General features: G+C 68.3%; 222 protein-coding genes, 2 tRNA genes, 2 other RNA genes and 1 pseudogene (2 of these 227 running past the window's edge). 118 read left to right on the plus strand and 109 right to left on the minus strand.

Annotation, left to right across the window (positions count from 1 at the left end):
• Positions 1-2,006: the 3' portion of an ATP-dependent DNA helicase RecG gene (gene recG, locus ACMGER_RS09055; RefSeq protein ID WP_436811829.1), read on the plus strand. It extends 58 nt beyond the left edge of the window; 2,006 of the gene's 2,064 nt are visible here — the last part of the coding sequence; the start codon falls outside the window, past its left edge; its stop codon occupies positions 2,004-2,006.
• On the opposite strand, the gene ACMGER_RS09060 is transcribed toward recG, so the two are convergent.
• The 3 genes from ACMGER_RS09060 to ACMGER_RS09070 all read right to left on the minus strand — a co-directional run bounded on the left by ACMGER_RS09060 (position 2,003) and on the right by ACMGER_RS09070 (position 4,045).
• Complete coding sequence (locus tag ACMGER_RS09060) at positions 2,003-2,320, minus strand: PilZ domain-containing protein (RefSeq protein WP_436811830.1); 318 nt, start codon at positions 2,318-2,320, stop codon at positions 2,003-2,005. The two genes, recG and ACMGER_RS09060, sit on opposite strands and share 4 nt — an antisense overlap.
• A 95-nt stretch (positions 2,321-2,415) precedes the next feature.
• Positions 2,416-3,645, minus strand: a complete 1,230-nt coding sequence (gene tyrS, locus ACMGER_RS09065; protein WP_436811831.1) for a tyrosine--tRNA ligase — start codon at positions 3,643-3,645, stop codon at positions 2,416-2,418.
• A 34-nt stretch (positions 3,646-3,679) separates the two neighbouring features.
• Positions 3,680-4,045 (minus strand): ArsR/SmtB family transcription factor, encoded by a 366-nt coding sequence (locus ACMGER_RS09070; protein WP_436811832.1) that lies wholly within the window; start codon positions 4,043-4,045, stop codon positions 3,680-3,682.
• 103 nt (positions 4,046-4,148) lie between these two features.
• Here ACMGER_RS09070 and ACMGER_RS09075 point away from each other — a divergent pair, with 103 nt between their 5' ends.
• The 6 genes from ACMGER_RS09075 to ACMGER_RS09100 are packed head-to-tail and all read left to right on the plus strand — an operon-like array spanning position 4,149 to position 10,401.
• A complete protein-coding gene (locus ACMGER_RS09075; RefSeq protein WP_436811833.1) occupies positions 4,149-4,892 on the plus strand; it encodes a glucose 1-dehydrogenase in 744 nt (247 codons plus the stop codon).
• A gap of 15 nt (positions 4,893-4,907) precedes the next feature.
• Positions 4,908-5,471: a DOMON-like domain-containing protein gene (locus ACMGER_RS09080; RefSeq protein WP_436811834.1), complete on the plus strand. Its 564-nt coding sequence runs from the start codon at positions 4,908-4,910 to the stop codon at positions 5,469-5,471.
• On the plus strand, positions 5,468-6,664 hold the full coding sequence (locus ACMGER_RS09085; protein ID WP_436811835.1) for an exo-beta-N-acetylmuramidase NamZ family protein: 1,197 nt from the start codon (positions 5,468-5,470) through the stop codon (positions 6,662-6,664). Before ACMGER_RS09080 ends, ACMGER_RS09085 begins: the two co-directional genes overlap by 4 nt.
• A 46-nt stretch (positions 6,665-6,710) precedes the next feature.
• Positions 6,711-7,886: a hypothetical protein gene (locus tag ACMGER_RS09090; protein WP_436811836.1), complete on the plus strand. Its 1,176-nt coding sequence runs from the start codon at positions 6,711-6,713 to the stop codon at positions 7,884-7,886.
• Positions 7,887-7,921: 35 nt separating this feature from the next.
• Positions 7,922-9,037 carry a DUF2336 domain-containing protein gene (locus ACMGER_RS09095; RefSeq protein WP_436811837.1) on the plus strand — a complete coding sequence of 372 codons (1,116 nt, stop codon included), beginning with the start codon at positions 7,922-7,924 and terminating at the stop codon, positions 9,035-9,037.
• A complete protein-coding gene (locus ACMGER_RS09100) occupies positions 9,034-10,401 on the plus strand; it encodes a PAS domain-containing sensor histidine kinase (protein ID WP_436811838.1) in 1,368 nt (455 codons plus the stop codon). Before ACMGER_RS09095 ends, ACMGER_RS09100 begins: the two co-directional genes overlap by 4 nt.
• A 95-nt stretch (positions 10,402-10,496) precedes the next feature.
• Here ACMGER_RS09100 and gltA read toward each other — a convergent pair whose 3' ends face one another.
• On the minus strand, positions 10,497-11,783 hold the full coding sequence (gene gltA / locus ACMGER_RS09105) for a citrate synthase (RefSeq protein WP_436811839.1): 1,287 nt from the start codon (positions 11,781-11,783) through the stop codon (positions 10,497-10,499).
• 32 nt (positions 11,784-11,815) lie between these two features.
• Positions 11,816-13,243, minus strand: a complete 1,428-nt coding sequence (gene gltX, locus ACMGER_RS09110) for a glutamate--tRNA ligase (protein ID WP_436811840.1) — start codon at positions 13,241-13,243, stop codon at positions 11,816-11,818.
• A gap of 28 nt (positions 13,244-13,271) precedes the next feature.
• Here gltX and ACMGER_RS09115 point away from each other — a divergent pair, with 28 nt between their 5' ends.
• Positions 13,272-15,443 (plus strand): ComEC/Rec2 family competence protein, encoded by a 2,172-nt coding sequence (locus ACMGER_RS09115; RefSeq protein WP_436811841.1) that lies wholly within the window; start codon positions 13,272-13,274, stop codon positions 15,441-15,443.
• On the opposite strand, the gene lexA is transcribed toward ACMGER_RS09115, so the two are convergent.
• A complete protein-coding gene (gene lexA, locus ACMGER_RS09120) occupies positions 15,437-16,126 on the minus strand; it encodes a transcriptional repressor LexA (RefSeq protein ID WP_436811842.1) in 690 nt (229 codons plus the stop codon). The two genes, ACMGER_RS09115 and lexA, sit on opposite strands and share 7 nt — an antisense overlap.
• 55 nt (positions 16,127-16,181) lie before the next feature.
• The gene (locus ACMGER_RS09125; protein ID WP_436811843.1) at positions 16,182-17,366 is read right to left on the minus strand and encodes a molybdopterin molybdotransferase MoeA; all 1,185 of its coding nucleotides are present in this window, start codon (positions 17,364-17,366) and stop codon (positions 16,182-16,184) included.
• Between the two features lie 342 nt (positions 17,367-17,708).
• Here ACMGER_RS09125 and ACMGER_RS09130 point away from each other — a divergent pair, with 342 nt between their 5' ends.
• On the plus strand, positions 17,709-19,091 hold the full coding sequence (locus ACMGER_RS09130) for a leucyl aminopeptidase family protein (protein WP_436811844.1): 1,383 nt from the start codon (positions 17,709-17,711) through the stop codon (positions 19,089-19,091).
• Positions 19,092-19,131: 40 nt separating this feature from the next.
• On the opposite strand, the gene ACMGER_RS09135 is transcribed toward ACMGER_RS09130, so the two are convergent.
• Positions 19,132-20,328: a DJ-1/PfpI family protein gene (locus ACMGER_RS09135; RefSeq protein ID WP_436811845.1), complete on the minus strand. Its 1,197-nt coding sequence runs from the start codon at positions 20,326-20,328 to the stop codon at positions 19,132-19,134.
• A 64-nt stretch (positions 20,329-20,392) separates the two neighbouring features.
• Here ACMGER_RS09135 and ACMGER_RS09140 point away from each other — a divergent pair, with 64 nt between their 5' ends.
• Together ACMGER_RS09140 and trxB are read left to right on the plus strand one after the other, a co-directional pair.
• Positions 20,393-21,175 carry an enoyl-CoA hydratase-related protein gene (locus ACMGER_RS09140; protein WP_436811846.1) on the plus strand — a complete coding sequence of 261 codons (783 nt, stop codon included), beginning with the start codon at positions 20,393-20,395 and terminating at the stop codon, positions 21,173-21,175.
• Positions 21,176-21,197: 22 nt separating this feature from the next.
• Positions 21,198-22,163, plus strand: coding sequence for a thioredoxin-disulfide reductase (gene trxB / locus ACMGER_RS09145; protein WP_436811847.1), 966 nt, complete (start codon positions 21,198-21,200; stop codon positions 22,161-22,163).
• Here the strand turns inward: trxB and ACMGER_RS09150 are convergent.
• From ACMGER_RS09150 to ACMGER_RS09160, 3 genes are read right to left on the minus strand one after another with little or no spacing between them, the layout of a single operon-like run.
• A complete protein-coding gene (locus tag ACMGER_RS09150) occupies positions 22,148-22,939 on the minus strand; it encodes a hydrolase 1, exosortase A system-associated (protein ID WP_436811848.1) in 792 nt (263 codons plus the stop codon). The genes trxB and ACMGER_RS09150 overlap by 16 nt on opposite strands.
• Positions 22,927-23,619 carry an alpha/beta hydrolase family protein gene (locus ACMGER_RS09155; protein ID WP_436811849.1) on the minus strand — a complete coding sequence of 231 codons (693 nt, stop codon included), beginning with the start codon at positions 23,617-23,619 and terminating at the stop codon, positions 22,927-22,929. The genes ACMGER_RS09150 and ACMGER_RS09155 overlap by 13 nt, the downstream gene beginning before the upstream one ends.
• Positions 23,616-23,888 carry an acyl carrier protein gene (locus ACMGER_RS09160; protein WP_436811850.1) on the minus strand — a complete coding sequence of 91 codons (273 nt, stop codon included), beginning with the start codon at positions 23,886-23,888 and terminating at the stop codon, positions 23,616-23,618. Before ACMGER_RS09160 ends, ACMGER_RS09155 begins: the two co-directional genes overlap by 4 nt.
• An 85-nt stretch (positions 23,889-23,973) precedes the next feature.
• Here ACMGER_RS09160 and ACMGER_RS09165 point away from each other — a divergent pair, with 85 nt between their 5' ends.
• The 12 genes from ACMGER_RS09165 to ACMGER_RS09220 all read left to right on the plus strand — a co-directional run bounded on the left by ACMGER_RS09165 (position 23,974) and on the right by ACMGER_RS09220 (position 39,226).
• Entirely contained in the window at positions 23,974-25,497 is a 1,524-nt protein-coding gene (locus ACMGER_RS09165) for an acyl-CoA ligase (AMP-forming), exosortase A system-associated (protein ID WP_436811851.1), read from the plus strand.
• 17 nt (positions 25,498-25,514) lie between these two features.
• A complete protein-coding gene (locus tag ACMGER_RS09170) occupies positions 25,515-26,786 on the plus strand; it encodes a pyridoxal-dependent decarboxylase, exosortase A system-associated (protein ID WP_436812848.1) in 1,272 nt (423 codons plus the stop codon).
• Between the two features lie 101 nt (positions 26,787-26,887).
• Positions 26,888-27,532 carry an XrtA/PEP-CTERM system exopolysaccharide export protein gene (locus ACMGER_RS09175; protein WP_436811852.1) on the plus strand — a complete coding sequence of 215 codons (645 nt, stop codon included), beginning with the start codon at positions 26,888-26,890 and terminating at the stop codon, positions 27,530-27,532.
• A 3-nt stretch (positions 27,533-27,535) separates the two neighbouring features.
• Positions 27,536-29,068, plus strand: a complete 1,533-nt coding sequence (locus tag ACMGER_RS09180; protein WP_436811853.1) for an XrtA system polysaccharide chain length determinant — start codon at positions 27,536-27,538, stop codon at positions 29,066-29,068.
• Entirely contained in the window at positions 29,068-29,997 is a 930-nt protein-coding gene (locus ACMGER_RS09185; RefSeq protein WP_436811854.1) for a P-loop NTPase family protein, read from the plus strand. The genes ACMGER_RS09180 and ACMGER_RS09185 overlap by 1 nt, the downstream gene beginning before the upstream one ends.
• Positions 29,994-31,601: a hypothetical protein gene (locus ACMGER_RS09190; RefSeq protein WP_436811855.1), complete on the plus strand. Its 1,608-nt coding sequence runs from the start codon at positions 29,994-29,996 to the stop codon at positions 31,599-31,601. The genes ACMGER_RS09185 and ACMGER_RS09190 overlap by 4 nt, the downstream gene beginning before the upstream one ends.
• A gap of 35 nt (positions 31,602-31,636) precedes the next feature.
• Positions 31,637-32,683, plus strand: a complete 1,047-nt coding sequence (locus tag ACMGER_RS09195; RefSeq protein WP_436811856.1) for an XrtA/PEP-CTERM system-associated ATPase — start codon at positions 31,637-31,639, stop codon at positions 32,681-32,683.
• Between the two features lie 7 nt (positions 32,684-32,690).
• Entirely contained in the window at positions 32,691-33,533 is an 843-nt protein-coding gene (locus ACMGER_RS09200; RefSeq protein WP_436811857.1) for an XrtA system polysaccharide deacetylase, read from the plus strand.
• The gene (locus ACMGER_RS09205) at positions 33,530-34,603 is read left to right on the plus strand and encodes a FemAB family XrtA/PEP-CTERM system-associated protein (protein WP_436811858.1); all 1,074 of its coding nucleotides are present in this window, start codon (positions 33,530-33,532) and stop codon (positions 34,601-34,603) included. Before ACMGER_RS09200 ends, ACMGER_RS09205 begins: the two co-directional genes overlap by 4 nt.
• A gap of 1 nt (position 34,604) precedes the next feature.
• Positions 34,605-35,819, plus strand: coding sequence for a TIGR03087 family PEP-CTERM/XrtA system glycosyltransferase (locus tag ACMGER_RS09210; protein ID WP_436811859.1), 1,215 nt, complete (start codon positions 34,605-34,607; stop codon positions 35,817-35,819).
• A 35-nt stretch (positions 35,820-35,854) separates the two neighbouring features.
• Positions 35,855-37,342, plus strand: coding sequence for an exosortase A (gene xrtA, locus ACMGER_RS09215; protein WP_436812849.1), 1,488 nt, complete (start codon positions 35,855-35,857; stop codon positions 37,340-37,342).
• Between the two features lie 3 nt (positions 37,343-37,345).
• Complete coding sequence (locus ACMGER_RS09220) at positions 37,346-39,226, plus strand: XrtA/PEP-CTERM system amidotransferase (RefSeq protein WP_436811860.1); 1,881 nt, start codon at positions 37,346-37,348, stop codon at positions 39,224-39,226.
• Here the strand turns inward: ACMGER_RS09220 and ACMGER_RS09225 are convergent.
• The 4 genes from ACMGER_RS09225 to ACMGER_RS09240 all read right to left on the minus strand — a co-directional run bounded on the left by ACMGER_RS09225 (position 39,215) and on the right by ACMGER_RS09240 (position 42,665).
• Positions 39,215-39,604, minus strand: coding sequence for a PEP-CTERM sorting domain-containing protein (locus ACMGER_RS09225; protein WP_436811861.1), 390 nt, complete (start codon positions 39,602-39,604; stop codon positions 39,215-39,217). The genes ACMGER_RS09220 and ACMGER_RS09225 overlap by 12 nt on opposite strands.
• Positions 39,605-39,756: 152 nt before the next feature.
• Positions 39,757-40,185, minus strand: a complete 429-nt coding sequence (locus ACMGER_RS09230; RefSeq protein WP_436811862.1) for an MAPEG family protein — start codon at positions 40,183-40,185, stop codon at positions 39,757-39,759.
• Between the two features lie 62 nt (positions 40,186-40,247).
• Positions 40,248-41,327: a 1,9-bis(guanidino)-5-aza-nonane synthase gene (locus ACMGER_RS09235; protein WP_436811863.1), complete on the minus strand. Its 1,080-nt coding sequence runs from the start codon at positions 41,325-41,327 to the stop codon at positions 40,248-40,250.
• Between the two features lie 120 nt (positions 41,328-41,447).
• Positions 41,448-42,665, minus strand: a complete 1,218-nt coding sequence (locus ACMGER_RS09240; protein ID WP_436811864.1) for a type III PLP-dependent enzyme — start codon at positions 42,663-42,665, stop codon at positions 41,448-41,450.
• A 139-nt stretch (positions 42,666-42,804) separates the two neighbouring features.
• Between ACMGER_RS09240 and ACMGER_RS09245 the strand changes: the two genes are divergently transcribed.
• Positions 42,805-43,815, plus strand: coding sequence for a threonine ammonia-lyase (locus ACMGER_RS09245; RefSeq protein ID WP_436811865.1), 1,011 nt, complete (start codon positions 42,805-42,807; stop codon positions 43,813-43,815).
• A 10-nt stretch (positions 43,816-43,825) separates the two neighbouring features.
• Here ACMGER_RS09245 and ACMGER_RS09250 read toward each other — a convergent pair whose 3' ends face one another.
• Complete coding sequence (locus ACMGER_RS09250) at positions 43,826-44,641, minus strand: ferredoxin--NADP reductase (RefSeq protein ID WP_436811866.1); 816 nt, start codon at positions 44,639-44,641, stop codon at positions 43,826-43,828.
• Positions 44,638-45,093, minus strand: coding sequence for a hypothetical protein (locus tag ACMGER_RS09255; RefSeq protein WP_436811867.1), 456 nt, complete (start codon positions 45,091-45,093; stop codon positions 44,638-44,640). Before ACMGER_RS09255 ends, ACMGER_RS09250 begins: the two co-directional genes overlap by 4 nt.
• 80 nt (positions 45,094-45,173) lie before the next feature.
• On the opposite strand from ACMGER_RS09255, the gene ACMGER_RS09260 reads away from it, so the two are divergent.
• A complete protein-coding gene (locus tag ACMGER_RS09260) occupies positions 45,174-45,368 on the plus strand; it encodes a hypothetical protein (protein WP_436811868.1) in 195 nt (64 codons plus the stop codon).
• Between the two features lie 31 nt (positions 45,369-45,399).
• Here ACMGER_RS09260 and ACMGER_RS09265 read toward each other — a convergent pair whose 3' ends face one another.
• A complete protein-coding gene (locus ACMGER_RS09265; RefSeq protein WP_436811869.1) occupies positions 45,400-46,056 on the minus strand; it encodes an alpha/beta hydrolase in 657 nt (218 codons plus the stop codon).
• A 102-nt stretch (positions 46,057-46,158) separates the two neighbouring features.
• On the opposite strand from ACMGER_RS09265, the gene ACMGER_RS09270 reads away from it, so the two are divergent.
• The 10 genes from ACMGER_RS09270 (at position 46,159) to ACMGER_RS09315 (ending at position 53,198) form a co-directional block, all read left to right on the plus strand.
• Entirely contained in the window at positions 46,159-47,262 is a 1,104-nt protein-coding gene (locus ACMGER_RS09270; protein ID WP_436811870.1) for a cysteine desulfurase family protein, read from the plus strand.
• Positions 47,259-48,347 carry a cysteine desulfurase family protein gene (locus ACMGER_RS09275; protein ID WP_436811871.1) on the plus strand — a complete coding sequence of 363 codons (1,089 nt, stop codon included), beginning with the start codon at positions 47,259-47,261 and terminating at the stop codon, positions 48,345-48,347. Before ACMGER_RS09270 ends, ACMGER_RS09275 begins: the two co-directional genes overlap by 4 nt.
• Positions 48,344-48,679 carry a 2Fe-2S iron-sulfur cluster-binding protein gene (locus ACMGER_RS09280; protein ID WP_436811872.1) on the plus strand — a complete coding sequence of 112 codons (336 nt, stop codon included), beginning with the start codon at positions 48,344-48,346 and terminating at the stop codon, positions 48,677-48,679. Before ACMGER_RS09275 ends, ACMGER_RS09280 begins: the two co-directional genes overlap by 4 nt.
• A gap of 236 nt (positions 48,680-48,915) precedes the next feature.
• Entirely contained in the window at positions 48,916-49,212 is a 297-nt protein-coding gene (locus ACMGER_RS09285) for a hypothetical protein (RefSeq protein ID WP_436811873.1), read from the plus strand.
• A 36-nt stretch (positions 49,213-49,248) separates the two neighbouring features.
• Positions 49,249-49,347: signal recognition particle sRNA small type (gene ffs / locus ACMGER_RS09290), an RNA gene on the plus strand.
• A 170-nt stretch (positions 49,348-49,517) separates the two neighbouring features.
• Positions 49,518-49,988, plus strand: coding sequence for a carboxymuconolactone decarboxylase family protein (locus ACMGER_RS09295; RefSeq protein WP_436811874.1), 471 nt, complete (start codon positions 49,518-49,520; stop codon positions 49,986-49,988).
• Positions 49,985-50,857 (plus strand): sigma-70 family RNA polymerase sigma factor, encoded by an 873-nt coding sequence (locus tag ACMGER_RS09300; protein ID WP_436811875.1) that lies wholly within the window; start codon positions 49,985-49,987, stop codon positions 50,855-50,857. Before ACMGER_RS09295 ends, ACMGER_RS09300 begins: the two co-directional genes overlap by 4 nt.
• A 59-nt stretch (positions 50,858-50,916) precedes the next feature.
• Entirely contained in the window at positions 50,917-52,533 is a 1,617-nt protein-coding gene (locus tag ACMGER_RS09305; RefSeq protein WP_436811876.1) for a DNA polymerase III subunit gamma/tau, read from the plus strand.
• Positions 52,530-52,853 carry a YbaB/EbfC family nucleoid-associated protein gene (locus ACMGER_RS09310; RefSeq protein ID WP_436811877.1) on the plus strand — a complete coding sequence of 108 codons (324 nt, stop codon included), beginning with the start codon at positions 52,530-52,532 and terminating at the stop codon, positions 52,851-52,853. The genes ACMGER_RS09305 and ACMGER_RS09310 overlap by 4 nt, the downstream gene beginning before the upstream one ends.
• A 72-nt stretch (positions 52,854-52,925) precedes the next feature.
• A complete protein-coding gene (locus ACMGER_RS09315) occupies positions 52,926-53,198 on the plus strand; it encodes a hypothetical protein (RefSeq protein WP_436811878.1) in 273 nt (90 codons plus the stop codon).
• Between the two features lie 9 nt (positions 53,199-53,207).
• Here the strand turns inward: ACMGER_RS09315 and mtgA are convergent, their stop codons facing one another.
• The 3 genes from mtgA to ACMGER_RS09330 form a co-directional block, all read right to left on the minus strand.
• Entirely contained in the window at positions 53,208-53,945 is a 738-nt protein-coding gene (gene mtgA / locus ACMGER_RS09320) for a monofunctional biosynthetic peptidoglycan transglycosylase (protein WP_436811879.1), read from the minus strand.
• Between the two features lie 21 nt (positions 53,946-53,966).
• A complete protein-coding gene (gene rpoH / locus ACMGER_RS09325) occupies positions 53,967-54,872 on the minus strand; it encodes an RNA polymerase sigma factor RpoH (RefSeq protein ID WP_436811880.1) in 906 nt (301 codons plus the stop codon).
• Between the two features lie 61 nt (positions 54,873-54,933).
• Positions 54,934-55,884: an RluA family pseudouridine synthase gene (locus ACMGER_RS09330; RefSeq protein ID WP_436811881.1), complete on the minus strand. Its 951-nt coding sequence runs from the start codon at positions 55,882-55,884 to the stop codon at positions 54,934-54,936.
• Between the two features lie 18 nt (positions 55,885-55,902).
• Here ACMGER_RS09330 and ACMGER_RS09335 point away from each other — a divergent pair, with 18 nt between their 5' ends.
• From ACMGER_RS09335 to ACMGER_RS09380, 10 genes are all read left to right on the plus strand, one after another.
• The gene (locus tag ACMGER_RS09335) at positions 55,903-56,316 is read left to right on the plus strand and encodes a M67 family metallopeptidase (RefSeq protein WP_436811882.1); all 414 of its coding nucleotides are present in this window, start codon (positions 55,903-55,905) and stop codon (positions 56,314-56,316) included.
• A gap of 196 nt (positions 56,317-56,512) precedes the next feature.
• Positions 56,513-57,160, plus strand: coding sequence for a histidine phosphotransferase family protein (locus tag ACMGER_RS09340; protein WP_436811883.1), 648 nt, complete (start codon positions 56,513-56,515; stop codon positions 57,158-57,160).
• Positions 57,161-57,371: 211 nt separating this feature from the next.
• Positions 57,372-59,678 carry a chemotaxis protein CheA gene (locus ACMGER_RS09345; RefSeq protein WP_436811884.1) on the plus strand — a complete coding sequence of 769 codons (2,307 nt, stop codon included), beginning with the start codon at positions 57,372-57,374 and terminating at the stop codon, positions 59,676-59,678.
• Entirely contained in the window at positions 59,675-60,097 is a 423-nt protein-coding gene (locus ACMGER_RS09350) for a chemotaxis protein CheW (protein ID WP_436811885.1), read from the plus strand. Before ACMGER_RS09345 ends, ACMGER_RS09350 begins: the two co-directional genes overlap by 4 nt.
• A gap of 99 nt (positions 60,098-60,196) precedes the next feature.
• On the plus strand, positions 60,197-60,562 hold the full coding sequence (locus ACMGER_RS09355; protein ID WP_436811886.1) for a response regulator: 366 nt from the start codon (positions 60,197-60,199) through the stop codon (positions 60,560-60,562).
• A gap of 281 nt (positions 60,563-60,843) precedes the next feature.
• Positions 60,844-61,920 carry a chemotaxis protein CheB gene (locus ACMGER_RS09360; RefSeq protein WP_436811887.1) on the plus strand — a complete coding sequence of 359 codons (1,077 nt, stop codon included), beginning with the start codon at positions 60,844-60,846 and terminating at the stop codon, positions 61,918-61,920.
• On the plus strand, positions 61,920-62,750 hold the full coding sequence (locus ACMGER_RS09365; RefSeq protein ID WP_436811888.1) for a CheR family methyltransferase: 831 nt from the start codon (positions 61,920-61,922) through the stop codon (positions 62,748-62,750). The genes ACMGER_RS09360 and ACMGER_RS09365 overlap by 1 nt, the downstream gene beginning before the upstream one ends.
• 39 nt (positions 62,751-62,789) lie before the next feature.
• Positions 62,790-63,479, plus strand: a complete 690-nt coding sequence (locus ACMGER_RS09370) for an N-acetylmuramoyl-L-alanine amidase (RefSeq protein ID WP_436812850.1) — start codon at positions 62,790-62,792, stop codon at positions 63,477-63,479.
• 73 nt (positions 63,480-63,552) lie between these two features.
• An RNA gene (rnpB, locus tag ACMGER_RS09375) (RNase P RNA component class A) lies at positions 63,553-63,912 on the plus strand.
• Between the two features lie 140 nt (positions 63,913-64,052).
• Positions 64,053-64,349: a hypothetical protein gene (locus ACMGER_RS09380; RefSeq protein ID WP_436811889.1), complete on the plus strand. Its 297-nt coding sequence runs from the start codon at positions 64,053-64,055 to the stop codon at positions 64,347-64,349.
• A gap of 89 nt (positions 64,350-64,438) precedes the next feature.
• Here the strand turns inward: ACMGER_RS09380 and rplI are convergent, their stop codons facing one another.
• The 4 genes from rplI to ACMGER_RS09400 form a co-directional block, all read right to left on the minus strand.
• Positions 64,439-65,047, minus strand: a complete 609-nt coding sequence (gene rplI, locus ACMGER_RS09385; RefSeq protein WP_436811890.1) for a 50S ribosomal protein L9 — start codon at positions 65,045-65,047, stop codon at positions 64,439-64,441.
• Between the two features lie 12 nt (positions 65,048-65,059).
• Entirely contained in the window at positions 65,060-65,284 is a 225-nt protein-coding gene (rpsR, locus tag ACMGER_RS09390) for a 30S ribosomal protein S18 (RefSeq protein WP_233782309.1), read from the minus strand.
• Entirely contained in the window at positions 65,284-65,688 is a 405-nt protein-coding gene (rpsF, locus tag ACMGER_RS09395; protein WP_436811891.1) for a 30S ribosomal protein S6, read from the minus strand. Before rpsF ends, rpsR begins: the two co-directional genes overlap by 1 nt.
• A gap of 160 nt (positions 65,689-65,848) precedes the next feature.
• Positions 65,849-66,205, minus strand: a complete 357-nt coding sequence (locus ACMGER_RS09400) for an RcnB family protein (RefSeq protein ID WP_436811892.1) — start codon at positions 66,203-66,205, stop codon at positions 65,849-65,851.
• A 201-nt stretch (positions 66,206-66,406) separates the two neighbouring features.
• Here ACMGER_RS09400 and fabD point away from each other — a divergent pair, with 201 nt between their 5' ends.
• The 7 genes and pseudogenes from fabD (at position 66,407) to ACMGER_RS09435 (ending at position 71,460) form a co-directional block, all read left to right on the plus strand.
• Positions 66,407-67,342 (plus strand): ACP S-malonyltransferase, encoded by a 936-nt coding sequence (fabD, locus tag ACMGER_RS09405; RefSeq protein ID WP_436811893.1) that lies wholly within the window; start codon positions 66,407-66,409, stop codon positions 67,340-67,342.
• Positions 67,343-67,406: 64 nt separating this feature from the next.
• Positions 67,407-67,783, plus strand: a pseudogene (locus ACMGER_RS09410) (GxxExxY protein).
• A 51-nt stretch (positions 67,784-67,834) separates the two neighbouring features.
• Complete coding sequence (gene fabG, locus ACMGER_RS09415) at positions 67,835-68,575, plus strand: 3-oxoacyl-[acyl-carrier-protein] reductase (protein ID WP_436811894.1); 741 nt, start codon at positions 67,835-67,837, stop codon at positions 68,573-68,575.
• 84 nt (positions 68,576-68,659) lie between these two features.
• Positions 68,660-68,896: an acyl carrier protein gene (locus ACMGER_RS09420; protein ID WP_233782315.1), complete on the plus strand. Its 237-nt coding sequence runs from the start codon at positions 68,660-68,662 to the stop codon at positions 68,894-68,896.
• Between the two features lie 126 nt (positions 68,897-69,022).
• Positions 69,023-70,282, plus strand: coding sequence for a beta-ketoacyl-ACP synthase II (gene fabF, locus ACMGER_RS09425; RefSeq protein ID WP_436811895.1), 1,260 nt, complete (start codon positions 69,023-69,025; stop codon positions 70,280-70,282).
• 6 nt (positions 70,283-70,288) lie between these two features.
• Positions 70,289-71,257 carry an endolytic transglycosylase MltG gene (gene mltG, locus ACMGER_RS09430; RefSeq protein ID WP_436811896.1) on the plus strand — a complete coding sequence of 323 codons (969 nt, stop codon included), beginning with the start codon at positions 70,289-70,291 and terminating at the stop codon, positions 71,255-71,257.
• A complete protein-coding gene (locus ACMGER_RS09435) occupies positions 71,257-71,460 on the plus strand; it encodes a hypothetical protein (RefSeq protein WP_436811897.1) in 204 nt (67 codons plus the stop codon). Before mltG ends, ACMGER_RS09435 begins: the two co-directional genes overlap by 1 nt.
• Positions 71,461-71,516: 56 nt before the next feature.
• On the opposite strand, the gene eda is transcribed toward ACMGER_RS09435, so the two are convergent.
• The 8 genes from eda to ACMGER_RS09475 form a co-directional block, all read right to left on the minus strand.
• Positions 71,517-72,122 (minus strand): bifunctional 4-hydroxy-2-oxoglutarate aldolase/2-dehydro-3-deoxy-phosphogluconate aldolase, encoded by a 606-nt coding sequence (gene eda / locus ACMGER_RS09440; protein ID WP_436811898.1) that lies wholly within the window; start codon positions 72,120-72,122, stop codon positions 71,517-71,519.
• Positions 72,119-73,099 (minus strand): glucokinase, encoded by a 981-nt coding sequence (gene glk / locus ACMGER_RS09445; protein ID WP_436811899.1) that lies wholly within the window; start codon positions 73,097-73,099, stop codon positions 72,119-72,121. Before glk ends, eda begins: the two co-directional genes overlap by 4 nt.
• Positions 73,096-74,916 (minus strand): phosphogluconate dehydratase, encoded by a 1,821-nt coding sequence (gene edd / locus ACMGER_RS09450; protein ID WP_436811900.1) that lies wholly within the window; start codon positions 74,914-74,916, stop codon positions 73,096-73,098. The genes glk and edd overlap by 4 nt, the downstream gene beginning before the upstream one ends.
• 112 nt (positions 74,917-75,028) lie before the next feature.
• Positions 75,029-75,736, minus strand: a complete 708-nt coding sequence (gene pgl, locus ACMGER_RS09455; RefSeq protein ID WP_436811901.1) for a 6-phosphogluconolactonase — start codon at positions 75,734-75,736, stop codon at positions 75,029-75,031.
• 55 nt (positions 75,737-75,791) lie between these two features.
• On the minus strand, positions 75,792-77,249 hold the full coding sequence (zwf, locus tag ACMGER_RS09460) for a glucose-6-phosphate dehydrogenase (protein ID WP_436811902.1): 1,458 nt from the start codon (positions 77,247-77,249) through the stop codon (positions 75,792-75,794).
• Positions 77,250-77,318: 69 nt separating this feature from the next.
• Complete coding sequence (gene argC, locus ACMGER_RS09465; protein ID WP_436811903.1) at positions 77,319-78,248, minus strand: N-acetyl-gamma-glutamyl-phosphate reductase; 930 nt, start codon at positions 78,246-78,248, stop codon at positions 77,319-77,321.
• Positions 78,245-79,066, minus strand: coding sequence for a C40 family peptidase (locus ACMGER_RS09470; protein ID WP_436811904.1), 822 nt, complete (start codon positions 79,064-79,066; stop codon positions 78,245-78,247). Before ACMGER_RS09470 ends, argC begins: the two co-directional genes overlap by 4 nt.
• Positions 78,984-79,322 carry a MarR family transcriptional regulator gene (locus tag ACMGER_RS09475; RefSeq protein WP_436812851.1) on the minus strand — a complete coding sequence of 113 codons (339 nt, stop codon included), beginning with the start codon at positions 79,320-79,322 and terminating at the stop codon, positions 78,984-78,986. Before ACMGER_RS09475 ends, ACMGER_RS09470 begins: the two co-directional genes overlap by 83 nt.
• 216 nt (positions 79,323-79,538) lie before the next feature.
• Between ACMGER_RS09475 and secG the strand changes: the two genes are divergently transcribed.
• The gene (secG, locus tag ACMGER_RS09480) at positions 79,539-79,940 is read left to right on the plus strand and encodes a preprotein translocase subunit SecG (RefSeq protein WP_436812852.1); all 402 of its coding nucleotides are present in this window, start codon (positions 79,539-79,541) and stop codon (positions 79,938-79,940) included.
• Positions 79,941-80,027: 87 nt separating this feature from the next.
• Positions 80,028-81,662, plus strand: a complete 1,635-nt coding sequence (gene pyrG, locus ACMGER_RS09485) for a CTP synthase (protein WP_436811905.1) — start codon at positions 80,028-80,030, stop codon at positions 81,660-81,662.
• A gap of 218 nt (positions 81,663-81,880) precedes the next feature.
• On the opposite strand, the gene ACMGER_RS09490 is transcribed toward pyrG, so the two are convergent.
• Complete coding sequence (locus tag ACMGER_RS09490) at positions 81,881-82,354, minus strand: Hsp20 family protein (protein ID WP_436811906.1); 474 nt, start codon at positions 82,352-82,354, stop codon at positions 81,881-81,883.
• A 566-nt stretch (positions 82,355-82,920) separates the two neighbouring features.
• Here ACMGER_RS09490 and ACMGER_RS09495 point away from each other — a divergent pair.
• Genes ACMGER_RS09495 through ACMGER_RS09505 form a run of 3 tightly spaced genes read left to right on the plus strand, consistent with a single transcriptional unit; the run spans position 82,921 to position 85,314 of the window.
• Entirely contained in the window at positions 82,921-84,171 is a 1,251-nt protein-coding gene (locus ACMGER_RS09495) for a lipoprotein-releasing ABC transporter permease subunit (RefSeq protein WP_436811907.1), read from the plus strand.
• Positions 84,164-84,838, plus strand: a complete 675-nt coding sequence (locus ACMGER_RS09500; RefSeq protein WP_436811908.1) for an ABC transporter ATP-binding protein — start codon at positions 84,164-84,166, stop codon at positions 84,836-84,838. The genes ACMGER_RS09495 and ACMGER_RS09500 overlap by 8 nt, the downstream gene beginning before the upstream one ends.
• On the plus strand, positions 84,835-85,314 hold the full coding sequence (locus ACMGER_RS09505) for a glutathione peroxidase (protein WP_436811909.1): 480 nt from the start codon (positions 84,835-84,837) through the stop codon (positions 85,312-85,314). The genes ACMGER_RS09500 and ACMGER_RS09505 overlap by 4 nt, the downstream gene beginning before the upstream one ends.
• On the opposite strand, the gene ACMGER_RS09510 is transcribed toward ACMGER_RS09505, so the two are convergent.
• Positions 85,311-85,874 carry an HdeD family acid-resistance protein gene (locus ACMGER_RS09510; RefSeq protein ID WP_436811910.1) on the minus strand — a complete coding sequence of 188 codons (564 nt, stop codon included), beginning with the start codon at positions 85,872-85,874 and terminating at the stop codon, positions 85,311-85,313. The genes ACMGER_RS09505 and ACMGER_RS09510 overlap by 4 nt on opposite strands.
• 146 nt (positions 85,875-86,020) lie before the next feature.
• Here ACMGER_RS09510 and dnaE point away from each other — a divergent pair, with 146 nt between their 5' ends.
• Together dnaE and ACMGER_RS09520 are read left to right on the plus strand one after the other, a co-directional pair.
• Complete coding sequence (gene dnaE / locus ACMGER_RS09515) at positions 86,021-89,488, plus strand: DNA polymerase III subunit alpha (protein WP_436811911.1); 3,468 nt, start codon at positions 86,021-86,023, stop codon at positions 89,486-89,488.
• 106 nt (positions 89,489-89,594) lie between these two features.
• Entirely contained in the window at positions 89,595-91,187 is a 1,593-nt protein-coding gene (locus tag ACMGER_RS09520) for a long-chain fatty acid--CoA ligase (protein WP_436811912.1), read from the plus strand.
• A 117-nt stretch (positions 91,188-91,304) separates the two neighbouring features.
• Here the strand turns inward: ACMGER_RS09520 and ACMGER_RS09525 are convergent, their stop codons facing one another.
• The 6 genes from ACMGER_RS09525 to ACMGER_RS09550 all read right to left on the minus strand — a co-directional run bounded on the left by ACMGER_RS09525 (position 91,305) and on the right by ACMGER_RS09550 (position 97,946).
• A complete protein-coding gene (locus ACMGER_RS09525; protein ID WP_436811913.1) occupies positions 91,305-92,153 on the minus strand; it encodes an endonuclease/exonuclease/phosphatase family protein in 849 nt (282 codons plus the stop codon).
• A gap of 261 nt (positions 92,154-92,414) precedes the next feature.
• Complete coding sequence (locus ACMGER_RS09530; protein ID WP_436811914.1) at positions 92,415-93,488, minus strand: PA0069 family radical SAM protein; 1,074 nt, start codon at positions 93,486-93,488, stop codon at positions 92,415-92,417.
• 66 nt (positions 93,489-93,554) lie between these two features.
• Positions 93,555-94,790, minus strand: coding sequence for a serine hydrolase domain-containing protein (locus ACMGER_RS09535; protein WP_436811915.1), 1,236 nt, complete (start codon positions 94,788-94,790; stop codon positions 93,555-93,557).
• A gap of 51 nt (positions 94,791-94,841) precedes the next feature.
• A complete protein-coding gene (gene moaB, locus ACMGER_RS09540; RefSeq protein ID WP_436811916.1) occupies positions 94,842-95,369 on the minus strand; it encodes a molybdenum cofactor biosynthesis protein B in 528 nt (175 codons plus the stop codon).
• Entirely contained in the window at positions 95,359-97,224 is a 1,866-nt protein-coding gene (locus ACMGER_RS09545; RefSeq protein ID WP_436811917.1) for a lytic transglycosylase domain-containing protein, read from the minus strand. Before ACMGER_RS09545 ends, moaB begins: the two co-directional genes overlap by 11 nt.
• Positions 97,224-97,946: a uracil-DNA glycosylase family protein gene (locus tag ACMGER_RS09550; RefSeq protein WP_436811918.1), complete on the minus strand. Its 723-nt coding sequence runs from the start codon at positions 97,944-97,946 to the stop codon at positions 97,224-97,226. Before ACMGER_RS09550 ends, ACMGER_RS09545 begins: the two co-directional genes overlap by 1 nt.
• Before the next feature lie 113 nt (positions 97,947-98,059).
• Here ACMGER_RS09550 and ACMGER_RS09555 point away from each other — a divergent pair, with 113 nt between their 5' ends.
• The 9 genes from ACMGER_RS09555 (at position 98,060) to ACMGER_RS09595 (ending at position 108,394) form a co-directional block, all read left to right on the plus strand.
• Positions 98,060-99,724, plus strand: coding sequence for an electron transfer flavoprotein-ubiquinone oxidoreductase (locus ACMGER_RS09555; RefSeq protein WP_436811919.1), 1,665 nt, complete (start codon positions 98,060-98,062; stop codon positions 99,722-99,724).
• 37 nt (positions 99,725-99,761) lie between these two features.
• Positions 99,762-101,309: a tetratricopeptide repeat protein gene (locus ACMGER_RS09560; RefSeq protein WP_436811920.1), complete on the plus strand. Its 1,548-nt coding sequence runs from the start codon at positions 99,762-99,764 to the stop codon at positions 101,307-101,309.
• A 5-nt stretch (positions 101,310-101,314) separates the two neighbouring features.
• The gene (locus tag ACMGER_RS09565) at positions 101,315-102,139 is read left to right on the plus strand and encodes a 4-(cytidine 5'-diphospho)-2-C-methyl-D-erythritol kinase (protein WP_436811921.1); all 825 of its coding nucleotides are present in this window, start codon (positions 101,315-101,317) and stop codon (positions 102,137-102,139) included.
• Positions 102,140-102,317: 178 nt separating this feature from the next.
• Complete coding sequence (locus tag ACMGER_RS09570; protein ID WP_436811922.1) at positions 102,318-103,046, plus strand: enoyl-CoA hydratase/isomerase family protein; 729 nt, start codon at positions 102,318-102,320, stop codon at positions 103,044-103,046.
• The gene (locus ACMGER_RS09575) at positions 103,043-103,771 is read left to right on the plus strand and encodes an N-formylglutamate amidohydrolase (protein ID WP_436811923.1); all 729 of its coding nucleotides are present in this window, start codon (positions 103,043-103,045) and stop codon (positions 103,769-103,771) included. The genes ACMGER_RS09570 and ACMGER_RS09575 overlap by 4 nt, the downstream gene beginning before the upstream one ends.
• Positions 103,772-103,781: 10 nt before the next feature.
• Positions 103,782-105,503 carry a dihydroxy-acid dehydratase gene (ilvD, locus tag ACMGER_RS09580; RefSeq protein WP_436811924.1) on the plus strand — a complete coding sequence of 574 codons (1,722 nt, stop codon included), beginning with the start codon at positions 103,782-103,784 and terminating at the stop codon, positions 105,501-105,503.
• Positions 105,484-105,861, plus strand: a complete 378-nt coding sequence (locus tag ACMGER_RS09585) for a hypothetical protein (RefSeq protein WP_436811925.1) — start codon at positions 105,484-105,486, stop codon at positions 105,859-105,861. Before ilvD ends, ACMGER_RS09585 begins: the two co-directional genes overlap by 20 nt.
• Positions 105,858-107,207, plus strand: a complete 1,350-nt coding sequence (locus tag ACMGER_RS09590; protein WP_436811926.1) for an NAD(P)H-hydrate epimerase — start codon at positions 105,858-105,860, stop codon at positions 107,205-107,207. The genes ACMGER_RS09585 and ACMGER_RS09590 overlap by 4 nt, the downstream gene beginning before the upstream one ends.
• Entirely contained in the window at positions 107,204-108,394 is a 1,191-nt protein-coding gene (locus ACMGER_RS09595) for a class I SAM-dependent RNA methyltransferase (protein ID WP_436811927.1), read from the plus strand. Before ACMGER_RS09590 ends, ACMGER_RS09595 begins: the two co-directional genes overlap by 4 nt.
• Here the strand turns inward: ACMGER_RS09595 and truA are convergent.
• The gene (gene truA, locus ACMGER_RS09600) at positions 108,385-109,125 is read right to left on the minus strand and encodes a tRNA pseudouridine(38-40) synthase TruA (RefSeq protein ID WP_436811928.1); all 741 of its coding nucleotides are present in this window, start codon (positions 109,123-109,125) and stop codon (positions 108,385-108,387) included. The two genes, ACMGER_RS09595 and truA, sit on opposite strands and share 10 nt — an antisense overlap.
• Complete coding sequence (fmt, locus tag ACMGER_RS09605; RefSeq protein WP_436811929.1) at positions 109,122-110,027, minus strand: methionyl-tRNA formyltransferase; 906 nt, start codon at positions 110,025-110,027, stop codon at positions 109,122-109,124. Before fmt ends, truA begins: the two co-directional genes overlap by 4 nt.
• A 53-nt stretch (positions 110,028-110,080) precedes the next feature.
• Here fmt and recR point away from each other — a divergent pair, with 53 nt between their 5' ends.
• Both recR and def read left to right on the plus strand, forming a co-directional pair.
• Positions 110,081-110,677 (plus strand): recombination mediator RecR, encoded by a 597-nt coding sequence (recR, locus tag ACMGER_RS09610; RefSeq protein ID WP_436811930.1) that lies wholly within the window; start codon positions 110,081-110,083, stop codon positions 110,675-110,677.
• A gap of 55 nt (positions 110,678-110,732) precedes the next feature.
• On the plus strand, positions 110,733-111,260 hold the full coding sequence (def, locus tag ACMGER_RS09615; RefSeq protein WP_436811931.1) for a peptide deformylase: 528 nt from the start codon (positions 110,733-110,735) through the stop codon (positions 111,258-111,260).
• Positions 111,261-111,391: 131 nt separating this feature from the next.
• Here the strand turns inward: def and ACMGER_RS09620 are convergent, their stop codons facing one another.
• Complete coding sequence (locus tag ACMGER_RS09620) at positions 111,392-111,868, minus strand: hypothetical protein (protein WP_436811932.1); 477 nt, start codon at positions 111,866-111,868, stop codon at positions 111,392-111,394.
• 95 nt (positions 111,869-111,963) lie between these two features.
• Here ACMGER_RS09620 and ACMGER_RS09625 point away from each other — a divergent pair, with 95 nt between their 5' ends.
• A complete protein-coding gene (locus ACMGER_RS09625) occupies positions 111,964-113,382 on the plus strand; it encodes a DNA recombination protein RmuC (protein ID WP_436811933.1) in 1,419 nt (472 codons plus the stop codon).
• Here the strand turns inward: ACMGER_RS09625 and ACMGER_RS09630 are convergent.
• The 8 genes from ACMGER_RS09630 to ACMGER_RS09665 all read right to left on the minus strand — a co-directional run bounded on the left by ACMGER_RS09630 (position 113,360) and on the right by ACMGER_RS09665 (position 119,397).
• A complete protein-coding gene (locus tag ACMGER_RS09630; protein ID WP_436811934.1) occupies positions 113,360-114,046 on the minus strand; it encodes an META domain-containing protein in 687 nt (228 codons plus the stop codon). The two genes, ACMGER_RS09625 and ACMGER_RS09630, sit on opposite strands and share 23 nt — an antisense overlap.
• Positions 114,047-114,241: 195 nt before the next feature.
• Positions 114,242-115,033, minus strand: coding sequence for a TrmH family RNA methyltransferase (locus ACMGER_RS09635; protein ID WP_436811935.1), 792 nt, complete (start codon positions 115,031-115,033; stop codon positions 114,242-114,244).
• A gap of 37 nt (positions 115,034-115,070) precedes the next feature.
• The gene (locus tag ACMGER_RS09640) at positions 115,071-115,340 is read right to left on the minus strand and encodes an HPr family phosphocarrier protein (protein ID WP_436811936.1); all 270 of its coding nucleotides are present in this window, start codon (positions 115,338-115,340) and stop codon (positions 115,071-115,073) included.
• A complete protein-coding gene (locus ACMGER_RS09645) occupies positions 115,337-115,744 on the minus strand; it encodes a PTS sugar transporter subunit IIA (RefSeq protein WP_436811937.1) in 408 nt (135 codons plus the stop codon). The genes ACMGER_RS09640 and ACMGER_RS09645 overlap by 4 nt, the downstream gene beginning before the upstream one ends.
• Positions 115,745-115,767: 23 nt before the next feature.
• Positions 115,768-116,682 (minus strand): RNase adapter RapZ, encoded by a 915-nt coding sequence (rapZ, locus tag ACMGER_RS09650; protein ID WP_436811938.1) that lies wholly within the window; start codon positions 116,680-116,682, stop codon positions 115,768-115,770.
• Positions 116,679-117,113 carry an HPr kinase/phosphorylase gene (locus ACMGER_RS09655; RefSeq protein WP_436811939.1) on the minus strand — a complete coding sequence of 145 codons (435 nt, stop codon included), beginning with the start codon at positions 117,111-117,113 and terminating at the stop codon, positions 116,679-116,681. The genes rapZ and ACMGER_RS09655 overlap by 4 nt, the downstream gene beginning before the upstream one ends.
• Complete coding sequence (locus ACMGER_RS09660) at positions 117,110-118,669, minus strand: sensor histidine kinase (RefSeq protein ID WP_436811940.1); 1,560 nt, start codon at positions 118,667-118,669, stop codon at positions 117,110-117,112. The genes ACMGER_RS09655 and ACMGER_RS09660 overlap by 4 nt, the downstream gene beginning before the upstream one ends.
• 20 nt (positions 118,670-118,689) lie before the next feature.
• On the minus strand, positions 118,690-119,397 hold the full coding sequence (locus ACMGER_RS09665) for a response regulator (RefSeq protein WP_436811941.1): 708 nt from the start codon (positions 119,395-119,397) through the stop codon (positions 118,690-118,692).
• A gap of 139 nt (positions 119,398-119,536) precedes the next feature.
• On the opposite strand from ACMGER_RS09665, the gene ACMGER_RS09670 reads away from it, so the two are divergent.
• Together ACMGER_RS09670 and ACMGER_RS09675 are read left to right on the plus strand one after the other, a co-directional pair.
• The gene (locus tag ACMGER_RS09670; RefSeq protein WP_436811942.1) at positions 119,537-121,153 is read left to right on the plus strand and encodes a phosphoenolpyruvate carboxykinase; all 1,617 of its coding nucleotides are present in this window, start codon (positions 119,537-119,539) and stop codon (positions 121,151-121,153) included.
• Between the two features lie 49 nt (positions 121,154-121,202).
• On the plus strand, positions 121,203-121,646 hold the full coding sequence (locus ACMGER_RS09675) for a hypothetical protein (RefSeq protein ID WP_436811943.1): 444 nt from the start codon (positions 121,203-121,205) through the stop codon (positions 121,644-121,646).
• Here the strand turns inward: ACMGER_RS09675 and ACMGER_RS09680 are convergent.
• Positions 121,643-122,035, minus strand: coding sequence for a DUF3597 domain-containing protein (locus ACMGER_RS09680; protein WP_436811944.1), 393 nt, complete (start codon positions 122,033-122,035; stop codon positions 121,643-121,645). The two genes, ACMGER_RS09675 and ACMGER_RS09680, sit on opposite strands and share 4 nt — an antisense overlap.
• A gap of 143 nt (positions 122,036-122,178) precedes the next feature.
• Here ACMGER_RS09680 and ACMGER_RS09685 point away from each other — a divergent pair, with 143 nt between their 5' ends.
• Positions 122,179-122,574, plus strand: coding sequence for a hypothetical protein (locus ACMGER_RS09685; RefSeq protein WP_436811945.1), 396 nt, complete (start codon positions 122,179-122,181; stop codon positions 122,572-122,574).
• A 28-nt stretch (positions 122,575-122,602) separates the two neighbouring features.
• Here ACMGER_RS09685 and ACMGER_RS09690 read toward each other — a convergent pair whose 3' ends face one another.
• Together ACMGER_RS09690 and ACMGER_RS09695 are read right to left on the minus strand one after the other, a co-directional pair.
• Positions 122,603-123,070 (minus strand): NfeD family protein, encoded by a 468-nt coding sequence (locus ACMGER_RS09690; RefSeq protein WP_436811946.1) that lies wholly within the window; start codon positions 123,068-123,070, stop codon positions 122,603-122,605.
• A 2-nt stretch (positions 123,071-123,072) separates the two neighbouring features.
• Positions 123,073-124,044: an SPFH domain-containing protein gene (locus ACMGER_RS09695; RefSeq protein WP_436811947.1), complete on the minus strand. Its 972-nt coding sequence runs from the start codon at positions 124,042-124,044 to the stop codon at positions 123,073-123,075.
• 68 nt (positions 124,045-124,112) lie between these two features.
• Between ACMGER_RS09695 and ACMGER_RS09700 the strand changes: the two genes are divergently transcribed.
• From ACMGER_RS09700 to ACMGER_RS09715, 4 genes are all read left to right on the plus strand, one after another.
• Complete coding sequence (locus ACMGER_RS09700) at positions 124,113-124,922, plus strand: HpcH/HpaI aldolase/citrate lyase family protein (protein WP_436811948.1); 810 nt, start codon at positions 124,113-124,115, stop codon at positions 124,920-124,922.
• 74 nt (positions 124,923-124,996) lie between these two features.
• Positions 124,997-126,454: an IMP dehydrogenase gene (guaB, locus tag ACMGER_RS09705; protein ID WP_436811949.1), complete on the plus strand. Its 1,458-nt coding sequence runs from the start codon at positions 124,997-124,999 to the stop codon at positions 126,452-126,454.
• Between the two features lie 3 nt (positions 126,455-126,457).
• Positions 126,458-127,618, plus strand: coding sequence for an RsmB/NOP family class I SAM-dependent RNA methyltransferase (locus tag ACMGER_RS09710; protein WP_436811950.1), 1,161 nt, complete (start codon positions 126,458-126,460; stop codon positions 127,616-127,618).
• A gap of 32 nt (positions 127,619-127,650) precedes the next feature.
• Positions 127,651-128,160, plus strand: a complete 510-nt coding sequence (locus ACMGER_RS09715) for a tetratricopeptide repeat protein (protein WP_436811951.1) — start codon at positions 127,651-127,653, stop codon at positions 128,158-128,160.
• Between the two features lie 93 nt (positions 128,161-128,253).
• On the opposite strand, the gene rsmA is transcribed toward ACMGER_RS09715, so the two are convergent.
• From rsmA to ACMGER_RS09735, 4 genes are all read right to left on the minus strand, one after another.
• Positions 128,254-129,069 carry a 16S rRNA (adenine(1518)-N(6)/adenine(1519)-N(6))-dimethyltransferase RsmA gene (rsmA, locus tag ACMGER_RS09720; protein ID WP_436811952.1) on the minus strand — a complete coding sequence of 272 codons (816 nt, stop codon included), beginning with the start codon at positions 129,067-129,069 and terminating at the stop codon, positions 128,254-128,256.
• On the minus strand, positions 129,066-130,070 hold the full coding sequence (gene pdxA / locus ACMGER_RS09725) for a 4-hydroxythreonine-4-phosphate dehydrogenase PdxA (protein WP_436811953.1): 1,005 nt from the start codon (positions 130,068-130,070) through the stop codon (positions 129,066-129,068). The genes rsmA and pdxA overlap by 4 nt, the downstream gene beginning before the upstream one ends.
• A gap of 22 nt (positions 130,071-130,092) precedes the next feature.
• Positions 130,093-131,436, minus strand: coding sequence for a peptidylprolyl isomerase (locus ACMGER_RS09730; RefSeq protein WP_436811954.1), 1,344 nt, complete (start codon positions 131,434-131,436; stop codon positions 130,093-130,095).
• 77 nt (positions 131,437-131,513) lie between these two features.
• Entirely contained in the window at positions 131,514-133,754 is a 2,241-nt protein-coding gene (locus ACMGER_RS09735; RefSeq protein ID WP_436811955.1) for an LPS-assembly protein LptD, read from the minus strand.
• A 164-nt stretch (positions 133,755-133,918) separates the two neighbouring features.
• Between ACMGER_RS09735 and ACMGER_RS09740 the strand changes: the two genes are divergently transcribed.
• The 3 genes from ACMGER_RS09740 (at position 133,919) to ndk (ending at position 136,503) form a co-directional block, all read left to right on the plus strand.
• Positions 133,919-135,397, plus strand: a complete 1,479-nt coding sequence (locus tag ACMGER_RS09740; RefSeq protein WP_436811956.1) for a leucyl aminopeptidase — start codon at positions 133,919-133,921, stop codon at positions 135,395-135,397.
• Positions 135,397-135,837 carry a DNA polymerase III subunit chi gene (locus ACMGER_RS09745; protein ID WP_436811957.1) on the plus strand — a complete coding sequence of 147 codons (441 nt, stop codon included), beginning with the start codon at positions 135,397-135,399 and terminating at the stop codon, positions 135,835-135,837. The genes ACMGER_RS09740 and ACMGER_RS09745 overlap by 1 nt, the downstream gene beginning before the upstream one ends.
• Positions 135,838-136,080: 243 nt before the next feature.
• Positions 136,081-136,503, plus strand: a complete 423-nt coding sequence (gene ndk / locus ACMGER_RS09750; RefSeq protein WP_436811958.1) for a nucleoside-diphosphate kinase — start codon at positions 136,081-136,083, stop codon at positions 136,501-136,503.
• Between the two features lie 93 nt (positions 136,504-136,596).
• Here ndk and ACMGER_RS09755 read toward each other — a convergent pair whose 3' ends face one another.
• From ACMGER_RS09755 to purM, 4 genes are all read right to left on the minus strand, one after another.
• Positions 136,597-137,229: a hypothetical protein gene (locus ACMGER_RS09755; RefSeq protein WP_436811959.1), complete on the minus strand. Its 633-nt coding sequence runs from the start codon at positions 137,227-137,229 to the stop codon at positions 136,597-136,599.
• Entirely contained in the window at positions 137,226-137,603 is a 378-nt protein-coding gene (locus ACMGER_RS09760) for an MmcQ/YjbR family DNA-binding protein (protein WP_436811960.1), read from the minus strand. The genes ACMGER_RS09755 and ACMGER_RS09760 overlap by 4 nt, the downstream gene beginning before the upstream one ends.
• Positions 137,600-138,112 (minus strand): phosphoribosylglycinamide formyltransferase, encoded by a 513-nt coding sequence (gene purN / locus ACMGER_RS09765; protein WP_436812853.1) that lies wholly within the window; start codon positions 138,110-138,112, stop codon positions 137,600-137,602. Before purN ends, ACMGER_RS09760 begins: the two co-directional genes overlap by 4 nt.
• Positions 138,113-138,235: 123 nt before the next feature.
• On the minus strand, positions 138,236-139,321 hold the full coding sequence (gene purM, locus ACMGER_RS09770) for a phosphoribosylformylglycinamidine cyclo-ligase (RefSeq protein WP_436811961.1): 1,086 nt from the start codon (positions 139,319-139,321) through the stop codon (positions 138,236-138,238).
• A 62-nt stretch (positions 139,322-139,383) separates the two neighbouring features.
• Between purM and ACMGER_RS09775 the strand changes: the two genes are divergently transcribed.
• The 4 genes from ACMGER_RS09775 to ACMGER_RS09790 are packed head-to-tail and all read left to right on the plus strand — an operon-like array spanning position 139,384 to position 144,999.
• The gene (locus ACMGER_RS09775; protein ID WP_436811962.1) at positions 139,384-140,655 is read left to right on the plus strand and encodes a heavy-metal-associated domain-containing protein; all 1,272 of its coding nucleotides are present in this window, start codon (positions 139,384-139,386) and stop codon (positions 140,653-140,655) included.
• Positions 140,652-141,296 (plus strand): P-loop NTPase family protein, encoded by a 645-nt coding sequence (locus ACMGER_RS09780; RefSeq protein ID WP_436811963.1) that lies wholly within the window; start codon positions 140,652-140,654, stop codon positions 141,294-141,296. Before ACMGER_RS09775 ends, ACMGER_RS09780 begins: the two co-directional genes overlap by 4 nt.
• Before the next feature lie 32 nt (positions 141,297-141,328).
• Complete coding sequence (locus tag ACMGER_RS09785; protein WP_436812854.1) at positions 141,329-143,491, plus strand: RNA degradosome polyphosphate kinase; 2,163 nt, start codon at positions 141,329-141,331, stop codon at positions 143,489-143,491.
• Complete coding sequence (locus tag ACMGER_RS09790) at positions 143,491-144,999, plus strand: Ppx/GppA phosphatase family protein (RefSeq protein WP_436811964.1); 1,509 nt, start codon at positions 143,491-143,493, stop codon at positions 144,997-144,999. The genes ACMGER_RS09785 and ACMGER_RS09790 overlap by 1 nt, the downstream gene beginning before the upstream one ends.
• A 161-nt stretch (positions 145,000-145,160) precedes the next feature.
• Here the strand turns inward: ACMGER_RS09790 and ACMGER_RS09795 are convergent, their stop codons facing one another.
• A complete protein-coding gene (locus tag ACMGER_RS09795; RefSeq protein WP_436811965.1) occupies positions 145,161-145,448 on the minus strand; it encodes an I78 family peptidase inhibitor in 288 nt (95 codons plus the stop codon).
• Complete coding sequence (gene rnd / locus ACMGER_RS09800) at positions 145,445-146,620, minus strand: ribonuclease D (RefSeq protein ID WP_436811966.1); 1,176 nt, start codon at positions 146,618-146,620, stop codon at positions 145,445-145,447. The genes ACMGER_RS09795 and rnd overlap by 4 nt, the downstream gene beginning before the upstream one ends.
• Positions 146,621-146,796: 176 nt before the next feature.
• Here rnd and aspS point away from each other — a divergent pair, with 176 nt between their 5' ends.
• Entirely contained in the window at positions 146,797-148,623 is a 1,827-nt protein-coding gene (gene aspS, locus ACMGER_RS09805) for an aspartate--tRNA ligase (RefSeq protein ID WP_436811967.1), read from the plus strand.
• Positions 148,624-148,669: 46 nt separating this feature from the next.
• Here aspS and ACMGER_RS09810 read toward each other — a convergent pair whose 3' ends face one another.
• From ACMGER_RS09810 to ACMGER_RS09830, 5 genes are all read right to left on the minus strand, one after another.
• Positions 148,670-148,891, minus strand: coding sequence for a DUF4170 domain-containing protein (locus ACMGER_RS09810; protein WP_436811968.1), 222 nt, complete (start codon positions 148,889-148,891; stop codon positions 148,670-148,672).
• A 39-nt stretch (positions 148,892-148,930) separates the two neighbouring features.
• Positions 148,931-149,287 (minus strand): hypothetical protein, encoded by a 357-nt coding sequence (locus tag ACMGER_RS09815; protein ID WP_436811969.1) that lies wholly within the window; start codon positions 149,285-149,287, stop codon positions 148,931-148,933.
• A 69-nt stretch (positions 149,288-149,356) separates the two neighbouring features.
• Positions 149,357-149,623, minus strand: coding sequence for a hypothetical protein (locus ACMGER_RS09820; protein WP_436811970.1), 267 nt, complete (start codon positions 149,621-149,623; stop codon positions 149,357-149,359).
• Positions 149,620-149,964 (minus strand): phage holin family protein, encoded by a 345-nt coding sequence (locus ACMGER_RS09825; RefSeq protein ID WP_436811971.1) that lies wholly within the window; start codon positions 149,962-149,964, stop codon positions 149,620-149,622. The genes ACMGER_RS09820 and ACMGER_RS09825 overlap by 4 nt, the downstream gene beginning before the upstream one ends.
• A 24-nt stretch (positions 149,965-149,988) precedes the next feature.
• A complete protein-coding gene (locus ACMGER_RS09830; RefSeq protein ID WP_436811972.1) occupies positions 149,989-150,507 on the minus strand; it encodes a hypothetical protein in 519 nt (172 codons plus the stop codon).
• A 130-nt stretch (positions 150,508-150,637) separates the two neighbouring features.
• Between ACMGER_RS09830 and eno the strand changes: the two genes are divergently transcribed.
• From eno to ACMGER_RS09850, 4 genes are all read left to right on the plus strand, one after another.
• Positions 150,638-151,915, plus strand: coding sequence for a phosphopyruvate hydratase (eno, locus tag ACMGER_RS09835; RefSeq protein WP_436811973.1), 1,278 nt, complete (start codon positions 150,638-150,640; stop codon positions 151,913-151,915).
• 166 nt (positions 151,916-152,081) lie between these two features.
• On the plus strand, positions 152,082-152,423 hold the full coding sequence (locus ACMGER_RS09840) for an FtsB family cell division protein (RefSeq protein WP_436811974.1): 342 nt from the start codon (positions 152,082-152,084) through the stop codon (positions 152,421-152,423).
• A 114-nt stretch (positions 152,424-152,537) separates the two neighbouring features.
• Positions 152,538-153,590, plus strand: coding sequence for a pyruvate dehydrogenase (acetyl-transferring) E1 component subunit alpha (pdhA, locus tag ACMGER_RS09845; RefSeq protein ID WP_436811975.1), 1,053 nt, complete (start codon positions 152,538-152,540; stop codon positions 153,588-153,590).
• On the plus strand, positions 153,590-155,011 hold the full coding sequence (locus ACMGER_RS09850; RefSeq protein WP_436811976.1) for a pyruvate dehydrogenase complex E1 component subunit beta: 1,422 nt from the start codon (positions 153,590-153,592) through the stop codon (positions 155,009-155,011). The genes pdhA and ACMGER_RS09850 overlap by 1 nt, the downstream gene beginning before the upstream one ends.
• 42 nt (positions 155,012-155,053) lie before the next feature.
• Here the strand turns inward: ACMGER_RS09850 and ACMGER_RS09855 are convergent, their stop codons facing one another.
• Genes ACMGER_RS09855 through ACMGER_RS09865 form a run of 3 tightly spaced genes read right to left on the minus strand, consistent with a single transcriptional unit; the run spans position 155,054 to position 157,502 of the window.
• Positions 155,054-156,388 carry a pilus assembly protein TadG-related protein gene (locus ACMGER_RS09855; RefSeq protein ID WP_436811977.1) on the minus strand — a complete coding sequence of 445 codons (1,335 nt, stop codon included), beginning with the start codon at positions 156,386-156,388 and terminating at the stop codon, positions 155,054-155,056.
• Positions 156,385-156,906 (minus strand): TadE/TadG family type IV pilus assembly protein, encoded by a 522-nt coding sequence (locus tag ACMGER_RS09860; RefSeq protein ID WP_436811978.1) that lies wholly within the window; start codon positions 156,904-156,906, stop codon positions 156,385-156,387. Before ACMGER_RS09860 ends, ACMGER_RS09855 begins: the two co-directional genes overlap by 4 nt.
• Complete coding sequence (locus ACMGER_RS09865) at positions 156,903-157,502, minus strand: TadE/TadG family type IV pilus assembly protein (RefSeq protein ID WP_436811979.1); 600 nt, start codon at positions 157,500-157,502, stop codon at positions 156,903-156,905. Before ACMGER_RS09865 ends, ACMGER_RS09860 begins: the two co-directional genes overlap by 4 nt.
• 39 nt (positions 157,503-157,541) lie before the next feature.
• Here ACMGER_RS09865 and ACMGER_RS09870 point away from each other — a divergent pair, with 39 nt between their 5' ends.
• Both ACMGER_RS09870 and ACMGER_RS09875 read left to right on the plus strand, forming a co-directional pair.
• Complete coding sequence (locus ACMGER_RS09870) at positions 157,542-158,189, plus strand: squalene/phytoene synthase family protein (RefSeq protein WP_436811980.1); 648 nt, start codon at positions 157,542-157,544, stop codon at positions 158,187-158,189.
• Positions 158,190-158,239: 50 nt separating this feature from the next.
• Complete coding sequence (locus ACMGER_RS09875; RefSeq protein ID WP_436811981.1) at positions 158,240-158,704, plus strand: EF-hand domain-containing protein; 465 nt, start codon at positions 158,240-158,242, stop codon at positions 158,702-158,704.
• Here ACMGER_RS09875 and trmFO read toward each other — a convergent pair.
• Positions 158,643-160,010: a methylenetetrahydrofolate--tRNA-(uracil(54)-C(5))-methyltransferase (FADH(2)-oxidizing) TrmFO gene (trmFO, locus tag ACMGER_RS09880; protein WP_436811982.1), complete on the minus strand. Its 1,368-nt coding sequence runs from the start codon at positions 160,008-160,010 to the stop codon at positions 158,643-158,645. The genes ACMGER_RS09875 and trmFO overlap by 62 nt on opposite strands.
• A gap of 41 nt (positions 160,011-160,051) precedes the next feature.
• Between trmFO and ACMGER_RS09885 the strand changes: the two genes are divergently transcribed.
• Positions 160,052-160,750 carry a lysoplasmalogenase family protein gene (locus tag ACMGER_RS09885; RefSeq protein WP_436811983.1) on the plus strand — a complete coding sequence of 233 codons (699 nt, stop codon included), beginning with the start codon at positions 160,052-160,054 and terminating at the stop codon, positions 160,748-160,750.
• Here ACMGER_RS09885 and ACMGER_RS09890 read toward each other — a convergent pair.
• From ACMGER_RS09890 to ACMGER_RS09900, 3 genes are all read right to left on the minus strand, one after another.
• Positions 160,662-161,081, minus strand: a complete 420-nt coding sequence (locus ACMGER_RS09890) for a hypothetical protein (protein WP_436811984.1) — start codon at positions 161,079-161,081, stop codon at positions 160,662-160,664. The genes ACMGER_RS09885 and ACMGER_RS09890 overlap by 89 nt on opposite strands.
• Before the next feature lie 56 nt (positions 161,082-161,137).
• Positions 161,138-161,515, minus strand: a complete 378-nt coding sequence (locus tag ACMGER_RS09895) for a hypothetical protein (protein WP_436811985.1) — start codon at positions 161,513-161,515, stop codon at positions 161,138-161,140.
• A gap of 90 nt (positions 161,516-161,605) precedes the next feature.
• Positions 161,606-162,148, minus strand: a complete 543-nt coding sequence (locus tag ACMGER_RS09900; protein WP_436811986.1) for a GbsR/MarR family transcriptional regulator — start codon at positions 162,146-162,148, stop codon at positions 161,606-161,608.
• A 121-nt stretch (positions 162,149-162,269) separates the two neighbouring features.
• Here ACMGER_RS09900 and ACMGER_RS09905 point away from each other — a divergent pair, with 121 nt between their 5' ends.
• A complete protein-coding gene (locus ACMGER_RS09905; protein WP_436811987.1) occupies positions 162,270-162,674 on the plus strand; it encodes a VOC family protein in 405 nt (134 codons plus the stop codon).
• Positions 162,649-163,080 (plus strand): DUF488 domain-containing protein, encoded by a 432-nt coding sequence (locus ACMGER_RS09910; RefSeq protein ID WP_436811988.1) that lies wholly within the window; start codon positions 162,649-162,651, stop codon positions 163,078-163,080. The genes ACMGER_RS09905 and ACMGER_RS09910 overlap by 26 nt, the downstream gene beginning before the upstream one ends.
• Here ACMGER_RS09910 and ACMGER_RS09915 read toward each other — a convergent pair.
• Genes ACMGER_RS09915 through gyrA form a run of 3 tightly spaced genes read right to left on the minus strand, consistent with a single transcriptional unit; the run spans position 163,077 to position 166,868 of the window.
• Positions 163,077-163,811: an SGNH/GDSL hydrolase family protein gene (locus tag ACMGER_RS09915; RefSeq protein WP_436811989.1), complete on the minus strand. Its 735-nt coding sequence runs from the start codon at positions 163,809-163,811 to the stop codon at positions 163,077-163,079. The genes ACMGER_RS09910 and ACMGER_RS09915 overlap by 4 nt on opposite strands.
• Positions 163,777-164,121: a DUF952 domain-containing protein gene (locus ACMGER_RS09920; protein ID WP_436811990.1), complete on the minus strand. Its 345-nt coding sequence runs from the start codon at positions 164,119-164,121 to the stop codon at positions 163,777-163,779. Before ACMGER_RS09920 ends, ACMGER_RS09915 begins: the two co-directional genes overlap by 35 nt.
• Positions 164,118-166,868 (minus strand): DNA gyrase subunit A, encoded by a 2,751-nt coding sequence (gene gyrA, locus ACMGER_RS09925; protein WP_436811991.1) that lies wholly within the window; start codon positions 166,866-166,868, stop codon positions 164,118-164,120. Before gyrA ends, ACMGER_RS09920 begins: the two co-directional genes overlap by 4 nt.
• 229 nt (positions 166,869-167,097) lie before the next feature.
• Between gyrA and ACMGER_RS09930 the strand changes: the two genes are divergently transcribed.
• Positions 167,098-168,378: a hypothetical protein gene (locus ACMGER_RS09930; RefSeq protein WP_436811992.1), complete on the plus strand. Its 1,281-nt coding sequence runs from the start codon at positions 167,098-167,100 to the stop codon at positions 168,376-168,378.
• Positions 168,379-168,417: 39 nt separating this feature from the next.
• Here ACMGER_RS09930 and ACMGER_RS09935 read toward each other — a convergent pair whose 3' ends face one another.
• Positions 168,418-168,879, minus strand: coding sequence for an Lrp/AsnC family transcriptional regulator (locus ACMGER_RS09935; RefSeq protein WP_436811993.1), 462 nt, complete (start codon positions 168,877-168,879; stop codon positions 168,418-168,420).
• Positions 168,880-169,124: 245 nt separating this feature from the next.
• Between ACMGER_RS09935 and ACMGER_RS09940 the strand changes: the two genes are divergently transcribed.
• The 4 genes from ACMGER_RS09940 to ACMGER_RS09955 all read left to right on the plus strand — a co-directional run bounded on the left by ACMGER_RS09940 (position 169,125) and on the right by ACMGER_RS09955 (position 172,135).
• Positions 169,125-170,873 carry a histidine kinase dimerization/phospho-acceptor domain-containing protein gene (locus ACMGER_RS09940; RefSeq protein ID WP_436811994.1) on the plus strand — a complete coding sequence of 583 codons (1,749 nt, stop codon included), beginning with the start codon at positions 169,125-169,127 and terminating at the stop codon, positions 170,871-170,873.
• Between the two features lie 2 nt (positions 170,874-170,875).
• Positions 170,876-171,892 (plus strand): polysaccharide deacetylase family protein, encoded by a 1,017-nt coding sequence (locus tag ACMGER_RS09945; RefSeq protein ID WP_436811995.1) that lies wholly within the window; start codon positions 170,876-170,878, stop codon positions 171,890-171,892.
• A gap of 29 nt (positions 171,893-171,921) precedes the next feature.
• Positions 171,922-171,997: transfer RNA gene (locus ACMGER_RS09950), tRNA-Ile, on the plus strand.
• 61 nt (positions 171,998-172,058) lie between these two features.
• Positions 172,059-172,135: transfer RNA gene (locus ACMGER_RS09955), tRNA-Pro, on the plus strand.
• 155 nt (positions 172,136-172,290) lie between these two features.
• Here the strand turns inward: ACMGER_RS09955 and ACMGER_RS09960 are convergent.
• The 7 genes from ACMGER_RS09960 to kdpF form a co-directional block, all read right to left on the minus strand.
• Positions 172,291-172,800, minus strand: a complete 510-nt coding sequence (locus tag ACMGER_RS09960) for a hypothetical protein (RefSeq protein ID WP_436811996.1) — start codon at positions 172,798-172,800, stop codon at positions 172,291-172,293.
• Positions 172,797-173,075, minus strand: a complete 279-nt coding sequence (locus ACMGER_RS09965) for a helix-turn-helix transcriptional regulator (protein ID WP_436811997.1) — start codon at positions 173,073-173,075, stop codon at positions 172,797-172,799. The genes ACMGER_RS09960 and ACMGER_RS09965 overlap by 4 nt, the downstream gene beginning before the upstream one ends.
• Positions 173,076-173,370: 295 nt before the next feature.
• Positions 173,371-174,066 carry a response regulator gene (locus ACMGER_RS09970; RefSeq protein WP_436811998.1) on the minus strand — a complete coding sequence of 232 codons (696 nt, stop codon included), beginning with the start codon at positions 174,064-174,066 and terminating at the stop codon, positions 173,371-173,373.
• An 8-nt stretch (positions 174,067-174,074) separates the two neighbouring features.
• The gene (kdpC, locus tag ACMGER_RS09975) at positions 174,075-174,656 is read right to left on the minus strand and encodes a potassium-transporting ATPase subunit KdpC (RefSeq protein WP_436811999.1); all 582 of its coding nucleotides are present in this window, start codon (positions 174,654-174,656) and stop codon (positions 174,075-174,077) included.
• 10 nt (positions 174,657-174,666) lie between these two features.
• A complete protein-coding gene (gene kdpB, locus ACMGER_RS09980; RefSeq protein WP_436812000.1) occupies positions 174,667-176,697 on the minus strand; it encodes a potassium-transporting ATPase subunit KdpB in 2,031 nt (676 codons plus the stop codon).
• A gap of 178 nt (positions 176,698-176,875) precedes the next feature.
• On the minus strand, positions 176,876-178,579 hold the full coding sequence (kdpA, locus tag ACMGER_RS09985; RefSeq protein WP_436812001.1) for a potassium-transporting ATPase subunit KdpA: 1,704 nt from the start codon (positions 178,577-178,579) through the stop codon (positions 176,876-176,878).
• Positions 178,580-178,594: 15 nt separating this feature from the next.
• On the minus strand, positions 178,595-178,684 hold the full coding sequence (kdpF, locus tag ACMGER_RS09990; protein ID WP_233782617.1) for a K(+)-transporting ATPase subunit F: 90 nt from the start codon (positions 178,682-178,684) through the stop codon (positions 178,595-178,597).
• Between the two features lie 253 nt (positions 178,685-178,937).
• Here kdpF and ACMGER_RS09995 point away from each other — a divergent pair, with 253 nt between their 5' ends.
• The gene (locus tag ACMGER_RS09995) at positions 178,938-181,607 is read left to right on the plus strand and encodes a DUF4118 domain-containing protein (RefSeq protein ID WP_436812002.1); all 2,670 of its coding nucleotides are present in this window, start codon (positions 178,938-178,940) and stop codon (positions 181,605-181,607) included.
• Positions 181,608-181,681: 74 nt separating this feature from the next.
• Here the strand turns inward: ACMGER_RS09995 and ACMGER_RS10000 are convergent, their stop codons facing one another.
• Both ACMGER_RS10000 and ACMGER_RS10005 read right to left on the minus strand, forming a co-directional pair.
• Positions 181,682-181,933 (minus strand): hypothetical protein, encoded by a 252-nt coding sequence (locus tag ACMGER_RS10000; protein WP_436812003.1) that lies wholly within the window; start codon positions 181,931-181,933, stop codon positions 181,682-181,684.
• 152 nt (positions 181,934-182,085) lie between these two features.
• Positions 182,086-183,492: a M20/M25/M40 family metallo-hydrolase gene (locus ACMGER_RS10005; RefSeq protein ID WP_436812004.1), complete on the minus strand. Its 1,407-nt coding sequence runs from the start codon at positions 183,490-183,492 to the stop codon at positions 182,086-182,088.
• A 114-nt stretch (positions 183,493-183,606) separates the two neighbouring features.
• Here ACMGER_RS10005 and ettA point away from each other — a divergent pair, with 114 nt between their 5' ends.
• Complete coding sequence (ettA, locus tag ACMGER_RS10010) at positions 183,607-185,286, plus strand: energy-dependent translational throttle protein EttA (protein ID WP_436812005.1); 1,680 nt, start codon at positions 183,607-183,609, stop codon at positions 185,284-185,286.
• 21 nt (positions 185,287-185,307) lie between these two features.
• On the opposite strand, the gene ACMGER_RS10015 is transcribed toward ettA, so the two are convergent.
• The 5 genes from ACMGER_RS10015 to ACMGER_RS10035 form a co-directional block, all read right to left on the minus strand.
• Complete coding sequence (locus ACMGER_RS10015) at positions 185,308-185,844, minus strand: Uma2 family endonuclease (protein WP_436812006.1); 537 nt, start codon at positions 185,842-185,844, stop codon at positions 185,308-185,310.
• Positions 185,845-185,926: 82 nt separating this feature from the next.
• Positions 185,927-186,214: an acylphosphatase gene (locus ACMGER_RS10020; RefSeq protein ID WP_436812007.1), complete on the minus strand. Its 288-nt coding sequence runs from the start codon at positions 186,212-186,214 to the stop codon at positions 185,927-185,929.
• A gap of 156 nt (positions 186,215-186,370) precedes the next feature.
• Positions 186,371-186,754, minus strand: coding sequence for a DoxX family protein (locus tag ACMGER_RS10025; RefSeq protein ID WP_436812008.1), 384 nt, complete (start codon positions 186,752-186,754; stop codon positions 186,371-186,373).
• A 150-nt stretch (positions 186,755-186,904) separates the two neighbouring features.
• Entirely contained in the window at positions 186,905-187,381 is a 477-nt protein-coding gene (greB, locus tag ACMGER_RS10030; protein ID WP_436812009.1) for a transcription elongation factor GreB, read from the minus strand.
• A gap of 51 nt (positions 187,382-187,432) precedes the next feature.
• On the minus strand, positions 187,433-189,544 hold the full coding sequence (locus ACMGER_RS10035) for a lytic transglycosylase domain-containing protein (protein WP_436812010.1): 2,112 nt from the start codon (positions 189,542-189,544) through the stop codon (positions 187,433-187,435).
• 64 nt (positions 189,545-189,608) lie between these two features.
• On the opposite strand from ACMGER_RS10035, the gene dapA reads away from it, so the two are divergent.
• Entirely contained in the window at positions 189,609-190,487 is an 879-nt protein-coding gene (gene dapA, locus ACMGER_RS10040) for a 4-hydroxy-tetrahydrodipicolinate synthase (protein ID WP_436812855.1), read from the plus strand.
• Here the strand turns inward: dapA and ACMGER_RS10045 are convergent.
• Positions 190,484-190,822, minus strand: a complete 339-nt coding sequence (locus tag ACMGER_RS10045) for a gamma-glutamylcyclotransferase family protein (protein WP_436812011.1) — start codon at positions 190,820-190,822, stop codon at positions 190,484-190,486. The genes dapA and ACMGER_RS10045 overlap by 4 nt on opposite strands.
• 45 nt (positions 190,823-190,867) lie before the next feature.
• On the opposite strand from ACMGER_RS10045, the gene smpB reads away from it, so the two are divergent.
• From smpB to ACMGER_RS10070, 5 genes are all read left to right on the plus strand, one after another.
• A complete protein-coding gene (gene smpB / locus ACMGER_RS10050; protein ID WP_436812012.1) occupies positions 190,868-191,350 on the plus strand; it encodes an SsrA-binding protein SmpB in 483 nt (160 codons plus the stop codon).
• Entirely contained in the window at positions 191,343-191,936 is a 594-nt protein-coding gene (locus tag ACMGER_RS10055; protein ID WP_436812013.1) for a DUF2062 domain-containing protein, read from the plus strand. Before smpB ends, ACMGER_RS10055 begins: the two co-directional genes overlap by 8 nt.
• Before the next feature lie 87 nt (positions 191,937-192,023).
• On the plus strand, positions 192,024-194,075 hold the full coding sequence (locus ACMGER_RS10060) for a M13 family metallopeptidase (RefSeq protein WP_436812014.1): 2,052 nt from the start codon (positions 192,024-192,026) through the stop codon (positions 194,073-194,075).
• A 47-nt stretch (positions 194,076-194,122) separates the two neighbouring features.
• Positions 194,123-196,522: a hybrid sensor histidine kinase/response regulator gene (locus ACMGER_RS10065; RefSeq protein ID WP_436812015.1), complete on the plus strand. Its 2,400-nt coding sequence runs from the start codon at positions 194,123-194,125 to the stop codon at positions 196,520-196,522.
• Positions 196,523-196,559: 37 nt separating this feature from the next.
• Positions 196,560-196,922 carry a response regulator gene (locus ACMGER_RS10070; protein ID WP_436812016.1) on the plus strand — a complete coding sequence of 121 codons (363 nt, stop codon included), beginning with the start codon at positions 196,560-196,562 and terminating at the stop codon, positions 196,920-196,922.
• 10 nt (positions 196,923-196,932) lie between these two features.
• On the opposite strand, the gene ACMGER_RS10075 is transcribed toward ACMGER_RS10070, so the two are convergent.
• Positions 196,933-199,230, minus strand: a complete 2,298-nt coding sequence (locus ACMGER_RS10075; protein WP_436812017.1) for a coiled-coil domain-containing protein — start codon at positions 199,228-199,230, stop codon at positions 196,933-196,935.
• Positions 199,231-199,315: 85 nt separating this feature from the next.
• Between ACMGER_RS10075 and ACMGER_RS10080 the strand changes: the two genes are divergently transcribed.
• Positions 199,316-199,606, plus strand: a complete 291-nt coding sequence (locus tag ACMGER_RS10080; RefSeq protein ID WP_436812018.1) for an Hpt domain-containing protein — start codon at positions 199,316-199,318, stop codon at positions 199,604-199,606.
• Between the two features lie 37 nt (positions 199,607-199,643).
• Here the strand turns inward: ACMGER_RS10080 and ACMGER_RS10085 are convergent, their stop codons facing one another.
• The 8 genes from ACMGER_RS10085 to ACMGER_RS10120 all read right to left on the minus strand — a co-directional run bounded on the left by ACMGER_RS10085 (position 199,644) and on the right by ACMGER_RS10120 (position 209,483).
• Positions 199,644-200,822, minus strand: coding sequence for a vWA domain-containing protein (locus ACMGER_RS10085; RefSeq protein WP_436812019.1), 1,179 nt, complete (start codon positions 200,820-200,822; stop codon positions 199,644-199,646).
• Between the two features lie 8 nt (positions 200,823-200,830).
• A complete protein-coding gene (locus ACMGER_RS10090; RefSeq protein WP_436812020.1) occupies positions 200,831-202,240 on the minus strand; it encodes a hypothetical protein in 1,410 nt (469 codons plus the stop codon).
• 49 nt (positions 202,241-202,289) lie between these two features.
• Positions 202,290-203,138, minus strand: a complete 849-nt coding sequence (locus tag ACMGER_RS10095; RefSeq protein ID WP_436812021.1) for an AAA family ATPase — start codon at positions 203,136-203,138, stop codon at positions 202,290-202,292.
• A gap of 64 nt (positions 203,139-203,202) precedes the next feature.
• Positions 203,203-203,871 (minus strand): DUF6975 family protein, encoded by a 669-nt coding sequence (locus tag ACMGER_RS10100; protein ID WP_436812022.1) that lies wholly within the window; start codon positions 203,869-203,871, stop codon positions 203,203-203,205.
• A 309-nt stretch (positions 203,872-204,180) separates the two neighbouring features.
• The gene (rpoD, locus tag ACMGER_RS10105) at positions 204,181-206,217 is read right to left on the minus strand and encodes an RNA polymerase sigma factor RpoD (protein WP_436812023.1); all 2,037 of its coding nucleotides are present in this window, start codon (positions 206,215-206,217) and stop codon (positions 204,181-204,183) included.
• Positions 206,217-208,079 (minus strand): DNA primase, encoded by a 1,863-nt coding sequence (gene dnaG, locus ACMGER_RS10110; RefSeq protein WP_436812024.1) that lies wholly within the window; start codon positions 208,077-208,079, stop codon positions 206,217-206,219. The genes rpoD and dnaG overlap by 1 nt, the downstream gene beginning before the upstream one ends.
• A 120-nt stretch (positions 208,080-208,199) precedes the next feature.
• Positions 208,200-208,988 carry a hypothetical protein gene (locus ACMGER_RS10115; RefSeq protein ID WP_436812025.1) on the minus strand — a complete coding sequence of 263 codons (789 nt, stop codon included), beginning with the start codon at positions 208,986-208,988 and terminating at the stop codon, positions 208,200-208,202.
• A 42-nt stretch (positions 208,989-209,030) separates the two neighbouring features.
• The gene (locus ACMGER_RS10120; RefSeq protein WP_436812026.1) at positions 209,031-209,483 is read right to left on the minus strand and encodes a GatB/YqeY domain-containing protein; all 453 of its coding nucleotides are present in this window, start codon (positions 209,481-209,483) and stop codon (positions 209,031-209,033) included.
• Between the two features lie 102 nt (positions 209,484-209,585).
• Between ACMGER_RS10120 and carA the strand changes: the two genes are divergently transcribed.
• From carA to ACMGER_RS10140, 4 genes are all read left to right on the plus strand, one after another.
• On the plus strand, positions 209,586-210,749 hold the full coding sequence (carA, locus tag ACMGER_RS10125) for a glutamine-hydrolyzing carbamoyl-phosphate synthase small subunit (protein WP_436812027.1): 1,164 nt from the start codon (positions 209,586-209,588) through the stop codon (positions 210,747-210,749).
• A 319-nt stretch (positions 210,750-211,068) separates the two neighbouring features.
• Positions 211,069-214,392 (plus strand): carbamoyl-phosphate synthase large subunit, encoded by a 3,324-nt coding sequence (gene carB, locus ACMGER_RS10130; protein WP_436812028.1) that lies wholly within the window; start codon positions 211,069-211,071, stop codon positions 214,390-214,392.
• A gap of 77 nt (positions 214,393-214,469) precedes the next feature.
• Positions 214,470-214,946, plus strand: coding sequence for a transcription elongation factor GreA (gene greA, locus ACMGER_RS10135; RefSeq protein WP_436812029.1), 477 nt, complete (start codon positions 214,470-214,472; stop codon positions 214,944-214,946).
• A 19-nt stretch (positions 214,947-214,965) separates the two neighbouring features.
• Positions 214,966-215,607 carry a rhomboid family intramembrane serine protease gene (locus ACMGER_RS10140; protein WP_436812030.1) on the plus strand — a complete coding sequence of 214 codons (642 nt, stop codon included), beginning with the start codon at positions 214,966-214,968 and terminating at the stop codon, positions 215,605-215,607.
• Here the strand turns inward: ACMGER_RS10140 and ACMGER_RS10145 are convergent.
• On the minus strand, positions 215,604-216,233 hold the full coding sequence (locus ACMGER_RS10145; protein ID WP_436812031.1) for a carbonic anhydrase: 630 nt from the start codon (positions 216,231-216,233) through the stop codon (positions 215,604-215,606). The genes ACMGER_RS10140 and ACMGER_RS10145 overlap by 4 nt on opposite strands.
• 65 nt (positions 216,234-216,298) lie before the next feature.
• On the opposite strand from ACMGER_RS10145, the gene lipA reads away from it, so the two are divergent.
• Entirely contained in the window at positions 216,299-217,222 is a 924-nt protein-coding gene (gene lipA, locus ACMGER_RS10150; RefSeq protein WP_436812032.1) for a lipoyl synthase, read from the plus strand.
• Positions 217,206-217,703, plus strand: a complete 498-nt coding sequence (locus ACMGER_RS10155) for a type II toxin-antitoxin system RatA family toxin (protein WP_436812033.1) — start codon at positions 217,206-217,208, stop codon at positions 217,701-217,703. The genes lipA and ACMGER_RS10155 overlap by 17 nt, the downstream gene beginning before the upstream one ends.
• Here the strand turns inward: ACMGER_RS10155 and ACMGER_RS10160 are convergent.
• The 3 genes from ACMGER_RS10160 to ACMGER_RS10170 are packed head-to-tail and all read right to left on the minus strand — an operon-like array spanning position 217,628 to position 219,848.
• Positions 217,628-218,170 (minus strand): CinA family protein, encoded by a 543-nt coding sequence (locus tag ACMGER_RS10160; protein WP_436812034.1) that lies wholly within the window; start codon positions 218,168-218,170, stop codon positions 217,628-217,630. The two genes, ACMGER_RS10155 and ACMGER_RS10160, sit on opposite strands and share 76 nt — an antisense overlap.
• The gene (locus ACMGER_RS10165) at positions 218,167-218,706 is read right to left on the minus strand and encodes a hypothetical protein (protein WP_436812035.1); all 540 of its coding nucleotides are present in this window, start codon (positions 218,704-218,706) and stop codon (positions 218,167-218,169) included. Before ACMGER_RS10165 ends, ACMGER_RS10160 begins: the two co-directional genes overlap by 4 nt.
• Positions 218,706-219,848, minus strand: a complete 1,143-nt coding sequence (locus ACMGER_RS10170; protein WP_436812036.1) for a bifunctional 2-C-methyl-D-erythritol 4-phosphate cytidylyltransferase/2-C-methyl-D-erythritol 2,4-cyclodiphosphate synthase — start codon at positions 219,846-219,848, stop codon at positions 218,706-218,708. Before ACMGER_RS10170 ends, ACMGER_RS10165 begins: the two co-directional genes overlap by 1 nt.
• Positions 219,849-220,202: 354 nt before the next feature.
• On the opposite strand from ACMGER_RS10170, the gene dusB reads away from it, so the two are divergent.
• The 3 genes in view from dusB to ntrC are tightly spaced (each overlapping or abutting the next) and all read left to right on the plus strand, a layout consistent with a single transcriptional unit that may run on beyond the window.
• Positions 220,203-221,201, plus strand: coding sequence for a tRNA dihydrouridine synthase DusB (dusB, locus tag ACMGER_RS10175; RefSeq protein ID WP_436812037.1), 999 nt, complete (start codon positions 220,203-220,205; stop codon positions 221,199-221,201).
• Positions 221,177-222,256, plus strand: coding sequence for a two-component system sensor histidine kinase NtrB (locus tag ACMGER_RS10180; protein ID WP_436812038.1), 1,080 nt, complete (start codon positions 221,177-221,179; stop codon positions 222,254-222,256). Before dusB ends, ACMGER_RS10180 begins: the two co-directional genes overlap by 25 nt.
• On the plus strand, positions 222,249-223,051 hold the 5' portion of the coding sequence (gene ntrC, locus ACMGER_RS10185; protein ID WP_436812039.1) for a nitrogen regulation protein NR(I). 640 nt of this gene lie beyond the right edge of the window; only the first 803 of its 1,443 coding nucleotides appear in the window; its start codon is at positions 222,249-222,251; its stop codon lies off the right edge, out of view. The genes ACMGER_RS10180 and ntrC overlap by 8 nt, the downstream gene beginning before the upstream one ends.

Genomic DNA, 223,051 nt, shown 5'->3' on the forward strand with positions numbered 1-223,051 from the left:
GGGCGGGGCTTGCCAAGCCGTTGGAACGGCTGGGGATCGCGCGGGTGGTCGACGTCGCCTTCCATCTGCCGACCGGGTGGATCGACCGGCTGCCGCGCGAGGAGCTCGACATGGCGGACGCGGGGCGGGTGATCGCGATCACGCTGACCCCCGTCGCCCATCGCATGGGCGGCAGCGCGCGCAGCCCGGCGCGGGTGCAGGCGGTGGATGCCAGGGGCAATTACGTGAGCCTGGTCTATTTCGGCGGCAGCTCGGCCTGGGTGAAGAAGCTGCTGCCGTTGAACGAGCCGCGCCGGGTGTCGGGCAAGCTCGAGACCTATGGCCAGGAGCTGCAGATCGTCCATCCCGATTACGTCGTGCCGCTCGAGGAGGCGCCGGCGGCGGGTGAGCGCGAGGCGATCTACCCGCTGACCGAGGGCATGACCTCGCGCCGGCTCGCGGCGCTCGCGGCGCAGGCGGTGGAGCGCGCCCCGGATCTTCCCGAATGGATCGAGTCGAGCCTCAAGGCGGCGCGCGGCTGGCCGGATTGGAAGGAGGCGCTCGCGCGCATCCATACCGATCCCGCTGATGCGAAGGCGCGCGAGCGGCTCGCCTACGACGAGGTGTTCGCCAACCAGCTCGCGCTGCTGCTGGTGCGGGGCGAGGCGCGGGCGAAGCGGGGCATGGCGCTGGCCGGCGACGGGCGGCTGCGCGACCGGCTCGACCTGCCATATGCCCCGACCGGCGCACAGGCGCGCACGATCGGCGAGATCGAGGGCGACATGGCGCAGAGCCAGCCGATGCTGCGCCTGCTCCAGGGCGACGTCGGTTCAGGCAAGACGCTCGTGGCGCTGATGGCGCTGCTGATCGCCGCGGAGGCGGGGGCGCAGGGGGCGCTGCTGGCACCGACCGAGATCCTCGCGCGGCAGCATTTCGAGACGTTGCAGCGCCAGCTCGCCGGCCTGCCCATATCGGTCGCGATCCTCACCGGGCGCGACAAGGGGCGGGCGCGGGAAGCGACGCTGATGGGGTTGGCCGACGGGTCGATCGACATTCTGGTGGGAACGCACGCGATCTTCCAGGAAGGGGTGAGCTATCGCAATCTAGGGCTGGTGGTGGTCGACGAGCAGCACCGCTTCGGCGTCGCCCAGCGGATGATGCTCCAGGCGAAGGCGGAGCGGCCGCCGCACCTGCTGGTCATGACCGCGACGCCGATCCCGCGCACGCTGACGCTGGCACAATATGGCGAGATGGACGTGAGCCGCCTCGACGAGATGCCGCCCGGCCGCCAGCCGATCGAGACGCGGGTGATCTCGGACGATCGGCTCGACGAGGTGGTGGATGCACTGGCGCGGCACCTGTCGAGCGGCGGCCAAGCCTATTGGGTGTGCCCGCTGGTCGAGGAAAGCGAGAAGAGCGACATGGCGGCCGCGGAGGCGCGGGCGGCGGCGCTGCAGGCGCGGTTCGGCGATCGCGCCGGACTGGTGCACGGGCGGATGAAGGGACCGGAAAAGGATGCGGTGATGGCGCGCTTCGCCGCCGGCCAGGTCGCGGTGCTGGTGGCGACGACGGTGATCGAGGTCGGCGTTGACGTGCCCAACGCCACGTTGATCGTGATCGAACATGCCGACCGGTTCGGGCTGGCGCAGCTCCACCAGTTGCGGGGCCGGGTCGGGCGAGGCGGCGGGCGGTCGGTGTGCCTGCTGCTGCGCGGCGGCGGCCTCAGTGAGACGGCGCGGGCGCGGCTGGCGCTGATGCGGGAGACCAACGACGGCTTTCGTATCGCCGAGGAGGACCTCAGGCTGCGCGGCGCGGGCGAGATGCTCGGCACGCGCCAGTCGGGCGAGCAGCAATTCCGCCTCGCCCCGCCGGAGACGTTCGCCGAGCTGATCGGCATGGCCAATGGCGACGCCCGCCTGCTGGTCGACCGCGACGGCGGGCTCAAGGGCGAGCGCGGGCAGGCGGCGCGGATCGCGCTGTACCTGTTCGAGCGTGATGCCGCGGTGGGGCTGTTGCGGGCGGGTTAGCCCTTCCTCAGCAGCGCGGCGATGAGTTCGTGATAGGCGGTGAGCGGGATCGGCTTCTCGAATATGCCGCCGATGCGGCCGCCGAGCGCCCAGCGGACCTCGGTCGTCACCTGTCCGACCAGCGGGAGCACCAGGCGGAGCCGTTCTCCGGCGGCAAGATCGGCTTCACAGCGCCCCATCAGGCCGTGGGGCGAGATGTTGACGATCAGCAGCGGGAACGAGCGGCCGTCGCCGGTGCCGACGCGCACGCGGTGGTGGACCTCGTCGCGGACCACCATCCGCTTGTCGGCATAGGCCAGATTCCCGATCGCCATATCCCGCACGCCCCGATTACGTCAGGACGTAATTATCAGACCAGCGGTGAACCGCCGGGCAACGAAGATGCTTAACGACCGGTGCTCGGTGCCGGTCAGCCGGCGACGAGCAGCCCGTGATGCTTCTTGCCCGCCGAGATGCGCACCTGGCCGCCGCCGACGCTGACGACGAGCGTCTCGTCCGCCACCTTCTCGCCCTCGACGCGGGCGCCGCCGCCGGCGATCAGCCGCCGCGCCTCGCCCTTCGACGCGCAGAAGCCGAGGCCGACCAGCGCGTCGACGATACCGATGCTGCCGCCGGCCACCGCCAGGCTCGGCAGCGCCTCGCCGGCCGCGCCTTCCTCGAAGGTCTTGCGGGCCGTTTCGGCCGCCTCCTCGGCGGCGGCGCGGCCGCGGCACATGGCGGTGGCCTCGGTCGCGAGGATCTTCTTGGCCTCGTTGATCTCGGCGCCTTCGAGCCTTTCCAGCCGGGCGATCTCGTCCAGCGGCAGGTCGGTGAACAGGCGGAGGAACCGCCCGACGTCGCGGTCGTCGGTGTTGCGCCAGAACTGCCAGTAATCGAAGTGCGGCAACTGATCCTCATGCAGCCACACCGCGCCCGCCATCGTCTTGCCCATCTTGCCGCCGTCCGCGGTGGTGATGAGCGGCGTGGTGACGCCATAGACCTCGGTCCCGTCCATGCGGCGGGAAAGCTCGATGCCGTTGACGATGTTGCCCCACTGATCCGACCCGCCCATCTGCAACCGGCAGCCGGCGCGGCGCGACAGCTCCAGGAAGTCATAGGCCTGGAGGATCATGTAGTTGAACTCGAGGAAGCTCAGCGACTGCTCGCGGTCGAGCCGGAGCTTGACCGAATCGAAGCTCAGCATCCGGTTGATCGAGAAATGCTGCCCGACCTCGCGCAGGAAGGGGATGTATTCGAGCCGGTCGAGCCATTCGGCATTGTCGACCATGATCGCGTCGGTCGGGCCGTCTCCGAAGGTCAGGAACCGCTCGAAGATGCGGCGGATCGAGGCGACGTTCCCGGCGATCACCTCCTCGGTCATCAGCTTGCGCGCTTCGTCCTTGAAGCTCGGATCGCCGATCTTGCCGGTGCCGCCGCCCATCAGCACGATCGGCTTGTGCCCGGTCTGTTGGAGCCGGCGCAGCAGCATGATCTGGACGAGGCTGCCGACATGCAGCGACGGCGCCGTCGGATCGAAGCCGATATAGCCCGGCACCACCTGCTTGGCGGCAAGGGTATCGAGGCCCTCGGCGTCGGTGAGCTGGTGGATGTAGCCGCGCGTCGAGAGCAGGCGGAGCAGGTCGGACTGGAAATCGGTCATGATGCGCGCCGCATAGCCAATGCGCGCGCGTGCGTCAGCCCCGCGCTGCAGCGTCGGTTTCCACCTGCGACGTCGGGCTGTCCTTGGCATAGGCGGCAAGGATGGCGGCGAGCAGGCCGGGAAAGCGCGCGTCCACTTCCGCGCAGCGCGAGGTGTTGCGCACCTCGACGCCCTGCCGCTCGGACCGGATCAGCCCCGCCTCGCGCAGCAGCTTGAAATGGTGGGAGAGCGACGACTTCGGGATCACGCGATCGCCGACCTTGGCGAAGGCCGAACAGGTCGGGGCGCAGCCGGTATCCGCGATCGCCGCAAAGATGGCCACGCGTTCGGGATCGGAGAGCGCATGAAGGATCGCCTCCACCGGCACGTCGTCGATCGAAGGATGAAACAGCGGCCGCATGATTTTTAGCTAGGGGGTCTTGAAGGTGAGTTCAACAGTTCCAGATTCCCGAACTATGGGAGTAAGGCGCCATTCCGGCGACCGGCCCATGGGGAATTAAGTCATGAAACTTGCAGGCAAGGTCGCGGTCGTCACCGGAGCATCCAAGGGCATCGGCGCCGGCATCGCCCGGGCGCTCGCCGCAGCCGGTGCGAAGGTGGTGGTGAACTATGCGTCGAGCAAGGCCGGAGCGGACGCGCTGGTCGCGGACATCACCCAAGCGGGCGGGAAGGCGATCGCGGTACAGGCCGACGTGTCGAAGGCGGACCAGGCCCAGGGGCTGATCGACGCCGCGGTGAGCAGCTTCGGCCGGCTGGATGTGCTGGTCAATAATTCGGGCATCTACGACTTCGCGCCGATCGAGGAGGTGACCGAGGACCATTATCGCAGGATGTTCGACGTCAACGTGCTCGGCGTGCTGCTGACCACGCGGGCGGCCGCGAGGCATCTCGGCGAGGGCGGCAGCGTGATCAACATCTCTTCGGCGGTCACCAGCGTGCTGATGCCGAACTCCGCGGTCTATACCGGTACCAAGGGCGCGGTGGACGCGATCACCGGCGTGCTGGCCAACGAGCTCGGCCCTCGCAAGATCCGCGTCAACGCGATCAACCCGGGTGTGGTGGAGACCGAAGGCACGCACTCGGCGGGCGTCGTGGGATCGGAGCTGGAGAGCGGCTTCGTCGCGCAGACTCCGCTCGGTCGGATCGGCCAGCCCGACGATATCGCCGATATCGCGGTATTCCTGGCCTCGGACGACGCGCGCTGGCTGACGGGCGAGAAGCTCGTCGCGAGCGGCGGGCTACGATAGGACGGATTGAAGGGGATGAGGGACGCCGAATTGGCACTACGGCGCACGCCGTCTAGGGCTGTGCCCATGAAGCTGATCCCTCATCCCGCATCGCTGCCTGAAGCGGTCGATATCATCCAGGTGGAGGCAGACATCCGACGCGGAACCAGCACGCTTGCCTATCGAGTCGCCGGTGGCGTGGTCCGAATTCCGCCCGCCGCTGAGCCGGTCCGCGTCGACGGGTTATGGCGGTCCACCTGCTTCGAGCTGTTCGTGAAGCCGGAGGGCGGAGAGGGGTACTTCGAGTTCAATTTCTCGCCTTCCAGCCAATGGGCGGCCTACCGCTTCGACGGAAATCGCAAGGGAATGCGCGACCAGCCGCTGGCGGCGCCGACCGTCGAACCGATCGAGGACGGCATCCGCGTGACCGTCGATCTCGGCGGGTTGCCGGCGGGCGACTGGCGCATCGGCCTTTCTGCCGTCATCGAGGAACAGGACGGCACCAAATCCTACTGGGCGCTCGCGCATCCAGCGGGGAAGCCCGATTTCCACGACGACGCTTGCTTCGCCCTCGAACTCCCGGCAGCACGCGCGCCATGAAATTCGGTATCGATCGACTGCTCGCCGACCCCGATCTGCGCAAGCCGCTGGCGGGCAGACGCGTCGCGTTGCTCGCGCATCCCGCCTCGGTGACCGCGGACCTCACCCATTCGCTCGACGCGCTGGTCGCGGTGGGGCTCGACATATCGGCGGTGTTCGGGCCGCAGCATGGCGTGCGCGGCGACCTGCAGGACAATATGATGGAGTCGCCCGACTTCACCGATCCCACCTACGGGATGCCTGTGTTCAGCCTGTACGGCGAGGTACGGCGGCCGAGCGGGCAATCCATGCACACCTTCGAGGTGCTGCTGGTCGACCTGCAGGATGTCGGCTGCCGCATCTACACCTTCGTCACGACTCTGCTCTACGTGCTCGAAGCTGCGGCAGAGCACGGCAAGTCGGTGTGGGTGCTCGACCGGCCCAATCCCGCCGGCCGTCCTGCCGAGGGGCTGACGCTGCGCCCCGGCTGGGAGAGCTTCGTCGGCGCAGGGCCTATGCCGATGCGGCACGGCCTGACGCTGGGCGAGATCGGCGATTGGTTCATCCGGCATTTCGGCCTGAACGTCGACTATCGCGTGATCGAGATGGAGGGGTGGCAGCCCGACGTCGCGCCCGGCTTCGGCTGGCCGCCCGAGCGGCCGTGGATCAACCCGAGCCCCAATGCCGCCAACATCAACATGGCGCGCGCCTATGCCGGCACGGTGATGGTGGAAGGCGCGACGCTGTCCGAAGGGCGCGGCACCACGCGGCCGCTGGAGCTGTTCGGCGCGCCTGACATCGACGCCCGCGCGGTGATCGCCGAGATGCGGCGGCTCGCGCCCGAGTGGCTGAAGGGCTGCACCCTGCGGGACATGTGGTTCCAGCCGACCTTCCACAAACATGTCGGCCGGCTCTGTTCCGGCGTCTTCATCCATGCCGAGGGGCCGGGCTATGACCATCGCGCCTTTCGGCCGTGGCGGGCGCAGGCGCTGGGTTTCAAGGCGATCCGGAACCTGTATCCGGATTACGAGCTGTGGCGGGATTTTCCGTACGAATATGTGTTCGACAAGCTCGCGATCGACGTGATCAACGGTGGCCCTGCGTTGCGCGAGTGGGTCGACGATGCCGCCGCGGCGCCGGGCGACCTCGATGCGCTGACAATGCCCGACGAGCAGGCGTGGAGCGCGGAACGGCGCGCCTATCTGCGATACTGACGCAGCGGATTTGCGTCAGGCGCAACGCTTCCCTATCCGCTCAGCAATGCTCGCCGGCCTGATTTTTGCGACCGAAGATGCGGAGGACCAGCCCGGCACCCTTGCGGCCACGCTGCCGTTCGGCGGATCGACGCTGATCGAATATCAGGCGCGGCTGCTCGCCGCGGTCGGCGTCCGGCACCTGGTGGTCGTGGTCTCGCGGGTGACGCCGGCGCTGCTCGGCGCGACCAATCGCATCGGCGGCAAGGGATTGGCGGTGGACGTGGTGCGATCGGCCGAGGACGCCGCGGCCAAGGCGCATCCGCTCTCGCAGCTCATCGTCTTCGCCGACGGATTGGTGACAACCGACGCGGTGGTCGAGTGGGTCGCCTCCGAGAGCCATGAGGCGCTGCTGGTTGCGCAAGACGGTGACGGCACGCCGGGGATCGAGCGGGTCGACAGCTCGCATAGCTGGGCCGGCCTCGCCCGGATCCCCGCGGCACGGCTCGCCGATGTCGCGGCGATGCCCGCCGACTATGACTTCCAATCGACGCTGCTCCGCCTTTCGGCGCAGGCCGGTGCGGCGCAGCTGTTGCTCCCGCCCGGCATCGGGCGCACCCGCCACGGCGTCGAGCGCAACGCGGCGGCGATGATCCGTCGCTCGAAATCGGTGCTCGCGGCGCTCGGCGATCGGCGGACGGCCTGGGTCGACCGCTTCATCTTCACGCCGGTCACCGGCTGGACGCTGCCGCAGCTCGTCGCGCGGGGTGTACCGGGATGGGCGCTGCTCGCGGCGGGCGGCGCGCTGACGCTCGGCGGCCTGGCGCTGCTCCAGAAGCAGATCGCGTGGCCCGGGTTGGCGTCGATCGCCGTTGCGACCGCGGCCTTCTCGACCGGCTCGATGCTGAGCTGGCTGCGCGGCGAGGATCGACGCGCCCGTTTCCAGGAACGGGCGATCGCCGCCGCCGCGGCGTTGGGAATCGTGATGCTCGGCCTGTCGGCGTGGCGGGAGACGGGCGACGGCACCGCGATCGCGCTGGCGGTGACGCTGATCGGGCTCGCCGCTCTCACCGAACGCGTGCCTGCCGAACGCCGACGCTGGTGGGGGACGCCGGGCGCCTATCCGCTGCTGCTGCTGCCGTTCGCGATCGTGGGCTATCCGACGATAGGATTGGCAATCGCCGCCATCTATGCCTTCGCTTCGCTCGCCGGGGCAATTGAGGGGAGTCGGCAAAAGGCTTAGGCCCCCATTAACGACGGTCGGCATAGTAGAGAGCCATGTCGGAGATTTCCGAAGGCCTTGCGGGGAAGATCGGTCCCGATGCGCAGGCGCTGCTTGCGCGCGCCGCCGGCGCGGAGTCGCGTGGGCGGCGGGCCTTGCGTGCGGCCATCGACGATGCGTTCCTCGCGCCGGAGGTCAGGCTCGACGACCATGCGCGGGTCGCGCTGATCGGTCTCATCGACGCGCTGGTGACGGCGATCGGGTACGACGTGCGCGATCATGCGGCGCGCGTGCTGACCGGGCGCGGTGAGGCCGGGCTTGCCGAGGTGCTGGCGGCCACCTCCGCGACGCTCACCGATTGGCTGGCCGGAGCGGGTGTGCTGCGCGATCCGGAGCTGGTGGGCGAATGCCTTGCGCGGGTGCGGTGCGAGCTGATCGCCGCGGCGTTGCCCGCCGAAGCGCCGGCCGATCCCGACACGCCGAGCCTGGTCGTGCGGCTCACCGGCAGCACCGATCCGGTCGTGACCGAGGCCGCGGCGGCGGTCTTGGCCGGCGAAAGCCAGCGCCGCGCAGTGGCCGAAGGCGGTACTGCGAACGGGTCCGGCCTACCGCCGATGCTGCACCGGCGGTTGGCCTGGTGGGTCGCCGCCGCGCTCCGCGAAGCGGTTGCGGCAGCGGTCGGCGATACGCCCTCCGTGCTCGACCGCGCGGTGATCGAGGCTGCGCTGCGCAACATCGCCGCCAATGAAGGACAGGATCGGTTGGAGGCCGCGGCGATGCGGCTCGCCGAGGCGATCGACGCGCAGGCCGATGAATTGCCGACGCTGCTCGACGAGGCCTTGCGCGACCGCCGTGTGAGCGTGATGGTCGCCATTCTGGCCCATGCGCTGGGGGTCGAGTACGAAGTGGCGCGCGAGATCGTGCTCGATCCCACCGGGGAACGGCTGTGGCTGTCGCTGCGCGCGCTAGAGCTGCCGCGGCCGGCGATCGCGCGGATCGGCTACCGGCTGTGTGAGGCCGACGGCCGGCGGGACCTCGACGGCTTTGTCGATATGCTCGACGTCGTCGCCGGACTCGATCCCCGCGCCGCGCGTCGGGCGATCGCGCCGCTGACCCTTCATCCGGACTTTCGCGCCGCGCTGGCGGCTCTCGGGAGCGGGGGGCGGCCATGAACGCTTTCGACACTGCGCTGGTGCCAGTGATCGGCCGCGTCGACACCGAAGGGCGGCTGACGAATGCCGAGCCACGGCTGATCGATCTCGTCCGTCGCGCCGGCGGTGATCTCGGCATGCCGCTGCCGATCCCCGAGCTCGCTGCGCTGGGGCGGCTCGCGGTGCGGCTCGGCATTCCCATCGCGCGCGAGGTGACGGTGGCCGATGGATCGGACGACCTCGACCTGCTGATTCGTGCCGAGCCCGATGCCGAGGGTGTCACGCTCGCGATGAGCGGATGGTACGCACGTCCCGCGTGGCGGGCGCCGGCGCCCGCCGTCCTGCCTGTCGCCGATCCGATATTGAGCGAGGGCGACTGGCGGTGGGATGCCGATGCTGCCCTCAGGATCACCTATCTCCAGCCCGACGCAGGGGAGCGCTATGGTGTCAATGCCGCGGCCGCGCTCGGTGAGCCGCTCAACAGCCTGTTCGCGCTCGAGGAGGACGGGCAGGGCGCCTTTCCGATCCTGAGCGCGGTCGCTGCGCAGATGCGTTTCGACGGCCAGCAGGCGGAGCTGCGCGGCACCGGGCGCCGCGTACGGCTGTCGGCGGTGCCGCGGATCGATCAGCAGGGCCGTTTCGCCGGCTTCGTCGGCGTTGCGCATATGCTCGGGGAGACGGGTGACGATGCTGTCTCGGCCGCGGGGCCCTTTCCTGGGGGCTTCGGCGCGGAGCTCGGCCGCGCGCTTAGGGCGCCGCTCGAACGGATCATTGCCAATGCCGACAGCATGAGCGCGGAGATCGAGGGCCCGCTGGCGGCGAGCTATACCGATTATGCAGGCGACATCGCCGCCGCGGGACGGCATCTGTTGGGGCTGGTCGACGATCTGGTCGACCTGGAGGCGGTGGAGCGCGAGGATTTCGCGATCCAGCCCGAGCCGATCGATCTGGCCGACATCGCGCGGCGCGCGGCGGGGCTGCTCGCGGTGCGGGCGGGCGAGCAGCGCGTCCATATCGACAGGCCCGGCGCGGACGAGACGCTGCCGGCGACCGGCGATTTCCGCCGCGCGCTGCAGATAATGGTCAATCTGATCGGCAACGCGGTGCGCTACTCGCCGGCAGACGGGACGATCTGGATACGGTCTGGACTCCAGGGCAGCGCAGCGTGCGTGATCGTCGCCGACCAGGGCAAGGGCATCGCGCCCGAGGACCAGGCGCGAATCTTCGACAAGTTCGAGCGTGTCGACGGATCGGAGCCTGGCGGCAGCGGGCTCGGTCTCTACATCTCGCGGCGGCTGGCGCGGGCGATGGGCGGCGACATCCTCGTCGACAGCGCGCCGGGGCAGGGCGCGCGGTTCGTCTTTTCGCTGCCGGCGCGAGGCTAGAACGCGATCGGCCCGAACCGTGCCGTTATCCCGACGAAAGCTGGAATCTCGTGCCGTATCGCGCCTTCGCCTGCGGTCCCGGCTTTCGTTGAGCTCTACCGCTTGTCGATCGGGACGTAATCCCGCTCGGTCGGGCCGGTATAGAGCTGGCGCGGGCGGCCGATCTTCTGGTCGGGATCGGAGATCATCTCGTTCCACTGCGCGACCCAGCCGACCGTGCGGGCGAGCGCGAACAGGGCGGTGAACATCGTGGTCGGGAAGCCGATCGCCGACAGGATCACGCCCGAGTAGAAGTCGACGTTCGGGAACAGCTTCTTCTCGATGAAATAATCGTCCTTGAGCGCGATCTCCTCGAGCTGGAGCGCGACCTCGAAGACCGGGTCGGAGACGTTCATCGCCTTGAACACCTCGCGCACCGTCTTCTGCATCACGGTCGCGCGCGGATCGTAGTTCTTGTAGACGCGGTGGCCGAAGCCCATCAGGCGGAACGGGTCGTTCTTGTCCTTGGCGCGCGCGATATATTCGGGGATGCGCTCGGGCTTGCCGATCTCGCGCAGCATGTTGAGCGCCGCCTCGTTGGCGCCGCCGTGCGCGGGACCCCACAGGCAGGCGATGCCCGCCGCGATGCAGGCGAACGGATTGGCGCCCGACGAGCCCGCGAGGCGCACGGTCGAGGTCGAGGCGTTCTGCTCATGGTCGGCGTGGAGGATGAAGATGCGGTCCATCGCCTTCTCGACCACCGGGTCGAGATGATATTCCTCCGCCGGCACGCCGAAGGTCATGCGCAGGAAATTGCCGGTGTAGGAGAGGTCGTTCTGCGGATAGAGGAACGGCTGGCCGATCGTGTACTTGTACGCCATCGCCGCGATCGTCGGCATCTTCGCGATCAGGCGGTGCGACGCGATCATGCGTTGCTGCGGATCGGTGATGTCGGTCGAGTCGTGATAGAAGGCCGAGAGCGCCCCCACCACGCCGCACATCACCGCCATCGGATGCGCGTCGCGCCGGAAGCCGCGGTAGAAGGTCGCAAGCTGCTCGTGCAGCATCGTGTGACGGGTGATCGTGTAGGTGAACTTGTCGAGCTCGTCCCGCTTGGGCAGCTCGCCGTTGAGAAGGAGGTAGCAGACCTCCATGAAGCTCGAATGCTCGGCGAGCTGGCCGATCGGATAGCCGCGGTGGAGCAGCACGCCCTCGTCGCCGTCGATGTAGGTGAGCGCCGACTCGCAGCTCGCCGTCGAGGTGAAGCCGGGATCGTAGGTGAACATCCCCGATTCGCCGTAGAGCTTGCGGATGTCGATCACGTCCGGACCCACGCTGCCCTTGCGGAGGGGATATTCGTGGTTGCCGATCGCGATCGCGGGTTTGTCGGCGACTTCGCTCATGCGCGCTGTCCTTTTCTCTGTCCGGCCGGGATTCAGGCCATGTGATCGGCGATCCGGGCCAGGCTCTCCTCGCGCCCGAGCAACTCGAGCACGTCGAAGATCCCGGGCGAGGTGCGTCGACCGGTAAGCGCGGCGCGCAGCGGCTGCGCGACCGCGCCGAGCTTGATGCCCGCGGCCTCGGCGACCTCGCGGACCGCCGCTTCGAGCGCCTCCGTATTCCAACTCTCGACGGCGTCAAGTGCCGCATGGACCCGGGCGAGGACGGTGCGTGCCTCGCCTTCGAGCAGCGGCGCGGCGTCGGGCTCAATCCCTAGTGGGCGGGTGCGAAATAGAAAGGCGGCGCCATCGGCCAATTCGAGGAGATTGGCCGCGCGGGGCTTCAATGCGGGCATGGCGCGGCGCAGCAATTCGCGATGCGAATCCGTGACTTCGAAGTTGAGCCGCCCGGCAACCAGATCGGCTAGCCTGCTATCGTCCGCGGCGCGGATGTAATGACCATTCAGGTTCTCGAGCTTCTTCAGATCGAACCGAGACGGCGATTTGCCGACGCCATCCAGGTCGAACCACGCGATCGCCTGCTCCTTCGAGATGATCTCGTCGTCGCCATGGCCCCAGCCGAGACGGAGCAGATAGTTGAACAGCGCCTCGGGCAGCACGCCGAGCTCGTCGCGATAGGCATCGACGCCGAGCGCGCCGTGGCGCTTCGACAGCTTGGCGCCGTCGCCGCCGTGGATCAGCGGGATGTGCGCATAGGTCGGCTCCGGCCAACCCATCGCGTGAATGATGGTGAGCTGGCGGAAGGCGTTGTTGAGGTGATCGTCGCCGCGGATGATGTGGGTCACGCCCATGTCGTGATCGTCGACCACCACCGCGAGCATATAGGTCGGCGTGCCGTCCGAGCGGAGCAGGATCATGTCGTCGAGCTCGGCATTGGCGACCGCGACCCGGCCCTGCACCAGGTCCTCGATCACCGTCTCGCCCTCGCGCGCGGCCTTGATCCGCACGACGAACGGGCGGTCGGGCGCGGTGGACGGGTCGGCGTCGCGCCAGGGGGACTGGAGGCGGAACGGCCGGCGCTCGCGCTCGGCGGCGGCGCGGGCCTCGGCCAGCTCCTCCTGCGTCATGTAGCAGCGGTAGGCGGCGCCCTTCGCGACCAGCTCGTTCGCGACCTCGGCGTGACGCTCGACGCGAGTCGACTGGAACACGGGCTCGTCGTCCCAGTCGAGGCCGAGCCATTTCAGGCCATCGAAGATGACGTCGATCGCCTCCTTGGTCGATCGCGCCTTGTCGGTGTCCTCGATCCTAAGCAGCGCCTTGCCGCCGTGACGGCGCGCGTAGAGCCACGAGAACATGCCGGTGCGGGCATTGCCGATGTGGAGGAACCCCGTCGGCGACGGGGCGAAACGGGTGACGATAGCGGAACCGGACGCGCCCGCGCCCGAGGTCGATGTTGCGCCCAAGCGCGCATGCTCCCAGACTGTGAATTCAATGGCCAGCTCAGCCGCCGCGCCCCCTAGCACGCACCCTCCGCGGCGCCAAATCGTGTCCGATTGGCTGGGCGGGGCGGGGGCGGCGATCGAGCGGTGGCTGGAGGCGGAGCGCGACCAGCTCGTCCTATGGCTGCCGGTGGCGGTGGGGGCGGGGATCGCCGCCTGGTTCGCGCTGCCTGATGCTGGACAGTGGGTCGCAGTGGTGTTGGCCGGGCTCGGCATCGCGGCGGCTGGGGTGGTGCTGCCGGTCGGAGCGCGTGCCGGACGGGTACTGCTGATCGGGGGGCTCGCGGTCGCATTAGGTTGTGCCCTGGCCTGTTGGCGGGCGGAGCGAGTCGCGGCGCCGGTGCTGGCGCGTCCGGCGATCGCGCGCTTCACCGCACGCGTGGAGCGGGTGGAGCCGCTGGCGGCGCGCGAGCTGGTGCGGTTGCGGCTGGCGCCGGTCGGCGTGGCGGGGTTGCCGGCACATGTGCGGGTGAACCTCGCCGACGCGGACGTGCCGGAAGGTCTAACACGGGGTGCGGTGATCCGGCTGCAGGCGCGGCTGATGCCGCCGCCGGGACCGGCCGTTCCCGGCGCCTATGACTATGCGCGCGTTGCGTGGTTCGACCGGATCGGTGCCACCGGACGCGGATTCGCGCCGGTGGAGGTGGTGAAGGCCGGTGACGCGCCGGGAGGCGACCTGCGCGCACGGCTGTCGGCGCATATCCGCAGCCGGATCGAAGGGGCGGGCGGCGGTATCGCGGCGTCGCTCGCGACCGGCGACCAGGGCGGCATTCCCGAGGCGGATGCCGAAGCGATGCGGCGGTCCGGCCTTGCGCACCTCCTGTCGGTGAGCGGGCTGCACATCACGGCGGTGGTCGGTGCGACGATGCTGCTGGTGCTGCGGCTGCTGGCGCTGAGTCCCTGGCTGGCGCTGCGGTTTCGGTTGCCGTTGATCGCGGCGGGCGCGGGGGCGGTGGCGGCGATCGGCTATACCCTGCTCACCGGCGCGGAGGTGCCGACGATCCGGAGCTGCGTCGCCGCGTTGCTGGTACTGGCGGCGCTCGCGATCGGGCGCGAGGCGGTGACGTTGCGTCTGGTCGCGGCGGGGGCGCTGGTCGTGATGCTGCTGTGGCCCGAGGCGGTGGCGGGCGCCAGCTTCCAGCTTTCGTTCGCCGCGGTGACGGCGATCGTGGCGCTGCACGAGGGCGGGCGGGTGCGCGGCTGGTTCGCGCCGCGCGAGGAGGCGCGGTGGCGCAAGATCGGGCGGGGTTTCGCTTCGCTGCTGCTGACCGGCGTCGTCGTCGAGCTGGCGTTGATGCCGATCGGGCTGTTCCACTTCCACAAGGCCGGCTTCTACGGCGCGCTCGCCAACATCGCCGCGATCCCGCTCACCACCTTCGTGGTCATGCCGCTCGAGGCGCTGGCGCTGCTGCTCGATCTCGGCGGTTTGGGGACGCCGGTCTGGTGGCTGTGCGGGCGGGCGCTCGATCTGCTGCTGTCGATCGCCCATACCGCCGCGCACGCGCCCGGAGCGGTCGCGGCGCTGCCGGCGATGCCGCGGGGTGCCTTCGCGCTGATGGTGGCGGGCGGGCTGTGGACAATGTTGTGGAAAACCCGTTGGCGGTGGTGTGGATTGGCGCCGCTCGCGTTCGGGGCTGCCTGGGCGCTGGCGACCCCGGCGCCGGACCTGATCGTCACCGGCGACGGGCGGCACCTTGCCATGCGCACGCGCGACGGTGGGCTGGCGTTGCTGCGCGAGCGGGCGGGGGACTATGTCCGCGACATGCTGAGCGAGGGCGGGGGCGTCGACGGCGAGCTGCCGGTGCTCGACGATGTCGCGGGTACGCGCTGCAACGCCGACCTGTGCCTGACGGAGCTGGAGCGCGGCGGACGGCGGTGGCGGGTGCTGGCGACGCGCTCGACGTATCTGGTCGATCCGCGGCCGTTGATCGCCACCTGCCGGACGGTGGACGTCGTCGTCAGCGAACGGCGACTGCCGCGGGGCTGTACACCTCGGTGGCTGAAGCTCGACCGCGGCTTCCTGACGCGGTCGGGCGGCGTGACGCTGACCTTCGATCCGGCCAGGATACGGACGGTTGCCGCGTCTGCCGGCCGCCATCCCTGGATTCGACCCGCCACCGTCATGCCGCCTCGGGATCGGCAGGCGTCGGGTACCGGTCAGTAGCGGCGCAGCAGTCCGGCGAGCTTGCCCTGCACGCGCACCTGATGCGCGGCGTAGCGCTGCGGATCATAGGCGCGGTTGGCGGGATCGAGCCGGACCATCGCGCCCTCCCGATAGAAGGTCTTGAGCGTCGCCTCGTTGTCGTCGATCAGCGCGACGATGATGTCGCCGTCGCGCGCGACGTCGGTGCGGCGGATCAGCGCATAGTCGCCGTCGAGGATGCCCTTTTCGACCATCGAGTCGCCGGCGACCTCCAGCGCATAATGCTCGCCCGCGCCGAGCAGCGCGGCGGGGACGGGGAGCGTGGTCGCGCCCTCCAGCGCCTCGATCGGCATACCGGCGGCGATGCGGCCGTGCAGCGGGACCTCGATCACGTCGTTCGCCGGCTGCGGCAGGCGCGACGTCGACGAAAATGTTGACGAAATTGACTCTGGTGCAAGTGTCTTCCCGCCGGCCTTCTTCGCCTGCGGCCGCTCGGGCATCTTGATCACCTCGAGCGCGCGGGCGCGATTGGGCAGGCGGCGGAGGAAGCCGCGTTCCTCGAGCGCGCTGATCAGGCGGTGGACCCCCGACTTGGACTTGAGGTCGAGCGCCTCCTTCATCTCCTCGAACGAGGGCGACACGCCCGTTTCGGCGAGGCGATCGGCGATGAAGCAGATGAGCTCGTGCTGCTTGCGCGTGAGCATTCGGTCCCTCCGTCCAGAACAGACACGGAACGTTTACGGATTGTTCCCCCTCCTGTCAAGCGAGGTCGAGGATTTCCGCCGAGTCGCCCTCGGCCGCGGCCGGCGCATGGGGCGGGCGGACGATCAGGCAGGTCGCGCGGGCGAGGGTGCGGAGCATGGAGCTGTCTTGGATGCTCGAGGCATGGGCGTGGCCGTCGCGCAGCTCGGCGCGAAGGTAATCGGCGCGGGAATCGTTGGCCGGCAGCGGCTCGCCGAGCGGGACGGTGCGGGTGCGGGGGAAGGGGTCGGCGGCGCCGGACAGGGCGACGACTAGGGGCCTCAGGAACAGCGTGGCGGTAACGAAGGCGGAGACCGGATTGCCCGGCAGGCCGAGCACCACCGCATCCTTCAACCGCCCGGCCATTATCGGCCGGCCCGGGCGCAGCGCGACCTTCCAGAAGTCGATATGGGCGCCGACGGTCTCTAGCGCGGGACGGACGAGGTCGTGATCGCCGACCGATGCGCCGCCGGTGGTGACGAGGACGTCGGCATCGACCGCGGCGAAGGCAGCCGTAAGCACGTCCAGGAGATCGGGGAGGATGCCGAGCGGGACGACCGTTACCGGCAGGTCGGCGAGCATCGTCGCCAGCATCAGCGCGTTGACTTCGTGGACCTGGCCGTCGCGGAGCGGTGCGCCGTGCGGCACCAGCTCGTCGCCGGTGGCGGCGATCGCGACGCGGATTGGGCGGCGGACAGCGAGCTCGGCATGGCCGCCCAGTCCTGCCAGCGCGGCGCGAGCGGGCGTGATGCGTTCGCCCTTTGTGATGAGGACGCCGCCTTCGGTGAAATCCAGCCCGCGCCGCCGGACGCTGCTGCCGAGGCGCGGCGGCCCTTCGCCGGTGAGGTGGATCGTGCCGGCGCGATCTTCCGCTTCCTCCTGTACGAGCACGGTGTCGGCCCCGGCTGGCATGATCGCGCCGGTGAAGATGCGCGCCGTCTCGGCCGCACCGATGCCGCCGGCATGGGGGCGGCCGGCGGCGCTCTCGCCGACCAGGCGGAAGGGACCGGGGAGGTCGGCGAAGCGGATGGCGTAGCCGTCCATCGAGGAGAGGTCGGCCGCAGGCTGGGTGCGGCGGGAGTGGACGTCCTCGGCCGCCCAGCGACCGGCTGCGGCATGGAGCGATATACGCTCGCTTGCGACCGGCGATGCCAGCGCCAGCAGCCGCGCCTGCGCTTCGGCGACGGAGAGGAGCGAGGTCATCGGCTGGTTCGTGGCAGAGTCCGGAGGCGATCGACATGCGGATTTGTCGCGTAACCAGCTTCAAAGTGAAGGGTGTCGCGCTTCATTCGTTCACTTTGCTCCCCTTATCCCGCGGCAGCCGCCGAGGAACCCAAGCAAGGCAAATCCAATTAGGAAAGCGATTTCTTTGGGGCCAGATCGGTTTTCGCAGGCCGCCGTACCCGACGTCGTCCCGGGCTGATCCGGGATCCGAAGTCTCAGGCGATGTCGCTCCTGGCCCCGGATGCCGCATCCGGCGTGACGACTATGGAACCCCGCACGAACGCTGTGGCCTTTCGCCGTCGCCTCGCTAGGGTCCGCCGCATGACTGCTCTGCTCCAGCCCGATCGCGGCCAGGCCGCGCGTTCGATCATCGTCGTCCATCCCGACAATTGGGCCGAATGGCTTGGCCAGCAGCCGCCGCGTGTCCGCGCCATCGTCGCCGCGCATCGGCTCACCGGTAAGGCAGGCAATCGCGCCGTCCTGCCCGGCGAGGGCGCGGAGGACTGGTCGATACTGCTGGTCTGCGACGAGGCCCCGGGGTCGCCCTGGCGCATCGCCTCGCTCGGCGAGCAGCTGCCCGAGGGCACCTATCGCCTGGCCGAAGGCGAGGTCGGCGCGGCCGGGCTCGGCTGGGTGCTCGCGCAGCACCGGTTCGATCGCTACCGCAAGGAGGAGAATCCGGTCGGTCCCCGCATCCTCCTCACCAGCGATCCGGCGGCGATCGAAGAGACGGCAAGGCTCGCCGCCGCCACCGCGCGGGTGCGCGACCTCGTCAACACCGCGGCCGCCGATCTTGGCCCCGAGGAGCTGGAGGCCGAGGCCGCTGCGCTCGCCAAGGCGCATGGCGCCACGCTCACCGTCACCCGCGGGCGCGAGCTTGAGACCGGCTATCCGATGATCCATGCGGTCGGCCAGGCCGCTGCCAAGGGACGCGAGCCGCGGCTGATCGAGCTCGAATGGGGCCGGCCCGATCACCCGCGCGTGGCGCTGGTCGGCAAGGGCGTGGTGTTCGATTCGGGCGGGCTCGACATCAAGCCGTCGGCGGGGATGCGGCTGATGAAGAAGGACATGGGCGGCGCGGCGCACGTCCTCGCGCTCGCCGGACTGATGATGCAGGCGCGTCTGCCGGTGCGGCTGCATCTGCTGATTCCGGCGGTGGAGAATGCGGTGTCAGGAGCGAGCTTCCGTCCGGGCGACGTGCTGCGGTCGCGCAAGGGACTGACGGTCGAGAACACCAATACCGATGCCGAGGGCCGGCTGATCCTCGCCGATGCGCTGGCCAAGGCGGTCGAGGGCGGGCCCGAGCTGATCCTCGACTATGCCACGCTGACCGGTGCCGCCCGTGTCGCGCTCGGGCCCGACCTGCCGCCGCTGTTCGCCAACGACGACGCGCTGGCCGAGGCGCTGCTCGGCGCCGGCCGCGACGAGGGCGATCCGCTGTGGCGGATGCCGCTGTGGGACGGGTATGACGAGATGCTGAAGTCCGACATCGCCGACATGATCAACGCCCCCGACGGCGGTTTCGCCGGGGCGGTGACGGCCGCGCTGTTCCTGCGGCGCTTCGTGCCGAAGGAGATCGCCTGGGCGCATATGGACGTGTTCGCCTGGCGGCTGGCGGCCAAGGCTGGACGGCCGAAGGGGGGCGATGCCTTCGGCCTCAGGGCGGCGTGGAAGGTGTTGAGGGCGCGTTACCCACTGGGTTGAGCTTTGGAATCTTCCCTTGAAGAGGAGGGCTAGCTCGCCGCTATTCGCTCGGGGCGGGCAGCCGCGTTGCCAGCGTATCGCCGTTCCAGGCGATCTGCTGATCGGCCGGCTTCCTCGGATATTCGAGCTGCATTGCGACGAGATCGCCGGTACGCGTTCCATATCGTGCGCTGATGTCGCGCAGCGTATTGTCCAATGCCTCCGCCGGCGGCCCCTCAAACGAAATCAGCTGCCCTGCTCCGGGCCATTCTGCAGCGACGCGGTCGGGAAGGATGTGCAGGCCCTCGCGCGTTGCTTGCGGGCCGGGCGCGGCGGAGAAGGTCTCCGCGCGCGATCGATAGGTGCGCGACCAGGCGTCCGCGACCAGCGCGAGCGAGACCTCGTCGACGCCGGGCCTGAGCTCCAATCCCATCACCTCGTGGAAGGCGAGCCGATTGCCGATCACCGTCAGCGCGAAGGAGCGGTTGAAGCGGAACGCGGCGCTGCGGTGGTGCACGTCCCATTCCGTGATGCCGAGGTCCCGGGCGACACCGGCAGCGCGGTCGCGCCCGCCGATCGCTTCGATCAGCGTCAATGACATCGGAATCGAAGCAGTGATGCCGGTCGTGGTCGCCACCTTGCCGTCGACCACCAGCCGGCGATCGGGAACATAGCGGATGGCGGGATGCCGTTCGCGCAACTCCTTGAGATAATACCAATGGGTGGTCGCCCGCTTGCCGTCGAGCAGCCCGGCGGCGGCGACCACCTTGGCGCCGGCGCACACGCCGATCACGATCGCGCCCTTGGCCGCCTGAATCCTGATCCATCGCAGCGCCGCCGGATCGTCGTCGCGGCTCATCGCCGGTACGATGACATAGTCGGCGCCGGCCGGATGCCGGGCGTCGAACGCGGCGACCGTCGCCTGCGGCTCGACCTTGAGCGCTGGATACAGCATCACCGGACCGGGGCCGGTCGCCAGCGCGATCACGTCGGCCACGCCCGACCGGCGCAGGATGCCGTAGGGCATCAGATAGTCGGTGGTCTCGGTGGCGTCGTTGATGCCGACGATCGCGATCAGCGGGCGCCGGCGCTTCGGCGGCTCGAGCGCGGCGAGGGTGGCGGCGGTTTCCTCCGCGGCGATCGGCGGCGGCGGCGCGGCGGCGGCCGGCGCCGGCGGCAGCGAGGCAATCCAGCTTCCGCCGATCGCCGCCAGGATCGATAGCGTGCCGAGCGCGCCCCATATCAGCCGCTTGTTCATCGCGTCCTCTCCGACAATGTCCGGCTCTATGCAGTCCCCGCTATTTGTCGCATGACGACGGCCTATGGCCTACCAATATATCCTGAGCGAGCGGCGCGGCGATGTGCTGGCGATCACGCTCAACCGGCCGGACCGGCTCAATGCGGCGCCGACGGCGATGTTCGACGAGGTCGGGGCGGCGCTGGCGGCGCTCGACGGGGCGCGCGCGGTGCTGATCGGCGGGGCGGGGCGCGCCTTCTGCTCGGGCGCCGACGTCGCGGGCGGCGCGTTGAGCGCAGGCGATCCGGCCGAGGCGACCTATCGCTCGCTGACCGAGCATTACAATCCGGCGCTGCAGGCGATCGCGGACCTTGCCGTGCCGGTGATCAGCGCCGTGCGCGGGCCGGCGGCGGGGATCGGGTGCAGCCTGGCGCTGGCGGCGGACTTCTGCGTCGCGAGCGAGAGCGCCTATTTCCTCCAGGCGTTCGTCAACATCGGGCTGGTGCCCGACGGCGGCGCGAGCTGGATGCTGCCGCGGCTGATCGGGCGTGCGCGGGCGGCGGAGATGATGATGCTGGGCGAGCGCATACCGGCCGCCAAGGCGCTCGAATGGGGGATGATCCACAAGGTCGTCGCGGACGAGGCGCTGGAGGCGGAGGCCTTCGCCCTTGCCGAGCGGCTTGCGGCGGGGCCGACCGTCGCGCTGGGACTGATGCGGCAGGGGCTCGCTCACGCGCTGGATGCGACCTATGCCGAGGCGATGCAGCGCGAGGCCGAGAACCAGCGCGCCGCGCGCCGTTCAGCGGATTCGGTCGAAGGGGGCATGGCTTTTCTTGAGAAGCGCAAACCCGCCTTTCGCGGCGCCTGAAAATCTCTACATCCTGCTGCTCATGGCGACTCATTCCACCAAGATGCTCATCCTCGGCTCGGGCCCTGCGGGGCTCAGCGCCGCGATCTACGGCGCGCGCGCGGGGCTGGAGCCGATCGTCGTCCAGGGCATCCAGCCCGGCGGCCAGCTCACCACCACCACCGACGTCGAGAACTATCCCGGCTTCCGTGAGGTCATCCAGGGCCCCTGGCTGATGCAGGAGATGCAGGCGCAGGCCGAGCATGTCGGCACGCGGATGATGTGGGACACGATCGTCGAGGTCGACCTGTCGCGCCGGCCGTTCCGGCTCGTGGGAGACGGGGGCGACGTGTACCTGGGCGACGTGCTGGTGATCGCGACCGGCGCGCAGGCGAAGTGGCTCGGGCTCGATTCCGAGGAAGCGCTCAAGGGAAAGGGCGTCAGTGCCTGTGCGACCTGCGACGGATTCTTCTATCGCGGCAGGAAGGTGGCGGTGATCGGCGGCGGCAACACCGCGGTCGAGGAGGCGCTCTACCTCACCAACCATTCGCCCGACGTGACGCTGATCCACCGCCGCGATTCCTTGCGCGCCGAGAAGATCCTGCAGCAGCGGCTGTTCGCCAACGATCGCATCAAGGTGCTGTGGAACAAGGAGGTCGCCCGTTTCATCGGCGCCGGCGAGCCCGCGGGGCTGGTCGCGCTGGAGCTGCGCGATACCGTCTCCGGCGAGCTGTCGCGGCTCGACGTGGAGGGCGGCTTCGTCGCGATCGGGCATCATCCGGCGACCGAGCTGTTCCGCGGCCATCTCGAGCTCGACGAGGATCATTACATCAAGGTCGAGACCGGCTCGACGCGCACCAGCGTGCCGGGCGTGTTCGCCTGCGGCGACGTGATGGACAAGGTCTATCGCCAGGCGGTCACCGCCGCCGGCACCGGCTGCATGGCCGCGCTCGACGCGGAGCGCTTCCTGGCCGAAGCCGAGTTCGAGGTCGCTCAGGCGGCCGAATAGGCGCGCATCGCCGCCAGCACGCGCTCGCGCAGCCATGCCTTGTCGGCGGAGGAGGCGAAGCCGTGGCTGGCGGAATCGAGCGACTCGATCGTCACCGGCGGAGGTGAGGGGAGCCGGCGCCAGGCGTCGCGGAAGGCGGTCGCCGTGTTGTCGCGCTCGGCGAGCAGGATCGTCGTTGAACAGCCGGCAAGGCCCGACGCAATATGTGCGGTGAGTGCTTTCGATTCCTCTGATGGCGAGGAAGTAATCTTCCACAAGCCCTTGGTAAGCTTGCCGAGATTGACGTCGCCGCGCACCAGCCGCAGCCATTCGCGCGGGTCGCGGAGCTTCTCGGCATAGCGTGTCCGGATCGCGGCGGGAGCCGGAAAGGCATCCGCCGCGCCGCCGGTCCAGGGGTTGGCGAGGATCAGCGAATCGATGCCGGCGACGGCGTGGAACAGCGCGAGCGCGGTTGCCGCGTCGCAATTGCCGAAACCGACGAGACGGGTGACGCCCGTTTCCGCGACAAAGGTCGCGGCGGCGGCGGCGATGTCGGGCGCCGAGTTCTCGTAGCCGGCATTAAGGCCGCTCGAATCGCCGATCCCGCGACGATCGAAGCGGAACACCGGAATGCCCTCGGCAGCGACTACGGCGGCGAGTTCGGCCATGCCGCGGTGGGCACCGATGCGGATCTCGTTGCCGCCGGAGACGATCAGCAGCCCGGTCCCGCCTTGCGCCTCGTCGAGCGTGCCGATCAGCGTCTCGCCTGCGCAGGGGAAGGGGATCAGCCTTCGCAACTTCGCACCCAATGGGTGATATCATCAGCAAGTTCTTCTGCAAAAACGGGATCATTGCCCGGTTCGGCCCTGCGCCACAAAGGGGCGCCCGATAGCTTGAGGTCGGCCGGCTTGGGATCGCTTTCGAGGCGGACGATGCGCCCCGGCGCCGGCGCGGCGGCTTCCAGCGATGCCAGCAGCGGGCGGGCGATCAGATTTCCGGCGAGTTCGAGCGCCGGACCCTGCCTATCCAGCGGACCGGGATCGACACGCTTCCCCTCTTCGTTCGCAGCCGCCGTGATGCGTGTGCGCAGCATCTCCCGCACGAGCACCGCGCCCTCGACGGGCGCCAGCCGCCACCGCGCCGTAACCGGTGCCGTCCCGTCGATCAGCGCGCCGCCGCGGATTGCCGCGGAAAGGGCCGGTCTTTCGATCGCGGTCGCGGCGGCTGCATAGGCCGACTGCCACCCTTCCAAGGTCGCTTCGACGGTCGGGACCAGACTCTCGCCTGTTCCGGGCAGATCGGGCAGCGCCGACGCGACCCCGCGCCGGGCCAGCGCGCGCGCGATTGTCACGATGAGCGCGCGGGTCCTGTTGGCTTCCTCGAACAGCGGCTGGGCGAACATCACGACCGGGCCGCCGGCAGGGCCGAAGCGTAGCATCGCCTCGCGCCCGCCGGCCCAGTCGTAGTGGTCGATCATTTCAGTGCCTTGGCGACCGCGAAACGGGTGAGCGCGCCGAAGCTCTCCAGCGTGTCGGCGTCGATGTCCTCGTCGTCGATGACGATGCCGAGCCGGTCCTCCAGCTCGGTCAGCACCCCCGCCACCGCCAGCGAATCGAGCTCGGGCAGCGCGCCGAACAGCGGCGTCGTCTCGTCGAACGCCGCGGCGCGCTCGGTGCTGATGCCGAGCACGTCGCGCAGCACCGCACGCACGGTTTCGATCACTTGCGGCGCACCTTCGGCTTGCATGTTTCCCCCGGGCCAGAACTCGGCTCCCGGCGTTAGTTTGTGCCGTCGAGCTTGCCAAGGGCGGGGGCTGTGCGAAGAAGGGACGATGCCGCTCGATCCCACGCCCCGCCCGATCGACTCGCTGCCGTCGCGCGGCCGGCCCGACGACGTGGCGCTGGAGGACCGTGCAGGCGCGCTGAGCTTCGCCGTGCTGGAGGATACGGTGGCGCGGCTCGCCGGGTGGCTGGCCGGGCGGGGGCTCGCGCCGGGCGATCGTGTGGCGAGCTGGCTTCCCAAAACGCGTACCGCCTGCCTGCTCCCGCTCGCCGCGCCGCGCGCCGGACTGGTGCACGTGCCGGTCAACCCCGTGCTGAAGCGGGCGCAGGTGGCGCATATCCTCGCCGACAGCGGGGCGTCGCTGCTGGTGACGCAGCCGGCTCGCATCGCAACGCTCGAGCCGGGCGACGCTGTCTGCCCGATCGTCACCGAGGAGGAGCTGATAGGAGCCGAGCCGCTGCAGGCCTCCACCGCCGACCCGGATACGCTGGCGGCGATCCTCTACACCTCGGGTTCGACCGGGCGGCCAAAGGGGGTGATGCTGAGCCATGCCAATCTCTGGCTCGGTGCGGTCGGCGTGGCGCATTATCTTAGGCTCTCGCCCGAGGATAGGGTGCTCGGCGTGCTGCCGCTGAGCTTCGACTATGGGCAGAACCAGCTGCTTTCGACCTGGGCGGCGGGCGCGCGGGTGATCCCGCTCGATTACCTCACGGCACGCGACGTGGTGAAGGCGGTGAAGCGCCATGACGCCACCACGCTCGCCGGCGTGCCGCCGCTGTGGGTGCAGCTCCTCGAAGCCGACTGGCCGGCGGAGACCGCGGCGAGGCTCCGCCGGCTCACCAATTCGGGGGGCGCATTGACGCAGCGGCTGGTGCGAGGGCTGCGCGAGCGGTTCCCGGCGGCCGATCTCTACCCGATGTACGGGCTCACCGAGGCGTTTCGTTCGACCTATCTCGATCCCGCATTGGTCGATGCCCATCCGGACTCGATCGGCCGCGCCATTCCCTTCGCGGAGGTGATGGTGGTGCGCCCCGACGGCACCCGTGCCGCGCCGGGCGAGCCGGGAGAGCTGGTCCATGCGGGACCGCTGGTCGCGCAGGGCTATTGGCGCGATTCCGAGCGGACGGCACAGCGTTTCCGTCCGGCGCCGGCATGGTCGCGCTATGGCGGCACGGCGGCATGGTCGGGCGACACGGTGGTGGAGGACGAGGAGGGATTGCTCCGGTTCGTCGGGCGCGACGACGAGATGATCAAGTCCGCCGGCAACCGCATCAGCCCGACCGAGGTGGAGGATGCGGTCGTCGCCGGGGGCGAGGCCGGCGAGGCGGCGGCGTTCGGCGTGCCCGACGAGCGGCTGGGCCAGGCGATCGTGGTGGTCGTACGCGGCGACGGGACGCGGGAGGAAGAGCTCCGCACCCGCCTGCGCCGCGATCTGCCGAGCTTCATGCAGCCCCTGCGCTATGAATGGCACGAGACCTTGCCGCGCAACGCCAATGGCAAGCTCGATCGGACGGCGCTGAGAAACTCCCTCTCCCCTTCCGGGGAGAGGGTCGGGGAGAGGCGCAGTTCATGACCGAGACGCCTGAGGCCATGTCCCTCTCCCAACCCTCTCCCCGGAGGGGGGAGGGCTTTAAGCCGACGGGGCCGATTCCGCCCGAGTTCGCCGCAGAGGCGCGACTAATGATCGGCGGGCGTGATGCCGCGGAGTGGGCCTCTAAAGGCACGCCGATATTCGTTTACGACATGGCGATCGTCTCCAACCGGGTCGCTAGGCTGCGCACGGCGCTGCCGGCTGACGTCGACATTCATTATGCTATAAAGGCCAATCCATTCGGTCCACTACTTGAGAATATTTCTGAACTTATCGACGGTCTCGACGTGGCCTCTTCGGGCGAGCTGTCGAAGGCGCTTGCCGTCAAGCCGTCGGCTACGATCAGCTTCGCCGGGCCAGGTAAGCGGGATGAGGAGCTGGACGCCGCTATCTCCGCGGTCGTCACGATCAACCTGGAATCGGAAGGTGAGGCGGAACGCGCGCTGGCGATAGCCGAGCGCCTTGGCGTCACGCCGCGCCTCGCGGTGCGGGTGAATCCCGATTTCGAGCTGCGCGGTTCCGGCATGAAGATGGGCGGGCGGGCCTCGCCGTTCGGAGTCGATGCCGCACGCGTGCCGGTGCTGGTGCGGCGACTGGTCGACGCAGGCGCCGACTGGCGTGGCTTCCACATCTTCGCCGGCTCGCAGTCGCTCGATGTCCAGGCGATCATCGAGACCCAGGCCGCGACGCTCGCGCTGGCGGCTCGACTCGCCGAGGATGCGGGCACCGCGCCGCCCCTGGTCAATCTGGGCGGTGGCTTCGGCATTCCCTATTTTGCCGGCGATGTCCCGCTCGATGTCGAGGCAATCGGCGCCGGGCTCGGCGAACGGTTGGCGGTACGCCCGGCCGTCCTCGCCGGCAGCCGCTTTGCGATCGAGCTCGGCCGCTGGCTGGTGGGAGAGGCGGGCGTCTATCTCACCCGCATCGTCGATCGGAAGGAGAGCGGCGGCGAGACCTTCCTCGTCGTCGACGGCGGACTCAACCACCAGCTCGCCGCCACCGGCAATTTCGGGACGGTGGTGCGCCGCAACTATCCGGTGGCGCTCGCGCGTGACGTCATGGGGGCACCTGCGGAGACCGTCTCGATCGTCGGGCCGCTCTGCACGCCGCTCGACCGACTCGCCGACCGCATCGCTTTTCCCCATGCGGAGCCGGGCGATCTGGTCGCCGTCTTCCTTGCCGGGGCCTATGGCGCCACCGCCAGCCCCGCCGCCTTCCTCGGCCATCCGCCGGCGCGCGAGGTGGTCGCACCCGCAGCCGCCCAAGCCTAACGCTATCTTTACCTCCTTGCCCGCATAGCTGCCCGCGATCTGCGTGAGGTGCAGGTGCGAGACGTCGCGCCTGACGCCTCTCGCGCCAAAAGGGTGATGCGATGCGTCTTGGTGCCAAGTCCCGAAAATTGCTGGGCGTGATGATCGTGCCACTGGCGGCGTCGGGCTGCGCAACTGGCGGCAACCACGCCGAGCTCCCCCCTGCGCAGTTCGTCGCCAAGCAGGAGGGGCCGGGCGAGGAATATGTCATCGGTCCGATGGACCAGCTCCAGGTCTTCGTCTGGCGCAACCCGGAGCTCAGCGCGAAGGTGCAGGTGCGCCCCGACGGCCGCATCACCACGCCGCTGATCAGCGACATGCCCGCGGTCGGCAAGACGCCGGCGATGCTGGCCGACGACCTCAAGATCGCACTCGGCGAATATATCAAGGACCCGATCGTCTCGGTGATCGTCGAGAATTTCTCCGGCACCTTCAGCCAGCAGATCCGCGTGGTCGGCGCGGCGGAGAAGCCGGCGTCGATCCCCTATCGCGCCAACATGACTTTGCTCGATGCGATGATCGCGGTCGGGGGGCTCAGCGAGTTCGCCAACGGCAACGGCGCGCGGCTGATCCGGTTCGACAAGACCAGCGGCAAGCAGAGCGAATACAACGTCAAGCTCAAGAACCTGCTGAGGAACGGTGACGTCAAGGCCAACGTCCGGCTGGAGCCGGGCGACGTCATCATCATCCCCGAAAGCATGTTCTAAGCCGTGGGCGGGCTCTACGAAGACTTCCGCGCGGCGCTCCACGCGGTCTGGATCCGGCGCTGGATCGCGCTGGCGGTGGCCTGGGCGCTGTGCCTCATGGGCTGGCTGGTGGTCTCGCAGATCCCCAACCAGTATGAATCGCGGGCGCGCGTGTCGGTGCAGCTACGCCAGGTGCTGCCGACGCAGAATTCGGCCGAGCAGGCCAAGGACATCGACCGCCTCCGCCAGACGCTGACCAGCGCGGTCAACCTCGAGAAGGTCGTGCGCGGCACCGACATCGGCAACACCGTCGCCAACGATCGCGACATGGCCGACCGCATCGGCTGGCTGCAGAAGGCGATCAAGATCACTTCGACACAGGACAATCTGTTCGAGATCTCGGCGACGATCGGCAGCGGCGGCGCCTCCGACGCGGCCAATGCCAAGCTGGCGCGGGCGGTGGTGCAGAAGCTGATCGACATCTTCGTCGAGGACAATCTCGCCAACAACCGCGACGAGACCAGCCAGTCGCTGCAGTTCCTCGACCAGCAGCTCGAGCAGCGCCAGCGTCAGCTCCAGGAGGCCGAGGCCAAGCGCGCGGATTTCCAGGCGAAGTTCCTGGGTTCGCTGCCCGGCACCGGATCGCTCGACGAGCGTATCGCCGCCGCGCGCAGCCAGCTCGCCCAGATCGAGAGCGACCTTGCCGCCGCGCAGTCGAGCCTGGCGGCGGTCAACGGGCAGATGACCGGCACCGCGGCCACCATCGCAGGTTCCGGCGGTGCGGCCACGGCCGGGCCGGCGCGGGCGCGGGTCGCGGCGATCCAGGGCCAGCTCGCCGAGGCGCGCGGGCGCGGCTGGACCGACAACCATCCGGACGTGATCGCGCTCAAGAACCAGCTCGCGGTCGCCCAGGCGGCGGCGAAGAACGAGCCGTTGAACGCGGGCGGGGCGGGGGCGGCGCAGAACCCGCTCTATCTGTCGCTGAGATCGATGCAGGCGGACAAGGCGGCGCAGGTCGCCGCACTCCAGCAGCGCAAGGCGCAGATCGTCGGCGATCTCTCCACCTTCGAGGCGAGGATGGGCCAGCAGCCGGGCGTCGCCAGCGAACAGGGCGCGATCGACCGCGATTACCAGGTGCTGAAGGATCAATATGCCAAGCTGCTCGCCGACCGCGAGCAGGTGAAACTCCAGAGCCAGATCCAGACGCAGACCGATGCGATCAAGTTCAGCGTGATCGATCCGCCGACCAGTCCGCGCACGCCGAGCGCGCCCAATCGGCCGCTGTTCATCACCGCGGTGCTGATCGCAGGCCTGTGCGGCGGCATCGGTGCGGCCTTCGCGCTCGGTCAGATTCAGCCGACGTATTCGACCGCCGGCCGGCTGGAGCGCGCGAGCGGGCTGCCGGTGATCGGCTCGATCGGCGAAGTGGTGACCGAGGCGCAGCGGGCGCTGCGCGGCAGGCGGCTCAGGCTGTTCGCGGGGGGTGTCGGTGCGCTCGGTGCGGCGTGGGTGCTGCTGGTGGGCCTCGAATTCTTCCAGCGGGGGATGGTCGCCTGATGAACGACGCCACGCCTCGCCGCCTGTCGGGATCGCTGCTCGAACGGGCGGCGGCGATCTACAACTTTGCGCCGGCCGCGATTCCGGACGTTATCGAGTCGCAGCCAGTCCCCGTGCCGGTTCTCGATCCCGAGCCCGTGCCGGAGCCGATGATCCGCACCGGCTTTGCCGCCGACGGGCCGGTGGTGCGCCGCGTCGCGGCGATCGACCGCGAGGCGCTTGCCGCAGGCGGGCTGCTGGTGCCGGAAGCGCCGGTGACCGCGCTTGCCGAGGAGTTCCGGCTGGTGAAGCGCCACCTGCTGCTCACCGCCCGCCAGATCGCGGGCAGCGATGCGCGGAAATCGCGTACCATCCTGGTGTGTTCGGCGCGGCCAGACGACGGCAAGACCTTCTGTGCGGTCAATCTCGCGCTGTCGCTGGCAGCGGAGAAGGACGTCGAGGTCGTGCTGGCTGATGCCGATTTCGCCAAGCCCGACATCCTCGACCGCCTCGGTATCGATGCGAGGGGGCCTGGCCTGCTCGATGCGCTTGCCGATGCGGCGCTCGACATCGAGGAGTGCATCATCGACACCGACGTGCCGCGCCTGTCGGTGCTGTCCGCGGGCGCACACACGAACAGCGACACCGAACTGCTCGCCAGCGGCCATGCCCGGGTGGTGCTGGAGCGGCTCGCCTCGGCCAGTCCGCGCCGTATCGTGATCTTCGATTCGCCGCCGGCGCTTTCCGCCTCGTCGGCGCCGGTGCTCGCCGGCCATGTCGGGCAGGTAGCGCTGGTCGTCCGTGCCGACCGCACCAGCGAGAGCGAGCTGCGCGACGCGGTGGCGTTGCTCGACGGGTGCGAGCATCTCCAGCTCGTCATCAACTCGGTTGCCTTCCAGCCGGGCGGTCGCCGCTTCGGCGGCTATTACGGGCAGGAGAGCGCGGCGTGATCCGTTTCGTTCTCCCGGCGGTTCTGGCGGCCGCGCTGCTCGCGGCTCCGGCGGGCGCGCAACAGCGTGACGTCACGCCCTATATCGAAGTCGGACAGGTGCTGACCGCCGATCTTCAGTCGGGCGACGTGCTCACCTACACCAGCGTCGCGGCCGGCGTGGATGCCTCGATCCAGACGCGGCGCGTCGAGGTGCAGCTCAGCTACAAGTACGAGCACCGCATCGCCTGGGACAAGGACCTCGCCGACGAGAACGTCCATTCCGGCCTCGCCCGCGCCGCGGTGCAGGTGGCGCGGGGCGTGACGCTGGAAGGCGGGGCGATCGCGACGCGGGCGCGCGCCGACATCCGTGGCGACGCGCCCGGCAATCTCGCCGGCAACGTCCGCAACGTCAGCCAGATCTATTCGGCCTATGCCGGCCCGACGGTCGCGACCAAGGCGGGTGATGTCGACATCAATGCCGCCTATCGCTTCGGCTACACCAAGGTCGAGGCGCCGAGCCTGCCGGCGGTGATCCCCGGCCAGCCCGCGCTCGACAATTACGACGACGCGACCAACCATCTCGCCACCGTCAGCGCCGGCGTGCGCGCGGGGGCAGTGCTGCCGGTGGGCCTCAGCGTCTCGGGCGCCTGGGCGCGCGAGGACGTGGGCCAGCTCGACCAACGCTATGACGGCAAGTACGCGCGCGGCGACATCGTCGTGCCAGTGACGAGCGAGCTCGCTGCGGTCGCCGGTGCCGGGTACGAGAAGATCGAGATCAGCCAGCGCGATCCGCTGGTCGATCCGGCGACGGGCCGGCCGGTGCAGGACAACAACGGCCGCTTCGTCACCGATCCCGCCTCGCCGCGGCGGATCGCCTATGACACCGACGGGCTGTTCTGGGACGCGGGCGTCGTCTGGCGCCCGAGCCGGCGGACCATGCTGGAGGCGCGCGTCGGCCGTCGTTACGGCACGATGAGCTACACCGGCTCCTTGTCCCATCAGATCAGCGCGACCAGCGGCGTCCAGGTCGGCGTCTACGACAGCGTCCAGAGCTTCGGCCGCGGGCTCGGCCGGGCACTGGCGGACCTGCCGACCAGCTTCGACACCGGTTCCGATCCGTTCGGCAGCCAGTTCAACCGCTGCGTGTTCGGCCGGCAGGGCAGCAATGCCGGCGGCTGCCTCAACCCGCTGCTCGGCTCGGTCACCACCGCCAACTTCCGCTCGCGCGGGATGGTCGCGGTCTATTCGCGCAACGTCGGGCGCAACCGGTTCGGCGTCGGCGTCGGCTATGATAACCGCCGCTACCTGCTGCCGCCGGGGATCATCCCGGGCGTGTCGCTCGACGGCGTGACCGACGAGACCTGGTATGCGCAGGTCTCGGCCGGCCGTCAGCTCAGCCGGCGCTCGTCGATCGACGCTGATGCCTTCTTCAACTATTTCGACAGCGGCCTGCCCGGCGCGCCCGACGTGTGGGGCGGCGGGGCGACCACCAGCTACAATTATAGTTTCGGCCATCTGAGCGCGATCGCGTCGCTCGGCCTCTATGCGTTCGACCAGGACATCCCCGGCACCGACACCGACCTCTCGGCGCAGGCCATGCTGGGGATGCGCTACTCATTCTGACGGGATCGGGGCCGCGGCCCCGCGGAGCGTGAACGATGTATGACGATCATTACGGATTGAACGGGCGGCCGTTCCAGCTGACGCCCGATCCGCGCTTCTGGTTCGACACGGCCACGCACCGCAAGGCGATGGCCTATCTCGGCTATGGCCTGAGCCAGGGTGAGGGCTTCATCGTCATCACCGGCGACATCGGCGCGGGCAAGACCACGCTGGTCGGCCACCTGATGGCGACAGTCGACCGCGAGCGGCTCAACATCGTCACCATCGTCTCGACCCAGATCGCGGCCGACGACCTGCTGCGCACCGTCGCCGCGGGGCTGCGCGTCGATGGTGCCGGCAAGAGCAAGGCGGAGCTGCTCTCCGCGATCGAGAAGGGGCTGCACGCCACCGCCCGCGCCGGCCGCCGCACGCTGCTGATCGTCGACGAGGCGCAGGCGCTGCCGGTCGACAGCCTGGAGGAGCTCAGGATGCTCTCCAACTTCCAGGCGGGCGGCCATCCGCTGCTGCAGATCTTCCTGCTCGGCCAGCCCGAGTTCCGCGACCGGCTGCACGATCCGCGCCTCGAGCAGCTCCGGCAGCGCGTGATCGCGATGCACCATCTGGGGCCGATGGAGGCCGAGGAGGTCGAGCCCTATCTCGGTCATCGCCTGTCGGTGGTCGGCTGGAACGGTCGCCCGCGCTTCGAGCCCGACGCGGTCGCGGCGATGTACCGCTGGTCGGACGGCGTTCCGCGCCGGCTGAACCAGCTCGCCGGCCGGGTAATGCTGTTCGGCGCGATCGAGAGCCTCGACAGCTTCTCGGCAGAGGACGTGGCCGCGGTGATCGCCGATTTCGATCAGGATGCCACCGCCTCGCGCGCGAGCCATCCCGAGCCGGTGGCGGTCGAGCCGCATCCGACCCATATCGAACGGCGCGCGACGCCGTTGGCCGACGCCGCCGTCGACCGGCGCCTCGCCGAACTCGAGAAGCGGCTCGAGGCGCAGGATGCGGCGCTCCGCCGCGTGCTGACGTTGCTGGTCGACTGGGTCGAAAGCGACGAGCGGCGGCCCGACGTCAGTCCGCTTTTCCAGCGGGCGGGGTGACTCCGCGATGCGCAACGCGCTCTCGGTCGACGTAGAGGAATGGTTCCAGGTCGGCGCGTTCGAGCGCACGATTGACCGCGCCGACTGGGAGGGCCTGGAGTCCCGCGTGGTCGCCAACACCGGCCGCGTGCTCGACCTGTTCGACGAGGGCGGGGTCAAGGCGACCTTCTTCACGCTGGGCTGGGTGGCCGAGCGACATCCGCGGCTGATCCGCGACATCGTCGCGCGCGGGCACGAGATCGCGAGCCATGGCTGGGGCCACGACCGTGTCTTCACCTTCACGCCCGAGCAGTTCCGCGCCGACCTCGCCCGCGCGCGGGCGGCATTGGAGGATGCGGGTGGGGAGGCCATCAAAGGCTATCGCGCGCCGAGCTTCTCGATCGACGGACGCACGCCCTGGGCGCATCCGATCCTTGCCGAGGAGGGCTACACCTACTCTTCGAGCGTCGCGCCGATCCGGCACGACCATTATGGCTGGGGCGAGTCCCCGATCGGTGCGCACCGTCCGGTCGCGGGCTCGGACTTTATCGAGCTGCCGATCACGATGATACGTGTCGGCGGTCGGAGCATGACCACCGGTGGTGGTTTCTTCCGCCTGCTGCCGCGCGTACTTACCGATCGCGCGGTTGAGAGCGTCAACCATCGTGCCGGGCGGCCTGGCGTCTTCTATTTCCACCCCTGGGAGGTCGATCCCGATCAGCCGCGCGTCGCCGGCGCGCCGCTCAAGTCGCGGCTGCGCCATTACGCGCGGCTGGGGGGAATGGCGGGCAAGCTGCGCCACCTGCTGCGCCGCCACGAATGGGGCCGGGTCGACGACGTCGTCGCGCGCGAGGCGGAGCGGATCGCGTGACGATGCCGCTGCTCGACCGCCCGGTGGCGTGCCGCCTTGCCGATCTCGGCGACGGGCAAGAATGCGCGCGGATCGCCGCCTTCGTCGAGACGCATCCGCTGGGGACGCCCTTCCACCTCGCCGAGTGGAGTGCTGCGGTCGCCGACGGCTGCGGCCAGGCGGGTCGCTACCTAGTTGCCGAGGGTGCCGACGGGGAACTGCTCGGCGTGCTCCCGCTGACGCTGGTCCGCTCGCCGCTGTTCGGGACGGCGCTGGTCTCGGCCGGCTTCGGCGTGGGCGGTGGCGTGCTCTCCCTCGATCGCGCTGCGGCGCGCGCGCTTGCCGAGCAGGCCTGGTCGATCGCCGGCGAGGTGGGGGCCGCCAGCCTCGAGCTGCGCGGGGGCAAGGCGCCGAGCGACGCCTTCCACACCGATACCGAAACCTATCTCGGCTTCGTCACCGAGCTCGCCGCCGATGACGAGGCGCAGCTCGCCGCCATCCCGCGCAAGCAGCGCGCCGAGGTACGCAAGTCGTACGACAAGGGGCTGGAGATCACCACCGGCTCGGGCAAGGCCGATCGCGATGCCCATTATCGCGTCTATGCAGAATCGGTGCGCAACCTCGGCACGCCGGTGTTTCCGAAGGCGCTCTTCACGGCGGTCTTGCGCCGTTTCGGCGATTCGGCGGATATCCTCACCGTCTGGCGAGGGGGGAAGCCGGTGGCGAGTGTGCTCAGCCTGTACTGGAACGGCACCGTCTATCCCTATTGGGGCGGCGGCACCCACGCGGCGCGTGCGCTGCGCGCCAACGACGCCATGTATCATGCGCTGATGAACCACGCCCGCCGGCGCGGCTGCCGGCGGTTCGACTTCGGCCGCTCCAAGGCGGGCACCGGCGCCGCTGCGTTCAAGCGCAACTGGGGGTTCGAGGGCGAGCCGCTCGCCTATCACGTCCGCACTGCGGACGGTGCGGCGCCGCGTCCTGTCAATCCGCTCGACCCCAGATATGCGCGGCGCATCGCGCTGTGGAAGAAGCTGCCGCTGCCCGTCGCCAATCTGATCGGACCGTTCATCGCGCGCGGGCTCGGCTGACATGGGCGACATATTGTTCCTCGCCCACCGCGTGCCGTTCCCGCCTGATCGCGGCGACAAGATCCGCGCCTATCACATCCTGAAGCACCTGGCGGCGCGCAAGCGCGTCCATCTGATCGCCTTCGCCGAAGGCTCGCACGACATGAAATCCAAGATCGGGCTCGACCGGCTGACCGCCAACCGCTCGATCTTCTGGCGCTCCAAGACGCGGGCGCGGGCGGCGCTGGAGGCGCTGGTTTCCGGCCAGGCCGCGTCGGTCACCGCCTTCCGCCATCCCATGGTGCCGGGCGCGGTGCGGGCACTGCTCGCCCGCCATGCGATCGACACCATCTACGTCTTCTCGAGCCAGATGGCGCAATATCTGCCGCCGCCGAGCTCGCGCCGCCGCGTGGTGATGGACTTCGTCGACGTCGATTCAGCCAAGTTCGCCGACTACGCCCGGAGCGCTCGCTGGCCGATGAGCTGGCTCTATCGGCGTGAGGCGTCGACGCTGCTCGCGCACGACCGTGCGGTTGCCGCGCGCGCCGATCTCAGCCTGTTCGTGAGCGAGGCGGAAGCGGCGCTGTTCCGCGCCCGCACCGGCGCCGAGCGTGTCCATGCGGTCGAGAACGGCATCGACACCGACCGGTTCGCTCCCGATGCCGGTTTCCGTCGAATCGAATCGCCGGGTCAGCTCATCGTCTTCACCGGTCAGATGGATTATCCGCCCAATGTCGAGGCGGTGAGCTGGTTCGCCCGGTCGGTGCTTCCGCACGTCCGGCTCAGCCACCCGGATGCGCGCTTCGCGATCGTCGGCCGCAACTCGACCGCGGAGGTCGAGGCGTTGGCGCGCTGCGAAGGCGTGTTCGTCACTGGTGAGGTGCCTGACGTGCGCGGCTGGCTGGCCGCAGCGGCGGTGGTGGTGGCCCCGCTCAAGCTCGCACGCGGGGTACAGAACAAGGTGCTGGAAGCGATGGCAATGGCGCGACCGGTGGTAGCCTCGGGCGCCGCCGCGGAGGGAATCGACCATGACGGTACGATTCGCGTCGCCGATGGCGTGGGCGGCATGACGGACGCCGTGATCGCCTTGCTCGACGATCCCGACCAGGCGGAGGCGCTGGGCCGCTCCGCCCGCGAGCAGGTGAAGCGGCGCTATGCCTGGGACGCGCGCTTGGCGGTGCTCGACGAGCTGCTCGGCCTGACGCCGCGCAAGCAGCGACGGCCGGCTGCTGCATGACGCTGGCCTATCCCAGGAGCGCGTTTGTGACGCCGATGCCCGCCGCCTGGCGGACGCCGCTCGCATTGCTCGCGGGCGCGTGGGCGGCGCTGTTGATCCTGTTCCACGCAGACGTTGCCGATCTCGCCGGCATCTATTGGAATAGCACCACCTTCGGCCATTGCCTGTTCGTGCCGCCGGTGATCGCCTGGCTGGTATGGCAGCGCCGGCGCGAGCTTGCCGCGCTCACGCCTGAGGCGTGGTGGGTCGGGCAGGCGATCGTCGCGATGGGCGCCGCAGCCTGGTTCCTCGGCGACATTGCCGGCGTGGCTTTTGCCCGCCACCTCGGCCTCATCGCGATGATGCAAGGCGCCGTCGTCACGGTCCTCGGGCCGAAGGTGGCGCGAGGATTGCTGTTCCCGCTCGCCTATATGCTGTTCCTCGTGCCCTTCGGCGAAGCGCTGGAGGGGCCGCTCCAGACCGTCACCGTCGCCATCACCGTGCCGCTGCTGCACCTCTTCGGCGTGCCGGTGAGCGTCGACGGAGTGCTGATCACCATCCCCAACGGCTATTTCGAGGTGGCCGAGGCCTGCTCCGGCGCCAAGTTTGTGATCGCGATGGTCGCCTATGGCACGCTGGTGGCGAACGTCTGCTACGTCGCGTGGCGCCGGCGCATCGCCTTCTTCGCGATGGCGCTGGTGGTGCCGGTGATCGCCAATGGCCTACGGGCCTTCGGCACCATCTATGCCGCGCACCTGACCTCGGTGGAGGCGGCGACCGGGTTCGATCATATCGTCTATGGTTGGGTGTTCTTCGGACTGGTGATGGCGGCGGTGCTGGCGATCGGCTGGCGCTGGTTCGATCGCGATCCGGATGCGCCGTGGTTCGATCCAGCCAAGCTGGCCGGGCCGGTGCGCGGGCGGTCCGACCCCTGGACGGCGGCCGGCGCCGCGATCGCGCTGGCGACGCTGGCCTATGCCGGCGGCGCCGTCGCGGTCGGCCGCAGCGATGCGCTGCCGGCGCAGCTCGCGCTGCCGGAGGTGCCGGGCTGGCATCGCGTGCCGTTGAGCACGGCGGCGCCGTGGGCTCCCTATTATCCGACCGCCGATCATGGGCTGATCGGCCGTTATGAGGATGCCGCCGGGCACCGGGTCGATCTCGCCGTCGTGGTCTATGCCGGCCAGCGCGAGGGGCATGAACTGGTGAGCTTCGGCCAGGGCGTGCTGCGCGAGAACGATCATTGGGTGCGGATCGAGGATATGCCCGCGCTGGCCGACGGCTCGGTTCAGCGCATCACCGCGCCGGGACCGGTGGAACGCGAGGTCGCGACTTGGTACCGGGTCGCCGGCATGACGACTTCCGATCCCGGCCAGGTGAAGCTGGCGACCCTCAAGGCGAAGCTGCTGGGCGGGCCCCAGCGCGCCGTGGCGATCCATCTCTCGGCCGAATGCGCCGATGGCGATGCGAGGGCGGCGATGGCCGCTTTCCTTGCCGCGGCGGGACCGGTCGACCGGCTCGCCGACCGCATCGCCGCGGGACGCTGAACCATGTGCGGGATCGCGGGGATCTTCTACCCCGCCGTCGCCAAGCCGGTCGATCCTGCGCGCGTCGCCGCGATGACCGACGCGCAGGCGCACCGCGGGCCCGACGGTCGCGGCGTGTGGACCGCGCCGGGGGTGGGGCTCGGCCATCGCATCCTCGCGATCATCGACGTCGGCGGATCGCCCCAGCCGATGCACGCGGGGCCGCTGTCGATCACCTACAACGGTGAGATCTACAATTTCGCCGAGCTGCGCGCCGAGCTGGAGGCGAAGGGCGCCCGCTTCGCGACGCATGGTGATACCGAGGTGATTCTCCACGGCTGGCGCGCCTGGGGGCCGGCGCTGCTCGACCGGCTCGTCGGCATGTTCGCCTTCGCCATCCACGATGCCGAGGCGCAGACGCTGGTGCTGGCCCGCGACCGGCTGGGCGTGAAGCCGCTCCACTATGTCGAGCTGTCGGACGGCGGCGTAGCATTCGCTTCCGAACTCAAGGGGGTGCTGGCCCATCCTCTGCTTCGACGGGAGGTCGATCCGCGGGCGGTCGAGGATTTCATGGCGCTCGGCTATGTCCCCGACCATGCGAGCTTCGTCGCCGGCGTGCGCAAGCTGCCCGCGGGCAGTTTCCTCCGGCTCGAGCGTGGCAAGCCGGTAGGCGCGCCGCGGCGCTATTGGGACGTCGATTTCTCGAGCCGTGCCAAAGGCTCAGTCCGTGATCTTGAGTCCGAGTTGCTGGACCGGATGCGCCGCGCGGTCACGTCGCGCATGGTCGCCGACGTGCCGCTCGGCGCCTTCCTCTCGGGCGGGGTGGACAGCTCCGCCGTGGTCGCGCTGATGGCCGAGGCGAGCCCCAAGGCGGTCAAGACCTGTTCGATCGGCTTCGACGAGGCCGATCACGACGAGACCCGCTACGCCCGCCTGATCGCCGATCGCTTCAGGACCGAGCACCGCACCCGCACCGTCGCGTCGGACGATTTCTCGGCTGTAGACCGGCTGGTCGAGGCGTTCGACGAGCCCTTCGCCGACGCCTCGGCGCTCGCCACCTATCGCGTTTCGGAACTCGCGCGCGAGACGGTGACGGTGGCGCTGTCCGGCGACGGCGCCGACGAGGCGTTCGCCGGCTACCGCCGCTATCGCTTCCATGCCGCCGAGGAGCGGGTGAGGGGGCTGCTCCCGGCGGGTGCGCGCGCCGGGCTGTTCGGCACGCTCGGTCGGCTCTATCCCAAGGCCGACTGGGCACCGCGGCCGCTCCGGGCGAAGGCGACCCTGCTCGCGCTCGCCGACGACGGCGCCGCCGCCTATGCCCGCGCGGTCGGCGTCACCGCCCCCGAGACGCGCGACGGTCTCTACACCGACGCCTTCCGCCGCACGCTCGCCGGCCATCGCGGCGAGGATGCGATGATCGCGACGATGCGTGGTGCGCCGGCACGCACGGGACTCGACGCGGCGCAATATGCCGATCTCCACCACTGGCTCCCCGGCGACATCCTCGCCAAGGTCGACCGCACCAGCATGGCGGTGAGCCTGGAAGCGCGCGAGCCGTTGCTCGACCATCGCCTGATCGAGTTCGCGGCGACGCTGCCGCCCTCGCTCCGCATCCGCGCGGGGCAAGGGAAATGGCTGATGAAGAAGGCGCTCGAGCCCTATCTGCCGAAGGACATCCTCTACCGGCCGAAGATGGGATTCGTGACCCCGGTCGGCGCCTGGTTCCGCAAGGACCTCGCCGAAGAGGCGGCGATGCTCCCCCGCTCACCGGTGCTGGCGCCATGGTTCCGGCGCGAGGCGCTGGAGCGGCTGGCCGAGGACCATCGCGCCGGCCGCACGGAGCACGGCCGGACGCTGTGGCAGTTGATGATGCTGGAGCGCGCGCTCGGCCGCTTACGCGGCTGAGCGCTTGCGGCGGCGCATCCGGCCGGCCGCGAGCAACGCCAAGCCGCCGCCGAGCAGCGACATCGTCGCTGGCTCGGGAACCGGCGTGGGCCCGCCGCTGCTGCCGCCGCCGCTCGAAGACCCGCCGCTGCTGCCCCCGTGCCCCGACGAGCCGCCCCAGCCGCTGCTGCCGCCGTGGCCCGAGGACCCGCCCCACCAGGAGCCGCTGCTGCCGCCATGTCCCGATGAGCCGCCCCAGTTCGGGTGCTTCCACGACGCGCTGCCGTAGTTCTTCGAGCTGTAGGTCAGGGTCGAGCCGTCGGAACCGCCCTTCGCGAGCGCTGCGCCCGGAAGCACCGCCGCCGCGGCCGCGATCAGCACGATTTTGCCCCTGTTCATCATTATGTCCCCCTTGCCGTTACGTGATCGGATTGACCGGTCATGATTAAGCAAGAGGTGGGCCAGCGGCTCGGAACCCGCGGATTCCGGGGCCTCGCCTGGTTAAGGCCGTCACGGCGCGGTACCGCCGCTGTCAAACCAGCCGACAGGTGTCATGCGAACGCCACCATCGCGGCATGAAGTGTCAGCGCCACCAGCAGCAGCGTCGAGACCATGAACACCGCGAAGCGCGGCGCGACGCGGTTGACGGTCGCCTGGATGAGGCTGTGGACGATGCGCAGGCCGGCATAGCCCCAGGCGATCCATGCGCTGACGCCGTTGCCGCTGCCCATCACCGCCAGCGTCAGCGCGACGGCATAGAAGATCGTCGGCTGCTCCATCAGGTGATTGTAGTTGTGCGACGGCCATTGCGCCTTGGCCGGCAGCACGCGATCGGCGTCCGAGCCCTTCCCGCCGACCAGCTTGGTGATGTCGATGCCGGCCGCGCGCATCGCCGGCATACGGGCGGCGATCATCCACAGCCACATCACCAGCGTCCAGGCGACCAGGACGACGACCGGCTTCAGGATTTCCGAGTGCATGAAAAAGCCTCCCCCAAATGATCTCCGGGGGAGGCTGCCTCAATCAGTTGCGATGTGCAACCTCAGGCGAACAGCTTCGCCCAGCGGCGCTTCTCGCGATCCTTCCACAGGCCACGGTGATAGGCGTCGCTGGCGAGCAGCGGCATCACACTGCCGGCCTCGGCGAACACCATCTGCTCGATGCCGGTATTGACCTTGCCCCAGCTCGCCGCCTCCTGGAGGGTCGAGGACGAGCAGGCGCCGTCGCGGACGTCGGCGACGGTGATCTGCACCGCGTATTTGTGCACCTCGACATCCTCGTGGCCGAGGATCTCGGCGCAGACGACGGTGTCCTGGATGAAGTTCTTGGGCACGCCGCCGCCGATCATCAGCAGGCCGGTGGTGCCCGCCGCGATCTTGATCTCGGTGAGCTCGCGGAAGTCGGCGACCGCATCGATCATGAGGTAGGGCTTGCCGGCCTTCATCTGGTCGACCTGGTGCTTGACGAGGCCGAAGCCGGCCGACGAGTCGACGAACGCCGGGCAGAAGATCGGCACGTCATGCTCATAGGCGAGCTTGACGAGGCTGTTCTCCTTCTTGCCGTGCTCCGAGAGATAGCGCCCCATCTCGCGGATGAACGCACGCGACGAATAGGCCTTGGGCTCCAGCTCGTTCGCGATCTTGTTGATCGTGAAGTCGCAGTCCTGGAGCTGCTCCTCGTCGATGTAGGTGTCGTAGATGCGGTCGATGTAGAGCGAACGCAGCGTGTCGTCGTCGGGCACCTCGAGCGCCTGATAGTGCTTGTGGCCAAGCCCCTCGAAGAAATCCATGTCGACGATGGTGGCGCCGGTCGCGACGATGCCGTCGACCATGTTGTTCCGCACCAGCTCGGCATAGAGGTCCATGCAGCCGCCGGCCGAGGTCGAGCCCGCGATCACCAGGAAGATGGTGCAGTCCTTGTCTGCGAGCATCTGGTTGTAGATCTGGGTCGCGCGGCCGAGGTCGCGGCTGGTGAAGCTCATGTCGGCCATCGCGTCGACGATCGGACGCGCGTCGAACGATTTGATGTCGATGTGCTTCACTTCCTTCGACAGCAGCTCGGCCTTGCGCGTGTCGTTGATCGGCCCCTGCGCGGCCGCGGTCTTGGTGAGGGTGTCGGTCATTCGTTCCTCCATACACCGTCACCCCGCCGAAGGCGGGGGGGCCAGGACCACAAGCGAATCGCTCGTGACGCTGGGACCCCGGCCTTCGCCGGGATGACGATCAGAATAGCGTGGTAGTCGTTACAGCGTGACGACGTTCGACGCGACCCGGCGATCCTCGCTGGTGTAGAGCGAGGCCATCGGTTCGTCCTCCACGATCACCGTCTCGTCCGAGCCGAAGCCGTTGAACGCGGTGCGCATCGCCGCGCCATAGGCGCCGAGCATCCCGATCTCGAGATAGTCGCCCGCCTTGACGTCCGCCGGCAGCATGAACGGCCCGGTCATGTGGTCGAGGTCATCGCAGGTCGGTCCGTAGAAGCTGAACGCCATCTCCCTGGCGCGGCTGTCGGGCTCGCGCAGCAGCGTGACGGGAAAGCGCCAGCCGATGTGCGCGGCGTCGAACAGCGCGCCATAGGCGCCGTCGTTGATGTAGAGCTCGTCGCCGCGGCGCTTCTCGACGCGCACGATCAGCGAGCTGTACTCGGCGCACAGCGCACGGCCCGGCTCCGCCCACAACTCGGCCGAATAGGAGACCGGCAGGCTCTCGAACGCGCGGTGGATCGTCTCGAAGTAGCGCTCGAGCGGCGGAGGCTCCATGCCTGGATAGGTCGAGGGGAAGCCGCCGCCGACGTCGATCACGTCGACGGTCACCGCCGCCTCGACGATCGCCTGGCGCACGCGCTCCATCGCGTCGGCATAGGCCTGAGGCGTCATCGCCTGGCTGCCGACATGGAAGCAGATGCCGAGCGCGTCGGCGACCTGACGGGCGCGGAACAGCAGTTCCTTCGCCTCGCTTGGGCTCACGCCGAACTTGGAGGCGAGGCTGAGCTTCGAATGCTCCGACGACACGCGCAGGCGCACGCACAGCGTCAGGTCCTCGGCCCCGCGCGTTGCACGGACGATCTTGTCCAGTTCCTCGACCGAATCGAGGCTGAACACGCGGACACCGTGATCGAAATAGGCCTCCTCGATCGCCTCCTCGGCCTTGACCGGGTGCATGAAGCACAGGGTCGCGCCCGGCAGCGTGCGCGCCGCCAACCGCACCTCGCCGACCGAGGCGACGTCGAAATGCGTGATTCCGCTGTCCCACAGCACCTTCAGGAGCTCGGGCGAGGGATTCGCCTTCACCGCATACATCGAGCGGCCCGGAAACTTCTCGACGAAGAATCGGGCGGCACGCGATGCTGCGTGGGGACGAATGAGCGTGACCGGAGCAATCGGTCGCTGAGCGAGGGCGATTCCGCGAGCGGAATCACAGTGGGCAATCGCTAGCCCCAGCGCGTTATGATGCTTGGACAATTCAAGGGACCTCCAATTGCCTTGCGGCATACGGTGACAAAAGCTGCCTTGCGGTTGGAAGTCCCATGGGGCAGCGGACGGCGCACATAGGATCGGGAGTCCCCGATGTAAAGCGGTGAAATGCGATGAAAGGCGAGATGTGACGATCGTACGACAACCGACGCGTGCCGGGGTGCGCGACGCCGCCGCCAAGATCGCGGCGATCCTGCCGATGACGCCGCTGTTCGTGGCGGAAATCCGCGGCGTCCGGGTGGGGATCAAGGCAGAGTGCCTGCAGCCGATCGGCGCGTTCAAGATCCGCGGCGCCTGGCATCGGCTGACGGCGATCGACGAGGCGACTCGCGCGAAAGGAGTGGTGGCCTTCTCCTCGGGTAATCACGCGCAGGGCGTCGCCTGGGCGGCGAAGCGGCTTGGCATTCCCGCAGTGATCGTGATGCCGTCCGACGCACCGGCGGCGAAGCGCGACGCGACGCTCGCGCTTGGCGCCGAGATCGTGCCCTACGACCGGATGACCGAGAACCGTGAGAAGATCGCGGCGCATCTCGCTCATGCCCGCGGTGCGACGTTGGTGCCGAGCTTCGACGATCCCTGGGTGATCGAAGGACAGGGCAGCGCCGGGATCGAGGCGACCACGCAGTTCCATGAGACCGGCCTCGGCGACATCGCGCGGGTGGTGACGCCCTGCGGCGGCGGCGGACTGGCGGCGGGGCTTGCGCTGGCATTGCCGGATGCGGCGATCCGCGTCGCCGAGCCGGAGGGTTGGGACGACATGCGCCGCAGCCTCGAAGCGGGATGGATCGAGGAGGTCGGGCCGAACCCGCCGTCCACTGCCTGCGACGCGCTCCAGACGCTTCGGGTTTCGCCGCTCACCTTCGAGGTGCTCGCGCACCGCTCGGCGACCGGTGTCGCGGTCACCGAGGATGAGGTGCGCAAGGCGCAACGCTGGGCGGCGGCGAAGCTCAGGCTGGTGGTCGAGCCGGGCGGCGCTGCGGCGCTCGCGGCGTTGCTCAGCGGCAAGGTGGCGCCGGAGGAAGGCACGCTGGTGCTCGCCTCGGGCGGCAATGTCGATATCGACGCCTATGCCCGCGTCCTCGCCGGGGAAGGCGCGCCGGCGCCCGCCTTCCCGGCGCTCAGCGATAGCCCGTCGTGAGGAGCTCGACCTAACCCACGAACGCCCGCTCGATCACATAATCGCCGGGCGCCGCGTTCGAGCCTTCGACGAAGCCGAGCGCGTCCAGATCGGCGGACAGGTCGCGGATCATCGTCATGCTGCCGCATAGCATCACCCGGTCCTGCAAGGGGTCGAGCGCGCGCGGGCCGGTGACGCCCGGGCCGAACAGCGCGCCGTTGCGGATCAGCGTGCCGATACGGTCGGTAAGCGGGAACGGCTCGCGCGTTACCGTCGGCACATAGGCGAACTGGAGCAGCGCCTGGTCCTGCACCAGCGGATCGCCGGCGAGCTGTGCCTCCAGCTCGGTGCGATAGGCGAGGTCGCTCACGCGACGTACCGAATGCACCAGCACGATCTGCGCGAACTGCTCATAGACGTCGGGATCGCGCGCCAGGCTGAGGAAGGGCGCCAGGCCGGTGCCGGTCGCGAACAGGAACAGCCGGCGGCCGGGCTTCAGCGCATCGGTCACCAGCGTGCCGGTGGGCTTGCGGCCGAGGAACAGCTCGTCGCCCGGCTGGATCGTCTGGAGCCGCGAGGTAAGGGGGCCGTCGGGCACCTTGATCGACAGGAACTCCAGCTCCTCCGCCCAGGCGGGGCTGGCGATCGAATAGGCACGCAGCAGCGGCTTGCCCTCGCTGGGAAGGCCCAACATCACGAACTCGCCCGAGCGGAAGCGGAAGCTCTGCGGGCGGGTGATGGTGAAGCTGAACAGATGCTCGTTCCAATGTCGTACGGCGCGCACGCGCTCGACGGTCAGGACGCCGGAGGGCGCCAGTCCGGGGGCAGCGGCGATGCGGTCACTCATGATCTGGGTTCTTCTCCGGTGAGGGAATCGGGAACGGGCGGCGCCATGCCGGCGGCGACCAGCACGGCGGTGAAGCTGCGCACCGCCCGGTGAGCGGCGGTGACGAGTTCGGGATTCGGCAGCATCAGCGCAAGTGTCGCATGGACACGCGCGTCGGCATTCGGATCGCTGGCGCCGAACAGCTCCAGCAACAACGCTTCATCCTCGGAGACGCGCGGGGAACCGGGCGTCATCACCTCGAGCGGCCGCTCCGAGTCGCGTGAGAGCAAAGCCATCGCCATCGCGAAATGCGGCAGGCCCGCCGCAAGGTCGTGCCGGCCGAACGCCGGGCCGAGCTCCGCCCCCAGGCAGATCCGCTGGCCGATCGCGGCGACGGCGGCGCGGGCGGCCCACAGCAGAAAGGCCTCGCTCGTTCCGAGCGCGCCGACCGGCCGATCGAGATAACGGTACATGGGACATGTCCCCGAGTCTGGAAGCTGGGCGGGGCGATGCCATCGTTTGCTATTGCAAGTCAATCGCAAATACTCGAACGGTGGCTAATCCGGGCAGGCTGCGTTACACGCGCGGCATGGCCAATGTGACTGCCGCGGTGGCGATGATCGCCGTGTTCGCGCTTGCCGCGGGCGGGCTCTATCTGATCGCCAGGCGGCGCGAGCGTACCAAGGGCGCGCTGATGCTCGCCTGCGCGGCCGTGATCCTGGGGAACGTGCTGATCTGGACGCTCTAATTCCCTCTCCCGCCGGGAGAGGGATGAGCGGTCACCGGATCGGCGAGTTCGGATCGAGCCGCATGTCCAGATATTTGTCCACGCTTCCCATCAGTTCCGACATCTCGTTCTGGAAGAAGTGGTTGGCCCCCGGAATTACGTCGTGGTGGATGGTGATGTGCTTCTGGGTGCGCAGCTTGTCGACCAGCTTCTGCACTGCGCCCGGCGTCACCACCTCGTCGGCTTCGCCCTGGATGATGATGCCCGAGGCGGGGCAGGGCGCCAGGAAGGTGAAGTCGTACATGTTCGCCGGCGGCGCGATCGAGATGAAGCCGCGGATTTCCGGGCGGCGCATCAGGAGCTGCATCCCGATCCACGCGCCGAAGCTGACGCCAGCGACCCAGGTCGTGGACGCCTCGGGATGGAAGCTCTGGACCCAGTCGAGCGCGCTCGCCGCGTCGGAGAGCTCGCCGACGCCGTTGTCGAACGTCCCCTGGCTCTTGCCGACCCCGCGGAAATTGAAGCGCAGCGTCGCGAAGCCGCGGCGCTGGAAGGTCTTGTAGAGTTCCTGCACGATGTGGTTGTTCATCGTGCCGCCCGATTGCGGATGCGGGTGGAGGATCATCGCCACCGGCGCGCGCGGCTTGGGAGCGGGAGAGAAGCGGCCTTCGAGACGGCCTTCGGGTCCTGGAAAGATGACTTCGGGCATGGAACCTGCGGATTAGGATGGCGCGTTGAGTGGCGCGCGAAAGCAGGCGCGCTATATAGGCAAGGGTTGCGTGCGCGCAATCATTCTGAGGTTTGCGTTGCCGTGACCCGCCGTCTCTATCTCGATCATGCCGCGACTACACCGATGCTGCCCCAGGCCGCGGAGGCCGTGGCGCGCGGGCTGGCCGGCTGGGCCAATCCGTCCTCGCCCCACGCCGAGGGCCGCGCCGCGCGCGCGGCGCTGGAGAGTGCGCGCAGCGTGATTCGCGCCGCCTATGGCTGGCCGCACGAGCTGATCTTCACCAGCGGCGCGACCGAGGCGATCATGCTCGCGCTGGGCCGCGCCCAGGTCGAATCGCGGCTGATCGCGGCGACTGAGCATGATTCGGTGCTGCGCGCCGCGCCCGATGCGGTGCGTCTGCCGGTGAAGGCGGACGGCCGGATCGACCTCGACCTGCTCGAAGCAGAGCTGGCGGTGGCACCGACGCCGGCGCTGGTCGCGGTTCAGTGGGGGAACAGCGAGACAGGGGTGATCCAGCCGCTCCGTGCGATAGGCGAACGCGTCGCCGCCGCCGGTGCCAGGCTCTTCGTCGACGCCGCGCAGATGCCGGTCAACTGGCAGGGCGGCGATCTGCCCCAGGAGACCGCCGACCTGATCGCGGTCTCCGCCCATAAGCGCGGCGGCCCGCCGGGGATCGGCGCGCTGCTGGTGCGCGACCTGGGATTGCTGCTGCCGACCGGCGGGCAGGAGCGGGGCTATCGCGGCGGGACGGAGAACGTGCCGGCGGCGCTCGGTTTCGCGTCGGCGGTGATCGTGCCCGAGGACCTTGACGCGATGGCGGCGATGCGCGTGCGGCTCGACGGCGCGATCCGCGCGCTCGGCGGCGAGGTGGTGGCCGGCGACAGCCCGCGCGCGCCGCACATCGCTTCCTACCGCCTGCCGGGGATGCCGGCGGCGGCGCAGCTCATCCGGTTCGACCTGTCCGGCATCTCGGTGTCGGCGGGCTCCGCCTGCTCCTCGGGCAGTATGCGGCCGAGCCATGTGCTCGGAGCGATGGGCTGGGAGGGGGCCAAGGCGGCCGAGGTGATCCGCGTGAGCTTCGGCCGCACGACCACGCCCGCCGACGTCGAGCGCTTCATCTCGGCCTGGGCCGAGATCGCCCGCGATGTCCGCGCGCGCGCCGGGGAGACGGTCGAGCCGGCATGATCTACCTCGATTATCAGGCGACCACGCCGCTCGCGCCCGAAACGCTGGCGGCGATGCTGCCCTGGCTCGAATCGCAGCACGCCAATCCGCATTCCGCCCATGCGCCGGGCCGGGCGGCCAGGGCAGCGGTGGAGGTCGCGCGGGACCAAGTGGCGGCGCTGCTGCCCTCGGGCGGACGCGTGACCTTCACCAGCGGCGCCACCGAGGCGCTCAACTGGGCGATCAAGGGCACGCGCGGCGGCATCGTCACGATCGCGACCGAACATGCCGCGGTGCTGGACACCGCCGAGGCGCTCGCGCGCGAAGGGCGGCCGGTCACCGTCCTGCCCGTGGAGGCGAACGGGCTGGTCGATCTCGATCGCGCGCGTGACGCGATCGTTTCCGGCACCGGCCTCGTCGCGGCGATGCTGGTCAACAACGAGATCGGAGTGATCCAGCCGATCGCCGAGCTCGCGCGGCTGGCGCATGATGCGGGCGCGCTGTTCCTGTGCGATGCCGTGCAGGGCTATGGCCGCGTCGCCATCCCCGATAGCTGCGACATGATCGCTATCTCCGCGCACAAGATCCATGGCCCCAAGGGCGTTGGCGCACTTTGGCTCCGCGACGGCGCGGCGCCCGAGCCGTTGCTTCACGGCGGGGGCCAGGAGATGGGCGGCCGGTCCGGCACGCTTTCGCCCGCACTCTGCGTCGGGTTCGGCACCGCCGCGAAGCTCGCCCGCGACCGGTTCGAGGAGGATCATGCCCATGTCGGCCGGCTGTTCGCGCGCGCGCTCGACCGCATGGCCGGCTGGACGCTCAACGGGAGCGATACGCGCCGTTACCATGGCAATCTCAACCTGCGCCTGCCGGGCCTGGACCTCGCGCGCCTGATGAGCGAGCTTCGCGACATCGCATTCTCCGCCGGCTCGGCCTGCGCGAGCGGTTCCGGACGGCCTAGCCATGTCCTCCGTGCGATCGGCCTCGGTGACGCCGAGGCACGGACGAGCATCCGGCTGGGTTTCGGCCGCTACACGAGCGAGGACGAGCTGATGACGGCGCTGGGCCGCATCGACGATGCGGCACGCGCTCAAAGGAACGCGGTATGATCCGCATCCGTTTCGTCAGCGCCGACGGGCTCGGGATCGACGAGGCCGAGGGAACCGAAGGCGACAGCCTGCTACGCCTCGCGCAGGCGCGCGGCCATCCGCTCGAAGGGACCTGCGAAGGCGCGATGGCCTGTTCGACCTGCCACGTCATCGTCGCGCCCGAGGATTTCTGGAGGCTGCCGCCCGCCAGCGAGGAGGAGGAAGACATGCTCGACCTCGCCGCCGGCGCCACCCGCACCAGCCGGCTGTCGTGCCAGATCACGCTCGCGCCCGACCTCGACGGCCTCACGATACGCATCCCCGCCGAGGCGCGCGACATGCGCGGCCGTTAGCTTCCTAGTCTATATCCTGGATCATTCACGCTGCGGAGCAATTCCGCCGCCCCAAGGTCCGTCGTCACAAGATCCGCAAGTACCGGCGCGTCCGCGTCGCCGGCGACGGTTTGGATGCTCGCTGCGCGTGTGCCTCTCCGGCGTCGCGCGGCGGTTTTTCGTTCAGGAAACATGCGTTTTCGATGGCTTATGCTCTCACATTGCCCGACGAATCGGGCCTGTTGGGAGTAACAGAGATGAAACTGATCGCATTGACTGCGGCTGGTCTTCTCGCCGCCGCTGCGCTCGCGCCCGTTCCGGCCGCAGCGCAATATCGCCATGGCTGGGACGGTTATCACCGCGGCTGGCATGATCGCGGCTGGGACGACCGTCGCTGGGATCGCCGGCGCCACTGGGACAATCGCCGCTACTGGCACCGCGGCCCGCGCTATCGCTATCGCGACCGCTGGCATCATCGGCGCAGCTATGTCCGCTGCCGCTGGGTGCGCGGCTACTATGGACCGCAACGCCGCTGCTTCCGCGTGTGGCGCTAAGCGCTTGATCGCGCCGCCCGACTCCCCCATATGCCGCGCGGGAGTCGGGCGGACGTGTGCCGTCGCCAACCCGGTCAGGTCCGGAAGGAAGCAGCCGTAACGATTTCGCCGCGGGTCGTTCCGGCTCCCACCGCGCGCTGCGCCAGAGCGCCGTCCGACATAGCTTGTCTTGAGCGCCTGCCTTAGCAGGCAGTCGAAGGGCGGCTTCGTCGGGCGCTCCCACCCCAAAAAATTTTCGCCTCCATGTCACACAAGGGTCCGCTGCCTCGTCATGCCATCGAGCCATGACGAAAGGAGCGAATATCATGACCCCCCGTCTCAAAGTTTGGGAAGTCGCGCCGCAGATGATGCAGGCGTTTGCCGATTTCTCCGTTGAGCAGGCCAAGGAAGGCCTCGAACCCTCGCTGCAGGAGCTGGTCAAGATCCGCGCGTCGCAGATCAACGGCTGCGCCTTCTGCCTCCACATGCACACGCTCGAGGCGCGCAAGGCCGGCGAGAGCGAATTGCGGCTGATGATGCTCCCCGCCTGGCGCGAATCGCCGCTGTTCACCGCGCGCGAGCGCGCCGCACTCGCCTGGACCGAGGCGCTGACGCGATTGTCGGAGACGCACGCGCCTGATGAGGACTATGCCGAGCTTGCCTTCGAGTTCACGCCGGAGGAACAGGTGAAGCTGACCATGCTGATCGGCATCATCAACGCCTGGAACCGCTTCGGCGCCGGCTTCCGTGCCGTTCACGCCGGTCATCCGCCCGTTGAGGCGAAGGCGGCGGCATGAGTTCGCGCGAACCGGCCGCGGACGCTGCGGCGAGTTTCGATCCGCTGCGGCCGCGGCTGGTTCGCGTCGCCTATCGGATGCTGGGGTCGGTGGCCGATGCCGAGGATGTGGTGCAGGACGCTTTCCTGCGCTGGCTCGGCACCGATCGCGACGCGGTGCGGGAGCCCGAAGCGTTCCTGCGCCGGGTGGTGACGCGGCTGTGCCTCGACCAGCTCAAGTCGGCCCGCCACCGACGCGAGGATTATGTCGGACCGTGGCTGCCGGAGCCGGTGGTCGAGCCCGAGCCGGCCGAGGACGTGACCTTGCCGCTGATGCTCGCGCTCGAACGCCTCTCGCCGCTGGAGCGCGCGGCGTTCCTGCTTCACGACGTGTTCGGCCTCGGCTTCGACGAGGTCGCCGAGGCGATCGGCCGCGATTCCGCCGCCTGCCGCCAGCTCGCCTCGCGCGCCCGCGAGCATGTCCGCGCCGAACGGCCGCGCTTTCCGGTCGAGAAGGATCATGGGCTGGAGATCGCCGCCGCCTTCTTCGCCGCCTCGCGCGAGGGCGACATGGCGCGGCTGAGCGCGATGCTGGCGAGCGACGTGGCGGTTTATTCGGACGGCGGCGGCAAACGGGTCGCCGGGCTGCGGCCGATCATCGGCTTCACCGACGTGATGAAGCTGTGGACCAGCCTCGCGCGCTTTTTCCGCGGGGGCACGTCGCAGATGGTGCGCTACGGCTTCGTCAACGGCCTGCCGGGCTTCGTCACGCGCGAGGGCGACGGGATGCTCCAGACCACCGCGCTGCTGATCGAGGACGGCCGCATCAGGGCGATCTACGTGATGCGCAATCCCGACAAGCTCGGCCATCTCGAAGCCAGCGTGCACTGACGGAACGGATCGGGAACGCCGCATCGACATGGCGGCGGCGGACGCCTAGATTGCGGGCAATGTCCGATTCCCTCGATCTCGGCGAGCTGCCGCAGCCCAGGCGCGACGTCGCCTATCGCGTGCTGGCGCGCAAATACCGGCCGCAGACTTTCAGCGCATTGATCGGCCAGGATGCGATGGTCACCACGCTGGGTAATGCGATCCGGCGCGATCGGCTGGCCCATGCCTTCCTGCTGACCGGCGTACGGGGGGTCGGTAAGACCTCGACCGCGCGGCTGATCGCCAAGGCGCTCAACTGCATCGGGCCGGACGGGCAGGGCGGGCCGACCATCGATCCGTGCGGTGTGTGCGAGCCGTGCCGCGCGATCGCGGAAGGCCGTCATATCGACGTGATCGAGATGGACGCCGCCAGCCACACCGGCATCGACGACATCCGCGAGATCATCGAGGCGTCGCGCTACGCCGCGGTCTCGGCGCGCTACAAGATCTACATCATCGACGAGGTTCACATGCTGTCGAAGGCGGCCTTCAACGGGCTGCTCAAGACGCTGGAGGAGCCGCCGGCGCATGTGAAGTTCCTGTTCGCGACCACCGAGGTCAACAAGGTGCCGGTGACGGTGCTGTCGCGCTGCCAGCGCTTCGACCTGAAGCGCATCCCGGCCGAGCTGCTCGCGGCGCATTTCGCCGAGGTGGCACGTGCCGAAGGCGTCGACGCGGAACCGGAAGCGCTGGCGCTGGTCGCCCGGGCAGCGGAAGGATCGGCGCGCGACGGCCTTTCCATTCTCGACCAGGCGATCGCCCATGCCGGCGAGGAGGGCGGCAGAGTGACCGCGGCGGCGGTGCGCGACATGCTCGGCCTATCGGATCGCGGCGCAATCCGGGCGCTGTTCGGCCACCTGATCGCAGGCGATGCGCCGGCGGCGCTCGCGGCGTTGCGCCAGCAATATGATCTCGGCGTCGATCCGGCGGCGGTGTTCAAGACGCTGCTCGAGACGGTGCATGGCGTCACCCTGGCCAAGCTCGGCGCCGATATGTCGGCGACCCAGGCGGCCGAGGAGCGCGAGGCGTTCGAGGGCTGGGCGGCGGAGCTGGGCTTCCCGGCGCTGCATCGCCTGTGGCAGCTGCTGCTCAAGGGGCATGACGAGGTCGCCAGGGCGGCCCTGCCGATCGAGACCGCCGAGATGGCGCTGCTCCGCCTGATCCACGCCGCGAGCCTGCCGGATCCGGGCGAGCTTGCGCGGCGGCTGGCGAGCGGGGAGGGGCCACCCGCAGCTCCCGCAGTTCCCCCGCCGCCGCCCGTCGAACAGCCGTTGCCGACCAGCGTCGCAGAGCTGGCCGTGCTGTTGGAGGACAATCAGGAACCGATGCTCGGCCGGCGCGTACGCAATTCGCTGCGGCCTGTGCGGTTCGAGCCGCCGGAGATCGTCGCCAGCTCGACGACGCCGTTGCCGGCGGATTTCCCGCGCGAGCTCGGCGAGGCGCTGCGGCGGATCACCGGCCGCAAATGGCGTATCATCACCGATACGGCGCCGGGCGCCGCCACGCTCGCCGAGGAGGAAGCGGCGGCCGACGAAGCGGAGCGCGAAGCGGTGCTCGCCTCGCCGATCGTCGCCGCGGCGATGGCGGCCTTTCCGGGCGCCGAACTCGACTGGACCAATCGGAGCAGGAAGCAATGAAGAACCTCGAAGATATCATGGCCATGGCGCAGAACGTCCAGGCCGAGCTCACCAAGGCGCAGGAGACCCTCGACGCCATCGAAGTGGAGGGCGTCGCGGGCGGCGGGCTGGTCAAGGTGCGCGCGTCGGCCAAGGGCCGGATCATCTCGGTCGACATCGACGAATCGCTGCTGCAGCCCGGCGAGAAGGGGATGGTGGAGGATCTGGTCGCCGCCGCCTTCAACGACGCGCGTGCCAAGGCCGACGCCGCGTCGCAGGCCGAGATGGGCAAGCTCACCAGCGGCCTGCCGCTGCCGCCGGGCTTTAAGTTGCCGTTCTGAGGCCGTTGCGCCAAGGGAACGGCCGTTCGCTCCCCTTCGTTGTGGCCTCAGTCATAACGAAGGGAGTGGATCATGAGCGACGATCGGGTCGAGACGACCACCACGCGTCCTGCTGACGGGGGCGGCCCCAACGTAACCGTTGTCGAACGTCGCGGCGGTGGCGGCGGGTTGGTGATTGGTCTAATACTGCTCGTGGCCGTAATCGTGGCCGCGGTGTTCCTGATCAATCAGAGCAAGAACGATACGCTCAAGACCCAGGCCGTCACCGAAACGGCCAAGGACGTCGGCGCCGCCGCGGACAAGGTCGGCGATGCAGCGGGAACGGCGGCCAATAAGATCGATTAGCGCGCGGCCTCAGCGCAGGCAGGCGTCGAGCCCGCCATCGCGCACCGCGGCGATACGGCGGTTGATCGCGTTGCCGTAGCGGCGGGTGAACCCTCTCGGCGCGATGCCGGGCCGTTTCTTGGGCAGCGGCAGCACCGCAGCGATCTGCGCGGCCTCGTGCGAGGTCAGGCGCGAGGCATCGTGCCTGAAATAGCGCATCGCGCCAGCGTTGACACCGTAGGTGCCGATGCCGGTCTCGGCGACGTTGAGGTAGACCTCCATGATTCGTCGCTTGCCCCAGATCGTCTCGATGAGGACGGTGAAATAGGCCTCGAACGCCTTGCGGACATAGCCGCCGCCCTGGAACAGGAAGACGTTCTTCGCGGTCTGCTGGCTGATCGTCGAGCCGCCGCGGATGCGGCCGCCCTTGGCGTTGCGGACGGCGGCGCCGGCGATCGCCTTGAAGTCGAAGCCGTGATGCGAGCAGAAGCGCGCGTCCTCCGCCGCGATCGCGGCGCGCGGCATGTCCGGATCGATGCGGCTCAATGGCATCCACCTCTTGGTGACGCCGTGGCCGGCGAACACGTCGCCGACCATCGTCCAGGTGACCGGCGGGGGCACGAACCGGTAGATCGCCGTCATCGCCACCGACAGGATCACGAAGGCGAGGATCAGCCGGAACAGCCAGCCGAAGACGCGGCGAACGAAAGAGCGCGGCCGCTTGGCACGGCCGCGCCTGTTCGTCCCATTGGCAATGACGCCCCCCATGCGAGCGACGCTAGCCGCGACTTACGCCGCCGCCAACAGCCGCTTCTCGCCGGCGAGGCGCATCATCGCCTTCTGCAGCTTCTCGAACGCGCGGACCTCGATCTGGCGGACGCGCTCGCGGCTGACGCCGTAGACCTGGCTCAGCTCCTCGAGCGTCTTGGGATCGTCGGTCAGGCGGCGTTCGGTCAGGATGTGCTTCTCGCGCTCGTTGAGATCCTCCATCGCCTCGACCAGCATGTCGTGGCGAACGTCGGCTTCCTGCGCCTCGGCGACGATCGAGTCCTGCAGCGGCGAATCGTCGGCGAGCCAATCCTGCCACTGGCCCTCGCCGTCCTCGCGCATCGGCACGTTGAGCGACGTGTCGCCGCCCATCGCCATGCGCCGGTTCATCGAGTTGACCTCGTCCTCGGTGACGCCCAGATCCTTGGCGATCTTGGCGACATGCTCGGGGGAAAGATCACCTTCCTCGAAAGCGTCGAGCTTGGACTTCATCCGGCGCAGGTTGAAGAACAGCTTCTTCTGCGCCGCGGTGGTGCCCATCTTCACCAGCGACCAGGAGCGCAGGATGAATTCCTGGATCGAGGCGCGGATCCACCACATCGCATAGGTGGCGAGGCGGAAGCCCCGGTCCGGCTCGAATTTCTTGACGCCCTGCATCAGGCCGATGTTGCCCTCGGAGATCAGCTCCGAGACGGGCAGGCCGTAGCCGCGATAGCCCATCGCGATCTTGGCGACGAGGCGCAGGTGCGAGGTCACGAGCTGCGCCGCGGCCTCGGGATCGCCATGCTCCTGGAAGCGCTTGGCGAGCATATATTCCTGCTCGGGAGCGAGGATCGGGAACTTCTTGATCTCGGCGAGATAGCGGTTGAGGCTCGCCTCGCCGCCGAGCGCGGGGATCGTCGCGGGGACGTTGGTTGCGCTTGCCATGTTGAAGTCTCCCTTCTGCGGAGGAACGCCCTCGTAAGGGGCCGTGCCGCGTTTCAAAATTCTATACGACAAGTTCGGTGAACAGTTCCTGCATGTCTGCAGGCATTTCGCTATCGAACGCCAAAGCGTTGCTTGTCACGGGATGAATGAACCCGAGATGAGCCGCGTGCAACGCCTGGCGTCGGAAATTCAGCGTTTCCAATAACGCACGATGCCCGGCTTTGGTTCGTCCGTAGACCGGGTCGCCGAGCAGCGGATGGCCGATCGATGCCATGTGGACGCGCACTTGATGGGTGCGGCCGGTTTCGAGGCGGCATTCGACCAGCGTGGCGTCGCGAAGGTTCCGAAGGTTCCGGTAAAACGACACGGCGCGTCTGCCACCACCCTCGACGATCGCCATCTTCTTGCGGTTCGTCGCCGACCGCGCGAGCGGGGCGTCGATCGTCCCTTGCGGCGGGCTCGGCCGGCCGGACACGATCGCGAGATAGCGCCGGTCGATCGAATGCACCTTGAACTGCTTCGCCAGACCTTCATGCGCCCGATCGGTCTTGGCCGCGACCATCAGGCCCGAAGTATCCTTGTCGATACGGTGGACGATCCCTGGGCGCGCCACGCCGCCGATGCCGGAGAGCTGCCCGGCGCAATGGTGGAGCAGGGCATTGACCAGGGTGCCGTCCGGATTGCCGGCCGCCGGATGGACGACAAGGCCCGCCGGCTTGTCGATGACGATCAGATGCTCGTCCTCGTAGGGGATGACGAGATCGATCGCCTGCGGTTCGTTATGTGCCGGTTCCGGGTTCGGAACGGCAATGCGGAACTCCGCGCCGGCAGGCGCCTTGCGCGCCGGATCGCGGGCAGGGCCGTCGGGACCGATGACGCGACCGGACGAGATCAGCGCCTTCAATCGTTCGCGGGAGAGGGTGGGCACCGCATCCGCCAGCGCACGATCGAGCCTCCACCCGTCCGCCGAGCCAGCAATCCGCGCTTCGATGATGGAAACCCCCCGGTCCATTGCGTAGGGGAGATGGTGATGCGGTGCGAAATTTCAAGGTCCGTCCTCGACGACATCCATGCCGAGGCGGAAGCCTTTCCCTTCCAGGAGACGTGCGGACTGCTCTTCGGTACACCTGCGAGGATAACCACTCATCTCCGGTGCCGAAATGTCGCGCCTGATCCCCGCAAGGCTTTTGAAATCGACCCCACGCAGTTGATTGCGGCCTATAAAGGAGCCCGACAAGGCGGACCGTCGATTGTCGGCTGCTACCATTCCCATCCGCTCGGAGCACCGGAGCCATCTCTTCAGGATGCCGCTGCGGCCGAGCCGAACGGTTGGATTTGGCTGATCGTCGCCGGTCGAGGCACCGGCTGCTGGCGTGCCGTCCCGGAAGGCCCACGCGTGGGCCGCTTCGAAGCGGTGCCGTATAGCGTTGTACCGGATCACTAGGCTCTGTCCGGATTAAGTGGAATTTGTGCTCCTCGCGAAGGCAGGAGCCCTGGATCACAAGTGTATCGTTTGCGGCCGAGGCTCCCACCTTCGCAGGAGCACTGGCACTGCTTCAATCCGGACAGGACGAACTCTGGCCGGTTGCAGCGGCCTGAGGCTTCCGCCAAAAGACCTGCCTGTTGACCGGAGCGATGATTTGAACCTTTCCGCCACCGATTTCGCGAGCCTGCTCTGCTCACGGCTCTGCCACGACCTGCTGTCCCCCGTCGGCGCGCTCAACAACGGGCTCGAGCTGCTGGCGGACGAGACCGATCCGGCGATGCGCGATCGCTGCCTGGAGCTCCTGTCCGAAAGCGCGCGCGCGTCGGCCAACAAGCTCAAATTCTTCCGCCTCGCGTTCGGTGCCGCGGGCGGCTTCGGCGACAGCGTCGACACGCGGGAGGCGCAGGCGGCGATCGCCGGGCTGTTCGGCGACAACCATCGCGTGAAGCTGGGCTGGCTGATCGACGAGGCGCAGCTGCCCAAGGGCGCAGTCAAGGTGCTGCTCAACCTGGCGCTGATCGCCGGGGAGGCGCTGGTGCGCGGCGGGCAGCTCGACATCGGCGCCGAGGTGGCGTCGGGGCAGATCGAGATCGTGGTGCGGGCGGAAGGGCCGCGCATCGTGCTGGACGACGAGTTGCGCGATGCCCTGACCGGCCGCGGCGGCGACGCGCCGGTGACGCCGCGGTCGGCCGCGGCGCACCTTGCTCGCGCGCTGGTGAGCGAGGCGGGCGGGGCACTGCAGGTCTCGGAGCCGGGGGCGCCGGTGCTGCTGTTCGGGGCGGCGTTCAGGGGCGCTGGTTAAGGATACCGGTTCTTCCCACTGTCACCCCGGACTTGTTCCGGGGTCCACCGGGAGGCTAGCGACAGGCAGAGGCTCCTTCCGCTGTATTGGCGGCGCAGTGGACCCCCGGAACAAATCCGGGGTGACGGAGGATTTGCGGCACGGCTGGTCCTCTAAACGCCGTTTTAACCCTGTCACGGGCAAGAACCCCGCGCGAGACGTGCGGGGAACGATGGACGACCTTCTCCAGGAATTCATTGCGGAGACGCGCGAGACGCTGGAGGCGCTCTCGGGCGAGATCGTGGCGTGGGAGGCCGATCCGGGGGATCGCGCCCGGCTCGACGCCATCTTCCGCTTCGTTCACACCGTGAAGGGAAGCTGCGGCTTCCTCGACCTGCCGCGCCTTGCCCGGCTCAGCCATGCCGCCGAGGACGTGCTCGCCGCCGTCCGTGCGGGCGAGCGTACGCCCGACCGCGCGCTGGTCAACGCCGTGCTCGCGGTGGTCGACCGTATCGGCGAGCTGGTCGAGGCGATCGACGCCGGTAGCGCCATCGCCGACACCGGCGAGGACCTGCTGATCGCCGCGCTGGCGGAAGGATCGCAGGAGGTCGCGCAGGCGACCCCGTCCGCGCTGCGCGCGCCGTCGCGCAGCGTCCGCCTCGGCGTCGATCTGCTCGACCGGATGATGAGCGGCATGTCCGACATGGTGCTGGCGAGGAACGAGCTCGCGCGGCGCCTGCGCGACGATGATCCCGACCCGGCGCTGGAGGCGGCGCTCGAACGCCTGTCCGCCACCGTCGCCGACATGCGCGAGACCGTCACGCGCACGCGGATGCAGAAGATCGACCAGCTCTTCTCCGCGCTGCCCCGCATGGTGCGCGACACCGCGGCGAGCCTCGGCAAGTCGGTGACGCTGTCGATCGAGGGCGCCGATGTCGAGCTCGACCGCGAGATGATCGAGGCGCTGCGCGACCCCCTCGGCCACATCATCCGCAACGCGATCGACCATGGCATCGAGGACCCCGCCCGCCGCCGCGCGCTCGGCAAGCGCGAGAACGGGCGGCTCGGCGTCTCCGCCCGCCAGTCGGGCAACCAGATCATCGTCGAGATCGCCGACGACGGCGCCGGCATCGATATCGAGCGCGTCATCGCGAAGCTGGTCGCGAACGGCCGCAGCGAGCGCGAGCTGCGCAGCCTGTCCGAGCGCGGGCGGCTCGACCTAGTGTTCGAGCCGGGCCTGTCGACCAGGGACGAGGTGACCGACATCTCCGGCCGCGGCGTCGGCATGGACGTGGTGCGCACCTCGATCGAGCAGATCGGCGGGCGGGTGGAGCTGGACAGCGCGCCCGGCAAGGGGCTGCGTATCGCCATCCATGTGCCGCTGACGCTGTCGATCATTCCGACGATTGTCGTGCGGGTGGGGGACCAGCGCTTCGCCATCCCGCGCCAGGCGATCGAGGAGATCGTCAACGAGTATGGCGAGACGATCCGCGTCGACCAGGTCGGCAACAGCTTCGTCGCGACAGTGCGCGAGCGGCGACTGCCGCTGGTCGACCTCGGCGAGCGGCTGGGCATCGCCCGCGCCGATGCTGCGGCCGGACGGATGCTGGCGATCGTCGGGCTCGGCGTCGGCAGCTTCGCGCTGGCGGTCGATTCGGTGCTCGACGCCGAGGAGCTGGTGATCAAGCCGGCGGCGCCGGCGGTGATGGCGTCGGGACTCTATGCCGGGCAGACGCTGCCCGACAGCGGTCGGCCGATGCTGATGATCGACTGCGCCGGCATCGCCGCCGACGCCGGGCTGCGTTTCGAGCGGCGGATCGGCGCCGAGGACGAGGCCGAGCCGGAGGCGGAAGCCGCCGGTACGCCCGCGCTGCTGTTCCGCGATCTCGACAACATGGTCCGCGCGGTGCCGCTGGCGGTGGTCGACCGCGTCGAGGAGGTCGGCGGCGGCGCGGCGTCGTTCGCGGCGGGGTCGCTGCGCCTCGCGATCGACGGGCATATCATCCCGCTGGCGGCGCTGGGCGAGATCGCCGGGCGCGAGCGGCTGGGCGTGCTGCGCCTGCGCGATGGCGCCGGCGAGATCGGCTATGCGATGGGCGAGGCGCTCGACATCGTCGCGCTGCCCGACGAGATCGCTCCGCCGCGTGCGCCGGGGCCGGTCGCCGGCGTGGCGCTGGTCGGCGGCGAGCCGGTCGAGCTGCTCGACGTGCACTGGCTGTTCGCCGCCCATGCCGAGCGTGCGGCGGCCGGCGCCAATGCGGTGCGGATCGTCGACAGCGCCGACGGCTGGATGAGCATTTTCCTTCGCCCTATCCTGGAGCAGGCCGGTTATCGTGTGGTCGCTTCCTCGGATCAGGGGGAAGGGACGGTCGCCACGCTCGCCTTCGACGATGCCGCGATCGCGCCCGGCCATCCCGCGCCGGTCGTGCGACTACGACGCGAGCGTGTCGCCGGTGCCGGGACCGACAGCATCTATCGCTATGACCGCGCCGGCATCCTGGCTGCGGTGCAGCGCCAGCTTGCGAGAGAGGGGCAGTGACCGCGCTCTATCTCGTCGCCCAGATCGCCGGACGCACCGTCGCGATCGAAGCGGACCAGGTCGAATCGGTGGTCGACATCGGCGAGGTGACCGCGGTGCCGCGCGCCGCCGCGATCGTGCGCGGGCTGGCGGCGCTGCGCAGCCGGGTGATCACGGTGATCGACACCCGCGTGGCGCTGGGGCTGCCGGCCGAGGACGGGCCCGGCCGCGCGGTGATCGTGCGCGCCGACGGGCACCATTATGCGCTGCTGGTCGACGCGCTGGAGGATGTTGCGCAGTTCACGCTTCAGCCGCTCGCCAACGGCGTGGCCCTCGACCCCGCCTGGAGCGCGATCGCGCGCGGGCTGATCGAGCGTGACGGCGAGCCGGTGCTGGCGATCGATCTCGCCGCACTGATCCCGGCCGGCGCGGTGGTCTGATGAGGATGTCGATGTTATCGATCACGCACCTCGATTAACGCGACGCTTACTCTTGTGAGGCACAAGGCGTCATCCGGTGCAGCAACAGAGTGGCTGAAGATGAAATCCTGCCTCGTCGTCGACGACTCCAAGGTGATTCGCAAGGTCGCGCGGCATATCCTCGAGACCCTCGATTTCGAGGTGCGCGAGGCCGGCGACGGCCGCGAGGCGCTGGACAGCTGCATGGCGACGCTGCCGGACGTGATCCTGCTCGACTGGAACATGCCGGTGATGAGCGGGATGGATTTCCTCCGCGCGCTGCGCGAGAGCGAGCTCGCCCACAAGCCCAAGGTGGTATTCTGCACCACCGAGAACGGCATGGCCTATATCCGCGCCGCGATCGAGGCGGGCGCCGACGAATATGTCATGAAGCCGTTCGACCGCGAGACGCTCGAGAGCAAGCTTCAGATCGTCGGTGTCGCCTAAGGGTCCCAAACTCACGCAGGACAGGGTCGTGACGGAGCGGATTTTGGCGCCAGGCAACAAGCGAGGAGGGAGCGATGCCATATGCATCGTGACCGACGAGCGACGCTGCCTGGCGCCAAAATCCGCCCGCCGCTTCGCGGTCGTCCGTAGAAGGCCGCCGAGCGGCGTCGCTTGCTTGCGCGTAGCTTCAGCTACGCGTCTGCGCTGCGCTCCTTGTCGGCCGCCTTCTACGGACGATCACGATCCTGTCCTGAGTGAGTTTGGACCCTAAGCGCGGCGCCGTGGCATTCTCCTCCATCCTCGCTGATCTCGCCGAGGCGGGAGAGGCCGCGCCCGCGTCCGTCCTGATCGTCGACGATTCGGTGGTCGCGCGCGCGGCGCTCGGCCGGATGATCGACGCGACCAGCCGGTTCGTGGTGGCGGGCGCCGTCGGCACCGCGCGCGAGGCGCTCGCGTTCCTGGCGGCGCACAAGGTCGAGATCATCCTGCTCGACCTGGAGATGCCCGGCATCGACGGCCTGACCGCGCTGCCCGATCTGGTCGCGGCGGGGCAGGGGGCGCGGGTCCTCGTCGTCTCCTCCACCGCCGCCGATGGTGCCGCGGCGACGGTGCACGCGCTCGCGCTCGGGGCCGCCGATACGCTGGAGAAGCCGGTCACCGGTTTCGCTCGCCGTTTCGCCGAGGTGCTGGAGGAGCGGCTCGGCCGCCTGATCGAGTCCGCGCCGGAGACGGTGGTGCTGCCGGTCGGCCCGCCCCGGCGCACGCTGCCGGCGCTGCCGGCGTTCGACATCGTCGCGATCGGTGCCTCGACGGGCGGCATCCATGCGCTGTCGCGGCTGCTGCGGGCGATTCCAACGAGCTTCCGGACGCCGATCCTGATCACCCAGCATCTGCCGGCGTCGTTCATGCCCTATTTCGCGGCGCAACTCGCGCTGCTGGCCGGACGGCCGTGCGACGTCGCCGAGGAGCGGATGCCGATCCGATCCGGACGGATCGTGGTCGCACCGGGCGATGCGCACCTGCGCTGCGCGCGCGGGATGGACGGCGGGATCGTCGCCCGGCTCACCCGCGAGGCGAGCGCGAGCGGATGCACGCCGTCGGTCGATCCGATGTTCGCGTCGATCGCCGAGGTGTTCGGACCGCGCGCGCTCGGCGTGGTGCTGTCGGGCATGGGGCGCGACGGCAGCATCGGCGCGCAGGACGTGCTCGCCGCCGGGGGATCGATGCTGGTGCAGGACCGCGCGAGCTCGGTGGTGTGGGGAATGCCGGGCGCGGTCGCCAACGGCGCCGGTGCGACCGCGGTGCTGCCGCCCGACGAGATCGGGCAGGCGATCGCCGGACGGGGCACGCGGCCGTGATGCAGCAGACTATCGTGCGGGGGACGATGCTGGGCGGAGCCATGGATACGATCGCCGCGCTGCTCGAGCAGCGCACGGGACAGCAGATCGCCGCCAGCCGGTCGTGGCGGCTGGAGGCGGCGCTGAAGCCGATCCTTCGCGAACTGGGGATGACGAGCTTGGATGATCTGGTGAACGGTCTCGTCGCCTCGCGCGACGGTGCGCTGTCCGACCGCGTGGTCGACGCACTGCTCAATCAGGAGACATCGTTCTTCCGCGATGCTCCGGTGCTGGAGATGGCGGGGGATGCGCTGATCGCGATGAAGCGGGAAGCGCGGGGGCGGCGGCTGCGCATCTGGTCGGCGGGCTGCTCGACCGGGCAGGAGCCGCTGAGCGTCGCGATGCTGCTCCACGAGCGCCGGCTGATCGAGGACAGCATCGCACCGGAGATCGTCGCGACCGACGTGTCGCCAGGTGCGATCGGTCGTGCCCGCGCCGCGCGCTATTCGCAGTTCGAGGTGCAGCGCGGGCTTTCGATTCACCGCATGATCGCTTGGTTCGAGGGGGAGGGGGCCGAGTGGACCGCCAAGCGCGAGCTGGTCGGCCGCGTTCAGTTCCGCCAGCACAACCTCGTCAGCGATCCGCCGCCGGCGGGAGCGTTCGACCTCGTGCTCTGCCGCAACATCATGCTCTATTTCGCCCCGGACGTGCGCGCGCGGGTGTTCGAGCGGCTGGCGAAGGCGATGCGGCCCGGCAGCCTGCTCGTGCTCGGGGCGAGCGAGACGGTGATCGGACAGACCGACAGGTTCGTGCCGAGCGAGCGCTGGCGGGGATTTTACAAGCTCGCCTAGTTGCGTTTCGCCGCGGGCCGCCCCAATCTCGCGCGGCCCATGGACGTTATCGACGCGCCCTCACTCAATTTCGACGAACGCACGCTGCCGATCTCGATGCTGGTGCTCCATTACACCGGCATGGAGAGTGCCGAAGCGGCGATCGCACGGCTGTGCGATCCGGAGGCGAAGGTCTCCGCCCACTATGTCGTCGCCGAGGACGGCACGGTGCTGCGCCTGGTCGAGGAGGGAAAGCGGGCGTGGCACGCGGGCAAGTCGCATTGGCGCGGGATCACCGACGTCAATTCGGCCTCGATCGGGATCGAGATCGTCAATCCGGGGCACGAGTTCGGCTATCGGCCGTTCCCGGACGAGCAGATCGACGCGGTGATCCGGCTCGTCGCCGACGTCAAGGAGCGGCACGGCCTGACGCGCGGCAACATCGTCGGCCATTCCGACGTCGCCCCGGCGCGCAAGCGCGATCCCGGCGAATTGTTCCCCTGGGGCAAGCTCGCGCGGCTGCGCCTGGCGCTGCCGCGGCCGACCAGGAACCTAATGGATCCGCACTGGACCGAGGCGGGTTTCCTGCTCGCGCTCGAACGCTTCGGTTACGACGTGACCGAGCCGATGGCGGCGATCATGGCCTTCCAGCGCCGCTTCCGGCCCGAGCTGATCGACGGCGAGATCGACGCCGAATGCCGCATGATCCTGCTCGCGCTGCTGCTGCCCAAGCCGCAGGGGGATGATTAAAGGTAAAACCCCTCTCCCAAAGGGAGAGGGACAGTGGTGGCGTTTCTCGGCGAGATAGCTATATCCCCCGTTGCCAGAGGGTCGGGCGGCCGCGTGTTTCGGCACGAGGAAAGTCCGGGCTCCACGGAACGACGGTGGCGGGTAACGCCCGCCGGGGGCGACCCCAGGGACAGTGCCACAGAGAGCAGACCGCCCCGCTTCGGCAGGGCAAGGGTGAAAGGGTGCGGTAAGAGCGCACCGCGCGACCGGTGACGGGAGCGGCATGGTAAACCCCACCGGGAGCAAGACCGAATAGGGGCGGCAAATGGGCCTGGTTCCGGCCCGTCGCCCGGGTTGGTTGCTGGAGGCGGCGCGCGAGCGTCGTCCTAGAGGAATGGTCGCCCATCTCCCTTAAGGGAGAGGACAGAACCCGGCTTACAGACCCTCTGGCATGTCCTGCTGTCTTGGCGCGTCGAAGCATATCGCCGCCGGCAAGAAGCGAAATGATCTGGCCTGAAGATCGAACCGCTTGCAGGCAGAGGCTGCTCCGCCCGTTTTCTTCGGTTATAGGGCTCATGATCGAAGGAGGGCGATATGAACATCAAGCTATGGACGGTCGCGATGGCGATCACCCTCGCCGCGCCGGCGATCGGCGCTCAGGATCTTCCCACAGATCAGTTGGAGCGACACGCCGACGTGGTTCGACAGGATATGCTCCTCAAATCGACATTGCGTCACAGCAGAGCTCGTCAGGCTGGCCGTAGCGCGAACCGTGCCACACCGAGCCAGGTCGCCGCTTGCGCAAAGAAGGCCCAGTTCCGTGCCCAATATGGCGCCGATCATGCCAAGGTGAAGAAGCTTTACGCCTTGTGCCGCGCTGTTGGGCTCTGATCGCCATCCAGCGGCCGAAGGGGATCAAAAGAAAAGGCCGCCCGCATCGCTGCGGACGGCCCTTCCAAATTGCATTCGACGGCGAAGGCTCAGCCCTCGGTCGTCTCCTCGGTCGTCTCTTCGGGCTGGACCTCGGCGGTCGCGCCCGGCTCGGCGTTGGGGTCGTAGTCCTCGGTGAAGCCGGTCTGGTCGCGGCCTTCCTCGAACATCGCCGCCATCACGTCGACGCCCTGGGCCTGCATGTCCGCCTCTTCCGGCGAACGCGCGACGTTGACCTTGACCGTCACCGCGACCTCGGCGTGGAGCGCGACCTTCACCTCGTAGACGCCGATCGCCTTGATCGGACGGTCGAGCACGATCGCGGCCTTGGGCACCTTGTGGCCCTCGGCGGCGAGCGCCTCGACCAGGTCGCGGACCGCGACCGAGCCGTAGAGCTGGCCGGTGTTGGACGCCTGGCGGATCAGCGTAACGCTGGCGCCCTCGAGCGTCTTGGACTCCTTCTCGGCTTCGGTGCGGCGGGCGGCGTTCTCCGCCTCGATCCGCTCGCGATTGGCCTCGAAGACCTTGCGGTTGGCGTCGTTGGCGCGCAGCGCCTTCTTGCGCGGCAGGAGGAAGTTGCGGGCGAACCCGTCCTTCACCTTTACCACGTCGCCGATGGCGCCGAGCTTCTCGACGCGCTCAAGCAGGATGACTTCCATGGGTAGCGCTCCTTACTTCACGACGTAGGGCAGAAGGCCCAGGTGACGGGCGCGCTTGATCGCCTGGGCGAGCTCGCGCTGCTTCTTGGCGCTCACCGAGGTGATGCGCGACGGGACGATCTTGCCACGCTCCGACACGAAGCCCTGGAGCAGGCGGACGTCCTTGTAATCGATCCGCGGCGCGTCCTTCGCGGAGAAGGGGCAGCTCTTGCGGCGGCGGAAGAAAGCGCGGGCCATCAGTTCAGCTCCTCTTCGCGGTCACGGCGGGGGCGGTCGCCGCCGCGATCGGGGCGATCGCCGCGACGTTCGCGGTCGCGGTCGGACTTGCGCATCATCACGCTCGGGCCGTTCTCATGCGCGTCGACCTTGACGGTCATGTAGCGGATGACGTCCTCGTTGATCTGGATCTGACGCTCGAGCTCGGCGACGGTGTCGCCGGGGGCGTCGATCTCGAGCATCACATAATGCGCCTTGCGGTTCTTCGCGATGCGGTAGGCGAGGCTGCGGAGGCCCCAGGTCTCGGTCTTGACGACCTTGCCCTTGTGGTCCTCGACGATCTTGGTGGCGGTTTCCGCCAGTGCGTCCACTTGCGCCTGCGCCAGGTCCTGGCGGGCAAGGAACACATGCTCGTACAGAGCCATGTGGTCTTTCCTGTCTTGGCCGATCGCTGACGCCGCCCCATGCGGACGCCCCTCCGGCTGTCGTTCCGTATTCAAACGGCACAGGGGCGGAGAGACTGGCTCTCCGCCCCGGCTGTGGTGCTGCCTCTACGGATTTTCGCCGGAAAGGCAAGCCCCTCGGTTAGTTGAAAGCACCCGCGACGACTGCGCCGATCAGGCCTCCTGCGACAGCAACGAGCACCGCATCGTTGCCCGAGCGCACCCAATGGTAGCCGCGGGGCGGCGCGTAGAGGTGGCGGCCGCGATAGGACTGCCAGTTGTTCACGACCCAGTAGTTGCGGGCATAGCGATGGTCGAACCGCTGGCCCTTGCGCCATGAGCGATAGTTGGTCGTCTTGCGGACGTCGCGCTTCACGACAACGGTCTTGCCAGGAGTGTGGCGCACCACGGTCGACGAGCGGTGCTGGTCGTACGGCGCGGCCATGGCGGGCGCGGCGACCAGCGAAGCGGCGACGGCCGCCAGCATCATCTTCTTCATAAAATTCTCCTCTTTCGGTCACCTCTTCGGCGACAGGAAGGGAGATAGGCGCCGGCTGTCCCGCACCTGTGTCGGTCCGGTCGCGAAATGGTCGCGAAGTGTCGCGGTGCGGAAAGCTTCGTTCATCTTCGCCCGCTTGCCTCGCGCGGGCGGTGCTCCTAACCGGGCGGCTTCGTTCATTCGGGCCGCGAGGAGGGGATCATGCGCGCCTTCATCTTTCCAGGGCAAGGGAGCCAGTCGGTCGGCATGGGCGCGGCGCTCGCAGCGGCGAGCAGCCATGCGCGCGAGGTGCTCCAGGAGGTCGACGACGCGCTGGGGCAGAATCTGTCGCGGCTGATGGCGGAAGGGCCCGAGGACCAGCTGATGCTGACCGAGAATGCCCAGCCGGCGATCATGGCCAACGCGATCGCGGTGCTGCGCGTGCTGGAGCGCGCGGGCGGGATCCGGCTGGCCGACAAGGCGGACTATGTCGCGGGCCATTCGCTCGGCGAGTATACGGCGCTATGCGCGGCGGGGGCGCTCGACCTCGCGACGACGGCGCGGCTGCTGAAGCTGCGCGGGCAGGCGATGCAGGCGGCGGTGCCGGTCGGCATGGGGGCGATGGCGGCGCTGCTCGGCGCGGATCGCGAGAAGGCGCAGGCGATCGCCGACGCCGCCGCCGAGGGCGAGGTGTGCACCATCGCCAACGACAATGATCCCTCGCAGGTGGTGATCTCCGGCGCGGCCGGCGCGATCGAGCGGGCGGTGGCGATCGCCAAGGACATGGGAGCGAAGCGCGCGGTACTGCTGCCGGTGTCGGCGCCGTTCCATTGCCCGCTGATGCAGCCGGCCGCCGAGGCGATGGAAAAGGCGCTGGCCGAGGTCGATCTGCGCGCGCCGCTGGTGCCGATCTATGCCAATGTCACCGCGGCGCCGGTTGCGGATCCGGTCGTCATCAAGGCGCTGCTGGTCGAGCAGGTCACCGGCATGGTGCGCTGGCGCGAATCGGTGGCGGCGATGTGGGATGCCGGAGTGCATGATTTCGTGGAGCTCGGCGGCAAGGTGCTGGGCGCGATGGTCAAGCGCATCGCGCCGGATGCGGTGGTGACGAGCGTGATCACGATGGACGATATCGAGGGGTTGGATAGAGGTTTATAAGAAGAAGGTGGTTCACGCAAAGGCGCAAAGGCGCAAAGGCGCGAAGATGGATGACTTAGAGGCGATGGCAGCCGATGCCATCGATGCGTCGCTGCTGCTCCACCGCGAAATTGGCCCGGGGTTGCTTGAGAGCGTCTATGAGACCTTGTTAGCCGCGGAACTCACGCAGAGGGGATATTCAGTCTTGCGGCAGCAGCCGATTGATTTCACTTTCAACGGTATACGGTTTGATAGTGCGTTTCGCGTCGATCTGCTCGTCGAGTCCAGGCTGGTATCGAGGTCAAGTCGGTCGAGCGATTGATGGGCGTTCACGCCAAGCAGCTGTTGACCTATCTGAGATTGATGCAGCAGCCCCTTGGGCTGCTGATTAATTTTGGTGGCGAGACCCTCAAGGAAGGTCTCCGACGGGTCATCAACAGCTACCAGACCTTCGCGCCTTAGCGCCTTTGCGTGAACCGTTTTTCTTTCTTCTATCTTCCTTTGGAGTGACAGATGTTCGACCTGACAGGCATGACCGCGCTGGTGACCGGCGCTTCGGGCGGGATCGGTTCGGCGATTGCCGAGGCGCTGGCGGGGCAGGGAGCCCGGCTGGCGGTGTCCGGGTCCAATGCGGAGAAACTCGAAGCGTTCCGGGCGAAGCTCGGCGGCGACACGCAAGCGCTCCAGTGCGATTTGTCTGACGGCGCGGCGGTCGATCAGCTCGTGCCGCGGGCGGTGGAGGCGTTGGGCGGGAAGCTCGACATCCTCGTCAACAACGCCGGCGTCACCCGCGACAATCTCGCGATGCGGATGAAGGACGAGGAGTGGGACCAGGTGATCCGCGTCAACCTGGAGGCCGCGTTCCGACTCGCGCGTGCCGCCGCAAGACCAATGATGAAGGCGCGGTTCGGGCGGATCGTGTCGATCACCTCGGTGGTGGGCGTGACCGGGAATCCTGGGCAGGCCAACTACGCCGCCTCCAAGGCAGGGCTGATCGGCATGTCCAAGGCGCTGGCGCAGGAGCTCGCCAGCCGCGGCATCACCGTCAACTGCGTCGCGCCGGGCTTCATCCGCTCGGCGATGACCGACGTGCTGCCCGACGCGCAGAAGGAGGCGCTGCTCGGCCGGATTCCGGCGGGAGATCTGGGTTCGGGCGCGGACATCGGCGCCGCGGTGGTCTATCTCGCCAGTCACGAGGCGAGCTATGTCACCGGCCAGACCTTGCACGTGAACGGCGGCATGGCGATGCCGTGATCCTTGCCGCCCCTTGCAAGGGCATCGGCCGCGCTCTAGTTGCGTTCGGCAACACACACGAACACCCGCTAGAAGGAACAGGGCATGAGCGAAACCGCCGACCGCGTGAAGAAGATCGTCGTCGAGCACCTCGGCGTCGAGGCGGACAAGGTGACCGAGGACGCGAGCTTCATCGACGATCTGGGCGCGGACAGCCTCGACATCGTCGAGCTGGTGATGGCGTTCGAGGAAGAGTTCGGGGTCGAGATCCCGGACGACGCCGCCGAGAAGATCACGACCGTCAAGGACGCGATCGCCTATATCGACGAGCACAAGGGCTGAGTTTCGCCCGAGCCGCTCGCCCCGGCGGGGGTGGACGGATGATTTGCAGCGGCTCCCCGTCCCGGGCATCTCATGGGGCTGGGAGCCGTTGGCGTTTTTGATGAAGATGGGAATACGGAGAGAGCCATGCGTCGCGTCGTCGTGACCGGCCTCGGGCTCGTCACCCCGCTGGGTGCCGATGTCGAGACTGCCTGGAAGAACATCATCGCCGCCAAGTCCGGCGCCGGGACGATCACGCGCTTCGACGCGTCCGACTATGCCTGCGACTATGCGTGCGAGGTGAAGCCGGCGGATCACGAATACGGCTTCGATCCGAACAAGCGCGTCGACCACAAGGTGCAGCGCCAGGTCGATCCGTTCATCGTCTACGGCATCGACGCCGCCGGCCAGGCGATCGAGGACGCGGGCCTTCTCGACATGAGCGAAGAGGAGCGCTTCCGCGCGGGCTGCTCGATCGGGTCGGGAATCGGCGGGCTGCCGGGGATCGAGAGCGAGTCGCTGGTGCTGGAGCACAAGGGGCCGCGCCGCGTGTCCCCGCACTTCGTCCATGGCCGGCTCATCAACCTGATCTCGGGCCAGGTCAGCATCAAATACGGCCTGATGGGGCCGAATCATGCGGTGGTCACCGCCTGCTCGACCGGCGCCCATTCGATCGGCGACGCGGCGCGGATGATCGCGATGGATGATGCCGACGTGATGCTCGCGGGCGGCGCCGAGGGGGCGATCTGTCCGATCGGCATCGCCGGATTCGCGCAGGCCCGTGCGCTCTCCACCGGCTTCAAAGCCAATCCCGAGAAGGCGAGCCGGCCCTATGACCAGGACCGCGACGGCTTCGTGATGGGCGAGGGCGCGGGCGTGGTGGTGCTCGAGGAATATGAGCGTGCGAAGAAGCGCGGCGCCAAGATCTACGCCGAGGTGATCGGCTACGGCCTGTCGGGCGACGCCTATCACGTGACGGCGCCGCATCCCGAGGGCTCGGGCGCGTTCCGGTCGATGGAGATGGCGATGCGCAAGTCGGGGCTCGACCTTGCCGACATCGACTATATCAACGCGCACGGCACCTCGACGCCGCTCGGCGACGAGCTCGAGCTCGGGGCGGTGCGCAGGCTGTTCGGCAACAACATCGCCACGCTGTCGATGAGCTCGACCAAGTCGGCGATCGGGCACCTGCTCGGCGGCGCGGGGGCGGTGGAGAGCATCTTCTGCATCCTGGCGCTGCGCGACCAGGTGGTGCCGCCGACGCTCAACCTCGACAATCCGAGCGAGAATTGCGCGGGCGTCGACCTCGTGCCCCATGTCGCCAAGGAGCGGAAGGTGCGCGCGGTGCTCAACAACAGCTTCGGCTTCGGCGGCACCAACGCATCGCTGGTGATGAGGGCGGTTTAGCCGACCATGCGCAGGCTCGGCTGCCTGGGACTGGTGGTTGGCCTGCTCGCGATCGCGGGCCTGTTCCTCGTCATGCAGAGCTGGGGCGGTCAGGGGCCGCTCCCGCGCAACGCCAGCGTGCTGGTGCCCGAGGGCGCCAGCCTGTCGCGCGCGGCGGTCGAGCTCGAGAAGGCAGGGGCGATCCCCTCGGCGCGGCGGTTCAGGCTGTTCGCCAAGCTGTTCGGCGGCTCGGCGCCGATCCGCGCCGGCGAATATCGGTTGCCGGCGCACATCAGCCAGTCCGATATCCTGAAGCTGCTGCAGGGCGGCAAGACGCTGCAGCGCTTCGTGACGGTGCCGGAGGGCTGGCCGTCGGTGCTCGTCCAGGAGGCGCTGATGAAGGCGCCGCAGCTCACCGGGAAGGTGCCGGCGCCGCCAGAGGGGTCGGTGCTGCCCGACAGCTACGGCTATTCGCGCGGCGACGCGCGGCAGGCGGTGCTGGCGCGGATGCAGCGGGCGATGGACCGCTATCTCGCCGCCGCCTGGGTGAAGCGGAAGCCGGGGATCGCGGTGAAGACTCCGCGCGAGGCGCTGATCCTCGCCTCGATCGTCGAGAAGGAGACCGGCAAGCCCGCCGAGCGGCGGACGGTGGCTGCCGTCTATTCCAACCGGCTGAAGCGGGGAATGCCGCTCCAGGCCGATCCGACGGTGATCTATCCGATCACCAAGGGCAGGCCGCTCGGCCGCCGCATCCTGCGCTCCGAGCTGTTGGCGAGGAATGGGTACAACACCTACGCGATGGCGGGCCTGCCGGTCGGGCCGATCGCCAATCCGGGACGTGCCTCGATCGACGCGGTGCTCGATCCGGCGCCGTCCAACGCGCTCTACTTCGTCGCCGACGGCACCGGCGGGCACGTGTTCGCGGATACGCTGGAGCAGCACAACGCCAATGTGCAGAAGTGGTACGCGATCCGTCGGGCGCGGGGAGAGATGTGATGGTGCTCCGCGTGATCCGCGTGCTGAGTGCGCTGATGCTGCTTGGCGCCAACGGCTTTGCGGCGGGCGTGTTCACCGGTCGCCACATCGCGCTACGTGATCGAGGACGGGTGGATCAACCCGCCGCTCGTCGTCCTCGTGGTGCTGACCTGCTGTTCACGTTGCTGCTGGCTAGTCGTTGGCGCGACGGCGGCTCCGTATAACGACCTCGTCATGCCGGACCGCCACCCCGGCACAAGGCCGGGGTGGCGGTGGGTGCTTATCGGCCCAGTCCCGCCGCCTCGCGTGCCTTGGCCTCAACCTCGGCCATGCTGCCGCCGGCGATCCAGCTTCCGCCGACGCAGAGCACCGGGTCGAATGCCAGCCAGTCGGGAGCGGTCGCCTGGGTGACGCCGCCGGTGGGGCAGAATTTCGCCTCGTAGAAAGGCGCGGCGAGGGCCTTCAGCGCCTTGAGACCGCCCGAGGTCTCGGCGGGGAAGAACTTGAAATGACGCAGACCCAGGTCATAGCCACGCATGATGTCGCCCGCACTCGCGACGCCCGGCAGGAAGGGCACGCCGCTCTCGACGATCGGGCGGCCGAGCGTCTCGGTGAGGCCGGGGGAGACGATGAACTCGGTGCCCGCATCCATCACCGCTTCGAACTGCGCGGTCGAGATCACGGTGCCGGCGCCGACGATCGCGCCCTCGACCTGCTTCATCTCACGGATCGCCTCGATCGCGGCGCCGGTGCGCATCGTCACCTCGAGCACCTTGAGGCCGCCCTTGACCAGCGCCTCGGCGAGCGGGCGGGCGGTGGCGGCGTCCTCGATCACCAGTACGGGGATGACCGGGCTGGTGCGCATGATCGTTTCGATGTCGCTCACGAGTGGAATCCTTCGAGTTTCTGGGCATAGGCCGCAGCGGCGCCGAACAGGCCGGGCTGGGGGTGGGTGATGAGCTTGACCGGTATCGAGGCCATCAACGACTGGAACCGCCCCTTGGCGACGAAGCGCTGGCCGAAGCCGGACGCGATCAGCTTGTCCTTGAGCTTGAGGCCGAGGCCGCCGGCGATGACGACGCCCTTGGGGCCATGCGCGAGCGCGAGGTCGCCCGCGATCGCGCCGAGGCTGAGGCAGAAACGATCGAGCGCGGCGAGGGCGAGGCTGTCCTTGCCCTCGAACGCCAGCGCCCAGATCGCCTTGTCGTCGAGCCGCTGGACCGGCCGTCCCTCGATCTCGGCCAGCGTCTCGTAGATGGCGACGATGCCGGGACCGGCGGCGATGCGCTCGGCGGAGACGCGGGTATAGGTCTTGCGCAGCCGCTGGAGCATCGCATCCTCGATGCGGTCGAGCGGGGCGAAGTCCATATGGCCGCCTTCGGTCTCGATCACATGATAGCGCTCGGCTCCGCGGAACACCTGGGCGACGCCGAGGCCGGTGCCGGGGCCGCACACCGTGATCGAACCGCGCGCGGCGAGCTCGGTATCGGGGCCGCAGATGTGGACGAACTGGTCGTGCGGCACCTGGGCGACGGCGTGGCCGACCGCGCCGAAGTCGTTGATGAGAACGTAATCGTCGACGTCGAGCCGCTCGGGAACGAGGCGCGGACGGATGATCCAGGGATTGTTGGTGAGCTTGATGAGCTCGTCGTTCACCGGCGACGCGACCGCGATCGCTGCGGCGCGGGGGAGGGGCTTGCCGTAATCCTTGGCGAAATGCTGCCAGGCGGTCTGGAGGCTGGCGTGCTCGGCGGTCTTGAGCGTCTCCGGCTCGCCGAGGCGGACGACGCGGCCGCCCTCGACCTCGGCGATGGCGAAGCGGGCGTGGGTGCCGCCGATATCGACTGCTACGACCTCGGTCACGCCGCCATCTCCGCCAGCATCGCCGAGGCGCCTTCCTCCGCCGTCGAGACGCCGCGGCGCATCAGCGCGAACAGCTCGCGGCCGGTGCCGAGCGCGGGCGCCGGCGGCTCGGCGAGCGGACGGGCCGCCCATTCCACCTCGTCGACCAGCGCGGTCAGCACGCCGGCCTCGCTGTCGAGGCGGACGATGTCGCCGTCGCGCAGCTTGGCGATCGGCCCGGCGCCCTTTGCCTCGGGCGAGACGTGGATCGCGCACGGCACCTTGCCGCTCGCGCCCGACATGCGCCCGTCGGTGACCAGCGCGACGCGGAAGCCGCGGTTCTGGAGCACGCCGAGCGGCGGGGTGAGCTTGTGGAGCTCCGGCATCCCGTTGGCCTGCGGGCCCTGGAAGCGGACCACCACCACCACATCGCGGTCGAGCTCGCCGGCCTTGAACGCGGCCTGGACCTCGGCCTGGTCGGTGAAGACGCGGCACGGCGCCTCGATCGTCCAGCGATCGGGATCGACCGCCGACACCTTGATGCAGGCGCGACCGATGTTGCCGGCGAGGATGCGGAAGCCGCCTTCGGGCTGGAAGGGATTGCCGATCAGGCGGACGATGCTGTCGTCGCCGCTCGCCTCTGGCAGGTCGCGCCAGACCAGCTCCTCATTCTCGATATGAGGTTTGCGGGCGTAGTCCTTCATTTCACCGGCGATCGTGACGATGTCGCCATGGAGCAGGCCGCCCTTCAGCAGCTCGCGGATCACCAGCGGCGGGCCGCCGGCATCCTCGAACATGTTCACGTCCGCGCTGCCGTTGGGATAGACGCGGGTGAGGAGGGGCACGACCTTCGACAGGCGATCGAAGTCCTCCCAGTCGATCGTGATCCCGGCCGAGCGCGCGATCGCCGGCAAGTGGATGAGATGGTTGGTCGAGCCGCCGGTCGCGAGCAGCGCCACCATCGCGTTCACGATCGCGCGCTCGTCGACGCATTCGGCGAGCGGGCGATAGTCGTTGCCGTCCCAGCCGATCTTCGCCAGCCGGTGCACCGCGGCGCGGGTCAGCTCCTGGCGGAGCTTGGTGCCGGGGTTGGGGAAGGCCGCGCCGGGCATGTGGAGGCCCATCGCCTCCATCATCATCTGGTTGGAATTGGCGGTGCCGTAGAAGGTGCAGGTGCCCTTGCCGTGATAGGCGGCGATCTCGGCGTCGAGCAGCTCCTCGCGGCTTGCCTTGCCCTCGGCGTAGAGTTCGCGGATGCGCGCCTTGTCCTTGTTGGCGAGGCCGGAGCGCATCGGCCCGCCGGGGATCATCACCATCGGCAGATGGCCGAAGCGCAGCGCGCCGATCAAGAGGCCCGGCACGATCTTGTCGCAGATGCCGAGCAGCGCCGCACCCTCGAACATGCCGTGGCTCAAGGCAATGGCGGTGCTGAGTGCGATGGTGTCGCGGCTGAACAGCGACAGCTCCATGCCGGCATAGCCCTGGGTCACGCCGTCGCACATCGCCGGCACGCCGCCGGCGACCTGGGCGGTGACGCCGGCCTCGCGGGCCCAGATCTTCATCTGCTCGGGGTAGCGGTAGTAGGTCGCATGGGCCGACAACATGTCGTTGTAAGCCGTTACGATTCCGATGTTCATCCGATTGGCCGGCCGCATCGCGTCGCGATCCTCGTCGGTGCCGGCATAGCCGTGGGCGAGATTGGCGCAGCCGAGCATCGGCCGGTCGACTCCGGTGGCGCGCTGGCCCTCCATCAGCCCGAGATAGGCGGCGCGGCCCGGCTTCGAGCGCTCGATGATGCGGTCGGTGACCGCGGCGACTTCGGGGTGCAATGACGGCACTTGATCTAACTCCTCCGTTCGCCCTGCGCTTGTCGAAGGGCGAAGGCCATAAGCGGCTCGCTTGACGCTGATCGCCCTTCGACAAGCGCAGGGCGAACGGACTTGTTGATGGTCATGGCGCCCAGTGGATATCGACCGGCAGCTCCACGTCCGCAAGGATGCGGCCGATCGGATAGGGGGAGGAGGCGCCTCCCTTCACCGCATCCTCGACGACGCGGCGCTTGGCATCGCCGGTGATCGCGATGGTGAGCGCGCGGGCGGAGGCGATGGCGGCACGGCTGAGGGTGACGCGCGGGACGGGCGCTTCGGGCGGCAGCGGATCGGGCATCACGCCGAGGGCGCGGCGTTCCTTGGGTCCGTTCAGCGCCTCGTCGTAATCGGGGCCGGGGAAGATCGAGGCGCAATGCCCGTCGCCGCCGACGCCGAGCAGGCAGAGATCGAGCGGCCAGTGCAGGTCCTGGAGCAGCGCGTCGGCGGCGCGGCCGGCGGCCTTGTAGTCGGGCGCAGTGGCGCTGAGCAGCGGGATGACGCGGGCGCGTTTGGGGATGAAGACCTTGCCGATCGCGGTGACGTTCGACAGCGGGTCGCCGAGCGGCACGATGCGCTCGTCGCCGGGCACGATGGTGACGCGCGACCAGTCGAGCCTGGTCTCCGCGAGCCGTTCGTAGATGGGAAGGGGGGTCTTGCCGCCGGCGAGCGCGATCACCGCCGTCCCGCGCGCGTCGATCGCGCTCTCGATCACGAAGGCGAGGTCGCCGGCGACCGCCTCCGCCATCTCGGCCGCGTCGTCATACTCCCACCATTCGATTTCGTCGGTCATGCGGTATCCTCGGCTTTCTGCGTGACGGGAACGGCTCTGCGGCGCTCGGGCTCCCTTATTCGGTCCAGGTCACGCCGTCCCGTTCGGTGAGCGCGATGCTGGCGGACGGGCCCCAGCTTCCCGACGGATAGGGCTTGGGCTTGATGTCGTTGGCGATCCAGCCGGCGCGGATCGCGTCGATCCATTGCCACTGCGCCTCCACCTCGTCGCGGCGGACGAACAGGGTCGGGTCGCCCTCGATCAGGTCGAGCAGCAGCCGCTCGTAGGCGATGCGGCGGCGGGCGCCGGCGAACTCGTGCTCGAGGCTGAGGTTGAGCGGGACCTCGCGCAGGCGAATACCCTCGCGGTCGAGCCCGGGCTGCTTCGCCATCACCAGCAGGCGGACATATTCCTCGGGCTGGAGGCGGATCACCAGCGTGTTGGGCTGGAGCTGCCCGCCGCGCTCGGCGAAGATCGAGTGGGGGACGCCCTTGAACTGGATCGAGATCTCGCTCTGGCGCTGGGGCAGGCGCTTGCCCGTGCGCAGGTAGAAGGGCACGCCCTGCCAGCGCCAATTGTCGACATGCGCCTTGATCGCGACGAAGGTCTCCGTGGCGGAGTCCTTGCCGAGCTCCTCGTCATAGCCCTTGACGATCTCGCCCTTGACCGCGCCGGCGCCGTACTGGCCGGTGACGGTGAGGTGGCCGACCTCGGCCGGCGCGATGCGGCGGAGCGAGCGCAGCACCTTGACCTTCTCGTCGCGGATCGAGGTGCCGTCGAAGCGGGCCGGCGGCTCCATCGCGATCAGCGCGAGGAGCTGGAGCATGTGGTTCTGCACCATGTCGCGCAGCGCGCCCGCGGTGTCGTAATAGCCGGCGCGGTCCTCCAGCCCCACCGTCTCGGCGATGGTGATCTGGACATGGTCGATCCCGCGCGCGTTCCAGATCGGCTCGAACAGCGAGTTGCCGAAACGCAGCGCCAGGATGTTCTGCACCGTCTCCTTGCCGAGATAATGGTCGATGCGGAAGGTGCGCTCCTCGGGAAAAGCATGGGCGACCGCGTCGTTGATCTCGCGGCTGGAGGCGAGGTCGTGGCCGAGCGGCTTTTCCAGGCCGATCCGCACCGTCCCGCCAGCGAGGCCGACCGAATCGAGGCCCTTGATCGTTGGCTCGAACAGGAAAGGCGCCGTCGACAGGAAGATGGCGAGGCCGCCCGAGACGTCGCCGATCTTCCCGGCGAGGGCGGGGAAACCGTCGAGCTTGGAGGCGTCGAGCGGCTGATAGAACAGCCGATCGAGGAAGGAGGCGATCGCTGCCTTGTCCTTGCGGTCGGCGGGCAGGAACTCGTCGAGCGCCTTGCTGGCGAAGTCGCGGTAGCCGGCGTCGTCATGATCCGACCGCGCGGTGCCGGTGATGGTGAGCTTCTCGGGCAGCAGCCCGTCGGCATGGAGCCCGTAGAGCGACGGCAGCAACATGCGCTGGGCGAGATCGCCCGTCGCGCCGAACAAAAGCAGCTTGCCAACGGCTTCGGTCATTCACGGCCCTCCCTGACTGCCGGCGCGATGTAGCGATTGGGCGGAGAGGGGCAACCCTTCCGCGCAGGTCTAAAGAACGAGGCCGGCGGTGGGATCGAGGCCTGCCATGATGTTGAGGTTCTGCACCGCCGCGCCCGCCGCACCCTTGCCGAGGTTGTCGAGCGTCGCGACCAGCCGGGCCTGTCCCCGCTCGGCATTGCCGAACACGCGGAGGGTGAGGCGGTCGGTGCCGGCGTCGTCTTCGACGCGGATCAGCGATGGGGCGTCGCTGACGACGCGAACGATCGGGCTCGTCTGATAGGCCGCCTCCAGCGCTTCGGTCACCGCCTCGATGCTCGGGCGACGCGGCAGTGCGTGGAGCGGCAGCGGCACCTCCACCACCATGCCGCGATAGGTGTCGGCGACCGAGGGCATGAAGATCGGCGGGTGCTCGAGCCGGGCATGGCGCTGCATCTCGGGGACGTGCTTGTGGGCGAGGGCGAGGCCGTAGGCGCGCCAGGCGGTTTCGGCCGCACCCTTCTCGAACTCCTCGATCATCGCGCGGCCGCCGCCCGAATAGCCGGAGACCGCGTTGACGCTGAGCGCCCAGTCGGCGGGGATCAGCCCGGCCCGCACCAGCGGGCGGACGAGGGCGAGGAAGCCGGTGGGGTAGCAGCCCGGGTTGGTGACGCGCGGCGCCTCGGCGATCGCGGCGGCCTGACTCGGCTCGAGCTCGGCGAAACCATAGGCCCAGCCCTCCGCCACGCGATGCGCGGTGGAGGCGTCGACCACGCGGGTGCGCGGATTGTCGATCAACGCGACGCTCTCGCGCGCGGCGTCGTCGGGCAGGCACAGGATGACGAAGGCGGCGTCGTTGAGCGCCTGGCGCCGTGCCTCGGGGTCCTTGCGCTGGACGTCGTCGAGCGTGATCAGCGTGATCTCGTCGCGCCCGGCGAGCCGCTCGCGGATCTCCAGGCCGGTGGTGCCGGCGGCGCCGTCGATGAAGACGCTGTGCTTCATGGGAGCCTCCGCCGTGCAGAAATGGCGCCGAGATCGCTGATCGGGACCCGCGCGACCCGGTCGGCGACGCGGATCGCATGGGTTTCGTCGGTGGCGATCGCCACCTCGCCGTCGAAGAAGAGAAGGTCGCCGCGGAGCATCGGTGCGTCCTCGCCCACCGCGCGGCCGACTGTCGCCTGGAGATCGACGAAGCGTGGCACGCGGATGCCCGCCAGCGAGAGCGAAAGAAAGACGAGACCGCCGGCGTCGACGCCCGCGCCCGACCGCCCGCCAGGAACCGAGGGCACGCCGACCAGCCGCTCGGCGGCATGGACGAAATCCTCCATCGGCGCGTCGAGCGGGCGGATGTCGGTTTCCGCGAAGCCCTGGTCCACAATGCGGCTGCCCATCGGCAGGTCGGGAATGCCCAGGCCGATCACGATGTGGCTCGGCGCGACGACCGGGCCGAGCGCGTCGACTGCGACGAAGCCGGCCGCGCCGTCGACGGGGCTGACGCCCCAGGCATAGCCGCGGGACAGCTCAAGCACGTCGAAGGTCTCGCCCGCCAGCACCTCGGAGCGCTGTTCCCCGCCGATGGCAGCATAGACCGGGGCGCGCTGCGCCACGCCCCGCGTCATCGCGGCGGCGTAATGCGGCGCGAACAGCCGGTCGGCGAGGCGGAGGTCGGCAAGATCGCCGCGGGCGGCGTCGACGCGCGGATCGAAGGCATGACTGCGCCCGGCAAGCGCGAAGCGCTTACGCGTGGGCGTGGTCGGGGACGTGACGGTGCGGGGCGTCGGCCGGGGCGTCGCCGGCGAGGAATTGCCCGAATTCTGCAAGAAAGTCTGCCCCCTTGGTCGTGCGCGCGACGAAGATGTTGCGCTTGTCGGTATCGTCGCGTTGGCGGCGCAGATAGCCGAGCGCACCCAGACGATTCAAGGCGCGCGTGACGACCGGTTTCGACACGTTCAGCGCGCGCGCCAATCCGCGTACGGTATGGGGACCGGGATCGAGATAGACAAGCAGCAGCAGCGCCATCTGCCGATTGGTGAGGTCCGGCTCGCCCGAGCGGACATAGTCGACCAGCGTATGCATCCAGGTGAACAGCGACTGATCCGACACGGCATTCACGGCACTGGTGTCCAATTCACTCACGGGCATCGGGTTCAGCAAGGATTAACGCTGCTCGGCCCGCGTGGTTTCAGTGCGTTCGCGAAATGTTTGTTGCGCGCGACGGACCGTGCGGTTGATCGGGACGGCCCGCTCGCCTATGTCGGCGGCACTTTCACGAAATCATTGGCCGGGTTCATGCTGTTCACCTTTCTGCTCGTCGTCCAGGCGATCGTCGCCGCGCTGCTCGTCACCGTCATCCTGATGCAGCGGTCGGAGGGCGGCGGGCTCACCTCGTCGGGCAGCCCTTCGGGCCTGATGTCGGCGCGCGGTGCGGCCGATTTCCTCACCCGTTCGACCGCGGTCCTGGCGACGATCTTCGTGCTGCTCAGCATCACGCTCGCCTTCCTCGCCGCGACCCGCCAGTCGAGCACGATCGACACGAGCCTGGCACGCAAGGCCGGCAACACCCCGCCCGCCGCCACCGCACCCCTGCAGACGCCGGCCGGCGACGACGCGCTTGCCGGCGCCGCCGCCAATGCCGCGGCCGCCGCCCAGGCCAATGCGGCCGCCGGCAACGGCGCGGTTCCGCTCGTCCAGTAACCATCGGCGATTGACGCCGTAAAAAACGGGCAGCGCCGATTCGGGCGCTTGCCCCGTTGCGGCGTTCGCCCCTATGCGGTGACTCCCATGGCGCGGTACATCTTCATCACCGGCGGCGTGGTCAGCTCGCTTGGCAAGGGACTCATGGCGGCGAGCCTCGCAGCATTGCTGCAGGCGCGCGGCTACAAGGTCCGCATCCGCAAGTTCGACCCCTATCTCAACGTCGATCCGGGCACGATGAGCCCGTATCAGCACGGCGAGGTCTATGTGACCGACGACGGGGCCGAGACCGACCTCGACCTCGGCCATTACGAGCGCTTCACCGGCGTGTCGGCGCGGCAGTCGGACAATGTGACGTCGGGCCGCATCTACCAGACGATCATCGGCAAGGAGCGGCGCGGCGACTATCTCGGCGCCACCGTGCAGGTGATCCCGCACGTCACCGACGCGATCAAGGAATTCGCCCGCACGGATACCGACGGACTCGATTTCGTGCTGTGCGAGATCGGCGGCACCGTCGGCGACATCGAGTCGCTGCCGTTCATGGAGGCGATCCGCCAGCTTCGGAACGACGTCGGTCGGCAGAACGCCTGCTTCGTCCACCTGACGCTGGTGCCCTATATCGCCGCCGCCGGCGAGTTGAAGACCAAGCCGACGCAGCACAGCGTGCGCGACCTGACGGCGCTCGGCATCCAGCCGGACGTGCTGGTGTGCCGCTGCGAGCGGCCGCTGCCGGAGGGCGAGCGCGCCAAGATCGCGCTGTTCTGCAACGTGCCGCCGAGCGCGGTCATCCCCGCGCTCGACGCGCCCTCGATCTACGGCGTGCCGCTGCAATACCATGCCGAGGGGCTCGACCGGGCGGTGCTCGACGCCTTCGGCCTGCCGTCCGACGGGGAGCCGGACCTTCGGCGCTGGCACGACATCATGGATCGCCAACTCAACCCGGAAGGCGAGGTGACGGTCGGCGTCGTCGGCAAATATGTCGGGCTGCAGGACGCCTACAAGTCGCTCAACGAGGCGCTGGTCCACGGGGGCATCGCCAACCGGGTCAAGGTCAACATCCGCTGGATCGACGCCGAGCTGTTCGAGGGCGACGAGACGGAAATCCCCGCGCATCTCGAGCCATGCCATGCGATCCTCGTCCCCGGCGCCTTCGGCGAGCGCGGCGCGGAGGGCAAGATCGCCTCGGTCCGCTTCGCGCGCGAGCGCGAGATACCCTATTTCGGCATCTGCTTCGGGATGCAGATGGCGTGCATCGAAGGTGCACGGAACCTTGCCGGCATCGAGGATGCGTCGTCGACCGAATTCGGCCCCACCGACCAGCCGGTGGTCGGCCTCATCACCGAATGGATGAGCGAGAGCGGCCTCGAGAAGCGTGAGGAAGGCGGCGACCTCGGCGGCACGATGCGGCTCGGCGCCTATCCGGCGAAGCTCACCGGCAACAGCGTGGTCGCCTCGATCTATGGCGGCACCGAGATCTCGGAGCGCCACCGTCACCGCTACGAGGTCAACACCGCCTATCGCGAGGCGCTGGAGCAGGGCGGCCTGGTATTCTCGGGCATGTCGCCGGACGGCCAGCTGCCCGAGATCGTCGAGCGGCCCGACCATCCCTGGTTCGTCGGCGTGCAGTTCCATCCGGAGCTCAAGTCCAAGCCGTTTGACCCGCACCCGCTGTTCGCCAGCTTCATCGAAGCGGCGGTGAAACAGAGCCGGCTGGTCTAACTCCCTCTCCCATTGGGAGAGGGAAGGGGCCCGCGCCGAAGGCGTGGGAAGGGTGAGGGCGACGGGCGCCTATCAACTCGCGGTCACCCTCACCCTTCCGCCGCTTCGCGGCTCCCTCCCTCTCCCGATGGGAGAGGGAGTTAAGAGCAAAAGGCGCCCGGACCGGTGGTCCGGACGCCTCTGCTGCGGCGCCAAAGGGAGCAAGGCGCCGCTAGCGCTTAGGCCGCGTCAGCGGTCTTGTGCTCGATCGCGGGCTCCTGCGCGGTTGCGCCACCGATCGCGATCTTCTTGGGCTTCATCGCCTCAGGCACCTCGCGGACCAGCTCGATGGTGAGCAGGCCGTCGGCGAGATCGGCCGATTCGACGCGGATGAAGTCGGCGAGCTCGAAACGACGCTCGAAGCCGCGGTTGGCGATGCCGAGATGCAGCATCTGCGCGTCGTGGTTGTCGTTGGTATCGCCTTTCCTGCCGGTGACGAGCAGCAGGTTCTGCTGCGCGGTGATGTCGATCTCGTCGGGCTTGAAGCCGGCGACGGCGATCGTGATCCGGTAATGATCCTCGCCGACGCGTTCCAGATTGAAGGGCGGATAATTGTCGCTCGAGCTGCTGCGGGCGCTCGCCTCGAGCAGGTCGAACAGCCGGTCGAAGCCGATGGTCGAACGGCGGTAGGGAGCAAAATCGAACTGACGCATCTCAAAGCCTCCATTAGGAGCAGTTTGAACGTCGATCCCGGAGCCCGAAGCGGCGCTCCGGAGGTCGGCGTGGCCCGTCAACGGCACCACACGGACGTAAAATCGGAACGCCTCGTCGTCGTTTCAAGAGGATGGAAGCCGCAGAAATCCTTGTAGGAAAGCCGCGACCGCAAGTGACTGGCGAAGGGCGGTTAGGGTAGGGCGGCCGGTGGAGCCGATGCGTTGTGCGCGTCGCAGCGCCGTCGCCTTGACGCAAACGCCCGGACTGTTTCCAGCCCGGGCGTCCGCGTGACGAAAGCTCGTCAGCCCCCTTGATTTTCAGCTTCGGCCCGCGCGCTCATCCTCCCTGATGAGCGGGACCAAAGCCTCCCCGAACCACGGCCGTTGCCTGCGCTTCAGTGAGGATTCGCCTATGCTGGTTGACAGAAGTTGTCATTGCCCTTCGCGCCGCAGCATCACGATTGCGCGCGGGATGTGTGAATCGTGCAACAGCGCGATTGCGCGGAAGGCCCACTCTCCCTAGGACCGGCGCCGAGCCCGCGCGTTCCGGCGGGGGAGGATTTTGAATGTTGCTCTCGCGCTACGAGCGGATGATCGCGCGCCGCTACCTGCTGCCCGGACGGGGTGAAGCCTTCATCGCGCTGGTCGCCGGCATCAGCCTGGTCGCGGTGATGCTGGGCGTCGCCGCGCTGGTGATCGTGATGAGCGTGATGAACGGCTTCCGCGCCGAGCTGTTCGACAAGATCGTCGGGCTGAACGGTCATGCCGTGATCCAGGGATATGGCGGCCAGTTGCGCGACTGGCGACAGATCGTGGCCGAGGCCAAGGCGACACCCGGTGTCATCAGCGCGACCCCGCTGATCGAACAGCCGCTGATGGCCGGCTATTCGGGCCGGGTCGAGGCGGTGCTGGTGCGGGGCATGAACGTGCCCGACATCCTTAACAACCCGACGCTCAACGGGAAGGTCGTGGTCGGCTCGCTCAAAAGCCTGACGCCCGGTAGCGGGCGCATCGCGATGGGAAGCCGCCTCGCCGACGCGCTCGGCGCGACCGAGGGCAGCGAGATCCAGCTGATCAGCCCGCAGGGGCCGGCATCGCCCTTCGGCACGGTCCCCAGGATCGTGAGCTACACCGTCGGCGCGATCTTCGAGGTCGGCGTCTACGACTATGACAAGGCGTTCGTGGTGATGCCGATGCAGGACGCGCAGACGCTGCTGCTGATGGGCGAGAGCGTCGGCATGGTCGAGCTCGACACCGACGATCCGGACCATGTCGAGCGCATCCTGGCGCCGCTCGCCGACAAGGTCGGCCGTTCGGGCCAGATCACCGACTGGCGGCAGATGAACTCGCAGCTGTTCGAGGCGCTGGCGGTCGACCGGCTGGTGACCTTCACCGTGCTGTCGATCCTGATCCTGGTCGCGGTGTTCAACATCCTGTCCTCGCTGATCATGCTGGTCCGCGCCAAGACCCGCGACATCGCGATCCTGCGCACCATGGGCGCGACGCGGATGGCGCTGATGCGCATCTTCATGACCGTGGGGACGGCGATCGGCGCGGTCGGGATCGGGGCGGGGCTGGTGCTCGGCTTCATCGCGCTGATCTTCCGACAGGACATCGTCGGCTTCCTCGGCTTCGTCACCGGGCAGCAGATCTGGGATCCGTCGATGCGCTACCTGACCGACCTGCCATCCAAGACCGACCCGTTCGAGGTGATGGGGATCGCCGCGATGGCGCTGCTGTTCAGCTTCCTCGCCACGCTCTACCCGGCCTACAAGGCGGCGAGCACCGATCCCGTGCAGGTGCTGCGCTATGAGTGAGCCCGTCCTCCAGACCATCGGCCTCAAGCGCAGCTTCGAGCAGGGCGGGCAGGTGATCGAGGTGCTGCGCGGCGTCGACCTGACGGTCGGCGCGGGCGAGATCGTCGCGCTGCTCGGCCCTTCGGGCTCGGGCAAATCGACCCTGCTGCAGGCGGTGGGGCTGCTCGAAGGCGGGTTCGAGGGGGCGATCCGCATCGCCGGCGTCGAGGTGTCGAGGCTGTCCAGCCCCGAGCGGACCGCGACGCGGCGCGACCGGCTCGGCTTCGTCTACCAGTTTCACCATTTGCTGCCCGATTTCAGCGCGGCCGAGAATGTGGTCCTGCCCCAGCTCATCCACGGCGCCACGCGGCCGGATGCCGAGGTGCGGGCGACCGAGCTGCTCACCGCGCTGGGATTGGACGCGCGGCTCACGCACCGCCCGAGCCAGCTTTCGGGCGGCGAGCAGCAGCGCGTCGCGGTGGCGCGTGCGCTCGCCAACCGGCCGGCGCTGGTGCTGGCGGACGAGCCGACCGGCAATCTCGACGAGGCGACGGCCAACGTGGTGCTGGAGGAGTTCCTGCGGCTGGTGCGGGGGCAGGGTTCTGCCGCGCTGGTCGCGACCCACAACGAGCGGCTGGCGGCGCGGATGGACCGTATCATGCGGCTGCATGAGGGGAGGCTGGAATGACGGCGCTGACCGACATCCCGATTATCACGGCCGACGACGGCACGACCACGCTCGCACCTTATGCCGGCCAGGTGCTGCTGATCGTCAACGTCGCCTCCAAATGCGGGTTCACGCCGCAATATGAAGGGCTGGAGGCGCTTTATCGCCGCTACAAGGACCGCGGTTTCGCGGTGCTGGGGTTCCCCTGCAACCAGTTCGGCGGGCAGGAGCCGGGGACGGCGGAGGAGATCGCGAGCTTCTGCTCGCTGACCTACGACGTGACCTTTCCCGTCTTCGCCAAGATCGACGTCAACGGGGACGATGCAGCGCCCTTGTGGCGGCATCTCAAGAAGGAGGCGCCGGGCATCCTCGGGTCCGAGGCGATCAAGTGGAACTTCACCAAGTTCCTGATCGATCGCGACGGCAAGGTCGCCGGCCGCTATGCGCCGACCACCAAGCCCGAGGACATCGCGCCCGATATCGAGAAGCTGCTCTAATCGGGAATTGCGAAGGCGGCCGCGCCCTTGCGGTGGGAGAGCGCCTGCATGATGGCGATCACGCCGCCGAGCACGAAGCTCATGCCGAGGATGAAGCCGGGCACCGCCAGCGACGCCAGCGGCAGCATGAAGACCACATAGAATCCGAGCAGCACGTCGATCACGCCCAGCGCCACCACCAGCCAGCGGTGGCGGCGGTAGCGGACGCCGAAGACCAGCTCCATCACGCCGCGCGCGATCAGCCAGGCGGCGACGAGCAGCGTCAAGGAGAAGGCTCCGGCCAGCGGGCGGAACGCCATCATCAAGCCGACCACGAGCGAGAGGAGGCCGAACAGGATCGAGTGGAGTCGTCCTTCATGGCCTCGGCCGAAAGCGCCGGCGGCGAGCGCGGCGATGCCGGCCGCGATCAGGAAACAGGCGACGACGAAGGTCGCCGCCAGCGTCGCGCCGAACGGCCAGGCGAACGCCAGCAGGCCGAGGATCAGCGAGACGATCCCGTAGAGCAGAATCCAGCCCCAGCCGGGGCCGCTCTGGACGCCGTCGGTTGTGCTGCCGGCCATCGTCGTTCCTCCTGCGATGCCGCAACAAACGTGAGGGGAGCGTTTCGGCTCCCTGAGCGGCGAGCCGGCGAAAGCTGTGGATATCGTGCCGGTCGGGGAGGGGCGGGCGGTTCCCATGCCGGCACGCCGCTGGCATAGTGCCATCCATGCCGCATTCGGGTTTCGTTCCGCTCCGCGTCCTTTCGTCCTACACGATGCTGGAAGGCGCGATCGAGCCCAAGGCGATCGCCAAGCGCTCGAAGGAGATGGGCTTTCCCGCGGTCGCACTGACCGACCGCAACGGCCTCTATGCGGCGATGGCCTTCTCCGAAGCGTGCCGCGATACAGGCGTGCAGCCGATCATCGGCACGCTGCTGGCGGTGGCGCGGCCGGTGCCGGAAGGCATCGAACCGCCGATCGACTGGCTGGCGCTCTATGCGCAGGACAAGACCGGCTACGACAATCTCTGCAAGTTGGTGTCGATGGCGCATCTCGATCGGCCGATCGAGATCGACGCGCATGTCTCGCTCGACGCGCTGGAAGGGCTGACCGATGGCTTGATCGCACTGACCGCGGGCAGGGAAGGGGCGCTGGTCCAGCTGCTTGCCGACGGGCAGACCGACGCCGCCACGGCCTATGCAGCGCGGCTGGAGACGCTGTTTCCCGGTCGCCTCTATATCGAGATCGTCCGCCGGCTCGATCCGCTGGAGGCGCGCGCCGAGGCGAGCCTCCTCGACCTTGCCTATGCGCGCGCCCTGCCGTTGGTGGGGACCAACCCATGCTGCTTCGCCGAGGCCGAGTTCCACGAAGCCCACGACGCGATGCTGTGCATCGCCAGCTCGAGCTACGTCACCAGCGAGGATCGGCCGAGGAGTTCGCCCGACGCCTGGATGAAGCCGGCGAGCGAGATGAAGCTGCTGTTCGCCGACCTTCCCGAGGCGCTGGCGAACACACTGGTGGTGGCGCAGCGCTGCGCGGTGGCGGCGCCCAAGCGCAAGCCGATCCTGCCGAGCCTCGCCGGCGACCGCGATGGCGAGGCGGCAATGCTGCGCGAACGCTCGGTGGCGGGGCTCGAGGCACGGCTCCGGCAATGGAACATTGCCGACCCCGATTTGGTGAGAACCTATCGCGACCGGCTCGCGTTCGAACTCGACGTCATCATCCAGATGGGTTTCGCCGGCTATTTCCTGATCGTTGCCGACTTCATCCAATGGGCAAAGGGGCACGATATCCCGGTGGGCCCGGGACGCGGTTCGGGCGCCGGCTCGGCGGTCGCCTGGGCGCTCACCATCACCGATCTCGACCCGATCAAGCTGGGGCTGCTGTTCGAGCGCTTCCTCAATCCCGAGCGCGTGTCGATGCCGGACTTCGACATCGACTTCTGCGAAACCCGGCGCGGCGAGGTGATCCGCTACGTCCAGCAGAAATACGGCCGCGACCAGGTCGCGCAGATCATCACCTTCGGTAAGCTCAAGGCGCGCGCGGTGCTCAAGGACACCGGCCGCGTGCTGCAGATGAGCTATGGCCAGATCGACCGGCTCGCCAAACTGGTGCCGAACCATCCGACCGATCCCTGGACGCTCGACCGCGCGCTGAACGGCGTCTCGGAGCTTGCCGCCGAATACAGGAATCATAGCGACGTCCGCCATCTGCTCGACCTGGCGATGAAGCTGGAGGGGCTGCCGCGCCACTCCTCGACCCACGCCGCCGGCGTGGTGATCGGCGACCGGCCCCTCGCCGAGCTGGTGCCGCTCTACCGCGATCCGCGGTCCGACATGCCGGTCACCCAGTTCGACATGAAGTACGTCGAGAGCGCGGGGCTGGTGAAGTTCGACTTCCTCGGCCTCAAGACATTGTCGGTGCTCAAGAAAGCGGTCGAGCTCCTGAAGGCGCGCAGCATCATCGTCGATCTCGACAGCCTCGGCTGGGACGATCCGGGCGTGTACGAGCTGCTCCAGCGCGGCGACACGGTCGGCGTGTTCCAGCTCGAATCGGAGGGGATGCGGCGCACGCTGGCGGCGGTGCGGCCGTCCAACTTCGGCGACATCATCGCACTCGTGTCGCTCTATCGGCCGGGGCCGATGGACAATATCCCGAGCTTCGGCGCGCGCAAGAACGGGCGCGAGCCGATCGTCTATCCCCACCCCCTACTCGAAGGTATCCTCGCCGAAACCTACGGCATCTTCGTCTATCAGGAGCAGGTGATGCAGGCGGCGCAGGTGCTCGCCGGCTACACGCTCGGCGGCGCGGACATGCTGCGCCGCGCGATGGGCAAGAAGATCAAGGCCGAGATGGACGCGCAGCGCGCGATCTTCGTCGAGGGCTGCGCCAAGGTGAACGCCATCCCCGAGGCCAAGGCCAACGAGCTGTTCGACTTGATCGACAAGTTCGCCGGCTACGGCTTCAACAAGAGCCATGCCGCGGCCTATGCGCTGCTCGCCTATCAGACCGCATGGCTCAAGGCGCATTATCCGCACGAGTTCTACGCCGCGTCGATGTGCTTCGACATGGCGCAGACCGACAAGCTCGCGGTGTTCGTCGACGACATGAAGCGGCTGGGCATCGACCGCCTGCCGCCCGACGTGAACGCGAGCGAGGCCGAGTTCAGCGTCGAGGAGGTGGGGGAGGGGCTGGCGGTCCGCTACGGCCTCGCCGCGCTGAAAAGCGTCGGCGAGCGGGCGATGGAGCTGCTGGTCGAGGAGCGGATGCGGCGAGGGGATTTCACCTCGCTCGACGATTTCGCGCGGCGGGTCGATCCGCGGATGCTGAACAAGCGGCAGGTGGAGACGCTGGCGGCGGCGGGTGCGTTCGACGCGATCGACGCGAACCGCGCCGGCATCTTTGCGGTCGCTGAGACCATCCTCGCAGTCGCCGCGCACACGCACGAAAGCCGGACGAGCGGGCAGGGCGGCCTGTTCGGCGAGACGGACCATGGATCGGCGGCGATCCAGCTGCCGCTGAGCGCACGCTGGACGCTGGCCGAGCGGATCAATGCCGAGAAGGATGCGTTCGGCTTCTTCTTCTCTGCGCATCCACTCGATCGCTACCAGCATCTTGCCTCCGCGCAGGGCGCGCGGACCATCGTCGGGCTTGGCGAGATTGAGATCGCCGAAGGCGCGCGAACCAGCGCCACGGTCGGCGCACTGGTCGAGGATGCGCGCTGGCGGACCTCCGCGCGCGGGCGGCGGTATCTGATGGCGACGATCTCGGATGCCACAGGACAGGTGCCGGTGACCTGCTTCGATGACGACGTCAGCAAGGCGCTGGAGGATACCGCGCGTGACGGCGGTTGCGGGTTGATCGGGGTCGAGCTGGACCGCCGGCCCGGTGAGGACAGCGCACGCGTCACCGTGCGGTCGATTCGGCCGTTCGATGCGGTTGCGGGGCAGGCAAAGATGCTGTTGCGGATGCGCGTGGACACCCCAGAGGCGATGGTGCCGCTCGCCGACCTGCTCAGCGTGCGCGCCGGCCGCTGCGAGGTGATGGTGACGTGCGACGCGCCCGGCGGGGAGGCGCAGCTGCGGCTCGGCCGCGACTTCCTGGTCGACCGGGAGCTGCTCGGGCGGATCCAGTCGATCCCCGGCGTAACCCAGGCCACGCTGGAAACCGCGGAACTCCGCCTGGTCGCTGGTTGATCCCGGGTTTCGTGTTTCTGGTACGTGTCCAGGAGGCGGCCGCCTCTGGACGCGCGGGCGCCCGTCGATACAATCGCTCGACCAAAACAGACGGAATGGGCGAGGAATGCTGGGACAGATGCAGGATTACGAGCTGCGCGTGATGCGCCTGCTCGACCATGCCGCGCGCGAGCATGGATCGCGCGAGATCGTCACGCGCTGGGCAGACGGCAGCGAGACGCGGACCGATTGGGCCGGAGTGGCGCACGACGCGCGGCGGCTGGCGCAGGCGCTCGAGCGGCTGGGGATGAAACCCGGCGACCGCGTCGCGACGATGGCGATGAACCACGCGCATCACCTGATCGCCTGGTACGGCGCGATCGGCATGGGTGGGGTGATCCACACCATCAATCCGCGGCTGTTCGACGATCAGCTCGCCTATATCGCCAATCATGCTGGCGATCGGGTGCTGCTCTACGATCGCGCCTTCCAGCCGATCGTCGATCGCATGAAGCCGCAATGGACGACGATCGAGCATTATGTGGTGATGGATGGCGACGGGCCGGACAGCTTCCGCGCGCTGCTCGATGCCGAGAATGGCGATTATGCCTGGCACGAGGGCGACGAGCGCGAGGCGTGCCTGATGTGCTACACCAGCGGCACGACAGGCCATCCCAAGGGCGTCATCTATTCGCACCGCTCGACCGTGATCCACGCGATCACCGAGCTGCAGCCGGCCGAGTTCGACCTGTCGACGCAGGCGGTAGCGCTGCCGGTGGTGCCGATGTTCCATGCGGTCGGCTGGGGCCTGCCGTTCGCGCTGGCGGCGGTGGGGGGCAAGTTCGTCTTCTCCGCGGTCAACGAGGCCAAGGTGCTGTGCGAGCTGATGAACCGCGAGAAGGTGACCCACTCGGCCGGCGTGCCGACGGTGTGGTTCGCGATGTTCCAGCACATCGACGAGACGGGGGAGGCTCCCAAACACCTCAAGATCGTCACCATCGGCGGATCGGCGGCGCCGCGCGCGATGGTCGAGCGGATCATGAGGATGGGCATCCGCGTCAACCATGCCTGGGGCATGACCGAGACCTCGCCCATCGGGACGATGGGAGCGCCGTCGTGGGATTGGGACGAGCTGAGCTTCGAAGCGCAGGTCGACCAGGTCAGCAAGCAGGGCAAGGTGCCGTTCGGCGTCGAGATGCGCGTGGTCGACGATGAGGGCAATATCCTGCCGCGCGACGGGATGAGCTCGGGTCGGCTCCAGGTGCGCGGGCCGTGGATCGTCCAGCGCTATTATGGCGCCGACGAGGATGCGCTGACCGCGGACGGCTGGTTCGACACCGGCGATGTCGCGGTGATCCATCCCGACAACGTCATGCAGATCACCGACCGCGCCAAGGACGTGATCAAGTCGGGCGGCGAGTGGATCAGTTCGGTCGAGCTCGAGAATGCCGCGGTCGGCTGCGCGGGCGTCGCGGAGGCCGCGGCGATCGGCGTGCCGCATCCGAAATGGGACGAGCGCCCGATCCTGCTGGTGGTGCGCAAGCCTGGCAGCGCGGTGACGGCGGAGGAGATCCACGCGCACCTTGCCAGATGCGTCGCCAAATGGTGGCTGCCCGACGAGATCCACTTCGTCGAGGCGCTGCCCCATACCGCGACCGGCAAGCTGCTCAAGACCGCGATCCGGGCGCAGTACAAGGACTTCAAGCTGGCCGCGGCCTGACACCCGATCGTCGCCCGGCGAAGGTCGGCCCACTATGCCGCGGGGGCTGGTCAGGAAGCTCGGACGGCAAGGCAGGCCGTCGATGGATTTTCGGCCCTTCCGGTGACGGTAGGGTTGTCAGGGCTCGAGGCTCATATCCGCCACGACCGGGAAGTGATCGGACGGGTAACGCCCGTTGCGGTTGGTGGTCAGCGTCGCCACCCGCTTGACGGTGAAGCCGTACGACAGGATCCAGTCGATGCGATCCGCGCCGCCGGGCTCGCCCTTGAAGCCGTGGAACGTACCGACCGGCCCGGTATGCGCCGTCGTCTGCCACGCGTCGGCGAGCACCTTGACCAGGATCGCGTGCGCCTGGCTGCTGATGTCGGTGTTGAAGTCGCCGGTCAGGATCACCGGCCCGCCATGATCCAGCTGCCGCAGGTGATCGGCGATCAGTTTCGCCGCTTTCTCGCGGGCGAGCTCGTCCTCGGCGCGATAGGGGAAGTGGGTGTTGAGCAGGCGGAAGCGCTTGCCGTCCTTCGTCTCGAATACGCCCCAGGTCACCATGCGCGGCAACGGATGACCCCAGCTGATGCTGCCGGGCACCGAAGGCGTATCCGACAGCCAGAAATTCCCTTGCTCAATCAGCTTGAGCCGGTCGCGGCGATAGAACACGCCCATATGCTCGTCGCCATGCCCGCCGCGGCGGTCGATGCCGAACCAGGTGTAGTCCGGCAGCTTGGCGACGATATAGTCGGCCTGGTCCTTGAGCAGCTCCTGAGTGCCGATCACGTCGGGATGCTCGGCGCGGATGGTCTCGACGAGGATGTCGCGCCGGTGCGCCCAATCGTTCGGCCCATCGTCGGCGGTGCCGTAGCGGACGTTGAAGCTCATGACGCGCAGCTCTCCCGGACTGGGCTGGGCCAGGACGGGAGCGGCGAGGAGCCAGACGGCGGCAATGGCGAGGAATCGGAGAAGCGAGCGCATACCGCTTCCCTTGCATCACCTCGCCCCGCGGGCAACCCGCAGCTGCGCCGAGCTGCGGTCACGTTGTCCGATACGCCTCAGTGGCTGGCGGTCTCGCCCTCGCTGCGCAGGCGGACATATTTGCGCGTCAGCTCGGGCAGGCCGTCGATCACCCATTGCGCCATCCGGGGGCAAGCGTGGCCATGAGCGACTCGATGAATTGTCGGACGGTCCTGCGGACACAACGGACGAGCGTACGCATCGGGTCCGCCGCCCGCGGCGTCAGCCGAACAGCTCGCCCTGCGGCCCGGCCGGCGGGCGGAACAGATCGGTGCGGAGCGGCTTGCGCTCACGGTTGAGGCCGTGCTTGCGGCAGGCGATCTGGAAACGGGTCCGCAGCAGCTCCGCCCAGGGACCGCTGCCGCGCATCCGGCTGAAGAAGCCGGGATCGTTGCGCCGGCCGCCGCGGATCGAGCCGATCGTCGCCATCACCTTGGCCTTGCGGTCGGGGAAATGGGCGTCGAGCCACGCCTCGAACAGCGGCGCGACCTCGAACGGCAGGCGGATGGGGATGAAGCCCGCGCCATAGGCGCCAGCCTCGGCCGCGCGCTCGATCAGATGCTCCAGCTCGTGGTCGGTGATCGCGGGGATGACGGGCGCGATCGAGACGACCGTGGGCACCCCTGCGGCCGAGAGTTTCGCCACCGCCGCCAGCCGGCGCTCGGGATGGGGCGCGCGCGGTTCGACGGTGCGCGCCACCTTAGGGTCGAGCGAGGTGACCGACACCATCACCGCCGCAAGCCCCTTGGCGGCCATCGGCGCGAGGATGTCGAGGTCGCGGGTGACGCGATCGGACTTGGTGGTGATGGTGATCGGATGGTTGCACTCGGCGAGCAGCTCGATGCAGCTGCGCGTGATCCGCCAGTCGCCCTCGATCGGCTGATAGGGATCGGTGTTGGTGCCGAAGGCGATCGGGCGGCAGACGTAGCCGCGCTTCGCCAGCTCGGCGCGGAGCAGCGTCGCCGCCTCCGGCTTGGCGAACAGCTTCGATTCGAAATCGAGTCCCGGCGACAGGTCGTGATAGGCATGGGTCGGCCGCGCGAAGCAGTAGATGCAGCCATGCTCGCAGCCGCGATAGGGATTGATCGAGCGATCGAACGGCACGTCGGGCGACTGGTTGCGCGTGATGATCGTCTTCGGCCGCTCGACGGTGACGGTGGTGCGCAGCGGCGGCGGCGCGCCGTCGATCCCCTCGCGATCGTCGAGCCAGTCACCGTCCGCCTGCCGTTCGGGCAGGCTGAAACGGGTGCTCTCGCGGTTGACGGTGGCACCGCGGACGGGTCGCGCCTTGGCCATTGCGCGAAATTAGGAGGAAGTCTAGAACAAATCAAGAACAATGGAGGCGGATACGGCGAGATTGAACTATGTCCAATGCAGCAGGCGATCCAGGAAATCCGGGACGACGAGTTGTTCGATGACCTGCGATCCCCCCTGGCCATTCGTCATGACAACGAGAGCGGATTTGCGGGCGAGAGAAGCCGCGGCGAAGTTGTGGAATCCCGAACTGTCGCCGCCGTGGGCGATGACCGGATCGCCTGCGACATCGAACAACTGCCAGCCGAGCCCCCACGAGCTGCCGAGGGACCAGGCGCTGGGGCGTTCCTTGTCCGGAACGCGGATCGCCGGGCGAACCATTTCGGCGAGGCTGTCGCGGTTCAGCCGATAGGTATCGTTGGGGCGCGGACTCATGACTGCGATCAGGAACCTCGCATAGTCCGCGGGCGTGGTAAGCAATCCGCCGGATGAGCCCCATCGTGCCGCCTCGATTGCCGTCCAGCGATGTCCCGGCGTGGCCTTTCCGTCGACATCGTGCGGCAACGCCGATCGTGTTCCAAGGTCCACGTTCCATATATAGTCGCTGGATGTCATCCCGAACGGAATGAGAAGGCGAGCCTTCATGTAATCGACGAAGTCGGTCGCACATATCTTGACGTCATAGGTCACGCATCTGCTCGGATCCGTGCGCCCGATCAAATGCGTCACGACCGACTGGAGATAGCTATAGGCCTCGCCCGAGTAGAGCCATTGCTCGCCCGGGTCGAAATGGATCCTGAGAGGATCGGTATTCGACCGCCAGTTCTGCAGACCGCCGGTATGCGAGAGCACATGACGCGCGGTGATGCGGTCGAGACGAGGGTCGCCCGCCAGGATCCGATCGGACGTGTATCTCGTCAGAGGCGTGTCGAGGTCGAGGACTCCCGTTTCGCACAGTTTGAGAACCAGATAGGCGAAGACCGGTTTGCTCAGCGATTGCGCTTCGAAGATCGTCGCGCAATCGACAGGACGCCCGGAGGCGACGTCCGCAACCCCAAAACCCCGGCACCATGTCAGCTTTGAATCCCGCACGATCGCGATCGCGAGGCCCGGCAGACTCGCCTTTTTCATCAGCGATGGAATTCGTCTCTCGAGCTCGGGGACGAGGTGGGCGTGGAGGTCTTTGAGCGGCTCGCCGGATGAATGGCCCGCTCCGCCGCCTGCCGCGCTAGGACACAGCGGCGCGAAAAGGATGGCCTGGCCGCTTGCCACGAGGAAGGCTCGGCGCCGCATTTCCCGTATCATTCCCGCTTCCTCGAGTTGTTCCGGAAACGCTAATTTCATGCGAGTGCCGCCCACAACCCGCCGACTTCGTGTCCGCTCGATAATTCTTTCCTACCGCTCTCTCAATCGCGGCATCAGCTCGACGAAGTTGCAGGGCTTGTGGCGGATGTCGAGCTGGCTGGCGAGAATGCCGTCCCAGCCGTCGCGGACGGCGCCGGTGGAGCCGGGGAGGGCAAAGATGTAGGTGCCGCGGGCGACGCAGGCGCAGGCGCGCGACTGCACCGTCGAGGTGCCGATGCTCCGGTAGCTCAGCCAGCGGAACAGCTCACCGAAGCCGGGGATCGGCTTGTCCTGCACGCGCTCCAGCGCCTCGGGCGTGACGTCGCGGCCGGTGACGCCGGTACCGCCGGTAGTGATCACGCAATCGACCTCCGGATCGTCGATCCAGGCATTGAGCCTGGCGGTGATCGCGGCGGCGTCGTCGGGCACGATCAGGCGGCCGGCGAGCTCGTGGCCAGCAGCGGTCAGCCGCTCGACCAGCGCGTCACCGGAGCGGTCGGTTTCGGGCTTGCGCGTGTCGGATATGGTGAGCACCGCGATCCGGACCGGCCGGAACGCGACGGTCTCGTCAATGGGCACGGGTGAGTGCGGAGATGGCTTCGGAGTAGGTGACCGGCGCCGCAGGCTTGGCGGCCGGGAGGATGCCGCCGGGTCGGCCCGCCACGCGCACCGCGGCGGCACCGCTCATGCCCGGGAACTTGGGCCACAAGCCCTGCGCCAGCGCGGCGCGGCTGGCGGAGTGCTTGCCGGCCTGCGCCTCGTACATCCAATAGTTGCGCAGCACGGTCAGGACGTAGCCGCGGGTTTCCCAATAGGGGATCGATTCGATGTAGAGCAGCGGATCGCCGCCGTCGCGCATCTGCGCGTTCCACATCGCGACCGGCAGCGGACCGGCGTTGTAGGCGGCGATCACCTTGGGGAGCAGGCCCTGGGTACAGGGCTGGTCGCGCAGCTGCTCGAGATAGCTCTGCCCCACCTCCATGTTGGTCGAGGGACGGGTGAGCGAGACGCGATCGAGCCGGGCAAGGCCCTTGGCGCGTGCGATGTCGGTCGCGGCAGCCGGCATGATCTGCATCAGGCCATAAGCCCCCGCCGGGCTCACCACGCCGATGCGGAAGCGCGATTCCTGGAGAGTGTGGGCGTAGACCAGCGCCTTGTCGACGCGCCAGCCCCCGTCGGGGGTCCAGTTCGGCATCGGATAGCGGGCGGCGATTGCCGGGTGCGCGCCGATCGGGCCGTTGTGCGACATCCAGAGCTGGGTCGCGGGCAGGTTGAGGCGGCCGGCGAGGCGGGTGAGCGCGGCATATTCAGCAGGGTTGCCGATGCGGGCCTGCTGACGGATCACCTCGTCGGCGAGGTCGGTCTCACCGATCTCGGTCAGCGCCGCGGCGACGCGGACATTGGGGCGGCGCTCGAGCAGCTGCCAGTCCTCGGCGGTGGTCTTCTCGCCCGTCGCGGCGGCGCGGGCGGCGACGCCGAGCGATTCGCGAGCGAGCTGGCCGTAGAAGGTTTCGACATATTGGGCGGCGTTCTGGAGGCGGCCCTGGACGAGGTCCGGGCGGCCCGAGGCCATATCGGCGCGCGAGGCCCAGTAGAAGCCGGCGGCGCGCAGGTCGGTATCGGCGGCGCGCTGGGCGACGCTGGCGAAGGCGGCCGCGGCGGCGGGATAATCACGGCTGCGCCACGCGGCGAGACCGGCGACCCAGTCGGCCTGTGCGGCCCAGTCGCCGGTGCCGGCCCGGGCAAGCGCGGCGACGCGCTTGGCGGAGGCGTCGTCGTTGGAGACGTAGTAGATCCAGGCGACCTTCTGGCGCCATTCGGTCAGCGCATCGGGGGCGAGCAGGCTGGCTTTGGATTCGACCAGCGCCTCGGCCTCGGCGCCGCGATCGGCCTTGATCAGCGGCTGCATTGCGCGGGCGAGCTCGGCGGCGGCGGCGTCGCTGCGCGCGGTGCTCTTGAGGCGCCGGCGATTGGGAGCGCCATCGTACCAGATGAGCTGCTGCTGGGCGGGAAGGGAAGGAAGGTCGATCGCACCGCGTGCGGCGGCAAGGCGCGCGATCTGCGCCGCCTGCGGCAGCTCGGGGGCGTCGGCAAGGAGCTGGGCGAGCTGCGAGAGGTCGACCTTGGGCGAGCCTTTGGCGGTGTAGAGCTGGGCGCGGGCGAAGGCGTGGAGCGGGCCCGGCTTCATCGCGTCGAGCTGGATCTGGGCGTCGGTCCAGCGGCTCTCGCGGATCGCGGCGAAGACGGCGCGATAAGCGGAACGCTGGCCGGCGTCGAGCTGGTCGGGAACGCCGTCGCCCTGCGGCGCGGCGGAGGTGGTGGGGTAGCGCTGCCCCGGCGCGCCGCCGGCATCGACGGCCGCCGGCTCCACACCGGCATGGGCGACCGCCGGCAGGGTCATCGCTGCAATGGCAACCAGGAACGCGGAGCGCATCAGCGCAATCCCCCCATCAGCAACTGCAAATCCTTCCAGGCTTCCGCCTTGGCCGCTGGCCGCTCCAGGAGGAAACGCGGGTGCCAGCTCACGACCGCGTCCACCGTGCCGACTTCAAGGTGAACGGGATGTAAACTTCCACGCCCGCGAGCGCTGTCCGTCCCGATCAGCGCACGGCTCGCCGCGGAACCGGCCACGAGCAGCCGTTTCGGGGCAGCGAGGGCGATGTGGTGGCGCAGCAGCGCGGCAAGGGCGGGCAGCATCTCGGGCGGTATGCGGCCGCCGACCGGGCGGGCGCCGGCGAGCGCGGCGAGATAGATGCCGGCGCGATCGCGGCCGATCGCGGCGAGCATCCGGTCGAACAACCGGCCGGGGGCGCCGTCGAGCAGCGCCTCATCTTCCGGGCAGTCGACGATGATCATCAGGCCGGAGGCCGGATCGCCCTCCGGCGCGAACAGGGGCATTCCCCAGCCGGCTTCCGGCGCGTCGGGGCCGGTGCGCCAGGCGACGAAGGTCTCGAGCGTGGCGGGGAGCGGTGCGGCTGTCGCTTCCGCTTCCGGCGGCAGGGGCGCGGCGGCCGTAGCGGCAACCGGCGCCGCCTGGATGCGCCAGTCGCGCGGGGTGTCGGCGACGAGCGTGTCGACGCCCGCCTCCCGCCACCAATCGAGCGCGCTTTGCGCGAGCTCCCGCCAATCGTGATGCTGGTCCCCCCCCATCGCCATCCATTAGAATCCTAGCTTGACGCGGCCGTCAATCTGCCCAAACCGGAGCGAGGACAAGACGTTGCTGCGACGCGACGACAGGGAGTCGTTCGGCGTCCCGGCGGGAGACGATGATGGCTGAACGCGAGTCGATGCCCTACGACGTGGTGATCGTCGGCGCCGGGCCGGCGGGGCTGTCGGCGGCGATCCGGCTCAAGCAGCTCGCCAACGCGGCCGGCGCCGAGCTCAGCGTGTGCGTGCTGGAAAAGGGATCGGAGGTCGGCGCGCACATCCTGTCGGGCGCGGTGATCGACCCGCGCGCGCTCGACGAACTGATCCCCGACTGGCGCGACAAGGGCTGCCCGCTCGCCGAGGTGCCGGTGACCGAGAACCTCCACTGGGTGCTGGGCAGGAAGCGCAAGTTCGTGCTGCCGCACCTGTGGACGCCGCCGTTCATGCACAACAAGAACACCTATACGGGCAGCCTCGGCAACCTGTGCCGCTGGCTGGCGGAGCAGGCGGGGGAGCTGGGCGTCGAGGTGTTTCCCGGCTTCGCGGCCGCGGAGGTGCTGTTCAACGACGACGGATCGGTGAAGGGCGTCGCCACCGGCGACATGGGCGTCGCGCGCGACGGCACGCGCAAGCCCGATTACCAGCCGGGGCTGGAGCTCCACGCCAAATACACCTTCCTCGGCGAAGGATGCCGCGGGCACCTGACCAAGGAGCTGATCCGTACCTTCGATCTCGCCAGGGACAGCGATCCGCAGGTCTACGGCCTCGGCGTCAAGGAGCTGTGGGACGTCGATCCCGCCAAGCATGTCCCGGGCCGCGTCATCCATACCCAGGGCTGGCCGCTCAGCGAGACCAAGGGCTCGAACGGCGGCGGTTTCCTGTACCACCAGGCGAACGGGCAGGTGGCGCTCGGCTTCGTCACCTGGCTCAACTACACCAATCCCTATCTCTCGCCCTTCCAGGAGATGCAGCGCTGGAAGACGCATCCGGCAATCGCGGAGATATTGGCGGGCGGCAAGCGCGTCTCCTACGGCGCTCGGGCGATCAGCGACGGGGGGCTGCAGTCGATCCCGAAGCTGGTGTTCCCGGGCGGTGCGCTGATCGGCGACAGCGCCGGCTTCCTCAACGTGCCGCGGATCAAGGGCACGCACACCGCGATGAAATCGGCGATGATGGCGGCGGAGGCGGCTTTCGCCGCGATCCAGGCGGGCCGCGCGCATGACGAGCTTTCCGCCTATCCGGAAACGTTCGAGAGTTCGTGGGTCAAGAAGGAGCTGTCGATCGTCCGCAACGTGGTGCCGCTGGTCAAGAAATTCGGCGATTTCATCGGCTCGGGCCTGTCCGGCATCACCATGTGGCTGGAATATTGGGGCATCAAGATGCCCTTCACGCTCCACCACGACCATCCCGACAACGAGACGCTGTGGCGCAAGGACCTGGTCAAGCCGATCGCCTATCCCAAGCCCGACGGCGCGCTCACCTTCGACCGGCTGTCCTCGGTGTTCCTGTCGAACACCAACCATGAGGAGGACCAGCCGGTCCATCTGACGCTGCGCGACCCGGACATTCCGATCGCCTATGATCTGCCGCTGTTCGACGAACCGGCGCAGCGCTATTGCCCGGCGGGCGTTTACGAGGTGGTGGGCGAGGACGTGGGCGAGCCCAGGTTCGTGATCAACGCGCAGAACTGCGTCCACTGCAAGACGTGCGACATCAAGGACCCGACCCAGAACATCAACTGGGTGGTCCCCGAAGGCGGCGGAGGGCCGAATTATCCGAACATGTAGCGTCCTTCTCGCCGGCATCGCCGCGGCGTCCGTCGCGGTGCCGGCCCATGCCGACGTGCCACAGTCGCTCGCGGCCTATGTGAAGGCGCGCGCCGCCGACGCCGACGGTGCGGTGGAGACCGCTTCGGCCGCCTATGGCGCGGCGCTGGCGGGATCGCCCAGCAATCCGGTGGTGGCGATCCGCGCCTATCGCGAGGCGCTGGCGGCAGGCGACCTCTCGCTGGCGCGGCAGGCCGTCGCCGTGCTGCAGTCGGCGGGTGTGGCGCCGGCCGACGCCGCCGTGCTCGCCGCCGCCGACGCGGTCGCCGCGCGCGACTGGGAAGCGGCCAATGCTGCCGCCGATCGCATGGCGAACGGTCCGCTCGAGTTCCTGGGGCCGGTGATCAAGGCGTGGGTCGCGTTCGAGCGCGGCGATGCCGGCGCGGCCAAACTGCTGGACAAGGGTGACAGCGGGCTCGCCCGGCGCTTCAACGCCGAAAATCGCGCCTTGCTGCTGATCGCCGGCGGCAAGATCGACGAGGGGGCGGCGGAGCTGCGCATCCTGCTCGGCGCGAGTGCCGGCAACCTCGATCTTCGCGTCAACGCCGCCGAGCTGTTCGCCCATGGCGGCCGTCAGGATCTGGCGCGGGCGGTGATCGCCGGCGACGATCGCGTGCTGACGGCGCTGCGCGAGCGGCTGGGCGAAGGCGCGGAGCCGAGCGCGGCGTTCGGGGTGTCGCGGCTGTTCACGCGCCTCGCGGCCGATCTGGTCAGGGGCGAGGCGCGGCCGCTGGCGATCGTGCTGGGCCGCGCGGCGATGCTGCTCGACCCGGGGGACGACCGCGCCCGCCTGATCCTCGCCGACGCGCTCTCCGCCGACGGCGCCGAGCGGCGCGCGATCGCGTTGCTCGACGAGGTGGGTCCGGAGTCGATCTACGCCGCGCCGGCGCTGGCGGCCAAGGTGACGGTGCTCGATCGCGCGGGCGAGGACCGCCGGGCGCTGGAGACCGCCGGCGCGGTCGCGCACGCCAAGGGCGCGGATGCGGAGGACATGCAGCGCTACGGCGACATGCTGGTGGCCGCGGGACGGTTCGACGAGGCGGCCGATGCCTATACCAAGGCGATGGCGCGGGTGGAGGGTGATCCCAGTTGGATCCTCTATCTCCAGCGCGGCGGCGCGCTCGAGCAGGCGGGCCGCTGGGCCGAAGCCAAACCGTTGCTCGAGAAGGCGGTGGCGCTCGCGCCCGATCAGGCGGTGGCGCTCAACTATCTGGGCTATGCGCAGCTCGTCCGCGGCGAGAACATCGCTGGGGCTCGCGCCATGCTCGAGCGGGCGGTCAAGCTCGAGCCCAATGATGCCGCGATCGCCGATTCGCTCGGCTGGGCCTATGTTCAGACCGGCGATCTCACCAGAGCGATGCCGCTGCTCGAACGTGCGGCCCGGGCCGAACCGGCGGACGTCACCATCCAGGAGCATCTCGGCGACGCCTATTGGCGGCTCGGCCGCCGCTACGAGGCGCGCTACGCCTGGCGGGCGGCGTCGGTCCATGCCGGAGGCGAGGACGCGGCGCGGTTGTCGGGCAAGCTCGCCGCCGGACTCGAGTGACGCCGATGATCGTCGAGCCCGCGCGGGCCAAGCTCAACCTCGCCCTCCACGTCCGTACCCGGCGCGAGGACGGCTATCACGAGCTGGAGACGCTGTTCGCCTTCACCGAGTTCGGCGACGAGGTTCGCCTGAGCGATGCCGAGATTCCGTCATTCGCCGTCACGGGGCCGTTCGCCGAGGCGCTGGCGCGGGAGAGCGACAATCTCGTCACACGTGCCGCCGAGGCCTTCTCCGCCGCCTTCGGTCCGTTGCCGCCGCTCCGCACCGAGCTGGTCAAGCGCTTGCCGGTCGCCTCCGGAATCGGCGGAGGCTCGGCCGATGCCGCCGCGATGCTGCGGGCGCTGGCGCAGCGGACGGGCATCGATCCGGCCGCGCTCGCGGATATCGCGCCGAAGCTCGGATCGGATGTCCCGGCGTGTCTGCTGGGCCGCACCGCGATCGGGCGGGGCAGGGGCGAACGGCTCGAGCCGGTAGGAGGGTTGCAAGGTGCGCCGGTGCTGCTGGTCAATCCCGGCGTCGCGGTGGCGACGCGCGAGGTTTTTGTGCGCTGGGACGGCCTCGATCGGGGGCCGCTGCCAGTCGGCGATGCGTCGGTGATCGCGAGCGAAGGCCGCAACGACCTGGAGCCGCCCGCCCGCGCCGTCGCGCCGGTGATCGGCGAGGTGCTGGAGCTGCTCGCGGCGCAGCCAGGGATGCTGCTCGCCCGCATGTCGGGCTCGGGCGGGACCTGCTTCGCGCTGTGCGCCGATGCCGCGGCGCGCAGCCATGCCGCGGCTACCGTTCAGGCTGCCCGGCCGGGCTGGTGGTGTCTCGAAACGGTCCTCTCGTGACACTTTCCTGTCTCTGTTCGGCACGCATCGAAGCGTTCGCTAGCCTGCCGTCGAGGGCGGGCGCGATTGGCATGGCCCTTGCTAAAACGAGGGACAGCGGATCAGACGCCGGGAGCGAGCCGTCCGCCGATGGCCTGTGGTTCGCCCGCGCGCCATCTCCCGCCCTCCGGGACACCGCATGATCGGCTGGTCGCGGGACGGCGCCATCGCCCGCATCACGCTCGACCGGCCGACGCAGCGCAATGCGATTCCGACCCGGGAGTGGCTGGCCTTGCGGGACGTCGCCGCCGAGATCGGTCGCTGCGACGTTCGTGCCGTGATCCTGTCGTCGGCGGTGCCGGGAAGCTTCTCCGCCGGCGCCGATCTTGCCGATCTTGGGGAACTGATCTCCGATCCGCCGGCCCGAACCGCTTTCCGTGAAGCGATGCGCGCCGGGATCGAGGCGGTGGCGACGCTGCCGATGCCGGTAATCGCGGCGGTGGATGGCGGCTGCTATGGCGCCGCGGTCGCGCTGGCGCTTGCCTGCGACCTCAGGATAGCGGGAGACGGCGCAATGTTCGCGACCACGCCGGCCAAGCTGGGTATCGGCTATCCGGGCGAGGACGTTGCCCGGCTGATCGCACGTATCGGGCAGGGGCAGGCGGCGCGGATGCTGCTTGCCGCCGATCCGGTCGAGGCCGACGAGGCGCATCGCATCGGCCTGGCCGAACTGCGCGCGCCGGATGCTTCCGCGGCCGCCCGGTCGTTCGCCGAGCGCATCGCCACCCTCGCACCCGAGGCGGTGCGGATGCTGAAGCGGGCGCTCGCCGATCCGCGGTCCCTGACGGCCGCCCGCGATTTCGATGCCGCATTCGGCGGCGCCGAGTTCGCCGAGCGGCTCTCTGCCTTCCACGAGCGCAAACGATGAACCCCGAGATACTGCCCGGCGACGGCGACGTGCTGCTGATCTGTGACCATGCCTCCAACGCGCTTCCGCCCGGCGTCGACCTCGGCATCGCGCCCGACCTGCTCGACCGCCATATCGCGATCGATATCGGCGCCGGTGCGCTTACCCGCGCGCTGACCCAAGCGACGGGCGCCCCGGCGATGCTTGCCACAGTCTCGCGGCTGGTGATCGATCTGAACCGCGAGGCCGATCATCCGACGCTCGTCCCGGCCGCCAGCGACGGCCATGCGATCCTCGGCAACGGAACCATCGACCGTTTCGAGCGCATCGCCAGCTTCTACGCCCCCTATCACCGTGCCATCGCCGCGGAGGTGCGGGCAAGGCGGCCGCGGTTGATCCTCGGCATCCACAGCTTCACGCCGCGGCTCGAGAGCGGCAATACGCCCGAGCGGCGCTGGGAGATCGGCATTCTGTCCAACCGAGATCGCCGTGCCGCCGATTCCGCGATTGCATTCCTGGTGGATGAAGGGCTGGTCGTCGGGGACAACGAGCCCTATTCGGGCCGCGTCCTCAACGCGACGCTCAACCGCCATGCGGAGGGGCAGGGCATCGCTTCGGCCGGCATCGAGATCCGCAACGACCTGATCCGCTACGAGGCTGGCGTGGCGCGCTGGACAGAAATTTTGACGCGAATGATCGCTGCAGTACGCAATGACCTTGCGTCAAGGGGCCTTCCCGCGACATAGGCGCCGCGTCATGGCTCATCAATTCGACAAATCCCGCCTGCCCAGCCGTCATGTCTCGGTCGGGCCCGAACGCGCTCCGCACCGCAGCTATTACTATGCGATGGGGCTCACCGAGGAGCAGATCGCGCGGCCCTTCGTCGCGATCGCCAGTGCCGGCAACGACAGCGCGCCGTGCAACACCATGCTCGATCCCCAGGCGGACGCGTGCCGCGGCGGGGTGGAGGCCGGCGGCGGGCTGCCGCGGCGGTTCAACACCATCACCGTCACCGACGGCATCGCCATGGGACACCAGGGGATGAAGGCGTCGCTCGTCAGCCGCGAGGTGATCGCCGATTCGATCGAGCTCAGTGTGCGCGGCCATTGCTATGATGCGCTGGTCGGCTTCGCCGGATGCGACAAGTCGCTGCCCGGCATGATGATGGCGATGCTGCGGCTCAACGTGCCATCGATCTTCGTCTACGGCGGGTCGATCCTGCCCGGCCGGTTCCAGGGCCGCGACGTCACCGTCAAGGACGTGTTCGAGGTGGTGGGGCGCTATGCCGCCGGCACCTGTCCGATCGAGGAGGTCCATGCGCTCGAGAAGGTCGCCTGCCCGGGGCATGGCGCCTGCGGGGGGCAATATACCGCCAACACGATGGCCTGTGTCGGCGAGGCGATCGGATTGTCCTTGCCAAACAGCAATATGCTGCCGGCTCCTTATAGTTCGCGCGAACAGGTCGCCCATGCCGCCGGCGTGCAGGTGATGGAGTTGCTCGCCGCCAACATCCGTCCGCGCGACATCTGCACGCGCGAGGCGTTCGAGAATGCCGCGCGCATCGTCGCCGCGACCGGCGGCTCGACCAATGGGGCGCTGCACCTTCCGGCGATGGCCAACGAGGCGGGGATCGAGTTCGATCTGTTCGACGTAGCGGAGATATTCAAATCAACACCTTACTGCGCCGACCTGCAACCGGGTGGCCAGTATGTCGCCAAGGACATGTACGAGGCGGGCGGCGTCTATATGCTGATGAAGACGCTGCTCGCCGAGGGGCTGCTCCACGGCGACTGCATCACCGTCACCGGCAGGACGCTCGGCGAGAACATCGAGCAGGTGACGTGGAATCCCGACCAGAAGGTGATCTACGACGCCCGGACCCCGATCACGCCCACCGGCGGCGTCGTCGGTCTGCGCGGGACGCTGGCGCCGGACGGGGCGATCGTGAAGGTCGCGGGGCTCCATCATCTCCAGTTCGAGGGGCCGGCGCGGGTGTTCGACTGCGAGGAGGACGCCTTCGCCGCGGTCGAGGCGCGCGACATCGCCGAGGGTTGCGTGATCGTGATCCGCTACGAGGGGCCGAAAGGCGGTCCGGGAATGCGCGAGATGCTCGCCACCACCGCCGCCCTGTACGGGCTCGGCATGGGCGAGAGCGTCGCGTTGATCACCGATGGGCGTTTCTCCGGAGCGACGCGCGGCTTCTGCATCGGCCATGTCGGGCCGGAGGCCGCGGACGGCGGCCCGATCGCGCTGGTCGAGGACGCCGATCCGATCCGCATCGATGCCGAAGCCGGTACGATCGACCTGCTGGTCGAGGAGGCGGTGCTCGCCGAGCGCCGCGCGCGCTGGGAGGCTCGGGTCAACGATTACCAGGCGGGCGCGCTGTGGCGCTATTCGCAAACGGTCGGTCCGGCGTACAAGGGGGCTGTCACGCACCCGGGAGCGGCCGCCGAACGCCATGTCTACGCGGATATTTAGCCTCGCTCTGCCGCTGCTGCTCGCCGCGTGCGGGCAGGGATCGAATCCCGACTCGACCGCCGGTGCCGGACGGGCGGCTGGCGATCGGATCGAGTGCGCCCCACCAGGAGCGCAGGGCTTTGCGCGCGTGTGCGCGGTCGACCGTACCCGTTCGGACGAAGGGCTGGTCCTGACCGTTCATCAGCCGGGCGGAGGCTTCCATCGCCTTCGCACGACAGGAGACGGGCGCGGCGTCGTCGCAGCCGATGGGGCGGAGCCGGTCGAGGTGAGCGTGGTCGACTCCAGGACGATCGAGGTCGCGATCGGCGGAGCGCGTTATCGGCTGCCGGCAACGGTGGGGCCGATTCCGACGCGATGAGGCGGCTTCCGGAAGGGGCGCCGATCGTCACCGCCGCGGCGATGCGTGCGGCGGAGGAGGCGGTGTTCGCGAGCGGCGTCTCGCAGGATGAGCTGATGGAGCGGGCCGGCACGCTGGTCGCACGCGAAGTGGCGCGGCTGGCGGGGGGACGACGGATCCTGGTGCTTGCCGGACCGGGCAATAATGGCGGCGACGCCTGGGTGGCGGCAGGCTGGCTGGCCGAGCGAGGCCATGACGTCACCGTGGCGGAACTCCCCGGAAAGGGCGAAGGCTCGGCGGCGCGGATGCGGACGCGCTGGACCCGGGGGTCGAAGACTCTGATCGAGGCGACGGCGCGGCCGGTGCTCGTCGACGGGCTGTTCGGCACCGGCATCGCGCGCCCGCTGGCGTCCGAGGTGGCAGAACCCCTAGCGCAGCTGACCCGCGCGGCCGAGTTGGTCATCGCGATCGATATCCCCTCCGGCGTCACTACCGAAGGCGACGGGCTCGACGCCCATGTCGCGGTCGCGCTGGGGGCGCTGAAGCCGGAGCATGTGCTGGGACGGGGAATCGCGCGGAGCGGCCATGTGCTGCTTGCCGACATCGGCGTGACGGTGCCGATGGACTGGCGGACGATCGCCCGACCCCGGTTCGCCGCGCCGCGGCCGGATGCGCACAAGTACAGTCGCGGAATGGTCGGGGTGATCGCGGGCGCGATGCCCGGCGCGGCACGGCTGGCGGCACGGGCGGCGATGCGCTGTGCCGGCTATGTCGTAGTCACCGGTGCCGAGGGTGGACCGGATGCGCTCGTCCACCGCGAAGCCGGGAGATTGTTCGCTGACGAGCGGGTCGGGGCGCTGGTGATCGGGCCGGGGCTGGGACGCGGCGATACGGACCTGCTCGACCGGGCGATCGCGAGCGGGTCGCCATTGGTCCTGGACGGGGATGCGCTGTCGATTCTGGGCGGCGACGCGTCCGAACGGCTGCGCTCGCGGCCGGCGCCGACGGTGCTGACGCCCCATTCGGGCGAGTTCGCGCGCATGTTCGGCGAGGGCGAAGGAGACAAGATCGAGCGTACGCTCGCGGCGGCCCGGGCGAGCGGCTGCACCATCGTCCACAAGGGTGCGGATACGGTAATCGCCTCGCCCGAAGGCCGTGTCGTCGTCGCGGCGGCGGCGCCGTCGTGGCTGGCGAGCGCGGGGACGGGCGACGTTCTCGCTGGACTGATCGCAGGGCGGATGGCCGCCGGCGGCTCGGCGGATGAGGCGGTGTGGCTGCACAACCGTGCGGCAGAGATCGCGGGACCGGTGTTCATCGCGGACGAACTGATCGACACTCTCCGCCAGGCGGTTGCGGAGTGCCTGTGACCGACACGATCGTGCGGGTCGCCGCGCGCGGCGACGGCGTGACAACGGAGGGGCGCCACGTCCCTCTGGCTGCTCCCGGTGACATGGTCCGGCCGGACGGCAGCATCGAACCGGGTGCCCATCATCAGACGCCGCCCTGCCGTCACTTTCCATCCTGTGGTGGGTGCCAGCTTCAACATATTGATGAAGAAAGCTATTCCTCTTTCGTATATGACCGGATCGCCGGGGCGCTTGCGGCGCAGGGGCTGACGGCGCCGATCCGCCCGCCGGTGCTGTCGCCGCCGCGCACGCGTCGTCGCGCGACGCTGCACGCCGAGCGGCGCGGGCGGCAGGTGCTGCTCGGCTTTACCGAGAATGCCAGCCATCGCATCGTCGACATGGCCGAATGCTGGGTGCTCGCGCCCGAGCTGTTCGCCCTTCTGGCGCCGTTCAGGAAGCTGCTGGCGACGCTGATGCCGAAGCACGGGCGGGCGAACGTGCATCTTGCATTGACCGATCGCGGGCCGGACCTCCTGATCGAGGCGCGGATTGCCGAGAGCCTGCCGGCCGTGGAGGAGATCATTGCCTTCGCCGGGCGGCACGGGCTGGCGCGGCTGGCGGTGGACGAGGGCATGGGACCGGAAGTCCGCTGGGAGCCCGAGCCGGTGACGGTCACGCTCGGGGGCGTGCCCGTCCCCTTCCCGCCGGCGAGCTTCCTCCAGGCAACCGCGCATGGCGAGGCGGCGCTGGTCGCGGCGGTGCGCGAGGCGGTGGATGGAGCGGTGACCACTGCCGACCTGTTCGCCGGGCTCGGTACCTTCGCCTTCGCTCTACCCGGCAAGGTTTATGCCGCAGAGGCGGCGCGCGACGCGGTGCTGGCGATCAAAGGAGCGGCAGGGCAGGCGGGGCGATCGGTGTTCGCGGAGCATCGCGACCTGTTCCGGCGGCCGCTGGTTCCGGCCGAGCTCGACCGGTTCGACGCGATCGTGCTCGATCCTCCGCGTGCCGGCGCACGCGAGCAGGCGGTGCAGCTCGCAGCTGCACGGACATCTAAGATCGCCTATATATCGTGTAACCCCAGTAGTTTCGCGCGTGATACCAAGATTGTATGTGAAGGCGGTTATTGTCTCGACTGGGTGCAGCCGGTCGGTCAGTTCAACTGGTCGACCCATGTCGAGCTGGCGGCGGCATTCAGCCGTCAGGGGTAATCGGCGCGGATAAAATAGAGTCCGTCCGGCGGCGCGTTGAGGCCGAGCGCGGCGCGGTCGCGCGCTTCGAGCGCGCGGCGCATGTCGTCGGGACGCCACTTGCCCTGGCCGACCAGCGTCAGGCAGCCGACCATCGAGCGCACCTGATGATGCAGGAACGAGCGCGCCGAAGCGTGGATGGTGATGCGATCGCCCTTTGCCTCCACCTCCAGCCGGTCGAGCGTGCGCAGCGGATTGTCGGCCTGGCAATGCGCCGAGCGGAAGGTGGTGAAGTCGTGTCGACCGACGAGGTGGGCGGCAGCCGCGGCCATCGCCGCCGCGTCGAGCGGAGCGTGGATGCGCCAGGCGAGCCCCCTCTCGAAGGTGAGCGGGGCGCGGCGCACGATGATGCGATATTCATAGTGGCGTGCGATGCAAGAGAAGCGGGCGTGCCAATCGTCCGGTACGACCTCGCAGCCGAGGATCGCGATCGGGGCGGGGCGAAGGCGTGCGTTGAGCGCCTCCATCAGGCGGAAAGGCGTGAGCGGCTTGGCGATGTCGCAATGGGCGCGCATTCCGGTGGCGTGGACGCCGGTGTCGGTGCGGCCGGCGGCCTGGACCAGCACCTCCTCGCCGGTGATCTCATGGGCCGCCCGCTCGATCGCCTCCTGGACGCTGGGGCCGTGATCCTGGACCTGCCAGCCCATGAAGGGGCGGCCGTCATATTCGATCGTCAGCGCGAAACGGGTCATGCGAGTTCGGTCCCCTGCGCCACGGCGAAGCCCCGCAGCAACTCATCCGACGTCATGACGCCGCGGCCGGCGCGCTGGACCAGCGTCGGCCGGATCGCACCCGATCCGCAGGCGATCGTCAGCCTTTCATCGAGCACGGTTCCGGCCGGTCCGCTTGCCGCCGTCGGCTCTGCGGCGAGCACGCGGACCCGCTCACCCATGACCTCAAAGAAAGCGCCGGGCGGGTTGAACGCACGCACCTGCCGCTCGACCGCCTCGGCCGGCCGGGTGAAGTCGAGGCGCCACTCGGCCTTGTCGACCTTCGCGGCATAGGTAACGCCGTCCTCCGGCTGCGGCACCGGTGGATGACCGTCGAGATCGGCAAGCACCTTGACCATCAGCGCCGCGCCCATTGCCGCAAGCTCGGCGGTGAGTTCGCCGGCGGTCTTCGCATTGATCGGTGTGCGGGCCTCGGCACGTACCGGGCCGGTGTCGAGCCCGGCTTCCATCTGCATGATCCCCACGCCGGTCTCGGCGTCGCCCGCCAGGATCGCGCGCTGGATCGGTGCCGCGCCCCGCCAGCGCGGCAGCAGCGAGGCATGGACATTGAGGCAACCGTGCCGCGGCGCATCCAGCACCGGCCGCGGCAGGATCAGACCATAGGCGGCGACCGCGGCTGCATCCGCGTCCAGTGCCGCGAACTCGGCCTGCGTCTCGGCATCGCGCAAGCTCGCCGGCGTGCGCACCTCGATGCCGAGCGCTTCGGCGCGCGCGTGTACCGGCGAGGGCACCAGCGCCTGACCGCGTCGCCCGCCGGGGCGAGGAGGCTGGCTGTAGACCGCGACGACGTCATGCCCTGCCGCTGCCAGCGCGTCGAGCGTCGGCACGGCGAAGTCCGGCGTTCCCATGAAGATGATCCGCATCGCGCCTCAGGACACCGTGGCGTCGGCGCGCGCAACCCCCTATCTGTTCCCGCATGGCTTCTCCCGAAATCGAGGCGCTGACCAATGCGCTGGCCAGGCTGCCCGGGCTCGGCCCCCGCTCGGCACGGCGGGCGGTGCTGCATCTCATCAAGCGGCGCGAGGTGGCGCTGAGGCCGCTGCTCTCGGCGCTGACCGCCGTGAACGAGCGGCTGTCGACCTGTTCGACCTGCGGCAACGTCGATACCACCGACCCTTGCGCGGTCTGCGCCGATCCGCGGCGGGATGCGCGATCGCTGTGCGTGGTCGAGGAGGTCGCCGATCTCTGGGCGCTGGAACGCTCGCGGCTGTTCCCCGGGCGATTTCATGTGCTCGGCGGACGGCTGTCGGCGCTGGAGGGCGTGCGGCCGGAGGACCTCGCGATCGATGGCCTGATCCGGCGCATCGCGGCGGGCGGCATCGACGAGGTGGTGCTGGCGATGAACGCGACTCTGGAAGGGCAGACCACTGCTCATTACATCGCCGAGCGGATCGAAACCTATCCGGTGCGCGTGACCCAGCTCGCCCACGGTCTGCCGGTGGGCGGCGAGCTCGACTATCTCGATGAGGGCACGCTGGCGCAGGCATTGCGCGCCCGCCGGCCGGTGGCGTAGCCACCTCCTTCAGCGCTCGCTTGACGCTCATGGGCGGGAGGCTTAGCTCGGCCGCATGACGGTAATGACGATCCTCGAGATTCCCCATCCGGGCCTGCGCGACGTGGCCGCGCCGGTCGCGGAGATCACCGACGAGACGCGCGCCCTGATCGACGACATGTTCGAGACGATGTACGACGCGCGCGGCATCGGTCTCGCCGCGACGCAGGTGGGCGTGCTCCAGCGGGTGGTGGTGATCGACCTGCAGGAGCCGGAGGAGCCCGAGGGCGAGCCGGTGCGCGACCCCAGGGCGTTCGTGAACCCCGAGCTCAGCTGGACCAGCGAAGAGACCGCGACCTACAACGAGGGCTGCCTGTCGATCCCCGAGCAATATGCCGAGGTCGAGCGGCCGGCGCGATGCAGGGTGAAATGGTTCGACCGCGATGGCGCTTCCCACGAGGAGGAGTTCGACGGGCTGTTGGCGACCTGCATCCAGCACGAGATCGACCATCTGAACGGAGTGCTGTTCATCGACCACCTCTCGCGGCTCAAGCGCGACATGATCGTGAAGAAGCTGGCGAAGGCGCGCAAGGCGGCCGCGTAGAGCCGATCCTGGCCATGTTCCTGTTTTAGCAGGAGCACGGACTTTCGTGTCGTCCGACAGGCGCTAGAGTCGTTTTCAGCTTCGCTGGAGCGGGCCAGCCCGCTACAGTTTCAACCTCGCTGAAACAGACTCTAGGTGCCGCAGTAGATCAAGCCGATCGGCTGGAAGATCTTCGATTCGACCATCATCGCCTTGGCCGATTCGGCGAAGCGAAGGGTGATCCCCTCCTTGACGGCGGGCGCCTCCGCATAGCAAGTCGCCGCGATGTCATAGCCGCCCGCGACGCGCTCGACGTTATCGAAGTCGCAGGAGACCTCGCCTGCGGTGGCAAGGTGGCGCTGGTCGAATCTCCACGCGCCGGAGCGGCAGAGCTCTGGCTTTGCCGCCCATGTTCCGACATAGCGATACTCCGCATTCGCCGGCGGAAGGCTGGCGCCGGGTCGGGCCGAACTGGAAGCAGTCGGCGTCGTGCGCGGCGGCTCTGCCGGCGGGAGCGGAGGCACCGTCGCGGTGAGAGCGTTGGCAGCCGCGTCGGCCGCGTTGTCACTTGCCGGGGGCGAACACCCTGCGATCAGGCATGACAGCGACAGGACGATAACCGGTCTCATGCCGTCGCAAACTCCGCCGGGCGTGTGACGTTCCGCTTGTCGATCCGGCGGCGGGCAGGTAAGTTCGCTCTCTGTTCCGATTTGCGCGAGATATGATGAGCACCACCGCCGTTCTGTTGATCCCGGTTGCCCTGGCCATCGGCGTGGCGCTCGGCTGGTTTCTCGGCAATCGCGGCGTGGCTCAGGCGCGGGCGGAGCGCGACATGCGCGAGGCCGATTTCAAGGCAGCGATCGCCGACCTAGCCGTCGCCTCCGAGCGGGTGCGCGAGATGCCCGAGCTGCGCGAGGCGCTGGAGATCACCACCCGCGAGCGCGATATCGCCCGGCTCGAACTGATGGAGCTCAAGACCAAGGCGAGCGCCTTCGAGGACCGGCTCGCCGAGTTCAAGGCAGCGCGCGAGGCGATGGTCGGCCAGTTCCGCGAGACCGCGCAGACGATGCTGAGCGAGGCGCAGGCGAATTTCCTCAAGCGCGCGGACGAGCGTTTCGGCCAGGCCGGCGAAGCGAACGAAGCCAAGATCAAGGCCTTGCTGGCGCCGGTTGAGATCACGTTGAAACGATATGAAGAAGGGCTGGCCAAGGTCGAGCGTGACCGGATCGACAGCTATGCCGGCCTGCGCGAAGCAGTGGAGCAGGTGCGCGCCGGGCAAGGCCAGGTGCGCGAGGAGACGGCGCGGCTGGTCAACGCGCTGCGGACCAGCCCCAAGGCGCGCGGGCGCTGGGGCGAGCAGTCGCTGAAGAACGTATTGGAGCAGGCGGGGCTTTCTCCGTTCGTCGATTTCGAGCAGGAAGTGGTGGTTAACAGCGATGACGGCGTGCTGCGGCCCGACGTGATCGTGCGGATGCCGGGCGGGCGGCGGCTGGTGGTCGACGCGAAGTGCTCGCTCAATGCCTTCCTAGATGCGAGCGACGCCATCGACGACGAGACGCGGACGGCAGCGTTGCGCGCCCATGCCGCGTCGGTGCGCAACCATGCCCAGCAGCTCGGTTCCAAGAGCTATTGGGACAAGTTCGGCGACGCCGCCGACTATGTCGTGATGTACATTCCCGGCGAGCACTTCCTGTTTGCCGCGCTCGAGCAGGATCCGCAGCTGTGGGAATGGGCGATCGAGCGCAAGGTGCTGCTGGCGACGCCGACCAACCTGGTCGCGATCGCGCGCACCGTCGCCAACATCTGGCGGCAGGAGAAGCTGGTCGAGGAGGCACGGGCGGTCGACGCGCTCGGCAAGGAGTTGCACGAGCGGCTCGCGGTGGCGGCGACGCATCTGCGGCGTGTTGGAGGCGGGCTCAATTCGGCGGTGGACAACTACAATAAGTTCGTCGCGAGCTTCGAGGGGCGCGTGCTGGTGTCTGCCCGACGTTTCCGCGATCTCAGCGTCGGCACCGGGGCGCGCGAGATCGAAAATGTCGAAACGGTTGACGCGCTTGCCAAGCCGACCGTCGTCGACGTGGCGCTGCTGCCGGCTGCGGAGGAGGAGGAAGGGGAGGAGCCTAACGTTCGCGCCGCAGAGTGATGCTGCCTGCCTCGTTGGCGAGCGCCAGCGTGTCGCGGCCCCAATGTAGCCGCACCGGCGACGTCAGTACGGCGAGAACGTGCGACTCGACCTTCATCGCGTGGCCGGGGCAGGCCATCTGCGTTGCCGTGATCAGGCCGGGTCTCAGGAGTCCGTCGCGTATGAAGCGATAGGTGCCGCCGAAGCCGTTGCAGCCGGCGCGGCCTTCGATACGGTCGGCAGTGAAGCGGATATGGTTGACGCGAGGCTCCAGCCGGACCGGCTGTCCGTCGACTGCGATAATCGACCAGCGCGTGCCGGCGAGATTGCTGTTTTCGGTCACCACCTCGCCGCCGCAGCCGTTCAGCGTGCGGCGACCGATCGTCACGCGCACGGTGTCGGTGTAGCGCCGGTCGCTCATGCTGTCGCTGCATTGGACGTGGGTGATGTCGACCGTCATCGTGCGGGTGCGGTAGAGTTCGCCGTTGATGCCGATGATCGGGCGCGGCTTGCGAACTTTGATGGAACGGCCCTCGATAGGGTGATAGGTGATTGTGGTTCGGTCGATGGTCAGCGACCAGAATGGTTCGGTGCCGGCCGCGCGATAGGCGGTGCCGCGCTCCTCGGCGAGCGCGGACGTGGCGAGCAGCAAGGTTCCGGCGAGCAGCGGCAGCAGAATTCTCATGGCGTCCTTCTCCTCGTCCGTCTCGTTGGCGCAACGATCGTGAACGCGGACTGTCCCCCATATTCATTGCGGGTTCGACGGATCATGACATCCCTACCGTTCGCCTGAGCTTGTCGAAGGGCTGTCTTTCTCCGGCCCGGAAGAGAAGAAGGACAATGCTTCGACAAGCTCAGCCCGAACGGGGCAACGCGTGCGCTAGCGTACCTGCGCCAGCACCTCATAGGCCATGACCGCGGTCGCCACGGCGGCGTTGAGGCTGTCGGCCTTGCCGAGCATCGGGATCTTGACCAACAGGTCGCATTCGGCCGCCATATGGTCGGGCATACCCTGCGCCTCGTTGCCGGTGAGGAGGAAGGTCGGCGCCTGATAGCGCGCCGCGCGATAGTCGTTGCTGGTGTCGAGGCTGAGGCCGACGAGCTGGCCGGGGCCTGAGCGGAGCCAGGCGTGGAACTCCTCCCAGGGGGCGCGGGTGACCGGAACGGTGAACAGCGCACCCATGCTGGCACGCACCGCCTCGACCGAAAAAGGATCGACGCATTCGTCGAGCAGGATCAGCCCGCCCGCCGCGACCGCGTCGCCGGTGCGCAGGATCGTGCCGAGATTGCCGGGGTCACGCAGCCGCTCGGCGACCAGCCAGATCGGGGCGGCGGTACGGTCGAGGGCGTCGAGCGCGGTCGCGAACTCGGGATAGACGCCGATCACCGCACCGGGATTGTCCTTGCCGGAAAGCTTGGAGAGGATGTCGGGCGTAGTCGCGATCGCCTCGCCGCCGGCGGCTTCGGTGGCGGCGATCAGCGATTGGACGAGCGCATGGCCGTCATCGGCGAAGAAGAGATGCTCGGGTAGCCGGCCCGCCTCCCGCGCTTCGGTCAGGATGCGCAGCCCTTCCGCGAGGAATCGGCCTTCCTCGCGCCGGTGCCGCTTGTCGCGCAGGTTACGGACGCGCTTGATGAGGGGATTGGAGAAAGCGGTGATCTCGCGAGGCATTGGCTTTTCTTAACCCTCTCCCAATGGGAGAGGGATTCTAATCCTCCCCGAACCGCTGCTCGACCAGCTCGGCGAGCGCGGCGACAGCGGTTTCGGCGTTCTCGCCAGTGGCGCTGATCGTGATCTCGTCGCCCATCGCCGCGCCCAGCATCATCAGGCCCATGATCGAGGTGCCGGTGACGCTCGATCCGTCCTTCTGGACCAGGATCTCGATCGGCTGGGACGAGGCGAGGGTGACGAACTTGGCGCTGGCGCGCGCATGGAGGCCGCGGCGATTGACGATGCGGACGGTCCGGCTGACCTTCAAGCTGCGGCCTCTCCCAACACCTCGGATGCGACAGAGATGTACTTGCGCCCGGCGTCCCGCGCGGCCGCGACGGCCTCGGCCACCTTCATCGCCTTGCGCGCGCCGCCCAGGCGGATCAGCATCGGCAGGTTGATGCCGGCGATCACCTCGATCCGCCCCGGCACCATCAGCGAGATGGCGAGGTTGGACGGCGTGCCGCCGAACAGGTCGGTGAGCACGATCACCCCGCTGCCGTCGTCGACCTTGGCGATCGCCTTGGCGATGTCGGCGCGGCGTGCCTCCATGTCGTCCTCGGGGCCGATGCAGATCGAAGCGATCGCCGTCTGCTTGCCGATGACGTGCTCCATCGCCGTCACGAACTCCACGGCGAGTCGCCCGTGCGTCACCAGAACGAGGCCGATCATGCGGTCATTGTCTCCGTTCGGTGTCATCCAGGTGCGGGTCGATCTTCAAGCGAGTCCTGCGGCGCGGTTCCGAGATCGCGATGAGTCACCGTGGGCGAAAAACCCGCCTCGCGCAACCTTGCGGCGATCCGCTCGGCGATGTGGACCGAGCGATGTCTTCCCCCCGTACAGCCGATCCCGATCGTGACATAGGATTTGCCCTCGGCCCGATAGCGCGGGAGAAGCAGCAGCAGCAAGTCCTCGATCGCCGGAACGGCGTCGGCATAGGCCGGATCGCCGGCGATATAGTCCGCGACCGGGCGGTCGAGCCCCGTACCGGGGCGCAGCTCCTCCACCCAGTGCGGATTGCGCAGGAAACGCATGTCGAAGACGAGGTCGGCGTTGCGCGGCAGCCCGCGGGCATAGCCGAAGGACATCACCGACAGCACCGGCTCGCCCAGGCCCCGTCCGCCGAAATCGCGGCGGATCATCTGCTGCAGCTCGTTGGTGCCGACGTTGGTGGTGTCGATCACGCGATTCGCCCAACGGCGCAGCGGCGTCAGCAACTCGCGCTCGCGGGCGATGCCGTCGGTCGCCGGACGATCGGTGGCGAGCGGATGGCGCCGCCGCGTCTCCGAATAGCGGCGCTCGAGCTCGGTTCCGGCGCAGTCGAGGAACAAGGTTCCGATCTCGTAATCGCCGGTGTCCCGAAGCCGCTTGATGTTCTGGACGATGCGTTCGCCGTCGAAGCCACGCGTCTGCGCCCCGAAGCCGACCGCGAGCGGGCGGTTGTCATGCTCGCCGGCGGGCAGTGCCGTCGCCAGCAACCGGTCGAGCAGGCGAAGCGGCAGATTGTCGACCGTCTCCCAGCCAAGATCCTCGAGCGTGCGCAGCACCGTTGACTTGCCGGCGCCGGACATGCCGGTGACGAGCAGGATGGCCTTGGGAGTATGGTTCATCGCGGATCGACCCGTTGCTTCAGCGCGAGCTCGACCTTGATCGCCGAGGAGGGCTCGAGCGAGGGCAGGGCGATCTCGCGCAGCTCGACGCCGGCGAAGCGGCGTTTGCGTTCGTCCGGGGGCATCCGCGGCGGCTCCTCCTCGATCGCGACGATCAGGCCGACCGGCACGTCCTCGACATGGTCCATCTCGACGATGCCGATCCCGCGCACCTCCATCTTGCCGGCGAGATTGACGGGCGGTCGGGCGAGCAGGACGCCCCTTCGCCGAACGAGGACGGTGTAATCGTCGCTCACCAGCTTCGCTCCGCGATCGATCAGGCGCAGCGCGAGGTCGGACTTGCCTGCGCCCGACTTGCCTTCGATCAGCACCGCGACGGTGCCGATCGCGACGCAGCTTGCGTGGATGGTTTCGGACGAAAGCTCGGTCATGAGGCAAGCGGCAGGCGCACGACGAAGCGGGCGCCGCTCAACCGATCTTCGCGCGATTCGACCATGATCTGGCCTCCATGCCCTTCGACGATGGTCCGCGCAATCGCGAGGCCGAGTCCGGAATGCTTGCCGAACGCCTCGTCGTGCGGCCGGACCGAATGAAAGCGGCGGAAGATCGATTCGCGTTCGTCCTCCGGCACACCCGGCCCCTCGTCCTCGACCCGGATCTCGAGCTCGCCGTCGTCCTCGCGCGCGGCGATGGTGATCAGGCCGCCGTCGGGAGAGAAGGAGAGGGCGTTGTCGATCAGATTCTCGAACACCCGCTCCAGCCGCGAGCCTTCGCCGAGCACCAGCAGCGGTTCCGATGTCCGACGATCGAAACGGATGCGCACGCGCCGCTCGACTCCGCGCTCGCGGCGCTGGACGAGCAGGGCGTCGATCATCGCGCCGACGTCGACCGGCTCGAACTTGGCGCGACTGAGCTGGGCATCGAGGCGCGAAGCCTCGGAGATGTCGGTGATCAGCCGGTCGAGGCGGTGGACGTCGTCTCGGATCACCGCGATCAGCTGGCCCTGGAGCTCGGGGTCGCGGACGTTGGCGATCCCGTCGACCGCCGAACGCAGCGACGCGAGCGGGTTCTTGAGCTCGTGGGTCACGTCGGCGGCGAAGGCCTCGGTGGCATCGATGCGGTGGCGCAGCGCGCCGCTCATGTCGGACAGCGCACGGGCGAGCAGGCCGATCTCGTCGCGGCGGGAGGGGAGGCGCGGCACCACCACCTCGCGCGCACGCCCCAGCCGCACGCGCACCGCCGCGCGGGCGAGCCGGCGGAGCGGACGCACGATCGTGCGCGCCAGGAACAGCGAGAGCAGGATCGAGACCGCGGAGACGATCGCCAGCACGACGCTGAGGCGGAAGCGTTCGACCCGGACGGTCTGGGTGACATCGCGGGCGTTGCTGACGGTGAAGACGGTGCCCTCGCCATAGCTTGCGGCGGCGGTGATCACCGGCGTGCGGTCGGGCGCGCGCCAGACACTGGCATGGGTGATCGCCGGATCGCGCGCGGCCTGCACGTCGGGCCATTCGAGCCCGCGATCGCCGCGCCGCTCGCGGAACAGCGGCGCGCGCTGGGCGCCGACGACGGTGTCGATCACCGCGTCCAGGAAGCGGGCTGCATCCTGCTGCCATCCTTCCTTGTCGGGGTCGACCAGGACGGCGTTGCGCGATCCCATCTCACGGGTGTCGGCGACGACCTTGCCTCGCGTGTCGTAGAGCCGCACCCGCGCCCCGGTATCGCGCGCGAAGGTGAGCACCAGCTTGTCGCGATGTTCGGGTGGTGCCGCGGCGAGCGCGTCGGCCATCAGCCGCGCCTCACGGCTCGCCTGCGCCAGCCGGCTGTCGAGGATGCGGCTGCGGTAGGAATCGAGGTAGAAGAAGCCGCCGGCGAGCAGCGCCAGCGCGAAGATGTTGACCGCCAGGATGCGCGGCGTGAGCGAAACCCGCGCCGACCATGACAGCGCCAGATCGCGTTCGCCGGGATGGGCCGTTTCGGCCGCCATCACTCCTCGGCGAAGCGCCATCACTCTTCGGCGAAGCGATAGCCCGCGCCGTAGAGCGTCTCGATCGCGTCGAAATCGGGATCGACCTCGCGAAACTTGCGGCGGACGCGCTTGATGTGGCTGTCGATAGTGCGGTCGTCGACGTAGATGTCGTCGTGATAGGCAGCGTCCATCAGCTGGTTGCGCGTCTTCACGATGCCGGGCCGCTGCGCCAGCGTCTCCAGGATCATGAATTCGGTGACGGTGAGCGTGACGGGCTTGCCGTCCCAGAGGACGCGATGGCGGGCCGGGTCCATCGTCAGCCGGCCGCGTTCGAGGGCGGGCGGCGGCTCAGCCTCTCCCTCGCCCGGACTGCCGCCGACCGCCTCGGTGCGGCGCAGGATCGCGCGGATGCGGGCGATCAGCAGACGCTGGCTGAACGGCTTGGCGATATAGTCGTCGGCGCCCATGGCGAGGCCGAGCGCCTCGTCGAGCTCGTCGTCCTTGCTGGTGAGGAAGATCACCGGCACCGCACTCTTCTCGCGCAGGCGCCGCAGCAGCTCGAGCCCGTCCATCCGCGGCATCTTGATGTCGAGCACCGCGAGGTCGGGCGGATTCTCCACCAGCGCCTTCAGGGCGGTCTCCCCGTCCGAATAGACGCGCGTCAGGAACCCTTCGGCCTGGAGAGCGATCGAAACCGAGGTGAGGATGTTGCGATCGTCGTCGACCAGCGCAATGGTTGCCGTCATGGCCGTCAGGGCTAGTCCAAAGTCGCGCACGGCTCAACCGGCAGCGGTTTGACCCGGCGCGGAGCGACCGATATGCGCCGAGACATAAAAGAACAGGAGAAGGCGCTTTCCGAGAGAGGCGCCGTTGAGGAGACTGAAATTGACCGAGCGCACGCCGCGTATCGGACTCGATCGGCTTGGAATCGAGACCGGCGCCACAATTCACTGGAATCTCGTCACCGCCCCGCTCGTCGAGCATTCGCTCCGCCGCGGCGAGGGCCGGCTCGCCAAAGACGGCCCGCTGGTGGTCGCCACCGGCCGGCACACCGGGCGGTCGGCGCAGGACAAGTTCATCGTCCGCGACGCCATGACCCGGGATACCGTCTGGTGGGGCAGGACCAACCAGCCGATGGACCCGGCTGCCTTCGCCAACCTCAAGGCGGATTTCCTCGCGGCGCTGGCGGCGAAGGACACGCTGTTCGTCCAGGATCTGTACGGCGGCTCGCAGCAGGGGCACCGCGTCCACGTCCGCGTGATCAACGAGCTCGCCTGGCACAATCTGTTCATCCGCACGATGCTGGTGCGGCCCGAGGCGAAGGAACTCGCCGGCTTCGAACCCGAATACACGATCATCGACCTGCCGAGCTTCCACGCCGACCCCAAGCGGCACGGCTGCCGCAGCGAGACGGTGATCGCGGTGAGCTTCACCGAAAAGCTGATCCTGATCGGCGGCACCGCCTATGCCGGCGAGATGAAGAAGTCGGTGTTCGGGCTGCTCAACTATCTGCTGCCGGCCGCGGGCATCATGCCGATGCACTGTTCGGCCAATATCGGGCCGGACGGTGACACCGCGGTGTTCTTCGGTCTGTCGGGTACCGGCAAGACCACATTGTCGGCCGATGCCAGCCGGACCCTCATCGGCGACGACGAGCATGGCTGGTCGGACGAGGCGGTCTTCAACTTCGAGGGCGGCTGCTACGCCAAGATGATCCGCCTCTCGCCCGAGGCCGAGCCCGAGATCTACGCGACCACCAAGCGCTTCGGCACCGTGCTCGAGAATGTGGTGATGGACGCGGCGACACGCGAGCTCGACCTCGACGACAACAGCCTCGCCGAGAACAGCCGCGCCGCCTATCCGATCGACTTCATTCCCAATGCTAGCGCGAAGAACCTGGGACCGGTGCCGCGCAACATCGTGTTCCTGACCGCGGACGCCTACGGCGTGCTGCCGCCGATCGCCAGGCTGACACCCGATCAGGCGATGTATCATTTCCTGTCGGGCTACACCGCGCGCGTCGCCGGCACCGAGATCGGCGTGACCGAGCCCGAGGCGACCTTCTCGACCTGTTTCGGCGCGCCGTTCATGCCGCGGCACCCCTCGGTCTACGGCAATCTGCTCAAGGAGCGGATCGCCAGGGGCGGGGTCGATTGCTGGCTGGTCAACACCGGCTGGACCGGCGGCAAGTACGGTGTCGGGCGGCGGATGCCGATCAAGGTGACGCGCGCACTGCTGGGCGCCGCGCTCGACGGGTCGCTGAAGGACGCGGCGTTCCGCCAGGACCCGAACTTCGGCTTTGCGGTGCCGGTGGCGGTGCCGGGCGTCGATCCGGCGATCCTCGATCCGCGCGAGACGTGGGCTGACAAGGCCGACTATGACGCAACCGCCGCGCGGTTGGTCGAGCAGTTCGTCGAGAACTTCGCTCAATTCGCGGATCATGTCGACGAGGCGGTGCTGCAAGCGGCGCCCCAGATCAGCCGGGCGGCCGTCGCCGCCTGACCGGCCCGGTCATCCGATCGGGCCTCCTCTCCAAGAGAGCCCCGAGACGATGACCGAGCTTCCCTTCCGCCCCTTCGCCGACGATGCCGCCGTCCGCCATGTCGGCGAAGGGTTGCTCGCGTGCACGCTGCCGCGCGCCGAATGGACGCACGAGGCGCACCTTGCCGCCTGCTTGTGGCTGCTGACCGAGCGTCCCGACATCGACGTCGATGCCGAGATCGCCGGGATCATCAGTCGCTATAACGAAAGTGTCGGCGGCGTGAACGACGACGGCGAGGGCTATCACGACAGCATCACCCGCGCGTTCGTCGCGGGTGTGCGGCTGTTCCTGCGCGGAACGCATGAACGAGCGCTCGCTGCCAGGGTCAACGCGCTGCTGGCGAGCCCGATGGGACGGCGGGACTGGCCGCTCGGCTTCTATTCTCGTGAGCTGCTGTTCTCGGTTCCGGCGCGACGCGGATTCGTCGCGCCGGACCTGGCGCCACTGCCCTAATCGAGCATGGAGGCGGGAACCTTGCCGCCGTTTGCGGCGAGTTCCTTCATCACGCGCTTGTGCAGCCAGATGTTCATTTCGGCGCTGCCGTTGAGCTCGCCGGTATAGCCCAGCTCCTTGGCGAGCTCCTTGCGCTCGTCGAGGCTCGAATCCATGCCGACCAGCTTCATCAGGTCGACGATCGAGCTCTGCCAGTTGAGGTGCGTGCCTTTCTCGGCCTGCATCTGTGTCAGCACGGCCTCGATATCGACCGCGGCCGGCTGCGGCGCGGGCTGAGGTTGCGGAGCCGCCGCCGTGGCGGCCGGTGCCGCCTGGGGTTGTGGCGCCGGCGCGGGGGCGGCCGCCTTATGTCCCCAAATCGCGTTCTTGATTGCCGAGAAAATGCCCATGAGCTTCCTCCGTTTTTCCCCGCCCATGGCGATAATGACCGGTTTTCATTTCGATTGCACGACGAATCGATGACATCGGGCGCTCGTCGGCAAAGCGTCATGATGCTATTTGTAACGAACCGGGGGATTATGGAGTGACCGCAATGGGAATGCTTGACGGACTGGTTTCTCAGATAAGCCAACATGTCGATGTCGCCGATCTGGCGCAGAAGGTCGGCATCCCGCAGGACGCCGCGGCTGCCGCGATCGGCGCACTGGCGCAGGCGCACACCGATCCGGGTGATACCGTCGAGGTCGCGCAGGGCGCCACCGGCCTGTCGCCGGACATCCTCAACCAGATCATCGGCCATATCGGCGGCGAGGGGTCGCTCGCCAACTATGCCACCATCCTGACGCAGAGTGGCGCGCTCGGCTCGCTGGCCGGCGGCCTGGGCGGACTCATGGGTCAGCAGGGCGACGCGGAGCAGGGTACGGCGGAGCAAGGCGGGATCGGCAACATCCTCGGCCAGCTCGGCGGATTGCTCGGCAACAAGCAGTAAGCGAGGAGGCGGGACCGGCGGCTGTCGCCTATCCCGCCCTGCCCTCGATGGCAGGGACCGGCTCGACGCGCAGCGATGTGCCGTCGGCACCGGTGACGCGCACCCGCGCTCCGGCCGGCGTATCGGGCCCGCGTGCCGGCCATTCGCCGTCGGCGACCTTCACCCGCCCTCGGCCATGCTCGATCGCCTCGGTGACGACCACCGTCTCTCCGATCAACCGCGCCATGCGATCATTGAGCAGCGGATCGGCGGTTTCGACCGGATAGTCGCGGTAGAAGCGCCGCCCGACCAGCACTGCCACCGCCGACCAGGCCGCGAAGCCGATCAGCTGCACGGTGACCGGCATGTCGGGAAAGATGATCGCGAGCACGCCCATGATCGCGGCGGCGGCCGCGAGGAAGATCAGAAACACGCCCGGCGCGACAATCTCGGCGATGGCGAGCACCACCGCCAGGATCAGCCACCAGCCGCCGAGATGATCGAACCAATCGGCCATGTTCAGCCCTGCCGCTCCTCGGACGGGCCTTTGCGCGCGGACGGCGGGATGGGCATCCTGGCCGGAAGCTGGGCCAGCGCGTCCTTGGCGAGCTCGCCGATGCCGCCGAGCGTGCCGATCAGCTGGGTCGCCTCGACCGGGAACAGGATGGTCTTGGCGTTGGGCGAGGTCGCGAACTGGCCGATCGCCTCGACATATTTCTGCGCGATGAAATAGTTGAGCGATTGGCTGCTGCCCGCCTCGATCGCCTCGGACACCAGTTGGGTCGCCTTCGCTTCCGCCTCCGCGGAGCGCTCGCGGGCCTCGGCGTCGCGGAACGCGGCCTCGCGGCGGCCCTCGGCCTCGAGGATCTGCGACTGCTTCTGGCCCTCGGCACGCAGGATCTCGGCGGCGCGCGCGCCCTCGGCGTCGAGGATGTTGGCGCGCTTCTCGCGCTCCGCCTTCATTTGCCGGCCCATCGCGTTGACGATGTCGGCGGGCGGGCGGATGTCCTTGATCTCGACGCGGGTGATCTTGACGCCCCACGGCGTCGTCGCGTGATCGACCACGGAGAGCAGCCGCGCGTTGATCTCGTCGCGCTTCGACAGCGTCTCGTCGAGGTCCATCGACCCCATCACCGTGCGCAGGTTGGTGGTGGTGAGCTGGAGCAGCGCGACATAGAGGTCCGACACCTCATAGGCGGCCTTGGCGGCGTCGAGCACCTGGAAGAACACGACGCCGTCGGTCGAGATCATCGCATTGTCCTTGGTGATGATCTCCTGCCCCGGGATGTCGATCACCTGCTCCATCATGTTCACGCGGCGGCCGACGCGGTAGAAGAAGGCGGGATAGAAGTTGAATCCCGGCGCGGCGACGCTGGTGAAGCGGCCGAAATGCTCGATCGTATATTGATAGCCCTGGCGGACGATCTTGATGCTCGCTGCGAGGTAGAAGACGACCAGCGCCAGGATGAAGGCGGCGGCGGTGAGTTCCATGGCGTCAGGCCCCTGCGCGCCGGCGACTCCCGCTGGCGGCTTCGCCCATGTGCTAGCATAAGCGTGGCATGAGCACATCCCGACGCCTCGCCCCGCGCACAGCGCTCTTCTTGCCCGCCTCCAACCCGCGCGCGATCGCGAAGGCGCGGGAGCTCGCCGTCGACATGGTGATCCTCGACCTCGAGGATGCGGTGAAGCTTGAGGACAAGGGCCACGCGAGGAGAGCCGCGGTCGCGGCGGCGGCGGAGGGTTTCGGGCCCCGGCTGGTCGCGATCCGGGTGAACGGCGGCGACGCGGCCGAGCATGAGACGGACCTCACGGCGGTTGCGGGATCGCTCGCCGATTTCGCTGTGGTGCCGAAGGTCGAGACCGCCGAGGAGGCTGCTCGCATCGCCGCCGCCTCGGCCAAGCCGCTGCTGGCGATGATCGAGACGCCGCTCGGCGTGCTCGCCGCCGCCGACATCGCCGCGGCGCCGGGCGTCGCGGGGCTGATCGCCGGGGTCAACGATCTGCGCGCGACGCTCGGCATCCCGAGCGGCCGGGCCGGCCTCACGCTGGCGCTCCAGACCATCGTCCTCGCCGCGCGGGCGAGCGCAGGCTGGGCGATCGACGGCGTGTTCAACGCGCTCGACGATCCCGAGGGACTTGCCGCCGAATGTCGTGAAGGGCGGGCGATGGGCTTCGACGGCAAGAGCCTGATCCACCCGAACCAGATCGCGATCGCCGCCGAGGCGTTCGGCCCGACGGCGGAGGAGCTGGCCGACGCCCGCGCGCTGATCGAGGCCGCGACCGGCGGGGCCGAGCGCTTCCGCGATCGGATGATCGAGGCGATGCACGTCGAGCAGGCGCGGGCGCTGATCGAGCGGGCGGAGCGCTGAGCCACCCCTAGCGCTTCCGGATGGCTGCGTTTACATGGGCCGCCAACCTTCGATTCGACAGGATTTGGCGCCCCATGGACATCCCCCTCGGTCTGACCTTCGACGATGTCCTGCTGCTGCCCGCCGAATCCGAAGTGCTGCCGAGCCAGGCCGACACCCGCACCCGGGTCAGTCGCAGCCTGAGCCTCAACATCCCGGTCCTCTCCTCGGCGATGGACACGGTGACCGAGGGCGCGATGGCGATCGTGATGGCGCAGCTGGGTGGTATCGGCGTGCTCCACCGCAACCTGTCGATCGAGGAGCAGGTCGCCGCGGTCACGGCGGTCAAGCGCTTCGAGAGCGGGATGGTCGTCAATCCGATCACGATCCGGCCGGATGCGCCCTTGAGCGAGGCGCAGGCGCTCATGGAGCGCCATCGCATCAGCGGCATCCCGGTGACCGAGCCCGGCGGGAAGCTGGTCGGCATTCTCACCAACCGCGACGTGCGTTTCGCCGGCAATCCGGGCCAGCCGGTGCGCGAGCTGATGACGCGCGACAATCTCGCCACGGTGCGCGAGGGCGTCAGCCAGGACGAGGCGCGGCGCCTGCTCCACCAGCGCCGCATCGAGAAGCTGCTGGTGGTCGACGACGACTATCGCTGCATCGGCCTCATCACCGTCAAGGACATCGAGAAAGCGGTGCTCTATCCCGAGGCGACCAAGGACGAGGCCGGGCGGCTGTGCGTCGCCGCGGCGACCACGGTCGGTGACAAGGGTTTCGAACGCACCGAGGCGCTGATCGCCGCCGAGGTCGACCTGATCGTGATCGACACCGCGCATGGGCATAACCGCGACGTCGCGCGCGCGGTCGAGCGGGTGAAGGCGCGCTCGAACCGGGTGCAGGTGGTCGCCGGGAACGTCGCCACCGGCGAGGCGACGCGCGCGCTGATCGATGCAGGGGCGGACGGGGTAAAGGTGGGCATCGGACCCGGCTCGATCTGCACCACGCGCGTGGTGGCCGGCGTCGGCGTGCCGCAGCTCACCGCGGTGATGAACGCCGCCGAGGAAGCGGCCAAGTCGGACGTGCCGGTGATCGCCGACGGCGGCATCCGCACCTCGGGCGACATCGCCAAGGCTTTGGCGGCAGGCGCATCGAGCGTGATGATCGGATCGCTGCTCGCCGGCACCGAAGAGGCGCCGGGCGAGACCTTCCTCTACCAGGGGCGCGCCTATAAGTCGTACCGCGGCATGGGCTCGGTCGGCGCGATGGCGCGAGGATCGGCCGACCGGTATTTCCAGCAGGACATCAAGGACCAGCTCAAGCTGGTGCCCGAAGGCATCGAGGGTCAGGTGCCGTTCAAGGGACCGGCGCGCGACGTCATCCACCAGCTCGTCGGCGGCGTGAAGGCGGCGATGGGCTATACCGGCTCGCATACGATCGCCGAGCTACAGCAGCGCGCGAAGTTCGTTCGCATCACCAACGCCGGCCTGCGAGAGAGCCATGTCCACGACGTCGCCATCACGCGCGAGGCGCCCAATTATCCGACTCGGTGAGTTATGACTCCCGCCGCGCGTACCCAGGCGGCGATCGAGCTGCTCGACCTCATCATCGCCGCAGCGCGTGATGCGGGGGCGGCGGCGGACACGCTGGTCGCGCGCTATTTCGCCGAGCGGCGCTATGCCGGTTCCAAGGACCGGCGGGCGGTGCGCGAGCTGGTCTATGATGCGATCCGCCTCGCCGGCGAGCGGCCGGAAAGCGGACGGGCGGCGATGCTGCTGCTCGCCGGCCGCAATCCCGACGTCGCGGCCATGTTCGACGGTTCCAGGCATGGGCCGGCGCCGATCGCGTCGGGCGAAGCCGTTGCGGAGCCCGGGGTCGCGCCGCACTGGCTGGAGATCGTGCTGGAGCAATCCGGCATTCCGGAAGAGGAGCGCGCGGCGCTGGTCGCGCGTGCGCCGCTCGACGTCCGGATCAATCGCCTGCGGGCGCCTGCGGACCTTCCTGCCGGCGATGCAATCCCGGGATTGCCGGATGGGCTGAGGCTGGCAGCGGGCACGAACGTCGATGCCTCTGTCGGCGCAGTCGAGGTGCAGGATGCGGGAAGCCAGTTCGTCACGCTGGCGGCCCAGGCCCGGCCGGGGATGACGGTGGTCGATCTCTGCGCCGGCGGCGGCGGCAAGACGCTGGCGCTCGCATCGGCAATGGAGAACCAGGGACGGATTATCGCCTGCGACGTCGACCGGTCGCGCCTGTCCAAGTTACCACCGCGGGCGGAGCGGGCCGGGGTGACGATCGCCGAGATGCGCCTGCTCGATCCGGGGCGGGAAGTGGCGATGCTCGCCGATCTCCTCGACGGCACGGACGCGGTGCTGGTCGATGCGCCCTGCACGGGGACCGGCACCTGGCGGCGCAACCCCGAGGCGCGCTGGCGGCTGACTCCGGCGCGGATCGAGCGGCGCGTCGCGACGCAGGCGCATGTGCTCGATGTCGGCGCGGCGCTGGTGCGGCCGGGCGGAACGCTCACCTATGTCGTCTGCTCGCTGCTCGACGCCGAGGGCGCGGGGCAGGTTGAGGCTTTCCTCGCCCGTCACCCCGGCTGGACGACGGAACCGTTCTCGTTGCCTGTCGGTCGTCCGCGCGGTCCGGGCCTCCGACTCACCCCGCACCACGATGGAACCGACGGCTTTTTTGTCGCGCGGCTGATTCGCCCGTGCTAGCCTTTCGGCAAATGCCCCTCTGGGAGTCCGTCATGCGTTACACCTCGGTTGCGGCCGCGCTTGGCCTCACCCTGCTCACCGTCTCGACCGCGCTGCATGGCCAGCGGCCCGACGATCAGATCGATCCACGCTCGATGACGCTGCTCGAAAAGGGCAGGGCGGCGCGCGCGGCGGGCAATCTCCAGGGCGCGACCGATCTGATCGAGACGGCGCTCGCGGTCGATCCGCGCAACCGTCAGGGTTTCATCGTGCTTGCCGAGATCGCGCGGACGCAGAAGCTCGACGGCAAGGCGATCCGCCTCTACCGCGAGGCGCTGCTGCTCGAACCCAACGATGTCGCGGCGCTGCGTGGTCAGGGTGAGGCGCTGGTCGCCAAGGGAGCGGTCGAGCGGGCAAAGGAGAATCTCGCGAAGATCCGCAAGCTGTGCGCCAAGAGCGCCTGTCCGGACGCGACGACGCTTGCCGCCTCGATCGCCAAGGGGCCCCCGGTGACGGCAGCGCAGACGACGCCGGTCAAGCCGAACACGGTCGCGAAGAACTGAAGCCCCATTCCCTCATCCCGGCAGAAGCCGGGATCTCGTGCCGTATCGCGCCTTCGCCTGAGATCCCGGCGAAGGCCGGGATGACGGAATGGATTAACTCAGCGCGCGCGCCAGCGCCACGAATTCGTCGACGCTGACGGTCTCGGCGCGGCGGGTGGGATCGATGCCGAGCCGATCGAGCGTCTCCAGTGCGCCGGACACGCTGCGCAGGCTCTGGCGCAGCATCTTGCGTCGCTGGCCGAAGGCCGCGCCGGTCAGGGCCTCCAGCTTGCCGAGCTCGACACCCTCCGGCGCCTCGCGCGGCGTGATATGGACCACCGCCGACATCACCTTCGGCGGCGGCGTGAAGGCGGAGCGGTGGACCGGCATCGCGATCCGCGCGGTCGAGCGCCACTGCGCCAGCACGGCAAGGCGGCCGTAGGCATCGTCGCCGGACCTGGCGACGATACGGTCGGCGACCTCTTTCTGGAACATCAGCGTCAGGCTCCGCCACCATGGCAGCCAACTGGCCGACAGCCAGCCGACCAGCAGCGCGGTGCCGACGTTGTAGGGCAGGTTGGCGACGATGTGGGGCTTGCCCGCGAACAGCGCGGGCGCCTCGATCTCCAGCGCGTCGCCTTCGATCACCTTGAGCTTGCCCGGATAGGCGTCGGAAAGCTCGGCGAGCGCCGGGAGGCACCGGCGGTCGCGCTCGATCGCCGTCACCCCTGCGCCGGCGGCGAGCAGCGCGCGGGTGAGGCCGCCGGGACCCGGGCCGATCTCCAGCACCTCCTGTCCATCAAGATCGCCCGGCACCGCGGCGATGCGCGCGAGGAGCTGGCCATCGAACAGGAAGTTTTGGCCGAGTGCCTTGCTGGCGCTGAGGCCGTAGCGCGCCACGACCTCACGAAGAGGGGGGAGGGCGCTCAAGTCGGCTGGTGCTGGGCGGCGCGGCGCGCGGCCGCCTCGGCGGCGAGGCCGATCGCGGCGGTCATCGCACCCGGCTCGGCGATGTTCTGGCCGGCGATGCCGAAGGCGGTGCCGTGATCGGGCGAGGTGCGCACGATCGGCAGGCCCAGCGTCATGTTGACGCCTTCGTCGAAATGCAGCGCCTTGAGCGGGATCAGCGCCTGATCATGGTAGCAGCAGAGTGCCGCGTCATAGCCGGCACGCGCGCGGGCGTGGAACATGCTGTCGGCGGCGAAGGGGCCGACGGCGTCGATGCCCTCTTCGATCAGACGCGCGATCGCGGGTTCGATCAGCTCGATCTCCTCCCGCCCGATCGCGCCGCCTTCGCCCGCGTGCGGGTTGACGCCGGCGAAGGCGAGGCGCGGGCGCTCGATCCCGAAATTGCGGGAGAGGCCGCGTGCGGTCGCCTGGGCCTTGGCGACGATCAGCTCGATCGAGAGGTGGTTCGTCACCTCGGCGAGCGGGATATGGGTGGTGATCGGCACCACGCGCAGCGTCGGCCCGGCGAGCATCATCACCGCATTCTGCTTGGCGATGCCGCAGCGTTCGGCGACGAACTCGGTCTGGCCGGGGTGGGTGAAGCCGATGCGATAGAGCTGCGCCTTGGAGACGGGACCCGTCACCAGCCCACTCGCCGCGCCCGAGCGGGTGAGGCCGACCGCCAGCTCGAGCGATTCGAGCGCGCAGCGGGCCGAGTCGAGATCGGGCCGGCCGGGTGTGATCTCGCCTGCATCGGCGACCGAGATCACCGGCAGCGCCTCGTCGAACACCGCCGCCGCGTCCGTCGGCGAGTCGATCCTGCGGACCGGTCCCGACCATATCGCTTCGATCGCGCGCACGTCGCCCACGGCGAAGAACGGCGGCAGCCGGTGCGGCTCGCGCGCCGCCCAGGCCTTGGCGATGATCTCCGGTCCCACCCCGGCCGGATCGCCCATCGAGACGGCGAGCGGAGCGACGCGCATCGAGGGCTCCGCGTTCATGCCGTCACCGATACTCGACGACAGCGTCGCGCCTCAGGTCGCGCAACATGCGCTGGGCGCGCAGATTGACGCGCTGCTCCTCGAGCTGGGCCTGCACCTGCTCGGGATCGGGCATGGCAGCGGTCTGGGGGTCGTCGCGGCCGCACAGCACCAGCGTGCGCACGCCGTCCTGCGGCGAACCGAACGGCGGCGTCGCCTGGCCGACCTGGAGCTTCAGCAGGATGTCCTGGAGCTGCGGCGGCAGCTGGCGGATGGTGACCGAGTCGTTGTCGACCACCTCGGCGCCGATGTCGGCCGCCACCTTGGTCACGTCGCCGCAACCCCGGATCCCCTGGATGGCGGCGGCGAAGGCCGAGGTGCGTTGGGTTGCCTGCGCCTCGGTGGTGCCGGCCGGGAACTTGATCGAAAGCTGGCGGAGGTTCAGCCGCGCGTCGCGCGGATCGGGCATTCCGATCTTCCGCTTGTCGACGAGGTAGAGGATCGAGAAGCCGCCCGGCACCTCGATCGGTCCTGCAATCTGACCGATGTCCAGCTGGGTGGCGGCTGCCTGCAGCGAATCCGGCAGGGTCGCGAGTCGGATCCAGCCGAGATCACCCTGCTTGGCGCGCGTCGAGGCCTCCGAGAAGTTCGCCGCGAAATATTCGAACGGCGCGCCCTGGCGCATCTGCTGGATCATCTTCTGGCCGTTGGCGAAGACCTCCTGCTGCCGCTCGGGCGTGGTGGACAGATAGATTTCCTTGAGGTGATATTCCTCGACGCCCTGCGACGCCTTGAGGCGGTCGAGGATCGATTTCACCTCTTCGTCGCCGACGTTGATGAACGGCGCGACGCGGCTGCGCAGCAGGCGGTTCCAGGCGAGCTCGCCCTCGATCTGGCGGCGGAGCGAGCGGTCGGACGAGCCGACCGACCTGAGGTAGGCGGCGAACTGGGTCGGGGTCTGCTTGAAGTTGCGCGCGACGCGGGCGAGGCTCTGATCGATCTCGGCCGGCGTGACGGTGATCTCGCGCGACTTGGCCTCCTGGATCTGGAGCGTCTCGTCGATGAGGCCGCGCAGCACTTGCAGCTTCAGCCGATCGAGCTCCTCGGGGCTGGGCTTGTACTGGTTGAGCGCCAGGATCATCGCCACGCGCTGATCGACGTCGGTACCGGTGATCACCGTATCATTGACGATCGCGGTCGGCTTGCGGACGTTGGGGTCCACCTTGCCGAAGATCTGGAGGTTCGACGGCAGGTCGAGTCCGGTGCTCGGCGTCTCCTGATTGTCGTCCGGCACCGTCTGCGCCGCGAGCGCCCCCGCCGCGGCGAGGGTCGCGGCGATCGCCGCCGTCTTCAGAACAATGATCTTCACCAACTGCTGCTTTCCCGTAAGTCCAATAGGCGCACGTCGCGACGCTGCCTAAAATCAGATTGAGGCTGAACCGAGGCTTAGCGGCCCAGGTTCTTGAACGATAGGGTCAACAGGTAGCTGTTGCCGCGCCGCGCGTCGCCGGTGTTCTGATAATCGCGCTTCCATGTCAGGCCAAGTTTGAGACAATCGTCCTCATAGGCGAAGCCGAGGCGGTGGCGCACAGGCTCGAAGCCGTCGGACAGGGAGGTAGGATCTTCGGCGCGGTCGGTGAGGTCGACCGTCGCCGATCCGAATACCGACCAGAATCTCTGGAACTTCACGCGCCCGCCGACCCGCGCCTCTTCGCGATCCTGCAGATCCTCAAGCGTGTCGATGTTGCGGTTGAGGCGCAGATAACCGAGCAGCACATAAGTCTGGCGACCGCCGATCGTCGCGTCGATCTCGTTGCGCCGCACCGCGAAGTTGTCCTTGTCGAGACGGTAGCGGTGGGTGAGGCTGACGAAGTCGCGATAGCGGAGCGTCGTCCGGCCGACGATGTCGGAGAAGCGGTCGGACAGGCCGGTCCCGTCGGGCAGGATCGAGGGTCGCTGGCTCAGGCGGTAGCTCTGGCCGACGTTGGCGTCCAGCGCGAAGCCGGGAAGGTCGAGCGCATAGTCGAGCCCATAGGTGAAGCGCGTCGAATCCTCGAACCGGTCGTAACCGGGGAAGCGGTTGAGCGCGAACAGGTTCGAATCCTCGAGGTCGACCGCGCGGGCGTCCTCGTTGGGGATCGAGAGATTGGCGAGCTTGGGCGCGACCACCATCTGGATGCGCGGCGTGATCCGCTGGGTGCCGCCGAACGCGCTGCCGATGAACGGCCATTGCACGTCGACCGCCAGCGCGCCGATCGCGCGGGTCGAGAAGCCTTCGTCGCCGCGGTAGTTCTCCACCGCGGTCGAGAGCACGTCGCGCGTGTTGTAGACGTCGCCGCGGGCATAGGCGGTGAAGGTCACCTGCTGGCCCCAGTCGGTGACGCGCCTCAAGTCCCAGCGCATCGAGGCGAAGGCGCGCTGGGTGTCCTGGCCCTCGCTGCGGCTGAGGGCGAGGCTGTTGAGCTGGAGCTCGAAGCGGCCGCCGACGAGGCCGTCGTCAAAGCGGCGGCGATAGTCGATCTCGGGCAGGGCGATCGGCTGCATCCCCTGGTCGCCGGTGAGGCGCAGCGTCTGCACCGACCAGCCGGTGATCGCGAAATAGCTATCCGCATCGATCCGCTCGACACGCACGGTGCTGCGCAGCCGGTCGTCGCGCGAAATGTCGTAGCGGCGCAGGAAGGTGCGGTCGGTGGCGAGGCGGATCGACTCGCTGATGCTCCATTCGGGCGAGAGCTGATAACGGCCGGCGCTGTCGATATAGCCGCGGAAAGCGTTCTCGCTGCTGAGCGTCGTACCGCCCGAAGCGAGATCGTCGCTGCGCCGGCTGTAGGTGGCGTAGCCGCCGATGCGGAAGGCGCCGAGCGAATCGAGCTGGCGATATTCGGCCTGCATCAGCGGCAGCGCATCGGTGAAGACGTGCGGCGTGATCGTGAGATCGCGGCTGTCGCTGAAGTTGAAATAATAGGGGACGGCGATCTCGAGCCCGTTCACCCGATCAAGCCGGATGTCGGGCGTCAGGAAGCCGTCGTCGCTCTTGCCGCCGATCGGATGCGAGAAGGTCGGCAGCGGGATCACCGGCAGGCCGAACAGCGAGAGCTTGGCGCCCTTGTACTTGATGCGGCCAAGCGCGGGATCGTAGACGACGCGCACCGCGCTGATCTTCCACGACGGCTCCTTGGGGCAGCCGTTGGAAGCGACGACGTCGCAGGGGCTGTAGGCGGCCTGGTCGACGATGATGACGCCGCCGGCATCGCGGACGCCGCGGCGGGCGGCGATGCGGCCGCCCTGGTCGAGCACGACCAGCATGTTCTCGATCACGCCGTCCTTCAGCGTGTCGGTCAGCTCGATATGGTCGCCATAGGCGACATCGCCTTCGGGATTGGTCGCGGCGATGTTGCCGGTGGCGACGACCTGGCCGGACTTGCGGTTCCACACCACCTTGTCCGCGCGCAGCCGATTGCCCTCGCGGTAGAGGCGCACGTCGCCGGTCGCCGTCACCGTATCGGTATTGTTGTCATATTCGAGCGTGTCGGCGCTGAACTGGATCTGCTCGGGATCGGCCGGCGCCGGCGTTTCCGGAGGAGGCGCCGGCTGCACGGGGCGATCCTGCAGCTCCTGCGCGGTCGCCGGCAAGGCGAGAAGCGACAGGCCGAAAGCGCCGGACAACAACAGGGCGGTTCGGGTCACTTGACTAGGCGTCTCCACAACGGCCGGCGAACGGCCGGCGGCCGGCCCTATCGCAGGCCGTGGGCCATCGCAACGTCGGTCCGGCTTGCCCTCTTGGCGCATCGCCCTAAGAGAGCACAAGCTTTCCCCGCCGTATATGGCTCCAGCTGCTCATGGGACCTCAGATGAAGATTCACCTGCTCAACTCGCTGCCCGTCGATGTTTCGGTTCTGGCGCTGCCAGTCGCGAAGGACGGGCTGGGGCAGGCGAAGCTCGACATGCTCGACGATGCGGCGCGCCGGCTGGTGACAGAGGCGGCGGGCGCGGCCCGCTTCGACGGTGAAACGGGCGCGATCGGCGAGTTCTTCGTGCCCGGCGGCGGCGGCGTCCGCCGCGTCGCCCTGATCGGCATCGGCGCCGGCAACGAGCCCGACTGGGAGAAGGCGGGCGGCGCGCTCACCGCACGCTTCCTGGTCGGCGGCGTCACCCAGGTCGCGGTCGATTTCGCCAGCCTCGAATCAGCGCCGACCGCCAAGGCCGCGGCGCGCTTCGCGGCAGCGGTGGCGCAGCGCGGATGGCGCCACGACGTCTACCGCACCAAGCTCTCCGACAAGCAGCGCCCGACCCTGACCGAAGTGGCGCTGGTCCACGCGCCCGACGGCACCGATGCCGCCTGGAGCGCGCAGGATGCAGTGACCGAGGGCCTCGCCCTGACCCGCGCGCTGGTCACCGAGCCCGCCAACATCGTCTATCCGGAGAGCTTCGTCGCGCGCGTGCTCGCCTCGATCGACGGGCTGGGGCTGGAGATCACCGTGTTGGGCGAGGCCGAGATGACCGAGCTCGGCATGGGCGCGCTGCTCGGCGTCAGCCAAGGTTCGGTGCGTGAGGCGCGGGTGCTGGCGCTCAAGTGGAGCGGGGCGGGTGCAGGCGATCCGGCGCTGGCGCTGGTCGGCAAGGGCGTGACCTTCGACACCGGCGGCATCTCATTGAAGCCGGGCGCCGGCATGGAGGACATGAAGTGGGATATGGGCGGCGCGGGCGCCGTCGTCGGCACGATGAAGGCGCTGGCGCTGCGCAAGGCCAAGGCCAACGTCATCGGCGTGTGCGGCCTGGTCGAGAACATGCCCGACGGCAATGCCCAGCGTCCGGGCGACGTCGTCACCTCGATGTCCGGGCAGACGATCGAGGTGATCAACACCGACGCCGAGGGACGGCTGGTGCTGTGCGACGTGATCACCTGGGTGCAGAAGGTGCACAAGCCGGGGACGATCGTCGATCTCGCCACGCTCACCGGCGCGATGATCATCAGCCTGGGCAACGAACATGCCGGGCTGTTCGCCAACGACGATGCCCTCGCCGACCAGCTCCTCGCGGCGGGCAAGGCGAGCGGCGACCTGTTGTGGCGCCTCCCGCTGGGCGAGGCCTACAACAAGCTGATCGACAGCCCGATCGCCGACATGAAGAACGTCGGCCCGCGCGGTGCCGGGTCGATCACCGCGGCGCAGTTCATCCAGCGCTTCGTCGACGAGGGCGTCAAATGGGCGCATCTCGACATCGCCGGCATGGTGTGGGCGGACAAAGCGGGCACCACCTTCGACAAGGGCGCGACGGGATTCGGCGTCCGGCTGCTCGATCGGTTCGTGCGCGACAATTTCGAGGGTTGATGCAAGTCGATTTCTACCACCTGACCATCGCGCCGCTGGAGCGGGTGCTCCCGCGCATCGCCGAGCGGGTGGTGGAAGGCGGCGGGCGGCTGCTGATCGTGGCGGAAGGGGAGGCGCAGCGCGCCGGGCTCGACCGGCTGCTTTGGACCTACTCGCCCGAAAGCTTCCTGCCTCATGCTCAGGCCGGCAACGGAGACGAGAGCGCGCAGCCGGTCCTGATCGCCGCCGCCGCCGAGGCGGGAAATGGTGCGCGCAACGTCGCGCTGGCGGACGGGATATGGCGGGAGGAGGCGCTCGGCTTCGACCGGACGTTCCATTTCTTCGATGCCGACAGCGTCGCGGCGGCGCGGCTGGCGTGGAAGGAGCTCGCCGGCCGCGAGGGAGTCGAGCGGCGCTACTGGAAGCAGGACGAGAACGGCCGCTGGCAGCAGGCGGCGTGAACTTGCATTCCTTCGGTTAGCGTCGCTTCCCAACGCAATCGTCATTCCCGCGAAGGCGGGAATCCATTGCCGCTGAAGCCTGTGAATCCCGCTATGCTCAGCCAGAATGGATTCCGCCTTCGCGGGAATACGGTGGTTTAGCTCAACCAGATGACCTTAAGGCTGTTGGTTGCATTCGCCTCTCCCTCCGACTAGGGCGGCGCCAGTTTTCCACCATCACCAGACCACAGGAGCCGCACGGCCATGGCCGCGACCCGGACGTTCTCGATCATCAAGCCCGATGCCACCCGCCGCAACCTGACCGGCGCGGTCACCAAGATGCTGGAGGAGGCAGGCCTTCGCGTCGTCGCGTCCAAGCGCATCCGCATGACCAAGGAGCAGGCCGAGGGTTTCTATGCGATCCATAAGGAGCGGCCGTTCTTCAACGACCTCGTCGCCTTCATGACCTCGGGCCCGGTAGTGGTGCAGGTGCTCGAGGGTGAGAACGCCGTGCAGCGCAACCGCGACATCATGGGCGCGACCAACCCGGCCAATGCCGAGCCTGGCACGATCCGCAAGGAGCTTGCCGAGTCGATCGAGGCGAACTCGGTCCATGGCTCCGATTCGGACGAGAATGCCGCGATCGAGATCGCCTTCTTCTTCACGCCGGAAGAGATCGTCGGCTGAGGTCCATGCGCTCTGTGCTCCTGCGAAGGCGGGAGCATTGGATCGCGAACGACTCCGGTGAGGCCAAGGCTCCTGCCTGCGCAGGAGCACAGTTTATTTCTTCCTGAGCCCCGCCAATCGTCTCGCCTCGGTCGCCCAAAGCTGATCGAGGCGGGCGGTCGCGTCGCGAGCGCCGACGCGCTGGCGCAACAGTACACCCTTCAGCTTGAGGCCGCGGCCGCCGAAGGTCCGTCCTTCGGTCTCGAACACGACATCGTAGATCGCGCGGTCGGCGCCTTGGCCATTGTCGCCGCTGACCGCGGCTGCGATCAGCACCGGCAAGCGCCCCTGCACCCTGTCGGGGCCGCCGTCGGTCGCATCCAGCAGGGGCTTGCGGATCCATCCGGCCTCGATCCGCGGCTCCAGCACCGCTGTCTGCACCGGCGCGCCCAGCGCGCGCGGGAAGCTGACGTCGATGCTGGCGACGCCCGGATGCGTGGGATCGGCGAGCGTCAGGTCGTCGCCGTCCGGCTTACCGACGAAGGTAATGGTCGTGGCCCTGCGCGCCTCCTCGGCCTTTTCCGCCTGGCGTTCCGCCGCGGTCTCGCGCTTCTCCGACCAGCTCAGATACAGCGATCCGGCGGCGATCAGCACGCCGGCGACCGCCACCCCCTCGCCGATGCTGATCCAGCGGCGGCGGATTGCGCGGTCCTCGGCCTTCTCGGCTGCGGTCTTGGTCTCGCTCATCGTCCGCCCGCCTCCAGCAACCGGCGCGGCGCGACCAGCTCCCAGCTGATCGCGACGCGGTCGCCGATCCGGTCCCAGTCGGTATCGGGCCGGCCGACCCGCATCGCCACCCAGCCGGAGGGGCCGAGATAGGGCGGGGCATAGTAGAAGTCGGGATCGGCCTCGATCAGCATCGCCTGCTCGTCGCGGCCGGTGGTCTTGACCATCACCGCGGTCTCGCCGTCGTTGTGGTGGTTGTGCCAGATGTAGGCGAAGAACTTGCCCTTGACGATGTGGAAGCCGGGCGAGCCGTGCGACAGCCGCTCGGCGGTCTCGGGCAGCGCCAGCGCGATCGCGCGGAGGCGCTCCAGGTCGGCGGGATAGTCGGGGCTCATCGCATCACGAACTCGGCCAATACCTTGGGATAGAGCCGATGCTCCTCCTTCAGCACGCGCCGTGCAAGCGATTCGGGCGTGTCGCCCGGCAGGATGGGCACGCGCGCCTGACCCAGCACCTCGCCGCCGTCGAGCTCCTCGGTGACGATGTGGACCGAGCAGCCAGCCTCGCTGTCACCGGCCGCGATCGCGCGGGCGTGCGTCTCCAGCCCCTTGTAAATGGGCAACAAGGATGGATGGATGTTGACGATTCGCCCGCGCCAGCGCGCGACGAATTCGTCGGAAAGCAGGCGCATATAGCCGGCGAGCGCGATCACCTCGACGCCGGCGGACCGGAGTGCGGCATCGATCGCGGCCTCGCGCTCGGCCTTGCCCTTGGGTGCGGCGAAGGTGGCAATTCCCTGCTCGTGCGCCCAGGTGAGACCGGGCGCATCGGCCTTGTCGGAGGCGACCAGCGCGATCTCATAGGGACAAGCGGGCTCGCGAGTCGCTTCGGTCAGCGCCCGCATGTTCGATCCGCGCCCCGAGATGAGGACGCCGACCCTGCGTCTCACGAACGTGCCCCGGCGAAGCCCGGGGCCCAGTTGCTTGCGGTGGGAGGCTGGGCCCCGGCCTTCGCCGGGGCACGGATACTAGCCATGGTGCGTCGCGGACCAGTCGGCGCGAGCGCTCCAGGTGCCGGCGGAGCCGCGGACGGTGCAGCCGCGCTCGCCTGCCTCGACGGCGCCGATGGTGAAGACCGTCTCGCCGACAGCCTCCAGCGCTTCCCGGATCAAATCGGCCTCGGTCGGCGCCACCACCACCGCCATGCCGACGCCGCAGTTGAAGGTGCGTGCCATCTCCTCGGGCTCGATCGCGCCCTGCGCCTGGAGGAAGGCCATCAGGCGGGGCTGCTCCCAGGCATCGGCGTCGATACGGGCGTGGCAGCCTGCGGGGAGCACGCGCGGGACGTTCTCGAGCAGGCCGCCGCCGGTGATGTGGGCGAGGCCGTGGATGCGCTTCGCGCGCAAGAGCGGGAGCAGGCTGGCGACGTAGATCCGCGTCGGCGCCATCAACACGTCGATCAGGCGGACCTCATGGTCGAACAGGGCGGGGCGGTCGAGCTTCCAGCCCCTGTCGGCGGCGAGACGGCGCACGAGGCTGAAGCCGTTGGAATGAACGCCGGAGGAGGCGAGGCCGAGGATCACGTCGCCCGCCGCGACGCGGTCGCCGGTCAGCAGCGCGTCGCGCTCGACCGCGCCGACGCAGAAGCCGGCGAGGTCATAGTCGCCGTCGGCATACATGCCCGGCATCTCCGCCGTCTCGCCGCCGATCAAGGCGCAGCCGGCCTGGCGGCAGCCCTCAGCGATCGAGGCGATCACGCGCTCGGCTACTGCGACATCGAGCTTCCCACTTGCGTAATAGTCGAGGAAGAACAAGGGTTCGGCGCCCTGGACGATCAGGTCGTTGGCGCACATCGCGACCAGATCGATGCCGACGCCATCGTGTGCGTCATATTCGATCGCGAGCTTGAGCTTGGTACCGACGCCATCGTTGGCCGCGACCAGCAGCGGATCGGTGAAGCCGGCTGCCTTGAGGTCGAACACGCCGCCGAATCCGCCCAGCTCGGCATCGGCGCCGGGACGGCGGGTGGCTTTGGCCAGCGGGGCGATCGCCCGCACCAGCGCGTTTCCGGCTGCAATCGAAACGCCGGTATCGGCATAGGTATAGCTCGTCATATCGTGCGCCCTATCGACAAGCCGCTTGGATTTCCACGCCCGCTTCGCCAAAAGGGCGGCGCATGGCAGCGCGTCTTCCTTCCCTTCGCACGTCCGGACTGATCCTTGCGATGGCGCTGCTGACGGGCGGCGCGGCGCTCTACGCGCAGATCGAAGGGGGCGACCGGGGCGCGGCCCCGATCGACAGCTCGGGCGATTTCGAGGTCGGCGGCATCAGCGTCGACGTCGCCGCCAAGGACGCCGATACCGCGCGAATCAACGGCTGGCGCCTCGCGCAGCGCAAGGGTTGGACGCTGCTGTCGCAGCGGCTGACCGGCCGGCCGAGCCAGCTGGCCGACGGTACGCTCGATTCGATCGTGACCGGCGTCGTCGTCGAGAACGAGCAGATCGGACCGACCCGCTACATCGCCAAGCTCGGTGTGCTGTTCAATCGTGCCCGCGCAGGCGGGATCCTGGGCGTCGCGACCCAATTCACCCGCTCGGCGCCGATGCTGGTGATCCCGGTGATGTGGTCGGGCGGCACCGGCCAGGTGTTCGAACGTGCGACGCCATGGCAGCAGGCCTGGGCGCGCTACCGTACCGGCAACAGCGTGATCGATTACGTGCGCCCGGTCGGTACCGGCGCCGATCCCTTGCTGCTCAACGTCGGCCAGACCGAGCGGCGCGGGCGCGGCTGGTGGCGGACGATCCTCAACCAGTATGGCGCCAATGACGTGCTGATGCCGGAAGTGCGGCTCAACCGTCTATGGCCGAACGGGCCGATCCAGGCGGCGTTCTTCGCCTATCACGGACCCGACCGGCGGCTGCTGACCAGCTTTACGCTGCGGGTGGAGAACGGCGACGGCTTGCCGGCGCTGCTCGACGAGGGCGTGGCGCGGCTTGATCGCGCCTATCAGGACGCGCTTCAAGGCGGGCTGCTGCGTACCGATGCGCTGCTGTCGCCGCCGCCGATGCCGGAGGCGACTCCGACGCCCGAAGCGGCGATGCCGATCGAGGACCTGCCGATCGACACCGCCACTCCGGCGGGTGGCGGAACGTCGGTCGCGATTCAGTTCGACACGCCCTCGGCCGGATCCGTAAACGCGGGCGAGGCCGCGATCCGGAGCGTGCCCGGCGTGAGCTCCGCGACGACGATCAGCCTGGCGCTCGGCGGCGTCTCGGTGATGCGCGTGACCTACAATGGCGACGTGAATGTACTCAGGACCTCGCTCGAGAGCCGCGGCTGGAGCGTGCAGGGATCGGGCACGACGCTGCGCATCCGCCGCCGGGGAGCGGCGGCACCCGCGGCGCCGACGCCGACGCCCACCGCAACCTCAAGTCCCAACGGCGGATGACGCCGGATCAGTTCGACCTCCCGCTCCCCAAGCCCGCGGTCAACCGCGAGGACGAGTTTCTGGTCAGTGAATCGAACGCACGGGCGGTCCATGCGATCGAGCATTGGGGCACCTGGCCGGTGATGGCGGCGCTGCTGGTCGGTCCGCGCAAGTCCGGACGCAGCCTGCTCGCGCGCATGTTCGTCGCCAAGACCGGCGGCACGATGATCGACGATGCCGAACGAGTGAGCGAGACCGAGATCTTCCATGCCTGGAATCGCGCGCAGACCGAACGCCGGCCGCTGCTGATCGTCGCCGACGCGGCGCCGCCCGAATGGGCGGTGCGCCTGCCGGACCTGAGATCGCGACTGGCGGCGAGCCCGATGCTACGGCTCGGCCCGCCTGACGATGCGCTGATGCCCGAGCTGCTCCGCTACCTCTTCGATCGCCGCGAGCTCGACGCGCGGCCGGACCTCATCGCCTGGCTCGTGAGGCGGGTCGAGCGCAGCCATCTCGCTGTCCTGCGCGTTGTCGATCGCATCGAGGAAACGGCCGATCACCGGCGGACACGAAAATTATCGATTCCCATGGTACGCGCCGCCTTGTCTGAAGCCGGACTTCTGCCAGAGAGGGCCGGCACGCAGCCGACGGAGCTTCTGTGACTCACGCCGCCGCCACCGCCACCGTTCGCGAGATCGAGGACAGTCCCGCCGGGGACCGCAGCCGCTACTTCAACCGTGAACTGTCCTGGCTCGCCTTCAACCGCCGCGTGCTGGAGGAGGCGACCAATCCGGCGCATCCGCTGCTCGAGCGGCTGCGGTTCCTGTCGATCTCGGGTTCGAACCTCGACGAGTTCTTCATGGTCCGCGTCGCCGGCCTCAAGGGCCAGCAGCTCCAGAACGTCGAACAGCGCTCGCCCGACGGACTGACGCCCGGGCAGCAGCTCGCCGCGATCGTCGCCGAGGCAGACGCGCTGGTCGACAACCAGCAGGCGGTCTGGCGTGACCTGCAGCGCGAGCTGGAGGACGCCGGCATCGACGTGCTCGACGCCGAGGAGATCGACGGCAAGACCGGCGAATGGCTGGAAACGCATTTCCGCGAACAGGTGTTTCCGATCCTGACGCCGCAGGCGCTCGATCCGGCGCACCCGTTTCCGTTCATCCCGAACAAGGGGTCGAGCGTGGTATTCGATCTCGTTCGCCTGTCGGACGGCGAGCCGATCCGCGAGCTGGTGCTGCTACCGGCGAGCACGCCGCGATTCGTACGCCTGCCGGGCGGACGGGCTTGTTATGTGACGGTAGAAACTCTGCTTAAGCGATTCTCTGCGCAGCTTTTCCCTGGTTACGAAGTGAAGGGAGCCGCCTCCTTCCGCATCTTGCGTGACAGCGACATCGAACTGGAGGAGGAGGCGGAAGATCTCGTCCTCTATTTCCGCACCGCCATCAAGCGCCGCCGCCGCGGCCGGGTGATCCGGCTGGAGATGGAGACGGGGATCGGCGCGGAGCTGGAAGGCGTGCTCAAGGACGAGCTCGGCGGCAGCGACGCGATCCTGACCGAGACCGGCGGCTTCCTGGGCATCGGCGATCTCGCCATGCTGGTCGAGGAGGATCGGCCCGAACTCAAGTTTCCACCGTTCAGTCCACGTTTCCCGGAGCGCATCCGCGAATATGGCGGCGACTGTTTCGCGGCGATCAGGGCCAAGGACATCGTCGTCCACCACCCGTACGAGACGTTCGACGTGGTGCTGTCCTTCCTGCGCCAGGCGGCCTCGGACCCCGATGTGGTGGCGATCAAGCAGACGCTCTACCGCGCCGGCAAGCAATCCGCCGTCATCAATGCGCTGATCGCCGCGGCCGAGGCGGGCAAGTCGGTGACCGCCGTCGTGGAGCTGAAGGCCCGGTTCGACGAGGAGCAGAACCTGCTGTGGGCCTCGGCGCTGGAGCGCGCGGGCGTGCAGGTGGTCTATGGCTTCATCGACTGGAAGACCCACGCCAAGATCTCGATGGTCGTGCGGCGCGAGGGCGGGGGCTATCGCACCTACTGCCACTTCGGCACCGGCAACTATCACCCGATCACCGCGCGGATCTACACGGATCTCAGCTTCTTCACCGCCGATGCCCGGATCGGGCGCGATGCGGCGGCGGTCTTCAACTACGTCACGGGCTATGTCGAGCCGACCCATCTCGAGCTGCTCGCCAACTCGCCGCGCGACCTGCGTAACCGCCTGATGGAGCTGATCGACGGCGAGATCGCCAATGCCCAGGCCGGCAAGTCGGCCGCGATCTGGGCCAAGATGAACTCGGTGGTCGATCCGGCGGTGATCGAGAAGCTCTACGAGGCCTCGAACGCCGGCGTCGAGATCGACCTGGTGATACGCGGCATCTGCTGCCTGAAGCCCGGCGTGCCCGGCATGTCGGAGAACATCCGCGTCAAGTCGGTGATCGGCCGCTTCCTCGAGCACAGCCGCATCTGGGCGTTCGGCAACGGCAAAGCGCTGCCCAACGACGGCGCCAAGCTGTTCATCTCCTCGGCGGACTGGATGCCGCGCAACTTCGATCGGCGGGTCGAGTTCATGCTGCCGATCCTCAACCCGACCGTGCACGACCAGATCCTCGACCAGGTGATGGTCGCCAACCTGATCGACAATGAGCAGAGCTGGGAACTCCAGCCCGACGGCAGCTACGTCCGCGTCCATCACGGCCATAGCCGGCCGTTCAACCTCCACCGCTATTTCATGACCAATCCGTCGCTCTCGGGGCGCGGCGCGGCGCTCGATTCGGAGGCCGTGCCGAAACTGTCGCTACGCCGCCGCCGGACGCACCCCGAGCGTGCGTCGGAGCCGGTGGCCGGCGCCTGATGGCGACGCTGATGTTCCGTCGCGGCCGCGCGGAGAAGGCGGCCGTGTCCCAGACCGTGCGGACGGGGATCATCGACATCGGCTCCAATTCGATCCGTCTCGTCGTCTATGAGGGGCCGCAGCGGCTACCCGCCGTGCTGTTCAACGAGAAGGTGATGGCCGGTCTCGGCCGATCGCTGTCGGAGACCGGCGCGATCGACGCCGGCGCACTGGCCGCCGCCCGTCTTGCCCTCAAGCGTTTCGCTTGGCTGGCGCACGAGATGGAAGTGACGGAATTGCGCACCGTCGCGACCGCCGCGGTTCGCGACGCCTCCAACGGCGGCGACCTGATCGCGGAGGCCGAGAAGCTCGGGCTGACGGTCGAACTGCTGTCGGGCGAGGAGGAGGCGTTCGCCTCGGGCATGGGTGTGCTCTCGGCCTTCCCCGACGCCGACGGCATCGTCGGCGACCTCGGCGGCGGCAGCCTGGAGCTGGTACGCGTGGTGGCGGGGGCGATCACCGATCGCGTGTCCTTCCCGCTCGGCGTGCTGCGGCTGTCGGCGATCCGCGCCAAGGGCAAGGGCGCGCTGGAGCGCCGCGTCGAGAAATTGGTGCGGGAGGCGGGATGGAAGGGCAGGGGCAGCGACCTGCCGCTCTACCTGGTCGGCGGGTCGTGGCGGGCGCTGGTGCGGCTCGACATGCACCTGACCGGCTATCCGCTGCCGGTGATCCACAGCTATGCGATGACCGCCGAGGAGATCAGTCGGCTCACGCGCACGTTGAGCCATATCGAAAGGGGCAAGCTCAAGGCGATCACCAACCTGTCGAGCGCGCGGATACCGACGCTGGGCGATGCCGCCGCGCTGCTCGCGACGCTGCTGCGTCAGCTCGGCTGCGCCACCACGGTCGCTTCGGCGTTTGGTCTGCGTGAAGGGCTGCTGTTTACCCGCCTGCCGCAGGCGGTACGGCGCGAGGATCCGCTGATCGCAGCCGCGCGCGACGAAGGGCGGCGGCTGGGGCGGTTCGCCGAGCACGGCGACCTGCTCGATGCCTGGATCGCGCCGCTGTTCGAGAGCGAGGATGCCGAGCTCGCCCGGCTGCGCCACATGGCCTGCCTGCTCGCCGACGTCGGCTGGCGGGCGAACCCCGAGTTCCGGGCCGAGCGCGGCGTCGAGGTCGCACTCCACGGCAACTGGGTGGCGATCGACGCGCGCGGGCGGGCGATGGTGGCGCAGGCGCTGTTCACCTGCCTCGGCGGGGGGACCGAATCGCCCGATCCGATCGGCCGGCTCGCGCCGCATGACGAGCTGGCGCTGGCGGTGCGCTGGGGCCTGGCGATGCGGCTCGGCCAGCGGCTGTCGGGCGGCGTCGCCGCGCCGCTGGAACGCACGCGATTGGCGCTCTCGGAGGACACGGTCCGGCTGATCGTCCGGCAGCGGGACGGCGGCCTCTATGGCGAAGCGGTCGAGCGGCGGCACAAGGCGCTCGCTGCCGCTTTCGATCGCACCGAGCTGCTGGTAACGGAGTAGGCGCTAGAGTCGGATTCGGCTTATTGGATCTGTTCCCCGGCGAAGGCCGGAACCCAGCATCGGCGGACCAGGCGGCGGTATCCTGCCATCCGAACCGACTTGCGGCTGGCCCCCCGGCCTTCGCCGGGGAACGGCTTGCTTCAATCCCGCTGGATCAAACTCTAGCCGCAGCGCAGCGACCTGATCACGCCGCGCCGATCGATGTCGACGGTCAGCCGATCGCGACGGAAGTCCATCGTCACCGCCTCGCCCGGCCGCACGACGCGGACCGTGTCCGCGCGGCTGCGCTGGCGGAGCCGCGACTGGACTCGCGGCGTCATCTGTCGTCCGACGAAGCTCTGGACCATGCCGGCCCGGCACTCGCGCGGGCCCGGCAGCGGGGTCGGTCTGTGATCCATGCATCCCGACGCCAGCAGCGCGACCGCGACCATTCCCACCTTGCGCATCATGCCTCCTCCTCCGTTCGCGTCATCTTGAGCTTCCCGTTTCGCACGGTGAAGCCGAGCCGGCCCTCGACCAGGTCGAGCGCGTCGTGCCCGAACTGTTCATAGCGCCATCCTTCGAGAATGGGGAGCTTGTCGCGCTGACCGGCCGCGAGCGCCTCGAGCTCGTCGGTGCGGGCGAGCAGGCGGGCGGCGACGTTGATGTCGCGCGCGCGGATCTTGAGCAGCAGCTTGAGGAGATCGGCGACCAGCGCACCTTCCTTGCCGAGCGCCGGCCCCCGCTCGTCGCGCGGCGGCAGCTCGGCGGCACCCATCGGCTCGGCGGCGGCGATCGCCTCCATCAGCCGGCCGCCGATGTCGTTGGCCGCCCAGGAACCGGACAGGCCGCGCACCTTGGCGAGATCGGCCTGCTTCCTCGGCGGATTGGAGGCGAGGTCGGCGATCGTCTCGTCCTTGGCGATGCGGCCGCGCGGCAGGTTCTTGCCCTGCGCCTCCAGCTCGCGCCAGCGCGCGATCGCCTTCAGGCGCCCGAGCACCTCGGCCTTGCGGCTGGAGATGCGGACGCGCTGCCAGGCCTTGTCGGGGTCGTTGCGGTAGTTCTCCGGATCGGCGAGCCGCTCCATCTCCTGGTCGAGCCAGCCGCCACGTCCGGTCTTCTTCAGCCGCTCGAGCATCTTGGGAAAGATCCGCGAAAGATGGGTCACGTCGGCGATGGCATAGTCGATCTGCCGCGTGTCGAGCGGACGGCGGCTCCAGTCGGTGAAGCGGGCGCCCTTGTCGACGGCGATGCCGAGATAGGTGTCGACCAGGTTGGAATAGCCGATCTGCTCGCCTTGCCCGAGCGCCATCGCTGCGATCTGGGTGTCGAACAGCGGGTGCGGCGTCTTGCCGGTCAGGTTGTAGACGATCTCGATATCCTGCCCGCCGGCGTGGAAGACCTTGAGCACGTCCTCGTTGTCGACCAGCAGGTCGAGCAGCGGTTTGAGATCCAATCCCGGCGCCTTGGGGTCGATCGCGGCCGCCTCTTCGGTGCCGGCGATCTGAATCAGGCAGAGTTCGGGCCAGTAGCTGTTCTCGCGCATGAACTCGGTGTCCACCGTGACGAACGGCGCGTTGGCGAGGCGGGTGCAGAGATTGGCGAGGGTAGCCGAGTCGGTAATCAGGCCGTGAATGTGCATCGGCGGCCCATAGACCCTCCGCACGGGTTGACAAAGAGGGGAGGGACGGGAAAGCGCGGGCGCCTGTTCCGCCCTCCGTCCGTCATCCCGGCGAAAGCCGGGATCGCGTGCCACAAGGGTGCCGCCAAACAACTGGGAGATCCCGGCCTCCGCCGGGATGACGATAGAGAGAAGCCATGCACGCCTACCGCACGCACACCTGCGGCGAACTCCGCGAGAGCCATGTGGGAGAGGAAGTCCGCCTGTCGGGCTGGGTCCACAAGAAGCGCGACCACGGCGATCTCGTCTTCGTCGACCTGCGCGACCATTACGGCATCACCCAGATCGTCACCGAGGTGGACGGCCCCGCCTTCCAGGTGATCGAGTCGCTCAGGAGCGAATCGGTGGTGACGATCACCGGCAAGGTGACCGCGCGCGCGCCCGAGGTGGTGAATCCCAACCTGCCGACCGGCGCGGTCGAGGTCCGCGCGGCCGAGGCGGTGGTCCAGTCCTTCGCCCAGGAACTGCCGATGCCGGTGGCGGGCGATCAGGAGTATCCCGAGGACATCCGCCTTCGCTACCGCTTCCTCGACCTCAGGCGCGAGCGGCTCCACGCCAACATCATGCTGCGCTCGGCGGTGATCGCGTCGATCCGCCGCCGCATGATCGAGCAGGGCTTCACCGAGTTCCAGACCCCGATCCTGACCGCATCGAGCCCCGAGGGCGCGCGCGACTATCTCGTCCCGAGCCGCGTCCATCCCGGCAAGTTCTACGCGCTCCCGCAGGCGCCGCAGATGTTCAAGCAGCTGCTGATGGTGGCGGGATTCGACCGCTATTTCCAGATCGCGCCCTGCTTCCGCGATGAAGACGCCCGCGCCGACCGTTCGCCGGGCGAGTTCTACCAGCTCGATTTCGAGATGAGCTACGTCACGCAGGACGACGTGTTCGCCGCGATCGAGCCGGTACTGCACGGCGTGTTCGAGGAATTCGCCGACTGGCAGGGCAGGGGCCGCACCGTCTCGCCGCTGCCGTTCCGCCGTATTCCGTACCGCGAATCGATGCTGAAGTACGGCAGCGACAAGCCGGACCTGCGCAACCCCGTCCTGATCACCGACGTCTCGGAATTCTTCAAGGGCTCCGGCTTCAGCCGCTTCGCCTCGATGGTCGAGGCGGGCGATGTGGTCCGGGCGATCCCCGCGCCGAACACCGCGGAGAAGAGCCGCAAGTTCTTCGACGACATGAACGCCTGGGCGCAATCCGAAGGCTTCCCCGGCCTCGGCTATGCGACGCAGAAGGACGGCGTGTTCGGCGGCCCGATCGCCAACAACCACGGCCAGGAGGGCATGAAGGCGATCGCCGAGACGCTCGGGCTCGGCCCCAACGACGGCATCTTCTTCGCCGCCGGCAAGGAGGCGCAGGCGGCCAAGCTCGCCGGCCTTGCCCGCACGCGCGTCGGCGAGAGCCTCGAACTCATCGACCAGAGCCGCTTCGAGTTCTGCTGGATCGTCGACTTCCCGATGTTCGAGTATGACGAGGACGCCAAGAAGATCGACTTCAGCCACAACCCCTTCTCGATGCCGCAGGGCGAGCTGGAGGCGTTGGAAACCAAGGACCCGCTCGATATCCTCGCCTATCAGTACGACATCGTCTGCAACGGCGTGGAGCTGTCGTCGGGGGCGATCCGGAACCACCGGCCGGAGATCATGTACAAGGCATTCGAGATCGCCGGCTATGCCCGCGAGGACGTCGACACCAATTTCGCGGGCATGATCAACGCGTTCAAGTACGGCGCGCCGCCGCACGGCGGTTCGGCGCCGGGCATCGACCGCATCGTCATGCTGCTCGCCGACGAGCCCAACATCCGCGAGGTGATCGTCTTCCCGATGACGCAGAAGGCCGAGGACCTGATGATGGGCGCGCCGAGCTTCGTCACCGCGAAGCAGCTGCGCGAGCTCAACATCCGCGTGGTCGAGCAGCCGGGCGCGAAGGTGGCGCCGACGAGCGAGTTGGTGCGGCCGGAATGATTCCAAATACCGTCATCCCGGCGAAAGCCGGAATGACGGTCAAACCTTAACCGATCGGCAGCTCCGGCTCCAGCAGCCGGTGCAGATGCACCAGCACGTATCTCATCTCCGCATCGTCAACCGTGCGCTGCGCGGCGGCGCGCCAGGCCTTCTCGGCGCTGGCATAGTCCGGGAAGATGCCGACGATGTCGATCGCATTGAGATCGGCGAACTCGAGCGTCTGCGGATCCTTGACCCGCCCGCCGAAGACGAGATGAAGCTTGCTCATGGCGGGCTCCTTAGCGGCCCGCGCCTGCCATGCAACCGCTCAGGCGTTTTCCTTGCGCCCGCGTGCGGCGCCGACGGCGCTTTCGAACACCTTGCGCACGCCTTCCTTGGCAGCGTCCCGACCCGCGATCGAGGCGCTGAGCTGCTCCTTGCCGGTCTCGCGTGCCGCAGCGACGGCCGCCTTGGCGCCGTCGGCAATGCGTTTGCCGAGCGGCCGCAGCGCCTCCCTCTCGCGGTCGCTGCGCGGGATCAGCGCACCGGCGACCAGACCGACTGCGAGTCCGCCGGCGACCACCGCCACCGGGTTCGATTCGATCGCCTCGATGGTCGAGCGCGTACGCGATACCTTGGAGCGGGAAGCGGAACCGGTCTTCGTCTCGGTGGTCGCCTTGGCCATCGTCTGATCCTTACGTTGCGGGCGCGTGCCCGTGCTCGAACTCAACTCGCGTCGCCGCCGCCGGTTGCATCACTTGCGGCGGCGCGACAGCCAGCGTGCCATCGGCCGCCGCAGGATGACCAGCCCCAGCGCGCCGGCAGCGGCGAGGAAGGCCATCGGGCGCTTGCCGGCAAGCTCGGTCGCGCGGTCGGCAAGGCCGTTCATCACCTCGTCCGCCAGCGCGCCGGGCGAAAGCCGCGTCTTCAGCTCGTCGACGCGACCGAACAGTCGTTCGCGCGCCGCCGTCCGTTTCGTCTCGGCGAGCAGGAGCCGCGGGGATTCCTTCGCGTCCTTCACGAATCCGGCTCCAGCAGTGCGGTGAGCCGCGTCCAGGCGAGCCAGCCGAGAATGCCGGCAAGCGCCAGCGTCACCACGCCGACGATCGCCGTCGCGGCCAGCGGGCCGATCTCCGGCGCCAGCATCATCACCGCGCCCACCGCGATCGCGATCAGCGCGGTGAAGGCGAACAGCATGGCGAACGACCCCAGCAGCGCGATGTCGCGCACCTCCTTGGCCTTGGCCAGCGCGAGCTCGCGGAAATAGCCGAGCTCGGCCGCGGCATAGGCCTTGGCGTCCTCGGTGAGCTCGGCGAACACGCTGCCGATCGGCTCGTTCTCGCCGCGCTCCTCCTCGTCCATGCCGCTGCCCCCGTTTCGCGTGCCTCAGGCCTTGTCGCGGCCCGCGTCGAGGCTGGCCTGGAGCACGCGCGCGACCACGAAACCCAGCGCGGCTGCGGTGCCGATCGCGATTCCCGGCGACTTGCGCACGAACGCCCCGACGTCGCCGAAGATGTCGTCGACGTCGCGCTCGCGCACCTGCCCGGAGAATTTGGAGACGGCGCTCGACGCCTGCCGCGCGTAGCCGCCGAACTTCTCGCCCAGCTTCTCGTCGACGTCGCCGGCCGCCTTGTCGAGCAGCTTGGCGAATTCGTCGAGCGCGTCGGTGGCGCGCGCCTTGCCGTCGCTGGCCAGCACCTTGAGCTTCTCGCCGGCCTGGCCGCTGATCTTGCCCGCCTCGTCGCGAATCGCTTGGGTGGCCTTGCGCTTGCTGCCGCCTTCGCCCGCGCCCGCACGGTCGGCCGCATCGATCCGCGCCTGCACCGCAGGATCGGCCTCGAATTCGATGTCGCGCTCGCCGTTGCCGCTGGGGGGAGTGCCTTTGGCGCCGGTGTCTTCAGCCATGGTTTCGGACCCTTTCGTCGTTTCAGAGCGAGAACAAGCAGTCCGGCAAGCCGGTTCCATTGCTGCGCGGCGGAAGAGCCGATAGAGGCGCCCGCACGCATCCAGGCCGACCATGTAGGGAGCTCGTTACGTGACCGCAATCATCGACATCCACGCCCGCGCCATCCTCGACAGCCGCGGCAATCCCACCGTCGAGGTCGACGTGATGCTGGAGGACGGCAGCTTCGGCCGCGCGGCGGTGCCCTCGGGCGCCTCGACCGGCGCGCACGAGGCGGTGGAACTGCGCGACGGCGACAAGGCGCGCTGGCTCGGCAAGGGCGTCGACAAGGCGGTCGCCGCCGTCAACGGCGAGATCGCCGAGGAAGTGCTGGGGCTGGAGGCCGAGGACCAGGCCGAGCTCGACCAGGCGATGATCGAGCTCGACGGCACCGAGAACAAGGGCCGGCTCGGCGCCAACGCGATCCTCGGCGTCAGCCTCGCCGCCGCCAAGGCCGCCGCCGATGCGCGCGGGCTGCCGCTCTATCGCTACGTCGGCGGGGTCAACGCGCATGTGCTGCCGGTGCCGATGATGAACATCATCAACGGCGGCGAACATGCCGACAATCCGATCGATTTCCAGGAGTTCATGATCGTTCCGGTCGGTGCCGAAAGCGTCGTCGAGGCGGTGCGCTGCGGCTCGGAGATTTTCCACACGCTCAAGAAGAAGCTGCACGACAAGGGGCTGGCGACCGGCGTCGGCGACGAGGGCGGCTTCGCGCCGAACATCGCCTCGACCAGCGAGGCGCTCGACTTCATCGTCGCCAGCATCGAGGCGGCCGGCTACACGCCGGGCGACGACGTGATGCTCGCGCTCGACTGCGCGGCGACCGAGTTCTTCAAGGACGGTGCCTATCATATCTCGGGCGAGGGCAAGGTACTGTCGCCGATCGGCATGGCCGAGTATCTCGCCGATCTTGCCCAGCGCTACCCGATCTTCTCGATCGAGGACGGCATGGCCGAGGACGATTTCGACGGGTGGAAGGCGCTGACCGACATGGTGGGTGCCAAGGTCCAGCTCGTCGGCGACGACCTGTTCGTGACCAACCCGAAGCGCCTTGCGGACGGCATCGGGCGCGGCCTCGCCAACTCGCTGCTGGTCAAGGTCAACCAGATCGGCACGCTGACCGAGACGCTGGAGGCGGTGAGCCTGGCGCAGCGCTCGTCCTACACCGCGGTGATGTCGCACCGCTCCGGCGAGACCGAGGATGCCACCATCGCCGACCTCGCCGTCGCCACCAACTGCGGGCAGATCAAGACCGGCTCGCTGGCCCGCTCGGACCGGCTCGCCAAGTACAACCAGCTGATCCGCATCGAGGAGGAGCTCGGCGACGTCGCGCGCTATGCAGGCCGCAGCGTGATTCGCGCCTAAGTCTAAGCCCCTTCCTTTCAGGGGAGGGGTTGGGGTGGGGAGTGCGGCAGGCCGTTCGCTTGCGGATAGCCCCATCCCCAAACCCCTCCCCTGAAGGAAAGGGGCTTAGAGTATGACTCGCGCCGGAAATGCTTGATTCGGCATAAGGACTAGGCGAGAATTAACCATGCCCGTTGCCGTTCGTCATCGCGCTCGCGCCAAATCGCCGGTCAACGCCCTGCTCCGGCGGGCGGGGTTGCCCGCGGCGGCGCTGATCGTGATGGGGCTGTTCGCCTATTACGCGGTGCTCGGCCCCAACGGCATCCTGTCTTACCCCGAATATTCGCGCCAGCTCGAGAAGCGGCAGCAGGAATATGCCGCGCTGGATAAGAAGCGCGCCGAGCTCAAGAACCGCGTCCGGCAGCTCGATCCCAAGCGCGCCAATCCCGACATGGTCGACGAGATGGTCCGCAAGGAGCTCAACGTCGTCCATCCGGACGAGATCATCATCCCGCTCGACAAGAAGTAACGAAAGTAACGATCGCGTCCGCGCAACATTCGTAGCGCGCGACCGTTGCAGGAGGCGCGTCAACGCGCCTATACGCCCGCCATCCTCCCCAACCGGAAACGAGGTTTCCTGACCGTGGCCAAAGCCCCCGCGCGCAAATCCGCCGCTCCCTCCTCTCCGCCGATCCCCAATCGCGAGCGCCCCGCCGAGCCGAAGCGATACGAGGCTTCCAAGGAGGAAATGCTCCAGTTCTACAAGGACATGCTCCTGATCCGCCGCTTCGAGGAGAAGGCGGGGCAGCTCTACGGCCTCGGCCTGATCGGCGGCTTCTGTCACCTCTACATCGGCCAGGAAGCGGTCGCGGTCGGGCTCCAGTCGGGGCTCAGCGACGCGGATTCGGTGATCACCGGCTATCGCGACCACGGCCACATGCTGCTGTGCGGGATCCCGCCCAAGGACGTGATGGCCGAGCTCACCGGCCGCGCCGCCGGCATCTCCAAGGGCAAGGGCGGCTCGATGCACATGTTCAGCGTCGAGCATAAGTTCTACGGCGGCCACGGCATCGTCGGCGCGCAGGTGCCGCTCGGCACCGGGCTCGCCTTCAGTCACAAGTACAACGAGGACGGCGGCGTCTGCCTCGCCTATTTCGGCGACGGCGCGGCCAACCAGGGCCAGGTCTACGAGGCCTTCAACATGGCCGAGCTGTGGAAGCTCCCGGTCATCTACGTGATCGAGAACAACCAGTACGCCATGGGCACGAGCGTGAACCGCTCGTCCGCGGAGGACCAGCTCTACCGCCGCGGCGAGAGCTTCCGCATCCCCGGCATCCAGGTCGACGGCATGGACGTGCTCGCCTGCCGCGGCGCGATCGAGGAGGCGCTGGCGTGGGTGCGCGCCGGCAAGGGGCCGCTGATCCTGGAGATGAAGACCTATCGCTACCGCGGCCACTCGATGTCGGACCCGGCCAAGTACCGCAGCCGCGAGGAGGTCCAGTCGGTCCGCGACAAGTCCGATCCGATCGAGCACGCCAGGCGCGAGCTCGAGACGATGGGTGTCAGCGAGGATGAGCTCAAGAAGGTCGAACAGGATATTCGCAAGGTGATCAACGAAGCGGCCGATTTCGCCGAAAGCACGCCCGAGCCGGAGCCCGGCGAGCTCTACACCGACGTTCTGGTGGAGAGCTACTGATGGCGATCGAGCTGAAGATGCCGGCGCTCTCCCCGACGATGGAGGAGGGCACCATCGCCAAGTGGCTGGTGAAGGAAGGCGACACCGTCAAGTCGGGCGACATCCTCGCCGAGATCGAGACCGACAAGGCGACGATGGAGTTCGAGGCGGTCGACGAGGGTACGGTCGCCAAGATCCTCGTTCCCGAGGGGACCGATGGGGTGAAGGTCGGCACCGTGATTGCGACGATCGCGGGCGAGGGCGAGGAAGCGTCCGGCGGTGCCGTTCCCGCGGGCCAGCCGGCGGAGACGTCGAAGGCACCTGCCGCCGACAAGCCGGCGGACCAGCAGGCCGAGCCGACGCCCGAGCCGAAGCAGGTCGAGACCGGCGCGCGCGCGATATTCGAAGCGGCCAGGCACGACGCCGCCAGCGATCCCGAGGTTCCCGAGGGCACCGAGATGGTCAAGCAGACCATCCGCGAGGCGCTGCGCGACGCGATGGCCGAGGAGATGCGCGCCGACCCGCGCGTGTTCGTGATGGGCGAGGAGGTCGCCGAGTACCAGGGCGCCTACAAGGTCACCCAGGGCCTGCTCGACGAGTTCGGGCCGAAGCGCGTGATCGACACGCCGATCACCGAGTACGGCTTCGCCGGCCTCGGCACCGGCGCGGCGATGGGCGGGTTGAAGCCGATTGTCGAGTTCATGACCTTCAACTTCGCGATGCAGGCGATCGACCACATCGTGAACTCGGCGGCCAAGACCAACTATATGTCCGGCGGCCAGATGCGCTGCCCGATCGTGTTCCGTGGCCCCAACGGCGCCGCCAGCCGCGTCGCCGCGCAGCACTCGCAGAACTATGGGCCCTGGTACGCCAGCGTCCCCGGACTGATCGTGATCGCGCCCTATGACGCGGCCGACGCCAAGGGCCTGCTGCGCGCGGCGATCCAGACCGACGATCCGGTCGTGTTCCTCGAGAACGAACTGCTCTACGGCCGCACCTTCGAGGTGCCCAAGCTCGACGATTGGGTGCTGCCGATCGGCAAGGCCCGCGTCATGCGGCCGGGCAAGGACGTCACCATCGTCAGCTATTCGATCGGCGTCGGCGTCAGCCTCGAGGCCGCCGAGATGCTGGAGAAGGAAGGCATCGACGCCGAGGTGATCGACCTGCGCACGCTGCGCCCGCTCGACAAGGCGACGGTGCTGACGTCGCTCGCCAAGACCAACCGCATGGTGGTGGTCGAGGAAGGCTGGCCGACCTGCTCGATTTCGTCGGAGATCGTTGCGATCGCGATGGAGGAGGGCTTCGACGACCTCGACGCCCCGGTGCTGCGCGTGGCGAACGAAGACGTGCCGCTGCCCTATGCCGCCAACCTCGAGAAGCTGGCGCTGATCACCGCCGACAAGGTGGTCGCGGCGGTGAAGAAGGTGACGTACCGGGGCTGATGCCGGGTCGGGCCCGCGCCGGTTGGCCGGCGCGGGTTCGGGTTATTGGGTGAGGTGAGCGGTCGCGACCGCCTTCTGGAACAGCGCGGCCAGAGCCGCGGAGATGTCGCTGTTGGTGGTGACCTCATAATAGAGACCGGGTGACGCGCATTGAATCAGCGGCGGGCTAATTTTGTCGGTAGGCTGCAGATATGGATTCTTGACGTTGGTAACCGACCATGGATCCGATGCGGATTCAGGGAGATATTCGGTATATAGCACTGCGATCCGAATGCCGCGCGCTTTCACGGTGTCGCAAAGGGATGTCGGCAGAGGACCGATCGCGCGATTGTTGATGTTGCCATTGACGGCCTCGTCCCGCATGCCGTCGGTAATGATGAATAGGAGCGCTTGCGGAGTGTCGCCAGGAATATTGGTGCCTTCACCAGGTGTAACTGGCATCGTGTCCAACGAACCGTTGAAGGCCACGGTAAAGCTGGTGTTCGTATCATTGTCGTTCTTGCCGCAAATACGTTGGCTTTGCCTGCAATAGGTAGGAACAGTCGCATCACTGGCATGTGCCTTGACCGCAGTTAGGTCTGCCGTCACATAGCTGCCGTCGACCGGCATTGTTGGATAAACCCGCTGGTAAGCAGCATGAAAGCTGCTGATGCCCATTCGATATTTCGCGCCGTTGTCGGCCGAGATCGATTTCGCGACATCGGTCAGATCACCTACGGCCTTGTTGACGAGATCGGTGCGCAGAACGAGATTGTTCTTTCGCGCGATCGAGTAGTTGTCGGTCGTGGACCCGGTGATGTGACAGGCAAAGGCACAACCACCCGTCTTGGCTGTCATTGTATTTAGAGCGGCGGTCGTCGCTGGCAGCAGCATCGATTGCGACATGTCCAGCAGCAGGTAAAAATCGATATTCGGCGCCTGCGATGAGGTCGCGCTTGACGTGCCGCCGATCGTGGTCGTCACCATCTTGAGCAAGCCACCGAAGGCGTTCTGTGATTGGGCTGTATAGGAGACCACAGCAGTGCGCGTGTTGCTGGCGCCGACGGTGCCGGTGATCGCCACCGTGACGTTGGCCGGATCATAGGTCAGCCCCGGCAATGTGGACACCTGCGAGGTGAAGAACGACTTGGCGACGACCTTCACGTCGTCGTTGGTCCTCTCCATCATCGGCTTGCTGACGGCCAGCAGCGCGGCGGCGTCCGCTGCGGCGTTCATCTTGGTCTGGAGTCTCGCCGCGCGCGAATAGTCCACGACCATGCCGGTCGCCAGGGTCAGCGGGATCGTCGCGAAACCCATGATCATCAGCACATTGCCGCGGCGATCGAGAAGCAGCCGCCGCCACAGCGCGGCGATCGCGGAAAAGCGCGTGCGGGTCATGACGATCTCATCTTCACTAGGTTGGAGGCGCGGGGCCCCATGATGATCTGGTCGTGCATGTTGATCGTACCGATCAGGCTCGCCGCCACGATCGGATCGTAACGATAGTCGATCGCGGCGACGATCACGTAGGTATCCGGCTGCTTGATCTCGGCCGGCAGGTTGAACGCGCTGCCTTTCGACAGGCCGCTGACGTTTTTGCCCTGACTCCAGTCGACGGTGGCGACGAGCTTGTCGTCGATATGGATCTGGGAGACGGTGATCTTGCTGGCCGCGATGCTGTAGGGCGCCAGAACCTGGGCGCTGGCGTTGAGGATCGTCTGGACGTCATTCTGGCTTACCGAGGTGAACTGGCTCGTAAGATCGGCGACGGTCTTCGTCGTAGTGGTCACCTTGCGATAGGCGGACACGGCGTCGCTGAACTGATAGGAGCCGACGAGCAGCAGGATGAGGAAGGGCAGCACCAGCGCGAACTCGGTCAACGCGACGCCGCTGCGATCTTCGGCGAGCCGGGTCATTCGATATAAGGCTCCGTCTTGAACACGGAGACCGCAACAAGCAGCCGCTTTCCGTTTGCGGTGTTCGCCAGGTTGAAGCCGAACGGCGCGCTGAGTTCCGGCCAGAGATACATGATCTTGACGACGTTGATCGCGCCTTGCCCGCCCGGCTTGAACTCCCAGCTGTTCTTGACCGTCCCGTCGGAATTGTAGGTGATCGTCGGCGGCGACGTGTCGATGCCGTCGAAGCTGGTCGCCTGCCGCACATCGATCATCAGTTTCGCGCAGTCCATGAAGGACGGGAGCTTCGCGCAGACATTGGTCTTGAACTGCGACGCGGTCAGGCCGCTGCGCTGCACCTCGCCAGTGATCATCTGACGGACCGTCTTCTCCGCCGTGGTTTCCAATACCTGCTGGGCGAAGAAGGTGAGGCTGATCTGCAGGACGGCGACCATCAGCGCGGCGAACGGAGCCGCGATCAGCGCGAACTCGATCGCCGAGGCGCCGCGGCGATCGCGCACGATGCCGCCCGCCGCGCGGCCCATGCGCGGCGGCGGCCTCCGCCAGAGGGTAATCGTCTGCTGCCCCGGTTTGCCCATCGCACCGTGATATCGCATGGGCTTGCTTAAGAATTTCCCAAAGGCTGGAGGCGGCGCATGATGCGGGAAACGGGCATGTCGCCCGATGAGGCTGAGCGGCGGCTTGCCTTGGCCTATGCACCTCGCGAGCGGCGGGCCGCGATGGCTGCGCTGTTCGCGCTCGACGATGCCCTGGCGTCGGTCCTGCGGACGACGCGCGAACCGATGGTCGGACAGATGCGCCTCACCTGGTGGCATGATGCTCTGATCAGGCTCGACGATGCACCGCCGCCGGCCGAGCCGGTCCTGCAGGGGCTGGCGCGCGACGTGCTGCCGCTCGGCGTGACTGGCGCGGCGCTCGCGGAGATGGTGGCGGGATGGGAGGAGTTGTTCGAGCCCGATCCGCTCACGGACGACGCGATCGAAGCCTTTGCCAAGCTGCGTGGCGGATGCCTGTTCATGGCGGGCGGCGCGGCATCGGGCGATCCGCTGGAGGCAGCGGGAACGGGCTGGGCCCTGATCGATCTGGCGCGCCATGCCCGCGACGCGCGGCTTGCGGAACGTGCGCGCGCGCTTGCCGCGCCGCATCTCGCTCGGGTGAGCACAGTGCGCTGGAGCCGCGCCAATCGCGGCTGGGGTGCGCTCGCCCATCTTGCGCGGTTCGACGAGGCGAAACCCCTGCGCCGGGTCGGACGCGCGCTCTGGCATCGAGCGACTGGCCTCTAGCCGATATTCCCGATAGCTTCGCCGGAAGGGTCCTTTGAGGGGAGAGGGCGATGCTAAGATATCTGGCAGGCGTGGTGTCGGCATTGCTGCTGGTCGGGGCGGGAGTGTTCCTGTTCCGGTCGAGCGCCAGTCCGGAGGCGACGCCGGTCCCGCGGATGCTCGTCGCCGGCACGGCCGGACAGGATGCGCCCGCTGCCGAAACCGAACTGCCCGCGGCCTCAGCCAGGACGCGCGAAGAGAAACGCTTCGCGCGTTACGACAAGGACAAGAACGGCCAGGTCGCACGCGAGGAATATTTCGCATCGCGGCGCAAGGCCTTCGCGAAGCTCGACCGCGACGGCGACGGCAGGCTTTCCTTCGACGAATGGGCGGCGAAGACCACCGACAAGTTCGCCAAGGCGGACAAGGACGGCTCAGGCGTGCTAACGCCTGCCGAGTTCGCCGCCACCGCGGTCAAGCGCTCGCCGCAGCGACGGGTGCCGTGTCCGCCTCAGCGGCAGGACGAGGCGGATTGAGCCACGCCGCCAGCGCCGCGCGGGCGCGGTCGGTATAGAGGCGCTTGCGGTCCGCCTTCCTGACGCGGCCCTCGATCGGCGGGAACAGGCCGAAATTGACGTTCATCGGCTGGTAGGTCTCCGCCACCGCGGCACCGGTGATGTGATGCAGCAGCGCGCCGAGCGCGGTCTCGGGTGGCGGTGGCACAAGCGGCCGGTCCAGGATCTGCGCGGCCGCAAAGCGCCCCGCCAGCAGACCGATCGCGGCGCTTTCGATATAGCCCTCGCACCCGGTGATCTGCCCGGCGAAACGGATGTTGGGGCGTGTCTTGAGCCTTAGTGTCGTGTCGAGCAGCTCGGGCGAGCGGATGAAGGTATTGCGATGGAGGCCGCCCAATCGTGCGAACTCGGCCTTCTCCAGGCCAGGAATGGTGCGGAACACGCGCACCTGCTCGGCATGGCGCAGCTTGGTCTGGAAGCCGACCATGTTCCACAGCGTGCCCGAGGCATTGTCCTGGCGGAGCTGGACCACGGCATAGGGCCAGCGGCCGGTGCGCGGATCGTCGAGCCCAACGCCCTTCATCGGCCCGTAACGCAGCGTGTCGACGCCGCGTTCGGCCATCACCTCGATCGGCATACAGCCCTCGAAATAGGGCACGCCCTCCCATTCACGGAACTCGGTCTTCTCGGCGGCGAGCAATGCGGCGTGGATGGCGAGATACTGGTCCTTGGTCAACGGACAGTTGATGTAGTCGGTGCCGTCCCCCTTGTTCCACCGCGACTGGAACCAGGCGGCGTCCATGTCGATCGAATCGCGATGCACGATCGGCGCGATCGCGTCGAAGAAGGCGAGGGCATCGCTACCGGTCGCGCCGGCGATGCTCGCCGCAAGCGCGGGATCGGTGAGCGGACCGGTGGCGACGATGGTCGGGCCCGCCTCCGGCAGGCGTTCGATCTTCTCGCGGACGATCTCGATATTGGGATGCGCCTCGAGCGCGGCAGTGACGCCCTCCGAAAAGCCGTCGCGATCGACCGCGAGCGCCGAGCCGGCCGGCACGCGGTGCCGATCGCCCTCGGCCATGATCAGCGAGTCCAGCGTCCGCATCTCCTGATGCAGCAGGCCGATGGCGTTGTTATCGGCATCGTCGGATCGGAAGCTGTTCGAGCAGACCAGCTCGGCAAGGCTCGCGCCCTGATGCGCCGGTGTCGTCCCGCCGCCGCCGCGCATCTCGCTGAGCCGCACGCGCACGCCCGCCTGGGCGAGCTGCCACGCCGCCTCCGACCCCGCGAGACCGCCGCCGATGATATGGACCTGATGCTCGAACACGTTACCCAATGCGCTGCGAAGAGGAGCCGGACACTATAGGCATGAGCATCGGCGCAGGACAGACCCGATACCGCTGGGCGTTCGCGGCGGCGCTGGTGGCGGGGGCGGGCTACTTCGTGGCGACCCGGACGGGAGTCGACGGCACGGCGCTGATCGCCTGGAAGGGCGCCGGCGTCGGACTGCTCGCGCTGTGGGCGGCACTCAACGCGCGGAGCCATGACGGCCGGCTGATCGCGGCGGTGCTGGCGCTGGGAGCGCTCGGCGACGTCCTGCTGGCGGCGGTGGGGCTGACCGCAGGGGCGCTGGCGTTCCTCGCCGGCCATGTCGTCGCGGTCGTGCTCTATCTGCGCAGCCGCGCGCGGCCGTGGTGGCTGATGGTGCCGGCCGTGGTGCTGGCGCCTTTGGTCGCGGTCGTTCTCGCGGCCACGCCCGGTGCGGGGATCGCGCTCTACGCGACGGGCCTCGGCGCGATGGCGGGAGCGGCGCTGATCAGTCGCTTCCCGCGCGTCGTGGGCATCGGCGCAATGCTGTTCGTCCTCTCCGACTGGCTGATCTTCGCGGAGATGGGGGCGCTTGCCGGATCACCGCTTCCGGGCCTCCTCATCTGGCCGCTCTATTTCGCGGGCCAGGCGATGGTTGCAGGGGGCGTGGTCAGCTTTCTCGCGGGCGAGGCGCCCATACCAGCCAGTGACGGCAGAACAGCGCGGCGATCGCGCCGGTCATGGCGAGGGCGAATATGAATGGAGCGTCTTCCCGGCCGATCGGCACCAGCGGAATCCAGCCGGCGGCCATCGCGGCCCCCGCAAGTGCCCAGGCGACAGGAAGCTGAACCGCGGGGTTGCGCTCACCGAGCCAGCCCATCGCCATCGTGCCGATCGTGACCGGGATGAAGGCGACGATCGCTCCGATCACGGCGGAAAGCGGGAGGATCAGCAACGCGGGCATCAGGTTCGGGGTGGCCGCGACCGGTCCCGGCGAGGCCACCACGGTAGCCGCCGCCAGGTTTGCGACGAACACCGGACCCGCCGTGATGGTGGCGACGGCGCACCCGGTGAGATTCCGGAAGGCCATGATCCAACTCCTTCGATGGCGGGAAAGGCGGGCAGGGGGTGCCCGCCCGACCGGGCTCACGCGATCGCTTCGGCCTTCCCGCTCTCGGCGAGCCAGCCGTTCACCTTGCGTCCGAACTGCGCGATCGCGCCCATGTTGAAGAAATGCATCGCGCCCAGCACTACCACCGCGAGGCCGACCTTGCTGCTCAGGAAGCGGATCGCGTCGGTGATCGTCGTCGGTTCCTTGCCGAGGCTCAGCGTCAGGGTGATGAAGCCGATGTTGACCAGGTAGAAGCCGACGACCAGCAGGTGATTGGTCGACCGCGCCAGCTCGGCGTTCTGACCGAAGCACTGGATCAGGAACACGATGCCGTTGCGGCTCAGCGTGCGCGCAACCCAGATGGTGATGGCGATGGTGATCGCGAGGTATAGGGCATAGACGGTCTCGACCATGGAAGGTCTCCTTCAGGGATTTCGTGGCTTCTGTAATTTCCGAAGGATTGAAGCGGGCATCAGGGCGGGTGGGGCATGGCCGATCTCCCCTCAGTCGGCTTTCCGGCCGGGAATGAAGCGCGCCACCTTGCCGCCGAGCTTCATCAGCGCGACGAGGGTGGGCTTGGGCAGCACGCGTACCTGATCGTACCAGCTGGCGAGCGTGTCCATGAATTCGTGCATCCGCGTGATGCGATCGCGCAGCACGGGCGGGGCGGACTCGTCGGCCTTGAGCCGCTCGGCGAGGATGGCGAGATGGGCGATGGTGGGGTCGATCTCGCGCCGCTTGCGCTCGGCGACGATGCGGGTGAGCATCTCCCACAAATCGGTCTCGGCGACGAAATGGTCGCGGCGGTCGCCCTCGACATGGACGCGGCGGATGATGCCGTAGCCCTGCAGCTCCTTGAGCGCGGTCGAGATGTTCGACCGGGCGAGCGTCAGCCCCTCCACCAGCGCGTCGGCGGTGAGCGGCCGGTCGGCGAGGTAGAGCATCGCGTGGACCTGGCTCACCGAGCGGTTGACGCCCCAATGCGTGCCCATTTCCCCCCAGTGAAGGATGAAGGCGCGGGCGTCGGGATGGTCGAGCAGGTTCATGTCTTCTCTTTCTGTAAAAGCAGAAATAACGGATATGTAAGGTGCCGTCAATCGCATTTTGGCGCCTTGGCGTAACCTTCTCCGGGTAAGCGCGTTGGGCGCGTGGAAGAGGGACCCGGACATGCTCGACCATATCGGCCTCGCCGTCAGCGACATCACCCGCTCGCGCGCCTTCTATGAGGCGGCGCTGGCCCCGCTCGGCATCCGGACGATCCGTACCGAGACCAACACGCTCGGCAACACCGCGGTGCTGATGGGTGACGGCGAGATATTCTTCGTCATCGCCGATGGCGAGACGGTCAGCGATGCCTTGCACGTTGCCTTCGGCGCCGAGACGATCGAGGCGGTCGACGGCTTTCACAAGGCCGCGCTCGCCGCCGGCGGCCGCGACAATGGCGCGCCGGGTATCCGCCCGCAGTACGAAGGCCGCTACTATGCCGCCTTCGTCCTCGATCCCGACGGGATGAACATCGAGGCGGTATGCCATCTGGAGCGGACCGGTGACGATCTACACCATCGGCTATGAAGGGGCGACGTTCGATGAGGTCGTCGTCGCGTTGAAGCGTGCCGGCGTCGAGCAGGTGATCGACGTCCGTGCGCTCCCGCTGTCGCGCCGGCCGGGTTTCTCCAAGTCGGTACTGGCCGCCAGCCTGGCCGAGCAAGGCATCGGCTACGTCCATTTGAAGGCGCTCGGAACGCCAAAGCCCGGACGCGACGCCGCGAAGAGGAGCGACCGCGCGACGCTGGAAGCAGTCTATGCCGGTCAGCTCGCGTTGCCGGAGGCGCAGGCGGAAGCGGCGCGGATGCGGGCGCTCGCGGCGGAGAAGCGCTCGGCACTGCTCTGTTTCGAGCGCGATCCCGCGGTGTGTCATCGTACCCTGCTCCTCGCCGCGGAGGGGCAGGGGATGGCAGTGATCGACCTGTTCGCCTAACGCCTCAGCGCCTTGGCGATCGCCGCCTCGGCGATCGGGCGCATGATCGCATAGCCGGAGGCGTTGGGATGGACGCCATCCGCAGCGAGCCCGGGCTTCATCGATCCGTCCGGAGCGGTCATTGCCGTGTGGTAATCGGCATAGACGAGGCCGTTCGCGCGGGCGTAGGCGCGGAGCCAGCGGTTGAGCGCGACGATCCGCTGCGCCGGCCGGACGCCGGGCCGCCAGCGGAAGGCGCCGGCCGGGAGCACGGAACCGATCACGACGCGGACGCCGGCCGCACGCGCCTGCTGCACCATCTTGCGGATCTCGCGCTCGGTGTCGGCCTGGGTCATCGGCCCGGTATTGCCGGCGATGTCGTTGGTGCCGGCCATGATGTGGACCACCGCCGGCCTCAGGGCCACCACGTCCTGGGCGAAGCGGAGGCTCATCTGCGGCGTGGTCTGGCCGCTGATGCCGCGGTCGACGTGGCCGGGCGTGAAGAAGCCGGGATCGGTCCTGATCCAGCCCTCGGTGATCGAATCGCCCATGAAGACGACGCGGACCTTGGTCTTCGCGGCGAGCAGCGCCCGATTGTCGGCGCGATAGCGGCAGAGCCAGCCGAAGTCGGCCTCGCGCGACCATTTGCCGTCGGCCGGGCAGGTCGCCGGCGCCGTCTGCGCAGGCGCGGCCGCTTGAAGGGAGAGGATCGCGGCGCTAGCCGGCAACAGGAAGGCGAACCGAACCGTCATCGTCACGCTCCAGCGGAGAATAGGCGATCACCGCGTCGAGCGGCAAAGGCCCGTAGAGGTGCGGGAAGAGCTGGCCGCCGCGCGATTCCTCCCAGCGGATCGCTTCGCCCAGCGCCTCGAGGTCCACTGCGGCGACGTGGAGATGCTCCTGCCCTGCGAAATGCCTGTCGACCGTCTCGGTGAGCTGCCGCGCCGTCGACAGGTGGATATAGCCATCGGCGAGATCGACCGGCGCGCCGGCGAAGCTGCCGCCCTGCTCCAGCGCCGCCATCTGCTCGGCGGTCAGCACCTTGTAGGCGGTCACGGTCACTCGCCGCCCTCGGGGCCGGCGGCCAGGTCCTCGCCGGTGTCGGCGTCCGGGGTCGGGGCGCCGACAGTCGGACCGTCGGCCAGGTTCGCCTCGGCGTCTTCCTCGCTCTCCTCGATGCGGGCGGCGGAGACGACATGCTCGTTCTCCGCGACGCTGAACAGGCGCACCCCTGCCGAGCCACGGCCGATGACGCGGAGGTCGCCGAGCGGGATGCGGATCAGCTTGGCCTGATCGGTGACGAGCATGAGCTGCTGCGCCTTGGTCGCCGGGAAGCTGGCGACGACGGGGCCGTTGCGGGCGATGTTGTCGATGTTGGTGATACCCTGGCCGCCGCGGCCGGTGCGGCGATACTCATAGGCCGAGGACAGCTTGCCGTAGCCGTTGGCGCAGACGGTGAGGATGAACTGCTCGTGCGCACGCAGGTGCTCGAAGCGGTCGAGCGGCATGTTGGGCTCACCGTCGCGCTCCGCCTTCCACGGAGCATAGCGCAGATAATCCTCGCGCTCCTCCTGCGTTGCGCCCGAACGATGGAGAATCGACAGCGAGATCACCTCGTCGCCGTCCTTCAGCGTCATGCCGCGCACGCCGGTCGAGTTGCGGCTCTGGAACTCGCGCACGTCGCTGCCGGGGAAACGGATCGCCTTGCCCTGGCGCGTCGCGAGCAGCACGTCGTCGTTCTCATCGAGCAGCGCGACGCCGATCAACCGGTCGTCCTCGTCCTCGCCCTCGAACTTCATCGCGATCTTGCCGTTGGAGGGCACGTTGGTGAACGCATCCATCGAGTTGCGGCGGACCGAGCCCCGCGCGGTCGCGAACATGACGTGGAGCTTGCCCCATTCGTTCTCGTCCTCGGGCAGCGGCAGCACGGTCGAGATCGTCTCGCCGCTGGCGAGCGGCAGCAGGTTGATCATCGGCCGCCCGCGGGTGTTGGCGCCGCCCTCGGGCAGGCGCCACACCTTCATGCGGTAGACCCGGCCCAGCGTCGAGAAGAACAGCACCGGCGTATGCGTCGACGTGACGAACAGCTCGGTGACGACGTCCTCCTCCTTGGTCGCCATGCCGGCGCGGCCCTTGCCGCCGCGGTTCTGGGCGCGGAAGGTGTCGAGCGGGGTGCGCTTGATATAGCCTTCGAGCGTGACGGTGACGACCATGTCCTCGCGCTCGATCAGGTCCTCGTCCTCGATGCCGTCGGCGGCGGCGGCGATCTCGGTCCGGCGCGGGGTGGCGAACTGGTCGCGCACCTCGATCAGCTCGGTGCGCATGATCTCGTAGAGCTTGGCGCGATTGGCGAGGATCTCGAGGAACTCGGCGATCGAGCTGGCCAGCTCCGCCAGCTCGTCGCCGATCTCGTCGCGGCCTAGCGCGGTCAGGCGGTGGAGGCGCAGGTCGAGGATCGCGCGGACTTGGAGCTCGGACAGGCGATAGCTGTCGCCCTCCACTTCGGCCTCGACCGCCTCGACCAGGCGGATGTAGGGCGCGATCTCGGCAACCGGCCATTCGCGGGCGAGCAGGGTCTCGCGCGCAGCGGCCGGGTTCGGCGAGCCGCGGATGATCCGCACCACCTCGTCGAGGTTGGTGACCGCGATGACGAGGCCGAGCAACAGGTGCGCGCGCTCGCGGGCCTTGGCGAGCTCGAACTTCGAGCGGCGGGTGATCACTTCCTCGCGGAAGCGGACGAAGGCCTCGATGATGTCGCGCAGGTTGAGCAGCTCGGGTCGGCCACCGCGGATCGCGAGCATGTTGGCCGGGAAGCTGCCCTGCGCCGGCGTATGGCGCCACAGCTGGTTCAGCACCACCTCCGGCGTCGCGTCGCGGCGCAGGTCGATGACGATGCGCACGCCTTCGCGGTTCGATTCGTCGCGGATGTCGCTGACGCCCTCGACGCGCTTGTCCTTGGCGGCTTCGGCGATCCTCTCGACCAGCGCGTTCTTGCCCTGCTGGTAGGGGATTTCGGTGAGCACGATCGAGCGGCGGTCGCCGCGCTGCTCGAAATTGTGGCGCGAGCGCACGATGATCGATCCGCGCCCGCCCTCATAGGCGGAACGGCAGCCCGAGCGGCCGAGGATCAGCGCACCGGTCGGGAAGTCCGGCCCGGGGACGATCTCCATCAGCTCCTCGGTGGTGATCGCGCCATTGTCCATGTACGCGAGGCACGCGTCGATCACTTCGCCGAGATTGTGCGGCGGGATATTGGTCGCCATGCCGACCGCGATGCCGCCGGCGCCGTTGACGAGCAGGTTGGGGAAGCGCGCGGGGAGGACCGATGGCTCGCGCTCCGATCCGTCGTAGTTGGGGACGAAATCGACGGTATCCTTCTCGATGTCCTCGAGCAGCGAATTGGCCACCTTGGCCAGCCGCGCCTCGGTGTAGCGCTCGGCCGCGGGCGGATCGGGGTCCATCGAGCCGAAGTTGCCCTGGCCGTCGATCAGCGGCACCCGCATCGCCCAATCCTGCGCCAAGCGCGCGAGCGCGTCGTAGATCGCCTGATTGCCGTGCGGGTGGTACTTACCCATCGTGTCGCCGGTGATGCGGGCGCACTTGCGATAGGAGCGGTTCCAGACGTAGCCGCTTTCCTGACAGCTCCACAGGATGCGGCGGTGGACGGGCTTCAGGCCGTCGCGCACGTCGGGCAGCGCGCGCGCGACGATCACGGACATGGCATAGTCGAGATAGCTCGACTTCATCTCGTCGACGATCGAGATGGGGGTAATGTCGGAAGGGTCGGCGAGCAGCGTCTCGTCGGTCAAGTTCTGATGCTTTCAGGAATGTTGCAATGTCGTGTCGGCTCTAGCGACCGGCGAAGGCGCCAGCAACCCCCGCGCGCGTACACGCGCGTGCGCGCGAGGAACCGATCCGTTCAAAAGCGGTTCAGCGCGCGGAGGGCAAGTCCGGTCGGTCAAACGCTTGAACGGCGCGGGGCCCTTGCCTAGAGCGGGACGATTTTCCCGACAGAGGCCCGCTAGAGGAGACCTGATGATGAAGCTGATTTCGCACGCCGCGCTGGTTGCGGTCCTGACCGCCGGCGTCGCGGCTACTGCGGTGACCACGCCTGCCGTCGCGCAGAAGAAGAAGGAAAAGGACGCGGGGGCGCCGCAGCTCAACCTGTCCGAGGCGATCCGCAAGCCGGTCTCCGAGGCGCAGGCCGCGATCGCCGCCAAGGACAATACCACCGCGATGGCCAAGATCGCCGAGGCCGAGGCGATCGCCAAGACCGACGACGACCGCTATGTCGTCAATGCGCTCAAGCTGCCGATCATCGCGCAGGGCCAGGACCAGAATGCGCTGCTGCCGGTGCTCGATGCGCTGATCAGCAACCCCAAGACGCCGCAGACGGACCTGCCGCGCTATAATTATTTCCGCGGCGCGATCCCCTTCCAGAACAAGAAGTACGCCGACGCGCTGCCGTACCTCACCAAGGCCCGCGACCTCGGCTATCAGGACCAGAACCTGGCACTGCAGATCGCCCAGTCGATGGTCGAGACCGGCAATGTCGCCGGCGGCGTGGCCGAGATCGACAAGGCGATCAAGGCCGAGGAGGCCGCCGGCCGCAAGGCGCCGCAGGACTGGTACAATTATGCGGTCGCCAAGCTCTTCACCACGGGCCAGAAGGGCGAGACCGCGGCCTGGCTGCAGCGCTCGGTCAAGGCTTATCCGACGACGGAGAACTGGCGGAAGGTGATCCTGGTCTATCGCGACGGGCGCGAGGCCAAGGGCGGTCAGCCGCTCGACCGCAGCCAGCGGCTCGACCTGTTCCGCCTGATGCGCGCGACCAAGGCGCTTGCCGACCAGAGCGATTATCTGGAATATGCCAATCTCGCCTATCAGGCGGGCCTTCCCTATGAGACCAAGGCGGTGCTCGACGAGGGCAAGGCGACCGGCAAGATCCCGGCCACCAACGCCACCGCCACTCAGCTTCTCAGGGACGCCCAAGCCGCCATCAAGTCGGATGCCCCGCTTGCGACGATCGAGAAGCAGGCGAGCACCAGCGGCAAGGCTGCGATGAGCGCGGGCGACGTCAACCTGGCGCTCGGCAATTATGCGAAGGCGGTCGAGTTCTACAAGCTGGCGCTGTCGAAGGGCGGCGTCGACACGTCGGAAGCCAATCTCCGCCTGGGCCAGGCGCTGACGCAGGCGGGCGACAAGGCCGGCGCGCGGACGGCGTTCCAGGGGGTGACGACGGCGCCGCGCAGCGAGATCGCCGGCTTCTGGACCAACTGGATGGATCTGTCGCCGGCAGCGGCAGCGACCGGCGCCTGATCGGCAGAGACGGGGGCGGCCGCCGGACGGCCGCCCCGTTCACAGCACCGGGATGCCCGGCAACGCCTTCGAGGTGCGGATCGTCAGCGACGTCTTGACGTGGCTGACGTTGGGCGCCGGGGTGAGCTGCGTCGTCAGCAGCTCCTGGAAGGCGCGGAGATCGGTGGCGACGATCTTCAGGATGAAATCGATCTCGCCGTTCAGCATGTGGCATTCCCGGACCTCGGGGATGTGCGCGACATGCGCCTCGAACGCGGCCAGGTCGGCTTCGGCCTGGCTCTTGAGGCTCACCATCGCGAAGACGGTGATGGTGTAGCCCAGGCTGGCGGGATCGAGCGCGGCATGATAGCCGCGGATCGCCCCCTCCTCCTCGAGCGCACGGACGCGGCGGAGGCATGGCGGGGCGGTCAGGCCGACCCGTTCGGCGAGCTCCACGTTGGTCATCCGGCCGTCGTCCTGGAGCAGCGACATGATCTGCCGGTCGATCCGGTCGAACGCCATTCGTGATTGCCCCCCGATGATTGTTGCCGAATCAGCGCGACCAGCAATAATAAAATTTCACGCGAACGCAATTGTTCGACCCTGACAACACGCAATTTATCGCCTGCGACTTGCCGAAGATTACAGGACGGCTGGACTGTGCCACATTGCGACGTCCCAAAATGCGCCGTTCCTACGCGCCTGGCTGCTCATTAGAGATTTATTACGACGCGCGCTTCCACCAACCGGCGCGCGCAGGGGACCGAGTGCGCTTCGACGATATTCTCGATACGGTGCTGGCAGCCGGTCTCGATACGCCGACCGCGGCGCAGGCAGGATGGCGCCAGCTCGTCGACCTGGTCGCGCGGGGGCGGATTCCGGCGGATGCGCGTGCTATGACGGCGTTGATGGAGTTGAGGGATCAAGTGCCGTTGACGGTGCGGGCCGCGAGCGCGCGCGCGACGGCGGGCGCCCGTCCGCCGGCGGCGCTCGTCCGCCTGCTCGCGCTCGACGAGATCGCGGTATCGGCGCCCGTGCTGCGCTTCGCGACATTGCCTGCCGAATCGTGGATCGCGCTGCTGCCCGAATTGTCGCCGCAGGGGCGGGCGGTGCTGCGCCATCGCCGTGACCTCGATCCCAGGGTCGTGCGTGCGCTGGAGAGCTTCGGGCCGACCGATTTCGTGCTGCCGGCGGCGGATATGCCGTCGGCATCGGTGTTCCGTTTTGAGGCGGAGACCGCGACGTCCGGAAGCGGCGCGTCGGAGATCCACCTTTCTCGTCCTCCGCCCAACGATGAGTCCCTGTCCGGGATCGAGGCGCCGGAAGCTCCCACTCCCTCCGCGCCCGAATCCTTTCGTTCGGTCGGCGAGGTTGCGCAGGACCTGCCGGTGGTCGCGAGGGCCCGGCAGGAGCGCGAGGAACCCGGCGAGACCTTCCGCATCGCCGATGTCGTCGCACGGATCGAAGCCTATCAGCGCGAACTGGAGAATGTCGCGCGTCCCGCTGCCGCCGAACACGTCTCCGCTGCCGAGCACTTCGTGTTCGAAACCGACGAGACCGGGGCGATCCGCTCGGTCGAAGGCGTGGCGCGAGGTCCCCTCGTCGGGCTGTCTCTCGCCCATGCGGCTTCTCCGGGAGCGGCAGGTGTCGACGGGGCGGCCGCAGGTGCGTTTCGGCGGCGCACGCGTTTCGCCGAGGCGCATCTGCGCGTTGACGGACACGTCGACGCATCAGGCGAGTGGCGGATTTCCGGCACTCCCTCCTTCGATGGGCGCACGGGCCGCTTCACCGGCTATCGCGGCGAGGCGCGCCGCCCCCGGGCCGATCAACGGCCCGGCCGTGCGCCTCGGCCGGACGCGATGCGCCAGCTCGTTCACGAGCTGCGCACGCCGACCAATGCGATCGTCGGCTTTTCCGAGATGATCGAGCACGCGATGCTGGGCCCGGTGCCGGAGCCCTATCGGCATCACGCCCGGGCGATCCGTTCGGATGCGCAGGACCTGCTCATGGCGATCGACGATCTCGATACCGCCGCTCGTATCCAGTCGGGTGCGCTCGATCTCAGGCCCGAGCCGGTGGCGCTCGAACCGCTGCTGATCCAGATCATCGCCGATCTCGCTCCGCTCGCCGAGGCGCGTGCCGCGCGGATCGTGATCGACGGCGAACCGGGCGAGGCATTCGGTGACGGCGATGCGCTGCGGCGGCTGCTGGAACGGTTGCTGGCGACGCTGCTCGGCGCGGCCGGACCCGGCGAGAGGATCGTCGTACGCGCCGAAGAGGCGGGTATCCTGACGATCTCCCGGCCGGACGCCTTCGTGGGTCTTGCCGGCGACGCGCTGTTTTCGATCGACGATGAAGTCAACCCGGCTTCGCTTCTCGGCAGCGGCTTCGCGCTGCGGCTGGTGCGCAATCTCGCCCGCCAGATCGGCGGCAGCCTCGCAGTCGAGGACGACGCCTTGACTCTGCGCCTGCCCACGTCAGGACGCCAGACGGTGGACCAGGCGCGGCACAGCTGACGGTGAATGCGGGGGGAGCCTATTGCCCGCCGCTGCCCGCGCCGGGCGATCGCGTCCGGTGGCCCGCCGAATTCGGCCAGCGTTTCACCATCTTGGTCGACACCGAGGAGGAGTTCGACTGGAGCGCGCCGCTGGCCCGCGATGCGCGCTCGGTGCGCGCCGCCGCAGCGATCCCGACCGCCGCGCGCCGTTTTTCCGAGGCCGGAGCGGCGCTGACCTTCCTCGTCGATCATCCCGTCGCGACCGACCCTGCGTCGGCCGACCATCTGCGGACGGCGCTTGGCGAAGGATCTCATGCGATCGGCGCTCAGCTCCACCCATGGGTCAATCCACCATACGACGAGACAGTCAGTCCAAGGAACAGCTTCGCCGGCAACCTGTCCCACACGCTGGAGGCGGCCAAGCTCGACGTGTTGACTAATGCTATCACGAAGGCGTTCGGGCGGCCGAAGATCTATCGCGCCGGGCGCTACGGGATCGGTCCGGCGACGCTCGCGCTGCTGGCGGAGCGGGGTTATCGTTTCGACAGCTCGATCCGTCCGGGCTATGACTATTCGGGCGAGGGCGGCCCGAATTTCCTCGATCACGACAATCATGGCTTTCACACGCCCGAAGGGTTGATCGAGCTGCCGCTCACCTCCGTCTATACCGGCCGGGCCCGCAGCGGCGGGGCGGTATTGTACCGCGTTGCCGGAGCCGTTCCCAAGGGGCGCGGCTTTCTTGCGCGGACCGGCCTGCTGGCACGGGTGGCGCTGACGCCCGAAGCTATGCCGCTTGCGAACGCTCTGGAGGCTGTGCGGGTCGCCGCGGGGGAGGGGGTGGCGCTGCTCAACTTCAGCTTCCACTCGCCGTCGCTGGAGCCCGGACATACGCCTTATGTCCGCAGTGCGGAGGATCTCGCTGCGTTCTGGCGCTGGTGGGACGCGGTGCTGGCGCTGCTCGACCGGCTGGGGATTGCCTCCGCCGGTCTCGACGATCTTATCGCCGCGGCCGATGCGGCAACGCTTGCGCGCGTCTGACGCCGCCCTTATCGCAACGTGTCGCTGGCGGGCCTGTAGCTCAATGGTTAGAGCTGGCCGCTCATAACGGCTAGGTTGCGGGTTCGAGTCCTGCCGGGCCCACCAGCGCGCCGGATGAGGCGATGGCTTGGCCGAACCGCCATCCCTCGCTAAGGGCCGATCACGTCGGGGAGTAGCGCAGCCTGGTAGCGCATCTGCTTTGGGAGCAGAGGGTCGCAGGTTCGAATCCTGTCTCCCCGACCACTTACCGCCGTTAGCCGTCCTGACTACGCTGGACTGCGATTTCAACCAATTGCGGTCGGACGTCTGGAAGTGGCCGCAAGCGGACTATCGGCTTAAGGAACTCGATCCGGAATAACCGACGCCGGTCGATTTTTTATTATCGGCGATTCTGCAGGTCAGTCTTCGTGGTCCGCGGCCGGTCGTGGCTCAAGCCAACTGGCGATCCAGGTGGGCAGGAGCGTGCTAACTCCTTGAATCCCGAAGCCGAGATTGAACCAGTCCATGAATTTCTGTGGGTGCCAAAGCCATGGAACGCCTGCACTAGCCATGTAGAAGCAACCAAGCGTAACTATCATAGCGAGCACGACGCCCGAGATGGCGTGCGCGCGAGCCTTCACCATTAGCTCGCGCTCATCCAGCGGCTGGTTCACAGTCGCCGTGAATCGCGGCCCCAAGGCGCGAAGCAAAGCCGCGGCAACGATTGCGCCATAGAAGATCAGCCATCCGATCAGAAAGTCGGCGTCGATCCCAACTCCCGTCTTGGCCATCAGCACATAGCCCACGATCAGGGCCGCGATCACCAGCAGCGGCGTCCAGCGGAAGGCGCGCGGCTGCATCTTCATGAAGACGATGCGATCGAGCCGCGTCGCATAGACGAGGCGGTCCATTTTCTCGAGCAGGGTCATAGCGGTCGTTCTCCGGCCGCGGCGGCGCGGCGCAATGTATCGGCGACAGATTCGAAAGCGCGAAAGGAAAAGAGCAGCTCGATCGGCACGTCGAAATAGGCCGCGATCTTCATCGCGAGCTCCAGGCTGGGCTTGTAGTCGCCTCGCTCGAGATAGCCGATCGTTTGATTGTTCACGCCCACCGCCTCGGCAAGCTCGCGGCGGGACACGCCGCGCTCAGCCCGGAAAACAGCAATACGATTATATAAGTTTGTCATACGGTCGTCGCGAATCAAAGTATATATGTTGTGTTTACACAACGATTTCCATCGCGTCAACGGAGTTGAAACAGCGTAATCGCAGCAGGAGCTGGAAAATGAAGGCTTGCGATCCATCGAGGCGACGATGGCTTTCGGGATACCGCGCAAAGAGCGCGAAGGTCTGCAAATGGGCTCGCTCCTGCCGGGCCCACTGTGTTTAGGCTGCTTGCAGCCATCGGTGTTCGACTTGCCCGATTTCCTCCAGTCTGCGCAGGAGTTCGGCTGTCGGCGCCTCGCACAAAGTTCTATAAGACTGCACGAAGGCCGACCATTATTCCGCCGTCGAGCGCAGGCGGTAACCGACCCCCGGTTCATTGACGATCAGCCGCGGGCGTGCCGGATCGGCTTCGAGCTTCTGGCGTAGGTTCCGCACCACGATTCTCAGATAGTCCACATGCGTCTCATGCGCCGGTCCCCAGACGGTGCGGAGGAGATGGGCGTGGCCGATCACGCGGTCAGGGCGCTTGGCGAGTTCGGCCAGCACCTCATATTCCTTCGGGGAGAGATGGATCTCCTCGCCGGCGCGAAGGACGCGGCGATGGACGAGATCGATCTCGACCTCGCCGGCGGTGACACGGTCGCGCTCGGCCTGGGTTGTCAGGCGATGCCGAAGCGCGGTGCGGATGCGTGCGAGCAACTCCTCCGTATCGAACGGCTTGGTGAGATAGTCGTCGGCGCCGAGATCGAGCGCGGCGACCTTCTCCGCGGTATCCTCGCGCGCGGAGACGACCAGCACCGTCGCCTGCGAGCGCGTGCGCATGAGCTGGATCAGCTCCAGCCCGTCGCGGTCCGGGAGACCGAGGTCGAGCAGCACTGCCTGCGGTTTGTCGATGTCGAGCAGCGACAGGCCTTCGCGTGCGGTCGCCGCCTCCGCCACCTCATGTCCCGCGCGTTCGAGCGCAACGCGGAGCAGGCGGCGGATGGCGGCGTCGTCCTCGACGATCAGGACTTTGGTCGGCAGAACCATGCCCCCTGTTACGGGCGCGATGCCAGTCGGTCGAGCGCGCGATTGAGTGCGAGAACATTGACGCGCGGCTCGCCCACGAAACCGAGCAGCGGATATCGGGTCTCGCGCGCGATCAGCTGGCGCACCGCGTCCACCGGCATCCCCCGCGCCTTGGCGACGCGCCCGGCCTGGAAAAAGGCCGCCTCGGGGCTGAGATCGGGATCGAGCCCCGAGGCGGAGGCAGTCACCAGATCGGCGGGAACCGATTGTCCTGGTGAGGAGGTGTTGGCGGCCAGATCGGCCTTGACGCGATCGACGAGCGCCTGGCTGGTCGGGCCGAGGTTCGAGCCCGACGAGGCGAGCGCGTCATAGCCCTTGCCGGCCGCGGACGGCCGCGGGTGGAAATAGCCGGGCGCGGCAAAGGCCTGACCGATCAGCTCGGAGCCGATGACCTTGCCGTTCTCTCGGATCAGGCTGCCGTTCGCCTGGTGGGGGAAGACGAGCTGGCCGATGCCGGTCAGCACCACCGGATAGGCGAGGCCGAGCAGCGCGGCGAAGAGGAGCGTCAGCACGATCGCCGGACGAAGCGCGGTCTTGAGGTCTGTGAGCATGGGTCTGTCCTCAGGCGAGGTGAAGGCCGGCAACGGCCAGGTCGATCAGCTTGATGCCGACGAACGGGGCGACGAGGCCGCCGAGGCCGTAGATGGCGAGGTTGCGCGCGAGCAGCGGGCCGGCGCCCATCGGCTTGTAGGTGACGCCCTTCAGCGCGAGCGGCACCAGCAGCGGGATGATCAGCGCGTTGAAGATGATCGCGGAGAGGATCGCCGACTGGGGGCTGGCGAGCTCCATGACGTTGAGCACCCCGAGCCCTGGATAGAGCGCGACGAACATCGCCGGGATGATCGCGAAATATTTCGCGACGTCGTTGGCCACCGAGAAGGTGGTGAGCGCGCCGCGGGTCATCAGCAGCTGCTTGCCGAGGCCGACGATCTCGATGAGCTTGGTCGGATCGCTGTCGAGGTCGACCATGTTGCCGGCCTCGCGCGCGGCCTGGGTGCCGGTGTTCATCGCCACGCCGACGTCGGACTGCGCGAGGGCGGGGGCGTCGTTGGTGCCGTCGCCGCACATCGCGACCAGCCGGCCGCCCTGCTGCTCTCGGCGGATGAGGGCGAGCTTGTCCTCCGGCGTCGCCTCGGCGAGAAAGTCGTCGACCCCGGCCTCGGCGGCGATCGCGGCGGCGGTGAGGGGGTTGTCGCCGGTGATCATCACCGTGCGGATGCCCATACGGCGCAGCTCGGCAAACCGCTCGCGCACGCCCGCCTTGACCACGTCCTTGAGCGCGATTGCACCGAGGAGATGGCCGTCCTTGACCACCGCGAGCGGCGTGGCGCCGGCGCGCGCGATCTCGTCGGTGACGCGCTTGAGCTCGGCCGCCTGCGGGGTATTGGCCAGCGCCGGCACTGCCCTCAGGATCGAATCGACCGCACCTTTGTGGATGAGCGCGCCGTCGATCTGCACGCCGGACAGGCGGGTCTGGGCGGTGAAGGGGATCACTGTCGCATCGGCGGGCAGGGTGCGGGCCGGGATCGCGTGCCGCTCACGGGCGAGGGTGACGATCGAGCGGCCCTCCGGCGTCTCGTCGGCGAGGCTGGCGAGCATCGCCGCGTCGGCGAGCACCGCGGTGTCGACGCCGGTGAGCGGGCGGAACACGCTCGCCTGGCGGTCGCCGATGGTGATCGTGCCGGTCTTGTCGAGCAGCAGCACGTCGATGTCGCCCGCCGCCTCGACCGCGCGGCCCGATTTGGCGAGCACGTTGAAGCGGACGAGCCGGTCCATGCCGGCGATGCCGATCGCCGACAGCAGCGCTGCGATAGTGGTCGGGATCAGCGTGATCAGCAGCGCCGCCAGGATCGCCACCGGCACCTGGCCGCCGGCATAGCTGGTGAAGCCCGGAATGGTCGCGACGGCGATCAGGAATATGATGGTGAGCCCGACCAGCAGGATGGTCAGCGCGATCTCGTTCGGCGTCTTCTGCCGCTCGGCGCCCTCGACCAGCGCGATCATGCGGTCGAGGAAGCCTTGACCCGGCTCCTGCGTCACGCGCACCTTGATCCGGTCGGAGATGACGCGCGTGCCCGCCGTCACCGCCGAACGGTCGCCGCCCGCCTCGCGGATCACGGGGGCGCTTTCGCCGGTGATCGCGGACTCGTTGACCGAGGCGACGCCCTCGATCACCTCGCCGTCGGCGGGGATGAGATCGCCGGTCTCGACCAGCACCGTCTCGCCGCGACGGAGCAGGGCGGCGCCGACCATCTCCCAGGTCTCGCCGGAGCCGGTCAGGCGCTTGGCCTGGAGCTCCGACTTGGTGGCGCGCAGCGACGCCGCCTGGGCGCGGCCGCGTCCTTCGGCCAGCGCCTCGGCGAAGGTGCCGAACAGGACGGTCAGCCACAGCCAGACGATGAGCTGCGCCTGGAAGCCGAACGGCAGATTTTCGCCGCCGATCAGGAGCAGGGCGGTGAGCAGCAGCGCGACGACCGCAGTGGTGAACAGCACCGGGTTGCGGATCAGCTCGCGCGGGGAGAGCTTCCTGAAGGCATCGCCGATCGCCGGAACGACCAGGCTCGCCGAGAACATGGAGGTGGGTGCGGTCATTTGAGATCTCGCTTGAACCCCTCTCCCGTTGGGAGAGGGAGGGCCCCGCTCGGCGAAGCCGAGTGGGAGGGTGAGGGCGAATGCCGGCGAGCAGTGAGGTGATCACCCTCATCCTCCCGCCGCTTCGCGGCTCCTTCCCTCTCCCAAAGGGAGAGGGACCGTGGTACCGGGCCGCGCATCAGAAGAGCTGGCCGCGGATCATCGCGAGGTGATCGGCGATGGGTCCGAGCGCGAGGCTGGGGAGGAAGGTGAGGCCGCCGACGATCAGCACGATGCCGACGAGCAGGCCCACCCAGAGCGGTCCGGTGGTCGGGAAGGAGCCGGCGGATTCGGGCGTGTACTTCTTCGCCGCGAGGCTGCCCGCGATGGCGAGCATCGGCACGATGATGAAGAAGCGGCCAATCCACATCGCGACGCCGAGCAGCCCATTGTAATAGGGCGTATTGGCGGTGAGGCCGGCGAAGGCCGAGCCGTTGTTCGCGACGCCCGAGGTGAAGGCGTAGAGGATCTCCGAGAAGCCGTGCGGCCCCTTGTTGAGCGGCCCGGCCAGCCCGGCGTCCAGCACCGACGACAGCGCGGTGAAGCCGAGGATGACGAGCGGCAGCACTGCGATCGCCAGCACGGCGAGCTTGACCTCGCGGCTCTCGATCTTCTTGCCGACATATTCGGGCGTGCGGCCGACCATCAGCCCGGCGACGAACACCGCGAGGATGGCGAACAGCAGGAAGCCGTAGATGCCGGCGCCGACGCCGCCGATCACCACCTCGCCGAGCTGCATGTTGAACAGCGGGATGAGGCCGCCAAGCGCGGTGAAGCTGTCGTGCATCGCGTTGACCGCGCCGCACGAGGCCGCGGTGGTGACGGTGGCGAACAGGGCGCTCGCGGCGATGCCGAAGCGGACTTCCTTGCCCTCCATGTTGCCGCCGGCGACGCCGAGGTTGTGCAGCACGGGATTGCCGACCGCTTCCTGCCAGTAGACCACCGACGCGCCGGCGGTGAACAGGATCAGCATCGCGGCGAGAATCGCCCAGCCCTGGCGGGTGTTGCCCACCGCCTTGCCGAACGTCCAGGTCAGGCCGCTGCCGATCGCGAAGATCGACAGCATCTGGACGAGGTTGGTGAGCGCGTTGGGGTTCTCGAACGGATGCGCGGAGTTGGCGTTGAAGAAGCCGCCGCCGTTGGTGCCGAGCATCTTGATCGCCTCCTGCGAGGCGACGGGCCCGACCAGCAGCGTCTGCTTGGCGCCTTCGAGCGTGGTCGCGTCGATGGTGGCGGCGAAGGTCTGCGGCACGCCGTTCGCGATCAGGAACAACGCGTAGACGATGCAGATCGGCAGCAGCAGGTAGAGCGTCACCCGCGTGCAATCGGCCCAGAAATTGCCGATCGTCGCGGCGCTGCGCCGGGCGAAGCCGCGGAACAGCGCGAAGGCGAGCGCGATGCCGGTCGCCGCCGACAGGAAGTTGTGGATGGTGAGGCCGAGCATCTGGCTCAGGTTCGACATGGTCGATTCGCCGCCGTAGCTCTGCCAATTGGTGTTGGTGGTGAAGCTGGTCGCGGTGTTGAACGCGAGATGCGGCGACAGCCCGGCCAGCCCCTGCTGGTTGAGCGGCAGCACTCCCTGCAGCCGCAGCACCGCATAGGTGAACAGCAGCAGCATCAGGTTGAAGAGCAGCATGTGCAGCGCATAGCGGCGCCAGCTCTGCTCCGCGGTGGGGTCGATGCCGGCAAGCTTGTAGAAGCCGCGCTCGACCGGGCCGAGCACGGCATGGAGCGGCGTGCGGCGCCCTTCGTACAGCGCGAACAGCCACATCCCTATCGGCTTGGCGATAGCGACGACGAGCGCGACGAAGAGGGCGATCAGGAACCAGCCTTGGGCGGTCATGACGACGGCTCCCGGTCAGAAACGCTCGGGCCGCACGAGCGCGACCACGAGGTAGAGGAGGAGACCGAGGGCGGTGAGCCCGGCGAGCGCGAGGTGGACGGTCATCGCGTCACGCCTCGTCGCACAGGCGGGTATAGGCGATCGTCGCCGCGAACAGCCCGCCGACCACGGCGAGCCAGAGCAGGTCCTGCATCGGATGAGTCCCGAAGTGATGCCGTCAGACGGCGACGGCCGGCGGATCACCTAGTGCGACGGGCCGTTAAGGTTCGACGGCGAAAGCACGCGCGCGGCATTAAGAAACCATAAGCATCGATACGGCCGCGTAGCGTTTCAGCCGTCAGGGGGGTAGGAGCGAGCGATGGTGCCGAACGATACCCGTCCATCTCCCGACGCGCTGCTCCGTGCTGCCGCGCGCGAGGAGCGAGGCAAGCTCAAGATCTTCCTCGGCGCGGCGCCCGGGGTCGGCAAGACCTTCGAGATGCTGCGCGAGGGCGCCGAGCGGAAGAAGGCGGGCGCAGACGTGGTCATCGCTGTGGTCGAGACCCACGGCCGCGCCGAGACCGCGGCGCTGCTCGAGCCGTTCGAGGTGATCCCGCGCCGGGTGATCGACTATCAGGGTCACAAGCTCGAGGAGATGGACCTCGATGCGGTGCTCGCGCGGCGCCCGGAGCTCGCGCTCGTCGATGAGTTCGCCCACACCAATGTCGAGGGCAGCCGTCATCCCAAGCGCTGGCAGGACGTCGCGGAGCTGCTCGATGCCGGGGTCGACGTCTACACCACGCTCAACATCCAGCACGTCGAGAGCCTCAACGACGTCGTCGCGAGCTTCACCAAGGTGCGCGTGCGCGAGACCGTACCCGACAGCGTGTTCGAGGGCGCCGAGATCGAGGTGGTCGACCTGCCGCCCGACGAGCTGATCGAGCGGCTGAAGGACGGCAAGGTCTATATCCCGGCCGAGGCAAGCCGTGCCCTCGGCCACTTCTTCTCCAAGGCAAACCTGTCCGCCTTGCGCGAGATGGCACTGCGCCGCGCCGCCCTCAGCGTCGACCAGGCATTGCTGGAGGACCTCGATGCGCGCGCCTTGCCCGGCACCTATGCCGGCGGCGAGCGCGTGCTGGTGGCGGTGAGCGAGCTGCCGGGCTCCGACACGGTCGTTCGTGCGGCCAAGCGGCTTGCGGATGCGCTGCGGGCACCGTGGCAGGCGGTCTATATCGAGACGCCGCGCGCCGACAGTTTCGACGAGGCCGCCAAGCGTCGCATCGCCGACACGCTGCGGCTCGCCGCCAGTCTCGGCGCGACGATCGCGACCGTTCCCGCGGAAAGCGTGATCGAGGGATTGACGCGTCACCTTCAGGGTATGCGCGCGACGCAGCTCGTGCTCGGCAAATCGGTCAGGAGCTGGTGGTTCGAGCTGCGCCATGGATCGGTGGTCAACGCGATGCTGCGTGCCGGCGATGGCCTCGCCGTCCACGTCATTCCGGCACAGGCGGCGGCGCCGAAACCCGGCACCGTGCGGCAGAAGGGCAAATGGGGGCGGGCGCTCGATCATCTCGTCATCATCGGGTTGGTTGCCGCAACCACCTTGCTCGCGCGTGTCACCGAGCCGTTGATCGGGGCAGGCGGCATCGATCTGCTGTATCTGCTGCCGGTACTGTTCGCGTCCGGCCGCTACGGGCTGCGGCCGGGCCTGGTCGCGGGTTTGCTGGCGGGACTGGCCTATAATTTCTTCTTCCTGCCACCGCTCTACACCTTCACCGTCGCCGATCCGCAGAGCGTGCTGACGATGTTCGTGCTGATCGGCATCGGTGCCTTCACCGCCAATCTCGCCGGCCGGCTGAAATCGCGTGCCACGCTGGGAGCGCGCAGCGCCGAGGAGAATGCCGCCGTCGCCTCGTTCGGCCAGACGCTCGCGCGCACCTCTGACTGGGAGGCAACCAGCCGCATCACATGCGAGGAGATCGCGCGGCTGCTCGAAGTCGACGTGGTGCTGCTCAACGAACGCGACGGAGCGCTGGTGCCGGTCGCCGGCTATCCGGGAACGGCCTCGCTGGGGCCGGTCAACCAGGCGGCCGCGGAGTGGAGCTGGAGCCGCGGCGAGCCAGCCGGTGCAGGCACGGCGACGCTCAATGCCGCCGACTGGCAGTTCCATCCGCTCAAGACTGCGCTCGGCGTGCTCGCGGTGATCGGCCTGTCGCGCGAGGACGGGCGCGATCCGGTGGCCGCAGAGCGCGCGGTGCTGCTGTCGACACTGCTCGGCCAGGCGGCGCTGGCGCACGAGCGGCTGAAACTCGAGGACCAGGTCCGCGAGGTGAGCGTGCTCAAGGAGCGCGATCGGCTGCGTGCGGCGCTGCTCTCGTCGATCGGCCATGACTTGCGTACGCCGCTGACGACGGTTGCCGGGACCGTGGAGGCGATCGCCGTTCAACATTCGGACGACCCTAACGTGCCGCTCGCCAAGGCAGAGATCGCGCGGTTGAGGCGCTTCCTCGACAACCTCCTCGACATGGTGCGGATCGATACCGGCGCGCTCAAGCTTGCGCCCGAGCCGACCGATCTCACCGACGCGGTCGGCGGGGCGGTGCATGATCTCAAGGATCTGCTGCGCGGCCGGCATATCGACCTCAAGGTGCCGGCCAACCTGCCGTTCGTGACGGCGGACCCGACCCTGCTCCACCATATCCTCATCAACCTGCTCGCCAATGCCGCGGTACATGGCGGCGACGACGGGACGATCGCGATCGAGGGGCGGCGCACGCCCGATGCGGTGCTGCTGTCGGTGCGCGACCGGGGGCCGGGGCTTCAGGCCGGCAGCGAATCTCGCGTGTTCGAGACCTTCGCGCAGGGCCGCGGCAGCGACCGCCACGGCGGCAGCGGCCTCGGTCTGGCCATCGTCAAGGGCTTTGCCGACGCGATGGGGATCGACGTGAACGCCAGCAACGATCCCGACGGCGGCGCGGTGTTCACCCTGCGCTTCACCGGAATCGCCCTCGCAGGCGCTCCGGTACCGCCGGAGGAAGGACCGGAATGAGAAAGGGCGCTTTCCCTTGGGGAAAGCGCCCTTCCAAAAAAGCCGGTTCCGGACGGGAGCCGCCCGGACGCCGATTACATGGCGTTGGTCGTTGCCGCGTCCTCGACGTTGTCCGCAGCTTCGTGCAGGTTATCGGCGGTGTTCTCGAGAGCCGCCTCGGTGCTCTCGTTGGTCGCGTTGTCGGCCATCGCCTCGAAGTTGTCGGCGGTCGCCTCGATGTTCTCCGAGGCCGCCTCGGCGTTGTTCTCGGCGGGGGTCGACGTGTTGTTGCAGGCGGCCAGAGACATCAGGCCGGCGGCAGCAGCGACAATGAGAACCTTCTTCATCAGTTGCTCCCAAGCAATATGGTTCGCGGCCGGCCCGATTGCCGACGCGAAGCTGCCGCAATAACGGGTGTGGTCGACGCGTCAACGACGAAATTCATGTGACAGCAAGCTTCGGGCGCGAAATTTTGCCCTGCCATGGTACAGAAAAGGCCTTAATTTCCCGATCTGGGCGTAACCGAACCGATCTCTTCGGGAGCGTTGGCGACGATCGCCAGCATCGTCGTCCAGGCGGCGACGTTCTGGCGAAGCTGCTTCGGATCGATGAGGTCGAGCGTGTCCTCGGGCGTATGGTGCCAGTCGAAATAGCGCACGCCCGACTGGTTGAGGTCGACCGCGGCGACGCCGGTGGCGAGGGTCGGGCCGATGTCGGTGCCGTCCCCGCCGACGCCACGGCCGCGGGTGATGCCGAGCGGCGCGAGTGCCGAAGCGAGCCGGTCGGCAACCGGCCCGGCGCTCTCGGGCAGGTTCACTTCGAAGCGCCAGATATTGTCCGCACCAAAGTCGCTCTCGCTGGCGGTGGCGTGTTTCTCCTTGGCATGGGCCTCGGCATAGGCGCGGCCGCCAAAGCCGCCCGGCTCCTCGGCGCCGAACCAGACGACGCGGATGGTGCGCCGCGGTTTCACGCCCGAATCCATGATCCGCTTGGCGGCGGCCGCGGTGATTGCGATCCCCGCGCCGTCGTCGATCGCGCCGGTGCCGAGATCCCAGCTGTCGAGATGCCCGCCGATCAGCACGATGCCGGCGTTGGGGTCGGTTCCTGGCACCTCGGCAATGACGTTGCCTGATTCGGCCTCGCCCGCCATGCGCGGCGTCAGCACCAGCTTCATCGTGACGGGCCCCTTCGCACGGGCGAACATCCGCTCGAGATTCTCGGCATCGGCGACTGACAGCGCCGCGGCCGGGATCGGCGTCACGCCCTCGGCCCAGTTGGTGCCGCCGGTGTGCGGCCCGCGGCCGTGGTCGGTGCCGATCGAGCGGATCACCGTCGCCACCGCGCCCTTGCTCGCAGCGACGCTGGGACCGACGAAGCGCGCCGGGCCATATTGGCCATAGCCCGAGCCGTCCTGGGTCGGCTCCATCTGGTTGGAGATGAAGGCGATCTTGCCCTTGAGGCTGCCGTCGGGTGCGGCGCGCAGGTCGTCGAACGTCCGGAAATAGACGACTTCCGCAGTCAACCCTTCCGGGGGAGTCGCTCCCGACCGGCCGAGCGCGGCGAGCTTCAGCGGCTGCGGGAAGGGCGCGACGATCTCTGCCTTCTCCTCGCCGCGCAGCCACACCGGCATCCGATAGGTCTCGATCCGCACATTCTTGAAGCCGAGCGCCTTCAGCTTGGCGACCGACCAGGCCCGCGCCCGCGCCTCCGCCTCGGTCGCCGCGAGGCGGGGACCGACCTCGGTCGTGATCCCCTCGACGATGTCCCAGGCGACGTCGTCCTTGAGCGCCGCATCGCGCAGCTTGGCGACCGCGGAGTCGGCCGGCGGGGCGATGCGCTGGGCGTCGGCGGGTTGGATGATCAGGGTGGAGGCGGCAACGGCCGCGAGCAGGGACGGAATGCGCATGGGGCGTGTGCTATCGACGTCCGGCGCGTTTGCAAGTGACAAGACGCATCGCTACATCGCGCTACGCATTCCCGACCGCATCACAACCAACTTCCGACGGAGTTCCACGCCGCCATGGCCGCGCAATACGCCTTTGTCATGAAGGACATGACCAAGACCTTTCCCGGCGCTCAGAAGCCGGTGCTCAGCAACATCAACCTGCAATTCTATCAGGACGCCAAGATCGGCATCGTCGGCCCGAACGGCGCCGGCAAGTCGACGCTGATGAAGATCATGGCCGGCATCGACACCGACTATTCGGGCGAGGCGTGGCCGGGCGAGAACATCACCGTCGGCTATCTGCCGCAGGAGCCGCAGCTTGATCCGACCAAGAACGTGCTCGAGAACGTCAAGGACGGCGCGCGCGAAGTGGCCGACATGGTCGACCGCTTCAACGCGATCTCCGCCGAGATGGGCGACCCCAAGGAGGACACCGACTTCGACGCGCTGATGGAGGAGATGGGCGAGCTCCAGGCCAAGATCGACGCGGTCGATGGCTGGACGCTCGACAACCAGCTCGAGATCGCGATGGAGGCGCTGCGCTGCCCGCCGGGCGACTGGTCGGTCGAGAACCTCTCGGGCGGCGAGAAGCGCCGCATCGCGCTCACCCGCCTGCTCATCCAGAAGCCGTCGATCCTGCTGCTCGACGAGCCCACCAACCACCTCGACGCCGAGAGCGTCGAGTGGCTGGAGAACCATCTCAAGGAATATCCGGGGGCGGTGCTGATGATCACCCACGACCGCTATTTCCTCGACAACGTCGTCGGGTGGATCCTCGAGCTCGATCGGGGCAAGTATTTCCCCTACGAGGGCAATTACTCGACCTATCTCGAGAAGAAGGCCAAGCGCCTCGAGCAGGAGGAGCGTGAGGAGTCCGGGCGCCAGAAGGCGATCAAGGACGAACTCGAATGGATTCGGCAGGGCCCGAAGGGCCGCCAGACCAAATCGAAGGCGCGTATCGCCAAGTTCGACCAGCTCGTCGCCGCGCAGGAGAACCGCACGCCCGGCAAGGCGCAGATCGTCATCCAGGTGCCCGAGCGCCTGGGCGGCAAGGTGATCGAGGTCGAGAACGTCTCAAAGGCCTATGGCGACAAGCTGCTGTTCGAGAATCTCTCGTTCACGCTGCCCGCCGGCGGCATCGTCGGGGTGATCGGTCCGAACGGCGCCGGCAAGTCGACGCTGTTCAAGATCATCACCGGCCAGGAGCAGCCCGACAGCGGCAGGATCGAGATGGGATCGACCGTGCGCCTCGGCTATGTCGATCAGAGCCGCGACGATCTCGACCCGTCGAAGAACGTCTGGGAGGAGATTTCGGACGGGCTCGACTATGTGAAGGTCAACGGCCACGACATGTCCACCCGCGCCTATGTCGGGGCGTTCAACTTCAAGGGCCAGGACCAGCAGAAGAACGTCGGCAAACTCTCTGGCGGCGAGCGCAACCGGGTGCACATCGCCAAGATGCTGAAGCGTGGCGGCAACGTGCTGCTGCTCGACGAGCCGACCAACGACCTCGACGTCGAGACGCTGGGTGCGCTCGAGGAAGCGATCGAGAATTTCGCGGGCTGCGCGGTGGTGATCAGCCACGACCGCTTCTTCCTCGACCGCCTCGCCACGCACATCCTCGCGTTCGAAGGCGACAGCCATGTCGAGTGGTTCGAGGGCAATTTCGAGGCCTATGAGGAGGACAAGCGCCGCCGCCTCGGCGATGCCGCCGACCGCCCGACGCGGCTCGCGTACAAGAAGCTGACGCGCTGATGCCCTGAGAGCCGGGCGGCCTCAGCCGAGGCCGCTCGTCTCGATGATCAGGCCGGCGATGGTGGCAGCGCTGATCGGGGCACCGAACGGCATCTCGCGCCGTTCGGTATAGGCTTCGCCTTCCGGCGCCCAGAGCTGATGAATCCGGGCGCTTTTGACGTCGACCACCCAATATTCCGGCACGCTCTCGCGAGCATAGATCTTTGCCTTTCGGCCGAGATCGTTCTTGAGCGTGGCGTCCGCCACCTCGATCACCAGGGTGAGCGAGGCGAGAGGTATCAGGCCCATGCCTTCTGGTTCGCGCGTAACGGCGATGTCGGGCTCGGGCACGTTGTGCGGCGGCATCGCCACCGATCCCTCGACCAACGCTTCCATGGGAGGCGTAAGCGTATCGAGAGCGTCGGCGAGAATCCTGAAAAGCCGCGACTTGATCCGCGCATGGGGGCGATGCTGCGCGTTCATGTATACGATTTCCCCCTCGATCAGCTCGGTCCGGCCATAAGCGTCGAACGCTCCCGCTTCGTCGAGCATGAGGTAATCCTCGACGCGCAGCTTCACCGGCTTCCATTCGGTCGTGAGGGGAATGGCCTCCGTCATGCCAATGAGCTTACCAGCTCGCCCACGCGATTGCCATCGCTCGTCAGGCGGTGAACCGCTTGGTGAATCCCTTGACCGGCCGCTCATGGACCGGATGCACGTCGATGTCGTCGACCCTCGCCAGGCGCGGGCCTTCGCGGCACGCCTCGACGAACACGGCGAGCGCTTCCTCGTCGCCCGCGGCCACGGCCTCGACGCGGCCGTCCGACAGATTGCGCACCCATCCGGTGATGCCCATCGACTGGCCCTTGCGGATCACCCAGTCGCGATAGCCGACCTGCTGCACCCGCCCGCTGATCAGCAGCCGCAGCATTTCCTTTTGCGCTTGCATTCCACTCCCCGTACCGGGGCGGGTCCCGGCGACCAGCCCGAACCCACGCTAATTCAATGATTTCGGCGGGGGAGGGGGACATGCGTCATTTCAGCGCATGTCAGGCAGCACCCGGCGCAAAATGTGACAATACGGCGACAAAACGAGCCGGCCGGGTCAGCCACGCCTGGTCCGCGCCGTGTCGAGCGCCCACGCGCCGCCGCCGGCCGCCGCCAGGAACAGGAAGACGAAGCAGTAGAGCAGGATCGCTTCGCCGCCGTTGACGGACGGAAAGAAGCTCTTGGGCGCATGGACCAGGAAATAGCCGACGGCGGACATGCCGGAGAGCAGGAAGGCCACCGGCCGGGTGAACAGGCCGAGCACGATCAGCGCGCCCCCGACCAGCTCCAGCGTACCGGCCACGTAGAGCAGCGGGTTGAGCGGCATCGGGAACGGCGGGATGCCGAAGAACTTGGAGGTGCCGTGGTGGAGGAAGGCGAGTCCCACCACGATGCGCATGACGCTGAGCAGACGGTCGGACCAGCTTGCGGGGATCGGCATCGGACATCTCCGGATCGTTTCAGATGCGCATCGTCCCACGCGCCCGCGGGCCGGTCAATCGGCCCCGGAGAAACGATCGGTTGCCGGTTCGAGGCGCTCAGTCGCGGACGTGCGAGGAGCGGCGCGGGGCGGCGTCCCCCCGGTCCTTCGTCAGGGATAGGCGATCGCCATCACCTCATATTCACGCTCGCCGGCCGGAAGGGAGACCCGGCGCAGGTCGCCGACCGCGGCACCGCGCAACGCCATGGCCAACGGAGCATTCCAGCCGATACGCCCGGCGCCGGCATCGGCTTCGTCGTCACCAACCAGCGTGAGCGTGCGCTGGTTGTCGTCCTCATCGGCGATGGTGATCGTCGCGCCGAACCACACGCGCCTGCGATCCTCCTGCGCGGCCGGGTCGATCACCTTGGCCGCCTTCATCCGTTTCGAGAGCCAGCCGAGCCGCCGATCGATCTCGCGCAGCCGCTTGCGGCCATAGATGTAATCGCCGTTCTCGGAACGGTCGCCGTTGCCCGCGGCCCAGGCGATCGTCTCGACCAGCTTCGGACGCTCCTCGGCGAAGAGCGCGTCATATTCGGCGCGCAAGGCGGCGAAGCCGGCAGGGGTTATGTAGTTGGGACGATCCATCGATCCGTCACTACGCCATTCCGGACAAGACCGGAATCGCGATGCTCGATCCTAGCCGGGCCGCCGCTTGCCGAGATACCAGCTCAGGTTGTTGGGGCCGCGGCTGCGGGCGTGCTGGGGGTTCATGAGGTCGTAGACCACTGCATTCTCGAGCACGCGCTGGACGTAGTTCTTGGTCTCGTAGATCGGGATCTTCTCGATCCAGTTGACCATGTCGACGCCGGGCGTGCGCGGGTCGCCGTTGGCGGCGAGCCATTTGTTCACGTTGCCGGGTCCGGCGTTGTAGGCGGCCACCGCCAGCGGATAGCTGTTGTAGAGCCGGTACATGCGGTCGAAATAGCTCGACCCCAGCATGATGTTGTAATCGGTGTCGGCGGTGAGCGACGCGGGATTGTAGCTGAGTCCCAGCTTGCCCGCCTGCTCGCGCGCCGTGCCCGGCATGAGCTGGAGCAGCCCGCGCGCGCCGGCGTGGCTGATCGCGGTCTTGTTGAACTGGCTCTCCTGCCGCGCGATCGCATGGACGATCGTCCAATAATCGTTGCTGGCGGCGGGGACGCGGACGCTCGGATAGCCCGCGGCGGTATAGTCGCTGAGCCCGTTCTGCAGCGCTGAACGGCCCACCATCACGCCGAGGTCGGGCCGGTTGATTGCCTTGCTGAGCTCTGCGGCCAGCAGGTGATCGGTGTCGGTAGTGGCGTCTGCGGCGATCTGGCGGATGAAGGCGCTCTGATCCTCCCAGCGGCCGAGCGATCCCAGCAGCCTGGCCGCGCGGACCGTCTCCTTCGCGGCGAAGGCGGAGCGGGTATCGGGCGCGACGTTGACCGTGGCGATCGGTGCCGGCGCCCGCAACGCCCGGCCCAGCCGCTCGGCGGCGAGCTGACCATAGAAGAGGTCGGAATAGCCGGCGGCGCGGGTATAGAAGTCGTTCGCGCGCGGATCGCCGGCGGCCTCGGCGGCGCGGCCGGCCCAATAGAGACCCTTGGACTGGGTCGTCGGGCTCTTCGAGCCGAGCGAGTAGCGCTCGAACATCGCGATCGCGTCGCGCGGACGGCCGAGGTTCTGCATCGCCGCGGTGCCGGCAAGCCATACCAGGCTGGTGTAATCGTCGCGCTCGCCCAGCGACTTGCTGCTGACGTCGGTCTGCGGCGGATAGGCGTCGTCGACCTGACGGGCGATATCATAGGCGGTCTGGTATTGACGGTCGGCATAGGCGCCGCGCGCGTTGGTCAGCAGCACCTCGTACCATTTCTCGGGATGGGTCGGCAGGACCCTGAGCTGGTGCGGCCGGGCGAGCTGGGCGCGGGCGGTCGGGCTCGCATTGTTGTTGCGATACCAGGTCGCACGGTCGGCGAGGAAGCCGGCGTCGTTCAGCGCCGAAGCCTCGACCGCGGCGCCGCGCGCCATCGCGTCCGGCGCGTCGGTGCGATAGGCGAGCCGCGCGGCGAAGATCGCCTGCCGCGCCGGCGAGGTGTAAGGGAGCTGACGCTGCGCCGCGCTGGTCGCGCCCTGCCACAGCAGCATGTCCATCCGCGCGTCCTGGTCGTCGGGACCGAAGCTGCCGGCGAACTGGCCGAGCAGCAGCGATTCGTCCGCCGGGCGCAGCACGCCCTTGCGCCACGCCTTGCGCGCCTGCTCGGCGGCACGGTCGCGCTGGCCGATCGCTGCGAGCGCCATGGCGTAACGGACGTGACCCGCGCCGGTCAGCGGCGGGAAGCGATCGAAGAAGCGGACGGTGAGGCTCGGCGAATCCTGCCCGGCCGAGGTCTCCGCCGCGGCGCGTCGGCTGGTCTCGCCAGGCCAGCCGGGGTGTGCGAGCAGGAAATTGGCATAGGTCGAGAAACCGAGATTGTCCGACTGCTGGAGCATCTTCCACTGATCGATCGCCGAGAGCAGCGCCGCGGAGGAGGAACCGCCCGTCGAGGCGTAGCTTTGCGTCGGATAGCTCGGCGTCACCGTTGGAGTCGGCGTCGGAGCGGGGGTGCCGTAGACCTGCGAGGGAAGCAGCTGCCGCGGCGCCGACGCTGGCGTCGAGCCGGTGTTGAACTGCGGCGGCAGGAGCTGTTGCGGAACGGCACGCTGATGGAGGCCGGCGGCGACTGCCCCTCCCGATACGCACGCAAGCAACAACGCGCTCTTGGATACCCACCCGAGCATACTGGACATGATACGGAATCCCAACGTATCTGCCACCCCACAATTCATCGCTCGAAGGCTGTTCACCGCAAAAATGTTCTCCGGCTCGATTCCTGCACTGGTGACGCCGTTCCTGGGCGGCGCTTTCGACGAAGCGGCTTATCGCACGCTGGTTGAATGGCAGATTGCCGAAGGGTCCTCGGCGCTCGTGCCGTGCGGCACTACCGGCGAGGCGGCGACGATGCCGATGGACGAGCATTTCCGCGTCGTCGGCATCTGCGTCGAGGCGGCGAGGGGCCGCGTGCCGGTGATCGCTGGCGCGGGATCCAACGACACGCGCGTCGCGATCGCCAACATCCGGGCGGCGAAGGAGGCCGGCGCCGACGCGGCGCTGATGGTGCCGCCCTATTACAACCGGCCGAACCAGGACGGCATCTTCCGTCATTTCGAGGCGGTGACGGCCGCCTGCGACCTGCCGATCGTGCTCTACAACGTGCCGGGCCGCACCGTGACCGACATCAAGCCCGAGACGGTAGCGCGGCTTCGGGGTGCCTTCCCGAGCATCGTCGGCATCAAGGACGCGACCGGCGACATGCCGCGCGTGTCGCAGCACCGCGCCTCATGCGGGCCGGACTTCGCCCAGCTTTCGGGCAATGACGACATGGCGATCGCGTTCAACGCGACCGGCGGGCGGGGGTGCATCTCGGTCACCGCCAACGTCGCGCCGCGGCTGTGCGCCGAGTTCCAGGCGGCGACGCTCGCCGGCGATTATGCCAAGGCGCTCGCGCTCCACGACCGGCTGTTCCCGCTTCATGCCGCGCTGTTCAGCGACGCGTCGCCGGGGCCGGTCAAATATGCGCTCAATCGCGTGAAGCCGGAGATTTCGGCCGAGCTGCGCCTGCCGATGACCCCGCCGTCGGACGCGAGCCGCAAGGCCGTCGACGCGGCGCTGGGGTTCGCCGGGCTGGTCTAGCCGACGTAGACGAACGCGCGGCGGCCTGAGAGCAGCGTCACCTCGACGCGGCGATAGTCCGCCACCTCATAGGCGTCGGCGCGGGGCAGGTCGTCCGGGCCGATCGCCAATGCCTGGCCCTCGACCATGTCCGCCGCGGCGCCCGTCTCGCGCAGGATCGGGTGCTCGGCGAGGCCGCTGGTGCGCACCACGCCTGGATCGCCGATCGCCAGCATCTCGATGCGGTAGCCGGGCAGGACATCGGGTGCGGCGGCGAGCTCGCGGCCGAATACCGCCTGCTGCACCTCCGCCTGGCGCAGCGTACCATAGGAGAACAGCCAGATCGTCCCGTCCATCGCACCTTTCCTTCGCGCCCTCATCCGCCTACATCGCCCGGCCTTATGGCCCGTCCCCGCCCCGATACGTTCGACAAGAGGAAGATCGTCGCCGAGAACCGGCGCGCGCGCTTCGAATATTTCATCGAGGACGTGTACGAGGCCGGCCTTGCCCTGACCGGCACCGAGGTCAAGTCCCTGCGCTTCGGCGAAGGCTCGATCGCCGAGGCCTATGCCGAGATCCGCGACGAGCAGGCGTGGCTGGTCAACGCCAACATCCCCGAGTTCAGCCACGGCAACCGCTTCAACCACCAGCCGAAGCGGCCCCGTAAATTGCTCCTTCATGAGCGCGAGATAAACCGCCTCCATGGTGCGGTGGCGCGCGAGGGAATGACCCTTGTGCCGCTCAGCATCTACTTTAACAGCCGGGGGCGGGCGAAGGTCGAGCTCGCGCTCGCCAAAGGCAAGAAGGCGCATGACAAGCGCGATACGATCCGGGAACGGGACTGGAAGCGAGAGCAGGGAAGGCTCCTGCGCGAGCGTGGCTGAGCCCCCCTCGGACAAGCCGCGCAAGGACTGGCTCGCCCGCTGGATCGGGCGCCACCTGCCGACGCGCGAACAGCTCGAGCGGAGCCGGCTGCTGCGTCCCGTCGCCCATCGCGTGCTCGCCCCCGCGCTGTGGCGCTTCACCCGGCGATCGGTGCCGCGCGGCACCGCGCTGGGGCTGTTCGTCGGCATCTTCCTGATGATTCCGGGGCTGCAGATCGCCGGCGCGGCGCTGCTGGCGCTGCCGTTCCGCGCCAACGTGCCGATCGCGGTGGCGATGACGTTCCTCAGCAACCCGGCGACGACGCCGCTCATCCTCTATGCGTCGGTCTATATCGGCAATCTGCTGCTCGGCCGCACCGCCGACGCGTCGGGGTTCATGGCGCTCGTCAACGCCCATGCCGGCCTCTCCGAATGGACCGCCTGGCTGTTGTCGGAAGCCGCGCCGGCGCTGCTGCTCGGGCTGAGCGCGATCGCCGGCGGCTGCGCGCTGCTCGGCTATGCCGCCGCCGCGCTCGGCTGGCGCTGGTGGATCGCGCACAAGTGGCGCCGGCGCCACGGCACGCGCACTTCCGCCTTAACGCGTTGACGGGCCGTATCGCCGGGGTAAGACAGTAGCCATTCGTCCGGGAGGGGGCTTCCGGACCGTCCTGTCTTCCGCACGAAAGGCTTCGCCATGCGGCTTTCCGCCATCGCCACCTTGCTTCTCGCCGGTACCGCGCTCGCCGCGGGCGCCCATGCCCAATCGACCGTCGCACCGGCGAACGAGCCGGCGACGCCCGCCGGCGCGCCCGAGATCGGCACCTTCGGCCTCGACACCTCCGGCATGGACCGCAGCGTCGCGCCGGGCGACGATTTCTACGACTATGCCAACGGCACCTGGGACAGGCGGACGCAGATTCCCGCCGACCGCGCCTCGTACGGCATGTTCCATGTGCTCCAGGACCGCTCGCTCGAGCAGACCCGCGCGATCCTCGAGGAAGCGGCCAGGCAGCCGGGCAGCAAGATCGGCGACTATTATGCGAGCTTCATGGACGAAGCCGCCGCCGAGGCGAAGGGCATCGCGCCGATCAAGCCGTGGCTCGCGGCGATCGCCGGCGCCAAGGACAAGACCGCATTGGTGACCGAGGCGGCCAGGCTCCAACGCGCCGGCATCGGCGGCTTCTTCGGCATCGGCGTGACGCAGGATGCCAAGGAGCCGGAGAAATACATCGTCATGGCCCACCAGTCGGGCCTGACGCTGCCCGACCGCGACTATTATCTGAAGGACGATCCCAAGCTCGAGAGCATCCGCACCGCCTACAAGGCCTATCTCGCGCAGCTGCTGACGATGGCCGGCGAGGCCAATGGCGCCGCACGCGCCAACGCGGTGTTCGAGCTCGAGAAGCAGATCGCCGCGGTCCATTGGACCCGCATCGAGAACCGCGACGAGGACAAGACCTACAATCGCTGGCTGACCGCCGATTTCGAGAGCAAGGCGCCCGGCTATCCCTGGCACGCCTATGCCGCCGCGCTCGGCGTGCCGGCGCAGCCCTATTACATCGTCTCGCAGCCGTCGGCGGTGACGGCCGAGGCGAAGATCTTCGCCGCCACGCCGGTCGAGGTGCTGCGCGACTTCTACACGATCCGCGTGCTCGACGGGTTCGCGCCCTACCTCAACGCCGCGTTCGACAAGGCGGAATTCGCGTTCAACGGCACCATATTGTCCGGCCAGCCCGAGCAGCGGCCGCGGTGGAAGCGCGGCGTGGCGCTGGTCAGCGCCGGGCTGGGCGAGGCGGTCGGGCAGGTCTATGTCGCCCGCTATTTCCCGCCGGAATCGAAGGCCGCGATCGACGAGCTGGTCAAGAACCTCCGCGCAGCGATGGGCGAGCGGCTGCAGAAGCTCGAATGGATGGCGCCGGAGACCAAGCAGAAGGCGCTGACCAAGCTCGCCGCCTTCACGCCCAAGATCGGCTATCCCGACACGTGGCGCGACTATTCGGCGCTCCGCATCGATCGCGGCGATCTGGTCGGCAACGTCGCGCGGGCCAGCGAGTTCGAATATCAGCGCGACCTCAACAAGCTCGGCAAGCCGATCGATCGTGGCGAATGGTTCATGACGCCGATGACGATCAACGCCTATGCCAACCCTCCGATGAACGAGATCGTGTTCCCGGCGGCGATCCTGCAGCCGCCGTTCTTCGATCCCCATGCCGATCCGGCGATCAACTACGGCGGCATCGGCGCGGTGATCGGTCATGAGCTCAGCCACCATTTCGACGACCAGGGCCGCAAGTACGACCCCAGCGGCAAGCTCGCCGAATGGTGGACGCCGCAGGACGTCGCGCGGTTCAAGAGCTTCACCGACAAGCTGGTGAAGCAGTACGACGCCTATGAGCCGCTACCCGGCCAGCACGTCCAGGGCGCGCTGACGCTCGGCGAGAACATCGCCGATCTCGCCGGCCTGACCGTCGCTCATGAGGCGTACAGGAAATCCTTGAACGGCAAGCCGGCGCCGGTGATCGACGGCCTGACCGGCGACCAGCGCTTCTATCTCGGCTGGGCGCAGGTGTGGCGTTCCAAGTATCGCGAGCCGATCCTGCGCCAGCAGCTCCTCAGCGACCCTCATTCGCCCGGACCGGAGCGTGTCGCGACGGTGCGCAACCTCGATCCCTGGTACGACGCCTACAAGCCGAAGCCGGGCGAGAAGCTCTACCTGGCACCGGATCAGCGCGTCCGCATCTGGTGACGGCGCCAATGGCTTGACGGGGGAGCGGAGGCGCCGACAAGGGGCCGATGGCCACGCTTCCGCACTCGTCCGGGCAGTCCGAACGTCCCTCCGCCGCGCTGCCGCTCGTCGTCGCGGTCGGCGCTGCGGCCGCGGCGGCGGCTGCGATCCTGCTGCTCGTCGGCGACCGGACGCTGGCGATCGGGTTCGGCGCGGCAGGCCTGGTCGTCGCCGCGGCCGTCTTTGCCGCGTCACGGCTGATCCGCACCGCCACCGCCGTTTCGGCCGAGCCGGACTGGAATGTCGCCCATGCCCTCGCCGCAACGTCGGCGGAGGCGGTCGCGGTCACCGACCGTGCCGGGCGCATCGTCTGCGCCAACGACCGCTACGAGACGCTGTTCGGCGGCTATCCGACCCCGCCCAACCTGCCGCTGCCCGAGGAGGAGGTCGGGCGGCTCGGCACCGCCGGCCGTGCGGCCTGGCGCGACGGGGAGGGGCGAACCGCGCTGATCGTACGGGACGAGCGCGTCGAGGTGACCGTCGGCCGGATCGGCGACGAGATGCTGCTGTGGCGCTTCAAGATGGCCGATGCCGTCAACGTGGTGGCGATCGCGACGGCGGCCATCGCCGGCCCCAACGGCGATCGGCTCGGGGCCGCGGGAATCATGGCGGGCTTGCTCGGGCCCGACGGGCGGGTGCGCACCGCCAATCGTGTGCTCCGCGCCCGCGCGATGGGGCATGAGGAGGGCGCGATCGAGGGGCGCGATTTCGCCCGCTTCCTCATCACCGACAGCGCGGGGCTGGTCCGTTTCGAGCGCGAGGGGCTGAGCGGCAATCCGCTGCGCGTGCTGCAGGTGCCGTTCCTCGACGGCGATGACGCGCCGATGCTGGTGGTGCTGCTCGACGAGGAGCCGCAGATCACGGTGCCCGCGATCGGATCGAGCGCGGCGAGCCATGTCCGCAGCCTGATCGCCCTGCTGCCGGTCCCGCTGGCGCTGATCGACCGCGAGGGTCGGTTCCTGCACATGAACGATGCCTTCACCCGGGTGGCCGGCGCGAAGACGTCGCCGCCGCCGCTCTATCCGGGCGACCTGGTCGTGCGTGACGACAAGGCGGCGCTGGCCGATGCGATCCGTCGCTTTGCCGGCGGCGCGGCGCATTCGACGCAGCTGCCGGTGCGCTTCGCCGATCGCCCCGACGAGCCGGTTCAGATCGGCCTCGCCGGCGCACGCGGGCTCGGCGAGGCGGCGGTGCTGATGAGCGTCAAGGACGACGCCGAGGAAGGCAAGCTCAAGGACCAGGTCGCGCAGGCGACCAAGATGCAGGCGGTGGGCCAGCTCGCGGGCGGCGTCGCGCACGACTTCAACAACATCCTGACCGCGATCATCGGCCACTGCGACCTCATGCTGATGCGCCATACGCCGGGCGACAGCGACTACGACGACATCCAGCAGATCCGGATGAACTCGAATCGGGCGGCGGGCCTGACGCGCCAGCTCCTCGCCTTTTCGCGCCAGCAGACGCTGCGGCCGCAGGTGCTGCAGCTGCCGGACGTGATCTCGGAGGTGTCGAACCTCCTGAAGCGCCTGCTCGGCGAGACGGTGCGGCTCGTCGTCAACCACGGCCGCAACCTCGGGCCGGTGCGGATCGACCCGGGCCAGCTCGAGCAGGTGGTGATCAATCTCGCCGTCAATGCCCGCGATGCGATGCTCGCCAAGAACCCCAACGGTGGCGGCACGCTGACGATCGAAACGATGGCGGTCGGCCCATCGGAAGTGCGCGGCATGGAGGACGACGTGCTGCCGGTGGGCGATTATACGGCGCTCCGCGTCTCCGACACCGGTACCGGCATTCCTGCGGACGTGCTGCCCAAGATCTTCGAACCCTTCTTTACCACCAAGGAAGTGGGGAAGGGCACCGGCCTCGGGCTTTCGACCGTCTATGGTATCGTCAAGCAGTCGGGCGGCTATATCTTCGCCGAGACCCCCCGCAGCGGCGGGGCGGCCTTCACCATCTATCTGCCGGTCCATTCGGCCACCGCTGCGCCGGCTCCCGCACTTGCGGCGGTGTCGCCGAAGGCGAAGCCGATGGACACCTGGGGCAGCGGCACCATCCTGCTCGTCGAGGATGAGGACATGGTGCGCGCCGTGGCGGAGCGCGCGCTGACGCGGCAGGGTTACCAGGTGGTGACCGCGGAGAACGGCGAAGCGGCCCTGGAGCTGCTCGCGCAAATGGAGAGCGCGCCCGACCTGCTGATCTCCGACGTCGTAATGCCGACGATGGATGGACCGACGATGGTGCGGCGCGCCCGCGAGCGCTATCCCAACCTCGCGATCCTGTTCATGTCCGGCTATGCCGAGGAGCAGCTTCGTCGCTCGATCGACATCGACCGTGTCGCCTTTCTGCCGAAACCCTTTTCCGTTCAGCAGCTTGCCGAAGCGGCGCGCGAGGTGCTTGCCGCGAAGTGACTAGCCATGACGCGGCTGATCGCTTAGGAAAACCGGAATGTCGCGTCCGCAACAAATCCTCATCGTCGAGGACGAACCCTTGATCGCCATGATGCTCGAGGATTTCCTCGATGCGCTGAACAAGGGTATCGCGGGAACGGTCGACACGGTCGACGCAGCGCTCGACCGGATCGCCGCGGGCGGGGTCGACGCTGCGATCGTCGACATCAACCTGCGCGGAGGCGAGACGAGCTGGGCCATCGCCGATACGCTCGACGCGGCGGGCATCCCCTTCCTCTTCGCTACCGGCGGCACGGACGATTCGATCATCGAGCGCCACCGCAACCGGCCGGTGCTCACCAAGCCGTTCACGATGGACGGGGTGGAAAAGGCGCTCGTGAACCTGATCGTCGAGGTCTAGGTAGCCGACATCAGGTGCGCAGGCGCTCGATCGCCTGCGCGAGCGCAACGTAGAGCTTGCCCATATCCGACGAGAGCAGCGTGACGCCGAGCGGCGACCCGTCGCGCAGCGCCAGGATCTGGCGCAGCATCGCCTCGAAATCATGGATGTAGCGATTGACCTGCTCGCGGAAATCGCCGTCGCTATCGTAGAGCCGCAGGATCTCCCGCGCCTCGCTTGCATCGAGCAGGCGTACCGCGCGCCGCGTGAAGACGCCGCGGTCCCCTTTGAGATACGCGGCCCAGGCACTGTCCGACACTTCGTGCGAGAAGCTCTTGGTGATGTCGATCGAGGCGGAATTGAGCGCCTCGACCAGCAGCGACATGCGGCGTCCGAAACCATCCTGGTTGGCAGCCTCGCGATCGGCTCGCTCGGCGTCGATCCGCGCCTCGAGCTCCGCCGTGGTCTCGCTGATCGTCATGAGCTGCTGCGCCAGGTGCTCGGAGGCACGCGTCGCCGCGGCGACCGCGCCTTCCGACGCCTCCGCCAGCTCGCCCAGCGGCTGCGGGAGCGCACGGGCGAAGGCGCGGCGGACGGCCTCGGCGCTCTCCGCCTCGATCGCGTCCGCCGCGTCCGGGATCACCTGCGTCAGCACGCCCCGCGCGTTCTCGGCGGCGCGCGAGGCGGTTTCGCGGATGCGGGCGAGCGCATCGACGAGCTGCGGCGCTGCATCCTCGGCGAAGCGGCGGGCCTTGGCGATCGCTTCCTCGACCACCGCGTCCATCGTCATCGCCTTGTCGTGGCCGGCGTCGAAGGTTTCGTTGAGCGTCGCGGTGATCTCGGTCAGCTTCTCGCGCTCGGCGGCGACGAGGCCCGCTACGGCATTGACCGCATCGTGCGTGCTCTCGGCGGCGGTGACGAGCGCCAGCAGCTCGGGCTTGGCGCTGCCGACCAGCGAGCGGCTGGCGGCGATCTTCTCCTCCAGCCGGCTCAGCGCGCCGGGGAGGGTCTCGTCGATCTCGCGGGTCGAGGCGTCGAGCGCGGTCAGCAGGTCCTCGGTCGTCGCGATCAGCGTCCGCGCCACGCCCTCGCCGTCGCGCATCGACTCGGTCAGCGCGCCCGCCGATCCGGAGAGCGCACTGATCGATGCGGCCAGTTCCTGGCTCTTGGCGAGGCCGTCGGCGTGCAGCCGGTCGAGCTGCCCCGACGCGCCCTCGACTCCGACCGAGAGGCTGGCGAACAGCGAGTCGGTGCGATGCTGTTCCTCGCCGAGCCGCGCGGTGATGCGGTCGACCGCCGCCTCGACATCTTCCAGCCGGTGGCGGAGCGTATCGGCGCTTTCGTAGCTGGCCTTCTCGATCGCGGCCTGGCTGGCGCTCAGCATCGCCAGCATCGCGTCGCCCTGCGCGGCGATGCCCTTGCGCGCCTCGTCGATGGCCTGGGCGGCACGATCGAGCACGGCGTCGACCGCAGCCGACATCTCGCCCGCGGCATCGTCGAGCCGGGCGGCGGCGGTCTCGCTGGTCGCCTCCATCCGCTCGAGATGCGCGGCGAGGCGGGCGGCCGCGCCGCTCGCGACCTCGTCCGCGGCGCGGCCACGTTCGGAAAGCGTCGCCAGATGTCCGCCGAGCTCCGCCGCCTTCTGGCTGGCCGCCAGTCCCGCGGCGTTGAGCGCCTCGGCCATGCCGGCGGTTTCGGCCTGCGCCTTGGGCAGCGAATTGAACACGACGTTGAGACTCGCCTCGGTCGTCTCGGCCGATTTGACCAGCGATCCGCCGATCGTCTCGAGGATGCGCGCCTCGGCGGACAGCTCGCCGCCGATCGCCCGCAGCCGCTCGGACGCGGCGTCGCCGATCGCGACGAGCGAGTTCGCCTGCTCGGCCAGCGCGCGGCGATTGGCCTCGATCCGGTTGGAAAGCGCTGAGATCGTCTCATCGAGCCGTGCCGCCTCGCTCCGCATCGCACGCGCGGTGGCACCGAAGCGGCGTGCCTCGGCACGACTCGTGCGGAGGAACAGCAGATAGAGCGTGGCGGCGAGGAGCGGCGGCACGCAAAGCGCCGCGATGAACTCGGCAAGCGCGACCGGCGCCATCGGCAAGGCCCCGCGCGAGAACCACGCCATCGCGACCACCCAACCCAGCGATAGCAGCACCAGCAGGACTGCGACGATCCGTGCAAAAGACGAGGGCGCCGGCTGTTCCGCCGCCCAGTCTTCCGCCTCCGCAGCCGTCTGCGACTCGCGCCAATTCTCGTCTGTGGCGGACAATGCGGTCCCCTCGTCCTCGTCAGGACGCAGATTCACGATACGCGTACCCCCGATCACGGTCATTCGGAGATGTGTATCACGTTTCGTCCGGTTCGTAAGCGGGGGCGCGGAAACCCGTCGTTAAGCATATGCGCCTAGTTCCGGGCGCATGGCCTATGATCCTGGTGCAATCGACGCGACCTTGGCGGCGGCGGTGGGCGACGAGCCCGCGCTGATCGCCGAGTTGCGCGAAGCCTTTCTCGACAGCGCGAAGAACAATCTGGCGACGATCGAGAAGACGCGCGACCACGCTGTGTGGAAGGACGCCGCGCTGCGGCTCAAGGGGCTGGCAGCGAGCTTCGGCGCGATCCGGCTGATGGCGCTCGCGGGCGAGGCGGCCGATCGCCCCGGCGATCCGGAAGTGCTGCGCAAGATGAAGCGGGCGATCGAACGGCTTTAGCTGCGAGCGCCATCAGCCGGATCAGCGATCGGCCTGATCATCGCTTCCGGCTCAGCTCACGCGTCGCTTCGTCCAATCCGGCGAGCGTCAACGGGTACATGCGGTCGTTCATCAGCTCGCGCATGATGCGGACCGACTGCGAATATCCCCATTGCTCCTCCGGCACCGGATTGAGCCATACCGCGGCGGGATAGGTATTGGTCAGCCGATGCATCCACACCGCGCCGGCTTCTTCGTTCATATGCTCGACCGATCCGCCGGGATGGGTGATCTCATAGGGACTCATCGACGCATCGCCGACGAACACCAGCTTATAGTCGTGGCCGAACCTGTGGAGGACGTCCCAGGTCGGCGTGCGCTCGGTGAAGCGGCGGCGGTTGTCCTTCCACACGCCTTCGTAGACGCAGTTGTGGAAGTAGAAGAATTCGAGGTTCTTGAACTCGCTGGTCGCGGCCGAGAACAATTCCTCGCAGAGCCTGACGAACGGGTCCATCGATCCGCCGATGTCGAGGAACAGCAGCAGCTTGACCGCATTGTGCCGTTCCGGCCGCATGTGGACATCGAGCCAGCCCTGCTTGGCCGTTCCGGTGATCGTCGCGTCGAGATCGAGCTCCTCGGCTGCCCCTTCGCGCGCGAAGCGGCGCAGGCGGCGGAGCGCGATCTTGATGTTGCGGGTGCCGAGCTCGCGCGTGTTGTCGAGGTTGCGGAACTCGCGGCCTTCCCAGACCTTGAGCGCGCGCTTGTGCGTGCTCTCGCCGCCGATCCGAACCCCTTCCGGATTGTAGCCCGCGTTGCCGTAGGGTGAAGTGCCGCCGGTGCCGATCCACTTGCTGCCGCCCTGGTGGCGGCCCTCCTGCTCGGCGAGGCGCCGCTTCAGCGTCTCCATGATCTCGTCCCAGGAACCGAGCGACTCGATCTTCGCCATCTCCTCGGGCGTCAGATACTTCTGCGCGACCGCCTTCAGCCACGCCTCGGGGACTTGCGTCGCCTGGGCGCCGAAGGTCGTGGAGATGCCGCGGAACACCTTGGCGAAGACCTGGTCGAAGCGGTCGAGCAGCCCCTCGTCCTTCACATAGGTCGCGCGGGCGAGATAATAGAAGGCTTCGGGCGTGCGCTCGATGACGTCGCGATCGAGCGCTTCGAGAAGCACGAGATGCTCCTTGAGGCTGGCTGGGATACCGGCCGCGCGCAGCTCGTCGAGGAAGCCGAGGAACATGGCTTCTTCTACGGCTGAAGCTCGTAGAGCGTCCAGTCGGTTCCGGAGAGCCCGCGCGCGCGCGCGCTCGCGATCGGCCGATAGCGGCGGCTGCAGAGCGCGACGGCGGCGGGGAAGCTCTGCCCCTCGAACCGATCGATGAAGACGAAGCGTGCCGGCGGACAGTCGGCATCGACGATCGTCAGCGGATAGCGCTGGTGCTCGGCGGCGACGCGGATCACCGCGAGCCCGGTCTCGCGGTCGAGCCGCAACGTCGCGCCGTCCGGCGAGCGCGCCATCATCGCCCGCACGGCAGCGCCGGGATCGCCGCGCTGATTGGCGATGAGCACGCCGTCCCGGGCCAGGCTCGTCACGGTCAGCGCCGCCAGCGCGGCACCGCTTGCCCAGCGCTTCCACCCCTCCGAGACGAGGCCAAGGCCGATCACTTCGCCGATCAGGATCAGAAGGGCAGTGCCGGCGAGAAGATAATAGCGCGCAAAGCCGACATTGCCGGTATGCAGGATGGCGATCGCGAGAGGGAATCCGACGATCGCCAGCCGGTGGAAGGCGAGGCGCGACGCGCCGAGGCGGGGCGCGAGCAGCACGAGGAGCACGGCCAGGATCGGCAGCCAGACGCCGCTCTGCGCGATACCGACGGTATAGCCGACCATCTCGCCGACGCCGTGGAGATAGGCAGGCAGGGTGAAGGGATCATAACGCCCGAAGGTGAAGCCGTCCTTGCTCGCAAGCGCCGCGCCGATGATCATGCCGAACAGGATCGCCAATGTGACCAGCGCCGGCCCGAACAGCCGCAAGGTGGTGCGGACGGCCTCCTTCCATCCGGTACGCCGCCAGACTGCGAACGAGACCCAGCCGACGAGGGCACAGACGCCGAACACGATGGTGAGCTGCGACAGCGCGCCCAGCCCGAAGCACCAGGCGAGCCCGCGGCGGGGCGGCACCGTCTCGCCCGCCAGCCAACGATCGACCAGCAGCACCGCGACGAGCAGCGCGAGCAGCATCGGCGCATAGCCGCGCGCCTCCGACCCCATCGTCACCAGGATCGGCGAGATGGCGAACAGCCAGGCCGTCGTCAGCCCGATCGCCGGTCCGCGCCGCGTCCCGATCCGTCCGGCGACCCAGATCGCGATCGTGCCGGTCGCGATCGACAAGGCGCGCGCCAGCACCGGCGGCGCGGCGAGGCCGACGAACTGGAGCCACAGCGAATTGAGATGATGGTTGTTGTCGTGGTTGATCTTGAGGAACACGCCGAGCGGCGTACCCGTGTCGTGCGCGAGGGTCGCCGACCACGCTTCGTCGAGCCACAGCGAGCCCTGCGCCGAGGCGACCCGCAGCGCCAGTCCCAGCGCGACGATGGCGCCGAGCAGCAGCGGAAAGCGGCGGTGGAGTTCCCCCCTCGGGCCCATCGTCGCCAGCATGGGTTGCTCCGCCGCGTGGCGCAAGTTCGGCATGACCCGCGGCCGACGATCAGCGCCCGGGCTGCCGCTTCGCCATGAACGCCAGCCGCTCGAACAGCATCACGTCCTGTTCGTTCTTGAGCAGTGCGCCGTGGAGCGGCGGGATCGCCTTGGTCGGATCGCGGTTCTGCAGCACCTCGAGCGGCATGTCCTCGTGGAGCAGCAGCTTGAGCCAGTCGAGCAATTCGCTGGTCGAGGGCTTCTTCTTGAGGCCCGGCACGTCGCGGATGTCGTAGAACACGTCCATCGCCTTGCCGACCAGCAGCTTCTGGATGCCAGCGAAATGGACGTCGACGATCCGCTGCATCGTCTCGCGGTCGGGGAACTTGATGTAGTGGAAGAAACAGCGGCGAAGGAACGCGTCCGGCAGGTCCTTCTCGTTGTTCGATGTGATGACGACGATCGGCCGTTCGGCGGCGCGCACCGTCTCGCCGGTTTCGTAGACGTGGAATTCCATACGATCGAGCTCCTGGAGGAGGTCGTTGGGGAATTCGATGTCGGCCTTGTCGATCTCGTCGATCAGCAGGACGGGCACCTCAGGCGAGGTGAACGCCTCCCACAGTTTGCCCTTGCGGATATAGTTGGAGATGTCGTGGACGCGCGGATCGCCGAGTTGGCCGTCGCGGAGGCGCGCGACGGCGTCGTACTCGTAGAGACCCTGCTGCGCCTTGGTGGTCGACTTGATGTTCCACTCGATCAGCGGAGCGCCGACCGCCTTGGCGATCTCGTAGGCGAGCACCGTCTTGCCGGTGCCGGGCTCGCCCTTCACCAGCAGCGGCCGCCGGAGCATGACCGCGGCATTGACCGCAACCTTGAGATCCTCGGTGGCGACATAGCTCTGGGTACCGTCGAACCGCATTCCTGCCCGTCCTTTTCAAAGATCGGGTATGCAGTAGAGGGTTGCCGCGCCTCAGCGCAAGCGTTCAGCGGTGATGGCGGCGGGCATCGGCGCGGGCTTCGAGCAGCTGCCACAGCGCACGGTGCTGGGCGAGCGTCTGATTGGCGCCGAACAGCATGGCGCGCTCGAAGGCCGGGGTTTCGGCCAGCGCCGCGACCACGGTCGCGCTGTCGCGGGCGACGGGGAGGGCGCTTTCCACCAGCTGCAGCCCCAGCCGGCGCGCGGCGGCATCGAGGACATGGCGGATCGCCGGCCAGTCGAGCACCAGCGCCATTGCGGAGCCGATCGCGACGCCCGCGCGATCGGAGCCGGCGAGCATGTCGAGCGCGTGACGCTGGCCGGTAATCGCGGCCTCGCTTTCGGCCTGGCCCGGTGTGCTCGGCAGCGGACCGGCGGCTGCGACGAGGCGGACGATGCCGGCGCGCTCCTCCGTGAAGCCTGTCGCCGCTTCGCCGAGCCACGCTTCCACCACGGGATGGTCGGCGCGGCCCTGCGCGTGCTCGAGTACGCCGGGGTGGCGGGCGTGGAGCATACACCAGCAGTGGGCGGCATCGGTCAGGTCCCGGGTCGCCGAGCTGCCGCCCGCCAGCGTGGCGACGAACGGCTCGACCGCGCTACCCTCCGCCGCGACCAGCGCAGTGAGCGCCTCCCATGCCTCGCCGAAGCGTGCGCCCTGTGCAGAAGTCAACGGCATAGGCTCCCGAACCTGAAGTGTCTGCCGGCGCAGCCGGCGTCCACTCCTTCATCGGGTAAAAGCCTATACCGAAGGACGTAAAGACGCGGTTGATCGCGGGTTAAGCAAGCGTTCGCACAGATGAAGAAAGGGCCCGTTTCGGCGGAAACGAGCCCCCTGGAGGTCTGCCATGCGAAATTGCAGCGTGCTCCTGCGAAGGCAGGAGCCCTGGATCATCTGCCGACCCGCTTGCGGCCTGGCCTCCTGCTTTCGCAGGAGCACTGATACGGTTCAATCTCAACCGGACAGCCTGCAGCGGGCGCTTCCGGATCATTGATCGAGGAACGAGCGCATCTTGCGGCTGCGGCTCGGATGCTTGAGCTTTCTCAAGGCCTTAGCCTCGATCTGGCGGATACGCTCGCGCGTCACCGAGAATTGCTGGCCGACTTCCTCCAGCGTGTGATCGGTGTTCATGCCGATGCCGAAGCGCATCCGCAGCACGCGCTCCTCGCGCGGCGTCAGGCTGGCGAGGACCCGGGTGACCGTCTCCTTGAGGTTCGCCTGGATCGCGGCGTCCACCGGAATGACGGCGTTCTTGTCCTCGATGAAGTCGCCGAGGTGCGAATCCTCCTCGTCGCCGATCGGCGTCTCGAGGCTGATCGGCTCCTTGGCGATCTTCATCACCTTGCGCACCTTCTCCAGCGGCATCGAGAGGCGCTCGGCCATCTCCTCGGGCGTGGGCTCGCGGCCCTGCTCGTGGAGGAACTGGCGGCTGGTGCGCACCAGCTTGTTGATCGTCTCGATCATGTGGACCGGGATACGGATGGTTCTTGCCTGGTCCGCGATGCTGCGGGTGATCGCCTGGCGGATCCACCAGGTCGCATAGGTCGAGAACTTGTAGCCGCGGCGATACTCGAACTTGTCGACCGCCTTCATCAGGCCGATGTTGCCCTCCTGGATCAGGTCCAGGAACTGCAGGCCGCGGTTGGTGTACTTCTTGGCGATCGAGATCACGAGGCGGAGGTTGGCCTCGACCATCTCCTTCTTCGCGATCCGCGCCTCGCGCTCGCCCTTCTGCACCATGTTGACGATGCGGCGGAACTCGCCGAGGGCCATGCCGGTCTGCTGCGAGATCTCGGCGATCTCGGCGCGGATGCGGTCGACCGCCGCCGCCTCGTTCGCAACGAAGGCGGCCCATTTCTTGTCGAGACCGGTGACCGACTGCAGCCACTGCTCGTCGAGCTCATGGTCGACGTAGCGGTCGAGGAAGTCCTTGCGGCTGACCTTGTGACGCTCGGCGAGGCGCAGCATCTGTCCGCCCAGCGCGGTGAGGCGCCGATTGAAGCTGTAGAGCTGGTCGACGAGATACTCGATCTTGGCCTGATGGAACTGGACGCTCTCGACCTCGGCGGTCAGGTCCTCGCGCAGCTTCTGGTACTTGCGCTCGTCCGCGGGCGTGAGCTCGCCCCCGGCCGCCATCGCGCCCAGCCGCTGCTCCTGCATCCTGGCGAATTTCTTGTAGATGCCGGTGATGTTGGCGAACTTCTCGAGCGCGGCCGGCTTGAGCGTCTCCTCCATCTGGGCGAGGCTGAGGGTATTGTCTTCCTCGTCGTCGTCCGACGGGCGCGGGGTGCGCCGCTCGGTCATCGACTCCTCGTCGTCCTCGTCCTGGACCTCCTCGACTTCGTCCTCTTCCTTGAACGAGGGACCGGCGGCCGCCTCGCTGATCTCGCCATTGTCGTCCTCGGCGCCCTCGACCTGCTCGGCCGACGGTCCCTTGGACAGCATCGCCTCGAGATCGAGGATCTCGCGCAGCTGCATCGTGCCCTCGTTGAGCGCGGTCGACCAGCCGATGATGGCGTTGAAGGTGATCGGCGATTCGCACAGGCCGAGGATCATCGTGTCGCGGCCGGCCTCGATCCGCTTGGCGATCGCGATCTCGCCCTCGCGCGACAGCAGCTCGACGGCGCCCATCTCGCGCAGGTACATGCGGACGGGATCGTCGGTGCGATCGATCGTCTCCTTCTTCTTGACCGCTTCGAGCGTCGGGACCTGTTCGCCGTCGGAATCGCCGCCGTCGACCTCGTCGACGCTGTCGTCCTCGACCTCGCCGTCCTCGCCCGCGTCCTCGTTCTCGACGACGTTGACGCCCATGTCGTTGAGCGCCGACATCACGTCCTCGATCTGCTCCGAGGTCATCTGATCCTGCGGCAGCATCTCGTTGAGCTGGTCGACGGTGATGTACCCGCGCTTCTTGGCGCGCGCGACCAGCTTCTTGATCGAACCCTCGTTGAGGTCGATCAGCGGCGCGTCGCCGACATCAATCGTAGTATCGTCGCCGCTGCCGCCGCCGTTAACCTTGGCCATCAATTTCCCTCGGTACCTTCGGAAGTGTCTTTGTCGTCCAGCATCAGATTTGCAAGTCGCAGCTGAAGCGCCTGCTGCTCTCTGACCAAAGCGATCTGCCGTTCGAACGCTTCATCGGTGAAACGCTCGCCAAGCCTCGCCGTTGCCTCTGCGAGCGCAGCATCGACCCGCGGGCGCGCGATCATCACCGCGATCGCCTCGTCCAAGTCGCTGTGCGCGCGGACGTCATCCCATTCCTTCTGGGTGAAGGTGAAGGGCATGCTGTCTGCGCGCAACAGGTCTGTTGCAATTTCACCAAAGCCGGACTGCGCCAATATGGTGAGCACGCGCGACTGATCAAGCGCATGATCTTCAAGGGCAACATCCACGACCGCCTCGAACAGCCGCCCGAGCGCGCCGCCGGCAAGCTTCAGCGAGCCCAGCACCTCCATATGGCGCGCGATCTCGGCCGGGTGACGGATCAGGCCGGCGAGCACCGCCTTGGCGAGCACCGGGTCGATCCCGCTGGCGTTGACGGCACGCGCGGTGGGGGAGGGCGGCGGCGCCGGAGGCTGCCACCTGCCGGCGCGGGCGTCGCGCACCCGCGGCGCGAAGGCGCGGGGGGGCGGCGCGAAATGGGCGTCGAAGCGGCGGCGGAACTCGGCGAGATACTCCGAGCGGACGGCGGCGTCGCCGATCGTGTTGGCGAGGTCGCCAAGACGGCGCTTGAGGCCGGCGCGCTGCTCGGGCGTGTCGAGCGGCTCGGCGGCAAGCTCATGGGCCCAAAGACGATCGACCAGCGGCTGGGGCCTCGTCAGCAGCGCCTCGAACGTCGCGGCGCCGCGGGTACGGACGATATCGTCTGGATCGAGCCCGTCGGGGAGCGTCACAAAGGCGAGGCTACGGCCCGGAGCGAGCATCGCCAGCGCGCGATGGGCGGCGCGGATCGCCGCCTTCTGCCCGGCCGCGTCGCCGTCGAAGCACAGGATCGGCACGTCGGCGATCCGCCACAGCCGGTCGAGCTGGGCCTCGGTCAGCGCGGTGCCGAGCGGCGCCACCGCCTCCTCGAACCCGGCCTGGGCGAGCGCGATCACGTCCATATAGCCCTCGACCGCGATGATGCGGCCGGACTTGCGCGCGGCGGGGAGGGCGCGGTCGAGATTGTAGAGCGTGCGGCCCTTGTCGAAGAGCGGGGTCTCGGGGGAATTCAGGTATTTGGGCTCGCCCTCGCCGACGATGCGGCCGCCGAAGGCGACCGGGCGGCCGCGCGGGTCGCGGATCGGGATCATCAGGCGGCCGCGGAAGCGGTCGTAAGGAAGCTTGTCGTCGACCGCGATCAGCAGGCCGGCCTCGACCAGCATCGCGTCGCCATAGCCCTTGAGCGCATCCTTGAGCTTGCCGCGCGAATCGGGAGCGAAGCCGAGGCCGAATGCCTTCGCCGTCTCCGGCCGGACGCCGCGGCGATCGAGAAGCGCGCGCGCCTCGGCGCCGGCGATGCCGTTCAGCTGATCGGCGAACCACTGGGCGGCATCGGCCATCGCCTCGTGCAGGCCTTTGGCGCGTTCGGCGCGCTCTGCCGACTGGCGGTCGGGCGCGGGGACGTCCATGCCGGCGGCCTGGGCGAGCTCCTTCACCGCGTCCATGAAGGGCAGGCCGCGCTGGTCGGTCATCCAGCGGATCGCGTCCCCGTGCGCGCCGCAGCCGAAGCAGTGGTAAAAGCCCTTGTCGTCGTTGACGTAGAAGCTCGGCGTCTTCTCGTGATGGAAGGGGCAGCAGGCGCGCCATTCCTTACCGGCGCGCTGGAGCTTCACCGACTTGGCGACCAGCCCGGACAGGTGCGTGCGGGCGCGCAGCTCATCGAGGAAGGCGGGGGTGAGACTCACCTGCGCATTATATCATGCCCTCATGCCGCAATCGCGGGTCGGGTGGCAAGAGGTACACCTCAGATGGCAACCCCGGAGCGCTCCCGTTCGAGGGCGACCCACGTCGCGCGCCGCAAAGCGTCAAGGCGCCGAAGCGCTTGGCAAGGAGGAGCAATCCGCCCCTTCGCCGCTTGCCGGCCCCGGTGCATAGCCAGCCGCACCCCCATCGGCGTTCAAAAGGCGATAGAGCTGCGGCGAGAGGTCCGGCGGTAGCGTGGATTGGAAGTAGAAACTGACGGATGCGCCACTCTGCCACATCGAGAAGGATCCCGAAGGTCCCCATAGGAGCGTGTTGTCCGAACGGCAGCTGGGCGACCAAATCGAGAGATTTTTGTCGAGCTGTATCTTCTCGATGTCGGAGAAGCTCATGCCGACGCCTGTAAGGCCCTTCGCGACATAGAGCATTTGGAAACTGCCTACGCTCTTGGTGCCGTATGACGATGACGAATTCGGCCATCCCGGCGAATTGGGCAGATCCCGTCCGGGTATTATCGTCACGACATAGGTGTAGGCGGTTCCGGCGGGCGCACGCGCAACGTCGCACGGGTCTATCCCACCTGGGCAGTAGACGGTGACTTCTAGGTCGCCGCCACTGGGAGTCGCCGCGTTGCCGGAGTTCAAGCTGCTATTGATCGGACCCAGAGCGACGCCGCCGAGGCTGAGCGTGTCGAGGTTGCCATACGCGAGCTTGCGGGCGGGCGTAGGTGTGGGTGTTGGGGACGGCGACGGCGACGGTGACGGAGAAGGTGATGGAGAGGGGGTAGGTGTGGGTGTCGGCGTGGGCGTTCCCGGCCCTCCGGAACCATCGGAATCACAGGCCGCAAGCTGCACGGCCAATGCGATCATCGCCAACGCCGGAAATCGCCTCATCGTTACTCCTCCCTCAGGCGCCGAACAGGCGACGTTTATGGCTCAGGCGAGCGCCGCCTTCACCAACCCGCTCGCCTTGCTCATGTCGAGCGTGATGGCGTGGCGGGCCTTCAGTTCGGCCATCACCCGGCCCATGTCCTTCATGCCCGAGGCACCGAGCTCGGCCTTGATCGCCTCGATCACGGCCTTGGTCTCCTCCTCGCTCATCTGCTGGGGCAGGAAACGCTCGATCACCTCGACCTCGGCCTGCTCGGCGGCGGCGAGCTCCGGGCGGTTGCCCTTCTGATAGAGCTCGATCGATTCGCGGCGCTGCTTCACCATCTTCTGCAGCACCTCGACCACCAGCGCATCGTCGTCGGCGGGAGCGCCGCCGGTGCGCGCCTCGATGTCGCGGTTCTTGATCGCCGACTGGATCAGGCGGATCGCGGCGGTGCTCTGCTTGTCGCCCGCCTTCATGGCGGTGACGAGCGCGGTCTTGATGTCGTCTCGAATCATTGCACCGCCATAACCGCCAAGCCCGGTTGACGCGAGGGGGGAGGGGGGCTACGCGCCGCCACTTAGCGACATCGCCAACCCAGTCAGGAGTGCCCGCCCCCAATGGCCGACGCCAACCCCAGCCGCGCGCCCGCAGGAGCCACGGGCGTTCTCGTTCTCGCGAGCGGGGAGATCGTCTGGGGCCGCGGTTTCGGCGCCGAGGGCGAGGCGGTGGGCGAGGTGTGCTTCCACACCGCGATGACCGGGTATCAGGAGATCATGACCGACCCGAGCTTCGCGGGGCAGGTCATCACCTTCACCTTCCCCCACATCGGCAACGTCGGCGCCAATCCCGACGACGTCGAGGCCGACGAGCCCCACGCGCTCGGCATGATCGTGCGCGAGGACCCGACCGCGCCCAGCAACTTCCGCGCGGCCGAGAACCTCGATTCGTGGATGAAGAAGCACGCGCGCATCGGCCTGGCCGGCGTCGACACGCGTGCGCTGACCCGGCGCATCCGCGGCGGCGGCGCGCCCAACGGGGTGATCGCCCATTCGGCGAGCGGGGCGTTCGACGTGCCCCTGCTGCTCGACATGGCGCGGAGCTGGCCGGGGCTGGAGGGCATGGACCTCGCCAAGGAGGTCTCGACCGAGACGCATTACGGCTGGCAGGGCGGCATCTGGCGGCTAGGCTTCGGCTATGGCGGTGAGGGCGGCGAGGCGGAGCGGCCGCACGTCGTCGCGGTCGACTATGGCAGCAAGCGCAATATCTTCCGTAATCTTGTCAAGGCCGGGGCCAAGGTTTCGGTGGTGCCGGCGACCGCCAGCTTCGAGCAGATCATGGCGCTGGAGCCGGACGGCTTCTTCCTGTCGAACGGCCCGGGCGATCCGGCCGCGACCGGGGAATATGCGGTGCCGGTGATCCAAAAGCTGCTGGAGACCGGCAAGCCGCTGTTCGGCATCTGCCTGGGCCATCAGCTGCTGGGGCTCGCGGTGGGGGCTGAAACCACCAAGATGTTCCAGGGCCACCGCGGCGCCAACCATCCGGTCAAGCGGCTGTCCGACGGCGCGGTCGAGATCACCTCGATGAACCACGGCTTCGCGGTCGAGCGCGAGAGCCTGCCGGAGGGCGTGCGCGAGACGCATGTGAGTTTGTTCGACGGATCGAACTGCGGGCTGGAGCTGACGGACCGGCCGGCCTTTTCGGTGCAGTACCACCCCGAGGCGAGCCCGGGGCCGCAGGACAGCTTCTATCTGTTCGAGCGGTTCGTGGGGATGCTGCGGTGAGCGGTGTGGCTATCTCTCCCTCTCCGCGTTGGGGAGAGGGCCGGGGTGAGGAGGCGCGCGCGTGAGCGCGCGCTCCTGGCTGGTTGGGTGGGGACTCGATAGCGGCGGTCACCCTCACCCGACCCTCTCCCTCAAGGGAGAGCGCTTTTTGTGTGGTTCATCGATTCCGCGCGATCGCCAGCGCCGTTCTGATCTCCTCGGCCGGCGTGCGGTCGCGGCGAAGTTGCCGTGCGACAGAGATCAGTCTCTTCTCGCTCACGTCGGGCCACCCTCACCCAACCCTCTCCCTCGAGGGAGAGGGCTTTCATGGTAGCAGTTCATGCCTAAGCGTACAGACATCTCCTCCATCCTCGTCATCGGCGCGGGGCCGATCGTCATCGGTCAGGCGTGCGAGTTCGACTATTCCGGCACGCAGGCGATCAAGGCGCTCAAGGAGGAGGGCTATCGCATCGTCCTGGTCAATTCGAACCCGGCGACGATCATGACCGATCCCGAGCTGGCCGACGCGACCTATGTCGAGCCGATCACGCCCGCGGTGGTCGCCAAGATCATCGAGAAGGAGCGGCCGGACGCCGTGCTGCCCACCATGGGTGGGCAGACCGCGCTCAACACCGCGCTGGCGCTCGCGCAGGACGGGACGCTCGAGAAATTCGGCGTCACCATGATCGGCGCCGACGCCGAGGCGATCGACAAGGCCGAGGACCGGCTCAAGTTCCGCGAGGCGATGGACAGGATCGGGCTCGAATCCGCCCGCTCGGCGATCGCGCACAGCGAGGCCGAGGCGCTGGAGGGGCTGGAGAAGGTCGGGCTGCCCGCGATCATCCGCCCCTCCTTCACGCTGGGCGGGACCGGCGGCGGCGTCGCCTACAACCGCGAGGAGTTCGTCGAGATCGTGCGGCACGGACTCGACGCGTCGCCGACCACCGAGGTGCTGATCGAGGAATCGCTGCTCGGCTGGAAGGAGTATGAGATGGAGGTGGTCCGCGACCGCGCGGACAACGCCATCATCGTCTGCAGCATCGAGAACATCGACCCGATGGGCATCCACACGGGCGATTCGATCACCGTCGCGCCGGCGCTGACGCTGACCGACAAGGAATATCAGATCATGCGCAACGCCAGCATCGCGGTGCTGCGCGAGATCGGTGTGGAAACCGGCGGCTCCAACGTCCAGTTCGCGGTCAATCCCCAGGACGGCCGCCTGGTCGTGATCGAGATGAACCCGCGCGTGTCGCGCTCCTCGGCGCTGGCGTCGAAGGCGACCGGCTTCCCGATCGCCAAGGTCGCGGCCAAGCTGGCGGTCGGCTACACGCTCGATGAGATCGACAACGACATCACCGGCGCGACTCCGGCCAGCTTCGAGCCGACGATCGATTACGTCGTCACCAAGATCCCGCGCTTCGCCTTCGAGAAGTTCAAGGGCGCCGAGCCGGTGCTGTCCACCGCGATGAAGTCGGTGGGCGAGGTGATGGCGATCGGGCGCAACATCCACGAATCGCTGCAGAAGGCGCTGCGGGGGTTGGAGACGGGGCTTTCCGGCTTCAACGACGTCGACCGGTTGATCGGCGCACCGCGCGAGGAGATCGAGGCGGCGCTGGCGGTGCCGACGCCCGACCGGCTGCTGGTCGCGGCGCAGGCGCTGCGGGAAGGCTTCTCGGTCGCCGACATCCATGCGATCGCCAAATACGACCCGTGGTTCCTGGAGCGGATCGCGGAGATCGTCGCCGCCGAGGACGAGGTCGCCAGGAAGGGCCTGCCGCGCGACGCCGAGGGGATGCGGCGGCTGAAGGCGATGGGCTTTTCCGACAAAAGGCTCGCCTATCTCGCGGTCAAATCGGCGGGGCTGCGCGACCGCTTCGCCGCGCGCGGCGGGCTGATCCATGAGGCGGTCAAGGCCATGACCGGCGGGGTCAACGAGGCCGAGGTGCGCGCGCTGCGCCACAAGCTGGGCGTACGGCCGGTATTCAAGCGCATCGACACCTGCGCGGCCGAGTTCGAGGCCAAGACGCCGTACATGTATTCCACCTATGAGGCACCCAGCTTCGGTGCGCCCGAGGACGAGAGCCAGCCGTCCGACCGCAAGAAGATCGTCATCCTCGGCGGCGGCCCGAACCGGATCGGGCAGGGGATCGAGTTCGACTATTGCTGCTGCCACGCCTGCTTCGCGCTGGCGGAGGCGGGCTATGAGACGATCATGGTCAACTGCAACCCGGAGACGGTGAGCACCGACTACGACACCTCCGACCGGCTCTATTTCGAACCGCTGACCGCCGAGGATGTGCTGGAGATCCTGCATGTCGAGCAGTCGAACGGCTCTTTGGCCGGCGTGATCGTCCAGTTCGGCGGCCAGACCCCGCTCAATCTGGCGCGCGCGCTGGAGGAGGCGGGTGTCCCCATACTCGGCACCTCGCCCGACGCGATCGACCTCGCCGAGGATCGCGAGCGCTTCGCCAACCTGGTCGCCAAGCTGGGCCTCAAGCAGCCCGCCAACGGTATCGCACGCAGCCGCGAGGAGGCGGTCGCGGTCGCCGAGCGCATCGGCTACCCGGTGCTGATGCGGCCGAGCTACGTGCTCGGCGGGCGGGCGATGGAGATCGTCGATTCGACCGTCCAGCTCGACGATTACATCCAGACCGCGGTGCAGGTGTCGGGCGCGTCGCCGGTGCTGATCGACCGCTACCTGCGCGACGCGATCGAGGTCGACGTCGACGCGCTCGCCGACGGCACCGACGTCGTCGTCGCGGGGGTGATGCAGCACATCGAGGAGGCGGGCGTCCATTCGGGCGACTCGGCCTGCTCGCTGCCGCCGTACAGCCTGCCGGACGAGATCGTCACCGAGATCGAGCGCCAGACCGATGCGCTGGCGCGGGCGCTGGGCGTCAAGGGGCTGATGAACATCCAGTTCGCGGTGAAGGACGGCGAGGTCTATCTGATCGAGGTCAATCCGCGCGCGAGCCGCACCGTGCCCTTCGTCGCCAAGGCGATCGGCGCGCCCATCGCCAAGCTCGCCAGCCGGGTGATGGCGGGCGAGAAGCTCGCCGATCTGCCGAGGATCGACCGTGACATCGCCCATGTCGCCGTCAAGGAGGCAGTGTTCCCGTTCAATCGCTTCCCCGGTGTCGATCCCGTGCTCTCACCGGAAATGAAATCGACCGGTGAAGTCATGGGAATCGATCGCGATTTTGCCGTGGCCTTCGCCAAGGCGCAGCTCGGCGCAGGCACGGTGCTGCCCGACGGCGGCACATTGTTCGTCAGCGTCAAGGACAGCGACAAGCCGGTGATACTGCCGGGGGTACGCATCCTTGCCGACCTCGGCTTCACCGTGATCGCGACCGGCGGCACCGCCGACTATCTGATCGCGAACGGCGTCGAGGTCGAGCGGGTCAACAAGGTGGCGCAGGGGCGGCCGCACGTCGTCGACCGGATCCGGGACGGGGACATCGACCTCATCTTCAACACGACCGAGGGCTGGCAGAGCCTCAAGGACAGCCAGGAGATCCGCAAATCGGCGCTGTCGGGGAGGATTCCCTATTTCACCACGGCGTCGTCGAGCGTGGCGGCGGCGCGGGCGATCGCGTCCCTCCGGACCACGTCCCTTGAAGTGCGTCCTCTGCAAGCCTATTATTCGCAGTCGCACAATTGATCCCCACAACCGGTGTTAATGTGCGGGCGGCCCGAATGTGGGACGTCTGACGAGGACGTGTTGAAGGAAAAGGGCGAATGGCCACGGTCGAGAAAATGCCGATGCTGGCGGAGGGGTATGAGAAGCTCACCGCCGATTTGAAGCGCCTCAAGGAAGAGCGTCCGCAGATCGTCGACGCGATCGAGGAAGCGCGCGCGCACGGCGACCTTTCCGAAAACGCCGAATATCATGCCGCCAAGGAACGCCAGGGCCAGATCGAGGCGTCGATCGCCGACATCGAGGACAAGCTTTCCCGTGCGCAGATCATCGATCCGACCGAGCTGTCGGGCGACAAGGTGGTGTTCGGCGCGACGGTGACCTTGCTCGACGAGGACGACAAGCCGATCAGGTATCAGATCGTCGGCCAGACCGAGGCTGATGCCAAGACCGGCCGCATCAGCTACAACTCGCCGCTGGGCCGCGCGCTGATCGGGCGCAAGGTGGACGACGAGGTCGAGGTGACGGTGCCGTCGGGCGACCGTTATTACGTCGTCTCGAAGATCGAGTTCATCTGACGTCTGTCCGGGGGCGATGATGGGCGGCAGCCTGCGCGTCGCTCCCGTCACCTGGGCGATCGTGGCGGCGACGGTGGTCGTCAGCCTGCTCGCCCAAGCGACGATCGGGAACGTCAACGCGGCGCTCTATGCCGGCTTCGTGCCGGGGCGGGCGAGCCTGGGGTTCGCGGGTGATATTCCCGGGCTGTTCCCGGTCGTGCTGACGCCGCTCAGCGCGACGCTGATCCACGGCGGCGTGCTCCATCTTGCGATGAACATGGTGATGCTGGTCGCGACCGGCGTGATGGCCGAACGCGCGATCGGGAGCCGCGGGATGCTGGCGCTCTATCTGCTCGGTGCCTATGCCGCGGCGGCGGGGCAGTGGCTCGGCGATCCGTCCTCGCCGGTGCCGATGGTGGGGGCGAGCGGGGCGGTATCCGCAGTCATCGGCGCCTCGTCGCTGCTCTACGGGCGATCAAGGGCGCGGGCGATCGGACCGGTTCCGGCCGGCGCGGTGCACATGCTGTGGCTGCTCGCGGCGTGGACGGTGCTCAATCTCGCCTTCGCCTTCATCCTGGCCAATGCCGGGGTGGGGATCGCGGTCGCGGCGCATATCGGCGGATTCGTCGCCGGCCTCGCACTGGCGCGGCCGCTGCTGATGTGGCGGTGGCGGGGGAGTTAGGCCGGCGCGAACTCGCCACGCTCGTCCATCACCCACAAAATGCCGTCGCGGATCGCGAAATAGGCGCCGCGCAGCGTGAGCTTGCCCGCCGATTCGCGTTCGGGGATACAGGGGAAGGTCCGGAGATTCGCGATCGAGACGCGGACCGTCTCCAGCTCCATCGCGCGCACCGCCTCCGGCGTATTGCCGAACTCGGCGAGGATGCGGTCGCGCGCCTCGTCGAGCAGATCGACCCAGTGCGCGATGAAGCCGCCTTCACCCGGCGCCGCGCCCTCGAACCGGCGCGACAGCGCGGCCGCGACGCCGCCGCACATGCCGTGGCCCATCACCACGATCTCGCTCACCTCCAATTGCGTCACCGCGAATTCGAGCGCCGCCGAGACGCCGTGGCGGCCGCCGCCGAGCTCGAACGGGGGCACGAGGTTGGCGATGTTGCGCACGACGAAAATCTCGCCGGGCGAGACGTCGAAGATCTGCCCGGGGTCGACTCGGCTGTCGGAGCAGGCGATCACCATGGTCCGGGGGCTCTGGCCTTCGGAGAGGCGGGCCCAGCGCTGGCGCTGCTGGGACCAGCCGCGGGCGCGGAAGCGGTAATAGCCGGCGATGAGATTGTGGAAGTCGCTCATGGTGCGCCTTTTGCATCGCCGCGCGGGGCTGGCAAGGCGGGCGCGGCATCGCTATCTGCGCCGGCATGAACGACATGTCCCCGCTCGCCCGGGAGCCGCGCCAGCGCAAGCCCGACTGGATCCGCGTCAAGGCCCCGACCTCGGCCGGCTTCGCTGCGACCCGCGCGCTGATGCGCGCGAAGAGCCTCACCACCGTGTGCGAGGAGGCTGCCTGCCCGAACATCGGCGAGTGCTGGACCAAGAAGCACGCGACGGTGATGATCCTGGGCGACACCTGCACGCGGGCCTGTGCCTTCTGCAACGTCAAGACCGGAATGCCGCGCCGGGTCGATCCCATGGAGCCCCAGAACGTCGCCGACGCCGCCGCGCAGATGGGGCTGCAGCACATCGTCGTCACCTCGGTCGACCGCGACGACCTGCCCGACGGCGGCGCGAGCCAGTTCGTGAAGGTGATCGAGGCGATCCGCCGCACCAACCCCACGACCACGGTCGAAATCCTGACGCCCGACTTCCGCAACAAGCACGAGGCGGCGGTCGAGGCGATCGTCGCGGCGCGGCCCGACGTCTACAACCACAACCTCGAGACGGTGCCGCGGCTCTACCCGACGATCCGGCCGGGCGCGCGCTACTATGCGTCGCTCAGGCTGCTGGAGAGCGTCAAGAAGCTCGATCCGTCGATCTTCACCAAATCCGGCATCATGCTCGGCCTGGGCGAGGAGCGGCTCGAGGTCCATCAGGTGATGGACGACATGCGCTCGGCCGACGTCGATTTCCTGACGATGGGGCAATATCTCCAGCCGACGCCGCGCCATGCCAAGGTCGCCGACTTCGTGACGCCGCAGGCGTTCGACGCCTATGCCGCGATCGCGCGGGCCAAGGGCTTCCTGCTGGTCGCATCCTCGCCGCTGACGCGGTCGAGCTATCACGCCGGCGACGATTTCGAGCGGCTGCGCGCGGCGCGCGAGGCGAAGCTTGCCCAAGCACGCTGAGACCCGGCAGCTTCCCTATACGCCCGAGCAGATGTTCGACCTGGTGGCCGACGTCGGCCGCTATGCCGAGTTCCTGCCCTGGGTGACCGCGATCCGCGTGCGCTCCGACAGCGCGACGCAGATGGTCGCGGACATGATCGTCGGGTTCAAGGGACTGCGCGAGACCTTCACCTCCAAGGTGGAGAAGGTGCGGCCGGAGCATATCCACGTCGACTACCTCGACGGGCCGCTCAAGTATCTCCACAACGACTGGCGCTTCCGGCCGGACGGACAGGGCGGCACGCTGGTCGAGTTCGCGGTCGACTTCGCCTTCAAGAACCGGGTGTTCGAGATGCTCGCGGGGCAGGTGTTCGACCGGGCGCTGCGCAAGATGATCGGCGCGTTCGAGACACGTGCGGCCGCGCTTTACGGCGCCGGCACCGCGACATCGGGCGCGAGCGCTCCCGGCAGCAGCAAGGACAGCGCGCACAGCGCCGCCTGAAGCCGGACGCCGCCCCGGCCGAGGTCGCCGAACTCGCGCGTATCCGCCACGACATGGTCCGGATCGGCGCCCTTCTCGGCACGGGCGAACACCACCGTGCCGACCGGCTTCTTCTCGCTGCCGCCGCCGGGTCCGGCGATGCCGGTGATCGCCACCGCGACATCGGCGCCGGTCGCCTCCAGCGCGCCCTGCGCCATCTGCCAGGCGACCGCGACCGAGACGGCGCCGAAGGTCTCGATCACCTCGCGGCCGACCTTGACCAGCGTGGTCTTGGCTTCGTTCGAATAGGTGACGAGCCCGCCTTCGAACACGTCGGACGAGCCGGCGATCTCGGTCAGCGCGGCGGAGACGAGGCCGCCGGTGCAGCTCTCCGCGACGGCGACGCGGCGGCCGGCGGCGCGGTTGGTGTCGAGCACCTGACGGGCGGCCTCGACCAGCTCGGTGGGAAGAAGCGTGTCGGTGGTCATGGCCTGGCTGCCCCCGGCCGGCAGATGACGAACCCGCCCGCCGGCGGGTTCTTGCGCTGGGCGAGCTCCGCGACCGTCACGATCAGCGAGACGGTGTTCTGCGCCGGCAGAGGATCGATCAGCGTCAGCAGCCGGTCGATCGAGGCGCAGTCGGCAGGCTTCAGGTCCTTGACCAGCAGCGGCGCGAGCAGCGAGCCGACGAGCGGACGGGCGAAGTCGTTCTGCAGCATCTGCGCGCTGTCGGGCGGCAGCAGCTTGGCGAGCGCCGCGCGGGCGATCGGCCAGGCGCCGTCGCCGTTCACGGCATATTTGGCGGCGAGCCGGTCGGCGGGACGGCGGAGATAGGCGCCCGCCGGCAGCGACGGCGCGCACATCGACGCGGTGAGACGAATGAGATCGGGCGCGACGGTGGCGACCACCGCCTCGGCCTCGCGCGGGGAGACGCAGACGGTGGCCGGCGCGGCAGCCTGCGCGGCGGTCGCGGCGAGCGTGCCCGTCCAGAGCGCGGCAAGCGCAGCGAACGATTGGAACGGCATCAACGGACTCCTGGGACCCGAACGGTCGCGATGGCCTGTGCGGCGATCCCCTCACGCCGGCCGGTGAACCCCAGCCTTTCGGTGGTGGTGGCCTTCACCGAAACCTGGCGCTCGTCAAGCCGCAACAGCGTCGCGATGCGCGCCCGCATCGCCGAACGGTGGGGGCCGACCTTGGGCTCCTCGCAGATCAGGGTGAGGTCGACGAAGTCGATCACGCCGTCTTCGGCGCGGACCAGATCGGCGGCGTGCTCGAGGAACTGGCCCGAGGCGGCGCCGCGCCACTGCGGATCGCTGGGGGGGAAATGGGTGCCGATGTCGCCCGCGCCGATCGTGCCGAGCAGCGCGTCGGTGATGGCGTGGAGCGCGACGTCGGCGTCGCTGTGGCCGGAAAGGCCGCGGTCGTGGGGGATCAGCACGCCGCCGAGCCACAGCTCCTCACCGGCTTCGAGCCGGTGGACGTCGAATCCGGTGGCGCTGCGGGAGATCAGGCCCGCGCCGAGTCGCGCCTCGGCGGCGGCGAGGTCGGCCGGGTAGGTGAGCTTTTCGAGCATCGGATGTCCTTCGACCATGACGACGTCGTGGCCGGCGGCCCGGAGCACCTGGGCATCGTCGGTCGCCTCGGCGTCGCCGGGCCATGCGGCGTGGGCGTTCAGGATCGCGGCATAGTCGAACGCTTGCGGGGTCTGGATGCGGTGGAGGCCGGCCCGGGGGATGGTGTCGCCGAGCGATTCGTCGCCGAGCGCTAGCGTGTCGGCGACCGGCAGCACCGGGACGGCGCCGAGCGCACGATCGAGGGCTGACGTCAGGCGATCGATGACGTCGGCAGGGAGGAACGGGCGGGCGGCGTCGTGGATGAGGACGCGGTCGGCGCCATCGAACGCGGCGAGGCCGGCGCGGACCGAGTCGCGCCGAGTGGCGCCGCCGGTGACGAAGCGGACGTGCGGGGCGGCGGAGCGGAGCTGCTCCTCCTGGCCTTCGCCAATCACGACGAGCAGCTCGTCGATCGCGGGATGCGCGCGGAAGGCGGCGATGCTGTGCGCCACCACCGGCTTGCCGCCGAGGAGGACGAATTGCTTGGGCATGTCGCCGCCGAGGCGCGATCCGGTGCCGGCGGCGACGATGAGGGCGGCGGTGCGGGCCATGCGCGGGCGCCTAGCCGATGCGCGAGGCAGGCGCCAATAGGTTGGTTCACGCGAAGACGCGAAGACGCGAAGAAGAAGGAAGATTTTGTTCGCGCAGAGAGCGCAGAGGTGGTTCGTTTGCGCCGCCGTCTCGCGTCAGCGAGACCTTTCAGCCTTTATGCGCAACAAGCTTGAAGGCCGCTGGCGCGGCTGGATGCGCGGCAAGCGACGTAACTCCGCGCTCTCTGCGCCTCTGCGCGAAAAATCCTTCTTCTCCTTTCTTCTTCGCGTCTTCGCGCCTTCGCGTGAACCCCTTCTTCCTTGCCAATCCGCACTTGTCGCACTATCGGCTCATGCCTAATTTTCAGGCACATCATGCAGACGCTCGCCCCCATCCAGATCGGACCCGTCCGGATCGATACCCCGGTGCTGCTCGCGCCGATGACGGGGGTGACCGACCTGCCGTTCCGTCGCATGGTGCGGCGGCACGGGTCGGGGCTCAACGTCACCGAGATGATCGCAAGCCAGGCGGCGATCCGCGAGACGCGGCAGTCGATCCAGAAGGCGCTGTGGGACCCGATCGAGGACCCGGTGTCGATGCAGCTGGTCGGCTGCACGCCCTATGAGATGGGCGAGGCGGCGAAGCTGGCCGAGGACAAGGGCGCCGCGATCGTCGACATCAACATGGGCTGCCCGGTGCGCAAGGTCACCAACGGCGACGCAGGCTCCGCGCTGATGCGCGACCTCAAGCTTGCCGCCGAGCTGGTCGATGCGGTGGTGAAGGCGGTGAAGGCGCCGGTGACGCTCAAGATGCGGATGGGCTGGGACCATTCGAGCCTCAACGCTCCCGAGCTCGCGCGCATCGCCGAAGACCTTGGCGTCAAGATGGTGACGGTCCACGGGCGCACCCGCAACCAGATGTACAAGGGTTCGGCCGACTGGGCCTTCGTGCGTCAGGTCAAGGATGCGGTGGCGATCCCGGTGATCGTCAACGGAGATATCTGTTCGATCGAGGATGCGCGGACCGCGCTCGACCAGTCGGGCGCCGACGGGGTGATGATCGGCCGCGGCGCCTATGGTCGGCCGTGGCTGCTCCGGCAGGTGATGGACGCACTGGAAGGCCGCACGCCGCGTGCCGACCCCAGTCTCGATGAACAATATTCAACCATCGTCGAGCATTACGACGAGATGCTGAACCTCTATGGCAAGGAGGTCGGCACCAATGTCGCGCGCAAGCACATCGGCTGGTACACGCGCGGCCTCCACGGATCGGCTGAGTTCCGCAACCGCGTCAACCAGGAGCCGGACCCCGCCGTCGTCAAGGCGATGCTCGCCGAATTCTACGCGCCGTGGACCACGCGCGCCGCCGCGTGACTCCCGACGCGCCAGGCTTTGCCGAGCTGTTCGCGGCACTGCCGGTGGCGGCGATGCTGGTCGATCCGGAGGGGCGGATCGCGCGCGCCAATGCTGCCTGCGAGACCTTGCTCAACTTCTCCGAGCGGGCGATGATCGGCCAGGACGTCGACGTGCTGGTCCGCTTTCCCGAGGCGCACGCCGATCGGCGGCGCGGGCGCATGTTCGCGGCATATGACGTGGATGTCGGGATCGGGCGGGTCGGACGGCTGCGCGTCGACCTGCTCGAGAGCGAGGTTCCGGACCGGCCGGGCTGGCGGATCGTGACGATCCGGCAGAGCCCGGCGGCGCGCGGGCACACCAGCGATCGTGCCGCGGGCGCGAGGGCGGCGATCGGCGCGGCGGCGATGCTGGCGCACGAGATCAAGAATCCGCTGTCGAGCATCCGCGGCGCCGCGCAGCTGCTCGCCGAGAGCGACGGAGCGGGGGAGCTCACCATGCTCATCACCACCGAGGTCGATCGCATCGCCGCCCTCATCGACCGGATGCAGGACTTTACCGACACCCGGCCGCTGACGCTCGCGCCGACCAACATCTATCCGCTGCTGGGGCACGCGCGCAGGGTCGCGCTGGCGGGGTTCGGGCGCAGGGTGACGCTCGACGAGCGGTTCGATCCGTCGCTGCCGCCGGCGTTGGTCGACGGGGACGCGCTGCTGCAGGTGGTGCTCAACCTGCTCAAGAACGCGTGCGAGGCGGTGAGCGAAGTGGCGGCGCCGCGCGTCACCGTTGCCACCGCCTACCGCCACGGCATGTCGGCGAGCGCCGCCCCGGGGCGTCCGCGCCAGCCGCTGCCGATCGAGCTCACGGTGATCGACAACGGTCCTGGTGCCCCCCCCGACATCGCCGAGCATCTGTTCGAGCCGTTCGTATCGGGCAAGGCGGAGGGGCGTGGGCTCGGGCTGCCGCTGGTCGAGAAGCTGGTGCGCGACATGGGCGGGATCGTCCAATATGCGCGGGAGGGCGAGCCGGAGACGACGGTGTTCCGCCTATTGCTGCCGAGGGCCAGGAATGAGTGAGGGTCATATCCTCGTCGTCGACGACGATGCCGCGATCCGCACGGTCGTCGGACAGGCACTGCGGCGCAAGGGGCACCGCGTCACCACCGCCGCCAGCCTGGCCGAGCTCCGGCGCGCGCTGGCGGGCGAGCTGCCCGACGTGCTCGTCACCGATGTGGTGCTGCCCGATGGCGACGGCATCGCGATGGTGCCGGAAGTGCTGGCCGCGCACCCGCGGCTGCCGGTGATCGTGCTGTCGGCGCAGAACACGCTTTCGACCGCCGTGCGCGCCAACGAGGCAGGGGCCTATGATTATCTGCCCAAGCCGTTCGACCTCGATGCGCTGAGCCAGGCGGTGGCGGGAGCGCTCGCGCGCGGGCGGCGGGGCCCGGGCGACGTCATGGCGCCGGCGGAGGAAGCGGTGCCGATGATCGGCCGCTCGCCGGCGATGCAGGAGGTCTACCGGATCATCGCCCGGGTCGTCTCGAACGACCTCACGGTGCTGGTGTCCGGCGAGTCGGGCACCGGCAAGGAGCTGGTCGCGCGGGCGATCCACGACCTGGGACCGCGGCGACATGCCCCCTTCGTCGCGATCAACATGGCGGCGATCCCGCGCGAGCTGATCGAGGCCGAGCTGTTCGGGCACGAGCGCGGTGCCTTCACCGGCGCGGCGGCGCGCAACGCCGGGCGGTTCGAGCAGGCCGCGGGAGGGACCCTGTTCCTCGACGAGATCGGCGACATGCCGATGGAGGCGCAGACGCGGCTGCTGCGCGTGCTCCAGTCGGGCGAGTTCACCACCGTCGGCGGCGCGCGGAC

The organism is Sphingomonas astragali, assembly GCF_051400615.1.
In the GTDB taxonomy this organism is placed as follows: Bacteria; Pseudomonadota; Alphaproteobacteria; order Sphingomonadales; family Sphingomonadaceae; genus Sphingomonas.

Coding starts and splice junctions, on each gene's coding strand:
- ACMGER_RS09060 (WP_436811830.1), bottom strand. CDS start 2,320: ATGGCGATCGGGAATCTGGCCTATGCCGACAAGCGGATGGTGGTCCGC.
- tyrS (WP_436811831.1), bottom strand. CDS start 3,645: ATGACCGATTTCCAGTCCGACCTGCTCCGCCTGCTCTCGACGCGCGGC.
- ACMGER_RS09070 (WP_436811832.1), bottom strand. CDS start 4,045: ATGCGGCCGCTGTTTCATCCTTCGATCGACGACGTGCCGGTGGAGGCG.
- ACMGER_RS09075 (WP_436811833.1), top strand. CDS start 4,149: ATGAAACTTGCAGGCAAGGTCGCGGTCGTCACCGGAGCATCCAAGGGC.
- ACMGER_RS09080 (WP_436811834.1), top strand. CDS start 4,908: ATGAGGGACGCCGAATTGGCACTACGGCGCACGCCGTCTAGGGCTGTG.
- ACMGER_RS09085 (WP_436811835.1), top strand. CDS start 5,468: ATGAAATTCGGTATCGATCGACTGCTCGCCGACCCCGATCTGCGCAAG.
- ACMGER_RS09090 (WP_436811836.1), top strand. CDS start 6,711: ATGCTCGCCGGCCTGATTTTTGCGACCGAAGATGCGGAGGACCAGCCC.
- ACMGER_RS09095 (WP_436811837.1), top strand. CDS start 7,922: ATGTCGGAGATTTCCGAAGGCCTTGCGGGGAAGATCGGTCCCGATGCG.
- ACMGER_RS09100 (WP_436811838.1), top strand. CDS start 9,034: ATGAACGCTTTCGACACTGCGCTGGTGCCAGTGATCGGCCGCGTCGAC.
- gltA (WP_436811839.1), bottom strand. CDS start 11,783: ATGAGCGAAGTCGCCGACAAACCCGCGATCGCGATCGGCAACCACGAA.
- ACMGER_RS09115 (WP_436811841.1), top strand. CDS start 13,272: ATGGCCAGCTCAGCCGCCGCGCCCCCTAGCACGCACCCTCCGCGGCGC.
- lexA (WP_436811842.1), bottom strand. CDS start 16,126: ATGCTCACGCGCAAGCAGCACGAGCTCATCTGCTTCATCGCCGATCGC.
- ACMGER_RS09125 (WP_436811843.1), bottom strand. CDS start 17,366: ATGACCTCGCTCCTCTCCGTCGCCGAAGCGCAGGCGCGGCTGCTGGCG.
- ACMGER_RS09130 (WP_436811844.1), top strand. CDS start 17,709: ATGACTGCTCTGCTCCAGCCCGATCGCGGCCAGGCCGCGCGTTCGATC.
- ACMGER_RS09135 (WP_436811845.1), bottom strand. CDS start 20,328: ATGAACAAGCGGCTGATATGGGGCGCGCTCGGCACGCTATCGATCCTG.
- ACMGER_RS09140 (WP_436811846.1), top strand. CDS start 20,393: ATGGCCTACCAATATATCCTGAGCGAGCGGCGCGGCGATGTGCTGGCG.
- trxB (WP_436811847.1), top strand. CDS start 21,198: ATGGCGACTCATTCCACCAAGATGCTCATCCTCGGCTCGGGCCCTGCG.
- ACMGER_RS09155 (WP_436811849.1), bottom strand. CDS start 23,619: ATGATCGACCACTACGACTGGGCCGGCGGGCGCGAGGCGATGCTACGC.
- ACMGER_RS09160 (WP_436811850.1), bottom strand. CDS start 23,888: ATGCAAGCCGAAGGTGCGCCGCAAGTGATCGAAACCGTGCGTGCGGTG.
- ACMGER_RS09165 (WP_436811851.1), top strand. CDS start 23,974: ATGCCGCTCGATCCCACGCCCCGCCCGATCGACTCGCTGCCGTCGCGC.
- ACMGER_RS09170 (WP_436812848.1), top strand. CDS start 25,515: ATGTCCCTCTCCCAACCCTCTCCCCGGAGGGGGGAGGGCTTTAAGCCG.
- ACMGER_RS09175 (WP_436811852.1), top strand. CDS start 26,888: ATGCGTCTTGGTGCCAAGTCCCGAAAATTGCTGGGCGTGATGATCGTG.
- ACMGER_RS09185 (WP_436811854.1), top strand. CDS start 29,068: ATGAACGACGCCACGCCTCGCCGCCTGTCGGGATCGCTGCTCGAACGG.
- ACMGER_RS09195 (WP_436811856.1), top strand. CDS start 31,637: ATGTATGACGATCATTACGGATTGAACGGGCGGCCGTTCCAGCTGACG.
- ACMGER_RS09200 (WP_436811857.1), top strand. CDS start 32,691: ATGCGCAACGCGCTCTCGGTCGACGTAGAGGAATGGTTCCAGGTCGGC.
- ACMGER_RS09210 (WP_436811859.1), top strand. CDS start 34,605: ATGGGCGACATATTGTTCCTCGCCCACCGCGTGCCGTTCCCGCCTGAT.
- xrtA (WP_436812849.1), top strand. CDS start 35,855: ATGCCCGCCGCCTGGCGGACGCCGCTCGCATTGCTCGCGGGCGCGTGG.
- ACMGER_RS09220 (WP_436811860.1), top strand. CDS start 37,346: ATGTGCGGGATCGCGGGGATCTTCTACCCCGCCGTCGCCAAGCCGGTC.
- ACMGER_RS09225 (WP_436811861.1), bottom strand. CDS start 39,604: ATGAACAGGGGCAAAATCGTGCTGATCGCGGCCGCGGCGGCGGTGCTT.
- ACMGER_RS09230 (WP_436811862.1), bottom strand. CDS start 40,185: ATGCACTCGGAAATCCTGAAGCCGGTCGTCGTCCTGGTCGCCTGGACG.
- ACMGER_RS09235 (WP_436811863.1), bottom strand. CDS start 41,327: ATGACCGACACCCTCACCAAGACCGCGGCCGCGCAGGGGCCGATCAAC.
- ACMGER_RS09250 (WP_436811866.1), bottom strand. CDS start 44,641: ATGAGTGACCGCATCGCCGCTGCCCCCGGACTGGCGCCCTCCGGCGTC.
- ACMGER_RS09255 (WP_436811867.1), bottom strand. CDS start 45,093: ATGTACCGTTATCTCGATCGGCCGGTCGGCGCGCTCGGAACGAGCGAG.
- ACMGER_RS09265 (WP_436811869.1), bottom strand. CDS start 46,056: ATGCCCGAAGTCATCTTTCCAGGACCCGAAGGCCGTCTCGAAGGCCGC.
- ACMGER_RS09275 (WP_436811871.1), top strand. CDS start 47,259: ATGATCTACCTCGATTATCAGGCGACCACGCCGCTCGCGCCCGAAACG.
- ACMGER_RS09280 (WP_436811872.1), top strand. CDS start 48,344: ATGATCCGCATCCGTTTCGTCAGCGCCGACGGGCTCGGGATCGACGAG.
- ACMGER_RS09285 (WP_436811873.1), top strand. CDS start 48,916: ATGAAACTGATCGCATTGACTGCGGCTGGTCTTCTCGCCGCCGCTGCG.
- ACMGER_RS09295 (WP_436811874.1), top strand. CDS start 49,518: ATGACCCCCCGTCTCAAAGTTTGGGAAGTCGCGCCGCAGATGATGCAG.
- ACMGER_RS09300 (WP_436811875.1), top strand. CDS start 49,985: ATGAGTTCGCGCGAACCGGCCGCGGACGCTGCGGCGAGTTTCGATCCG.
- ACMGER_RS09305 (WP_436811876.1), top strand. CDS start 50,917: ATGTCCGATTCCCTCGATCTCGGCGAGCTGCCGCAGCCCAGGCGCGAC.
- ACMGER_RS09310 (WP_436811877.1), top strand. CDS start 52,530: ATGAAGAACCTCGAAGATATCATGGCCATGGCGCAGAACGTCCAGGCC.
- ACMGER_RS09315 (WP_436811878.1), top strand. CDS start 52,926: ATGAGCGACGATCGGGTCGAGACGACCACCACGCGTCCTGCTGACGGG.
- mtgA (WP_436811879.1), bottom strand. CDS start 53,945: ATGGGGGGCGTCATTGCCAATGGGACGAACAGGCGCGGCCGTGCCAAG.
- rpoH (WP_436811880.1), bottom strand. CDS start 54,872: ATGGCAAGCGCAACCAACGTCCCCGCGACGATCCCCGCGCTCGGCGGC.
- ACMGER_RS09330 (WP_436811881.1), bottom strand. CDS start 55,884: ATGGACCGGGGGGTTTCCATCATCGAAGCGCGGATTGCTGGCTCGGCG.
- ACMGER_RS09335 (WP_436811882.1), top strand. CDS start 55,903: ATGCGGTGCGAAATTTCAAGGTCCGTCCTCGACGACATCCATGCCGAG.
- ACMGER_RS09345 (WP_436811884.1), top strand. CDS start 57,372: ATGGACGACCTTCTCCAGGAATTCATTGCGGAGACGCGCGAGACGCTG.
- ACMGER_RS09355 (WP_436811886.1), top strand. CDS start 60,197: ATGAAATCCTGCCTCGTCGTCGACGACTCCAAGGTGATTCGCAAGGTC.
- ACMGER_RS09365 (WP_436811888.1), top strand. CDS start 61,920: ATGCAGCAGACTATCGTGCGGGGGACGATGCTGGGCGGAGCCATGGAT.
- ACMGER_RS09370 (WP_436812850.1), top strand. CDS start 62,790: ATGGACGTTATCGACGCGCCCTCACTCAATTTCGACGAACGCACGCTG.
- ACMGER_RS09380 (WP_436811889.1), top strand. CDS start 64,053: ATGAACATCAAGCTATGGACGGTCGCGATGGCGATCACCCTCGCCGCG.
- rplI (WP_436811890.1), bottom strand. CDS start 65,047: ATGGAAGTCATCCTGCTTGAGCGCGTCGAGAAGCTCGGCGCCATCGGC.
- rpsR (WP_233782309.1), bottom strand. CDS start 65,284: ATGGCCCGCGCTTTCTTCCGCCGCCGCAAGAGCTGCCCCTTCTCCGCG.
- rpsF (WP_436811891.1), bottom strand. CDS start 65,688: ATGGCTCTGTACGAGCATGTGTTCCTTGCCCGCCAGGACCTGGCGCAG.
- ACMGER_RS09400 (WP_436811892.1), bottom strand. CDS start 66,205: ATGAAGAAGATGATGCTGGCGGCCGTCGCCGCTTCGCTGGTCGCCGCG.
- fabD (WP_436811893.1), top strand. CDS start 66,407: ATGCGCGCCTTCATCTTTCCAGGGCAAGGGAGCCAGTCGGTCGGCATG.
- fabG (WP_436811894.1), top strand. CDS start 67,835: ATGTTCGACCTGACAGGCATGACCGCGCTGGTGACCGGCGCTTCGGGC.
- ACMGER_RS09420 (WP_233782315.1), top strand. CDS start 68,660: ATGAGCGAAACCGCCGACCGCGTGAAGAAGATCGTCGTCGAGCACCTC.
- fabF (WP_436811895.1), top strand. CDS start 69,023: ATGCGTCGCGTCGTCGTGACCGGCCTCGGGCTCGTCACCCCGCTGGGT.
- mltG (WP_436811896.1), top strand. CDS start 70,289: ATGCGCAGGCTCGGCTGCCTGGGACTGGTGGTTGGCCTGCTCGCGATC.
- ACMGER_RS09435 (WP_436811897.1), top strand. CDS start 71,257: ATGGTGCTCCGCGTGATCCGCGTGCTGAGTGCGCTGATGCTGCTTGGC.
- pgl (WP_436811901.1), bottom strand. CDS start 75,736: ATGACCGACGAAATCGAATGGTGGGAGTATGACGACGCGGCCGAGATG.
- zwf (WP_436811902.1), bottom strand. CDS start 77,249: ATGACCGAAGCCGTTGGCAAGCTGCTTTTGTTCGGCGCGACGGGCGAT.
- argC (WP_436811903.1), bottom strand. CDS start 78,248: ATGAAGCACAGCGTCTTCATCGACGGCGCCGCCGGCACCACCGGCCTG.
- ACMGER_RS09475 (WP_436812851.1), bottom strand. CDS start 79,322: ATGCATACGCTGGTCGACTATGTCCGCTCGGGCGAGCCGGACCTCACC.
- pyrG (WP_436811905.1), top strand. CDS start 80,028: ATGGCGCGGTACATCTTCATCACCGGCGGCGTGGTCAGCTCGCTTGGC.
- ACMGER_RS09490 (WP_436811906.1), bottom strand. CDS start 82,354: ATGCGTCAGTTCGATTTTGCTCCCTACCGCCGTTCGACCATCGGCTTC.
- ACMGER_RS09495 (WP_436811907.1), top strand. CDS start 82,921: ATGTTGCTCTCGCGCTACGAGCGGATGATCGCGCGCCGCTACCTGCTG.
- ACMGER_RS09500 (WP_436811908.1), top strand. CDS start 84,164: ATGAGTGAGCCCGTCCTCCAGACCATCGGCCTCAAGCGCAGCTTCGAG.
- ACMGER_RS09505 (WP_436811909.1), top strand. CDS start 84,835: ATGACGGCGCTGACCGACATCCCGATTATCACGGCCGACGACGGCACG.
- ACMGER_RS09510 (WP_436811910.1), bottom strand. CDS start 85,874: ATGGCCGGCAGCACAACCGACGGCGTCCAGAGCGGCCCCGGCTGGGGC.
- dnaE (WP_436811911.1), top strand. CDS start 86,021: ATGCCGCATTCGGGTTTCGTTCCGCTCCGCGTCCTTTCGTCCTACACG.
- ACMGER_RS09520 (WP_436811912.1), top strand. CDS start 89,595: ATGCTGGGACAGATGCAGGATTACGAGCTGCGCGTGATGCGCCTGCTC.
- ACMGER_RS09525 (WP_436811913.1), bottom strand. CDS start 92,153: ATGCGCTCGCTTCTCCGATTCCTCGCCATTGCCGCCGTCTGGCTCCTC.
- ACMGER_RS09530 (WP_436811914.1), bottom strand. CDS start 93,488: ATGGCCAAGGCGCGACCCGTCCGCGGTGCCACCGTCAACCGCGAGAGC.
- ACMGER_RS09535 (WP_436811915.1), bottom strand. CDS start 94,790: ATGAAATTAGCGTTTCCGGAACAACTCGAGGAAGCGGGAATGATACGG.
- ACMGER_RS09545 (WP_436811917.1), bottom strand. CDS start 97,224: ATGCGCTCCGCGTTCCTGGTTGCCATTGCAGCGATGACCCTGCCGGCG.
- ACMGER_RS09550 (WP_436811918.1), bottom strand. CDS start 97,946: ATGGCGATGGGGGGGGACCAGCATCACGATTGGCGGGAGCTCGCGCAA.
- ACMGER_RS09555 (WP_436811919.1), top strand. CDS start 98,060: ATGGCTGAACGCGAGTCGATGCCCTACGACGTGGTGATCGTCGGCGCC.
- ACMGER_RS09565 (WP_436811921.1), top strand. CDS start 101,315: ATGATCGTCGAGCCCGCGCGGGCCAAGCTCAACCTCGCCCTCCACGTC.
- ACMGER_RS09570 (WP_436811922.1), top strand. CDS start 102,318: ATGATCGGCTGGTCGCGGGACGGCGCCATCGCCCGCATCACGCTCGAC.
- ACMGER_RS09575 (WP_436811923.1), top strand. CDS start 103,043: ATGAACCCCGAGATACTGCCCGGCGACGGCGACGTGCTGCTGATCTGT.
- ilvD (WP_436811924.1), top strand. CDS start 103,782: ATGGCTCATCAATTCGACAAATCCCGCCTGCCCAGCCGTCATGTCTCG.
- ACMGER_RS09585 (WP_436811925.1), top strand. CDS start 105,484: ATGTCTACGCGGATATTTAGCCTCGCTCTGCCGCTGCTGCTCGCCGCG.
- ACMGER_RS09590 (WP_436811926.1), top strand. CDS start 105,858: ATGAGGCGGCTTCCGGAAGGGGCGCCGATCGTCACCGCCGCGGCGATG.
- truA (WP_436811928.1), bottom strand. CDS start 109,125: ATGACCCGTTTCGCGCTGACGATCGAATATGACGGCCGCCCCTTCATG.
- fmt (WP_436811929.1), bottom strand. CDS start 110,027: ATGCGGATCATCTTCATGGGAACGCCGGACTTCGCCGTGCCGACGCTC.
- recR (WP_436811930.1), top strand. CDS start 110,081: ATGGCTTCTCCCGAAATCGAGGCGCTGACCAATGCGCTGGCCAGGCTG.
- def (WP_436811931.1), top strand. CDS start 110,733: ATGACGGTAATGACGATCCTCGAGATTCCCCATCCGGGCCTGCGCGAC.
- ACMGER_RS09620 (WP_436811932.1), bottom strand. CDS start 111,868: ATGAGACCGGTTATCGTCCTGTCGCTGTCATGCCTGATCGCAGGGTGT.
- ACMGER_RS09625 (WP_436811933.1), top strand. CDS start 111,964: ATGAGCACCACCGCCGTTCTGTTGATCCCGGTTGCCCTGGCCATCGGC.
- ACMGER_RS09630 (WP_436811934.1), bottom strand. CDS start 114,046: ATGAGAATTCTGCTGCCGCTGCTCGCCGGAACCTTGCTGCTCGCCACG.
- ACMGER_RS09635 (WP_436811935.1), bottom strand. CDS start 115,033: ATGCCTCGCGAGATCACCGCTTTCTCCAATCCCCTCATCAAGCGCGTC.
- ACMGER_RS09645 (WP_436811937.1), bottom strand. CDS start 115,744: ATGATCGGCCTCGTTCTGGTGACGCACGGGCGACTCGCCGTGGAGTTC.
- rapZ (WP_436811938.1), bottom strand. CDS start 116,682: ATGAACCATACTCCCAAGGCCATCCTGCTCGTCACCGGCATGTCCGGC.
- ACMGER_RS09655 (WP_436811939.1), bottom strand. CDS start 117,113: ATGACCGAGCTTTCGTCCGAAACCATCCACGCAAGCTGCGTCGCGATC.
- ACMGER_RS09660 (WP_436811940.1), bottom strand. CDS start 118,669: ATGGCGGCCGAAACGGCCCATCCCGGCGAACGCGATCTGGCGCTGTCA.
- ACMGER_RS09665 (WP_436811941.1), bottom strand. CDS start 119,397: ATGACGGCAACCATTGCGCTGGTCGACGACGATCGCAACATCCTCACC.
- ACMGER_RS09675 (WP_436811943.1), top strand. CDS start 121,203: ATGACCGAGCTTCCCTTCCGCCCCTTCGCCGACGATGCCGCCGTCCGC.
- ACMGER_RS09680 (WP_436811944.1), bottom strand. CDS start 122,035: ATGGGCATTTTCTCGGCAATCAAGAACGCGATTTGGGGACATAAGGCG.
- ACMGER_RS09685 (WP_436811945.1), top strand. CDS start 122,179: ATGGGAATGCTTGACGGACTGGTTTCTCAGATAAGCCAACATGTCGAT.
- ACMGER_RS09690 (WP_436811946.1), bottom strand. CDS start 123,070: ATGGCCGATTGGTTCGATCATCTCGGCGGCTGGTGGCTGATCCTGGCG.
- ACMGER_RS09695 (WP_436811947.1), bottom strand. CDS start 124,044: ATGGAACTCACCGCCGCCGCCTTCATCCTGGCGCTGGTCGTCTTCTAC.
- ACMGER_RS09700 (WP_436811948.1), top strand. CDS start 124,113: ATGAGCACATCCCGACGCCTCGCCCCGCGCACAGCGCTCTTCTTGCCC.
- guaB (WP_436811949.1), top strand. CDS start 124,997: ATGGACATCCCCCTCGGTCTGACCTTCGACGATGTCCTGCTGCTGCCC.
- ACMGER_RS09710 (WP_436811950.1), top strand. CDS start 126,458: ATGACTCCCGCCGCGCGTACCCAGGCGGCGATCGAGCTGCTCGACCTC.
- ACMGER_RS09715 (WP_436811951.1), top strand. CDS start 127,651: ATGCGTTACACCTCGGTTGCGGCCGCGCTTGGCCTCACCCTGCTCACC.
- pdxA (WP_436811953.1), bottom strand. CDS start 130,070: ATGCGCGTCGCTCCGCTCGCCGTCTCGATGGGCGATCCGGCCGGGGTG.
- ACMGER_RS09740 (WP_436811956.1), top strand. CDS start 133,919: ATGAAGATTCACCTGCTCAACTCGCTGCCCGTCGATGTTTCGGTTCTG.
- ACMGER_RS09745 (WP_436811957.1), top strand. CDS start 135,397: ATGCAAGTCGATTTCTACCACCTGACCATCGCGCCGCTGGAGCGGGTG.
- ndk (WP_436811958.1), top strand. CDS start 136,081: ATGGCCGCGACCCGGACGTTCTCGATCATCAAGCCCGATGCCACCCGC.
- ACMGER_RS09755 (WP_436811959.1), bottom strand. CDS start 137,229: ATGAGCGAGACCAAGACCGCAGCCGAGAAGGCCGAGGACCGCGCAATC.
- ACMGER_RS09760 (WP_436811960.1), bottom strand. CDS start 137,603: ATGAGCCCCGACTATCCCGCCGACCTGGAGCGCCTCCGCGCGATCGCG.
- purN (WP_436812853.1), bottom strand. CDS start 138,112: ATGCGGGCGCTGACCGAAGCGACTCGCGAGCCCGCTTGTCCCTATGAG.
- purM (WP_436811961.1), bottom strand. CDS start 139,321: ATGACGAGCTATACCTATGCCGATACCGGCGTTTCGATTGCAGCCGGA.
- ACMGER_RS09775 (WP_436811962.1), top strand. CDS start 139,384: ATGGCAGCGCGTCTTCCTTCCCTTCGCACGTCCGGACTGATCCTTGCG.
- ACMGER_RS09780 (WP_436811963.1), top strand. CDS start 140,652: ATGACGCCGGATCAGTTCGACCTCCCGCTCCCCAAGCCCGCGGTCAAC.
- ACMGER_RS09790 (WP_436811964.1), top strand. CDS start 143,491: ATGGCGACGCTGATGTTCCGTCGCGGCCGCGCGGAGAAGGCGGCCGTG.
- ACMGER_RS09795 (WP_436811965.1), bottom strand. CDS start 145,448: ATGATGCGCAAGGTGGGAATGGTCGCGGTCGCGCTGCTGGCGTCGGGA.
- rnd (WP_436811966.1), bottom strand. CDS start 146,620: ATGCACATTCACGGCCTGATTACCGACTCGGCTACCCTCGCCAATCTC.
- aspS (WP_436811967.1), top strand. CDS start 146,797: ATGCACGCCTACCGCACGCACACCTGCGGCGAACTCCGCGAGAGCCAT.
- ACMGER_RS09810 (WP_436811968.1), bottom strand. CDS start 148,891: ATGAGCAAGCTTCATCTCGTCTTCGGCGGGCGGGTCAAGGATCCGCAG.
- ACMGER_RS09815 (WP_436811969.1), bottom strand. CDS start 149,287: ATGGCCAAGGCGACCACCGAGACGAAGACCGGTTCCGCTTCCCGCTCC.
- ACMGER_RS09825 (WP_436811971.1), bottom strand. CDS start 149,964: ATGGACGAGGAGGAGCGCGGCGAGAACGAGCCGATCGGCAGCGTGTTC.
- ACMGER_RS09830 (WP_436811972.1), bottom strand. CDS start 150,507: ATGGCTGAAGACACCGGCGCCAAAGGCACTCCCCCCAGCGGCAACGGC.
- ACMGER_RS09840 (WP_436811974.1), top strand. CDS start 152,082: ATGCCCGTTGCCGTTCGTCATCGCGCTCGCGCCAAATCGCCGGTCAAC.
- ACMGER_RS09850 (WP_436811976.1), top strand. CDS start 153,590: ATGGCGATCGAGCTGAAGATGCCGGCGCTCTCCCCGACGATGGAGGAG.
- ACMGER_RS09855 (WP_436811977.1), bottom strand. CDS start 156,388: ATGACCCGCACGCGCTTTTCCGCGATCGCCGCGCTGTGGCGGCGGCTG.
- ACMGER_RS09860 (WP_436811978.1), bottom strand. CDS start 156,906: ATGACCCGGCTCGCCGAAGATCGCAGCGGCGTCGCGTTGACCGAGTTC.
- ACMGER_RS09865 (WP_436811979.1), bottom strand. CDS start 157,502: ATGCGATATCACGGTGCGATGGGCAAACCGGGGCAGCAGACGATTACC.
- ACMGER_RS09870 (WP_436811980.1), top strand. CDS start 157,542: ATGATGCGGGAAACGGGCATGTCGCCCGATGAGGCTGAGCGGCGGCTT.
- ACMGER_RS09875 (WP_436811981.1), top strand. CDS start 158,240: ATGCTAAGATATCTGGCAGGCGTGGTGTCGGCATTGCTGCTGGTCGGG.
- ACMGER_RS09885 (WP_436811983.1), top strand. CDS start 160,052: ATGAGCATCGGCGCAGGACAGACCCGATACCGCTGGGCGTTCGCGGCG.
- ACMGER_RS09890 (WP_436811984.1), bottom strand. CDS start 161,081: ATGGCCTTCCGGAATCTCACCGGGTGCGCCGTCGCCACCATCACGGCG.
- ACMGER_RS09895 (WP_436811985.1), bottom strand. CDS start 161,515: ATGGTCGAGACCGTCTATGCCCTATACCTCGCGATCACCATCGCCATC.
- ACMGER_RS09900 (WP_436811986.1), bottom strand. CDS start 162,148: ATGAACCTGCTCGACCATCCCGACGCCCGCGCCTTCATCCTTCACTGG.
- ACMGER_RS09905 (WP_436811987.1), top strand. CDS start 162,270: ATGCTCGACCATATCGGCCTCGCCGTCAGCGACATCACCCGCTCGCGC.
- ACMGER_RS09915 (WP_436811989.1), bottom strand. CDS start 163,811: ATGACGGTTCGGTTCGCCTTCCTGTTGCCGGCTAGCGCCGCGATCCTC.
- ACMGER_RS09930 (WP_436811992.1), top strand. CDS start 167,098: ATGAAGCTGATTTCGCACGCCGCGCTGGTTGCGGTCCTGACCGCCGGC.
- ACMGER_RS09935 (WP_436811993.1), bottom strand. CDS start 168,879: ATGGCGTTCGACCGGATCGACCGGCAGATCATGTCGCTGCTCCAGGAC.
- ACMGER_RS09960 (WP_436811996.1), bottom strand. CDS start 172,800: ATGACCCTGCTCGAGAAAATGGACCGCCTCGTCTATGCGACGCGGCTC.
- ACMGER_RS09970 (WP_436811998.1), bottom strand. CDS start 174,066: ATGGTTCTGCCGACCAAAGTCCTGATCGTCGAGGACGACGCCGCCATC.
- kdpC (WP_436811999.1), bottom strand. CDS start 174,656: ATGCTCACAGACCTCAAGACCGCGCTTCGTCCGGCGATCGTGCTGACG.
- kdpB (WP_436812000.1), bottom strand. CDS start 176,697: ATGACCGCACCCACCTCCATGTTCTCGGCGAGCCTGGTCGTTCCGGCG.
- kdpA (WP_436812001.1), bottom strand. CDS start 178,579: ATGACCGCCCAAGGCTGGTTCCTGATCGCCCTCTTCGTCGCGCTCGTC.
- kdpF (WP_233782617.1), bottom strand. CDS start 178,684: ATGACCGTCCACCTCGCGCTCGCCGGGCTCACCGCCCTCGGTCTCCTC.
- ACMGER_RS09995 (WP_436812002.1), top strand. CDS start 178,938: ATGGTGCCGAACGATACCCGTCCATCTCCCGACGCGCTGCTCCGTGCT.
- ACMGER_RS10000 (WP_436812003.1), bottom strand. CDS start 181,933: ATGAAGAAGGTTCTCATTGTCGCTGCTGCCGCCGGCCTGATGTCTCTG.
- ACMGER_RS10005 (WP_436812004.1), bottom strand. CDS start 183,492: ATGCGCATTCCGTCCCTGCTCGCGGCCGTTGCCGCCTCCACCCTGATC.
- ettA (WP_436812005.1), top strand. CDS start 183,607: ATGGCCGCGCAATACGCCTTTGTCATGAAGGACATGACCAAGACCTTT.
- ACMGER_RS10020 (WP_436812007.1), bottom strand. CDS start 186,214: ATGCAAGCGCAAAAGGAAATGCTGCGGCTGCTGATCAGCGGGCGGGTG.
- ACMGER_RS10025 (WP_436812008.1), bottom strand. CDS start 186,754: ATGCCGATCCCCGCAAGCTGGTCCGACCGTCTGCTCAGCGTCATGCGC.
- greB (WP_436812009.1), bottom strand. CDS start 187,381: ATGGATCGTCCCAACTACATAACCCCTGCCGGCTTCGCCGCCTTGCGC.
- ACMGER_RS10035 (WP_436812010.1), bottom strand. CDS start 189,544: ATGTCCAGTATGCTCGGGTGGGTATCCAAGAGCGCGTTGTTGCTTGCG.
- dapA (WP_436812855.1), top strand. CDS start 189,609: ATGTTCTCCGGCTCGATTCCTGCACTGGTGACGCCGTTCCTGGGCGGC.
- ACMGER_RS10045 (WP_436812011.1), bottom strand. CDS start 190,822: ATGGACGGGACGATCTGGCTGTTCTCCTATGGTACGCTGCGCCAGGCG.
- smpB (WP_436812012.1), top strand. CDS start 190,868: ATGGCCCGTCCCCGCCCCGATACGTTCGACAAGAGGAAGATCGTCGCC.
- ACMGER_RS10060 (WP_436812014.1), top strand. CDS start 192,024: ATGCGGCTTTCCGCCATCGCCACCTTGCTTCTCGCCGGTACCGCGCTC.
- ACMGER_RS10065 (WP_436812015.1), top strand. CDS start 194,123: ATGGCCACGCTTCCGCACTCGTCCGGGCAGTCCGAACGTCCCTCCGCC.
- ACMGER_RS10070 (WP_436812016.1), top strand. CDS start 196,560: ATGTCGCGTCCGCAACAAATCCTCATCGTCGAGGACGAACCCTTGATC.
- ACMGER_RS10075 (WP_436812017.1), bottom strand. CDS start 199,230: ATGACCGTGATCGGGGGTACGCGTATCGTGAATCTGCGTCCTGACGAG.
- ACMGER_RS10080 (WP_436812018.1), top strand. CDS start 199,316: ATGGCCTATGATCCTGGTGCAATCGACGCGACCTTGGCGGCGGCGGTG.
- ACMGER_RS10085 (WP_436812019.1), bottom strand. CDS start 200,822: ATGTTCCTCGGCTTCCTCGACGAGCTGCGCGCGGCCGGTATCCCAGCC.
- ACMGER_RS10090 (WP_436812020.1), bottom strand. CDS start 202,240: ATGCTGGCGACGATGGGCCCGAGGGGGGAACTCCACCGCCGCTTTCCG.
- ACMGER_RS10095 (WP_436812021.1), bottom strand. CDS start 203,138: ATGCGGTTCGACGGTACCCAGAGCTATGTCGCCACCGAGGATCTCAAG.
- ACMGER_RS10100 (WP_436812022.1), bottom strand. CDS start 203,871: ATGCCGTTGACTTCTGCACAGGGCGCACGCTTCGGCGAGGCATGGGAG.
- rpoD (WP_436812023.1), bottom strand. CDS start 206,217: ATGGCCAAGGTTAACGGCGGCGGCAGCGGCGACGATACTACGATTGAT.
- ACMGER_RS10115 (WP_436812025.1), bottom strand. CDS start 208,988: ATGAGGCGATTTCCGGCGTTGGCGATGATCGCATTGGCCGTGCAGCTT.
- ACMGER_RS10120 (WP_436812026.1), bottom strand. CDS start 209,483: ATGATTCGAGACGACATCAAGACCGCGCTCGTCACCGCCATGAAGGCG.
- carA (WP_436812027.1), top strand. CDS start 209,586: ATGGCCGACGCCAACCCCAGCCGCGCGCCCGCAGGAGCCACGGGCGTT.
- carB (WP_436812028.1), top strand. CDS start 211,069: ATGCCTAAGCGTACAGACATCTCCTCCATCCTCGTCATCGGCGCGGGG.
- greA (WP_436812029.1), top strand. CDS start 214,470: ATGGCCACGGTCGAGAAAATGCCGATGCTGGCGGAGGGGTATGAGAAG.
- ACMGER_RS10140 (WP_436812030.1), top strand. CDS start 214,966: ATGGGCGGCAGCCTGCGCGTCGCTCCCGTCACCTGGGCGATCGTGGCG.
- ACMGER_RS10145 (WP_436812031.1), bottom strand. CDS start 216,233: ATGAGCGACTTCCACAATCTCATCGCCGGCTATTACCGCTTCCGCGCC.
- lipA (WP_436812032.1), top strand. CDS start 216,299: ATGAACGACATGTCCCCGCTCGCCCGGGAGCCGCGCCAGCGCAAGCCC.
- ACMGER_RS10160 (WP_436812034.1), bottom strand. CDS start 218,170: ATGACCACCGACACGCTTCTTCCCACCGAGCTGGTCGAGGCCGCCCGT.
- ACMGER_RS10165 (WP_436812035.1), bottom strand. CDS start 218,706: ATGCCGTTCCAATCGTTCGCTGCGCTTGCCGCGCTCTGGACGGGCACG.
- ACMGER_RS10170 (WP_436812036.1), bottom strand. CDS start 219,848: ATGGCCCGCACCGCCGCCCTCATCGTCGCCGCCGGCACCGGATCGCGC.
- dusB (WP_436812037.1), top strand. CDS start 220,203: ATGCAGACGCTCGCCCCCATCCAGATCGGACCCGTCCGGATCGATACC.